At 69.1% G+C, this 225041-nt stretch carries 169 protein-coding genes and 1 riboswitch (1 of these 170 only partly in view); of the genes, 89 read left to right on the plus strand and 80 right to left on the minus strand.

The window, feature by feature from the left end; genetic code table 11:
- On the plus strand, positions 1-1221 hold the 3' portion of the coding sequence (locus tag QHF84_RS02395) for an extracellular solute-binding protein (RefSeq protein WP_281311501.1). Its footprint begins 141 nt before the window's first position; only the last 1221 of its 1362 coding nucleotides appear in the window; its start codon lies off the left edge, out of view; it ends in the stop codon at positions 1219-1221.
- Positions 1222-1247: 26 nt separating this feature from the next.
- On the opposite strand, the gene QHF84_RS02400 is transcribed toward QHF84_RS02395, so the two are convergent.
- The 4 genes from QHF84_RS02400 to QHF84_RS02415 all read right to left on the minus strand — a co-directional run bounded on the left by QHF84_RS02400 (position 1248) and on the right by QHF84_RS02415 (position 7295).
- Positions 1248-3086, minus strand: coding sequence for a hypothetical protein (locus QHF84_RS02400; RefSeq protein WP_281311502.1), 1839 nt, complete (start codon positions 3084-3086; stop codon positions 1248-1250).
- A 102-nt stretch (positions 3087-3188) separates the two neighbouring features.
- On the minus strand, positions 3189-4892 hold the full coding sequence (locus QHF84_RS02405) for a hypothetical protein (protein ID WP_281311503.1): 1704 nt from the start codon (positions 4890-4892) through the stop codon (positions 3189-3191).
- A gap of 119 nt (positions 4893-5011) precedes the next feature.
- A complete protein-coding gene (locus tag QHF84_RS02410) occupies positions 5012-5959 on the minus strand; it encodes a trypsin-like serine protease (protein ID WP_281311504.1) in 948 nt (315 codons plus the stop codon).
- Between the two features lie 277 nt (positions 5960-6236).
- Positions 6237-7295 carry a hypothetical protein gene (locus tag QHF84_RS02415; protein WP_281311505.1) on the minus strand — a complete coding sequence of 353 codons (1059 nt, stop codon included), beginning with the start codon at positions 7293-7295 and terminating at the stop codon, positions 6237-6239.
- 472 nt (positions 7296-7767) lie between these two features.
- Here QHF84_RS02415 and QHF84_RS02420 point away from each other — a divergent pair, with 472 nt between their 5' ends.
- The gene (locus QHF84_RS02420; protein WP_281311506.1) at positions 7768-8592 is read left to right on the plus strand and encodes a class I SAM-dependent methyltransferase; all 825 of its coding nucleotides are present in this window, start codon (positions 7768-7770) and stop codon (positions 8590-8592) included.
- 299 nt (positions 8593-8891) lie between these two features.
- Here the strand turns inward: QHF84_RS02420 and QHF84_RS02425 are convergent, their stop codons facing one another.
- The 3 genes from QHF84_RS02425 to QHF84_RS02435 form a co-directional block, all read right to left on the minus strand.
- Positions 8892-11117, minus strand: coding sequence for a DPP IV N-terminal domain-containing protein (locus tag QHF84_RS02425; RefSeq protein ID WP_281311507.1), 2226 nt, complete (start codon positions 11115-11117; stop codon positions 8892-8894).
- Complete coding sequence (locus QHF84_RS02430; RefSeq protein WP_281311508.1) at positions 11114-12511, minus strand: PLP-dependent aminotransferase family protein; 1398 nt, start codon at positions 12509-12511, stop codon at positions 11114-11116. The genes QHF84_RS02425 and QHF84_RS02430 overlap by 4 nt, the downstream gene beginning before the upstream one ends.
- Before the next feature lie 179 nt (positions 12512-12690).
- Positions 12691-13602, minus strand: a complete 912-nt coding sequence (locus QHF84_RS02435; RefSeq protein WP_281311509.1) for an FHA domain-containing protein — start codon at positions 13600-13602, stop codon at positions 12691-12693.
- Positions 13603-13667: 65 nt separating this feature from the next.
- On the opposite strand from QHF84_RS02435, the gene QHF84_RS02440 reads away from it, so the two are divergent.
- The gene (locus QHF84_RS02440; RefSeq protein WP_281311510.1) at positions 13668-16223 is read left to right on the plus strand and encodes an SUMF1/EgtB/PvdO family nonheme iron enzyme; all 2556 of its coding nucleotides are present in this window, start codon (positions 13668-13670) and stop codon (positions 16221-16223) included.
- A 22-nt stretch (positions 16224-16245) separates the two neighbouring features.
- Here QHF84_RS02440 and QHF84_RS02445 read toward each other — a convergent pair whose 3' ends face one another.
- From QHF84_RS02445 to QHF84_RS02460, 4 genes are all read right to left on the minus strand, one after another.
- Positions 16246-16788, minus strand: coding sequence for a hypothetical protein (locus tag QHF84_RS02445; protein WP_281311511.1), 543 nt, complete (start codon positions 16786-16788; stop codon positions 16246-16248).
- A 208-nt stretch (positions 16789-16996) separates the two neighbouring features.
- Positions 16997-17542, minus strand: a complete 546-nt coding sequence (locus QHF84_RS02450) for a hypothetical protein (protein ID WP_281311512.1) — start codon at positions 17540-17542, stop codon at positions 16997-16999.
- Between the two features lie 307 nt (positions 17543-17849).
- On the minus strand, positions 17850-18917 hold the full coding sequence (locus QHF84_RS02455) for a cupin-like domain-containing protein (protein WP_281311513.1): 1068 nt from the start codon (positions 18915-18917) through the stop codon (positions 17850-17852).
- Between the two features lie 10 nt (positions 18918-18927).
- A complete protein-coding gene (locus QHF84_RS02460) occupies positions 18928-19338 on the minus strand; it encodes a hypothetical protein (RefSeq protein ID WP_281311514.1) in 411 nt (136 codons plus the stop codon).
- A gap of 794 nt (positions 19339-20132) precedes the next feature.
- Here QHF84_RS02460 and QHF84_RS02465 point away from each other — a divergent pair.
- Positions 20133-20384: a hypothetical protein gene (locus QHF84_RS02465; RefSeq protein WP_281311515.1), complete on the plus strand. Its 252-nt coding sequence runs from the start codon at positions 20133-20135 to the stop codon at positions 20382-20384.
- Between the two features lie 65 nt (positions 20385-20449).
- On the opposite strand, the gene QHF84_RS02470 is transcribed toward QHF84_RS02465, so the two are convergent.
- Complete coding sequence (locus QHF84_RS02470; protein ID WP_281311516.1) at positions 20450-20947, minus strand: hypothetical protein; 498 nt, start codon at positions 20945-20947, stop codon at positions 20450-20452.
- An 80-nt stretch (positions 20948-21027) separates the two neighbouring features.
- Here QHF84_RS02470 and QHF84_RS02475 point away from each other — a divergent pair, with 80 nt between their 5' ends.
- The 4 genes from QHF84_RS02475 (at position 21028) to QHF84_RS02490 (ending at position 25673) form a co-directional block, all read left to right on the plus strand.
- Positions 21028-21666, plus strand: a complete 639-nt coding sequence (locus QHF84_RS02475; RefSeq protein ID WP_281311517.1) for a hypothetical protein — start codon at positions 21028-21030, stop codon at positions 21664-21666.
- A gap of 67 nt (positions 21667-21733) precedes the next feature.
- Entirely contained in the window at positions 21734-23587 is a 1854-nt protein-coding gene (locus QHF84_RS02480; RefSeq protein ID WP_281311518.1) for a HAMP domain-containing sensor histidine kinase, read from the plus strand.
- A complete protein-coding gene (locus QHF84_RS02485; protein ID WP_281311519.1) occupies positions 23584-24312 on the plus strand; it encodes a response regulator transcription factor in 729 nt (242 codons plus the stop codon). The genes QHF84_RS02480 and QHF84_RS02485 overlap by 4 nt, the downstream gene beginning before the upstream one ends.
- A gap of 110 nt (positions 24313-24422) precedes the next feature.
- A complete protein-coding gene (locus QHF84_RS02490; protein WP_281311520.1) occupies positions 24423-25673 on the plus strand; it encodes an AgmX/PglI C-terminal domain-containing protein in 1251 nt (416 codons plus the stop codon).
- Between the two features lies 1 nt (position 25674).
- Here the strand turns inward: QHF84_RS02490 and QHF84_RS02495 are convergent, their stop codons facing one another.
- The gene (locus QHF84_RS02495; RefSeq protein WP_281311521.1) at positions 25675-27192 is read right to left on the minus strand and encodes an amidase family protein; all 1518 of its coding nucleotides are present in this window, start codon (positions 27190-27192) and stop codon (positions 25675-25677) included.
- A 210-nt stretch (positions 27193-27402) separates the two neighbouring features.
- Between QHF84_RS02495 and QHF84_RS02500 the strand changes: the two genes are divergently transcribed.
- Positions 27403-27846, plus strand: coding sequence for a hypothetical protein (locus QHF84_RS02500; protein ID WP_281311522.1), 444 nt, complete (start codon positions 27403-27405; stop codon positions 27844-27846).
- Between the two features lie 3 nt (positions 27847-27849).
- Here QHF84_RS02500 and QHF84_RS02505 read toward each other — a convergent pair whose 3' ends face one another.
- Positions 27850-28710 (minus strand): hypothetical protein, encoded by an 861-nt coding sequence (locus tag QHF84_RS02505; protein ID WP_281311523.1) that lies wholly within the window; start codon positions 28708-28710, stop codon positions 27850-27852.
- Positions 28711-28748: 38 nt separating this feature from the next.
- Entirely contained in the window at positions 28749-29744 is a 996-nt protein-coding gene (locus tag QHF84_RS02510) for a hypothetical protein (RefSeq protein ID WP_281311524.1), read from the minus strand.
- A 106-nt stretch (positions 29745-29850) separates the two neighbouring features.
- On the opposite strand from QHF84_RS02510, the gene QHF84_RS02515 reads away from it, so the two are divergent.
- Positions 29851-31680 carry a DNA methyltransferase gene (locus tag QHF84_RS02515; RefSeq protein ID WP_281311525.1) on the plus strand — a complete coding sequence of 610 codons (1830 nt, stop codon included), beginning with the start codon at positions 29851-29853 and terminating at the stop codon, positions 31678-31680.
- On the opposite strand, the gene QHF84_RS02520 is transcribed toward QHF84_RS02515, so the two are convergent.
- Together QHF84_RS02520 and adh are read right to left on the minus strand one after the other, a co-directional pair.
- The gene (locus QHF84_RS02520) at positions 31658-32053 is read right to left on the minus strand and encodes a DUF779 domain-containing protein (protein ID WP_281311526.1); all 396 of its coding nucleotides are present in this window, start codon (positions 32051-32053) and stop codon (positions 31658-31660) included. The two genes, QHF84_RS02515 and QHF84_RS02520, sit on opposite strands and share 23 nt — an antisense overlap.
- Complete coding sequence (gene adh / locus QHF84_RS02525; RefSeq protein WP_281311527.1) at positions 32053-33573, minus strand: aldehyde dehydrogenase; 1521 nt, start codon at positions 33571-33573, stop codon at positions 32053-32055. The genes QHF84_RS02520 and adh overlap by 1 nt, the downstream gene beginning before the upstream one ends.
- 157 nt (positions 33574-33730) lie before the next feature.
- Here adh and QHF84_RS02530 point away from each other — a divergent pair, with 157 nt between their 5' ends.
- Positions 33731-34861 (plus strand): hypothetical protein, encoded by a 1131-nt coding sequence (locus QHF84_RS02530; protein ID WP_281311528.1) that lies wholly within the window; start codon positions 33731-33733, stop codon positions 34859-34861.
- Positions 34862-34992: 131 nt separating this feature from the next.
- Entirely contained in the window at positions 34993-35259 is a 267-nt protein-coding gene (locus tag QHF84_RS02535; protein WP_281311529.1) for a hypothetical protein, read from the plus strand.
- Positions 35260-35617: 358 nt separating this feature from the next.
- Here QHF84_RS02535 and QHF84_RS02540 read toward each other — a convergent pair whose 3' ends face one another.
- Complete coding sequence (locus tag QHF84_RS02540; protein ID WP_281311530.1) at positions 35618-35959, minus strand: DUF3634 family protein; 342 nt, start codon at positions 35957-35959, stop codon at positions 35618-35620.
- Positions 35911-37491, minus strand: a complete 1581-nt coding sequence (locus QHF84_RS02545; RefSeq protein ID WP_281311531.1) for a serine/threonine-protein kinase — start codon at positions 37489-37491, stop codon at positions 35911-35913. Before QHF84_RS02545 ends, QHF84_RS02540 begins: the two co-directional genes overlap by 49 nt.
- A 346-nt stretch (positions 37492-37837) precedes the next feature.
- Between QHF84_RS02545 and QHF84_RS02550 the strand changes: the two genes are divergently transcribed.
- Positions 37838-38338 carry a hypothetical protein gene (locus QHF84_RS02550; RefSeq protein ID WP_281311532.1) on the plus strand — a complete coding sequence of 167 codons (501 nt, stop codon included), beginning with the start codon at positions 37838-37840 and terminating at the stop codon, positions 38336-38338.
- Between the two features lie 9 nt (positions 38339-38347).
- Here QHF84_RS02550 and QHF84_RS02555 read toward each other — a convergent pair whose 3' ends face one another.
- Entirely contained in the window at positions 38348-39607 is a 1260-nt protein-coding gene (locus QHF84_RS02555) for an MFS transporter (protein WP_281311533.1), read from the minus strand.
- 186 nt (positions 39608-39793) lie between these two features.
- Here QHF84_RS02555 and QHF84_RS02560 point away from each other — a divergent pair, with 186 nt between their 5' ends.
- Entirely contained in the window at positions 39794-40189 is a 396-nt protein-coding gene (locus QHF84_RS02560; RefSeq protein ID WP_281311534.1) for a c-type cytochrome, read from the plus strand.
- Positions 40190-40238: 49 nt separating this feature from the next.
- Complete coding sequence (locus QHF84_RS02565) at positions 40239-41252, plus strand: hypothetical protein (protein WP_281311535.1); 1014 nt, start codon at positions 40239-40241, stop codon at positions 41250-41252.
- Here the strand turns inward: QHF84_RS02565 and QHF84_RS02570 are convergent.
- Positions 41194-42180, minus strand: coding sequence for a DUF4846 domain-containing protein (locus QHF84_RS02570; protein WP_281311536.1), 987 nt, complete (start codon positions 42178-42180; stop codon positions 41194-41196). The two genes, QHF84_RS02565 and QHF84_RS02570, sit on opposite strands and share 59 nt — an antisense overlap.
- 328 nt (positions 42181-42508) lie before the next feature.
- Between QHF84_RS02570 and QHF84_RS02575 the strand changes: the two genes are divergently transcribed.
- Entirely contained in the window at positions 42509-43072 is a 564-nt protein-coding gene (locus tag QHF84_RS02575; RefSeq protein ID WP_281311670.1) for a GNAT family N-acetyltransferase, read from the plus strand.
- Positions 43073-43082: 10 nt separating this feature from the next.
- Here QHF84_RS02575 and QHF84_RS02580 read toward each other — a convergent pair whose 3' ends face one another.
- Together QHF84_RS02580 and QHF84_RS02585 are read right to left on the minus strand one after the other, a co-directional pair.
- Positions 43083-46004, minus strand: a complete 2922-nt coding sequence (locus QHF84_RS02580; RefSeq protein ID WP_281311537.1) for a hypothetical protein — start codon at positions 46002-46004, stop codon at positions 43083-43085.
- Positions 46005-46123: 119 nt separating this feature from the next.
- Positions 46124-47416: a hypothetical protein gene (locus QHF84_RS02585; RefSeq protein WP_281311538.1), complete on the minus strand. Its 1293-nt coding sequence runs from the start codon at positions 47414-47416 to the stop codon at positions 46124-46126.
- A 165-nt stretch (positions 47417-47581) separates the two neighbouring features.
- Here QHF84_RS02585 and QHF84_RS02590 point away from each other — a divergent pair, with 165 nt between their 5' ends.
- Positions 47582-50323, plus strand: a complete 2742-nt coding sequence (locus QHF84_RS02590) for a PAS domain S-box protein (protein WP_281311539.1) — start codon at positions 47582-47584, stop codon at positions 50321-50323.
- Positions 50324-50330: 7 nt separating this feature from the next.
- Here the strand turns inward: QHF84_RS02590 and QHF84_RS02595 are convergent, their stop codons facing one another.
- On the minus strand, positions 50331-50525 hold the full coding sequence (locus QHF84_RS02595; protein WP_281311540.1) for a hypothetical protein: 195 nt from the start codon (positions 50523-50525) through the stop codon (positions 50331-50333).
- Positions 50522-50944 (minus strand): hypothetical protein, encoded by a 423-nt coding sequence (locus tag QHF84_RS02600; protein ID WP_281311541.1) that lies wholly within the window; start codon positions 50942-50944, stop codon positions 50522-50524. Before QHF84_RS02600 ends, QHF84_RS02595 begins: the two co-directional genes overlap by 4 nt.
- A gap of 190 nt (positions 50945-51134) precedes the next feature.
- On the opposite strand from QHF84_RS02600, the gene QHF84_RS02605 reads away from it, so the two are divergent.
- Positions 51135-51698 (plus strand): hypothetical protein, encoded by a 564-nt coding sequence (locus QHF84_RS02605; RefSeq protein WP_281311542.1) that lies wholly within the window; start codon positions 51135-51137, stop codon positions 51696-51698.
- A gap of 74 nt (positions 51699-51772) precedes the next feature.
- The gene (locus tag QHF84_RS02610; RefSeq protein WP_281311543.1) at positions 51773-54238 is read left to right on the plus strand and encodes a thioredoxin domain-containing protein; all 2466 of its coding nucleotides are present in this window, start codon (positions 51773-51775) and stop codon (positions 54236-54238) included.
- Positions 54239-54253: 15 nt separating this feature from the next.
- Here the strand turns inward: QHF84_RS02610 and QHF84_RS02615 are convergent, their stop codons facing one another.
- Positions 54254-54970 (minus strand): hypothetical protein, encoded by a 717-nt coding sequence (locus QHF84_RS02615; protein ID WP_281311544.1) that lies wholly within the window; start codon positions 54968-54970, stop codon positions 54254-54256.
- Positions 54971-55041: 71 nt separating this feature from the next.
- On the minus strand, positions 55042-55911 hold the full coding sequence (locus QHF84_RS02620) for a hypothetical protein (RefSeq protein WP_281311545.1): 870 nt from the start codon (positions 55909-55911) through the stop codon (positions 55042-55044).
- 121 nt (positions 55912-56032) lie between these two features.
- Between QHF84_RS02620 and QHF84_RS02625 the strand changes: the two genes are divergently transcribed.
- The gene (locus QHF84_RS02625; protein ID WP_281311546.1) at positions 56033-57262 is read left to right on the plus strand and encodes a zinc-dependent alcohol dehydrogenase; all 1230 of its coding nucleotides are present in this window, start codon (positions 56033-56035) and stop codon (positions 57260-57262) included.
- Here QHF84_RS02625 and QHF84_RS02630 read toward each other — a convergent pair.
- From QHF84_RS02630 to QHF84_RS02640, 3 genes are read right to left on the minus strand one after another with little or no spacing between them, the layout of a single operon-like run.
- Positions 57178-58176 carry an HTTM domain-containing protein gene (locus tag QHF84_RS02630; RefSeq protein WP_281311547.1) on the minus strand — a complete coding sequence of 333 codons (999 nt, stop codon included), beginning with the start codon at positions 58174-58176 and terminating at the stop codon, positions 57178-57180. The genes QHF84_RS02625 and QHF84_RS02630 overlap by 85 nt on opposite strands.
- Positions 58154-58687 carry a hypothetical protein gene (locus QHF84_RS02635; protein WP_281311548.1) on the minus strand — a complete coding sequence of 178 codons (534 nt, stop codon included), beginning with the start codon at positions 58685-58687 and terminating at the stop codon, positions 58154-58156. Before QHF84_RS02635 ends, QHF84_RS02630 begins: the two co-directional genes overlap by 23 nt.
- Before the next feature lie 60 nt (positions 58688-58747).
- Positions 58748-59185 (minus strand): hypothetical protein, encoded by a 438-nt coding sequence (locus QHF84_RS02640; RefSeq protein ID WP_281311549.1) that lies wholly within the window; start codon positions 59183-59185, stop codon positions 58748-58750.
- A 402-nt stretch (positions 59186-59587) separates the two neighbouring features.
- Here QHF84_RS02640 and dhaK point away from each other — a divergent pair, with 402 nt between their 5' ends.
- Genes dhaK through QHF84_RS02670 form a run of 6 tightly spaced genes read left to right on the plus strand, consistent with a single transcriptional unit; the run spans position 59588 to position 67753 of the window.
- Entirely contained in the window at positions 59588-60589 is a 1002-nt protein-coding gene (gene dhaK / locus QHF84_RS02645; RefSeq protein ID WP_281311550.1) for a dihydroxyacetone kinase subunit DhaK, read from the plus strand.
- A 1-nt stretch (position 60590) separates the two neighbouring features.
- A complete protein-coding gene (gene dhaL / locus QHF84_RS02650; RefSeq protein ID WP_281311551.1) occupies positions 60591-61226 on the plus strand; it encodes a dihydroxyacetone kinase subunit DhaL in 636 nt (211 codons plus the stop codon).
- Positions 61223-63583, plus strand: a complete 2361-nt coding sequence (gene ptsP, locus QHF84_RS02655; RefSeq protein WP_281311552.1) for a phosphoenolpyruvate--protein phosphotransferase — start codon at positions 61223-61225, stop codon at positions 63581-63583. Before dhaL ends, ptsP begins: the two co-directional genes overlap by 4 nt.
- Before the next feature lie 45 nt (positions 63584-63628).
- Positions 63629-65239 carry a sulfatase-like hydrolase/transferase gene (locus tag QHF84_RS02660; RefSeq protein ID WP_281311553.1) on the plus strand — a complete coding sequence of 537 codons (1611 nt, stop codon included), beginning with the start codon at positions 63629-63631 and terminating at the stop codon, positions 65237-65239.
- 40 nt (positions 65240-65279) lie between these two features.
- The gene (locus tag QHF84_RS02665) at positions 65280-66608 is read left to right on the plus strand and encodes a hypothetical protein (RefSeq protein ID WP_281311554.1); all 1329 of its coding nucleotides are present in this window, start codon (positions 65280-65282) and stop codon (positions 66606-66608) included.
- 50 nt (positions 66609-66658) lie between these two features.
- Positions 66659-67753 carry a DUF4241 domain-containing protein gene (locus QHF84_RS02670; RefSeq protein WP_281311555.1) on the plus strand — a complete coding sequence of 365 codons (1095 nt, stop codon included), beginning with the start codon at positions 66659-66661 and terminating at the stop codon, positions 67751-67753.
- A gap of 41 nt (positions 67754-67794) precedes the next feature.
- Here the strand turns inward: QHF84_RS02670 and QHF84_RS02675 are convergent, their stop codons facing one another.
- Positions 67795-69225, minus strand: coding sequence for an alpha/beta fold hydrolase (locus QHF84_RS02675; protein WP_281311556.1), 1431 nt, complete (start codon positions 69223-69225; stop codon positions 67795-67797).
- Between the two features lie 218 nt (positions 69226-69443).
- Between QHF84_RS02675 and QHF84_RS02680 the strand changes: the two genes are divergently transcribed.
- The 4 genes from QHF84_RS02680 to QHF84_RS02695 all read left to right on the plus strand — a co-directional run bounded on the left by QHF84_RS02680 (position 69444) and on the right by QHF84_RS02695 (position 74261).
- On the plus strand, positions 69444-70781 hold the full coding sequence (locus tag QHF84_RS02680) for a hypothetical protein (protein WP_281311557.1): 1338 nt from the start codon (positions 69444-69446) through the stop codon (positions 70779-70781).
- Between the two features lie 130 nt (positions 70782-70911).
- The gene (locus QHF84_RS02685) at positions 70912-71715 is read left to right on the plus strand and encodes a hypothetical protein (RefSeq protein ID WP_281311558.1); all 804 of its coding nucleotides are present in this window, start codon (positions 70912-70914) and stop codon (positions 71713-71715) included.
- 59 nt (positions 71716-71774) lie between these two features.
- Positions 71775-72524 (plus strand): hypothetical protein, encoded by a 750-nt coding sequence (locus tag QHF84_RS02690; protein WP_281311559.1) that lies wholly within the window; start codon positions 71775-71777, stop codon positions 72522-72524.
- Between the two features lie 432 nt (positions 72525-72956).
- A complete protein-coding gene (locus tag QHF84_RS02695) occupies positions 72957-74261 on the plus strand; it encodes a M1 family aminopeptidase (RefSeq protein WP_281311560.1) in 1305 nt (434 codons plus the stop codon).
- Between the two features lie 3 nt (positions 74262-74264).
- Here the strand turns inward: QHF84_RS02695 and QHF84_RS02700 are convergent, their stop codons facing one another.
- From QHF84_RS02700 to QHF84_RS02710, 3 genes are all read right to left on the minus strand, one after another.
- Positions 74265-74774, minus strand: a complete 510-nt coding sequence (locus tag QHF84_RS02700) for a hypothetical protein (RefSeq protein ID WP_281311561.1) — start codon at positions 74772-74774, stop codon at positions 74265-74267.
- A gap of 95 nt (positions 74775-74869) precedes the next feature.
- Positions 74870-75376: a hypothetical protein gene (locus QHF84_RS02705; RefSeq protein WP_281311562.1), complete on the minus strand. Its 507-nt coding sequence runs from the start codon at positions 75374-75376 to the stop codon at positions 74870-74872.
- Between the two features lie 26 nt (positions 75377-75402).
- A complete protein-coding gene (locus QHF84_RS02710) occupies positions 75403-76740 on the minus strand; it encodes a DUF4403 family protein (RefSeq protein ID WP_281311563.1) in 1338 nt (445 codons plus the stop codon).
- 122 nt (positions 76741-76862) lie between these two features.
- On the opposite strand from QHF84_RS02710, the gene QHF84_RS02715 reads away from it, so the two are divergent.
- Positions 76863-78251: an adenylate/guanylate cyclase domain-containing protein gene (locus QHF84_RS02715; protein WP_281311564.1), complete on the plus strand. Its 1389-nt coding sequence runs from the start codon at positions 76863-76865 to the stop codon at positions 78249-78251.
- Entirely contained in the window at positions 78248-79837 is a 1590-nt protein-coding gene (locus QHF84_RS02720; protein WP_281311565.1) for an oligopeptide:H+ symporter, read from the plus strand. The genes QHF84_RS02715 and QHF84_RS02720 overlap by 4 nt, the downstream gene beginning before the upstream one ends.
- On the opposite strand, the gene QHF84_RS02725 is transcribed toward QHF84_RS02720, so the two are convergent.
- The 3 genes from QHF84_RS02725 to QHF84_RS02735 are packed head-to-tail and all read right to left on the minus strand — an operon-like array spanning position 79822 to position 83200.
- The gene (locus QHF84_RS02725; protein WP_281311566.1) at positions 79822-80622 is read right to left on the minus strand and encodes a hypothetical protein; all 801 of its coding nucleotides are present in this window, start codon (positions 80620-80622) and stop codon (positions 79822-79824) included. The genes QHF84_RS02720 and QHF84_RS02725 overlap by 16 nt on opposite strands.
- A complete protein-coding gene (locus QHF84_RS02730) occupies positions 80619-81599 on the minus strand; it encodes a serine/threonine protein kinase (protein WP_281311567.1) in 981 nt (326 codons plus the stop codon). The genes QHF84_RS02725 and QHF84_RS02730 overlap by 4 nt, the downstream gene beginning before the upstream one ends.
- Positions 81596-83200, minus strand: coding sequence for a PAS domain S-box protein (locus tag QHF84_RS02735; protein WP_281311568.1), 1605 nt, complete (start codon positions 83198-83200; stop codon positions 81596-81598). The genes QHF84_RS02730 and QHF84_RS02735 overlap by 4 nt, the downstream gene beginning before the upstream one ends.
- An 81-nt stretch (positions 83201-83281) precedes the next feature.
- Between QHF84_RS02735 and QHF84_RS02740 the strand changes: the two genes are divergently transcribed.
- Positions 83282-84061, plus strand: a complete 780-nt coding sequence (locus QHF84_RS02740; RefSeq protein ID WP_281311569.1) for a chlorite dismutase family protein — start codon at positions 83282-83284, stop codon at positions 84059-84061.
- 3 nt (positions 84062-84064) lie between these two features.
- Here QHF84_RS02740 and QHF84_RS02745 read toward each other — a convergent pair whose 3' ends face one another.
- Both QHF84_RS02745 and QHF84_RS02750 read right to left on the minus strand, forming a co-directional pair.
- Positions 84065-85753, minus strand: a complete 1689-nt coding sequence (locus QHF84_RS02745; RefSeq protein ID WP_281311570.1) for a serine/threonine-protein kinase — start codon at positions 85751-85753, stop codon at positions 84065-84067.
- A 56-nt stretch (positions 85754-85809) separates the two neighbouring features.
- Complete coding sequence (locus tag QHF84_RS02750; protein ID WP_281311571.1) at positions 85810-86040, minus strand: hypothetical protein; 231 nt, start codon at positions 86038-86040, stop codon at positions 85810-85812.
- Between the two features lie 92 nt (positions 86041-86132).
- Here QHF84_RS02750 and QHF84_RS02755 point away from each other — a divergent pair, with 92 nt between their 5' ends.
- Entirely contained in the window at positions 86133-87101 is a 969-nt protein-coding gene (locus QHF84_RS02755) for a hypothetical protein (RefSeq protein ID WP_281311572.1), read from the plus strand.
- 344 nt (positions 87102-87445) lie between these two features.
- On the opposite strand, the gene QHF84_RS02760 is transcribed toward QHF84_RS02755, so the two are convergent.
- Genes QHF84_RS02760 through grxD (QHF84_RS02775) form a run of 4 tightly spaced genes read right to left on the minus strand, consistent with a single transcriptional unit; the run spans position 87446 to position 90669 of the window.
- Entirely contained in the window at positions 87446-87721 is a 276-nt protein-coding gene (locus QHF84_RS02760; RefSeq protein WP_281311573.1) for an ATP synthase subunit I, read from the minus strand.
- Positions 87718-89418 (minus strand): amidohydrolase, encoded by a 1701-nt coding sequence (locus tag QHF84_RS02765; RefSeq protein ID WP_281311574.1) that lies wholly within the window; start codon positions 89416-89418, stop codon positions 87718-87720. Before QHF84_RS02765 ends, QHF84_RS02760 begins: the two co-directional genes overlap by 4 nt.
- A 36-nt stretch (positions 89419-89454) precedes the next feature.
- Entirely contained in the window at positions 89455-89715 is a 261-nt protein-coding gene (locus QHF84_RS02770) for a BolA/IbaG family iron-sulfur metabolism protein (protein WP_281311575.1), read from the minus strand.
- A 21-nt stretch (positions 89716-89736) separates the two neighbouring features.
- Entirely contained in the window at positions 89737-90669 is a 933-nt protein-coding gene (gene grxD / locus QHF84_RS02775; RefSeq protein WP_281311576.1) for a Grx4 family monothiol glutaredoxin, read from the minus strand.
- A gap of 188 nt (positions 90670-90857) precedes the next feature.
- On the opposite strand from grxD (QHF84_RS02775), the gene QHF84_RS02780 reads away from it, so the two are divergent.
- From QHF84_RS02780 to QHF84_RS02790, 3 genes are read left to right on the plus strand one after another with little or no spacing between them, the layout of a single operon-like run.
- Positions 90858-92291 carry a VWA domain-containing protein gene (locus tag QHF84_RS02780; RefSeq protein WP_281311577.1) on the plus strand — a complete coding sequence of 478 codons (1434 nt, stop codon included), beginning with the start codon at positions 90858-90860 and terminating at the stop codon, positions 92289-92291.
- A gap of 30 nt (positions 92292-92321) precedes the next feature.
- Positions 92322-93167, plus strand: a complete 846-nt coding sequence (locus QHF84_RS02785; RefSeq protein WP_281311578.1) for a hypothetical protein — start codon at positions 92322-92324, stop codon at positions 93165-93167.
- A 58-nt stretch (positions 93168-93225) separates the two neighbouring features.
- Positions 93226-95916 (plus strand): ion transporter, encoded by a 2691-nt coding sequence (locus QHF84_RS02790; RefSeq protein WP_281311579.1) that lies wholly within the window; start codon positions 93226-93228, stop codon positions 95914-95916.
- 3 nt (positions 95917-95919) lie between these two features.
- Here QHF84_RS02790 and QHF84_RS02795 read toward each other — a convergent pair whose 3' ends face one another.
- From QHF84_RS02795 to QHF84_RS02815, 5 genes are all read right to left on the minus strand, one after another.
- Complete coding sequence (locus QHF84_RS02795) at positions 95920-96723, minus strand: hypothetical protein (protein ID WP_281311580.1); 804 nt, start codon at positions 96721-96723, stop codon at positions 95920-95922.
- Between the two features lie 23 nt (positions 96724-96746).
- Positions 96747-99950: a TonB-dependent receptor gene (locus tag QHF84_RS02800; protein ID WP_281311581.1), complete on the minus strand. Its 3204-nt coding sequence runs from the start codon at positions 99948-99950 to the stop codon at positions 96747-96749.
- 206 nt (positions 99951-100156) lie between these two features.
- Positions 100157-102832: a hypothetical protein gene (locus tag QHF84_RS02805; RefSeq protein ID WP_281311582.1), complete on the minus strand. Its 2676-nt coding sequence runs from the start codon at positions 102830-102832 to the stop codon at positions 100157-100159.
- Positions 102833-103006: 174 nt separating this feature from the next.
- Positions 103007-104413: a sodium:solute symporter family protein gene (locus QHF84_RS02810; protein WP_281311583.1), complete on the minus strand. Its 1407-nt coding sequence runs from the start codon at positions 104411-104413 to the stop codon at positions 103007-103009.
- Between the two features lie 172 nt (positions 104414-104585).
- The gene (locus QHF84_RS02815; RefSeq protein WP_281311584.1) at positions 104586-106136 is read right to left on the minus strand and encodes a serine/threonine-protein kinase; all 1551 of its coding nucleotides are present in this window, start codon (positions 106134-106136) and stop codon (positions 104586-104588) included.
- 106 nt (positions 106137-106242) lie between these two features.
- Between QHF84_RS02815 and cyaY the strand changes: the two genes are divergently transcribed.
- On the plus strand, positions 106243-106578 hold the full coding sequence (cyaY, locus tag QHF84_RS02820; RefSeq protein ID WP_281311585.1) for an iron donor protein CyaY: 336 nt from the start codon (positions 106243-106245) through the stop codon (positions 106576-106578).
- A gap of 16 nt (positions 106579-106594) precedes the next feature.
- On the plus strand, positions 106595-107515 hold the full coding sequence (locus tag QHF84_RS02825) for a matrixin family metalloprotease (RefSeq protein ID WP_281311586.1): 921 nt from the start codon (positions 106595-106597) through the stop codon (positions 107513-107515).
- Here the strand turns inward: QHF84_RS02825 and QHF84_RS02830 are convergent.
- On the minus strand, positions 107484-108824 hold the full coding sequence (locus QHF84_RS02830) for a hypothetical protein (protein WP_281311587.1): 1341 nt from the start codon (positions 108822-108824) through the stop codon (positions 107484-107486). The genes QHF84_RS02825 and QHF84_RS02830 overlap by 32 nt on opposite strands.
- A 359-nt stretch (positions 108825-109183) precedes the next feature.
- On the opposite strand from QHF84_RS02830, the gene QHF84_RS02835 reads away from it, so the two are divergent.
- From QHF84_RS02835 to QHF84_RS02865, 7 genes are all read left to right on the plus strand, one after another.
- The gene (locus QHF84_RS02835) at positions 109184-111475 is read left to right on the plus strand and encodes a pseudouridine synthase (protein ID WP_281311588.1); all 2292 of its coding nucleotides are present in this window, start codon (positions 109184-109186) and stop codon (positions 111473-111475) included.
- A gap of 64 nt (positions 111476-111539) precedes the next feature.
- On the plus strand, positions 111540-113033 hold the full coding sequence (locus QHF84_RS02840; RefSeq protein ID WP_281311589.1) for an HD domain-containing phosphohydrolase: 1494 nt from the start codon (positions 111540-111542) through the stop codon (positions 113031-113033).
- On the plus strand, positions 113033-113830 hold the full coding sequence (lipB, locus tag QHF84_RS02845) for a lipoyl(octanoyl) transferase LipB (protein ID WP_281311590.1): 798 nt from the start codon (positions 113033-113035) through the stop codon (positions 113828-113830). Before QHF84_RS02840 ends, lipB begins: the two co-directional genes overlap by 1 nt.
- A gap of 103 nt (positions 113831-113933) precedes the next feature.
- A complete protein-coding gene (locus tag QHF84_RS02850) occupies positions 113934-114095 on the plus strand; it encodes a hypothetical protein (RefSeq protein WP_281311591.1) in 162 nt (53 codons plus the stop codon).
- A 54-nt stretch (positions 114096-114149) separates the two neighbouring features.
- Complete coding sequence (locus tag QHF84_RS02855; protein WP_281311592.1) at positions 114150-114758, plus strand: hypothetical protein; 609 nt, start codon at positions 114150-114152, stop codon at positions 114756-114758.
- Between the two features lie 58 nt (positions 114759-114816).
- Entirely contained in the window at positions 114817-116964 is a 2148-nt protein-coding gene (locus tag QHF84_RS02860) for a hypothetical protein (RefSeq protein WP_281311593.1), read from the plus strand.
- Between the two features lie 21 nt (positions 116965-116985).
- The gene (locus tag QHF84_RS02865) at positions 116986-117555 is read left to right on the plus strand and encodes a hypothetical protein (protein WP_281311594.1); all 570 of its coding nucleotides are present in this window, start codon (positions 116986-116988) and stop codon (positions 117553-117555) included.
- Here the strand turns inward: QHF84_RS02865 and QHF84_RS02870 are convergent.
- Together QHF84_RS02870 and QHF84_RS02875 are read right to left on the minus strand one after the other, a co-directional pair.
- Positions 117549-119375, minus strand: a complete 1827-nt coding sequence (locus tag QHF84_RS02870) for an ATP-binding protein (RefSeq protein ID WP_281311595.1) — start codon at positions 119373-119375, stop codon at positions 117549-117551. The genes QHF84_RS02865 and QHF84_RS02870 overlap by 7 nt on opposite strands.
- Positions 119376-119476: 101 nt before the next feature.
- Entirely contained in the window at positions 119477-120580 is a 1104-nt protein-coding gene (locus tag QHF84_RS02875) for a hypothetical protein (RefSeq protein WP_281311596.1), read from the minus strand.
- A gap of 459 nt (positions 120581-121039) precedes the next feature.
- Between QHF84_RS02875 and QHF84_RS02880 the strand changes: the two genes are divergently transcribed.
- The 6 genes from QHF84_RS02880 (at position 121040) to QHF84_RS02905 (ending at position 131029) form a co-directional block, all read left to right on the plus strand.
- Entirely contained in the window at positions 121040-122200 is a 1161-nt protein-coding gene (locus QHF84_RS02880; protein WP_281311597.1) for an ATP-binding cassette domain-containing protein, read from the plus strand.
- Positions 122201-122206: 6 nt separating this feature from the next.
- On the plus strand, positions 122207-122944 hold the full coding sequence (locus tag QHF84_RS02885; protein ID WP_281311598.1) for an ABC transporter permease: 738 nt from the start codon (positions 122207-122209) through the stop codon (positions 122942-122944).
- A gap of 10 nt (positions 122945-122954) precedes the next feature.
- Positions 122955-124796: a GldG family protein gene (locus QHF84_RS02890; protein ID WP_281311599.1), complete on the plus strand. Its 1842-nt coding sequence runs from the start codon at positions 122955-122957 to the stop codon at positions 124794-124796.
- A gap of 21 nt (positions 124797-124817) precedes the next feature.
- A complete protein-coding gene (locus tag QHF84_RS02895; RefSeq protein WP_281311600.1) occupies positions 124818-125897 on the plus strand; it encodes a DUF4340 domain-containing protein in 1080 nt (359 codons plus the stop codon).
- Between the two features lie 121 nt (positions 125898-126018).
- Positions 126019-128487 (plus strand): phenylalanine--tRNA ligase subunit beta, encoded by a 2469-nt coding sequence (gene pheT, locus QHF84_RS02900; RefSeq protein ID WP_281311601.1) that lies wholly within the window; start codon positions 126019-126021, stop codon positions 128485-128487.
- Between the two features lie 259 nt (positions 128488-128746).
- Complete coding sequence (locus QHF84_RS02905; protein WP_281311602.1) at positions 128747-131029, plus strand: CapA family protein; 2283 nt, start codon at positions 128747-128749, stop codon at positions 131027-131029.
- Here the strand turns inward: QHF84_RS02905 and QHF84_RS02910 are convergent.
- From QHF84_RS02910 to QHF84_RS02925, 4 genes are all read right to left on the minus strand, one after another.
- Positions 131026-133077: an ATP-dependent DNA helicase gene (locus QHF84_RS02910; RefSeq protein WP_281311603.1), complete on the minus strand. Its 2052-nt coding sequence runs from the start codon at positions 133075-133077 to the stop codon at positions 131026-131028. The two genes, QHF84_RS02905 and QHF84_RS02910, sit on opposite strands and share 4 nt — an antisense overlap.
- Positions 133077-133502 carry a hypothetical protein gene (locus tag QHF84_RS02915; RefSeq protein ID WP_281311604.1) on the minus strand — a complete coding sequence of 142 codons (426 nt, stop codon included), beginning with the start codon at positions 133500-133502 and terminating at the stop codon, positions 133077-133079. The genes QHF84_RS02910 and QHF84_RS02915 overlap by 1 nt, the downstream gene beginning before the upstream one ends.
- A gap of 26 nt (positions 133503-133528) precedes the next feature.
- Positions 133529-133906 (minus strand): PilZ domain-containing protein, encoded by a 378-nt coding sequence (locus tag QHF84_RS02920; RefSeq protein ID WP_281311605.1) that lies wholly within the window; start codon positions 133904-133906, stop codon positions 133529-133531.
- A gap of 76 nt (positions 133907-133982) precedes the next feature.
- Positions 133983-134489 (minus strand): hypothetical protein, encoded by a 507-nt coding sequence (locus tag QHF84_RS02925; protein WP_272423346.1) that lies wholly within the window; start codon positions 134487-134489, stop codon positions 133983-133985.
- 164 nt (positions 134490-134653) lie between these two features.
- Between QHF84_RS02925 and QHF84_RS02930 the strand changes: the two genes are divergently transcribed.
- The 6 genes from QHF84_RS02930 to QHF84_RS02955 all read left to right on the plus strand — a co-directional run bounded on the left by QHF84_RS02930 (position 134654) and on the right by QHF84_RS02955 (position 143373).
- Positions 134654-136438 carry a peptidylprolyl isomerase gene (locus QHF84_RS02930; protein WP_281311606.1) on the plus strand — a complete coding sequence of 595 codons (1785 nt, stop codon included), beginning with the start codon at positions 134654-134656 and terminating at the stop codon, positions 136436-136438.
- Positions 136439-136473: 35 nt separating this feature from the next.
- The gene (locus QHF84_RS02935) at positions 136474-137757 is read left to right on the plus strand and encodes a pitrilysin family protein (RefSeq protein WP_281311607.1); all 1284 of its coding nucleotides are present in this window, start codon (positions 136474-136476) and stop codon (positions 137755-137757) included.
- Positions 137758-137882: 125 nt separating this feature from the next.
- Positions 137883-138932: a methyltransferase gene (locus QHF84_RS02940; RefSeq protein ID WP_281311608.1), complete on the plus strand. Its 1050-nt coding sequence runs from the start codon at positions 137883-137885 to the stop codon at positions 138930-138932.
- Positions 138929-140239 carry an adenosylhomocysteinase gene (gene ahcY / locus QHF84_RS02945; protein ID WP_281311609.1) on the plus strand — a complete coding sequence of 437 codons (1311 nt, stop codon included), beginning with the start codon at positions 138929-138931 and terminating at the stop codon, positions 140237-140239. The genes QHF84_RS02940 and ahcY overlap by 4 nt, the downstream gene beginning before the upstream one ends.
- 95 nt (positions 140240-140334) lie before the next feature.
- The gene (locus tag QHF84_RS02950) at positions 140335-142404 is read left to right on the plus strand and encodes a bifunctional aldolase/short-chain dehydrogenase (protein WP_281311610.1); all 2070 of its coding nucleotides are present in this window, start codon (positions 140335-140337) and stop codon (positions 142402-142404) included.
- Between the two features lie 42 nt (positions 142405-142446).
- A complete protein-coding gene (locus tag QHF84_RS02955) occupies positions 142447-143373 on the plus strand; it encodes a TRAP transporter TatT component family protein (protein WP_281311611.1) in 927 nt (308 codons plus the stop codon).
- 318 nt (positions 143374-143691) lie between these two features.
- On the opposite strand, the gene QHF84_RS02960 is transcribed toward QHF84_RS02955, so the two are convergent.
- Entirely contained in the window at positions 143692-145356 is a 1665-nt protein-coding gene (locus QHF84_RS02960) for a TRAP transporter large permease (RefSeq protein WP_281311612.1), read from the minus strand.
- The gene (locus QHF84_RS02965; RefSeq protein WP_281311613.1) at positions 145353-146615 is read right to left on the minus strand and encodes a TRAP transporter small permease subunit; all 1263 of its coding nucleotides are present in this window, start codon (positions 146613-146615) and stop codon (positions 145353-145355) included. Before QHF84_RS02965 ends, QHF84_RS02960 begins: the two co-directional genes overlap by 4 nt.
- Before the next feature lie 148 nt (positions 146616-146763).
- On the opposite strand from QHF84_RS02965, the gene QHF84_RS02970 reads away from it, so the two are divergent.
- From QHF84_RS02970 to QHF84_RS02980, 3 genes are all read left to right on the plus strand, one after another.
- Complete coding sequence (locus tag QHF84_RS02970) at positions 146764-148311, plus strand: NAD(P)/FAD-dependent oxidoreductase (protein ID WP_281311614.1); 1548 nt, start codon at positions 146764-146766, stop codon at positions 148309-148311.
- A gap of 9 nt (positions 148312-148320) precedes the next feature.
- Positions 148321-148713, plus strand: a complete 393-nt coding sequence (locus QHF84_RS02975) for a DUF3592 domain-containing protein (RefSeq protein ID WP_281311615.1) — start codon at positions 148321-148323, stop codon at positions 148711-148713.
- 74 nt (positions 148714-148787) lie between these two features.
- The gene (locus tag QHF84_RS02980; RefSeq protein ID WP_281311616.1) at positions 148788-150926 is read left to right on the plus strand and encodes a protein kinase; all 2139 of its coding nucleotides are present in this window, start codon (positions 148788-148790) and stop codon (positions 150924-150926) included.
- A 9-nt stretch (positions 150927-150935) separates the two neighbouring features.
- Here QHF84_RS02980 and QHF84_RS02985 read toward each other — a convergent pair whose 3' ends face one another.
- The 9 genes from QHF84_RS02985 to QHF84_RS03025 all read right to left on the minus strand — a co-directional run bounded on the left by QHF84_RS02985 (position 150936) and on the right by QHF84_RS03025 (position 162286).
- Positions 150936-151934, minus strand: a complete 999-nt coding sequence (locus QHF84_RS02985) for a hypothetical protein (protein WP_281311617.1) — start codon at positions 151932-151934, stop codon at positions 150936-150938.
- Positions 151924-153438, minus strand: a complete 1515-nt coding sequence (locus QHF84_RS02990) for a serine/threonine-protein kinase (RefSeq protein ID WP_281311618.1) — start codon at positions 153436-153438, stop codon at positions 151924-151926. The genes QHF84_RS02985 and QHF84_RS02990 overlap by 11 nt, the downstream gene beginning before the upstream one ends.
- A 63-nt stretch (positions 153439-153501) precedes the next feature.
- Positions 153502-153882, minus strand: a complete 381-nt coding sequence (rbfA, locus tag QHF84_RS02995) for a 30S ribosome-binding factor RbfA (protein WP_281311619.1) — start codon at positions 153880-153882, stop codon at positions 153502-153504.
- The gene (locus tag QHF84_RS03000; protein WP_281311620.1) at positions 153879-154256 is read right to left on the minus strand and encodes a DUF503 domain-containing protein; all 378 of its coding nucleotides are present in this window, start codon (positions 154254-154256) and stop codon (positions 153879-153881) included. The genes rbfA and QHF84_RS03000 overlap by 4 nt, the downstream gene beginning before the upstream one ends.
- A gap of 43 nt (positions 154257-154299) precedes the next feature.
- Entirely contained in the window at positions 154300-157563 is a 3264-nt protein-coding gene (gene infB, locus QHF84_RS03005; RefSeq protein ID WP_281311621.1) for a translation initiation factor IF-2, read from the minus strand.
- A gap of 30 nt (positions 157564-157593) precedes the next feature.
- Entirely contained in the window at positions 157594-158496 is a 903-nt protein-coding gene (locus tag QHF84_RS03010; protein ID WP_281311622.1) for a YlxR family protein, read from the minus strand.
- 54 nt (positions 158497-158550) lie between these two features.
- Positions 158551-160203 carry a transcription termination factor NusA gene (gene nusA, locus QHF84_RS03015; protein WP_136932528.1) on the minus strand — a complete coding sequence of 551 codons (1653 nt, stop codon included), beginning with the start codon at positions 160201-160203 and terminating at the stop codon, positions 158551-158553.
- Between the two features lie 24 nt (positions 160204-160227).
- Positions 160228-160815, minus strand: coding sequence for a ribosome maturation factor RimP (rimP, locus tag QHF84_RS03020; protein WP_281311623.1), 588 nt, complete (start codon positions 160813-160815; stop codon positions 160228-160230).
- 262 nt (positions 160816-161077) lie between these two features.
- Positions 161078-162286 (minus strand): NAD(P)-dependent oxidoreductase, encoded by a 1209-nt coding sequence (locus QHF84_RS03025; RefSeq protein WP_281311624.1) that lies wholly within the window; start codon positions 162284-162286, stop codon positions 161078-161080.
- Between the two features lie 112 nt (positions 162287-162398).
- On the opposite strand from QHF84_RS03025, the gene QHF84_RS03030 reads away from it, so the two are divergent.
- Positions 162399-163232 (plus strand): VCBS repeat-containing protein, encoded by an 834-nt coding sequence (locus QHF84_RS03030; RefSeq protein WP_281311625.1) that lies wholly within the window; start codon positions 162399-162401, stop codon positions 163230-163232.
- On the opposite strand, the gene QHF84_RS03035 is transcribed toward QHF84_RS03030, so the two are convergent.
- The 3 genes from QHF84_RS03035 to QHF84_RS03045 are packed head-to-tail and all read right to left on the minus strand — an operon-like array spanning position 163229 to position 167372.
- Complete coding sequence (locus tag QHF84_RS03035; RefSeq protein ID WP_281311626.1) at positions 163229-164968, minus strand: hypothetical protein; 1740 nt, start codon at positions 164966-164968, stop codon at positions 163229-163231. The two genes, QHF84_RS03030 and QHF84_RS03035, sit on opposite strands and share 4 nt — an antisense overlap.
- A 41-nt stretch (positions 164969-165009) precedes the next feature.
- Positions 165010-165648 carry a hypothetical protein gene (locus tag QHF84_RS03040; RefSeq protein WP_281311627.1) on the minus strand — a complete coding sequence of 213 codons (639 nt, stop codon included), beginning with the start codon at positions 165646-165648 and terminating at the stop codon, positions 165010-165012.
- A 35-nt stretch (positions 165649-165683) separates the two neighbouring features.
- Positions 165684-167372, minus strand: a complete 1689-nt coding sequence (locus tag QHF84_RS03045; protein WP_272423323.1) for an FHA domain-containing serine/threonine-protein kinase — start codon at positions 167370-167372, stop codon at positions 165684-165686.
- A 431-nt stretch (positions 167373-167803) separates the two neighbouring features.
- Positions 167804-167961: riboswitch (cobalamin riboswitch) on the plus strand.
- 168 nt (positions 167962-168129) lie between these two features.
- Here QHF84_RS03045 and QHF84_RS03050 point away from each other — a divergent pair.
- The 5 genes from QHF84_RS03050 (at position 168130) to QHF84_RS03070 (ending at position 176081) form a co-directional block, all read left to right on the plus strand.
- Positions 168130-169329, plus strand: a complete 1200-nt coding sequence (locus QHF84_RS03050; RefSeq protein WP_281311628.1) for a hypothetical protein — start codon at positions 168130-168132, stop codon at positions 169327-169329.
- 153 nt (positions 169330-169482) lie between these two features.
- On the plus strand, positions 169483-170103 hold the full coding sequence (locus QHF84_RS03055) for a hypothetical protein (RefSeq protein WP_281311629.1): 621 nt from the start codon (positions 169483-169485) through the stop codon (positions 170101-170103).
- Between the two features lie 127 nt (positions 170104-170230).
- Positions 170231-171940, plus strand: coding sequence for a serine/threonine-protein kinase (locus QHF84_RS03060; RefSeq protein ID WP_281311630.1), 1710 nt, complete (start codon positions 170231-170233; stop codon positions 171938-171940).
- A 79-nt stretch (positions 171941-172019) separates the two neighbouring features.
- Complete coding sequence (locus QHF84_RS03065) at positions 172020-174668, plus strand: TonB-dependent receptor (protein ID WP_281311631.1); 2649 nt, start codon at positions 172020-172022, stop codon at positions 174666-174668.
- Between the two features lie 9 nt (positions 174669-174677).
- On the plus strand, positions 174678-176081 hold the full coding sequence (locus tag QHF84_RS03070; RefSeq protein ID WP_281311632.1) for an MBL fold metallo-hydrolase: 1404 nt from the start codon (positions 174678-174680) through the stop codon (positions 176079-176081).
- 3 nt (positions 176082-176084) lie between these two features.
- Here QHF84_RS03070 and selA read toward each other — a convergent pair whose 3' ends face one another.
- Entirely contained in the window at positions 176085-177488 is a 1404-nt protein-coding gene (selA, locus tag QHF84_RS03075) for an L-seryl-tRNA(Sec) selenium transferase (protein ID WP_281311633.1), read from the minus strand.
- Positions 177489-177595: 107 nt separating this feature from the next.
- On the opposite strand from selA, the gene QHF84_RS03080 reads away from it, so the two are divergent.
- The 3 genes from QHF84_RS03080 to QHF84_RS03090 are packed head-to-tail and all read left to right on the plus strand — an operon-like array spanning position 177596 to position 183141.
- Entirely contained in the window at positions 177596-181219 is a 3624-nt protein-coding gene (locus QHF84_RS03080) for an FG-GAP-like repeat-containing protein (RefSeq protein ID WP_281311634.1), read from the plus strand.
- Positions 181220-181234: 15 nt separating this feature from the next.
- On the plus strand, positions 181235-182437 hold the full coding sequence (locus QHF84_RS03085) for a hypothetical protein (protein WP_281311635.1): 1203 nt from the start codon (positions 181235-181237) through the stop codon (positions 182435-182437).
- Positions 182434-183141: a uracil-DNA glycosylase gene (locus QHF84_RS03090; protein WP_281311636.1), complete on the plus strand. Its 708-nt coding sequence runs from the start codon at positions 182434-182436 to the stop codon at positions 183139-183141. The genes QHF84_RS03085 and QHF84_RS03090 overlap by 4 nt, the downstream gene beginning before the upstream one ends.
- A 120-nt stretch (positions 183142-183261) precedes the next feature.
- On the opposite strand, the gene grxD (QHF84_RS03095) is transcribed toward QHF84_RS03090, so the two are convergent.
- On the minus strand, positions 183262-183576 hold the full coding sequence (gene grxD / locus QHF84_RS03095) for a Grx4 family monothiol glutaredoxin (RefSeq protein ID WP_281311637.1): 315 nt from the start codon (positions 183574-183576) through the stop codon (positions 183262-183264).
- 125 nt (positions 183577-183701) lie between these two features.
- Between grxD (QHF84_RS03095) and QHF84_RS03100 the strand changes: the two genes are divergently transcribed.
- Both QHF84_RS03100 and QHF84_RS03105 read left to right on the plus strand, forming a co-directional pair.
- Positions 183702-183992, plus strand: coding sequence for a hypothetical protein (locus QHF84_RS03100; protein ID WP_281311638.1), 291 nt, complete (start codon positions 183702-183704; stop codon positions 183990-183992).
- A gap of 215 nt (positions 183993-184207) precedes the next feature.
- Positions 184208-185101 carry a hypothetical protein gene (locus tag QHF84_RS03105; RefSeq protein WP_281311639.1) on the plus strand — a complete coding sequence of 298 codons (894 nt, stop codon included), beginning with the start codon at positions 184208-184210 and terminating at the stop codon, positions 185099-185101.
- 9 nt (positions 185102-185110) lie between these two features.
- Here QHF84_RS03105 and QHF84_RS03110 read toward each other — a convergent pair whose 3' ends face one another.
- The 3 genes from QHF84_RS03110 to QHF84_RS03120 form a co-directional block, all read right to left on the minus strand.
- Positions 185111-185641, minus strand: a complete 531-nt coding sequence (locus QHF84_RS03110) for a GNAT family N-acetyltransferase (protein ID WP_281311640.1) — start codon at positions 185639-185641, stop codon at positions 185111-185113.
- Positions 185642-185756: 115 nt separating this feature from the next.
- Positions 185757-186563 carry a hypothetical protein gene (locus tag QHF84_RS03115; RefSeq protein ID WP_281311641.1) on the minus strand — a complete coding sequence of 269 codons (807 nt, stop codon included), beginning with the start codon at positions 186561-186563 and terminating at the stop codon, positions 185757-185759.
- A gap of 10 nt (positions 186564-186573) precedes the next feature.
- On the minus strand, positions 186574-186936 hold the full coding sequence (locus QHF84_RS03120; protein ID WP_281311642.1) for a hypothetical protein: 363 nt from the start codon (positions 186934-186936) through the stop codon (positions 186574-186576).
- A gap of 678 nt (positions 186937-187614) precedes the next feature.
- Between QHF84_RS03120 and QHF84_RS03125 the strand changes: the two genes are divergently transcribed.
- The 12 genes from QHF84_RS03125 to QHF84_RS03180 all read left to right on the plus strand — a co-directional run bounded on the left by QHF84_RS03125 (position 187615) and on the right by QHF84_RS03180 (position 206045).
- Positions 187615-188412 carry a DUF6261 family protein gene (locus QHF84_RS03125; RefSeq protein WP_281311643.1) on the plus strand — a complete coding sequence of 266 codons (798 nt, stop codon included), beginning with the start codon at positions 187615-187617 and terminating at the stop codon, positions 188410-188412.
- Between the two features lie 62 nt (positions 188413-188474).
- Positions 188475-192686 carry an aminotransferase class V-fold PLP-dependent enzyme gene (locus tag QHF84_RS03130; RefSeq protein ID WP_281311644.1) on the plus strand — a complete coding sequence of 1404 codons (4212 nt, stop codon included), beginning with the start codon at positions 188475-188477 and terminating at the stop codon, positions 192684-192686.
- A complete protein-coding gene (locus tag QHF84_RS03135) occupies positions 192683-193384 on the plus strand; it encodes a hypothetical protein (RefSeq protein ID WP_281311645.1) in 702 nt (233 codons plus the stop codon). The genes QHF84_RS03130 and QHF84_RS03135 overlap by 4 nt, the downstream gene beginning before the upstream one ends.
- 14 nt (positions 193385-193398) lie before the next feature.
- Positions 193399-194007, plus strand: coding sequence for a hypothetical protein (locus QHF84_RS03140; RefSeq protein WP_281311646.1), 609 nt, complete (start codon positions 193399-193401; stop codon positions 194005-194007).
- 26 nt (positions 194008-194033) lie between these two features.
- Positions 194034-194816, plus strand: a complete 783-nt coding sequence (locus QHF84_RS03145) for a CPBP family intramembrane glutamic endopeptidase (protein WP_281311647.1) — start codon at positions 194034-194036, stop codon at positions 194814-194816.
- A 228-nt stretch (positions 194817-195044) separates the two neighbouring features.
- Positions 195045-196130 (plus strand): hypothetical protein, encoded by a 1086-nt coding sequence (locus tag QHF84_RS03150; RefSeq protein ID WP_281311648.1) that lies wholly within the window; start codon positions 195045-195047, stop codon positions 196128-196130.
- Positions 196131-196377: 247 nt separating this feature from the next.
- Complete coding sequence (locus tag QHF84_RS03155; RefSeq protein WP_281311649.1) at positions 196378-197028, plus strand: hypothetical protein; 651 nt, start codon at positions 196378-196380, stop codon at positions 197026-197028.
- A 184-nt stretch (positions 197029-197212) separates the two neighbouring features.
- Positions 197213-199555: an HAD-IC family P-type ATPase gene (locus tag QHF84_RS03160; RefSeq protein WP_281311650.1), complete on the plus strand. Its 2343-nt coding sequence runs from the start codon at positions 197213-197215 to the stop codon at positions 199553-199555.
- A 65-nt stretch (positions 199556-199620) separates the two neighbouring features.
- A complete protein-coding gene (locus tag QHF84_RS03165; protein WP_281311651.1) occupies positions 199621-201267 on the plus strand; it encodes a hypothetical protein in 1647 nt (548 codons plus the stop codon).
- A 48-nt stretch (positions 201268-201315) separates the two neighbouring features.
- Positions 201316-204372: a hypothetical protein gene (locus QHF84_RS03170; protein WP_281311652.1), complete on the plus strand. Its 3057-nt coding sequence runs from the start codon at positions 201316-201318 to the stop codon at positions 204370-204372.
- Positions 204373-204438: 66 nt separating this feature from the next.
- Positions 204439-205296, plus strand: a complete 858-nt coding sequence (tsaA, locus tag QHF84_RS03175) for a tRNA (N6-threonylcarbamoyladenosine(37)-N6)-methyltransferase TrmO (protein WP_281311653.1) — start codon at positions 204439-204441, stop codon at positions 205294-205296.
- Between the two features lie 11 nt (positions 205297-205307).
- Entirely contained in the window at positions 205308-206045 is a 738-nt protein-coding gene (locus QHF84_RS03180; protein WP_281311654.1) for a class I SAM-dependent methyltransferase, read from the plus strand.
- 248 nt (positions 206046-206293) lie between these two features.
- On the opposite strand, the gene QHF84_RS03185 is transcribed toward QHF84_RS03180, so the two are convergent.
- Positions 206294-209410: a hypothetical protein gene (locus QHF84_RS03185; RefSeq protein WP_281311655.1), complete on the minus strand. Its 3117-nt coding sequence runs from the start codon at positions 209408-209410 to the stop codon at positions 206294-206296.
- Positions 209411-209488: 78 nt separating this feature from the next.
- Between QHF84_RS03185 and QHF84_RS03190 the strand changes: the two genes are divergently transcribed.
- From QHF84_RS03190 to QHF84_RS03205, 4 genes are all read left to right on the plus strand, one after another.
- Positions 209489-210493 (plus strand): aspartate-semialdehyde dehydrogenase, encoded by a 1005-nt coding sequence (locus tag QHF84_RS03190; protein WP_281311656.1) that lies wholly within the window; start codon positions 209489-209491, stop codon positions 210491-210493.
- A gap of 67 nt (positions 210494-210560) precedes the next feature.
- Positions 210561-211559, plus strand: coding sequence for an AAA family ATPase (locus tag QHF84_RS03195; protein ID WP_281311657.1), 999 nt, complete (start codon positions 210561-210563; stop codon positions 211557-211559).
- The gene (locus QHF84_RS03200; RefSeq protein WP_281311658.1) at positions 211556-212389 is read left to right on the plus strand and encodes a hypothetical protein; all 834 of its coding nucleotides are present in this window, start codon (positions 211556-211558) and stop codon (positions 212387-212389) included. The genes QHF84_RS03195 and QHF84_RS03200 overlap by 4 nt, the downstream gene beginning before the upstream one ends.
- Before the next feature lie 344 nt (positions 212390-212733).
- Positions 212734-216681, plus strand: coding sequence for a hypothetical protein (locus tag QHF84_RS03205; RefSeq protein WP_281311659.1), 3948 nt, complete (start codon positions 212734-212736; stop codon positions 216679-216681).
- A gap of 2 nt (positions 216682-216683) precedes the next feature.
- On the opposite strand, the gene QHF84_RS03210 is transcribed toward QHF84_RS03205, so the two are convergent.
- The 5 genes from QHF84_RS03210 to QHF84_RS03230 all read right to left on the minus strand — a co-directional run bounded on the left by QHF84_RS03210 (position 216684) and on the right by QHF84_RS03230 (position 223191).
- Positions 216684-218120 (minus strand): hypothetical protein, encoded by a 1437-nt coding sequence (locus QHF84_RS03210; protein ID WP_281311660.1) that lies wholly within the window; start codon positions 218118-218120, stop codon positions 216684-216686.
- Positions 218121-218262: 142 nt separating this feature from the next.
- Positions 218263-219786, minus strand: a complete 1524-nt coding sequence (locus QHF84_RS03215) for a hypothetical protein (RefSeq protein WP_281311661.1) — start codon at positions 219784-219786, stop codon at positions 218263-218265.
- An 11-nt stretch (positions 219787-219797) separates the two neighbouring features.
- Entirely contained in the window at positions 219798-220631 is an 834-nt protein-coding gene (locus QHF84_RS03220; protein WP_281311662.1) for a hypothetical protein, read from the minus strand.
- A 2-nt stretch (positions 220632-220633) separates the two neighbouring features.
- Positions 220634-221956 carry a DUF1549 domain-containing protein gene (locus QHF84_RS03225; protein WP_281311663.1) on the minus strand — a complete coding sequence of 441 codons (1323 nt, stop codon included), beginning with the start codon at positions 221954-221956 and terminating at the stop codon, positions 220634-220636.
- A gap of 2 nt (positions 221957-221958) precedes the next feature.
- Positions 221959-223191 carry a cytochrome c gene (locus tag QHF84_RS03230; protein ID WP_281311664.1) on the minus strand — a complete coding sequence of 411 codons (1233 nt, stop codon included), beginning with the start codon at positions 223189-223191 and terminating at the stop codon, positions 221959-221961.
- A 229-nt stretch (positions 223192-223420) separates the two neighbouring features.
- Between QHF84_RS03230 and QHF84_RS03235 the strand changes: the two genes are divergently transcribed.
- Positions 223421-224917, plus strand: a complete 1497-nt coding sequence (locus QHF84_RS03235; RefSeq protein ID WP_281311665.1) for a hypothetical protein — start codon at positions 223421-223423, stop codon at positions 224915-224917.
- Positions 224918-225041 lie beyond the last annotated feature (124 nt).

A 225041-nucleotide genomic window follows, 5' to 3' on the forward strand; every position in this document is an offset into this window, starting at 1 on the left:
GGGAGCTGCTCGGACGAATACACGGGCGTCACGGACCTCTCGCGCGCCGTCGGCGAATGCGGGGTCATCCAGGTCCTGACGAACGCGTTCAACGCCGAGAACGATCAGGGTATCTCGGTACGCACCCAGACGATCGAATGGAGCGCCTATTACGACCGGCTCAGCGCGATGTACGCCGCCGGAAACCCGCCGGACGTGGCCGTGATGCATCGAAGCGTGCTGCCGGATTTCGTGGCGCGGGATCTCGTCCTGCCACTCGCGCGGGACCTCGAGGACGCGGGCGTCGACTTCGGGGATTACGTCGATCCGGCACGCCAGGCCGTCACGATCCGCGGCGAGGTCTACGCCTTGCCGTTCGATTTTCACGCGCTCCTCTGGCACGTGAACCTCGACCTGATGGCGAAGGCGGGGCTCGTCGACGCACGCGGAGCGGCCCGCCTCCCGTCGAGCCCGGAGGAGCTCTTCGCGCACGCCGCGCAGATGAAGCGGCGCACGGGAAAACACTACCTCGCGATTCCCTCGCAGACCGATCCGATGCCCACGTGGACGCTGGAGACGTGGATCTGGCAGCAAGGGGGTGATGTCCTCTCGCCCGACGGGCGATCCGCGCGGCTCTCCACGCCGCAGGCGATCACCGCGCTCTCGCTCTTGAACGCGCTCTATCGCGAGGGGCACGCCGACCGCGGGCTCGATTATGCCCGCGCGGAGCAGGCCTTTCTGAGCGGCGAGGCTGCCGTGTTGATCAACGGGACCTGGGTCGTCGAGCGGTACGACGCGCAGGCGAACAGCGGGGCCGCGGCGCTGCGACATTACGGAGTGTACACGGTCCCGACCTTGTTTTCGCGGCGCGCCGCGTGGGCCGATAGCCACATCTGGGTTTTACCGCGGCACGGGCATCCGGATCCGCGCAAGCATCGAGCGGCCGTCGCCTTTCTCCGCTACCTGCACGATCACGGCCTCAATTGGGCGAAGACGGGCCATTTGCCCGTGCGGAGCTCCGTGCTGGCGAGCGAGGCCTTCCAGGCCTTGCCCCATCGGGCCGATTACGAGGGGACCGCGCGCATCGCCCGCGCGCTCCCGCCCATCCAGAATCAGCGCGCCATCCAGGACGTCATCGTCGAGGAAATCAACGCCACCTGGCACCTCGGACGAACCCCCGCCGAAGGCCTCGAAGAGGCCCAATCACGCGTCGACGAGATCCTGAAGCGCGCCGCGCGCTGATCCCACATGGCTCGAGGGGATGCCGGTTATTTTTTCGCGCAGAACTCGGCCCAGTTTGCCTGGTGAAGCGCGACCGGCCTCGAAACCGCTGTCCTCGTGGCGCGCGCCGGCGGAACGAGCACCTTGCCGGTCGGATCGAGGACGGCCACGTACACCTCGCTCACGCAGTTGGCCGATGGAGCGCATTGGCGCTGATCGTCATCACGGGAATCGGTCCAGGTGGCGAGGATCCGGCTCTTGTCCGCTGTCGCCCAGAGTCCGTGCGTCCCGCCGGCCGCTTGGCTCAGGAGGACCTGCGGCGCCTGCGCTCCAGGTTCCGACGCAAAAAGCAATCTTCGATCCTCGCTCCACACACGCGTGAGCCGGCTGTCGCTCCACGCCGCGGCGCCGAAGCGCGCCGTCTGCTGGTCCCAAGGACTGGCCGGCGTATCGGAGAGCAGGCGGAAGTCGGCTGCCGAAAGCTCGACCGCGTGCAGACCCATGGTATCCCGCGCGATTGCATGATTCAGGCTGCTATCGGCATACACGATGCCCACCCGGTCGCCACGCGTCCCGAGCGCGACGAGCGTCCCCGTGTCCGCGAGCTTGACCGTGCCGGCGCTCCCCAAAGACGCACCATCGGCAGCAAGGCGCTGGAGCCGAAGCTCGGGACCACCTTGGTGCCAGGCCAGCAAATAATCGCCGCCGACGGGCTCGAACAACAGGTTTCCGCCCGCGAGACCGGCGCTCGACGCAATCGATACCGCGCTCCCCGTGGGCTCGCCATTCAGCCCGAGCGGCCGGAACCTCAATACCTCGTCCCCGCCCACACGGCCTTGCCAGACGATACCCGCGCGGGCTCCGGCGCGCGCCAGCGCGAGAAAAAAGGGCCGCCCGGGCTCCTTCGAGATCGTCTTGATCGACCCCGGCCTCGGCGCTCCCTGGCTCGTGTCCACGTACACCAGACGAACGTCGCGGTCCTCCTCGCCACGGGCCGTCGTGAAGGCCACGAGCAGCCCGCCCGGAACGTCCAGCGTCTCGACGAGCCCCAGCCAGTCCTTATCGCTCCGCGCGATCTCGACGGGCGCCCCGACCGGCTCGCCCCGAGGCCCGAGCTGTTGGGCGAACACGGCCCCGATGGAGCTCGTCTCCCCAGGCCGCACGTGCGTCTCGGTCCGTCGATAGACGAGGACGTAGCCGTCCTCGCGCGCGACGAGCCGAGAGGGCGTGTTCTCCGCATACACGTGCTGCCTGGCCCGCTCGGCCTGCGCATTGCGGCAGGCCCAGAGCGCCTCATTGCCGCCCCGAATGGTGAGCTCGACAGGGTTCGAGACGAGCGCGAGCGGCGTGGCCCCGGACAGGCCGTCCGCCCGATAGCGCACGCGTAACGACACCACGCCGGGCCGGGCGTGATCGAGGACGCGGAACGAAGGCGCCCAGGCGTGCGCGTCCTCGATCTCGAGCTTGCTACGCGCGCCGAGGACACGTCGATCCTTCGGCTCGATCGGGGTCGTGAGGCCACACCGCGCATTGGGCGTGAAGCCCAGCGCGTGCGGCAGCGGTTGGCCTTTGGCATCCGCGAAGACGAGCTCATAGGCGGGCTGCCGCATGCCGTCCCAGGAGCCGTCGAGGGGCGGGACGACGACAGCCGCGTCACCCGAGGCATTGCGGAACGCGAGTTTAAAGTGGAGCTCATCGCCGACGGCGAGGTCGGCGTCGTCGACCGTCAGGACGAGCGATACGCCCCGCTGCACCTCTTGCGCGGCAACATTTGCAGGGGAAGCCGAGGTGGGCTCGGCGAGCGCCTGGCCCGTGCCACAAGAGCCGAGCGCGAGCAGAGAGAGGAACGCGACGCGCCGGTGAGCGACGGGGCTTTTGCCTTGCACGAGCGTATGATGCGAGATCCACGTGCGCCTTGGCAACGGCCGCGCACCGTCCGGATGGCGATATCCGATCGAGAAAGGGCCGAATGACCGCAGCATCCGGCGTCATGCAGCGCGCGGCGCGGCACGCCGCCGCCGTCTCGCCGCGGCGAGACCCACGCACAGCAGCACGATCGTCTCGACCTCATCCGCCTCGCTTGCGCGGCCCGGAGCCGCGCACGCGCACGACCGCGGCGGCGGCACCGGCGGCGGGACCATCCCGGTGGGGGCGCTCCGAGCGGGCGGCGATGTGGATGCTTCCGCGCCGCCCACGCGGAAGGCCGGCAGCGTGAAGCGGCGGGAGGCGTGTTGCTTCTCGTCGTCCTCGATGTCCACGCGCAGGTCGAGCGCATAACGGCCCGGGGCGAGCGGAGGCGTGAACGCGAGGAACGCGTGCTCGATCTCGGTGCGGGCGCTCGCCGATCCCGAGAGCATGTCCGGGGTCAGGTCGAGCGTGCCCGCGGCGCGGTCGCCGGCGCGCGCCGTGATGACGACCCGCGAGACGTGATGGCGGCGCTCACGGGTGTTCATCAGGAAGATGTCGACGACGCGGCGGCGGCGCCTCGCCCACACGATGGGCTCGATCACGTCGTGGCTGCCGAGGAGTTTTTCGCGCATGGCGAAATGGTCGGCGCTCCCGAGGAGGCTCCACTGCACGTGCGGGTCGGTCTCGCGGCCCCAGCGGGCCAGGATGGCCGCCTCGACGGGCGGGGGCGGAGCCTGCGCGCTGAAGCGCAGGTCGAGCGCGGCGGCGCGCACCTCGGGCTCCGGATCGTCGTAGAGCGAGGCGATCTGGGGCGCGTGCTTGGTCGACGGTTTGAGCTCGCTCGACAGATGGAACCTGCCGATCTCCAGCAGCGTGAGGGCGGCAAGGCGGCGATGGAGCGGGACGGCGCGCGAAGCGGCGGCAGCCAAGAGGCTCGGGCCGGACACGCTCTGGGGGAGCATGGGGTAGGAAACGCCTCCGACCCGGCGCGCGACGCCGTCGAGGAGCGCGTCGAGATCCCCCGTGCTCGCGAGCGCCTCGATGGCCTTCGTCGCGATGCGATCGTCCCAGGAGGAGACGTGGCCGACGGGCACGGGAGCGTCGTCATCGTCCGCGGGCGGGCCGATGAGGTCCACGAGCTTGCGCCGGCCCTCGTGGGTGGCCCGCTCCGCGATCGCCTCGTGGGCGGCTCGAGCCCGCGCGACGGCGGCGTCGATCGCGCGGCGCAGGCCGTCCTGATCGAGCGGCGCGCCGGCGCGAGGATCACCCATGATGTCGAACGGATCCGCGCGTTGCGGGACGGGCTCGTAGGGGCCGGGGTTCATGCGCTGCTCGAAGCGGTAGGCCTGGCCGTCACGGAAGATGCGCAGGTCCACGAGCAGCCAGGGCGGCGCGCCGGCCTCGTCGCTGCCCGTAGGCCGGAGGAAGAGGACCACCTCGTCCGAGAGGACACCCGCGGTCGCACCAGGAGCGGGGCGTGGCCACCCCCATGTCGGCTCGAGGACGACCCCGTCGTACGGCACCGCCACGAGATCACCCGGGCGAAGCGGGCCCGTGTACGTCTCCAGGACACGGTGCTCGATGACGGTCTCCCCGGTCGAGCGCTGCGGCACCGGCCCTCGGCGCGCGAGGACGATGGCGTCGCTCTCGAATGCGAGCGAGGCGAGGTCGTGGTGGAACATCCTCGCGGCGTCGGCCGGCTTCGCCAGGAACGAGAGCAGCGCCGCGACGAGGAGCGCGAGGGCGCGCCTCCGGGCTTCGGGAGGACGGGTCGAGGGGGGCATGCGGTATCGGGAACGGTTCAGCCGGCTTTCCATTGGGTGCGTGTTCCCAGAAAGCACGAGGGCGAGGCGGTGATCACCATACTTACATCTACCGGGCCCCTCGTCGTGGACGATCTTTCTCAGAGCCCAGCGCCTGGGCTGTCCGGGACCACGAGGACCCTGTCGTTCGTCGGGATGACGGAGTCGATCCAGGTCGCCACCTTTCCAGCCACGACGACGTTCGTACTCATGGTCTGTCCCCCCGACACGTTGCCCGAGCTCGTGATCGAGAGGAGCCTCGCCTGGTTCCGCGCGCCCGTCTTGAAGTAGCAGGCCCCACCCGAGTCGCCGAACGTCATGGTCTGGCCGTTTCCGTTCCTGGGAATGGTCTGGTAATACGTGCCTCGAGGATACGTGGTGGCGAAGTCGAAGGTGCCGTTGCTCGGGCCCATGCCGCCGATCCCGTCGCACACGATCTCCGGGCTCAGAGCCCAGTCGAACGTGTGGAAATAACTCGTCACCGCATACCCGCTGCTGGTCACGCCGAGGGGAATGGGCATCCCCGCGGGGGATCGCCAGCAATCGTCCGGCGCGCTCGCGCAGTTGATGCTGCCCGCGTTGAGGGGCGTCACGAGGCGCAGGAGGGCCACGTCGGGGATGTGCGAAGGGGCCCCGACCGTGGACGCTGCGTACGGCGCGAACGCCGGGTGGGGAACGACCTGCGCGACGTCCCCCGCTAGCTGCGCGAAGGCGCGCGTGTAGAGCGCGCCGTTCGCGTCGTACACGCAATGCGCCGCGGTGAGGAGCCAGTTCGTCGTGAGGGCGACGCCGGTGCACCTGCTGTACGGCGTGCCGGCTCCATGATCGAAATACAGGGTATACGAGGCCTTCTTGGCGAACCCGGCCGCACCATTGACGATCTCCTGCTCGGCGGTCTCGATCTCCTCGTCGAGCCCCTCGACCTCGTCGATCCCATCGACCTCGTCGAGGTTTTCCGCGACGCAACCCGAGGCGGCGAAGGCGCCAACGAGGGCGGCGAGCAGCGAGAGGGTGTTCGTCCAGCGGCTGCGAGCATTCTGCTTGTTCATGGGGTCGTCCTCCGTCGTGGTCGTCATTCGGCGGGAGCGAGGCGCCGCGTGCACCGCTCTCCCGCCCTTCGAGAGGTCGGTTGCGCCTCTGCGGATGTGTGAACGATTTTTTTCGAGCCCACGTCCGCCCGTTCTGGGCAGCGCGGGCGGGGATGTTTCACGGAGCCCTTGGTGGCGCCTTCACCCAACCAAGGACGTCACCGTGCCCTTGCGTACGCTTCGAGCGCGCGGCAACAAACCCTGTCCAGCCATGCATGGACGCGTTTGTGGGCGCTCCTCACATCGGCACGGGCCGAACCTGCATGAAGACCATCCCACCCACGGGATGATGGGTTCCGTAGAACGACCCGAGCCCGGACTCCACGAAGCCCAGTGAGCCACGGACACCGATTCCGGGGGCGAGCGAGCCGAAGGGGCCGAACCCACGGAGATAGCCGAGCGAAAGCATGCCGGTAGAGAAGCTCGTGGTGTCGAACTGCGAAGGCAGCACGAGGTCGTGTCCAGTCTTTCGCACGTACTCCGCGCGGCCGAACAGACTGTGGGCGTCGAAGCTCCATGTGCTCTCGAGCAGAAAAGCGGGCGTCGCGGGCCCCTCGCCAGGAATGTTCTCGCCGAACACAAACGTCGTCGCGAGATTACCTTTGGCTCCTTGCCGCACGTTGTGCGTCGCCGATGCCGTGACCCGCCGAAGCGACACGTCGGGATCCCGCGGCTCGGGGCTCCGCAAAAAACCGTAGGACGCTTGCAGGCTCCATGACGCGTTGGGATTCCACGTGAGCCTGCCCGAATACGAGTCCGGCACGCGAAGGTCCAGATCCCAGCGGTTTTCGTCCGGCTCGCGCCCGTTGAACCACGATGCGTCGAGCTTGAACGTCTTGGTGAAGATCGCGGCCGTCACGACGCCGAAGGCGATATGGGTCGAGTCCTGCCAGTGATGCCCGAGCGGCGCCAACGGATCCGAGATGGCCGAGATGCGGTGAGGAAAGGCCGTAGGCCCCAGAGCGGGCTCACCCGCGAGTGCAACGTACAACTGGAGTGCCACGTCGTCCGAAACCGGCAGGACGTACATCGCGGCGAGTTCCATGACGAGATCGTGCGGGTGTTGCCGGTCATGTAGTGGCTTGCCGAAAGCGGTCTCGCCGCTCTGAAGAATGAGCGGGTATCCTTCCGTTCCGACCGTGACGAGCTCCGCGCTCGACATGGCTCGGAACATCAGCTCGCCGGGACCGAGCGGATGCCACGCGACCCCCATGAGCGAGTTCGTGCTCATGAGGCGGCCGCCGCCGCGACGACTGCTGAACCAGTCGTAACCCGCGAAGACGTTGCCGTGCACCATGAAGCCCCAGCCTCCTGCCCGACCCATGAGTGCGTACATGGGCGATGAATCCGGAAGCCAGGATGTCCCCGAACCCATTCGGGAGCGGGGGATACCGAGCGGACCCGTCATCAGCACATCATGCCGTGCGTGCTCGGGCGGATGCGAGGTGGGTTCGCGCTCGTGGTGCCATTCGGGCAGGCTGCCCGTCTGCGCGCGGGTAGGAGCCGCCTCGAATAGACCCGAGGCTGCGCCCACGGCTATGACGAGACGATGAACGCGCCCGAGATGGCTCCTCCGTTCCACCATGCATTGGTCAGGAATTACAAGATCCGTACCCGCCGCTCGGACACCGACGGGCAGGCGGGGACGAGGCTCGAGCGATCTCGACCCGCGGCGAGCGAACGGGGCAGCCTGGTCAGGTGTAATGGTGCGCCGAGGCCTGCGTCAGCTCGATCGTGCGACGTTGCGCACCCATTTCAGGAGGAAGGTCATGAATCAACTCGCCCCGACAAAAGCCCTCATCGCGAAGACATATTCGGCGGCTGCCCTGCACTTCGACGATCCACCCCTCGCGTTCTGGTCGCGTATCGGAAACGGCACGGTCTCGCGCGTTCCTCTCGCGCCGGGCGACCGCGTGCTGGACGTCTGTTGTGGCAGCGGCGCGTCCGCCATTCCCGCGGCTCAGGCCGTCGGACCGCGAGGGTCCGTGCTCGCCGTGGACCTCGCCGACGCCTTGCTCGCCCGTGGTCGCGCCAAAGCCCGCTCGCTGGGGCTATCGAACATCGAATTCCGGTGCGCCGACTTCGAGGCCTTGGACACACCGGCCGAGCATTTCGACGCCGTCGTGTGTGTCTTCGGGATCTTTTTCGTCGCCGACATGCCTGCCGCGGTACGCCGGCTCTGGACGTGGCTCAAACCGGGCGGCACCCTCGCCATCACGACATGGGGGCCGGACGTCCTCGAACCTGGCAATGCCGCATTCTGGGAGGCTGTCCGCGTCCACTGCCCGAGCCTCTACAAATCGTTCCGGCCGTGGGAGCGCATCAATACCCCAGACGCACTGCGATCGATGCTCGCAGAGGCCGGCATCCCCGCCCGTTCGGTGGATGCCGAGTATTCCCACCAAACGCTCGAATCCCCGGACGACTGGTGGATCATCGCCCTCGGCTCGGGCTACCGTGGCACGATCGACCAGTTCGATCCGAGCACCTTGGAGGCCGTCAAACGCGACACGCTCGGCCCGCTGCGCGCTCGCAGGGCCCTCACCGCGCAGACGAACGTGCTGTACGCTGTTGCTACGAAGCCTTCCGCGTGAGGCCAGGCGTTCGCCTGTGGTTCAAGCCGCGCGCATGCCGTTCCGAGAGAGCAGCGCAAGAACAATCGCGAGCACCGCGCAAATGCCGAGGAAGAGGGGACCGAGGTAAGCCATGAGTTCGCGCGAGTCGGACGAATAACCTGGTTATTTTCCCCCTCCCCGATGATTAGCATGTTCACGAACCTCGGTCAATCAGCGGATCCGGAGGGCGGCGCATGCACTTTCGGGCGTGGATCCCGCAGTACATCCGTGGGCACCACGTTGCGTAGCTCGGGCCCACGTCATGTTGGCGTCGTCGTTCAGCGCGGCCCCCCGAGCTCCTTGACGAAGAATCGCCACACGTCGTCCCTGTAATACACGAACGCCGACCCCTCGGGGCTATGTGGCTGTCCGGGCATGATGAGCATCTCGAAGTGTTTGCCCTCGCGAATCAAGGCCTCGGCCATGCGCATCGTCGTGGACAGCGACGCGTTCACGTCGCTCGTGCCATGCATCATCTTGAGCGCACCACGAAGGTTTCGCGCGAGTGACACGTTGGACCCTGCCGCATAGCCGGCACGATTCTCGTTCGCGAGACCCAGGTTCGGCTCGTTGATGACCGCCTCCTCCTCGAGGGCCCCGGGGGCCCCAGCATAACCTGCCTTGAACAGCTCCGGCGCGGTCAGCATGCCGCGAAGCGCGAAATAGCCGCCCCAGGAGTGGCCGTAGATCCCGACGCGGCCCAGATCCATGTAGGGCCGCGTGGCGGCCGCCTGCCGCAGTGCGGTGACGTGATCGGGGATCTCGGTTTGACCCACGCGCCCATAGTTCACGTCTTGAAACGCCTTGCTTCGCCCCGGTGTGCCGCGCGCATCGAGCACCATGACGACGAAGCCCAACTGCGCCAGCGAATTCGCCCAGCGCGACTCGCCGGTGCCGACGAAGCTCCAGGGCACGACCGAAAGCCAAGGACCGGCGTAGATGACGTCGATGACCGGATAATGCTTCCGTGGATCGAAATCCCACGGCTTGTACAGCACGCCGTACAGCGGGGTCGTGCCATCGGCGGCCTGGACGGTGAGGGGCTCCGGAGGCGAATAATGCAGCTCCGCGAGCGCGCTCGTGTCCGCTTTCGCGTAGCGGAACGGAGCCCCGCCATCGGTGGAGCCCACGTCCCACACCCGCGGTTGCACGCGCGTGGAATGGCCGTCGATGTAGTAACGCCCCGACGGCGCGAGGAGGATCCGATGGATGCCGGGGTCCGGGGACAGCCGCTTCAAGCCCCCCTCGGCGAGGCTCGCGCGATAAAAGAGTCGGTCGTAGGGAGCCGCGCCCTCGGCAGAGGCCAAAAGGAAGATCGCGTCCTTCTTCGGAGCCACGCCCAGCACCTGATGAACGGGAAACGAGCCCTGGGTGACCTGGCGCTCGAGCTTCCCCGCGTAATCATAGAGATAGACGTGGCGAAAGCCGTCGCGCTCGGACATCCACAAGAAATGCTTGTCATCGCCGAGCGGAGTGACCTGCCGCGACCACCCGTCCACCGCGAAATCGAGCGCACCGACGAAGCTCTCCGGGCGGTCCTCGCGCAGCACGAGGCGGGTTTTCCCTGTCGAAGGCTCCACCGCCGAGAGCTCCAGCCGCTTGCCATCGCGGGACAGATGGAGCACGAGCGCTTCGCTGCCATCGGGGCGCCAACCCGAAAGCCAATCGTAGGTCTCCCCGGGCGCGGGCGGAACCTGCGTCACGCGGCCGGTCGCAGGCTCGACCACGTAAAGCTCCGACCGCATCAAGGGGGTCCCGACCTTGGAATAGGGCACCATCTTCACGTGCTCGATGCCCGTCGAGTAATCGACGATCGGAATCTTGTGGACGCCGCGCGCGTCGTTACGCCAGACCACGAGGAACCGGCCGTCGGGAGACCACGCCCGCTCGGGAATCTGCCACTCGTAATGCTCTTCGCCGCTCCGCTCCAGCAGAGCATTGCCATCACTCCCGACCACGGCGAACCCAGCTCCGCGCTGCACCGCGATGGTTCGGCCATCGGGAGACAGGTGATGGCTCGGGGACAACATCAACGCGGCGCGATCGGTCGCGGCGAGGGCCACGACGCGGCGATCGGATAACCCGAGCGCGAACGACTGGCCCTGAAGCTGAAAAACAATCCGGCGCTCCTCGGGCCCGGGGCCGGGAGCGAGAACGAAATGGATGTTCTCGGGCAGCTCGATCTTCTGCCCGACGAGCTGCGAGAGCTCGGCCTGCAATGCTTCGCTCGGCAGGACGGGGACCATCGTCCGTTCCTGCGCGTCGACCAGGACCCACGTCCCGCGATGGGGACCAACCGCAGACCAGTACACGAATTGATCCCGATCGGGGAGCCATCGCGGCGCGACGAGGGTGTCTCGAATGCGGTCGAGGAAATGGTAATACTTCTCGGAGACGTCGAATCGCGCTTGCAATGGGTCGCCCTGGGGAGCAACCGACCTGGGAGGCATGCAGCCGATCCCCGCGGTCAAGCAAGCGGACAGGAACACGACGAGCTGTCTCATGGCATGGCACTCCAGCGGGAGGAGGTAGGCGACTCGTCGAGCAGCTTCGCCAGTACGGCGAGGCCTCGCTCGAGCTCATTGCGAGATCTCGCCGCGCCGAGCGATACCCGAATGGCATTGGGCGCGCTCCCGGCGCGGGCGGCGAACACGTGCGCCGGCCCGATCAACACGTTTTGCGCGGCTGCCTGCTCCAGAAGCTCCATCGCCCGCCGGTGCTCCGGAATCCTCATCCAGAGGAAATACGCGGTGGGATGCGCGAGATACGGATGATTCTTCAAGATCTCCGCTGCGATCGCTTGGCGGGCGGCGGCCTCGCTGCGCCGCGCGTCTCGAATGGCTGCTGCCCTGCCGTCGTTGATCCATTGCGTCGCGATCTCGGCCAGCAAGGGCGAGCCCGACCAGACCGTCGCTCCGGCGGCGATCTCGAGGCTGCGTCGAGCCTCGATCGGTGAACGAATGAAGCCGACGCGGAGGGCGGGGACCGTCGCCTTCGACAGGCTACCGATGTAATACGTCGTCTCGGGGGCGAGCGCGGAAAGCGGCCTCGGCGCGCCGGAGACGAGCGGAGCGAGCGCGCCGTTCTCGATGATCGTGACCCCATACTCGCGGCAGATCGTCACGACCTCCTGCCGGCGCGCGATCGGCATGATCGACGTGGTCGGGTTGTGATTCGTCGGAGTGCAATAAAGCACTTTGGCCCCGCTCGATCGGCATGCCTGCGCGAGCGCATCGGGGATGAGCCCATCCTCGTCGACCGCGACCGGATGCGTCGGCAGCCGGAGCCATTGCGCGGCGCTGAGCGCCCCGGGATAGGTGATCTCCTCGACGAGCACTCCGGTCGTCGTCGCGAGCGTCGACAGCAAGATCGCGGTGGCGTGCTGCGCACCGCTGCACACGGTGATCTCCTCGGGGGACGCGACGACGCCGGTCGACCCGAGCCAGCGCGCGCCGGCGGCCCGTTGCGCCATGGTACCGCCATGCGACTGGTAGCCGCTGAGCGCGCCGAGGTCCGCGCGTGAGCTCAGCTCGGCGAGCGCGGCGGCGAGCGCGCAGTGCCCGAGATCGCCCGACATGATCGGCGCCGCGGTCGGGCCGAGATCGATTCGATCCCGGTCGAGCATGGGCGAGTACGCGTCGCGATCGGTGAGACTGTTTACGAACGTCCCATTCCCGACCTGGCCCCGAACGAGCCCGCGTCGCTCCGCTTCGGCGTACGCGCGGGTGATGGTTCCCAGCGACGCGCCGATCGCGCTCGCGAGCTCGCGGTGCGTGGGAAGCCGGTCGCCAGCGCGCAGCTTGCCGGCGCTGATGTCGGCCGCGAGCGCGTCGACGATCGCCGCGTACAGCGGCGCGCTGGAGCGTCGAAGGCGTGGTTTCCAGGCATGGCTGGGCATGGACATGTCCTAGTGTACTCCGAGAATTGTCATAGTACAATCCTGTGGAGGCGAGAAGACGGGGCGGCGCGGCGGGATGTTCGAGGCTACGTCCTCGCCCTTCCCCGTCGTGACGCCGGCGGTCCGTTCCTTCGACGCCGGGGCTCCTCGATCTGGGTTTCGGGATCGTTATCCCGTCGTCACATCCGGACGACCTCGACGCTCCGCACGCCGATCCGGATCTCCCCCGTGCTCGGCCGCCGCTCCACGAGCCCCGCGGCATTCTGAACGCCCAGGACCGCGAGCTGTTTGCGGGCGCGGTGGATGTCGACGTTCAGTTTGTTCAGGTCCGTCGCCAGCATTCGGCACAACGCCTCACGCCCGAGCCAGCCTCGCTTCGCCGCCGCCGCGTCACGATCCTCGAGCCACGCTCGGGCCAGCGTCACCAGAAGGTAATGGTGGGTACGTGACGGAAGCTCCGCCTCCCGCCCGCCCATCACCACCGTCGCCGTCACCTGCTCTTCATTCTGGCTCACGGCGAGCCGCAAATGAATGTTTTCCAGCATCGGGCTTTTGATGTCGCTCTGCCAGGTCTCGGTATCACGCGGCGGAAGCTCGAGCGTCCAGGACTCGCCCGCAATCGTGATGACCTGTCGATCCTCGACCGGCTGCACGTCGTCGCCGCTCTCGGCCACCCATTTGCCCTCGGCATCCTCGAATACACTCACGAGCGGCAGCTCCTCGTCCGGCAGGAGAAGCATGCCCCCCGAGGCGGCGCGCCGTGCGCCGCTCGGATCATGCCGCGCCGCCGCGCCCGGCGGGGAGCCGTCGGTCAACACAAACGTCAAGCTCGCGCCTCCCAGCGAAAATGCCGTCCCCTCCGCGAGCGGCACCCGCTCTCCAGGCGAAAGGCGGTGGCCCCCGACGAGCGTCCCGTTCCGGCTGCCGAGATCCCGCAGCTCCCATCGCCCGCCCGTCCAGTGCAAGCTGGCATGCTCCGCGGAGACACGCCGTTCGTCCACGCGCACGTCACAGCCGGAATGCCGCCCAATCAGGCAGCGCACTCCCAGCGTAATATAGTCCTGTGTCGACTCGTTCTTGAGTGTCCCCATCCTCACCCTCGACGGATCGGCCGCAGGCTACCATGCCCGTCCAATCCCGTGTATACGCCATCTTCATGGCGCACAGCCACGATCCTTCGCCGACGGTGGACGCCTCCAGCGACTCGCCTGCGTCGATCTTCGCCGCCGAGACCGACTCCGGTGTGCGCGCGGTCGAACCGCTGGGAGCCGACGAGCCGCCGCTGCCGCGTCGTTACGAGGACCTCGGTCGCATCGCCACCGGTGGGGCCGGCGACGTGCGGCGCGTGCGCGATTTGCTCCTCGGGCGTGTGCTCGCCATGAAAGTGCTGCGCTGGGAGCACATGGCGAACCCGCGGATGCGCGCCCGATTCATCAGCGAGATCGAGCTCACGGCGCGGCTGCAACACCCGGGAATCATCCCCGTCCACGAGCGAGGCGAGTTCGACGACGGCCGGCCCTGGTTCACCATGCAAGAGGTCCGCGGACGTACGTTCGACGCCGTGATTGCGGAGCTCTACAGGGCCGCGGAGCCAACGGGCTTCGGGCCAACGCCCTCGGGCTGGACCTTCCGCCGCGCCGTCGACGCGTTCGCGCGCATTACGCAGGCGGTCGCGTACGCGCACGGCGAGGGAATTCTTCATCGTGATCTCAAGCCGATGAATCTCATGGTGGGCGAGCAGGGCGAGGCGTTCGTCATGGACTGGGGCCTCGCGCGCCGCATTGGCGATCCGCAGCCGAGCGAGCCGGACGATGACGAGCCGATCCACGAAGGCGACGAAGGAGGGCTCACGCGCCACGGCGAGGTGCTCGGGACGCCGACATACATGCCGCCCGAACAGGCGGGCGGCGAGCGCGCCATGCATGGCAAGCCGAGTGATGTCTATGCGCTCGGCGCCATCCTTTATCATCTCCTCGCCGGTCGCCCGCCTTATCGAGGCAGTGGCCTCGCCATCTGGCGGCAGGTACTCGTGGGCCCCCCGATCCCGGTCGCCGAGGCGGCCCGGGGTGGCCCTGCATTACCGCGGGAGCTCGTCGCGATATGCGAACGCGCCATGCAGCGCGATCCCGCCGCGCGGTACCCCGACGCCGCTGCGCTCGGCCGTGAAATCGTCGATTGGCTCGATGGGGCACGACGCCGCGAGCAGGCTCGCCTCGCGCTCGCGGAGGCGACGGCGCTCCTGCCGGAGATCGCGGAGCTGCGGGCACGAGCGCACGAAATCACGACACGCGCGCGGCGGCTCATGGAGGCTGTGCGCCCGTACGACCCGGTGGAGGTCAAACGGCCGGCCTGGGCGCTCGAAGACGAAGCGTCGCGGATCACACAGGACGCGGCGCTCCGCGAGGCGGCCCTGCTGCAAGCGGCGCACGGCGCGCTGATCCTGGACCCCGAGCTGCCCGAGGCGCACGCACTGCTCGCCGATCGTCATTGCGCCGAGCTCCTCACCGCCGAACGCGCCCGCCGGCATGAGGACGCGGCTCGCGCCGAGGCCATGCTCCGGACCCACGATCGAGGGCGACACGCGTCCATTTTGCGCGGCGACGGCGCGCTCTCGCTCGTGACCGATCCCGAAGGCGCCGAGGTGCTCCTCTGCCGGTTCGCTCCGCGCGACAGGCGCCTCGTGGCCGAACCGGTGCGGCATCTCGGGCGGGCGCCGATCCGGGAGGCGGTCTTGCCCCGCGGCAGCTATCTCCTCGTGATCTCGGCGCCGGGGCGGGCGGAGGTGCGCCTGCCGGTATGCATCGAGCGGGGCGCCCACTGGGACGGCGCGCCGCCCGGCGAGACGGAGCCTCGCATTCTCTCGTTGCCCTTCCTGAATGCGCTCGGGCCGGACGATTGCTTCGTGCCCGCGGGGTATGCCGACATCGGAGGTGATCCGGAGGCGCCGGATAGCCTGCCCGGCCGGCGGGTATGGGTCGATACGTTCGTCTTGCGCCGCTTCCCCGTGACGAACGGCGAATACCTTGCGTTCTTGAACGCGCTGCTCGGCGAGGGCCGCGAGGACGAGGCGCTCGCGTGCGTGCCGCGCACCGCGCACGGGATGGCGGAGGCCAGGGACGAGCGGCCGCTTTTTGGTCGCGAGGCCTCGGGGCGCTTCGTGCTGGCGGTCGACGAGGCCGGCGCGCGACTTTCGCCGGAATGGCCCGTGGCGTCCATCGATTGGCACGCGGCGCTTTCGTATGCGCGCTGGCTCTCGGCGCGGACGGGGCTGCCCTGGCGATTGCCGAACGAGCTCGAACGCGAGAAGGCCGCGCGCGGGGTGGATGGCCGTGTCTACCCGTGGGGCGATTACCCGGACGCGACGTTCGCGTGCGTACTCGAGAGCCACGCGGGCGTGCCGATGCGCGTCGCGGCGGACAGCCATCCGGCCGACGAGAGCCCTTACGGCGTGCGCGGGCTCAGCGGCAACTCGCGCGATTGGTGCTGCAACGTATGGCGGCGCGAGGGGCCGGCGATCGTGGGGGACCGAGTGCTCGTCGACGAGGCGTCGCCTGACGATCGTGAGCACCGGGCGGTGCGGGGAGGCGGATGGAGCAGCGCGCTTCCCTTCGCGCGGGCGGCGGGGCGCTTCGGGCTCCTGCCTGGTATACGGCGAGCGACGGTGGGGCTACGGGTCGCGCGAAGCCCGACCGCGGACATAGACGGGCGCTGATCGCGCGTCTTTGCTGTCATGGCTACTTCGAATCGGCATACCAGATCGTTCCGGATCCGAGCGCCGAGACCTCGGTATACGACCCGCTCGGATCGAAGGACGGCGACGGGGCCGTGCTACTCTTCTGATACCATCGCAGCGTCGAGATGGTCATGCTCGGCGACGTGCCGGTGAGCACGATACGCACATAATAGTCCTGGGTCGCGTGCTTGTAGAGCTTGCCGGTCGTCAAGTCGGTGCCCACCGCGGTCCAGTCCGCCGCGCAGCTCGCGCTGAACTCTTGCGTATTCGTGGAGCCCGAGGGCCGCGTATCGGTCCAGGCCTTGTCGCCCAGGTTGCTGACGACGAGCGAGTCCGCGGTCGCGAGCATCGTCTTGTCCACGAACCAGTACTCCTGGCCGGCGTTGAACCCCGCGCCGGCGACCCGGGTGGCGATGATGTCGGCGAACTTCCGGCTCCCGTACCAGGCGATCGTATAATACCGCCAATCCAGGAGCCCCGGGTCGAGCTGAGCGTTCAGCGGATGGATGCCACGGGTCTCGTCACACTTCTCATGGTTGGGCATACGCCCCCTCCTACCCGAGCGCGAGCGCCTCGTCAATGACACGCCCATTACGCGGCCGGGCGGTCTCCCAGATCAGAAAGAGAAGAAAGAATCAGGCAGGGGGGCCGCGTCCCCCCGCCGAGAGCCTGCAAGGGCGGAACCAGGGCGGCTCGCAGCGAGCGACCGCCGCCCTGTTCGCGACCGAGCGTGCGACCGCTCGATGACGTTCTTACGGACGGTAGACCGTCACATAGGGGTCCCAGGTGACGGTATTCACCTTGTCCCTGCCCAGGTAGATGTCGACGGAGAAGGAATAAGCGACCTTGGGGCTCACCTGCTCGTCGCGGTTCGAAAGCTGCGTGATGCACGCGATGAAGGGGCGATTGATGCCCTGCGAGGAGACGGGCGCGGCAGGCCCGAACGTGTTTTTCCCGGGGGAGATCGGGCCCGGAGAGCTGTAATAGGGCGTATCGCCGGCGCCGTTGTTGCTGACCCAATCCACGAGGTACGTGCTGGCATCTCCCTGCGGGGGGGATTGCGTCGCGCCCCAGAGCTCGACCTTCGTGATGATCGCGTGATAGAGATCGGCCTCGCCGCTGGCGCCCTCGGCGAGCTGCAGCGGCTCGACGCGCCAGCGCAACGTCTCGGAGGCCGGGACGCGCACCCAGAGCTCGTTCGAGCCCTGCGAGTTGCCCTGGACGATGGAGGGATCGGCGGCATACATCTGCACGGTGCCGGTTTTGGCGTTGATGATGACCAAGATATCCTGAGCCATGATCGATGCTCCTCTCTTTTCGGTGCTATGTTTCGAGGGGCGCGCCCGTGCGATCGGCCATGCCTGGTCGCGCTGCAATCCCCTCTCGTCACGTCGAAGGGGGCCGCGCCGCGCCTTCGACGATCGAGAAGCTCTCATGCTTTTCGTCGAAATGCACTTACTCCGCCCTTACAGCTCGGAGGGGTGCCCGTGCGCAACGTTCTCGACCTGTAACGAGCGTGTAATTGTCACACAGCGCACGACGCACGAGGAGCGGGGGCCTCTCGAAACCCCAGCGGGGCGGCTCCGAGAAGAGACCCTGCCCGTCTCAGCCGAGTGATTCGCGCTGAGACAAGGGGCGCCCGGGCCGGTAATCGTAGCCGCCCGGCCATCGCAAGCCCACGACGGCGAGCGAGAGGCTCGGCGACAGGCTCCAGACCTCGTGCCACCAGCCGACCGGGATGAACAATGCATCTCCCGGCGCGAGCTCCACTTCGTGGACGAGCTCGGGGTGGACGCGACGGACCTCGTCGCTCGAATGCGAGGCGTAAAAGCCCGTGGCCGCGTCCGCGACCATCGTCGCGCTCGGCGGCACCAAGGCGACGCGCTTCTTGCCGAGGATCTGGCAAAAGAAGTTGTTGGTCCCGTCGTGGTGCAGTTTCGTGTGCGTGCCCTCGGGCCCGAGCCAAAAGGAGATGGCCCCGCGGCGCGCCGGCGGGAAGAGATCCGGGGGCAGCTCGATCTCCTCGAGCAATTGCCCGATCACGGTGTCCTCGAAAGCGCGGTTCCGCGCGACGAGGTAGACGTCGTTGCCGACCGCGGTCGTGACGAGGTCGAGGTAGTCCCCGAACGACATCTTGGCCCGCAGCTCCGCGAATTCGAGGTCGGGGCGCGCGAGCTTGGTTCGACCCCGGGCGACCTCGATTTCCACATCGGCGAAGCGTCGCCGGAGGTCCTCGAAGCGAAAACGCGGGGGCCGCGGCCATTGCTCCACGTACCCTCGCACGACGAGCGGGGCATTGCCGAGCCAGTGCTGGCGATGAAACACGTCGGCGGGCGGGCACTGCGAGACCTCGACGATCGCGCAGGCGTCACGCCCGACGAGCTCGGGGAGCCCGCATATCTCGCGAGCGCGGGCGCGCTCGTCGACCGCGCGCACATAGGCCGGCGTGATCTGCGATTGCGCGAGCTCGTCGAGCGCACGCCGCACCGCCGCCACGGGGAGACCAGCGCCGGAGAGCGCCTCGACAATCTCGCGGGGCGCGACGCCGCGCGCGAGGTTCAGCACGATCCAATCGAGCGCGTCGGCGGAGAGCCGGGTCGCGGCGCGTCGAGATTTCGCGGTTGCCTGCGGAGAAGGGACGCCGCGTGTCCTGAACCGAGAGCTGCCGCCCATCGGCGATGGCTTACTTGGCCTCTGGGGGCTGGGGCGAAATGAAGCCTCCGGCTCCGCCCACGCCGCCGGCCGGATTGGGTTGCGGCGGAATGGCGCCGCCTTCTCCGCCGACGCCCCCTCCCCCGCCCGGTCCGGGCTGCGGCGGGATCACGCCGCCTTCACCGCCGACGCCCCCTCCCCCGCCCGGCCCAGGCCCTGGCTGCGGCGGAATCACGCCACCCGCGCCACCGTTGCCCCCTCCGCCGCCCGGCCCCGTGGAGCTCGACGTCGGACCCGATGGCGCCTGGGGCGGAATGTCGCCGCTTCCGCCCGTCGTGTCACCGCTGCAGCCCGGCAAAAGCGCTGCCGTGAGCACCGCGGCTTGCCCGGCGCGAACAAGGAGGGACGTGAGCGGGAGCGAGGTCGGTGTTACGCGCTTCATCGTTGAAGCATGAGATAACCGTGAATCCGCAGACTGGTCAAGCTCCCACGCCGTACACCTTCCACAAATCCGCGAACGGCGAGCGGCTGTATCCTACGCGCGAGCGCCAGTGTCCTCCGTGCGAGCGCCTGTGTCCTCCGTGCGAGCGCCTGTGTCCTCCGTGCGAGCGCCTGTGTCCTCCGTGCGAGCGACTGTATCCTCCGCGCGAACGGATGTTTCCTCCGCATGAACGGATGTTTCCTCCGTGCGAGCGCCTGTGTCCTTCGCGCGAGCGACTGTTTCATCCGTGCGAGCGCCTGTGTCCTCCGCGCGAGCGACTGTGTCCTTCGCGCGAGCGCCCCCGCCCTTGGTGAACGACACCCCGCCCTTGGCGAACGACACCCCGCCCTTGGCGAACGACACCCCGCCCTTGGCGAACGACACCCCGCCCTTGGCGAACGACACCCCGCCCTTGGTGAACGACACCCCGCCCTTGGCAAACGACACCCCGCCCTTGGTGAACGACACCCCGCCCTTGGTGAATAACACCCCGCCCTCGGCGAACGACACCCCGCCCTCGGCGCACAACACCCCGCCCTCGGCGCACAACACCCCGCCCTCGGCGCACAACACCCCGCCCTCGGCGCACAACACCCCGCCGTCCGCGCGAAACGCGGGGGCGCTTCGATGCCTTCGATGGCGGGGAACCTCCCCTGCTTGAAGAGTCCCGAGAACAGACGAGCTTGCTATCAAGAGGCGCACGCCATTTACACGCGGTGTCTGCGGGACTGTGACAAGAAGAAATGAGCGCGACGATGCAGACCCAGAAGTTGCAATGGATACCCCCGGAAGGCGGCGCTCCGCGAACGATCACGGTGACCATCGGCGCCCCCGAGCCGCAGGGAGAGATGTACGCGGCCGTGGTCGACATCGCCGGCTTCGATGAGCCATGCACGAAGCGGATCTACGGCGCAGACGCGGAGCAAGCCGCGGAGCTCGCGAGCAAAACCGTCCCCACCCTGCTCGATCTATGTGCCCGGGGTGGCACGTTGACGCCGATCGATTGACGATCCCGCCGACCGCCCCTCCGCTCGGCCGCGAGCACCGCAGCGAGGTCGTCCTCGTCCCCCGCTCACCTCATCCGCATCGACATCGCCCCGCGGCTCGGCCCTTCGGGCGGCGGCAGCATCACCGTCAGCGCCTCGATCGTGGGCAGTGCCGATCGGATCCTCGCGGCCACCGGGAACGGCGTGAACGGCCCGCTGAACCAGAGCAGCAATACGTAGACGCCGGCGAACGATTGCGCGTAGGCGAACGGCTCTTCGTCGGCCAGGGCGACCGTGAAGTGCGCGCCGGGTTTGTCCTTGCCGGGCGGGCGTGCGCGCAGCACGCGATCGAACATCTCGCTCAGCGCGGACAGCTCACGTTCCAGATCGGCCTCCGTCCCCCGGAGCGCGAGGGCCTCCACCGCGGCGCCGGGGTCGCTCGGCGCTCGCCTCGACAGACCGTAGCAGAGCAGGCTGCCTGAAAGGTCGCAGACGATGGCGTTTGTCGCCCCCACGCCGTCCTGCAGGGACACGAGGCGGCGATGGAGCTTGAGCCATGCGGGAATCTCGTCGGCCGAGGCCATGGTCGCAGAGCCTACAGCCCTGCCGCCCGGGGCACAAGACCCGCGCAGACTCTCGACCTCGTCCGGTGTATCGTGCCCCCATGGACGCCCAATCTCTCCTCGATCGACTCCGCAACGACGACACGGCCGACGAAGAAGAAATCGCGAAATTGGCCCTCGCCGACAATCCCGATCTTCCCGCCGAACTCCTCGCCTGGGCCGCGCGAGCCATGAACGAGGAGGTCACGATCGAGCGCGCAGATGCCTCCACGTTTCGCGCCGTGTCCCGGGCCGTGAAGGACCCGGCCCTGAAGGGACGCCTCCGCTTCGCCCAGGCCGAGCTCATGCATGTGTCGGCCGACTCCGATCAATACGTGCTCGACGCCGCGATCGACGCGGTCGGCTGGGCTCCGGACCTCGCGGGCGCCTACGAATTGATCTTCGACAAACTCCGCGGTTCGTCCGATCTCGACTGGACCGAAGCATTCGAGAAAATCGGGGGACGGAGCCTCCCCGAGGACGCGCTCGCCCTCTTGCGCCACGTGATCGAGCGCGCCGAGGCGGGCGTGAGGACCGGAGACAAACCGTATTTCCTGAAGTTCGACCCCACGGAGGGAGCGACGCCCGCGGACGTCGAGGCGTTCGTCGGAAAAGGCCTCCTCGCCGAGGCCCTCGCGGCCCGCCGCGGCGCCATGGGGGAGGATTTTGCCACGGCACGGCGGGCCATCTTCGGGAGATGATGCAGGGCACGTGACGGGCACGCGCGCCGTGACACGGCGGTGACATTTCCATGCGAACCTCTCCCTCGTGCTGACCGAACGCGCCGCGCGGCTCCGGGATCTCCTCCTCTTCGTCACGCTCGCGCTCCTGCCTTCGATCGCGGTGGGCATCCTCGGCCTGCGCGCGATGGACGGCGAGGAGGCGGCGCAGCGGCGCGAGGCCCAGAGCGCGCTCGATTTCAGCGCCGAGCGCCTCCGCCTCGGCATCGAGAAGGCCCTCGCGGAGGCCGACGCGGCCCTCGCCGCCGCGCGCTTCGGCCCCGAGCTGCGTGACGCCGAGTCGACTCTCGCCGGCCTTGCCCCGCCCTTCGCGGCGCCCTTGCTGCTCGATCGCGACCGCGCCCTCGCCCTCCCCGCCGCGCCCCCCGCGAGCGCCGCCCCGAAGGCCTCGACGGCTCATTGCAACACCCTCGCGGCCACGTTCACCACCACGAAAAACCCCGACACCAAGAACACCGCCCGAAACGAGCTGCTCCGCGATTGTCCGGACGTTCGCGGCGCCGGCGGGCGGTTCCTCTATCCCGTCGTCGCGCTCTCCAACCTCTCGGAGAGCGAGGCGCCGGCCCTCGTCGCCTGGATCGAGGGCCATGTGGCGTCCCTCTCGTCCGGCGAGCGCGAGGCGACACGCGACGAGATCATGACGGCAGCGGCCCTCGGTGAACCCTTGCGCGCCCGCGCGCTCCTCGCATTAAAAAGCTCTCCCTCCACGCGTGGCCGCATCCTCGAAGCCCTGCGCAGCGAGGAGGCCGCGGCGGCCCTGCGCGGCGGCCCCGATCGCGCCGGCATGCTCCGGTTTCGCGCGCCGGGCGCCATCTTCGTCCTCCGCGCCCTCGACGACGGCCGGCTCGCGGGCCTCGTCGTGCACGGCGAATCCCTCGCCGCCTCTCTCGATGCGGGTTTTCCTGCGATGCCTGCCGGCGAGCGCGCGCAGTTCGCGCCGACCGTCGCCTCGTTCGGCGACCTCCGCGGCACGACCCTCCTCGCGCCCGGCCTCGCGATGCACGTCGTCCCCGCCGATCGCACGGCCATCGATCGGCGGGCTGCGCGGAGCCGCCGCGTCCTCGGCGCGATTGGCGGGGGCGCGGTCGTCGTTTCGCTCGGCCTCCTCGCCTTGTTATGGGCGCGCATGCGCGCGGCGCGGCGCACGAGCGAGCTCCGGGTCGATTTCGTCTCCGCCGTCTCGCACGAGCTACGCACGCCGGTCTCGTCCGTGCGCATGCTCGCGGAGCTCCTCGAAAGCGGCCGCGTCGAGCCCGACGAGCAACACGAGGTCTTCGAGGCGCTCGCGCGCGAATCGAAGCGGCTCGGCGACACGGTCGAGCGGATGCTCTCGCTCGGCCGCATGGCCAAGGGCCGGCTCGCCGCGGTGCGCGCCGAGGCCGATCTCGCGGCCGTCGCGGACGAGGCCATCGTCGCCTTCGAGGAGCGATTCCCCGATGTGCCCGCGATCGAGCGCGCCATCGACGCGCCGGCGCCCGCGCACGTCGATCCGGGGCTCGTCCGCCTCGCCCTCGACAACCTTCTCGACAACGCGCGCAAATACGCGCCCGACGGCGCGCCTTATCGGGTGATCTTGCGACACGCGGACGAGAGCATCACGATCCGCGTCGAGGACCGGGGCCCCGGGATTTCGCGGCGTGATCGGAAGCGCATCTTCGAGCCCTTCGAGCGGCTCGACGACAAGTTGAGCCGCGAAACCGAAGGCAGCGGCCTCGGACTCTCGCTGGTCCTGCACGTGATGCGCGCGCACGGCGGGACGGCGCGCGTGGAGAGCGAGCCCGGCCGCGGCGCGGCGTTCGTTTTGGTATTTCCCGGGGGTTCGGGGGTGAAGCCCGGCTCGTCCGGGCGGAGCCCCCGAGCGTTGCATGGGAGGAAAACATGAGCACGAAGAGCCCCGCGGGGCGGCAGGAGACGATTCTCCTCGTCGAGGACGATCTCGGCCTGCGCCTCGCCATGACGAAGACCCTGCGATCCGAGGGGTTCCGCGTCGAGGTCGCGGGCACCGGCAAGGACGGGCTCGAGGCCGCGCTCGCGCAAAAGCCCGATCTCGTCCTGCTCGACGTGATGCTCCCCGGCATGAACGGCTTCGAGGTTTGTCAGCGCCTCCGCGAGGTGGATCCCGAGGTCCCCATTCTCATGGTCACGGCCAAGGGCGAGGAGCCCGACAAGGTCCGGGGCCTGCGCCTCGGCGCCGATGATTACATCGTAAAACCTTTCGGCGTGGCCGAGCTCTGCGCGCGCATCGACGCGGCCCTCCGGCGGCGCAGGCGCGCCGAGGCCGAGACCGAGATCCTCCAGATCGGCGACGTCACCGCCGATTTCCGCGCCCACACGCTGAGCCGCGCAGGCCAGCCGCTCGAGACGACCGCGCTCGAAATGCGCCTGCTCCGGTACTTCCTGCGCCACGAGGGCACGCTCTTGCCGCGCCAGCGTATCCTCGATGCCGTGTGGGGCGCCGACTACTTCGGCACGGATCGCACCGTCGACAACTTCATCAACCGCCTCCGCGCCAAGATCGAGGACGACCCGAAGAACCCCCGCCACCTCGTCACCGTGCGCGGCGCCGGCTACCGCTTCACGCGCACCCCGAGCACCGGAGGCGACTGACCCCGCGCCCGGTGACCGAACGGTGACATGGCAGAGAAATTTCGTACAGGAACGCGCCGCATAGTGGTCTCCAGACGGCGCCGCGATGGCAGCCATACAGGAGATTGATCATGATGAAGCACTTCGGCCTTGGTTTCGTTCTGGTGTCTCTGGCCTCGACGTTCGTGCTCGGTTGCGCGGGCGAAAGCCCCGAGGGCACCGAAGCGCCGGCCATTCAGGCGGCGCCGGCCAGCGAGGCGTCGGTCGCGCTGCGCATCGAGCGGGTCGCGCGCGCGCTCGATCGCGGCGAGGATGCGAAGCAGGCGCTCTCGGAGATCGATCTCGCGCTCGCGCATCCTTCTGCCACCGCGACCGAGCGCGACGAGGCCATCCTCGTGCGCAGCCGCGCCCTCGAAGCGACGGGCGACGCGGAAGGCGCGATCAAGGCCGTCGAAGACCTCCTCGCGGCGCACGCGGGCGATCGGGAATGGGCGCTCTCGGCCGAGGCGGAAAAACGCCTGCGCAAGCTGCTCACGGGCAGCGAGGACACGCCGAAGCGCCGCCTCACCCCGGCCGAGCCTCCGGTCTCGATTTTCGCGACCCAGCTCGCGAAGTTTTTCCCGCCCGACGCGGGCGGCCGATATCGCGTGCGTGTGCTCGCGTTCGGCGGCGATCGCAATTTCTCGAGTGATCGGATCGGCACCTTCAACGTCGGCGGCGCGATCCGCGCCGAAAAAGAGAAGACGTGCCCGACGTGCGAGGTGAACGTCGACAGCAACACGAACCGCGAGACGTCGTGGGTCGGCATCGTCCGCGCGCGCGCCGAGCTCGCCACCTCGCTCGTCGTTTATTATTACGACCTCGAAGGGGGCGAGATCCCCGCGCGTTACGACGCCGAGCTGCCGCTGCCTTCGGCCGAGATCAAGGCGCGGCTCGCGAAGGGCAAGGGGCTCGTGGCCGCGAAATCGCGCGAGGGCGCGCCGCCCGTGATCCTCATCGCGGCCCCGCGCTTCGCCCAGCTCGACAACGTCGAGACCACGCTCGCCGGAATGGACGAGCTACCGCTCGAGGCGACGAGCATCGACGTCCCGGAGTCGCTCGAAGCCGAGGAGATCCAGGCCGTCGTGCGTAGCCACTTCGGCGCGTTCCGGGGTTGTTACGAGGCGGTCCTCCAGACGAATCCGGCGGCGCAGGGGCGCATCTCGCTCGATTTCAAGGTGGACCCGGACGGGCACGTGTCGACCATGAAAGCCACGGCGGATTCGCCCGCGACGCAGCCGATGGAGACGTGCATGCGTGACGCCGCCCAGGCGCTCGTGTTCCCCGCGGCGACGAAGGAGACCTCGGTCGTTTATCCGGTCCTCTTCACGCCCGGGGAGTGATTCACGCGAGGCCGACGGGCGCGGAGGCATGCACGGGCGGCCTCCGCGCTCGGAACGACTGCACTTCCTCGATTTGCGCGCAGAGCCGGAAGAGGCGCGCGTCCTCGCCGAAACGCGCCGTGAGCATGGTCCCGATCGGCAAACCCTCCGCATTCCAGTGGAGCGGCACGCTCGCCGAAGGTTGTCCCGTCACGTTGAAGACCGGCGTGAACGGCGAAAACGCATAAGCGCGATCCACGGCCATGTCGAGCAGGCGCGGCAGCCGCAAGAGCTCCGGGCGATCGAGCCGCGCCACGAGCTCCTGCATGCCCTCCTCCAGGCCCCTCGCGAGCAAGGTCCCGTGCGGCACGGGCGGCCTGCCGATCGTCGGCGTGAGCAGCACGTCGTATTCCTGGAAAAACCCGGCCACGGCGCGCTGCACGTCGAAGAGCTTGCGCCGGTGATACACGAACGTCCCCGCGTCCGTGCTCCTGCCGACGAGGTTCAAGAGCCACGTCGTCCGCTCGACGTCCTCGCGACGCGCTGGGCGGCCGAGGAAGGCCTCCGCCGCGCGCATCTCGGCGGCGACGAGCGCGCTGAAATGCAGGAAAAACCCCTTCGCGAACTCGCGCGCGTCGAAGCGCGGCCGCGACGGCTCCACGTGATGGCCGAGCTTTTCGAGCAGCTTCGCCGTCTCCTCGACGGCGCGCCGGTTGTCCGGGTGGGGCTCCGCGCCGTGCAGGAGCGGCTCGCTCGTGAAGGCAATGCGGAGTTTTTCCGGAGGTGAGTCGAGCGCCGCCAGGAAACCTTGGTACGGCGCGGGTGCGTGGTACATCGCCGTGGTCTCGGGCCCCGCCGTCGCGTCGAGCGCGGCCGCGCTGTCGCGCACGGTACGCGACAGGACGTGCTCGGCGGCGAACCCGTAAAAGCTCTCGCTCACGTCGGGGCCGACGGGGTTTCGTGCGCGCGTCGGCTTGAAACCGAAGAGGCCACAACACGCGGCCGGGATACGAATCGATCCGCCGCCGTCGCCGCCGTGCGCCATGGGCACGATCCCCGCCGCGACGGCCGCCGCCGCGCCGCCGCTCGATCCGCCCGGCGAGTAGCCGAGGCGCCAGGGGTTGTGCGTGGGCCCATAAAGCTCGGGCTCCGTCGTCGGCAGGATGCCGAACTCGGGGGAGTTCGTCTTGCCGAACACCACGAGGCCGGCGCGCAGGAATCGCTCGGTGAGCTCGGAGTGGTGGGAAGGCACGTTGCCACGATAGAGGCGGCTCGCCGCCTGGAGCGGCACGCCGGCATAGGCGGTGGCCATGTCCTTCATGAGGAAAGGCACGCCGCGGAAGGGGCCGTCCGGCAGCTCGCCGCGCGCCCGCTCGCGCGCGATGACGTGCATGCCGATCACGATCGCGTTGAGCCGCCCGTTCACGCGTTCGGCGCGCGAGATCGCCTCCTCCAGAAGTTCGGCGGGGCTCACCTCCCCCTTCTTCACGAGCGCGGCGAGGCCCAGGGCGTCGTGGTCGTCGTATTCCTTGAAGCTCACCCTCGTTTACCTACCAGATCGCGCGCGCCCGACTCAACGACGAAGGGCGCACCGAGGCGCATCTCCTGCGCCGCCGCGCGCGCCTTGCGCGCCGTGCCGGCCCGTGGCGTCCATGAACCGATGAAATCCCGGGCCGGTTGGTGTATGTAGGGCGACGCGCGAGCCCGGCACGCGCCGTGCTTGGGTCTTCGGTGCATCGAACGAGGCACGATGAAACACCAATATCTCTTCGGTCTTCTCGCGGTGGGGGCCCTCGGCGTGGCCGGTTGTGGCACGGACTATTCGGGCACGTACAAGGGCGACGCCACGGAGTCCGGCACGGTGAAGATCGCCGTCCCGCAGACGGCGGACGTCGCCAAGAACGAGTCGCCGCCGCGCAAGGTGGAAGGCGCGACCGTGACGGTCTCGAAGGACGGGAGCGCCTACGTCGTGAAATTCGCGGCCTGCGAGATGAAGGGCGAGGCCTCGACGCCGACGCTCGTCGTCGTGAAAAACACGTGTGACGTCAAGGTGGCGAACTGGGAGGGCAAGCTCCCCCTCTCGGCGACGCTGAACTTCGACGACAAGGGCGCCCTCTCGATGGAGGTCACGGGCACCACGAAAAACGATGCGACCGTCATCTCCTACGACTGGACGTTCAAGGGCAAGAAGTAACGTTCATTCCGGACAACCGATTGGCTGCGTGGCGAGGACGACGTCGTCGATCCAGATCGTGCGCGCCGCGTCGGGCAGATAGGACTCCCACCCCAGGTAGATCTCGGAGAAGAGAGGCGCCGTCCAGGGAGCCGCGGGGGTGTCCGGGTTCGTGCAGCCGTCCCCGGTCTCCTTCACGGAGAGGCCGGGCACGCCATATCCGTCGACGGAGAGCTGCAGCGCGTTTTCATTTCCGTCGAACTTCCATTCGAAGCACGCCCACCGTCCAACGGGCACGGTCACCTCGTGCGAGTGAGCCCAGCACGCCGTGTGAGGGGCGCTCATCGGATCTTCGTAATACTCGGGCGTGTCGTAGAACGCCGTGAGCTGGCTGCCGAGGAACGCCCCCGAGGCTTCGTCGAAGATCGGGTGATGCACGCCATAACGGTAATAGGCCTTGTAGGTCTGTCCGGGTACGCGGCCCTGCGCCGTCACGAGGCCGATGCCCCCGGCTTCCATGGGCACGGATTCGAGGAACAGCATCGCCCGGCCATAAAGCACGTTGCCCTCCGGAGGGAGCACCGAGGTATCGTCGAGCGCGAGCATCACGGTCCGGAAATCGTTGCCCATGCTGGTCGCGGTCGCCGCGACCTTCACCGCGCGCGAGCCGCTCCGGGCGTTCTCCGAGGCGACGACGACGGAACCCCCCACCTCGACGGTGCGCCACTTGCCCCCGGGTTTGTCGCCCGCGGCGAACGATTCGAAGTCGTCGCAGATGAGTGCCGTGTCGCAGACGTTCGCGAACTGTCGTTCCTCGGCCGTGCACCCGGCGGCGCCAAAGGCGGCCATGAGGAGGATCGCGGAGAGTTTTCCGTGGTTTCGCATGCCGCTTTTTATCACGGCGGCCGGTGGGGCGGCAGGGGTCAGCGGCAGCCCTCGGCGCGGGACCAGTCGAAGGTGTCGTCCTTGAACTCGCGGGTCGTCTGCGATTTTCCACCCATGGTCATGTCGACGGTCTGCTCGAACCGCACGTGGCGGGGCCGAAGCGTGCGCGGGTCGGTCTCCGCTTCGGTGCGCGTCACGCGGCGGATATTTTCGATGGGCATGTCTTTGGGGAAATGGGGGCCGGCCATCTCGCGGACGAGGTTGGCGAGGCCCTGGGCCGCTTTTTCCCCCTCGAGGGTCTGGGTGATCGAGACCCGGACGAGCGCGTCGTCGCCCTTGGCTTTGCCGTGATGCTCGAAGCGCAGGCGCACGGGGATCGTCTCCGAACCGGCGGGGACCGTGTCGTCGGCCTCGACGACCTCGCCCGGCGAATTCGAGAGCCCGATCCACGCGCCGACCCAGGCATTCCACGAGTCGCCCGCGGCCGAGGCGATCTGCGCCTGCATCTGCGGCGAGCGGAGCGTCTTCGCCATGAACGCCGTGAGCTCTGCGTTCCTCGCGATCGCCGGCGTGGCGAGCATCTGCTCGATGACCTTGTCGAGCCCGCGGGCTTCGAGGTACTCGCCCTCGGCCGAAATGATCATCGGCACGGGCATGCTGAGGAGCGGGAGCATGGGGGCGAGTTTCTCCTGCGCCTCGGGCGTGGTGGCGTCCTGGCCGTTGAGCACGAGGAACTCGGTGTCCTCGATGCGGACCTCGATCTTGCCGTCTTTCATGCGTCGAGCCGCGACGAAAAAGCGCATCTTCGCGTCCTTGCCCTTCTTCTCCGAGACGCGCTCGACGGGCACACGGCAAGGCACTTTCCACCCGAACGAGAGGATGTTTTCGTTTGCGGGTGTCGCATCGGCGACCTCGTCGCGACTCGTCGAGGACGAACCAGAAGCGGGCGTTGCCGGCTCTTTCGTGGCCTCGGACGAGGCTCCGCAGGCGGCGGTGAACAGGAGGAGCAGGAGGGGAAGTCGCGTGTTCCGCATGAGCGCGCGAAGCATCCTTCCATTCGGCCCTCGCGATCCAGTGATTTTTTCGAGTGTAGCCCCTCCCCTCGCTGCGCCTTGACGCACGGGCGGACGGACGAACATCATGGCGCCCGTGACCGGAGCGCCCGAGCGCGTGGAGGAGACGAAGAGCGCCGCCGAGCGCCGGCAGCTCGGCGTCCATTACACGAACGAGGCGTTCATCCTCCGCACGATCCGGCCGCTTTTCCTCGACGCGCTGGAAACATCGCTCGCCGCGGCCACGACGCCCGCCTCCCTCCGCGCGTTCGTCGAACGGCTCGTCGGGCTGCGCTTCCTCGATCCTTCGTGCGGCGCGGGGAATTTTCTCGTGGTGGCTTACCGGGAAATACGCAGGCTCGAGATCGAGGCCCTGGTTCGCCTGCGCGCGCGGGGCACGGTCCTGCCGCGCCGGGTGCGCCTCGACCAGTTTTGCGGGATCGAGATCGACGAGCGTGCCGCGAATGCCGCGAAGATCGCGCTCGAACGGGAGGCCGAGGCCGGCGAGCTCGAATTCGTGGGGCCGAGCGGCGTCGCGCCCCGCATCACCGTCGGCAATGCGCTGCGGATCGACTGGAACCTGGTTTTGCCGGCCGAACGCGCGTCGTTCGTGTTCGGAAACCCGCCGTTCGTGGGCATGGCCTGGATGAGCCCCGAGCAGCAGGAGGATCGCCGCCTCGCGTTCGAAAAACTCGACACACGCGGGATCCACGCCGGCAGGCTCGATTATGCCGCAGCCTTCATCGCCCGCGCGATGACGTACGGCGCGAGCCATGCCGTCCGGTTCGCGTTCGTCACCACGAACTCGCTCACGCAGGGTGAACAGGCGCGAAGCCTCGGCCCACTGCTCCGCCGGTACGGGTATCGGATCGATTTCGCGCACCGGACGTTCCACTGGGCGAGCGATACAAAAGGGAAAGCGAATGTCCACGTGGTCGTGATCGGGTTTTCCCGCGAAAAACCGGGGCCCCGCCGGATCTTCGATTACCCCGATCCGCGGGGCGAGCCCGTGGAGAGGACGGCGGAGAACATCAACGTGTATCTCGCCGACGGGCCGGACGTCGTGCCGCGGAAACGAAAAACCCCGCTCGGATCCGGCTATCCCGCGGGCACGAAAGGCAGCCAGCCGACCGACGGCGGGCACCTCGTCGTCGAGCCCGCGGATCACGCCGCCGTCATGGCCGATCCCGTGGCCCGCCGGTACGTGCGCCGGTATCTACAGGCGTCCGAGTTTCTCTGGGACGAGCCGCGCCATTGCCTCTGGCTCGAAGGCGCGCGCCCCGAGGAGATTGCGGCATCACCCGTGCTGCAAAAGCGTATCGAGGCCGTGCGTCGCGTGCGCCTCGCGTCGCGCACGCCGTCGGTACGGGAGCTCGCGGACAAACCGTGGCTCTTCACGCAGATCCGTCAGCCAGCCGTCCGCTACCTCGCGCTCCCCGAGGTCTCGTCCGAGAACCGGCGCGTGATCCCCGCGGCGTTCCTCGATCCGGACGTCATCGCCGGCAACAAATTGATCACGTTCCCCGGCGCGGACGAATGGCTCTTCGGGATGCTGCAATCGAGCATGTTCATGGCCTGGGTGCGCGCCGTGGCCGGGCGCATGAAGAGCGACATCAGCATCGCGCCGCACCTGACGTATTGCACGTTCCCCTTCCCCACGCCGGACGCCGAAGGACGCCGCCGCGTGGAGGAGGCGGCCCGCGCCGTGCTCGACACGAGAAAGGCGTTCCCGGGCAAGAGCCTCGGCGAGCTTTACGATCCGCGGGGGATGCCCGAGGCGCTCACGCGGGCGCACGATGAGCTCGACAGGGCCGTGGAGGGGCTTTTCGGAGGGGGAAAACCGTTCCGCGCGGAAGCGGACCGGCTGCGGGCGCTTTTCGAGGGGTATGCCGCGCTCAGCCTTGCGGCCCGCGCTTGACCCCGGCGGCATCGAGCGCGCAGAGCTCGTCCCCGCCGAAGACATTCGAACGCGTGAGGAACCGCATTCCTTCGGGGGACTCGATCGAGAAGCCGGCGCCGCGGCCCGGGACCGCGTCGATCACGAGCTGCGTGTGTTTCCACAACTCGAACTGCGCGCCGCCGATGTACACGGGGCAACCCTCGATCTCGCCGAGCAAGACGTCCCGCTCGCCCACCTTGAACTCGCCGCGCGGGTAACACATCGGGGCGCTGCCGTCGCAGCAGCCCCCCGATTGGTGGAACATGAGCGGGCCGTGGCGCAAAACGAGCCGACGGATGAGGGCAATCGCCGCCTCCGTGGCCGTGACGCGCGGCGGGACCGTGGGTTCCATCAGAAGAACCCCAGCGCCTTCGGGCTGTAGCTGACGAGCAGGTTCTTCGTCTGCTGGTAATGCGAGAGCATCATCTTGTGCGTCTCGCGCCCGATGCCCGACTGCTTGTACCCGCCGAACGCCGCGTGCGCCGGATAGAGGTGGTAGCAGTTCGTCCACACGCGGCCCGCCTGGATCGCGCGGCCCATGCGATACGCCGTGTTGATGTCGCGCGTCCACACGCCGGCGCCGAGGCCATACAGCGTGTCGTTCGCGATCGCGAGCGCCTCGGCCTCGTCCTTGAACGACGAGACGCTCACGACCGGCCCGAAGATCTCCTCCTGGAAGATACGCATCCGGTTCGTGCCCTCGAAGATCGTCGGCGAGACGTAATACCCATTGTCGAGATCACCGCCGAGGCGCACGCGCTCGCCGCCGAGGAGGAGCTTCGCGCCCTCCTTCTTGCCGACGTCGATGTAGGAGAGGATCTTTTCGAGCTGATCACTCGACGCCTGCGCGCCGATCATCGTCGTCGGATCGAGCGGATTGCCCTGCTTGACCTTCTTCGTGCGCTCGACGGCCCGCTCGATGAACTGACGGTAGATCTTCTCGCTCACGAGCGCGCGCGACGGGCAGGTGCAGACCTCGCCCTGGTTCAGGGCGAACATGGTGAACCCTTCGAGGACCTTGTCGGCGAAATCGTCGTTCTGCGCGAAGACGTCCTCGAAGAACACGTTCGGCGACTTGCCGCCGAGCTCCAGCGTGACGGGAATCAGGTTCTCCGAGGCATATTGCATGATGAGCCGGCCCGTCGTGGTCTCGCCGGTGAACGCGATCTTCGCGATGCGCGGGCTCGACGCGAGGGGCTTGCCGGCCTCGAAACCAAAGCCGTTCACGATGTTCACGACGCCCGGCGGCAGGAGGTCGCCGACGAGCTCGGCCCAGAGCAGGATCGTGGCCGGCGTCTGCTCGGCGGGCTTGAGGACGACGCAGTTGCCGGCGGCGAGCGCGGGCGCGAGCTTCCACGCGGCCATGAGCAGCGGGAAGTTCCAGGGGATGATCTGGCCGACGACGCCGAGCGGCTCGGGGAAATGGTACGCGACGGTGGAATCGTCGATCTGGGCGATCGTGCCCTCGGAGCCACGAATACAGCCCGCGAAATAACGGAAATGGTCGATGGCGAGCGGCAGGTCGGCCGCGAGCGTCTCGCGCACGGGCTTGCCGTTGTCCCACGTCTCGGCGACCGCGAGCTTCTCGATGTTCTGCTCCATGCGGTCGGCGATCTTGTTCAGGATGTTCGCGCGCTCGGTCGGCGAGGTGCGACCCCAGGCGGCGCGCGCGGCGTGCGCGGCGTCGAGCGCCTTGTCGATGTCCTCCGCGGAGGAGCGCGGGATCTCGCAGAAGGGACGGCCGGTCACGGGGGAGATGTCCTCGAAATGCTCCCCCTTCACCGGGGCGACCCACTCGCCGCCGATGTAATTCCCATAGCGGGACTTGAACGAGACCTTGGAGCCTTCTTGGTTGGGCGGCACGTAGACCATTGCGACTTCCTCCGCGAATGTCTCGCCCCCCGACGTGCCCCCCGCGGGCCGCCTCGGAGGCGAGCGAGGAGCAAACTCCCCGAGGTGGCCGGTGTCAAGGGGGTTCACGGCGCGTGGAGGCCGCGGCACAGCCCGCATGTGTGGTAGAGTCGCCGCCATGTCGGATCTCATGTCGGACAACCACCTCGGCCCCCTGCTTTCGTCGCTCCTCGTGGACGGGGTGGGCACGCTGGGCTTCCTCGCGCTTTTCGGCGCCGCGCTGCTCGCGCGGGCGCGCAAGCGCGCAGAGGCGCGAGCGGCCGAGGCCTCGTTCGACGGCGAGAAGCAGCTCGTCGAAGGCGAAGCCGTCCTCTTCGGCAAGGTCGAGCGAGCCGAGGGGGCGGAGACGACGGTCCGCGTCGAGGTGGATCAAGACGGCGAGGAATCCGAGAGCTCCGGCGTTTGGTCGCACAAGTGGACCGAAAAGAAGCGTCGCGTCATGGTCGCGCCATTCTATCTGCGCCTCGCGTCCGGCGAGCGCGTGCGGGTGGAGCCGCGGGACGACGTCTTCCTCGTGGACGAGATGGACGGGCTCATCCGCGTCAACCTGAAGACCCGCATCCGATACGCCGAGCTCACGCCCGGCGAGCGTGTGTATGCCTCGGGCGTTCTTTCGCGCGCGCCGGATCCGGAGGCGCAGCCAGGAGCGGGATATCGATCGGGGCGCGAGGGGTTCGTCCTCCGGCCTCCGCGCAGCGGGCGCATGCTGCTCTCGTCGCAGCCGCTCGGCGAGCGTTTCCTCGAGCGCGCCCGGTTCCACGAGCGCTGGGCGATGTGGATCGTGCTCGCCTCGCTCTCGTTCCACATCATATTCCTCGGTTATCACGTGCGGCGCTGGGCAGGCACGGACACGACGGCCACGATCCGCAAGCTCGACCATTACGTCACGGAGAACGACGACACCGTGACGCACCATTATCGCGTATGGCTCTCGCCGCGGGACGGGGTCACGGTCGACGACGAGGTGGACGAGACAGACTTCGCCTGGATGCACGAGGGACAGATCGTGCCGGTGCGGCTCGTCGAGGGGTCATTGGCCTCGAACACGACGATCGGTGGTCACCTGACGACCCACGGGCTCGCCTGGGCCGTGGTGCCGCTGCTCTTCGGCGTGTGGCTCGCCTACCATCTGCGGGAGCACGCGACGCGGCCCTGGTACGAGCGCGAGGTCGTGGACACGGGCAGCGGGAAGCTCGAAGAGACGCTCGAAGCCGAGAAGAAGCGGAGCCAGCCGCACCCGCAGGCCTGAGGCATCTCATCGAAGCACTTCGATAAGCAGGGGAGTTCGCTCTGGATTTCGTCGCGCGAACGGATTAGGGTCGCCAAAAGCCGTGAGGGGGAGGACTCTCCACGCGGCGCACAACCAGAGGGGTATACGACATGGCAAAGCACAGTTTCTCGGTCAATTTCCCCGGCGCCGCAGTCGACATCATCGCGAAGGCGAAAGGCGCGATCGAGAAGGCCGGCGGCAAGTTCGGCGGCGACGAGAAGAAGGGTGACTTCTCGGTCCCGACGCCGGCCGGCAAGGTGACGGGCGTCTACACGATCACGGGCCAGGCGTTCGCCGTGGACATCACGGACAAGCCCATGTTGGTGCCCGGCAAGATGATCGAAGACCAGGTCCGCAAGTTCCTCGAGAAGACCTGAGAGCGTAGCGCCGGGGTTTCACCCCGGACCCGTCTGTTCAACGATGGGGCTCTCCGCCCCTGGACCCGGACCAGCGCAAGCGCTGGACTCGGGGTCGATGAACTGCGCGATGCGCAGTTCATCGAACAGCCGGTGGCAAGACCGGCGACGATCCTGCCAGCCAAGACCGCCGCGTCGACGGTTCAACCGACAACGTGCCGCTGCGTGCGACGACCTTCACGGTCTTGCCACTGGCCTGTGGGAAGAACTGCGCGTTGCGCAGTTCTTCCCCCTGAGGTCCAGGGCTTGCCCTGGTTCGGGTCGAGGGGCGAACAGCCCCCGCGGGGCCCGGGGCAGCGCCCCGGCGAAGCGCCCCAGCCTAGCGAACTCCGCTGCGCTTCACGCGCCGTGCTGTGCGCAGGCGGGCGACGGGGAAACGTCCGACCACGTTGCGGAGCCTTTGCGCTGTGGTCTCGTCGATTCCTTTTTCGGCGCGCACCACCACCCGTCCGCCCTCGAGCCGGAGCACGATCGTCCCTGTCGCGCGGGATCGACCGAGGACGTCTTCGATGTCGGCGGCGAGCTCTGCGGGCGCCCGGCCTGAGAGCCGTGCGACCTTCCCGCCTTCTGCTTCGACGACGAGCAGCCGGCGCGTCCGCTCCACCGAGACGATCACGACCACGACGAATGCGACGAGCCCGAGGGCGACGAGCCAACCCACGCCGCAGCATAGCAAGCTTCGACGTGCGTCGCCGCCCCCGATGCGGAGGGCGCTTTGGCCCGCCGCTGCTTTGCGCGGAGCAGGGCAAACCCCACGGCGGCCCCCACGAGGAGCACCACGAGGACCACGTAGATCCACGTCCGGGAAGGACTTGCGGCCGACGCTTTCTTCCGATCGGCCGGTTTCCCCGGCTCTTCCTTCACGTTGGGGATCGTGGCCTCCTCGGGCTCGGGACCCGTGGCGGCCTTCTCTGCCTTCTTTTTCTGCGCTGCCGCGGCTGCTGCCGACGCATTCAGCTCGGCTGTCGCCTTGGCGATGTCCCCTGCGAGCCCGGATTGATCTCCGAAATCGGCCGAGTCGAAGATCGACGCCAAACGCTGCCCGCGTGATTCGGGCCCGACGAGCCCGCTCACGCTGCGCTTCAGCGTCATGGAAGGCGGCGCGTCGACGATCGTCGGCTCGCTGTCCGGTGAGACGAGCTTCGGGCTCCGTGCCGTCGTCGAAGGGAGGCGTCGCGCGAGCGCGAGCTGCGGTATCCGCGAGAGGACGGCCGTGGGCTCGTCGTCGTGGCCGGTCTGCGTCGTCTCCTCGTCGTCTTGCGACGGCGCGCGGGCCGCCTCGTGGGGCGCCGTCGAGGCGAGGCTGCCGGAGAGCTCGTGGTAGACCGCGCGCACGGCGGCTTGCATCTCGCGCGCGGTTTGAAAGCGATCCTTCCGGTCGAAGGCCAGCGCGCGGGCGAGCAGCTCGACGAGGATACGAGGCGCGCCGGGCGAGATCGTCGCGAGCGAGGGTGCGGGCGTCGTCACGGCGGCGACGAGGGATTCCTGGGGCGTCAGGTTGCCGTGCACGAGCTGACCCGTGAGCAAGGTGAACAGGGTCGCGCCGACGGAGTAGAGATCCGAGCGCTCGTCGACGAGCTCCCACTGCCCGCGGGCCTGCTCGGGCGGCATGAACGCGGGCGTGCCGATCACGATGCCGTTCACCGTGAGCGCCTTGCCGCGGGGCGCCTCGCGTAGCTTCGCCACGCCGAAATCGAGCAGCTTGATCTGCCCGGTGCGGAGCAAGAAGACGTTCTCCGGCTTGAGATCGCGGTGCACGACGCCCTTCTCGTGGGCTGCGGCGAGCACGTCGAGGATCGGGTCGGCCATGGAGAGGACGTCTTCGAAGTCGAGACTGCCGCCGCTGCGGAGCCGGCGTGCTTCGAGCGTCTCGCCGTCGAGCAGCTCCATCACGAGAAAGACACAGCCGTCTTCGTCGACGTCGTCGTCGAGGATGGAGACCATGCCCGGGTGGGTCACGGCGTTGACGGCGTAGGCCTCGCGCAGAAAGCGGCTGCGGGCGTCGGCGATCGCGTTGAGCTCGGGGTGGATGATCTTGATGGCGACGCGTTTGCCGGTGCGGTGGGTCGCGGCGTAGACCGCGCCGAACCCGCCTGTGCCGAGCACGCTGTCGAGGCGCCACTTGTCGCGGAGCAAGCGTCCCACGCGCTGTCGCGCGATCTGGGTCGCGATGCTCGGGGGGGCGCTGTCCATGTGGGCGCGGAGGGTACCAGAAGTCCAGCGTTCGGGGGAACGTCCTCCGCGGCGAACCCGGCCCCCCTCGCAGCAGCACGCGGCCCGAGCGTCCGCGAGAACCCGGCGCCGCTTGCCGACCTCTCACCCCCCTGAGCCACGATGTTCTTCGTGCCAAACATGTGGCACATGCGCCAGGTTTTTCCGCGGAACTTCGAAATCGATCGAACCCGTTCGAAAAAAAATCGCGAAAGTACGCAACTGGGGTAAAGCTCGGGTCGATGGACGGGCACGAGCCTCGATGCCGCCGCGCTCCGCGAGTGTCGGGGTCCGTTCCAGTAAAACCCGATCCTGGTAGACGAGCACCATGAAACCTCCCCGTCCCCCCCGCCGTCCCCCGTCGCAAACCCCCTCCCCCCGGGGTTCGTCCGGACGCCCGGCACCTCCCGAAGACCCCGACGCCGAGGAGATCCGCGCCCTCGTCGCGAACGTGAAGGACAAACTCGTCCAAGCGGACGACTTTGGTCACGTGATGGATGCGTTCTTCGAGCAGCTCGGCACGAATCTCCGCTTCTTGACGAAGGGCGTCCGCATCGACGAGCGACCGCTCCTCGGCGCGCTCGTGCCGCTGGCCGAGCAGATGGCGACGAGGCCGCTCCACGTCACGGAGATGAAGCTGGTCCGGCTGCACGAGCACCACATGATGCACGGAATGCTCTACTTCGTGGGCTGGCTCGGCGTCGTCCTCCTTTTCGAGGACATCGGCATGGGCATCCTCGCGCTGAGCGAGGCGGATCTGCGCGGCCCGACGCTTTATGGACGATTCAGGTTCGCGGCGACGGAACGGCCGGCGAGGCCGCTGAACTGAGCGGCGCCGCTACACCCGCTCCAGGGCGGGTTTTTCCAGGGAGAGCGGGGCCTCCGCACGAAAACGCGAGAGCGCGATCCAGGCGACGAGCCCCGCCCCCGCCGCCATGGCCCCGATCGCCTGGAGCGAGAAGGAGGCCTGGCACAGGAATGCCGCGAGGAGCGCGCCCACCACCATCGTCGTGGTGGTCGCGAGGTCGTCGATGCTCGACAAGCGGCCGATCATCGCGTCGGGCGCGAGGCGCTGGAGGGACGCGCTCGTGAGCACCCAGTTGCTCCCGCCGCCCATCCCCCAGACGAGCGCAGCCACGAGCAGGAGCGTCGGCCAGGGTTGCACCAGGGAGAAGGTCATGATGCCCGCAAACGTGGTCAGCGCTGCCGCGTGCTCGAGCCCTCGAGCCGGATCGTTGCCCCGCGTGAAGATCGAGATGCCGAGCGGACCGAGCCCCGTCCCGGCTCCGCGCACGGATTGCAAGATGCCGAGCGAAATGGCCGCCGCGCCGAACGGCGCCGCCCGATCCGCGACGAGGTTCAGCGTGACCCAGCCCATGCCGCCCGCGAGCGCCGCGGGAACCTTCGAGAAGACGGCGCGGAAGAGCGCCGGCTGCGCGCGCGCATGCCCGAGCGCCGCCCAGAGATCCCGGGGCACGGCCCGCACGAGGCCCCAGATGCCGGCGGCCTGCGGCTCGCCTGCGCCCTCGGGCTTCATGGAAGGCAACCTCGCGGCGAGCGCCGCGGCGAGGCAGAAGGAGAGTGCATCCGCGAGGATCGCGGGCACGGGACCAAGCGCGGCGAGCAGGCCGCCGAGCGCCATGCCCGCGACGAACGTGACGCTCCACGTCCCGGAGACGATGGCGTTGGCCCGGAGGAGCTCCGGCGGCTCGACCGTGTGGCGCAGCGCTGCCATTTCGGCCGGGACCATGAAGGCCGTGAACGCCGAACGCACGAGCACGAGCGCCTGCAGCGTCGCGAGCGCGCCCCGCGCGGCCGCCAGGGTCATGGCGAGCGTGAAGGCAGCCTGGACGAGCGGGATACCGACGAGCAAGCGCCGCCGGTCGAATCGGTCCGCGACGAACCCCGCGATGGGCGACAAGCACGCGTGCGGGAGCGAGTGCGCAGCGAAGACGCCCACGAGCGCGACCGCGCCTCCGCCATGGTCGAGCGCCAGCCGGCTCACGGCGACGAACGCGAGCCAGTCGCCGACGAGCGAGATGGTGCCAGCCACCCAGAGGCTCCGGAACGCGGGGCGGCGGCGAAGGAGGTCGAGCATGCAGCCATGATGGCAGCTTTCCCCGCATCCGCGCGCGAGCGGGCCAGCGGATTGGCAGATGCTCAATCGACCGGCACGCGCTTGCCTTTCGTCCCCACCCCTTCGTGCTAGCTTGCCGGCCGTCCTCGCAGCCCCTAACGAGGGCGAGCCTCGTTGCAGGTGCCCCGGGCGGGCACGGGAGATCTGGTGGTTTTGTCACGACGGTATCGGTCTTTCCTGCTCCTCCTCGCGCTCACGGCGCCCGGGGCGCTCGCCGCGTGCAAGTCGAAGCAGGCCCCCCAACACGAGGTGGCCGGCGGGGACGCCGCGCGGGGACGCGAGGCGATCAAGAAGTACGCGTGCGGCGCCTGCCACGTCATCCCGGGCGTGGAAGGGGCGATCGGCAAGGAGTCGCATCCGCTCTGGGGATTCGCGAACCGGGGCGACATCGCGCACGTCGCGCCCAACACGCCGGACAACCTCATCCGGTGGATTCGCCGCCCGACCGATCTCGCGCCTCGCACGAAGATGCCGACCCTCGGCGTGAGCGAGCAAGAAGCGAAGGACATCGCGGCCTACCTCTACACGTTGAACGGCGAGTGATCGCGGCATCCCAGGGGGACGGGCGGATCGGCTATCCTCGAACGGCCGCATGAGGAAGGCCCGCGCCGTCGCTGTCGCCACGCTCGCGCTCGTCGCCGTCGCCGCGGGTGCGGCCAAGGCAAACCCTCGCCGCCGGGTGGGATATCCCTGCCCCGGGTGCCTCTTCGATCCGCCGCCCGAGGGAGCGACGAAGGCGCCGCTCCTCGTGGTGCTTCATGGCGATGCGCCCGGCGGCAAGACGCCGCTCGTGGAGCGGGATTCCTCGCCGTTCGCCGAGGCCGCGGCGGCGCGGGGCGTGGCGATGTTCGCGCCGATGTGCCCGAAGGCCGAGGGATGCCGGGTCGGGAGCTTCTGGCAATGGTCCGAAGGGGATCCGCCGGGATGGATCGAGGCGCAGATCGACACGATCAGCCGTGATTACGGGATCGACGCGGATCGGGTGTGGATCGCGGGTTGGTCGGGGGGCGCGTCGTTCCTCGGGTGGAACTGGGCGCGGCTCGGGGCGCGGTATGCGGCGGTGGTGTTCGTCGGCGGAGGCATTCCGCCGCGGGACAGCGCCTGCGCGCCGGAGCCGAATCCGACGTGCGCACCGCCGGCCTATTTCCTGGTCGGCGACCGGAACCCGCTGCACCACCTCGCCAAGGGGCTCCACGAGCGCGTCGCCGCCTGCACGCGCGACGTGACGTGGGACCTCTTGCCCGGCAAGGATCACGCAGGCGAGTGGCGGGCGCTCGGGGCGAAAGGAAAAGCCGACGGCCTGCTCGATTGGCTCGCCGCGCGACCGAGGTCCTGCAAAACCGAGCCCGTCGCGCCGGATCCGCCGCCTCCCCCACCTCCCCCGCCGCCTCCGCCTCCGCCGCCCCCTCCGCCCGCACCGCCTCCGCAAACGACGCCGCCGCCAGGTGCGCTTTGCGGATGCCGAATGGCCGAACGCGGCGCGGCCTACGAATGGGTCGCGGTTTCGTCGGCCCTGGCCCTCCTGCTCGATCGACGCAGGCGCCGGTTCACTCGGGCAAACGGCGGATCGAATCGAACGGGAATGGATCCCAGAACGGGGTCGTGAGCGCGCCCGCGGCTTCGTCGATCACGAACCACGCGCTCGCGGGCTCGGGGCGGATCACGTGGACGTTCTGCGCCGGGACGAAGCTCTGGCCGAGCAGGACCGCGCGGCGCCCGGCCGCGTCCTTCGCCATGTCGAGCACCAGGACCGTGTGGCCGAACGGCACGCCGGTCAGCACGAAAAAGTCCCCGGGCCGCAGCGCGCCGAGGGCCACGCGCTCGCCGTCCCGCGCGAGGGCGCCGGTGTTCGTCCAGCCAAACACGTCGTCAAGCCAGGTCCGGAAGAGCGCGTGCGTCGCCTCGGCGCGCTTCGCCGACTGGACGAGCTCGATCCGATTCCCGTCGACGCGCACCCGCTGGCCCGAGGCATAACGCTGGAATTCGAGCTTCGTGCCGCTCGCCGTGCGGTAGCCCTGGTCGCGGTGCCCGTGCGACCAGCGCCACTCCGCGTGCAGCCGGACGATCGCGTCGGCGCATTGCTGCAGGTCCGCCTTGCCGACGTCGATGGCCACGACGGCGGCGACGTTCGGGTGGCCGTCCGCGCGAATCTCGTCGCCGCGGTACGACTTCACCGGCGTGCCCTTCGCCGCGAGCGGCAACGTGCGCAAGAACGCGCCGAAGCCGTCCGGGGCGAGGTGCACGCGCGTGAATCCCGGCGGAGGTGGAAAGCGCTGTTCGAGCGTGTCGACCGGCGCCGGCATGCCCGCGGCTCCGCCTTCGAGCCACGGGTACTGCGCGAAGGCGGCCGCGGCGGGCGGGCTCGCGGAAGATGGGCTCGAAGGGCCGCTGCCCTGCGCGCTCGTCGTGGAAAGCGCGCGGGCGGGCTCGGGGCGCACGGCGGTCTCTTCCGCGTCGCGCCGCGCCTCCGCGCCCGTCGACCCGAGCGCCGTGCATGCCGAAAGCGATCCGAGAAGCGCGAGCGTCCACCGCATGGTCATCTCCTTCCGGGCGATCCTCTGCGTATCGAACGGGCGCTCGGAAGTGTGACCTGCTCTCGCTTCGCCAGGGCTCGCGTGGCTGGTGGCGAGGTGACAAAAAGCAGAGCGCCTACTCTACGGCGGGGGGGGGCGGCCGGAGCAGGCGCTCTGCCCGTACAGATTGCACGCATCGGGCCAACACGTTTCGAGTGTCGATCCGGGCAGTTGGCGAAGGGTTCTTCCGGGCAGACTTTCAATCGTGCAACGCCGCGCGTCGCGATCGTGCAACGCGCCGCGGCGTCGTTGCTGGTGTCACGGAAAGGTGAGAGCCTCCGTGGCCGTCATGGTCTCGTTCACCCCATTCCCGACACTCGAAACGCCCCGCCTCGTCCTGCGCGAGCTCGTCCCGGCCGACGTGGAGGCGATCTTCCGCATCCAATCCAATCCCGAGGTGGTCCGGTATTTCGGCCGACCCGGGCATGCAACGATCGCCGAGACCGAGAAGCTGCTCGGGATCGTGTTCGACGCGCAACGCGACGTCATGGGTATCCGCTGGGGCCTGTCGGTGAAGGACACCGGCGAGCTTGCCGGGACGTGCGGGTTCTGGCGCTGGAACAAGCCGCACCGCTACGCCGAGGTCGGCTACGAGCTCGCGCCCGCGTTCTGGGGCCGTGGCCTGATGGTCGAGGCGCTCCGGCCCATCCTCCGCTACGGCTTCACGCAGATGGAGCTGCACCGGGTCGAGGCGACCATCGACCCGGAGAACCACGCCTCGCAGCGCGTCCTGGAAAAACTCGGCTTCAAGCGCGACGCGCTCATGCGCGAGAACTGGCTCTACGACGGCAAGTTCACGGACTCGGCGATCTACGGCCTGCTGGAGCAGGAGTTCCTGAACGAGGCGCGCTAGGCGCTAGGCGCTACGCCTCGTCCTCGTCGTCCTCGTCCTCGTCGTCCTCGTCCTCGTCCTCCAGCTCGTCGTCCTGTGCGCCCTGGCGCCGCGCGTAGGCGCGCTCGTCCCGCTCATCGAGCGCGGTGAGCAGCGCCTTTGCGATCTTGGCTTGCGGGCCCCGCTGGTTCGCCTCGATCTCGGCGCGGATCTCCGGCCGCTCGAAGAGAGCCTGCGAGATCGCCGCGCGCGCCTCGGGTCGATCGGCGTAGAGCGCGAGCGCCATCCCGACCACACGCGCCGAGGCGAGCCGCGCGAGCTGGCTGCCCACCCACGCCGCGTCCACCACCTTGGGGATCCGCGCCTCGTACTTGCCGAGCATCTCCTCGCCCGCGAGCGACACGAGGAACACGTCGGGCGCAGACGGAGGCGTCTTGCGATCGAGCAGTTTGTCGCGGACCCACGTCGGATCATTGCCGACGTGCGCGAGATCGAGTTCGCACCGCGCGCTCCGTTCGGCCCCGGCGCGGCCGTGGAGCACGAGGTCGAGCATGCGCGGCGTCTCGCCCGTTTGTCCCGGCCGCCACGACGCCGCGAGCCGCTCGCGCAGCGGGCCACGCGTGCCCTCCACGCGACGCAGGACGAAGCCGAGCTCGAAGATCGCGGCCGCGAGCGCTGCCCTGTCCGACGCCCACGCCTCCGGCGAGAGTTTTCCGAGGGCCACGACGAACGCCTCGATCGTCTCGCGCCCACCGACGAGTGCCTCGAGCAAGAGCACGAACTCCGTGCCCACGTGCGCGGGCACGGTCCACGGCCGGAGGACGAAGTTCTCCACGAGCTTCCGCGCCTCGGCCGCGTAGAGCATGCGATCGTTCTTCGCGGCCGCGAGCACGCCACGATCCCCCGTCACCCACTTGCGCTCGGCCAGGCCCGCGACGCGCGCCCACATGCACGCCGTCCGGCGCGGCCAGAACTGGCGCACGACGGGGGACGACGCGTTCGTGAGGTGCAGGATCGCCTGCTCCGCCTGCCCCTTCTTGTTCTGCGCCGCGCCGTGCAGAAGCCACACCCCGTGCGGAAAACCGCGCGCGATCGTGAGGCTCCAGTACGGCGTCACGCCGACGCCCGCGGCCGGCGTCTCCGGCTCGATCGGATCGTCGCCCTCGGCCCAGGCATCACCGCCCGCGTAGCTGCGAAGCTCGGCCGCGCCCGGGATCCAGCACTCGGGCCGCGCGTTCGCCGCGCCCGGCAGGCGCGTGATTTTTCGGCGCGCGCGCAGCGCCTCGACCATCGCCACGAGGTCCATCGATCGCGACGCCGGCTCGCCCGCGGCGACGAACTCGAAGTCGTCGAACGAGAAGAGCCGGATCGCGCCCTGCGGGATCGCGGCGGCGACGCGCAGATCACGATCGGCCGCGAAGATCATGTCGCGATGCCGGCGGCACAGATCCACGACGAGCGCCTCGGCCGGTGTGACGAGCCGGAGATTTTCGCGCGAGGCCTCGGGCAGCGCCGCGAACGAGCGCGGCAGGCGGTAACTCGCGCGCAGCGGATCACCGTTCTGCCGCACGGCCGCGCGCTTGACGTGCACGATCATGTCGTCCGACGGGAGAGGCAGCGGCACGATGCGCGGGCCGTCGGAACCCGACGTGGGCCGGCCCTTCTCGTCGCGCTCGCCGAGCAGGACGATCTGGTTCGTGATGCCGTCGACGTAGTCGTCCGCGTCGATCTCCACGCTTTGCAGTTCATCGCGCGCGGCGTCGACGATGAGCTCGTCGTCGCGCCCCGAACGCTTGCCCGCGCCGGGCCCGTACGCCGCGAGCTCCCAGCACGCGAGCACGCCCGATCCCGGGTGGTGGAGGATCTGCTCGATGACGAGCACGTCGCCCTTCTGCGACGCGTACCCCGTGATCCGCATCGCGGCGGTCGTGTAGCTCGCGTTGTCCCAGATCGGCAGATCGGACTTGCGCGCCGCCTCGTCGAGCTCCGCGATGCTCCAGAGCGGACCCCGCGGCTCGTCGATCGCCTCGGACTCGGCGAGCAGCCGCTCCACTTGCTCGGGCAAACGCGTCCGCGGCAGGTTGAACTGCTCCGCGATCCGCTTGGCTGCCTCTTCGCCGAGCGCCGCCTCGATCGCCTCGCGCACCACGCCGCCGAGCGCCGCGGCGCGATCCCGCAGGAGCTCCGCCGCGCGCGTGTTCCCCTCGTCCGCGAGCGTCGCGAGCGCGCCGTACGCATCCGGGTGACGCGTCATCCAGCGCCGCGCCATGTCGAGCCCATCATCCTTCGTGGCCGCGTCGGCGCGCGCGCGCTCGTCGTCCTCGTCTTCGTCCGCGCCCGGATCGTCGTCGTCCTCGTCGTCCTCGTCGTCCTCGTCCTCGTCGTCGCTCTCGTCGGCGTCGTCGTCGTCGGACGTGGACGTGTCCTCCACGAGATCACTCTCTTCCGCCTCGATCTCGCTCCCCGTGCTCGCGAGCTCCACGATCGATTGGACACGCAGCGCGGCGTCGAGCGCCTCGCGCGTCCCGATCGCGAGCAAGCACGGCACCACGCACCACGGCACGTTCAGGAGCGCGCCGTCGCCTTCGATACGGCTCTCGATCCAGGGCAGGATCCCGTCTCCGTACCGATCGTGGAGCGCGGTGTTGTCGCGGCCGCGCACCTGGAACTCCCAGCGGATGCGCCGGCCGTGCTTCACGAACTCGGCCGCGTCCTCGAGCGACAAGAGCGCCGCCCACACGCGGTCGCTCTCGAATACCATCGTTCCGCCGGCCGAACGGCCCTCACCCTTGCGGAAAACCTCGGTCGACTCGAGGAGGCGGCGCGCCTCGCTGAGCGACATGAGCCCACGACCGTCGCGGCGGGACACACGCGCGTCCCGCATGGCGATGCTCACCGGCGAGGATGGATCGAACCACCGGGGCGCGGTCTTCGTGACGTGTTCCTTCTTCATCAACTTGCTCTGCGCGGGCCGATGCTAGCGAGCGCCCAAGCGTCTGGCTACCCTCGCCAACCGAGCGGAGGCGGGAGCGGATGCGGAGGCGGGAGCGCCGGTGGTCTCGGCGCGACGCCTCACCCCGGCATCGCGTGCGCCAGGAGCCTGGCGCCATCCTTGAAAAGGACTTCGATTTTCCCACCATCCACGCGGCGCACGAGGCCACGTCCGAACTTCGTGTGGTCCACGAGGTCACCCGGGGCAAACTTCGTGGTCGTGCGGTACGGCGTCGCCGCCTCCTCCATACGGCCGGCGAGCGCCTCCTTCCAGGCGCGCTCCTTCTGCTCGGCCTCGCTCTCCACGGGCAACGGCTTCGCGGGGTCGCGCAGCGGATCCCAGCCGTGCGCGTACCGCAACATCGACGCGGCGAGCGCCGGATGCGCCGCCGCCCAGCGATCGTCGAACAGGATCCACTGCTCGTGGCCGAACGCGCTCGACGTGTGCGGGCAGAAGAGCGCCGCGTGCTTGCCGACCTGCACGATCGCCTTCGTGGGATCCCCGCCTCGCTCGAACGCCGTCCCCACCTTGTAGAATTCGGCCTCCGCGTGGTGATGCGCGCCCACGCCGAGCAGGGTGTGGTTCGTCTCGACGACGACCTCACGCAGCGGATATGCCGCACATTTCGCGAGCGCCGGCGCGATGGAGATCTGGCCCGGCTCGATCATCGCTCGCAGGAGCCGGAGCTCCACCGGCCACGTGTCGAGCCACTCCTTCGACCACGACGCCGGAGTCTTCGTCGGCACCACGGTGCGCAGGTGCGACGCGAGATCGGGCAGCCGCACGCCGGGGATGGCCACGGCTTGGCCCGGGATCGATTCGCCGTCGTAGGACGTGAGCAGACAGGCGTACGTCGTCCCCTCGCCTTCGCCGCGCGGCAGGATCAGCTCCGGCTCGAAGGGCGGCGTGAACGGGCCGTCCGCGTCGCCCTCCGGCAGCTTCGGCTCCTCGTGGAGCAGCCACGCCACGCGCTCGGGCTGCTTGCGCGCGACCTCGTCGTCGAAGAAGAAGTACGCGAGCATGACCTCGTCGTCGTCCGTCAACACGCGGAGCGAGTGCTCGTCGATGCGGATGTTCCCCGCGCCGCCCTCCACGTAGAGGTGCTCGCGGAGGATCTTCTCGAGCTCGGCCGTCGACTTCGGCGCCATGAGCCCGTGCTCCGCGACCGCCTCGAACACCGTGCCGAACCCGTAGACGTACCCGCCGAGCTCGGCCTCGTGGACGTTATGCGGATCCTCGGCCTTCTTGGCCTCGCTCATCTTCTGGGAGAACCACGCGAGGATCGAAGGCGCGTCGAGGCGCCGCACCCGACGTGAAAGCGGCCCTTCGTAGTGCGATCGATACACGAACCAGATCCCAGGTGCCTCGCTCACGACCAACCGATCCCTCCTCGGCTCCACAGCGGCCGCGCAGTTTGCCCCGCCGCGGGGCGAACGTGAAGAGGCAAGCCTCGCGACTGCGCGGACGCGCGAGCACCGCCGCAGAGGCTCGCGCCTGCTTGCGATCATGGGCGCGGGGCCCCACGTGTCGATGGATCCATGGCCGAGCCTCGTGCAGGTGCCGCCCTCGCGGAGGAGCGATGTCGACGCATCCTCGACAGCCTGCCCGGGCTCGTCTGGGCATGCCGGGCAGACGGCACTTGCGATTTCGCCAGCGCCGCGTGGGTCGCATACACGGGCCTCCCCGCGTCCGAGCACCACGGCCTCGGCTGGCAGCGCGTGCTGCACCCCGACGACCAGGCGCGCGCCGCTCGCGCGTGGACCTCGGCGCTCGCGTCGGCCGGGCGCTTCGAGATCGAGGCCCGCCTCCGCCGGCACGACGGCGAGTACCGCTGGTTCTCGCTCTCCAGCGCGCCGAGCCGCGACGACGAGGGCGCCGTCGTCGCGTGGTCCGGCATCGCCGTCGACGTCCACGAGAGGCACGAGCACGCGTGCCACGACGCCGCGGATCTCGCGCGGGCCTTCGACGTGCTCGATCGCGGCGAGCCCTGCTTCGTGCTCGATCGCGACTTCCGCTACGTCTTCGTGAATCCGGGCCAGGAGCGCCTGAGCCGGAGGTCGCGGAGCGAGACGCTCGGACGGACGCTCTGGGAGGTCTTTCCCACCGTCGCAGGCCCGCACTCGCGCTACTTCCGCGAGTACCACCGGGCCATGCTCGAACGCGTGCCCGTCGAGTTCGACGAGTACTACGCGCCGCTCGATCTCTGGACACACGTGAACGTGTACCCGACGAAGGAGGGCGGCATCGCCGTCTTCTTCCGCGACATCACGGCGCGCAAGCGGGACGAGGAGGAGCGCGGGCGGCTCCTCGCGGCGCTGCGCGAGGCAGCGGCCCGCGCGAACCACAGCCGCGCGCAGCTCGAAGCCGTCTTCGGAGCGATCCCGGACGGCATCGTCGTCTTCGACATGGAGGGCAACGTGCTGCTCGTGAACGGCGCGGAGGCGGTGCGGTACGACTTCACGAGCGCCGAGCAGATGCGCATCGAGCACTTCGCCACGTCCTTCGAGCTCACGGATCTCGACGGACGCGTGCTCCCCGTCGACGCGTGGCCGGTCTCGCGCGTGCTGCGCGGCGAGTCCTTCGCGGGCTGGCAGCTCCACGCGCGGCGCCTCGACACGGGCCGGGAGTGGTTCTTCAGCTTCAGCGGAGTGCCCGTGCGGGACGAGGAGGGCAAGCAGATCCTCGCCATCGTGGTCACGCGGGACATCACCGAATACAGGCGCGCCGAGGCGGCGCTCCGCGAGAGCGAGGAGCAGTACCGCGCGTTCTTCGAGACGGCGATCGTCGGCATGGGCCAGGCAGATCCTGCGACGGGACGGATCTTGCGCGTGAACGATCGTTACTGCGAGATCACCGGCTACAGCCGCGAGGAGCTGCTCTCGGGCACGGTGCGCGACATGACGCACCCCGACGATCGCCACGAGGACTGGGAGAAGTACACACGCATGGTGCGCGGCGAGGTCGCCGAGTACTGCACCGAGAAGCGTTACATCCGCAAGGACGGGCGGCTCATCTGGGTGCACGTCGCGGCGCGCTTGATACGCGACGCGACGGGCAAGCCGATCCGGAGCGTCGGCATCATGCAGGACATCACGCAGCGCAAGGAGGCCGAGCAAGCGCTGCGCGAGAGCGAGGCCGCGCTGCGCGCGGCGGATCGGCACAAGGACGAGTTTCTGGCGATGCTCTCGCACGAGCTCAGAAACCCGCTCGCGCCGATCCGCAACGGCCTCTACATCCTCGAGCGCGCCGCGCCGGGCGGGCCACAGGCGCGGCGCGCGCACGCCGCGATCGAGCGGCAGGTCACGCACATGACGCGGCTCATCGACGACCTGCTCGACGTGACGCGGATCTCGCGCGGCAAGATCCAGCTCCAGCGCGAGCAGGTCGAGCTCGGCGAGCTCGTGCATCGCCTCGCCGAGGATCACGCGTCGACATTCGAGCAAGCGGGCGTGGAGCTCGCGGTCGAGGTGGAGCACACCTCTCTCTGCGTCGACGGCGATCCGACGCGGCTCGCGCAGGTCGTGGGCAACCTGCTGACGAACGCGGTCAAGTTCACGCCGCGCGGGGGACAGGCGCTTCTGTCGGTGAAACGCGAGGGAAACGAGGTCGTGGTGTGCGTGCGGGACGACGGCGCGGGCATCCCGCCGGAGACGCTGCCGCACGTGTTCGAGCCGTTCGTGCAGGCGGATCGGACGCTCGATCGGAGCCGCGGCGGGCTCGGGCTCGGGCTGTCTTTGGTGAAGGGGCTCTGCGAGATGCACGGCGGAACGGTGACGGCCGAGAGCGCGGGGCTCGGGCGAGGCGCGGTGTTCACGGTGCGGCTGCCGCTCGTGCCGGCGATCGCGCGGAGCCGGGCAGCAGCGCCGGGGGTCGCGCCACGCGAGCCGCCGCGGCGGGTGCTCGTCATCGAGGACAACGTGGACGCGGCGGAGACGCTGCGTGAGGCGCTCGGGATGAGCGATCACGTGGTGGAGGTGGCGTTCGCGGGGCCCGAAGGAATCGAGAAGGCGCGGCGTTTCGAGCCGGACGTGGTGCTCTGCGACATCGGCTTGCCGGGGATGGACGGGTACGGCGTGGCGCGGACGATGCGCGCGGATCCGAAACTGCGCTCGGTCTACCTGGTCGCGCTGAGCGGTTATGCCTTGCAGGAGGACGTGGAGCGGTCGAGGCAAGCGGGCTTCGACCGGCACATCGCGAAGCCGCCGAGCTTGACGGCGCTGGAGAAGATGCTGGCCGAGGTCGGGCGTACGCGGCTCGAGGAGGCGGCGGGGCCGAGATAGGAGCGTGTCAGCGGCCGAGCCCGAGGTCCGCGAGGTGATCGAGCGACGCTTGCAGCACGACGGCGGCGACGTGATGCTTGCGCGCGATGTCGACCGGGCTCTCGTCCGACACGAGCAAATCCGCGAGGAAAGGCGTGATGGCCCCGCGGATGAGCTTCCCGCGCGCCGCGGCGTAGAGCGTAAGCTCCGCGCACCGACTCACGGCGACGGGTCGAGGCCCGCGGGCGTGAGATATGGTGGGAGCGGATACGGCAAGGGCCGGCCGTGGATCGACCAGAGCCCGGGATCCTCGTTCACCCACGCAAACCGATACCGGTCGACGAGCGCGTTCGTGAAATCGATGATCTCGCCTCGATCGTAGGCCTCGAGCGCGCCCAGGTTGAAGCTCGTCTGGTGCAGGGCGCGCACGGGGAATGCTGGAATGCGGGCGAACAGGTCGTCGTAGGCGTCGAAGTAGTCGCGCGGGTCGATGCGATTTCGGCTTCGAGGCTGGAACGACGTGAACAGGTATCGAAAGGCCCCGGCGTGGAACGACAAAAACCGCACGACCGGATCCGTCACGTGATCGCCACGCCCGGAATCGTACGTGAACCCGACCGGGGCGCCCCAGGGGAGATCCATTCCGACCCCCAGCCCGAGGCGCCCTTTCACGTCGGGAAAACGGGCCCTCACAGACCTTTGGCCGCGTTCACCATGCTCGCGAGCTTCCCGGCGCGCTCGCAGGTGACCTTGGCGGCCTGTTCCTTGGGATCGCAGGGCTGGTAACCGACTGCCGTTTTCGCTCGACGTCCGCTATCCTCGGCCCATCGACATGCGCCGCTCTCTCCGTTTGCCCTCGCTTTTTGCACTGCTGCTGTCGAGCTGCGGCGCGCCTCCGCCGCCGCGTGTTCCCGTCGACGTAGTCGTCCCTGCCGTGCGGTCCACGCAGGTGGCCCCAGAGGTCGAGGAACTGCCGCAACGGCAGGCGCCGATCGCCTTGGCGCCCAAGTCGGATGTGCCCGACACACCGGAGAATGCCGCCGTGATCGGCTTTTGCGAGCGCTATCGCAAGGCCGTCGAGGAGAAAAACGTCGATGTCCTCGTCTCCCTGGCCGCTCCTGATTACTTCGAGGACGGCGACAACGACGACCCGATCGACGACATCGACGCCCAGAATCTCGAACGTCACCTGCGAACGCTCTTCGCGGGCGTCGAGCAGATCCAGTACGAGATTCATTACCACCGCATCGTGGGCGAGGAAGGCGTCATCTTCGTCGATTACTCTTATACCGCATCGTATCGCTTCGCCGGAGCCAAGCCGAAGAACGTCTCCGACGACAACCGGATGGTGCTGGTCCGGACCGCGGACGGCTTCCTGATCCGGAGCGGGATGTGAGGGCGCCCGATGCGACGGCCTTCTCCGCCCGACCATCGTCGGGTAATCTCCCGCGCCCCGATGGAGGATTTTCGATGAACCACGCACGAGGACGCCGCCGCGCGGCGCTCGTCTCGACCGTCCTGGTTTTGCTCGCCGCTTGCGCGCCGCCGCCTTCCGTACAGCCCGCGGTCACGGTGAACCAGGACAAACCGGAGCGCGACGCCCTCGCCATGGCCGCCTCCGCGTCGGCCGACGAGGGTGAAGGCGCGGCCGAGGGCGCGGCGGTCTTCCCCGACCCCGGGACCTTCATCCCCGTCGGGCCCAAGGATCCCATCTGGGGAAACGCGCTCGCACCGGTCACCATGGTCATCTGGGGCGACTTCGAATGCCCCTTCACGTCCCGGCTCATGGGCACGCTCGCCCGCCTCGAAGAGCAATACGGGCCGGACAAGCTGCGCGTCGTCTGGCGACACAACCCGCTCCCCTTCCATAAAAATGCCCGCCCCGCGCACCTCGCGGCCGAGACCGTGCTGCGGCTCGGGGGCGCGGGCGCATTCTGGAAGTTTCACGACCTCGCTTTCCAAAACCAGCGCTACCTCGACCCCCAGTCGTTCGTCGCGTGGGCTGCGGAGAGCGGCGTGGATCCTTCGGCCTTCCAGGCCGCTTTCGATCAGCAGCGTTTTGCCGCGAACGTGGACGCCGACATGGCCTTCGGCAAGAAGGTCGGCGTCACCGGGACCCCGGCCACGTTCGTCAATGGCATTTTCGTCTCCGGCGCCCGGGAAATCGCGCATTTCCAGTCGATCATCGACGCCGAGCTCGTGGAGGCGGCCGCGCTCCGGCGCTCGGGCGTCGACGCCGAGCACGTCTACGCCGAGCGCTCCGAGCGAAACCGAAAGAAAGCGCCTCCGCCTCCGCCGCCTTCCCCGCCGGCGGACACGACCACGGTCTGGAAGGTGCCCCTCGACGGCTCCCCGGCGCGCGGCAAATCGTCCGCGCTCGTGACCATCGTGATGTTCGGCGATTTCCAGTGCCCCTTCACCAAGCTGTCCCTCAAGACGATCACCGAGCTCGAAGCCAAATACGGCGACAAACTGCGGCTGGTCTTCAAGCACAACCCTCTGGCCTTCCATCCGCGCGCCGAACCGGCCGCGGAGTTCGCGATCGAGGCCGGCGCGCAAAAGGGAGAGGCCGCCTTCTGGAAGGCCTTCCAGGCGCTCTTCGACACCCAGGATCGCCTCGCGGATGCCGACCTCGAAAACCTCGCGATCACGCTCGGGCTCGACGTCAAGCGCGTGAAGAAGGCGATCGAATCACACGCGCATGCCGCGCGCATCGAGCGTGATCAAGATCTGAGCGACGACCTCAAGGTGCTCGGCACGCCTCAGTTCTACATCAACGGCAGGCATCTCGTCGGCGCGCAGCCCCGCGAGCAATTCGAGGCCATCATCGACGACGAGATCAAAAAGGGCGAAAAACTCGTCGCCGCCGGGACGCCGGCCGCGCAGCTCTACGATGCCCTCCAGAAGGACGCGAAGGGCCCCGCCCCCATGGAGAGGATCCTCGCCCCCGCGCCCACGAAGGACAATCCGGGCAAAGGCGCGCCCGCCGGAGCCGCGGTGACCATTCAGATGTTCGCCGATTTTCAGTGCCCGTTCAGCAAGCGCGTGCAGGCGGACATCGATCAGCTCCTCGCCGCCCATCCGGGCAAGGTCCGCGTCGTGTGGCGGCATTTGCCGCTCTCCTTCCACAAGCAGGCGCAGCTCGCCGCCGAGGCCTCCGTCGAGGCCCTCCGGCAAAAAGGCGAGGCCGGCTTCTGGGCCCTCGCGGCGCGCCTCTGGGAGGATCAATCCGAGCAAGGCTTGAGCCGCGCGTCCATCGAGCGCAAAGCCGCCGAAGTGGGGCTCGACGTGGCGAAGCTCTCGGCGGCGCTCGACGCGCGCACGCATTGGAAGGTGGTCCAGGCCGATCGAGAGCTCGCCGACCGCCTGAGGATCACGGGCACGCCGAGCTTCGTGATCAACGATTACTTCGTGAGCGGCGCGCAGCCCTTCCGCGCCTTCAAGCGCTACGTCGGAAGAGCCCTCAGGCGCGAGCCCATCGCTCCCGACACCTTGAAGGGCGACGCCCGCAATCCCGTGCCCCTCGTCGCGACCACCCCGCCGCCGCTCAGCCCGCCGCCGTCCCCGACGCCGCCTGCGCCCGCGTCCATGGCCCCGGCGGCGCCCCCCGCGGGGCACATGGGAGCGAAGCACCTGATCGTCATGTATGCGGGCTCGAAACGCGCACCCGCGCACGTCACGCGCACGCGTGACGAGGCCCTTGCGCGCGCGGAGGAGGCGCGCAAACGATTGGCCTCGGGGGCGAGCTTCGAGGACATCGTCGCGCAATACAGCGACGAGCCGGGCGCCGCGCAACGCGGCGGCGACCTCGGCACGTTCCCGAAGGGCGCGATGGTCCGCGAATTCGAGGAGGCCGTGGAAAAACTATCGGTGGGACAAACCAGCGGCGTCGTGGAGACGCCGTTCGGATTCCACATCATCCTGCGGACGCGGTAGCAGCGCGTCCGTCCGTCAATCGATGCAGACGACCGCCGTGAACCGGTAGACCTGCTCCCGGTCCGCAACCCTCACGCGCCCGCTGTTCGGCACGAAGTAATCCACCGCCGACGTCGGGTGCAGCCCGCAGCCGCAAACCTCCATGTCGAACAGCCGCACCCGGTATCCTCCGCGGACACGCCGGATGTTCGTCGTCGCGATTCGATCCACGAGGAAATCACGCCCGTCGTTGATGTCGATCGAATACTCCGGGTTCGCCGTCGTCAACGCGACCGCGAAGCCGAGCGCCTCCGCCTGGGAGGTCACGGGGGCGAACCGATCGATGAACCCCGCTACTGTGTCGATGAGCTCGAAGTTCCCGCCGCCCGTCGCCAGGAGGTATCGCCGCTTCTGCGGCAACATGCAGCCGAGATCGACGATCCCCACCGCCGACCCGTCGCGCGCGTCCGCGTTACACTCCGCGATGGCCACGCGCGGCGCGAGGCCGCCGAGCGATTCGTCGATGTGGAGGGTATCTCCGAAACACCCGAATCGCTTTATCGTCGTGGATGCCGAGCAATCCAGCGTGTCGTCGCTGCGGGCGCACCCTGCGTCGAGGAACGGCGCCACGTTGACCGCGGGCACCCTGGGCGGCGGATGCTGAATGATGATCGGATCCCGGGCCGACGCCTCCGCCGCGTAACCCGTCACGAGACCGAGACCAAGCGCGAGAATCGGGAGCAGGTTCTTCATGGTTTTGCCCTCCAGGCGTACCTAAGCCGGTACGCCTGGGTGGCAAGCGCCTGCTCCCGGCGCGGTCTCCGTCAAAATCGCAAAATTCCGTTCTCCAGCACGACGCCCGTGCTCCCGTTTTGCGCCTTGACGAGCTCGATCCGCGTGCGGCCCTCCGACAGGAGCATGAGCCCCCCGACGAACCCCGCCGCGCCAATGCCGAGCGTGACGAGGCCGATCGTGCGGACCGTTCTGATCTGCCTCACCGGATCCGGGACTTCGGGCGTCGGGGTCGTGTCGATGGTGTAACTCATGCCGGTGATCGCGGCGCCGCTGACCGCGAAAAAGCCGCCCAGCACGGTCCCCAGGAAGCCCCCCGTGAACCGGGCCAGGCTGACGCCTTTGACGCGCGCGGTCACGTGGCCATCCAGGCCATCGAGACGGAAGGACTCGGTCGGGACCATGCCGGGGCCGCTGATGTAAAACCGATGGCCATCCCGTCCGTCCACGAGCTTGTCGCACGGCGCGCGGCATATGTACTTCGTGATCGTATTGGGTCCAACGAACTCTGGCTGGTGGTTCCCGCCACCCACGTCGCCGTCGATGCGCGCGAGCTCCAGTTCGGGCCAGTTCGATTCGATGTGGACGAGCGGCATGCCCTCCGTCGGCGCGAGCGGCGCAGGTGCAGGCGCAGGCGCAGGCGCGGCGGAGCCCTGCGGGCCGCCGACGATCTTCGCGATCTCGGCCCACGGGATGACGCTCTGCTCCCCCGCGACGATGACGATGACGCGTTGCCCCGGCTCGACGGTCACGATGGTGCCGCGCATCGTGCCGCCATTCTTGAGCTGAATCTCGGCAGCGTCCGTCTTGACCTCGACCGAAGCCTCATCCGCCCGCGCCACGCCTGCAAACGAGCAGGCCACGAGCGCCATCACGCCCACGCACCGTGCAACGAAGCTCATGTGTACGTCATAGAGCAAACGAGCGCTCGCGTGAAGAGCGCACCGAGCGATCCCTTGCATATTCTTCCCTGGGCAAGGCGGGCCCTCGGCCCTAGGGCCCTCCTGGCAAGGGGGAGGTCGCATGAAAGCCGTCGTGTTTCACGGGGTCGGGGACATCCGGCTCGATGACGTGCGGGAGCCGAAGATGAAGGAGCCGACGGACGCCATCGTGCGCCTGACGGCGAGCGCCATCTGCGGGACGGATCTGCACTTCGTCCGCGGGACGATGTCCGGGATGAAGCCGGGCACGATCCTCGGGCACGAGGGGGTCGGTATCGTCGAGGAGCTCGGCAAGGACGTGCGGAACCTGCGAAAGGGCGACCGCGTCGTCGTCGCCTCGACCATTGCCTGCGGCACCTGCTCGTATTGCCGGGCCGGTTATCAGTCGCAGTGCGACAAGAATCCGAATGGCAAGCAGGCGGGGACGGCGTTCTTCGGCGGGCCCATCCAGAGCGGCCCGTTCGACGGGCTCCAGGCCGAGTTCGCCCGCATTCCCTTCGCGAACGTGGGCCTCGTCAAGCTGCCCGACGGCGTGAGCGACGATCAGGCGATCCTGCTCTCGGACATCTTCCCCACGGGGTATTTCGGGGCCGAGCTCGCCGAGATCACGCCGGGCGACACCGTGGCCGTGTTCGGCTGCGGCCCCGTCGGGCTCTTCGCCATCGTGAGCGCGCAGATGCTCGGCGCGGATCGGATCCTCGCGGTCGACACGATCCCCTCGCGCCTCGAAATGGCGCGCGCGCTCGGCGCCGAGGTGATCGATTACGACGAGGAGGATCCCATCGAGACGATCCTGCGCCTCACGGACGGGATCGGCGTGGACCGCGCGATCGACGCCGTGGGCGTCGACGCGAACCGGCCGCACGCGGGGCCCGCGAAGGTCAGCCGCGAGGAAAAGAAGGACGCCGAGCGAATGCTCGAGCAGGTGGCGCCGAAGACGAACGAGGACGGCGACAACTGGCACCCGGGTGATGCCCCGTCGCAGGCGCTCACGTGGGCCGTGGAGGCGCTCGCGAAGGCCGGGACGTTGTCGATCATCGGCGTCTATCCGCCGCAGATGAAATGGTTCCCGATCGGGATGGCCATGATGCGAAACCTCACGGTGAACATGGGCAATTGCCCGCATCGCCGGTACATCCCGAAGCTGCTCGACCACGTCGCGAGCGGCGTCGTGGATCCCACGAAGATCCTGACGAACCGGGAGCCGCTCGTCTCCGTGATCGACGCCTACAAGGCCTTCGATCGGCGCATGCCCGGCTGGGTCAAGGTCGAGCTCTCGCCGGGCGCCGGCGCGACGAAGAAGGCGGCCTGATCGCCCGGCTCGGGGGAGATCCCGAAGAGCGCGACGTTCAGCACGCACATCAGGATGCCGAAGAAATGGAGGCCGAGGAAAACGGCGATCCCGAGGTGTAGACCGACGACCGCCACGAGCCAGAGCCTCCGCGTACGCCGCGGCCAGATGAACACGCAATAGCCGATCTCGACGGCGAGCGTGGCCCAGCAAGCGAGCTGGGAGATCGCCGGATAGTGGGCGAGCCAGGACATGTCGAACCTGCAATAATCCGGGAGCGAGAGGGCCCGGAAAATGAGCTCGCCGTTCCACCAGTCGATGAGGGTCGCCTTCTGCACGCCGCTCGCGAAATACGAGATGCACAGGTGTATTTGCATGATCCGTAGCCCGAACCGCGCCCCCGCCGTGGGCGCGCGCGAGGCGCGGAAGAGCATCGCGTCGAGCGACGCAGCGCGGCCGGCCGGGACCCAGATCGCGTAAAACAAAAAGATGTGCGCATACAGATCCACCCCGTACATCAGCGGGGTGGCGCTGTTCATCAGCGTCCAGTGGAGAAACCACGCGAGCGCGGCAGCGGCGCGCGTGAACAGGCCGAGGCCGAGCATGACGAGGGCCACGACGTAGGCGGCGCCGATCGCGCGAAGGCCCGCCGCTTCTCCGACGCCGAGCGGGGACAACCAGGCGAGCAAATCACCCGTCCGCGGCCCGAACGTGGGGCCGAAGGTGCGGGCCAGATCGCCCTGGAAGAGGCCGCCCCGCGAGAACCAATCGAGGAACTCGGCGTGGACGACGGCCGCCTGCACGAGGAGCACCGAAGCGAGGCCGATCCGCAAGGCCGCGAGGGGCCTTGCGGTGGCCGGCGCGAACAAGAACACGTCGAGGGCCCGACGCGCGCCGGCCCTCGGGGACGGATCATCCAGAATGGGCGCTTCCATGGCGTGCCTCCAGCCGCGGGCGCGGCTTTCGGAACCTCGCATCGTAGAATGGAGTCACTCGTGGCTCGCGGCCGCGCTGGTGCTCGGCCATCGATACCGCCACGAAATACTCGACGCGCAAGACGACCTCGCGCGCCTCGGGGTGCCTTTCGAACATCTTCGCGGCGATCGACCTGGCCAGCTCGCGCCGGAGCTCGGGCTTTTTGGTTTCGAACTCGTTCGCGATGTGCGCGACGCGGAGCTCGGCCTCGTGGCTCGCGCCCGTGTCGAGGGAGCGCGTGGTCTGCCGGCCCTCGGCGTCGATCACGTCGATGTGGAGCACGAACTGGCCATGATCCCTGGACGTGAAAAAACCATATTCACATCCGGCGCCGGAGGCGAGTCCGTAATGGTCGAGCAGCCGCCCGATGGGCCCGACATCGTGGAGTTCCACGCCGGCCGCCCCGAGCGTCACGAGGAGCAAGTGGGCTGCGGAAAGGACGAGCAGCCATCGGCGCGGTATCGATCGCATGGTCATTCCTCCCGGCGCCGCCCGCAGGTCCTCCCTGCGGGCGGCGCTCCTCGGAATACCTCACCAGCGCCAATGGCCCCGTCCACCACCGCGCCGGCCGCCGCCACGCCAGCCGCCGCGATCCCAGCCGCCGCCACGCCAGCCGCCGCGATCCCAGCCGCCGCCACGCCAGCCGCCGCGATCCCAGCCGCCGCCACGCCAGCCGCCGCGATCCCAGCCACCACGACCGCCGTCCCAGCCGCCGCGATCCCAGCCGCCGCGACCGCCGTCCCAGCCTCCGCGACGCCGCTGCGTCTCCAGCGCGGAGCTCCCCTCGTCCACGTTCTCGTCGACGTCCTCGTCCACGGACCCGTCGACCAGTGCGCCCACGTTTTCCTCGACGAGCTCCGGTGCCGGCGCCGGGATATCGGCCCGCGCCGCGAGCGGCATCGCAATCACGGCGGCGCCTGCACCGGCGACGCCTGCAACGAGCAAAAACCGAATGAGATTCGTACCCATGATTCCCCCTCCTTCACCGCAACGTGCGGTCGCGACGTGGAACGGCAAGTGCCGCCCCAGGCGGATTGCTCGTCATGCTCGCCGACACAAAAGCGCCGCCCGCCGAAAACCCGGCGAACGGCTGTCCCATCCCTTCTGCGACGCTCATTGCGGCGTCAATGGCCTCCACGCCAGCGGTCCCAGCGATCATGGCGACGATCCCAGCGATCGTGGCGAGCGAATGAAACTCCCGAGCATGAACCTCCCCCTGCCCAGAACGTGCGGTCGACCCCAGGAACGGCAAGCGCCGCCCCGGTAGAGCGCCCGCATGGAGGCCTCGTCGTCTGCATTCTCGGCTCCCGCCTCGGCCTCTTGCCTTTTCCTCTCGCGGGCCGCTCCTCTTTTTCGGTATCCTCCGCCCCGATGAAGAAGCTCCTCAACGCGCCTTCCGATCTCGTGAAGGAGGCCCTCGCGGGCATGGCCGTCGCTCACCCCGAACTCCTGCGCGTCCACGTGGACCCGGCTTTCCTCGTGCGCGCCGATGCGCCCGTGCGAGGCAAGGTCGCTGTGCTCTCCGGGGGCGGCAGCGGGCACGAGCCTTTGCATGGCGGGTTCGTCGGGCGCGGGATGCTCGACGCCGCGTGTCCCGGCGCGGTGTTCACGAGCCCCACGCCCGATCAGATCCTCGAAGCCACGCGCGCCGTCGACGGCGGCGCGGGTGTCGTCCACGTCGTCAAGAACTATACCGGCGACGTGATGAATTTCGAGATGGCCGCCGAGCTCGCGCGTGAACTTGGAATCGCCACGGAGACCGTGCTCGTCAATGACGACGTGGCCGTGGAGAACAGCCTTTACACGGCGGGGCGACGCGGCGTCGGGACCACGGTGCTCGTCGAGAAGATCTGCGGCGCCGCGGCCGAGGCGGGGCGCTCCCTCGCGGACGTCGCGGCGCTCGGCCGACGCGTGAACGAGCACGGGCGCAGCATGGGGATCGCGCTCACGCCGTGCACGGTGCCGCACGCGGGAAAACCCTCGTTCGAGCTCGGACCGGACGAAATGGAGGTCGGCATCGGGATTCACGGCGAGCCCGGGCGGCGGCGCGCGAAGCTCGAATCGGCCGATCGCATCACGGAGATGCTGATGGATCCGATCCTCGACGATCTCCCGTTCCGGTCCGGAAAGGACGTGCTCCTCTTCGTCAATGGCCTCGGCGGCACGCCGCTCCTCGAGCTTTACGTCGTGTTCCGCAAGGCGCACGAGATCGCCGCGGCGCGGGGCCTCCGGGTCGTGCGGAGCCTCGTCGGGCCTTACATCACGTCCCTCGAAATGGCGGGCGTGTCCATCACGCTGCTGGAGGTCGACGAGGAGATGGTCCGGTACTGGGACGCGCCCGTGCACACGGCGGCGCTGCGCTGGGGGGTTTGACGTGGGGCGCGAGGTCTTGAATGGGGACGCCGTGGTCCTTTGGCTCGAGCGCGCGGCCGAGGTGATCGGGGAAAACGAGAAATACCTGACCGAGCTCGACGCGGCCATCGGCGACAGTGATCACGGGGCGAACATGGCGCGTGGTTTTACGGCCGTGCGCGGCAAGCTCGCGGGGCAAACACGGGAGGATATCGGCGCGATCCTGAAGACCGTGGGCATGACGCTGCTCTCGACCGTCGGCGGCGCGAGCGGGCCGCTTTATGGAACCTTGTTCCTGGAAGCAGCAAAAGTAGCTGCGGGGAAAGCCGAGATCGATCGGGCGGTGATCCAGCAATCGCTCGCCGCCGGGCTCGCGGGGATCCAGAAGCGCGGCAAGGCCGAGCCGCTCGACAAGACGATGGTCGACGCGCTGGGGCCGGCCATCAAGGCGTTCGAGGGCGCGGAGGGCGTTTCGCTCGCCGAAGCGCTCGCGCGGGCGGCCGAGGCGGCACACAAAGGCGCGGAGGCGACGATTCCCATCGTGGCGCGCAAGGGACGCGCGAGTTATCTCGGGGAGCGGAGCGCGGGCCATCAGGATCCGGGCGCCACGTCGATGTGGCTCCTGCTCCGGAGCCTCGCCGAGGTCGCAGCGGAATGAGCAAATCGACGGTCGGGCTCGTCCTCGTCTCCCATAGCCGCGCGCTCGCCGAGGCGACACGGAAGCTCGCGACGCAGATGACCGGCGACGTGGTCGTCATCGAATGCGCAGCAGGTATCGGGGAGGCCGGTGAGGAGCTCGGCACCGACGCCATGGCCATCGTCGCGGCGCTCGAAACTGCGGCCGGTGAGCAGGGCGCGGTCGTCTTGATGGATCTCGGCAGCGCGCTCCTCAGCGCCGAGACCGCGCTCGATCTCGTGGATGCGTCGATCGCGGCGAAAACGCGGCTCTCGTCGGGGCCGTTCGTCGAGGGCGCGGTGGCCGCGGCGGTGCGCGCGGCGGGCGGCGGGAGCCTCGACGAGGTCGCGGCCGAGGCGGGGCGGGGCCTCGCGGCCAAGCAGGAACAGCTCGGGGAGGCCGCACCCGCTCCCGCAACCGCGCCGATCGAAAAGAGCGCCGAACACGAGATCTGGGAGGACGCCGTAATCGAAGACGCGCACGGCCTGCATGCGCGGCCCGCGGCGCGGATCGTTTCCCGTGCGTCCCAGTTCGACGCGAAGATCACGGTCGAAAATCGAACGAACGGCAAGGAGCCGCGGGCGACGGACAGCGTGATTGCCCTGTCGGGGCTCGGCGCGCGGCGTGGCCACGTCTTGCGAATCGCCGCGACGGGGCGCGAGGCGGAGGCCGCCGTGCGCGCCCTCGCGGCCCTCGTGCGCGAGGCCGGGACGAACGACGTAGCCGTGCCGCAGGCTGCTGCGGAGGCCACGAAAGGCCGCGGGATTCCGATTGCGGCCGGTGCCGCGGTGGGGCCTTGTGTTCGCCTGCAAAGGGCCGCGGTCCGGTTGTCGCAACATACCATTGAGGATCCGCCCACCGAGCTCGACGAGCTCACGGCCGCCCTCGACCGGGTCGAGCGCGAGATCCGCAGCGCCTTCGGCCGCGACGACATGGCGATCGTGCACGTCGCGCTGCTCCGGGATCCCGTCATCCTGCAGACCGCCCGCGACCTCATCACGGAATCCCGGCGCAATGCCGCCGTCGCTTATCATTCCGGGGCCACTCGCGCGGCCGAGGCCCTCGCGAACGCGGACGACCCGTACATGCGCGCCCGCGTCGCCGACCTGCGCGACATCGAGCTCGCCGTATTGCGCGCGCTCGGCGCCGCGCCCGCGGCGGCCCTGCCCGAAGGCCCGCCGGCCATTCTCCTCGCCGACGAGCTCTTGCCGAGCGAAGCCGCGCGCCTCGATCCGGCCCGCGTGCTCGGCGTCGTCGACCTGCGCGGCGGCCCGACCTCACACGCCGCGATCCTCCTGCGGGGCGCCGGCATTCCCGCGGTCTTCGGCGCCGCCCCCCTTTTGAAGGATCTTTCCGAATCCCCTGCCCGCCTCGGCCTCGACGGCTCGACCGGCGAGGTGTGGCTCGATCCGGACCCGACCCTCACGGCCGATCTCGAACGCCGTCGCGCCGAGGAACGGGCCGCGCGGCGCTCCGCGGCCGTGTCTCACGGCAAGGTCACGCTTCGGTCCGGCCCCACGGTCGAGCTCTGGGCCAATGCAGCGAGCGCGCTCGAAGCGCGCGCCGCCAAGGAAGCAGGCGCCTTCGGGATCGGCCTTTTGCGTACGGAAATGTTTTTCCTCGACCGGAGCGAAGCGCCCGGCGAGGACGAACAAGCGGACCTTTACGCCGAGGTCCTAGCCGCCTTCCCCGGCGCGCCCATCGTCATTCGTACCCTCGACGCGGGCGGCGACAAACGGCTGCCCTGGCTGCACGTTCCCCCCGAGGAAAACCCCTACCTCGGCCTGCGCGGGATCCGCCTCTCCCTCGATCGGCCCGATCTATTGGAGACGCAGCTCCGCGCCATTCTCCGCGCTGGGCGAGGCCGGGACGTGCGGATCATGATCCCGATGGTATCGGTGGCATCCGAGATCGAGGCCACGAGAGCCGCCCTCGCGCGCGCTGCGCGTGCGCTCGACGCCGCGGGAAAACCCCATCTCGGGCCGGTCCCGCTCGGCATCATGGTCGAGGTGCCCGCGGCGGCGCTCCTCGCGGATCGGCTCGCGCCGCACGTCGATTTCTTCAGCATCGGCACGAACGATCTCACGCAATACACGCTCGCCGCGGAGCGAGGCCACCCGAGGCTCGCCGCGCTCGCGGACGCGGGGAATCCGGCGGTGTTGGATCTCGTGGGTCGGGTGGCAAAAGCGGGCCAGGCGGCGGGGCGCGCCGTATCCGTGTGCGGCGAAGCAGCGGCGGATCCGAAGCTCGCCGCGACGTTCGTGGACCTCGGAATCACGCGGCTCAGCATGGGCCCGGCGGCGATTGCACGCGTCGCCGCTGCGCTCGTGGCGGGTTGATCTGCGCGCGCGAGGCGTGATAGGCGTGGAACGAGGGAGGTTGCCATGCCCACGCGTCGCCCGAACATTCTCGTCATCATGACCGATGAAGAGCGGTATCCTCCGGTCTACGAGACGGAGGCCATCCGGCAGTTCCGGAAAGCGGAGCTCCCGGGGCAGCAAGCGATTCGCGCCCGGAGCACCGAGTTCCACCGCCATTACGCGGCGTCCACCGCCTGCGTCCCGAGCCGCGCCTCCCTCTTCACCGGCCATTACCCGACGCTGCACGGCGTGCGCGCCACCGACGGCGCCGCCAAAGCGGCCGCCGATCCCGATGTCTTCTGGCTCGACCCGAACACGGTCCCCACGCTCGGCCATTACTTCCGCGCGGCCGGTTACCGCACGTTCTACCGCGGCAAATGGCACGTATCGCACGCAGACCTCACCACGCCCGACACGCGCGCCCCGCTCGCGTCGAGCGACGACGAGGGAAAGATCCTCGAGCCGAACCACGCGCTCTACCGCGCCGCGAACCGCCTCGCGCCCTTTGGATTCGACGGCTGGATCGGCCCGGATCCGCACGGCACGGCCCAATCGAACTGCGGCCTGCTCCGCGACCCCTCGTACGGCGATCAGGTCGAGGCCCTCTTCGCCGAGCTCGAAACGGGCGAGGACGATACGCCCTGGGTGACGGTGGCGTCGTTCGTGAACCCGCACGACATCGTCCTCTTCGGCATCCTCTGGGAATCCTGGGGGTATGCCTTCGACGACGAGACCGTACCCGAGATCCCGGAGCCGCCCACGCAGGACGAGTCCCTGCGAACCAAGCCCGGCTGCCAGGCGGATTACGTCGAAAAATACGGCAAGATCTTCCTCCCCCAGCCGCAAATCCCCGTGTATCGCCGGTTCTATTATTACCTGCACAAGCTCGTCGACAGGCAGGTCCAGCGTGTCTACCAGAGGCTCCTCGCGTCACGATTCCGGGACGACACCATCGTCGTCTACACCTCGGATCACGGCGAGATGCTGGGGGCGCACGGCGGGATGCATCAGAAATGGCACAACGCCTACGACGAGAGCCTCCGGGTCCCGCTCCTCCTCAGCGGCCCCGGCATTGCCGCGGGCGGGCGTGTCGACCAGCCGACGAGCCACGTCGACCTCCTGCCCACGCTGCTCGGGCTCGCGGGGATCGACGCCGAATCCATTCGAAACGCCCTCGCGCCCGGCCATACCGAGGCCCAGCCGCTCGTCGGCCGGGACCTCTCGGGCGCGCTGCACGGCGGCAGCATGCCCGACGAGCCCATTTATTTCATGACCGAGGACGAGGTCTCCGAGGGGCTCCATCAGACCACGGCGACGGGGAGGTCCTACGAGGCAGTCGACGAGCCGGCGAAGGTGGAGGCCGTCGTGGCGCGCCTCGACGTCGGCGACGGGCCGCGGCTCTGGAAGTATGCGCGGTCGTATTCGAAATCGATCATCGGCGACCCGAACGCGTCTTCCCGACGGCTCGATCGATCCGAATACGAGCTCTACGACCTCGAAGCGGATCCTTTGGAGACGAACAACCTCGTGCACCGGCGGCAGGGGACGAGCTCCTCCCGGACCGCCGAGGAGCGCCTCGAAGCGCTCCTGTCCGAAGAGCGGGCGCGCAAAGCGCTCCATCCGAAACATCGGTAATCGCCCGTCCGAAGATCACCCGACCGTCTTGGAGGCTGTCATGCATCGTCATTCCCACGCGATCCCCTCCTCTCTCGGCGCCCTGGCCCTCGCGGGCGCCGTGTGGCTCGTTCCGGGTACTGCTGCGGCGCAGGACTCCGGGCACGCCCTGATGGCGGGCCTCACGTTGTCTTACTCGATCGGCGCGCGATCGGGTTTCGGCATCGGAGGGGACCTGCGGTACACCTACTTCCAGGACGAACCGCAGGGATTCCCGATCAACGGCTCGCTCGGAATCGGCGCTTTTTTTCAGGGCACCTATCTGCTCAACGGCGCGGGTCGCTTCGCCTTCGGCGCGCACGCAAACATGCTCACGAACGTGTTCTTCGACCTCGACACGGAGTTCGGCGCCACGATCCGCACGGAGTCGAAGGAAGGAGATGTGCCGGGAGGCGTCGGGGTCCACCTCGGGCTCGTGCCGCTCTTCAATGCCTTGGTGCTCGAGACGGGCCCCACGTTCCGGGGGAGCATCGGCGTCACGGAGGGGATGGAGAGTGAATTCATCGTCGGGGGCGACATCCGGGGCCCCGGGCCCTGCGTTTACATCGACTGCTTCCAGGTCGTATCGGGTCGCCCGTTACGCACGGGCCCGAACGCGGAGGCGACGTTCGCGCCGCTGCGCATCGGTCCGCCCCATCCCGCGCGGCCGAGGAGAAAGGCCAAAGCATCGGGTCGAGGCACGCGGGAGCGGCTCTTCTCCCACTGGGCACGCGCGGCGAGCGCGGAATGCGCGTCGGTCCCGGCGTTCCTCGCCCTCGCCCGCGACCTCTCGCGCGCCGGCGCTCCGGACACCCTGGTCTCGCGGGCCATCCGCTCCGCGGAGGAGGAGGAAACGCATACGAAGCTTTGCGCCGCGCTCGCGAACGAATGGTCGCCGGTCCACCTCTCGCCCGAGCTTCCGCCGGTCCCCCGTCGTTCCGACGAATGCCCGGATGCGCTCCTCTGCAGGCTCGCGCTGGATTCGTTCTGGGATGGTCTCCTCGGCGAGGGCGCGGCGGCGGCCGAGGCGCGGCGCACGCGGCTCTTCGCGAAGGACGAGCCCACGCGCGAGGTGCTCTCCGTGATTGCTCGCGACGAACAAGGCCATGCCGAGCTTTCGGAGCAGATCGTCGCGTTTTGCCTTTCGGCCGGCGGCAAGTCGGTCCGGAATGCACTGAGGGAGAGCGTGGAGCGATCGTGGGCGGGCGAAGAAACGCGCCTTTCTCATGTCGAAGGAGCGGCGGAGGATAGCGAAGCGCGCATGCTCGGGCTCCCGGACGCCGCGGCGCAGCGGCTCGCCCGGGAGGAAGCCTTCGAGGCGAGCATGCGGCTCGTTTCGCGAACGCTTTGACCACGGCGGGCTTTGCGGGCGCCGCCGCGATCCGGTAGGGTGCCCGCGCCATGACCGAACCCCGCCACGCGCTGCCCCGCTCGTTCCTTCCGATCCGAAACGCCCACGTCGCCGGCAAGAAGGCCGCCGGCGTGAAGGACGTCCTTCGCGCCGGCGAAATCGTGATCACCACGGGGCGCCTCGTCGCCTGCGATCCGATGATGCAGCCCGAGCGCCCTCCGTTCGAGCGCCTGCTCGCGCCGGGGACATACCCCGTTCATCTCTTCGTCGCGAAAGAGGGCTCGGTGATCGGATTCGCCGAAATCCGCGTGCGGAAGACGGCGATCGATCATTTCGAGATGGCCACGATCGCCGGGCAGGATGCGGCGACCCTGGGTGAGGGGCAGTTTTTCGGTTATCCCGTCGGCGCGGGGCTCGGCTGCTTCGCCGACGAGGCGGCCCTGCGTCACCTCCGGGACGCGGACGCCGCCCGCCAGAACGCGGAAGGGCCCTCGTATGGGAGTTATTACGACGTCGTGAGCCCCGAGCTCCGCGCGAATGGGGGCCAGTGGGTGGATCATCGGCCCCAGGGGAGCACGAGCGAAAACGTGCTGCTCTTCCGCTCCGGAGACGGCGACGGCACGTATGCGACCTACTTCGGCATCGACGCCGACGGCGAGGTGGCGTGCGTCGTCACGAGCTTCAACGTGTTTCCGGAGCCCGTATCCCCGGAGCGCAAGCTGCGGGCCGTCGCCGAAATCTTCGCGCCGTTCGTGGCCGCGATCGAGCGGGACATCGGCGCCACGTTGCGGTCGCATGGTTTTTCGGAGCCGAATACCGCTTACAAGGTGAAGTCGAGCGGGGGCGAGCTCGATCTCACCTACACGCGCGACGGGCTCGCCTTCCAGGTGCGAGCCTCGGCGAGGTACCGGTCGGTGTCGGACGCCCATTTCCGCTGGACGCGAGGGCGCACCACTCTCGACGTGGGCAACGAGCACCAAAAGGCAGGTGTTGCGCTGGCTGTGCCGAGCGCCTACGTCGTCGGCGACAAGGTCTATGACTACGCCGCGAAGATCGGAGCCTCGTACGCGGCGCACTGGGACGTGCTCGAGCCGGCGGTGCTGGGATACCTGCCGATCAAGGCCCCCAAACCGAGCAAGCGCTGACCGCCGGGCTCGTCCTCGACGTCGGAAAATGATCAGGCATTCTAGTTGCGCCTCGCCCCCTCGTTCACGTCGCGCGCGGGGGGCGCAAACGGCGGCACCTCGAACCTGGGGAGCGGCAACGTCACTTCGGCGGGGAGCTCCTCCTTCTTGCCCGTTTTGAGGAATTCATAAACCGCCTGCTTCACAGCCGGTTCTCCGCGAAGCTGATAAAACGTGCCGTCGTGGCCGGCGCGATGGACGCGGATCGCATGCCCATTCGGAAAGTAGGGCAGGAGGTCCAGGGTATTCTCGATCGGCGTCGAGGTATCCCAATCGCCGTGCACGAACACGACCGGGATCGGGCACGGGGCCGGCTCTCGCAGCACATCGCCCATGTCGCGGGTCGGCCAGTCGGGCGCGGAAGCGATGTTCGACTCGAAGTTCCACGTGCCCAGCATCTCGACGGCCGGATCGGTCCGCAACTGGCGCTCACGCGCGGCGGTGACGCCCAGGCTACTGTCGATCAAGGGCCCGATCAGCTTCGTCTTGGTCGCTTGGCGCTCCTCGATGACCTCGCGTGCCCAAGCCTCGTAGTGCCCGTGGTAAAGTGACAAGATGAACGCCGGCCATTGCTCGCCCTCCTGCGTATGCGAAAGCAGGGCGAGCTGAAGGTCCTCCGCCCCCAGAACGACCGTGCGCTTTCGTCCGGCCTCGTCGGGGACCTCCACGCGCACCGGATTCGCCGCGAATCGCCGATGCAGGGCGCGCACGGCTTCCATCAGGCCACCCGCGGGCCGATAAGGCGCAAGCCCTGGATCACGATCGGCGTCCTGCGCGATACGTTGCAGCGCCGCGAATACGTGCGAGGGCATGTCATAGCCGTTGTTCAACGGCTCCACGCCGGACAGCACCGCGCGCGCGACGATCTCGGGATGGAGTCGCATCACCGAAAAGCTCCACTGGGAGCCGAAGCTCCCTCCGAACAGGCTGATCTTGTCGTACCCCAGCGCCCGGCGAAGGTCGTCCACGTCCGCGGCGAGCTCACCGATGTCGTAGCCGGAGAGGTCCTTGTCGGGGTTCGCCGCAATGGCCGCCCTGGCGAGCGCACGCATGGCCTCGGCCTCCACGCGGACCGAACCGGGCTGATCCAAGGGCAAAGCTTGGCTGACCGCTTCGAGCATTTCGCCGCGGCGCGTATAACCACGCTGTTCGATCACGACGAGGTCCCCCACGGCGCCGAAGGTCAGCCAGGACCTGAGCCGGCTCTTGGAAGCGGCGTCGTCATCGGTGAATGCGCCAAGCACACTCAGACCGGGACCCCCCGGCAGCCAGAACACGGGCGGCGCGCCGGTGGGACGAGGCGCCTTGATGCGGGCAAAACCGACGCCTATTCGGCGGCTGCCAGCGTTTCGCCTGTTCTCGGGCACGTACAACGTGCCGATCTCGTAATGCACAACGGCGCCGGTCTCGGCCGTGATGGTGCCCTGCTCCACGACAATCTCACGGAGTACGTCGGAGCGAGCCGCGGAGGTCGGCGCCGCGGCCGGCAACGACGATGGCTGGTTCGTTTGGCTCGCGGAATGGCAACCAGCCGTGAGCAGGACGGCGGCGACGAGAGAGCGGACCATGAGGACACGCCCTACCACGCGCCTCGTGCGGCCGGCAACCACCCCAGGGCTCGAGTAACGATATCCTCGGCGCGGGAGGTCGCATGCGCGATCGTATCCTCGCCTCGTGCTCGCCACTGGTCCTTCTCTTCCTGTGTGTGCCGACGCTCGCCCGCGCGGAGGTGGTCCGTGTCTGCGTCAAGCCGCCGGACGTCGCGCCGAACGTGAACGAATGGGCCTATTCGCCGGGGGCAAAGGCCGTATGGACCACGAGCCGCGCACAGTTCACGGCAAAGAGCCAGGGGCTCACGGTCTACGTGTTCGACCCGTATGCGCCGCCCGAGAGCGCGAGACGCTTGCCGATCCCGCACAACAAGCTGACCTGCCCCGCACCACCGCCGCGCCCGAAGCCGGCTCCGCCGAAGGATGCGCCCAAGGCCCCAGCCGAGGAGAACAAGGCCTCGGAGCCGTCGAAGCCTCCGCCCAAGGAAATCAAGGACGAACAAGTGGAGGTCGTGCCGCCGGGCGTGAAGAAGATGCCGGAGCACCCGCCGGAAAAGCCGCGGTCCGCGCCGCCTCCGCCCGAGGGCGTGCTGTCGCGTGAGCCGCTCTTGCCGTCAGCGTCGACTTTGCCGAAGCGCGACGAGGTGCACCCGCCGAAATGCCTGGACGAGCAATGCGCGCTGGTGGATCGGGGCGGCGCGCTGCCCGAGCGTGTGTTTCGACCCGGAGCGCCGGTATCCAGCGTGACTTCGTGCGAGCAGACGAAGGAGGGATGCAAGGGGGACGGCGAGAGGAAAAAGAAGACGCGCGCCGGGGCCATCCTGGAGCAGGTGGTGATCGCGGGGGCGATCTTCAACCTGCAAATGAACGAGGACCTGCATCGGCCCGACGGCAAGGAATACGGGATCGTCGGTGGGATGAATGCCGATGGGCCGAACGACCCGAGGCTCCAGGCCGCGGCCGCGGCCGTGATGTTCTCGCCGGTCGCGATGGCGCTCGGCAACAAGTTCATGAAGGCGACGTCGGAGGCCTTGGCACGCGGCGAGAAGGTTGTCATCAAGGACGTGAGCGAACTGTCGGAGGATGCGGCGAAGTACCTGGCGGAGGAGTTTGGCGAGGAGCTGACGGAGGCTCTCGCCAAGGCGGAGGTGATCGGGCCGTTCCGGGTGATGCGGCACTTCACGTCGAAGCAGGGCGGGGCGTGGCAAGCTCACCACATCTACGAGGCGGCGAAGATGAACGGCATCGGTCTCGACCCCTTGGATGGGCCGGCCGTGATCCTCTCGAAGGAGGTGCACCAGCGGTTCACGACCGAGCTGGCTGCGGCGACCGGGAGGGTCGACGCCTTCATGGTCAGACAGCTCTGGAACAAGTACAAGGATGTCTACGCGAAACATCCGGGATGGCTGAAGGCGATCGCTCACTACTTCACGGAATGAACGGGCGTTCGTAAATAACCCAGGTGCCCTGATGAGAACCAAAGCACGGATTTTTTTCCACGGCACGGACGTCCCTGGACGAGAGCAAGCCGTCCTTTCGTCGGCGGGCTGCGGGCCCGATGTGGCCCGCGTGAGTGACATCGAATGGAATGGGACACTTTCGGTTTTCGTCTATGTCACGCTCGACGTCGAGGACCCTCGCCTTGCCCTCCTGCAAAAGCTCCTCCTTGCGTACAAGGTCAAATGGTCGGAGGATCGCTGGGACGAATACACGGACGAGGAGTACGAGGCCGCGCCCTTGATCGTCGTAGAGGCGCTTGGGGAGAACCACGTCGTCGGAGGTCCCCGCTTCTACACGGAGTACGATCTCTCGAACGCCTGCCCGGCGTGCGGCGCCGGGATGCGGCAGACCGGAGCGTACATGCTCGACGGCGCAGGTCCGAGCATGATCGGACTCGGTCAATTTCGCGCCGTATCCAGCTACAGCGAGCTCATTGTCGACCAGCCGCTCGCCGAGGCGCTCGCGCGAGCCAACCTCTCGGGGCTCTCCCTCCGGAGCGTGTACGCGTACCAGCCGAACGAGGCGCCGATCGAGCTGATCTGGAAGCAGCTATGGGCGTCGCACACCTTGCCCCCGATGTCGCCGCGTTCGACCGGGATCGACTTCGACAGCGCATGCAAGACCTGCAGGCGCGGCAAGATCGACTCGACGAGCCCCGTGCGTTTCGCCTACCGCGCAAAGGACCTCGAAGGGGCCCAGGACGTCAACCGCATGTGGGAGCGCTTCGGCTACGTCCGCTGGAACGGCGACCTGAAGACGGCCGTCTTGTGGCAACCGTACTTCATCGTCACCCCCAAGGTCTGGCGTATCTTCCGCGACGCGGGCGTGACCGGCTTCCAGTGGCTTCCCATCCGCGTCGTCGACGACGAATGACGGGCCGCAGAACGATCCCCCTTGCCCCCGCCCCTCCCACCCCCGTAAGCTCCCACCCCATGCGTCACATCTCTCTTGTCGCCCTATTCGTCGGATTGAACGATCTCCTCACGAATCGCAAAGATGCTCTCCTCTGCTTCGCCTCCGGCGCGGCCAGCATCAAGCTCCTCACCGCCAGGCGTGACGCCCTCGCCAAGCTTCCCTCCATTGCTGCGGGCCGCCCCCTCGTCGACGACCTCGGCGCTGCTGATGCCCGCCATGATGCCCTCGGGTATGCCGTCTGGCACATCCTCGAAGCTTACGACCGCCACCCTGACATCCCCGAGCACATTCGCGCGGCCGCTCGGAAGATCCGCGCCGCTTTCATTCCTACCCTCGAAGACCTCGGGGCCAGTTATCCGGCCGAGGCCAAGGCGGCCATGGACCGAAAGCCGGCGTTCGCGGACCTGCAATCGGAGCTCGCCCTGTTCCCCGTCGCCGGCGGCACCCTGAGCGATTGGGTCGAGAGCTTCCTCGATGCCGGCATCGCCATCGATTCCCTCCTCAGCGCCCGCGCCGACCTCGAATCGAAGACCCGCAAAGACGCGGCCCGCCTCCGCGGGGAGGTCATCGGCCTCTTGAATCGTACCCGTAAAAACCTCGCCCTGGAGCTCCAGGAGGATCCGAGCCTGCCCAAGGACCTCGACGCGCGTATCTTCGGTTATCTCGACCTCCTCGAAAAAAGCGCCGCCGAAGGGCAAAAGGGCAAGGCCTCGTCCGAGATTCCTCCGCCGCCCTCCACCACCGAGCCGACGGCCTCCACCCCGTAACGCCTCGAACCTGCTCCCCTGCCCCGCCCTCCGCTCCCGGCGAGCTTTTCCGACCCGTCCGCGCCGCCTCCCGCCGCCTCCGCCGACCCGATCCGAACACCTCACCCGCGCCGCCCCGCGCCCACGCCGAGCGTCTCCGCGTTGCGGGTGTACCCTTTCCCCGGCCCGGACGAGCTTCCCCGACCTGCGCGCAGGGGGTGGGCTCGCTTGCTCCGGGCAGGTCCGACCTGCTCGAAGGGGGGTCGTCCCGGGGGTTCGAGCAGGTCCGAGGAGGCGCCGAGGGGGACGGCACGGCTCGGGCGGGCAGGTCGGAGGAGCATCGGCCCCCCGCGGCTCGGTCCGCCGCGCAGATTCGAGGAGCCAATGCCCACCGCCGCAATGCCCGGGTCACTGCCATTGACCTCTGCGCCGCCCGGCTCGTACCCTGACCGGATGAAGCACTTCCTCACGCTCGCTTGTACCTCGATTCCCCTCCTCGTCCTCGCCGGCTGCGGAGACGGCAGCGGCAAAGGGCCGGAGCCGGGTCCCGTCCCCGTCGCGCCCACGGAAAACCTCGACCGCGACATCCTTTCGACGGGGCTCGCCCTCGACGTCACGGCGATGACCGGCGAAGCCACGATCGAGCTCGCGCCCGCGGACAAGCCGGGCGCCTCATTCGAGGTGGCCGGGCTCGTCGTTCAGAGCGTCGAAGACACGAGCGGACCACTCGAATATGCAGTGCAGGATGGACGGCTCGACATCGGCGTGAAAGAGAGCGCGGAGAACACGACGCTCCAGATCAAGTACACATACACCACGCAAAAAGCCTTCGACGGATATCTCGCCGAGGGCCTCACGTTCCTGTGGCCGCGCTTCTGCGGGAACCTCTTTCCGTGCAAATCCGTGCCCTCGGAGGGCGTGACCTTCGAGATCGCGCTCTCGGGCGTGCCGATGGGCAAAGAGGCCGTCTTCCCCGCCGCGATCCCGGCCGACGCGCCCACGTACATGCCGGCCTTCGCGCTCGGCGAATACACGCACGTCGCGCTCGGCACGACGACGGCGGGTACGAAGGTGGGCGTCTACCATTTGCCCGGCGAGGAGGCGGCCGCGGCCGAAGGGACGAAGGATCTGGCGGCCGTCTTCGATTGGCTCGAAAAGACGTACGGCGCATATTCGTTCGGCGGCGAGGTCGCGTCGGTGTCGGCGGAATGGGGGCCGGGCGCGTACGGCGGCATGGAGCACCACCCGTACTGGCACATCGCGCGCGAGGCGATGAACGATCCGGTCACGCACGCGCACGAGGCGGCGCACGGCTGGTTCGGCAATGGCGTGCGTATCGCGTGCTGGGAGGATTTCGTGCTCTCCGAGGGCACGGTCTCGTATCTCGCCGCCCGCGCCCTCGAAGCCGTCGGGGGACAGGCCGTCGGCGAGAAGGTCTGGAGCGATTACCAGGCCGAGCTCGACGCGGTGATCCAGGACCAGGACACGGTCCTCATGCTGGACACGTGCAATACGATCGACCTCATCACGCACCCCTTGTGGTCGAACGTCACCTACATGAAAGGCGCGTTCTTCTACCGGGCCGTGGAGGCCCAGGTCGGGCGCGACAAGCTCGACGCGGCGCTCGAGAAGTTTTACGGGACCTACAAGAACCGCGCGGCCCGCATGCAGGACATGATCGACACGATCGAGGCTGAGACGGGCGCGGACATCTCCGTTCACGTCGATGGCTGGCTGAAGGGGCTCGGAAAGCCCTGACGGTCACTTCCTCGGCTTCCACGCCGCGATCGCCCCGCGCCACGCCTCCGCGTCGCGCAGGGGCGACTTGTTCTCGAGCTCCGCCTGGATCTGGACCTGCACGAGTTGCTCGTCCGTCGCGTACGCGAGGTGCACGACGCTCGTCTGCTCGGTGTACTGCCGGCACCAGACACACGTCCCCTGCACCCACACGCGCTCGGACTCGACGAGCACCTGCACCTTGCCTACCGAGCCTTCGAGCTTCTGCGCGCCTTCCGGCAAGGCCATCCGTCGAGGCATGGTCACGATGCCGACGTGGCCATCCTTGCCGCATCCGGCGTAAGGGCCCGCGAAGTCCGTCTTCTGGTCCGGCGGCGGGCAAGGCGTTCCGAGCTGCGCGAACTCCGAAGGCAGAGGCGCAAGGGCGTTCGACGTCTCGGCGGGCGGCTCCGGGCGAATGGAGCCGTCGTCCGCCGACGCACAGGAGAGAGAGAAACCAGCGAGGAAGAGGGCCGCAGCAAGGAAGGAGCGCATGCGCCTACCTACCACGGCCGGTCGGTCCGGCAACGGCGAGGCTCATCTCCGTGCACGTGCATGGATGGCGGAAGGGCCTCGGAGAGCCCTGACGGTCATTTCCTCGGCTGCCACGCCATGACCGCCGCGAGCCACGACTCCGCGTCGCGCAGCGGCGACTTGTCCGCGAGCTCCGCGTCCTCCTGGAGCTGCATGAGCTGGTCGTCCGTCGCGTACGCGAAGAGCACGACGCTCGTCATATCGGTGAAGTGCCGGCAACCGACGCACGTATACTGCACCCACACGCGCTCGCGCTCGATGAGCACGAGCACGCTGCCCTCCGAGCCCACGAGCCTCTGCGCGCCTTCCGGTAAGGTCGTCCGTTCCGGCACGGTCACGACGCCGATGCGGCCATCCTTGCCGCACCAGATGGACGCGCCCTCGGCATGCCGCTGGTAATCCACCGGGCAACGCGCGCCGAGCTGCGCGAACTCCGGGGGCAGCGACGAACGGGCCCTCGGCGTCTCTGCGCGCGGCTCGGGGCGAAGGGAGCCGTCGTCCGCCGACGCGCAGGAGAGCGAAAACCCAGCGAGGAAAAGGGCCGCCGCGAGGAAGGCGCGCATGCACCTACCTATCACGGAAGGTGGGGTCACGGACAGGGCATGTACACCGACGCGCTCGCGTTCGTGGTCACGTAGACGCGCATGTACGTGCCGTGCACGTGCACGCTGCTGACCTCGATCTTGTGCACCTGGGCCTTCATGCAGCCCTGGCCGCTCGCGAACGAGATGTCGTTCGAGAGCTTGTCCCGCACCGACTTGAGCCGCTCGCCGATGTCGAGCCGGAGCGCGTCGCGCGCCTGATCGCGGATCTTGTCGGCATCCATCGAGGCCTTGAGCGCGAAGAGAAAGCTCTTCGTCTCGATCGTCGGCTCGAGGTCGGGGATGCGCAGCTCGTTGTCCACGACCGTCGGGTGGCCGGTCATGAAGAGGTCGCCGTCGAGGTCCAGGCTGACGGGGTTGTCGACGTGCCCCGCGATGTGGAGCTTGAGCACGAGCTGATCCTTCGCGGCGTAGATCTCGGGCTTCTCCATGTAGATCTTCGGGTGCTCCTTCGAGAAGAAGAACTTGCCGTCGGTGAAGACGAGGCCCATCGCCTTCGCGAGCTCGTCGTACTTCGCGACGACGGGCACCGTCACCGTGAACGGGCCCGGCTGGAGCGTGGCCACGTTCGCGAGCGGCGGGAGCTTGGCGTCGGGGTTCGGCGGAGCGCAGGGGATCGTGACCGAAGGCGCGACGACGAGCGCGAGGTCTTTTTCGAAGCCGCCCGCGAGGACCGTCGGCCCCGCCTCGACGGAGACGACCTGGAGCGCGGCGCAGCCGTTCGCGTCGCCGAGCGGCAGCTCGATGGGGCGCCCGAGGCGGCCGTGGGCCTCGGCGAGCGTCGGATAGAGGTCGTACTCGAACGCTTCGAGCTTCTCCTTCACCGCCGACTTGACCTTGCCGAGGATGTCCGCGGCCGCGTCCGCAGCCTTGATCACGCGGTCATCGCTCTTCACGTTGACCTCGAGCGATTGCAGCTTCGCCTTGTACTCGCTCGTGACCACGGGCTCGGCGAGGATCGAGAACTCGAGCGGGACGTCGAGGCTGCCGATGGGCATGTCCGCGTTCGCGTCGACGTGCAGGTCGAGCGCGATGCGGCCCTGGTTGAAGCGGACCGTGATGCCCCCGCGGGTCCAGGTGTACTTGCGCTCGGTGCCGAGCATCGGGAACGTGCCGTCACCCGTGCGCGGGACGGCGGTTTCGAGCTCGCGCTGGAGCGCGGCGCCGGTGATGGTCGCGTGCACGACGACACGCGAGGGGACGGGATCGGAGATGGGTTCGCCGGGCGTGGCCGGCGGGCGAGGCGGATACACCGGCGTGCCCGCGCCGCACCCGGCGGAGACGACGACGGCAGCGAGGAGGACGGCGAGCGAGGTTCGCGACATGGGCTCCCAAAAAAGACGGAGAGGCGGTGCGTGTCAACCCCGCACGACGCGCCGTGGCGGAGACGGACACGTCGAGGAGGCGATGGTTGCGGAGCCGGCCCTCTGCTTGATAGGGTCGAGTCATGGCGGGCGCGGAGAAAGCCCTCATGTGGCTCTTCGGCGCGGGGGAGCGGCAGGGCGGCGGCTATCCGGAGACGTTCGACGCGGAGCTCGCCTTCCAGTCGTGGAAGATCCTGCGCATCTCGGGGCTCATCTGCGCCCTGGCGTGGCTGCCCTACCTGCGCCTCGACGCGGCGCTCCACCCCGAGCTGCCGTCGCTTTTCCTCCTGCGCTTGAGCCTCACCTTCGCGGGCGCGTTGACGATCGCCTTCTCGCTTTTCCCCTCGGCACAGCGACACGCGGCCCGCGCGCTCTTCGCGCTCTGCGTGTGCCTCGAGGGCGCGACCGGGCTCATCACGGGGCTGACGAGCGGCAAGAGCCCCTATCTCGGCGGGTTCATGTTCGTGCTCATGCTCGTGCCGCTCGCGCCCGTGCGGCGGCGGTACGCGTGGGGCTTGCTCGGCGGGGCGCTCCTCGTCTTCTGGGTGACGGGTCTGCTCGCGGGCATGGACTTCGAAGGGCCCGAGCGCAGCTACGCGCTGCAGGACCTCAGCGCCGCGACGCTCGTCTCCGGCGTGTTCGTGCACCTGAGCGATCGGCTCCGGCGGCAAGGCTGGGCCAAGGGGAGCACGATCCAGCGTCAGTCCGAGGAGATCGCGCGGGACAAGGGGAAGATCGACTCGCTGCTCTGCAACATCCTGCCCGCGCCGATCGCCTCCGAGCTCACGCGCGAGGGCTCGGTCAAGCCGGTCTTCCACGAGGAGGCGACCATCATCTTCGCCGATTTCGTGGGCTTCACGGCGAAGGCCGCGATCATGCCGCCCGAGGCGCTCGTGGCCATGCTCGACGCCTATTTCTGCCGCTTCGACGCGATCGCGGATCGCTCGGGCGTGGAGAAGCTCAAGACCATCGGCGACGCGTACATGGCGGCGGCGGGGCTGCCTTCGCCGACGCGGACGCACGCGGTGGATGCATGCCTCTTCGCGCTCCGGATCCGGCGCGACGTGGAGGCGCACGAGGCGCACTTCCAGGGCGTGCGTATCGGCGTGCACTCGGGGCCGCTCATGGCCGGCATGGTCGGCTCGAAGAAATTCGCCTACGACGTGTGGGGCGACACGGTGAACACGGCGAGCCGGATGGAGTCGTCGGGGGAGCTTTGGCGCATCAACGTGTCGCGCACGACGTACGATCGGGTGAAGGGGTTTTTCGAGCTTTCGGCGCGCGGGGCGGTGTCCGTGAAGGGCAAGGGCGAGCTCGACATGTATTTCCTGGACCGCATCCTGCCGGAGCTCAGCCGCGACGAACGGGGCGTCGAGCCGAACGAGGAGTTCTGGGAGCGCTACCGCGCGCTGCAATCGAATGTGCTTGTCTCGGAGGGCGATCCCCGGAAGGATGAGCCCCAGACGCGATGACGACCGAAGCCTCGGAAGGGCCCGCGATCCCCAAGGCCGTAGCCACGCCCCAGGCAGCCGCCAGGTACCCGAAGTCGATCCCATCCATCATCGGAAACGAGGCGTGCGAGCGCTTCAGCTTCTACGGGATGCGGAACATCCTCACGGATTTCCTGATCGGGTATCTCCTGCTCGACCTCGTGGAGAAGGAGCGGGCCGGGGCCGCGAAGGAGGTCTTCCACGTCTTCGTGATGGGCGTCTATTTCTTCCCGCTGCTCGGCGGGTGGATCTCGGATCGTTTCCTCGGCAAGTACCGCACCATTTTCTGGCTGTCGCTCCTCTATTGCGTGGGGCACGGCTGCCTCGCCCTTTTCGAGGCGAACAAGACCGGGTTTTACGCGGGCCTCTTTTTGATCGCGCTCGGCTCGGGCGGCATCAAGCCGTGCGTGTCGTCGTTCGTCGGCGACCAGTTCGACCAGACGAACAAGCACCTGGCGCGCGTGGTGTTCGAGGCGTTCTACTGGGTGATCAATTTCGGCTCGTTTTTCGCCTCGCAGCTCATGCCGCGGGCGCTCAAGCACTGGGGGCCGAGCATCGCGTTCGGGATCCCGGGCATCTTGATGTTCGTCGCGACGCTGATCTTCTGGATGGGGCGGAAGGAGTACGTGGTGGTCCCCCCCTCCCCCGCCGATCCCCATTCCTTCGGCAACATCGCCCTGACGGCGCTCAAAAAAGGCCGCGGGGCGGAGTTTGCGCTCGCGGGCCTCGGCGTGCTCGGGTTCGTCGGGTCTCTCTTTTTGATCCCCAAGCTCGGGTTCGTCGCGTCCTTTTGCCTCGCGATCGTGATTTTCCTCGTGTTCGCGGGCCTGGGCGTGATGCTCTCGCTCGATGCGGCGCGCGGCGTGCACCCGGACGAGGACGTGGAGGGCGTGCGATCGGTGCTGAAGGTGCTCGTGGTGTTCGCCCTCGTGACGCCGTTCTGGTCGCTCTTCGATCAGAAAGCGTCGACGTGGATCATCCAGGGCAAGGCCATGGTGCTGCCCGGGTGGAGCATCCTGGAGACGGCCTCGCAGATGCAGGCGATCAATCCGCTGCTCGTGATGCTGCTCATTCCGTTCAACAATGCCGTGTCGTATCCGCTGCTCCGGAAGATCGGCCTCGACCCGACGCCGCTCCGGCGCATGACGGCGGGCATCGCGATCGCGGGCGTGTCGTGGATCGTGATCGGCGTGATCCAGCGGTGGATCGACGCAGGCGAGCAGGTGTCGATCCTCTGGCAGCTCCTGCCCTACACGCTCCTCACGTTCGGCGAGGTCCTGGTCTCCACGACGGGACTCGAATTCGCCTATAGCCAGGCGCCGGCGAAGATGAAGGGCACGCTGATGAGCTTCTGGTCGCTCTCGGTGACCGTGGGCGGGCTCTGGGTGCTGATCGTGAATGCGGGCATGAAAAACGAGGGGCTCACGAGCGCGATCACGGCGCGGACGGGCCTATCGACGACCGCGTTCCAGATGTTCTTCTTCGCGGGCTTCGCGTTCGTCTTCGCGCTGGCGTTCGGCGCGTATGCGACGCGCTACAAGAGCGTGGAGCATTATCGGAAGGCGTGAGCCGTCGGCTCGCCTTCCGTGCCCGAGACCTCGCCCTGCGCCTCGCCCTCCACGCGCTCGGCATCGGCAAGCAAGAAGATATTTCGATCGATCGCGGGACGTAAAACGGCGAGGCGCTCGTCTGTGTCGACGTGCGCGAGCAGCGCGCGGGCCGCGTCGCGATATTCATCGAGCGTGAGCTCTCCACGACACACGAGGAGGCGCAAAAGAATCGCGGCCTCGGAGGCGACGTCGGCGAGGTTGTAGCGGCGCACGGCTTCGCGGCCCTCGGGGCCCTTCGCCCAGAGGCCCTCGACGTCGGAGCCGTCGACGCCGAGCTTGCCCGGCCAGCCGCAGAGGCATGCAAACGAGGCCATCCGCGCCGCGCGGCCGGCGCCGCGCAAGCTCACGGCGTCTTGCAGATCGACGTGCTTGTTCCCGCGATAACGATCCTCGAAATCACGATCCCAGAGCCACGGAGCCACGATGCCGTGGCGCACCGAACGCGCAAGGACGAGCGGCAGATCAAAGCCGCGGCCATTCCACGAGACGAGCACGGGGCGGCGCTCGCCCACCATGCCCACGAAATCACGCAGGATGGCCGCCTCGTCGCCGCCCGCGGGGCCGCCGAGCAAACGCGGAGGCTGCACGCGGACGTGGCCGCTCTCCACGACGAGCGCGAGGAGCGCGCCCGAGACGATGGCGAGGTGCGGCACGGCCGGGACACGATCCGGATCCGCGCCCTCGGGGAGAGGGTTGTCCCTGTCGAGGATCGCCTCGAAATCGAAGACGACGAATGCGGTCATGCCTGGAAGCCCCCGCGCTCTTCGGTGATCATCCGGACGATCTGCTCGAGATCCCGCGTCTCCTCCTCCCAGTACGCCTCGGTGCCGAAATGGGGGAACGTGCGCGGGAAGATGGGATCGTGGAAGCGGCGGGCGATCCAGGCCGCATAATGGACGCGGCGCAGGCCACGGAGCGGCGTCGCGAGGCGGAGGCTTTTTCGGTCGAAGGCGCGGAGGGTCTCGTACCCTTCGAGAAAACTCTCCAGCGCGATGCGCGCCTCGACGCCCTCGCCGGGCAGGAGCAGCCAGAGATCCTGCACGGCCGGGCCCACGACCATGTCGTCGAAATCGACGACCGAGAGCACGCCGTCCCGCAAGAGCAGGTTCCCGAGGTGCAGGTCCCCATGAATGCGGTGGACGGGCGTGCCTTCGAGTCCCTCGTCCACGAAGTCCGCAATCACGCGCGCGGCGCGCTCGTAACGCGGCAGGAGGCGCGCGGGGATGGTGCCCTTGTCGCGGAGGAACGTGACGTTTTGCCGGACGAACACGTCCGGGTCGAGGCGGACGCGGTGCGCGGCGGGCCGCGCGGCGCCGACGTTGTGGATGCGCGCGGCGAGCATGCCGAGGCGCTCGAGGAGGTCGGCGTCAGGCTCGTCCGGGGCCCTGCCGCCCATGCGCGGGAAGAGGCAATACGAGATGCCGTCGATCGTGCCGAGGGTGCCGCCGCCGCGGAGCGTTCGAGGGAGACAAACCGGGACCTCGGCCTCGGCGAGATCGGCGAGGAAGAGGTGCTCTTCGAGGATCTGCTCCGGGCTCCAGCGGCCCGGGCGGTAGAACTTGGCGACGAGCCGGGTGCGATCTTCGAGCTCGACCTCGTAGACGCGGTTCTCGAACGAGTTCAGCGGGTAGCAGAGGGGATTGACGGGAAACCCCGCGTCCTCGACGGCTTCGAGGACCTTGTGCGGGGTGAGCGAGAGGAAGAGATCGGTCGTGTTCATGCGCGTCTCCGCGGGCGAGCCCGGAGCGCATGGGTGATACCATCCCGGAGGGTAGCGCGCGTGGTCAGGCTGCCGAGATCGGCGCCGAGCTCGACGAGCGTGCGGGCGATCGAGGGCTGGACGCCCGTGATGACGACGTCCGCGCCGAGGAGCCGGATGGCCTGCGCGACCCGGACGAGCGCCTCGACGACCGACGTGTCGGCCTCGGGGACGCCCGTGACGTCCACGATGGCGACACGCGCGCCCTGGGCGACCACACCCGCGGCGATGGTCTCCAGAATGCCCGCGGCGCGGTCGCCCGTGATGCGGCCGATGAGCGGCGCGACGAGGATGCCCTCGCCGATGGGGATGAGGGGCGTGGAGAGCGCGCGGAGGGTCGCCTCCTGGGCCTCGATGAGGCGCGCCTGGGCCTCGTTCTGCCGCTGCACTTCCTCCGCGTGCTTGCGCGCCGTGACGTCGACGACCGCGATCTGCGTGGCCTCCTGGCCCTCGAAGATCACGGGCCGCGCGGCGACGTCCGCGTAGATGATGCTGCCGTCCGCGTGGAGGTACCGCTCCTCGATCGGCGGGAGCGCGATGCGGCCGTCCCGGCTCTGGCGCAGGCGCGCGAGGAGGAGCTCGTGATCCTCGGGGTGTACGATCCGCATGACGTTCATCCCGACGAGCTCCTCGCGCGGCACGCCGAGCAGCCGCGACAAGGCCTCGTTGACCCAGAGGAACACGCCGGCCCTGTGCACGGCGAGCGGGAGCGGGGCGAGCTCGGTGAGCCCGCGCCAGCGCTCCTCGCTCTCACGCAAGGCCCGCGCGACCCGGACCTCGGCCGTGACGTCCTGGAAGACCGCCAGGATCTGCTGGATCTCGCCGCGATCGTCGCGCACGACGACGCTCGACAGGCGGACGTCGACGACCTCGCCGTTCTTCTTGACGAACTGGACGTCGGCGTCGTCGACGTGCCCCTCGCGCCGGAGCCGCGGGAAGTGCTCGGCGAGGGCGAGCTTGCGCGACTCCTCGGTGACGAACTCGATCGAGCGGCGGCCGAGGACCTCGTCGCGGGTGTAGCCGAGGAAGTCGAGCCACGCATCACTCACGGTCGTGAGGCGCCCCTCGTGATCGAGCGAATGCATGCAGGCCGGGGTGCGCTGGTAGAGGTCCTGGAAGCGCTCTTCGAGGGCCTCGAAGGCGCGGCGCTCGGTGTCGCGGCGCTTCTCGTAGACGGCGACAGCGGTGCGCACGAGCTCGTCTGCGACCTTTTCGGCGCGCTCGATGACCTCCCCTGCGAGCTCGGCCGTGGCCATCGTGCGCAGGGCGCCGCGGGACACGGCGCGGCGGCCGATGGAGATACCGTGGAGGACTTCCAGGAGCGACGCGCCTTGCTCCTGCCTGCGCGAGAAGATCTCGATCCCGAAGGTGCGCAGCGCCTCGGGATTCACCTCGTCGAGCGCGTCGAGATAAAGGTCGATGAGGCGGGACGCCATGGCCACCTGCGCGCTTCGTGGAAACTCGCGGTAAAAGGGGGCCACCTCGAGGATCTCGACGATCAAGGTCTCGATGAGGTTCTCCCGCTCGGGGAGAAGCGCTGCCTTGAGCGTGCTCTCATCCATGTCTTCGGCTTCTAGCATGATGCCGCCGCGCCGGCCGATCCGGCCTTGCAGCCGGCTGCCGAGGCGGGTAGCCCTTGCAACATGAGCGAAGCGAACCCGAGCGGCCGAGCGGCCGGACACGGCCACGGACAGGGCAGCGAGGAGCTGCCGGTCATCGATGTGAGCGAGCGCGGAGCCCCGCGCGATGGCAAGCCGCAGACGATGGATCGGCGGCTGTTCATGCAGCTCCTGGTCTACCAGGTGCCGGGCCTCTCGAAGGTGTCCGAGCTGCGCACGCACGCGCAGGCCATCCGCGCGGCCATCACGAGCAAGGGCGTGGGCGCCGTCGTGTACGAGGACGTGAACGATCCGCACAGCTTCGGGCTGCTCACGTGGAGCGAGGATCCCGGGGTGTTCGTGGAGGTGGTGCGGCCCGCGCTCGTGGAATCGGGCCCGAGCGTGGCGCTGCGGCCCGACATGACCATGCTCGGGCGCACGTATTCGACGGGCTACGAGCAAGATCTCGACTACTGGCTGCTCCGGCGGCCCGCGGAGACGGTGGCGAACCCGGCATGGCCGTGGGCGGTGTGGTATCCGCTGCGCCGGAGCGGGGCGTTCGCGAAGCTCGAACCGCGGGAGCAGGGCTCGATCCTGCGCGAGCACGGGACGATCGGAAAAGCCTACGGGGCGAAGGACTTCGCGCACGACATCCGGCTCGCGTGCCACGGGCTCGACGCGCGCGACAACGAATTCGTGATCGGCCTCGTGGGCAAGGAGCTCCACCCGCTGTCGCACATCGTGCAGGCGATGCGCAAGACGCGACAAACGAGCGAGTTCATCAGCCAGATGGGGCCGTTCTTCGTCGGCCGGGTCCTCGGCTGAGCCTCAGTACGAGACGTCCATTTCGAGGATGACCGTCTGGATGCCCTCGATGACGCCGTCGCGGCGGGTCGGGTAGACGGTGACGGACGTGCGCTTGCTCGATACGAGGTCGACGAGCGTCGAGATGTAGCCCGATTGCAGCGGGGAGTACCAGGGAATGGCCCACGCCGGGATGCCCCGCTGCACGAAGGTGATCGTGCCCGGCGAGAACGAGTTCGCCTCCCATTCGCCAAAATCGTAATACCGCTGCGCGATGAGGCGGAAGCGCGCGGGGAAATCGTCGATCGTGCGGCCCTGGACGAACGAGCGATACGCGTGCTCGGCGTCGTACTTGGCCTGCGCGCGGCCCTGGCCCTGCGCGAAGACGTCGAGCTGGACGTTCGCGAGCGCGGCGCACCCGGAGCTCGCCGCGACGAGCGGGAAGAAATCGTAGAAGCTCGACGCGAGGAAGGGCTGCCCGAGGTATTCACGCAGGACCGGATCGCGGAACGAATTCGCGAGCATCTGCATCCCGCCTTCGAGGCGCGTCGAGACATAATGGAGCATGCCCTTGTAGGCGATGCCCTTCACCCGGAACGGGCTCCGGCCCGCCGGGCGCGGCAAGCGCTCGAACCAGCGGCGATCACTCGCCGGCGAGACGCTCGGCGGCGGGAGATCGACCATGCGGCTCGATCGAGGCTCGGGCGGCGGCGACGAGGGGCGCTGGCCCGAGGACTCGGACAGCTCGCGGAACGAGGCGATGCCCGGCATCGTGGCCGCCATGCCGAGCGTCGGATCCGACGAGGGCGGGGACGAGGGCGGGATCGAGGGGAAGATGTCCGCATACGCGCGCGAGCGAATGGAGGGCGGCGGGGGCTCGACGCTCTTCATGTTGGAGACGGCCTCGAGCGCAGCGGCGACCGCAGCGCCATCCGAGGGGCGCGCGCCGGGCTCCTTGGCGAGCATGCGCGCGACGAGCGCATCGAGGGGCTCGGAGACGTCATGGCGCATCGTGCGCAGGCGCGGAGCCTCCTCGGCGAGGAGCTTCGTGATGATGGCCATCGGGTGCGGGCCGTGGAAAGGAGGTTGGCCGGCCAAACATTCGTAGAGGAGGCAGCCGAGCGAGAAGACGTCGGCGCGCGCGTCGACGTACCGTTTGTCGCCGCGTGCCTGCTCGGGGGCCATGTATCCCGGGGTGCCGAGGACGTTGCCGGTGCGGGTGAGGCCACTCGACGCGTCGTCGAGGCGGGCGATGCCAAAATCGAGGAGGCGGACCTTGTCGATTGCGCCGTCGACGAGGAAGACGTTGCTCGGCTTGACGTCGCGGTGGACGATGCCACGCGCGTGGGCGGCGCCGAGGGCGACGGCGATGCGGCGCGCGAGGTCGATGCACTCTTCGAGGCGCAAAGGCTCGCGGGCGAGGCGCCGATCGAGGCTCTCGCCTTCGAGCCACTCCATCACGAGGTACGGCTCGCCGTCAGGCGAGATGCCATGCGTCACGTAGCGGACGACGTGCGGGTGCTCGAGCCCCGCAAGGGCCTTGGCCTCCTTGAGGAAGCGAGCCTGCGAGGTCATGTCGGGCGCATGGAGGACCTTGATCGCGACGAGCTTCGTCGTCTGTCGATCGAGCGCTCGATACACGGACCCCATGCCGCCGACGCCGGCGCGCTCCAGAATGGCGAAGCGTCCGTCAACGACGTCTCCCGTGCGCATGGGACCGGATGATGCCCGAAGGACATCGGCGGCATCAAGGTACTCGTGCGCTTCGTTCAAGCGACCCGGATCACCTCGTCCGGCTTCTGGGTCGGCGCGGGCGGATCCCGGATGACGGGCCGCTCGGGCGGCGGCTCGCCCGGGACGGGACTCGGAGGCGGCGGCTCCTCGATCGGCCCCTTGCGGATGCGAGGGTCCTCAGCCGGCGGCACCTCGGGCCGCTCGTGTGGCGTGGGAGGCGATTTTTCCTCCGTTCGAGTTGTCTCGATGGATCGCGTGGAGGTCATGCCCCGACGAACGCAAGCGTGGTGCCCAGGGCGCGTGTGCGTGCTCCGTCGGGCGCTTTACCGGGCCAATAACGACGAGTATCCTGGCGAGCATGGACCTCGAACGGATGCTGGAGAACTGCCGGCGTGATCAGTGGCGCGTCGGCGACCTCGACTGGAGCCGCAAGCCGCGGAGCATGTCGCGGGAGGACGAGATCGCGATCGTGCAGCTCTTCACCGACATGTCCGGGATCGAGCGGCTCGCAGGCGCGCTCTTCCGCGAGCAGGAGCGGCGCGTGGAAGATCCGACGCTGAAGGCGATCTTCCGGACGTTCGTCGTCGACGAGGTCCGGCACTCGCACGCAGCGCAGATGCTCGCGGATTTTTATGACGTTCACCATTACAAGCTGTATCGGCAGAGCCCGAGCCTGACGGCGTTCGCCCCGCATTTCGTGGACGCAATCCATTACCTGAGCGACGACGTGGCGAACGCCTACATCGTGGCCGGGGAGCTCATCCTGGACATCGCACTCCTGCGGTCGATCAACGATTTCGTGCACGACGAGATGAGCGAGGAGGCGATGACGCTCATCAACCGGGACGAGTCACGCCACATCGCGATCGACTATCACATGGCCGAGTATTACGGGTCCGAGGCATACGAGCAGCGGATGGCCGAGCGGCAGACGAAGCTCTCCCTCGCAGAGCGAGCACGGGGCGCAAAGGCGTTCGTGAAGCTGCTCCATCACGCGCATCCGTTCATCCGAGACGTGTTCCTCGACCCGATGAACTTCGTCGATCCCGAGGGCAAACGGCTCCGAGACGCGTTCAAGAGGATGCAGCTCCTCGGGCGGAAGGAGGAGACGCCGCGGCGGCCGTTCACGCGGTTTTTACGGCTGCTCCAGGACGGGGTCGATCACCCGCTCACGGGCCGGTTCGTCGGCGATCTGTTCGGCCGCGTCGGGGGCGTGGGCAAGGAGTTCATGGCCCGGCAATACGACGACGCCGAACTCAAGCGAGCCCGGCGCATGTCATACGAGGACATGGCCAAGGAAGCACTCGCCTCGAAGGAGACGAGCTAGCGAGCTGCGTCGCCGCCGGGGTTTCACCCCGGACCCCAGCAGGGGGCTGTCCGCCCCCTGCACCCCGGACCAGCGCAAGCGCTGGACTCGGGGTCGATGAACTGCGCGATGCGCAGTTCATCGAACAGCCGATGGCAAGACTGGCCCAGGCCGCCGCGCTGACGCTTCAACGGGCAACCCCGTCCCTGGTCTTGCCACCGGCCTGTGGGAAGAACTGCGCATCGCGCAGTTCTTCCCCAATCGGTCCAGGGCTTGCCCTGGTTCGGGTCGAGGGGCGAACAGCCCCCGCGGGGTCCGGGGCAGCGCCCCGGCGCGACGCTCCTGTCGTACAGGCGACTCGATCGTCAATTCGGTGGCGCACCGATCGTACGACGTCGAACCAATCTTGCCAGGACGAACCCGAGGAGGGAGGCGAGGAGCGGCATCGAGCCTGACTTGCCGATCACGCCGAACGCGACGCAGAGCAGGACGAGGCGGAGGGCGAAGATCACCGTGGGGCGCGCGCGCTCCCCCGTCTCGCGGTGGATGCGCTCGCCCTCGGTGATGGCCTTCGCGTGCGCCCAGCCGAGTGCGAAGCCGAGGGCGAGGAAGAGGAGCACGCGAAGGACGAGGTTCGTCATGGGGCCTCTGGTTTCGGGATCGCGGCGCCGAAGGCGACCTTGCCGCCCACGATGACGTGGTCGATCTTTGCGTCGAGCAGCGATCGATCTGCGGGGAGGACGCCGGAGAAGATGGTCAGATCGGCGACGTTGCCGGGCGCGATGCGGCCGTGGGTGGCCTCGGTGAAGGAGGCGTACGCCGGGCCTGTGGTGAAGGCGGCGAGCGCTTCGTCGAGCGTGACGCGCTGTTCTGGCATGAAGCCGCCTGGCGGGGCGCCCGAGGGATCTTGTCGGCTGATGGCGGCCCAGAGGCCGAGGAGCGGCGAGGGCTCCTCGACGGGGAAATCCGAGCCGAAGACGAGGCGCGCGCCGGCGTCGAGGAGTGAACGCCAGGCGTATGCGCCGCGCAGGCGCTCGGGGCCGAGGCGCGCTGGGGCCCAGGGCATGTCGCTCGTCGCGTGCGTCGGCTGCATGGAGGCGAGGACGCCGAGGGACGCGAACCGCGGGATGTCCTCGGGCGCGAGGACCTGCGCGTGCTCGATACGGAAACGAAGCGCGCGCGCCCGGCCCTCGCCGAGCGCGGCGAAGGCGTCGAGCACGTCGCGGTTCGCGCGGTCGCCGATGGCGTGCACGGCGAGCTGAAAGCCCGCGTCGGCGATGATGCGCGCGGCTTCGGTGAGGGTGTTTCGGTCTGCAATCGAGAGGCCCGTGCTCTTCGGCTCGTCGGCGTAGGGCGCGAGCAACGCGGCGCCGCGGGAGCCGAGCGCGCCGTCGGCGAAGAGTTTTACGCCGCGCAGGACGAACATGGCCGTGCCCTGCGGGTCGACGTCGGGCTTTCGTTGCGACAATGCGGCGAGGTTCGATCCTCCGGCGAGATAGGCGTACACGCGGATCGGGAGCCGGCCCTCGGATGCGAGCTTGCGATAGACGGCGATGGTCGCGTCGTCGATGCCCATCTCGTGCACGCCCGTGAGCCCGAGCGAGAGCGCGCGCTCGGACGCGCGCAGGATGCGGCGCTCGATCACCTCGGGCGGCTCGCCGGGGATCTTGGCCGTGACGAGGTCCATGGCATTGTCGATGAAGACGCCGGTGGGCGCGCCCGTGGCATCACGCAGGATGCGGCCGCCCGGGGGATCGGCGGTCTTCGCGTCGACGCCGGCGAGGCGCAGGGCCGCCGCGTTGGCCCAGAGGGCGTGCCCGTCGATGCGGGTGAGCGCGACGGGGTGGTCGGGCGAGGCCACGTCGAGCGGCGCGTGCGTGGGGAACGTGGCGGGGGTGAAGAGGTTTTGATCCCAGCCGCGGCCGGTGATCCATTCGCCCGGCGCGCGGCTCTTCGCCTCGGCCGCGACGAGGCGGGCGACGTCCTCGGGGCTCTTTTTGCCGCGGACGTCGAGGCTCTCGAGCGCGGCGCCGAGGCCGTGGAGATGGCAATGGCCGTCGACGAGGCCGGGAATCACCGTACGCCCGGAGAGCCGCTCCACGCGCGTCTCCGGGCCGATGAACGCGCCTACCTCGGCGTCCGTACCGACGGCGACGATTCGATCGCCCCGCACGGCGATCGCGCTCGCCTCGGGGCGCGCCGGATCCAGGGTGCGCACGGCGCCGCCCAGAAGGACGAAATCCGCGGGGGTTTGCGATTGCGCGGAAGGCTTGGGGGCTCCGCCACAGCCGAGGGCCAGGGGCGCGAGGGTCGCCGCGAGGAGGGCGCTTCGGAACATCGTGCCCACTCTAGCAGCAGCGAGGGCGTGGGAGCGTCACGTGGGGACTTTGGTATTCAGTTTGTCGACGGCGTGCACGGGGGCGTCATTTCCCGCCATGAGGTGCGCGATCGCGCCGAGGACGATGCGGTGCTTCTCCAGCGTGCTCTTGCCCGCGAAGACCTTGCTCGTGACGGAGATCTCGAAATGCCCTCCCCCGCCCTGCACCTCCACCACGGCGTCGTTGATCTTTTCCTTGATGGCCTGCTCGATCGCCGCGGGGATCGAGCCCTGGAACGTGGTCATGTGGTACGACACGCGCGTTTCCTCCGAGATTCGTCAATACCGCGGAACCGAGGGGTCGACCACGACCGACCAGGCGTCGATGCCTCCCTCGAGATTGTACACCCTGGAAAAACCTCGCCCCACGAACGCCTCGGCCGCCGAGCGGCTGCGGCCGCCGTGGTGGCAATGGAAGACGATCGGCGTGTCCTTGGGCAGCGCTTCGAGCCGCTCGAGCTCGGCCTGGTCGAGGAGCTTCGCCCGCTCGATCCGCGCAATGGCGCGCTCCTTGTCGGTGCGCACGTCGATGAGCTCGAACGTCTCGCCCGCGTCGAGCATCTCCTTCAACTTGCCCACGGAGAGCTGCCGGACGCGCGGAGGCTCGTTCGGGTTCTCGATCTTGAAGCCGGCGCCCTCGGGGCCTTCGACGAAATCGATGGAGACGCCGTCGGCCCGGCGCGCGCTCGCCTTGTCGACGAGGACCGTGATGCCGCCCGCGTCGACCTCGACATCACCCTCGGCGCGCGGCCCGAAATAAAGCCCATACTCGAAGCGCGGGCTCACCTCGAAGCGGAGGAGCTCGCCCGGCGCTTCCTTCGCCGCCTCGTCGAATGCACGCTTGGCGGATGCGCTGATCGTGATCTTCAGCGCCTTCACTTCGCCGCCGGGCCCCGAGGCGCCGAGCTTCTGGGCGAGCTCGCCGCTCTCGCGCATCTCCCGCACGATGTCGGCCCCGCCGACGAACTCACCGTCGATGTAGAGCTGCGGGATCGTGGGCCAGCTCGCGTAGGCCTTGATGCCCTCGCGAATCTCGGGATCTTCGAGGACGTTCACCGTCGTGTAGCTGGGAAGCACCTCGTCCAGGATCTGCACGACGGCGCCCGAGAACCCACATTGGGGAAACCGGCGCGAGCCCTTCATGAAGAGCACGACCCGGTCGGACCGAACGAGCGCCTCGATACGCTGCTTGAGCGGTTCACTGAGATTCATCTGTTTCCCTCGATCGGTCGGGACTCTCGCACGTCTCGAAACGTGACGCTACGTCATTTAGACCGAACGGTTCGCCCGTCCGTAGACGTGCGCCACGGATGTTCGTCGCCCCGGCGCTCCCCTTCGCGAGCGCCGGAGGGGCGATGTTTCCACGCGCCGCGTGTACGGCGCGTCCGGACGAGTGTGTCATGACGAACCGGTGGCTTCGTGTCCCTCGCACCCGCCGCGCGCTCGCGGCGAGCCTGCTCGCGCTTTGTGCCGGTGGGCTCATCCTGCACAGGGCGCCGCTCGGCGCGCGTACGAACGTGGCGTTCGCGAGCCCGAGCGAAGGAGGCACGGGCGCGACGTTCTCGGGGCACGGCGCGCGCGGGTCGATCACGCTGACGCAGTCGCGCGTGTTCGGCGGGAGCGAGGCGCGGATCTCGGCGGTGCTCCGGATCGCGGCGGATCGTTCGGACGCGCGGGAACGGGCGCCGCTCGCGCTCGCGATCGTGCTCGATACGTCGGGCTCGATGATGACCGAGAGCAAGATGAAGCAGGCCAAGGACGCGGTGGCGGAGCTCGTCCGCGAGCTACGCGACGACGATCAGATCACGCTGGTGCGGTACGCGTCGGACAGCGAGGTCTTGCAGCCGCTCGCGCGCGTGGGGGACGTGCGGGAGCGGCTCCTCGCGCGGGTGGAAGAGCTCTTGGCGAGCGGCGGGACGAACATCCCGCCGGCGCTGTCGCTCGGCATGGAGTCGCTCGCGAATGCGTCGCCGGGGCGCGTGAAACGGGTGGTTCTGGTGAGCGACGGGCTCGACAACGGGCGCCTCGCGGCGGAGCGGATCGCGCGGGACGGGGCGGAGGATCGGGTGACGGTGTCGTCGCTCGGGATCGGGCTCGATTTCGATCCAGGGTACATGGGCGGGGTCGCGGAGGCGGGGCGCGGGAATTTCGCGTTCGTGAAGGATGGAACGGCGCTGCGAACGTTCTTGCGTCGCGAGCTCGAAGAGACGGCCGCGACGACGGTCGAGGCGACGGAGGCGCGGCTCGTGCTGCCCGAAGGCGTGCGGTTCGTCCGGGCGATCGGCGCGGAGGCGCGGACGGAAGGCGACGGGCGCGAGGTGACGCTCCGGATCGGGTCGCTGTTCGCGGGGGACGAGCGGCGCGTGGTCTTGGAGCTCGCGGCGAACGCGGAGGCGGGGGAGAAACTCGCGATCGGGGGCGAGGTGGGGTGGTCGCTCGTGGGCGGAGAGCGGACGCGCGTGGCGCTGTCGCCGCTCGCTCTGCAAGGGACGGCGGACGCGCGGGAGGCGGAGCTCAGCGTGGATCGGGCCGCGTTCGCGGAGGCGACGAGCGCGCTCGCGTCGAGCCGGCAGCTCGAAGCGGCCAAGGCGCTGGAGCAAGGCGACATGCAGGCGGCGCAGCGGATCGTCGACGAGAACATCGGCGCGCTGAGGGCCGCGGCGGAAGCGGCGCCGGCGCCGGCTGCGACGGCGATCCAGGCGCAGGTCGACGCGTACGAGCGGGCGAAGAAGGAGATCCACGCGGCGCCGCCGAAGAGCGCGGGCGCGAAGGCGGCAGCGCGGAGCATGGCGGACAAGGAGTTCTCGAACCTCGGCCGGGCCGCGGCGTACTGAACGACGAACCCGTTGGAGATCCAAGGAATCATGCGGAAGTTTGCCCTCCTCGTGGCCGCGGCGGCGGCGTTCGGTTTGTGGCCCTTTGCGGGGCGGATCGGGCTCGTGACGGGATCGATCGCGCTGCTCGGGCTCGGGGTTTTGCTCGCGCTCGCGGCGAGCGCGACGATCGATGGCCTCGCCGCGGCGGGCGGGGCGCTCGGGGCGCTGTCGGCGGCGCTCGTGGGAAATGCGTCACCGGCTGCGGCCGGCGCGGCGCTCGTGGCGCTCGCATACGCGGAGCGGACGACGCGGGTGAAGGCCGGGACGGCGCGGCTCGTGCACGTGGGCGGCGCGCTCGTGGCAGGCGCGCTCGCGGGGACGATCACGGCGGCCTACGGGAGCGGATCACCGGCGATTCGTGTGGTCGCGGCGCTGGTCGCGGCCGTGCTCGCGGCGCTGCCGCTCTTCGTGGAGGCGGATGATCCCGTGGCGTATGCGCTCGACGGGCTCGCGGAGGATTGTGGCGAGGAGGCGGGCGCGGCCTTGCGAGAAGGCGCGGCGCTGCGGCGGCACGTGGACGAACGGCTGCTCGACGCGGCGGCCGCGCGTGAGGTGCGCGCGAGCTGGAAGGCGCTCGTGCGACTCGGCGAGGCGCGGGCGCGGCTCGAACGAGCGCGGGCCGGAGGAAAAGGCGCGATCGCGGACGCGCCCGGAGCGGTGGCGCGGCGCGTGGATCAACGCATCGGCGCGCACGTGGCGGCGCTGCGGCGCGCGTATCTGCTCGCGGACACGGCGCACGCGGCGGAGGCGAGCGAGGACGTGCGGGCGCTCGAGGTCGTGCAAGCGACGGGGGAGAAGCTCGAAGCGACGAGCGAAGCGCTGATCTCGTCGTGACGGGCATGCGCGGAGGCGGCTGGAAACGCGGGCCGCCGGGGGTCTATGCTGCCGCGCGATGGCCCCTCGGGCACCGAGCCTCCCCCGCCGTGTCGCCGCGCTGCTCGACAAACGTCCGGTCAAGATCGGGCTCGCGATCTGCATCCTCGTCTCGCTCCTGCCGATGCCCCGGCTGGAGAGCGCGCTCCGGCCCGTCTTCCTCGCGCTCTTCACGACCGAGCTCGCGCTGCGCTGGATCGCCCTGCGCCGGCCCCGCGAGGAGATCCGGCGCTTCGAATGGTTTTTCCTGGTCGTCGATCTGCTCGCGCTCCTGAGCTTCTTGCCCTTCGAGCAGATCGGCGATCCCAGGTACGTAGCTCCCCTGCTCTCGCTCCGGCTCGCGCGGCTCCTGCTCCTCTTGCGCTTCGCGCGCGAGCTCGCGGCCGACGTGTACTCGATCGTGACGCGGCGCGAGCAGCTCCAGCAGTTCGGGCTCGTGACGGTGGCCGTCTGGTCGCTCGCGTTCGGCTCGGCGGTGGTGCTGGATCACCTGGCGATCAACTACGATTACACGGGCAGCGGGCTCGCGGCCGACGCCGATTTCATCGATCGGGTGTGGTGGGCCTTCCGGCAGCTCGAGAGCGCGGACAACCTGGTCGGGACGATCAAGGTGCCGGCGCCGATCGCGGTGCTCTCGCTGGGGCTCACGATCGTGGGCGTGTTCGTGGTGTCGTTCATCATCGGCATCGGCTCGAACATCGTCGATCAGGTGGTGCGGGCCGAGCGGCGGCGCACGGTCGACTACGACGAGCACTCGCTGGTGATAGGTCCCGTGCACGACGCGGAGATGCTCGTGCGGGAGTTCGCGCGGCTCTACGAGCGGAACCGGATCCTGCGGAGCTTCTTCCGGCCGATGGAGATCCTGCAATGGCTGCGGGGGCGCGGCGCGATGCCGCGAAGGCACGCGCTCCCGCGGATGGCGCTGCTCGGGACGACGGAGGATCCGCCCGGCTACCTCTACGAGCCGATGATGCGGTGGGTGATGTACCGCGAGGGCGACGGCTGGGATCCGGACGCGCTCGCGCGGGTGTCGGCGGCGACGGCGAAGCGCGCGATCCTCCTGTCCCGCGCGGATGCGGGGCCCGACGCGGACGCGGTGACGACGATGACGCTCGCGTCGTTCCGCGCGCAGAACCACGACGCGCAGGTGTTCGTCGAGGTGGTGGAGAGCGAGAACCGCGCGCTCGTGATGGCGATCGGTGGACCTCATACGTTCCCGCTCGACATGCCGCGTTTTCTAGGACTTTTTCTGTGTCAGCACCTGGTCACGCCGGGGGTCGAGGCGCTGTACGCCGACCTCATGACGGCCGACGGGTCCGAGTTCTACACGCACATGTTCGTGGAGCCCGGCGAGGCGGAGGCGATCGAGGCGCTCGGCGGCGAGGACGGGTTCGTGTCGTTCGAAAGGCTCGCGCGCGCGGCGTACGAGGAGCGCGGCGTGCTGCTCACGGGGGTGTTCCTGGGGAAGGCGACGCCGCGGCGGACGCGCGGGCTCGTGCCCGTGGCGAACCTCGAGCAATGGCTGAATCCGCTGCGGGATCCGGAGGAGGGCTCGGGCGCGTGGAAGCTCGGGGCGCGGGCCGGGAAGATTCCGACGAAGCTCCTGCGCGGGATCATCGGCGTGACGGCGACGTACGCGCCGCTCCGGCGGTACGGGCGAGATCTCGTGATGGGGCGCGGGATCACGCCGTTCGGTCAGGAAAAACCAGCGCCGCGCGCGGAGGTGTGCGCGTGGGCCGAGGACACGCACATGGCGCGGGGGCTGCTCTCGCGCGTGCTCGTCGTGGGGTACAGCGCGGCGCTGCCGTCGATGGTGCAGGAGCTCGCGCGGTTCATGCCAGGCGTGGACGCGACGCTCGTGCTCGGCGAGCGCGGCGACGAGCGGATGCCCCTCGCGATGCGCCTCGCGTCGCTCGGAATCGGCATCGAGCGGGACGTGCCGCCGCCGGGGCGCGAGGGCGTGACGATGCCGCTCGAGCACGGGGGGCGGGTGACGGTGTACACGCAACGCGGGCACGATCTCGCCTCGTTCGCGGTGGAGTGCGCGAAGAAGGGCGGGCCGATCGGGGCGGTGATCTTCCTGAGCGAGCCCGACGCGGTGGATCGGGACGCGCGGACGACGATGCGTCTGCTCCGGTTCGTGGGCGCACTCGAACGCGGCGAGCTCGCGCGGGGCGAGCGGCTGCACGTGCTCGCGGAGTTCGCTTCGGTGCAGAAAGGCGAGCACGCACGAAGGCTCGTGGACGCGGAGAGGTGCGGGTTCGCCTCGGGGAGGCTCCGGCTCTCGCTCGTGAGCACCGACCGGATCAAGAACTACTTCATGGTGCACAGCGCGTTCGTGCCGGGCGTGACCGCGCTCTACGACGAGATCCTCGGCGAATATGGGCAGGAGATCGTGCGGCTCGAACCGGGCGAGCTCGCGGCGGGCGCGGAAGGCGCGGTGCGGTTCGACGAGCTCCGGGAGGCGCTCGCGTCGCGGCAGGTGATTCCGATCGCGATCGAGCGGCGGGCGCTCGACGAGCACGCGCGGGAGCGGGTGGAGGTGCTGCTCAATCCGCCGCGGAATCGGGTGTTCGATCTGTCGGAGATTGTCGCGCTTTATGCGCTGGCGGAGAGCCGTGATCTCGAGGAGCCGGCGGCGCGGGCAGCACGGGAGCGAGCGCCCGCGCCGCGGAAGGTCGGGCCGTTCGGGGCCCCCGTGGACGCCTGAGGATCAGGGCGCGGCGCGCGGGGTCTCGTCGAGGACGCAATAGAGCAGCGTGGGATCACATTTCACGCGGTAATCGGGGTTGATGCCGGAGGGCGTGCGGCCCTCGGCGGAATTCCCCTTCGGATCGCAGAGCGCGTCGTCCGGCTCGTTCGTGGGTTTGCCGTCGGCGCCCGCTTTCGCGCAATGGACGGCCGGGAAGAGCGCGACGAACGTGTACGTCGCCGAGCAACCCTCCACGAGGTCCTCGTACTTCATCGAGCCGACCATCTGCGTGCCCGGCGCGGCGGCCGTGACGTAAATGGAAAGGTTTTCCCAGGTTTGTCGGAGCCTCTTCGCGGGGAGCGTGACCGGGTTTCCCATGCTGTCCATGACCTCGGCCTCCGGGAGGTCGAGCTCGGCGGCCGCGAGCGCGGTCGTGCCGGATGCGCCGCCGGCATAACAGAGATCACGCTCGTCGGGGTTCGTCGAGTACGCGCCGAAGGCATAAGGCACGTCGTCCTCCCCTGCCCCGAGCCCCTCGCGCTCTCGAATGAGGCCGCCGAACGTGTCGGACTGGACGGCGATGCTGCGTTTGTCGTAATCCGCGAGGGTCCGATCGTCGTTCGGCGCGAGGAACGAGGCGACGCCAATCTCCTCGCCGACGAGGTCGGCGCAGGAGCCCGTGCCCTCCACGAGCGTGTATTTCGCGATGAACGGGCCGTGCCCGACGACGCACTGGATCGGGGGCTGCGAGCACGACGCGCCGCCGAACGAGGCCAAAGCCAGGCCGAGGCCTGCCGCCGCGAGGAAGGAATGACCTTTCTTCATGGTTTGTCTCCTCGTCCGCACGTTCAGAAGGTCACCCGCGCATTGAAGCGGACCTGCCGCGGGAGCTGGAAGCCGTTGGGGTTGCCGAAATTGGGGTTTTTGTCGACGTCGTCGAAAGGCTGGCCGTCCCAGTAGACGAGCTTGCCTTTCGCGGCCGGGAGGTCGCCCATGGTGCCTCCGGCGATGGGGCGGACGTCGGCGAACGTGTAATTGGAATCGACGCCGGTCACGGCCTGGAAGTTGAAGATGTTGAAGACGTCGACGCCGAAGGTGACGGTCTGGTCCTTGCCGAGCTTCAAGCCGGCCGTGACGTTCGTGTCGATCGAATGCACCCAGGGCGTCCGGCCGCCCTCGCCGCGCGGCAAGATGAAGACCTCGCCCGTGAGGTATTGCGGGTGCGCGCCGAGGACGTTGATGGGCGTGCCCGAGCGGGCGGTGTAGCTGCCGCCGACGCTGATCGAGATGTTGCCGGGCAGAATGAACTCCTTGGCGCCGAAGATCTTGAGCGAATGGGTGCGGTCGCCGGGGAGCGGGCCCTCGCGGTTCGGCAGGAGCGAGATGAGGTCGAAATCCGAGTTGATGTTCGGATCGAGCTGCTGGGTCTCGGGCCGGAAGAGGCCGGCGAGGTTGCCGCGCAGGTAGGACGCGGTGTAACTCGCCTGCGCGAGCCAGCGGTTCGCGAACGCCTTCTCGAAGAAGATCATGAACGAGTCGTAATCGCGGACGGCCTCGGGGAAGTCCTTGGCGATGCCGTGGCCGGGATTGCCGATGAAATAGGTGTTCGCCTCGTCCCGGCTCATGTCCTCGACGGCATAATTGAGCGATTGATGCGTGTACGCGCCGCCGATCTTCGCGCCCTGGAAGAGCTCGTATTCGCCGCCGACGACGAGCTGATCGGAGGATTGTGGCTTGATGTCCGGATCGACGGGGACGCGGTCGGAGCCGGTGGCGCCGAATTTTCGGGTCGGGTCGCTGTTGCCGGTGATCGTGATGAGGTTGTTCGGGTCGTCGCAAGCGCCGCGGACCTGCGCGGGATCCCGCGGATTGCAGACGTCGGAGCCGCGGAGGGAGTAGATCTGGAGCTCGCCGGGGAAGGAGCGGTCGACGAGGTTCAGGGTGATGGCCTGGTAAAACCGCGCGAAGTTGCCGAAGACCTTGGCGCGGCCCTGCTTCGTCGGATCCCAGATGACGCCGACGCGCGGTGACCACTGGTTCGGGAGCGTCATGCCGATGCGGCCGTCATTGCCGGTGACGACCTGCGCGTCATAACGGACGCCGAGGTTCAGGGTGACGCGCTCCATGATGCTCCAGCTATCCTGGACGAACCCGCCAATGGTATAAGAGCGCGAGGTGGTGGAGAACGAGTTCAGGAAGACGGGGCGGTCGGGGCCTTCCAGGAAGCCGAAGCGGCGCGCGTCGAGGAAAAATGCGCCGTCGGAGGTCTCGCGGAGCGCATTGCCGCCGCTCACGCCGCGGGCGCTCGTGTAATCGAGGGCCTCGAAATCGACGCCGGCCTTGACGATGTGCTGGCCGAGCAGGCTGCCGATCGCGGTGAAGATGGCGCGGCCCTGGATGCGGTTCTGCGTGGCCTGCCGCAGGAGGCCGGGGCCGCCCGTGAAGTAGTTGACGACGGGGCAATAAAGCGCCGCGATCTCCTGGCTGCCGCCGGGCGCGCATTGCTCGCGCGCGGCGGCCGGGAGGGTCTCGAATTCGGTGATCGGGTATCGCCCGCCCGTGGACCTGCGCCACGCGACGCTCGGGATCCCCGCGATGGTGCCCGACGAGCCGATCTCGGAGACGCCGCTGCCGTCGGCGGCGGCCTGGGTGAGCGAGCCGTAGACCCAGCCGATCGTGGTGTCGAGCAGATACTTCTTGTCGGCGAAGGACGAGGAGGTCTTCAGGACGACGTTGTTCGAGAAAGACTCGTTGATCCCGCCGAACGCCGCGTAAGGCCCTTGCAGGTTCGGCGCCGAGCCGCCGGTCTGGAGGTTGAACGGATAATCGCCGTTGCCGCCGGAGGTCTGCGGGACGCCGAAGACCGAGAGCGAGACGTTGTGGTCCTGATGGGCCTTCCACGTGAGCTTGCCGATGTACTGGTACGTCCGGTTCGTCGCATAGTAGGTGCGCGCCGTCCCGGGCAGGACCGAGGTCTCTTGGAATCCGGTCTCCGGATCGCGGATCGGAATGGGGTTTCCCATCGAATCCTCGGCCGGCGTGCCGTCGGGATTTTCGACGTAGAGGAGCTTGTTCAGCGTGCGATCGAGGCGCGTCTTCTGGATCGCGAGGCTCGCGCCGGTGAAGAACCAGAGTTTGTCGCGCAGGATGGGGCCACCGAGTTCGAAGCCGATGTCCTGGATGGTGGCGAGGCTCGGGCTCGTCTGGATGGTGCTGCCCTCGCGCGGAATGCGGGTGCGGCGGCCCTCGAGGGCGCCGGGCGTGATCGCGCTGAAGAAGGAGCCGTGGAACTCGTTCGAGCCGCTCTTCGTGACGACATCCATGACGCCGCCGATCGAGCGGCCATATTCGGGCAAATAGCCGGCCGTGATGACATTGACCTCGCGGACGAACTCGCTGGAGAGCGGCGTGCCGAGGATGCCGAAGGCGGCGTCGTTGGCGGAGAGGCCGTCGATGATGAAGCCGTTCTCCGGGGAGGTCGTGCCATTGACGGCGACGCCGTAGGTGTCGGTGAAGGTGCCGGGGGCGATGGTGGCGAGGCCCTCGAAGGAGCGCGTCGCGCCGCCTTTTCCGGTCGGAGGGTTCGTCGGGACGCGCCGGGTGAACTCGGGGCCGACGCTGGTCTTGACGCCGGTCGTGTAATCAATCACGGGCGGGGTGGCCTCCACGAGGATCACGATGCCGTTTTCGAGGGTCTCGGGGAGGATCTGGATCTGGACGAGGGCCGTGCCGCCCGCGCGGAGCGTGAAGGGCTTGGAGGCATAAGGCCGGAAGCCCGCCCCGCCGTCGGCGCGAATGACGTATCCGTCGCCGGGCGGCAGGCTCGGGATGCGATAATTGCCCGCCTTGTCGGTCACGGCGATCTCCTCGCCCTGGAGCGCGGGCGAGGTGGCCGTGACGACGATGTCCGGCACCGGCTTGTTCGTCTCGGCATTGATGACCTTGCCCTGAACGGTGGCACCGCCCTGCGCGAGCGCCTCGCTGCCGAAGCAGACGATCGCCGTGGCGAGGGCCGGCGCGCAGAGGAGATAAACTCGATTCGGCCGTCTCACGTGGACCTCCCTCGAGCCCGCCCAGCGGGCTCGGCGGTCCAAAGAGCAGCGACCGTGCCACGAGGGCGCGGGGGTGATCCTCGCGAGGACTATAAGGAGGCGCGGGGCGGGGCGGGTTTCACGGCGCGCGATTTGTGCAAGAGCCTCTTGCACAAATCGCGCAAGCGAATTCGATCAGGTTGCGCAAGCGGGGAGGGGCGGCGCCGTCATTGCGGGTTCGGCGAGCAGCAGCCGGTGATGCAGCTATGCCCGTCGGGGCACGACGGCTGGCCCGGCTGGCCGCACTTGGGTACGCCAGGCTCGCATTGTTGCTCGATGCACTCGGGCGGGAGCTCGGGCTTGCCGATGCAGACCTCGCAGTTCTCGCAGGGGTTGTTGCAGGCCGGGACCTGGGTGCACGGCTTGCATTTCATCGGATCCTTCAGGTTTTGCAGGTTGCAGCTCCCGGTGCCGGCCGGGTTCTCGGAGCCGAGCCAGACGGCGTGCTGGAGCCCGGGGAGCACGCAGCAGCCGAAGCAATCACAGCCGTTCGGGGTGAGCGGGCCGCAGTAGCTGTCACAGGTCGCCGATTGCGTCTGGTAGGCCGTTCCGCAGGAGCCGGCATACCCGGGGATGCTGGCGTTCGGGTTGTACGCGCACTGGCTGCCCTCGGGCGGGTAGTTCGGCGCGGTCGAGAGCGGGTCGCATTTGTGGCTCCAGTAGCAGGCGTCGTTGCCGGCGCCGGTGTCGGCGTCGAAGTAACAATCGCTCTTGCAAGGCGAGTTGTTCTGCCCGGGGATGCCGCCGTAGAAGCTGTTTTCGGTGTTGTCGCAGGGGCCGAGGCATTGATCGTCGGACGCGTCGGTCTTGCAGTCGCCGTCGTTGTCGAGGCAATCCCCGCAGGCGTAGACCTTGCCCTGGCAGGTGGCGACTTTGCAGAAATTGCCGCAGCCGCCCTGGTCGGGATCGCAGGTCTGGTTGCAGGCGCAGAGCGAGTCGTGCGGGATGGCCTTGCAGGCGTCGATCGTGGTGTCGCAGATGTCCTCGGTGCAGGCGATGCCGTCGTTGCACGTGATCGGCGGGCCATCCATGCAGCCCTGGGACGGGTCGCAGATCTCGGCGCCGTCGCAGAAGACGCCGTTGTCGCAGACGTAGTCCTGCGCGTAATGGGCGCAGACGCCGCCCGGGTCGTGGCAGAGGTCGTAGGTGCAGGCGATGCCGTCGTCGCAATTTTTGGGCGTGCCCTTCGTGCAGCCGCCGAACATGGGCTCGCAGGCCTCGACGCCGTTGCAGGCCATTCCATCGTCGCAGGCGTCGTGGTTCGGTGCATGGACGCACGCGCCGGTCGCCGAGACGCAGGAGTCGACCGTGCACGGCATGCCGTCGTCGCAATCGCTGGGCGTGCCCGCCTTGCAGACGACGTCGCAGTACTCGATGCCGTTGCAAGCGTCGCCGTCGTCGCAATCGGCATTCGCAGCGCAAGGCATGGCCGCGGTGCAGCCACCGACCGCGGCGATGCAGAGCTCGCCGGGAGCGCACGCGGCATTGTCGGCCGTGGACTTGCAGCCGCCGATCGCCTCGTCGCAGGCCTCGACGGTGCAAGCGACATCGTCGGACGGACAGGAGATCGAGGTGCCGAGGACGCAGCCGGTGGGCGCGGGGCCCGAGGGCGAGCAGGTCTCGATGCCATTGCAGACGAGGCCGTCGCTGCACGCGCTGTCCACAGGAGTGAAGATGCAGGTGTCGAACGACTCGGAGCAGGCGTCGCTCGTGCAGGAGAGGCCGTCGTCGCAGATGACGGGGCTCCCGGCGATGCAGCCGGCGAGGCCGCAGGTCTCCGTGCCGTTGCAATAGGCGCCGTCGTCGCAGGGCGCGTCCTCGGGGACGTGGGCGCAGGAATCGGTGGTCTCGTCGCAGAAATCGTTCGTGCAGCCGACGCCGTCGGCGCAGTCGACGGGCGAGCCGGGCAGGCAGCCGAGGTTCGCGTCGCAGGATTCGATGCCGTCGCAGAAGAGGCCGTTTGCGCACTTGCCGTCGTTCGGATTGTGCTGACACGCGTCGTTCTGGAGATCGCAGAAATCGTCGGTGCAGGAGATCCCGTCGTTGCAGTCGAGCGGGGCGGAGGACATGCAGCCGAGGATGGCATTGCAGGTTTCCACGCCGTCGCAGTTGATCTTGTTGTCGCAGAGGGAGTCGACGGGCGTGTGGCTGCAAGCGTCGGTGGACTCGTCGCAGCCATCCAGGGTGCAATCGACGCCGTCGTCGCAGGGTTTGGAGGTGTCGACGCAGCCGGCGGAGGGATCGCAGACCTCGGCGCCGTCGCAATATTTGCCGTCGTCGCACTTCCCGTCGTCCGGCAGATGGTTGCATTGGCCGGAGGCGCATGTGTCGACGGTGCAGCCGATGCCGTCGTCGCAGTCGAGATCGATCATGCAGCCGGCGGCGGCGCTGCCTGAGCCGCCGCCCCCCGTGGGATCAATTCCGCCGGCGCCGCCGCCGCCCCCGGCGCTTCCGCTGCCGCCTCCGCCGCCGCTTCCGCCGCCGCCTCCGCTTCCGCCGCTGCTCACGCCGCCGCTTCCGCCTCCGCCGCTGCTCACGCCGCCGCTTCCGCCGCCGCCTCCGCTTCCGCTTCCGCCGCCGCCCGCGGCTACGCTTCCGGCTTCGCCTCCGCTTCCGCCTTCCCCGCCGGAGCCGCCTGCGCCGCTCCCGGGCGTCACGCCTCCGGCGCCGCCCATTCCAGCGGCGCCGCCGTGCCCGACGCTCGCGGCGCCGACGCTCCCTCCGGTGCTCGTGTTGCCGCCCGAGCCGATCTGCTGCTCGATCGTATCCGAGCTACTACACGCAGCGAGCGCTGCCCATGCCACGAGCACGGCACCCGCCACGAATGCTCGATTCGTGTTCATTCAAGGCCCCCCAGAAAACAAAGTCAGGTGTTCCGGGGATGAGTCTGACCCGCAAAAAATGGAAACTCCACGCAGGATCCGGGCGATTTCTCGGATTTTCCCGCGTTTTGTACGTCCTCGAAAAACGTATTTTCGTCCGGGCAACGCGTCCGTGCGTCGCGGCCGGAGGGAGGGTCAGCCGGGAACGGAAACGGAGGCGCGGGGGCGCCGAACCCAGTGGATCACGAGGGGCAACGTCGCGAGGAGGAGGCCGACGAAAATGTCCTGGAGCCAGGGCGAGCGGAGGCCGAGCGCCTTCGGGCCGAGCTTGCCGGCGAGGGCGCCGAGCACGCCGAGCGTGAGGGAGACGAGGGCGACACGCGGAGGAATCGGCGCGTCGACGAAGAGGCCGACGCAAAGGAGCGGCAGGAGCGAGGCGCCGAGGAGAGCGCCCGCGAGGGTCGAGAGGGAGACGATGTCGCCGAGAGGGCGGAAGGAGAGCGCGAGGACGAGGGTCGCGACGAGAAAAAGGATGAAGCGGGTGCGGCGCTCGCTCGGCTCGCGTCGGGCGAGCGGGGCGACGACGTGCTTTTCGAGGCACGAGGCGACGACGAGCAAGGCGGAGTCGAGCGAGGACATCGACGCGGCGAGGAGCGCGACGAGAAAGACGGGGCCAAAGGCCGCGCCGAGCAGGCCTCGCTCGAAGACGAGGCGCGGGACGACCTCGTCGGCGTCACGGATGAGAGGGACGAGCGAACGCGCGAAGTAGCCAACGGGGAAGAGGCAGCCGAGGACGAGGAGGAGCAGGAGCGGCGCGAGGTGCCGGAAGCGGCGGGCCCGCGCGCCGTCGCCGAAGGCATAAAAGACCATGACCTGCTTGGGGTCGGCGACGAGTTTGACCGCGCCCGACAAACCCACGGCGACGAGCTGCGCGACGGAGAGCGGGCGGATCGGCGGAGGCGCGGGCGCTCCGGGATCGGGCGAGGCGGAGAGGACCCCGACGAAAAGCAGGACCGCGCCGGCGAGAAGGACGACCGATTGCACGACGTCCGTGAGCACGTCCGCCCAGAGGCCGCCGAGCAGGCAATAGACGATCGTGACGAGATACACGACGAGCAGCGCCGCGGAATACGAGAGGCCAAGGCCGGAAGCGACGACGAGGGCCGTGCCCCGCAAAACGGCGAGGACGTAGAGGAGGGTCGTGGCGACGATGATCCACTGGACGAAGACCGCGAGCGGGCGCGAGCCGAAGCGTCGTTCGAAGAAATCGGGCAGGGTGAGGGCGCCGTTCGTCCGGGCAAACTCGGCGAAACGAGGGGCGAAGAGGTGGAAGGAGAGCGCGCAGGCGACGACGAGGAAGCCGCCGACGACACACCAGCCGAGCCCGACCTCGTGGCTCTTGCCGGCATGTCCGACGAACGAGTTCGAGCTGACGAAGTTCGCCATGAAGGAGAGGGCGAGCATCCACGCGGGGATCTTGCCGCCGCCCGTGACGTAGTCGGAGAAGCCCTTCGTTCGCCGGGTGACGTAGGTGCCGGCGAGGATGAGCGCGAGGAGGTAGCCCGCGACGATGAGGAGGGTGACGAGGCGATCGGTGCTCAACGAAGACGATCCTAGAACATCGATCGGTTTGACAACCGCTCGATGTTCTAGCCTTGTTTCGTCCCGAGGGGGACGCCTCGCGTCCCCCTCTCGTCCGGGCAAAGCCCGGCCGATTCACCCCCCGAGGCGAGCTCGCTTCGCGATCTCGCAGAGCGCCGAACTGTTCGGCGCTCTAGTGGCGGCCGGAGAGCGGATCCTTGCGAGGGATGGTGCCCCGAGGAAGCACGCTCGGCGCAGCCGAAGCCGAGGGGGCCGGCGCGACAGAGGCGGCCGGAAGGAGGGCCGATCCAGAAGGCGAAGGCTTCGGGGGGAGGCTCGCGCGAGCCGAGGACGGAAGGCCCGAGGCCGCGGGCGTGGCGCTCGTCGTGGCGAGGGGCGCGTCGGTGCCACTCGATTGGATGAACCCGATGCCGAGCACGAGGCCCGCCGCGAGCGCGGCAGCGACGGCGAGTCCGACGTACAAGGAGCCACGCGAGGCGCGAGGCGCAGGCGGGATGTCGAGCGCGGGCCGGACGACGGCGTCGGCCGAGATCGTGGTCGTGCTCGGCGGAGGCGTGGGCACGTGCGCAGGGAGCGCCGGATCCGAGAGCGTGGCCGGGAGCCGCGGGACGGGCGGAGGCTTGATCACGGGCAGCGCCGAGGAGCTCGCGGAGACCGCGGGGGCGCTCGCAGGCAACGCAGACGCGGGCGGCGGTGCCTTCGATTCGAGGGCGTCGAGCAGGATGTCGATCGAGTCGCGCCCCGACGAGGGCGGCGCGCGCATCGTCTCGCTGTACGCCATGCCGCCGAGCGCGCGTCGCGACGAGATGACGGCATCGATGAGCGCGTCCCCCTCCTCGATCCCGAGCGCCGCCGCGAGCGCAGTGACGGCCTCGCCCGCGGAGCGGAAGCGCTTGCCGAGCTCGCGATGGCAGCAGCGGAGGAACCAGGCGTCGTAGGAAGGACCCAGCGCGGCGCCGAGTTCGCTCGGTGGGCGGATCGGGTCATACGCGATCTTGCCGATGAGCTCGGCGACGGTGTCGGACTCGAAGTGATCACGGCCCGTGAGGAGGCGGTTCGTGACGAGGCCGAGGGCCCACACGTCCGTCGCGGGCCCGACGAGCGAGACGCGGCCCGTGGCCTGCTCGGGCGACATGAAGAGCGGCGTGCCGAAGATGCGGCCGGTCTGGGTGCGCGAGACGATCTGCGCGATCGTGGCCGCGTCGCCCGTGAGCTTGGCGATGCCGAAGTCGACGAGCTTGATGCAAGGGACGCCGTCCTCGCGCTCGATGAGGAAGAGGTTCTCCGGCTTGAGGTCGCGATGGACGATGCCGAGGGCGTGCGCCTTGTCGAGCGCGCGAGCGGCCTGCCGCATGTAGAGCACGACTTCGGGGACGGGCAACACGCCGCGCATGTCGAGCTCGGCGCCGAGGTCGCGGCCGCGGAGGTACTCCATCACGAAGAAGGGCGCGCCGTTGAGCTCGGGCGCGACGTCGGCGTCCGTGATGCGGACGACGTGATCGCTGTCGATCCGCGCGGGCGCGCGCGCCTCCACGCGGAAGCGGGCGATCTTTTCGGGGCTTGCCGCAGCCGGGTCGTGCAGCACTTTGAGGGCAAACTGTTCGTCCGTGTGGACGTGTTGCACCAGGTGCACGGAGCCGACTGCGCCGCGCCCGATCTCCCGGATCACGCGATACCGACCGGCGATGACCAGGCCGGGGGTGATCTTCTTCGTCTCCGGCATGCGCGAGGCGTCCTCGGGTGACTCGCCATCCTAGTCAATCCCGAGGCCAAACGAAAGCGGGGCGCGGCCGCTTGGCGGTCGCCTTCGGCCGAGGTAGGTTCGACCCATGAGCACCGAGGGCATCTCGGAACGGGATTTCGAACGCGTCGCGGACGACACGCTGCGCAAGCTCGAGCGGGCGCTCGGCGACCTGGACGGGCTCGAGGTGGATCTGCAGATGGGGGTCCTCACCATCGAGTTCCAGGACGGAACCCGGTACGTCATCAACAGCCACCGCGCGGCGCGGCAAATCTGGATGGCCGCGGAGCGCAACGCCTGGCACTTCGACCCGCGCGCGGGCGGCGCGAGCTGGAACGCCTCGAAGGACGGCGCGGAGCTCTGGGCCACGGTGCAAGCGGTGCTCTCGCGCAAGCTCGGCAGGACGATCGAGCTCACCCCCTGAGCGCGGAGGAGCCGGGATGCGCGCCTCGCCTCGCCTCGCCCTCGCGCTCGGGCTCGCGCTCGTGACGAGCGCGGCGTCCGAGGCCCACGCCTACTGCCGCGCCTCGACGTGCGCCGAGGGCCAGCTCTGCGGGCCCCCGCCCTGGGAGGATCCGGCCTGCAAGCCGCTCCTCTGGAAGCGGCCCTGCGTGGGCGTGAGCGTGCAGGTGGACGGCTCGGAGGAGGTACCGTACCCGCTGGCCCTGGCGGTGGTCGAGCAATCGTTCCGGGCGTGGGAGGAGCCGGTCTGCGAGACGGAGCTACCCGGACCGCCGAACATCCACGTGCAGAACCTCGGGCCCGTCGCGTGTGATCGCGTGGAGTACAACTCGAAGGCGGGGAACGCGAACGTGGTCGTGTTCCGCGACGCGACGTGGACGCACCCGGATGGGCCACACAACATCGCGCTGACGACGGTGACGTTCGACACGAGGACGGGCGAGATCTACGACGCGGACATGGAGGTCAACACGCACGGCTTCCCCTTCACGACGTCGGACAACCCCGAGGAAGTGCAGACGGATCTGCTGTCGGTGATGACGCACGAAGCCGGGCACTTCCTCGGGCTCGCGCACGCCGAGGACGCGAACGCGACGATGTGGCCGAACTACACGGCCGGGAGCCTCTTGCCGCGCACGCTCGCGGCGGACGACATCGCGGCGATCTGCGAGGCGTATCCGCCCACGGGCGAGCCCGTCGACACGGCGCGCTGCAATCCCCTGCCCCGCCACGGCTTCTCGCCCGAGTGCGCGGCGAAGCAGACGGAGGGCGATTGCAGCGTGCGCGGCGGAACCGGCAGGGGCGAGGCAGGGCACACGGCGCCGGTGCTCGCGCTCGTCGCGCTCGGGTTCGTTGGGGCTCGGAGGATCAGAGCCCGAAGCGCACGCCGAGGCCGGTGAGGATGCCCGAGAGGGTCGGCGCGACGTCGAGATCGATCGCGACGCGCGGCGTGGGCCGGAAGGAGACGCCGACCCGCGGCAGGACGACCCACGGGTAGACGAGCGGCCGCGCGCCCCCGTCGAACCAGCTCGGCTCTTCATAGGCGCCGTAATGGTCGACGTCCTTGTCGAGCTGGTTGCAGTAGCGAAAGCTGCCCGGCGGATCGTTCGGCGCGATGCAAGGCCTGTACGTGTACGGATCCGCGGGCGTGAAGCCGGGTGGATACGCCTGCGTGCGGTAGAGGCCGCCGAGGAAGGTGTAGCCGACGCCGAGGCCACCGCCGATGCGGAAGCGGAAGCGCTGCGCGCGATCGAGCGGGATGTTCCATACGAGTTCGAACGATGCCTGCAAGGAGGAGAGGTCGGCCCAGACGATCTCGTACTCCGTGTCGGGCGTGCCGCGCGGCTTGAAGGGCGTGGGCGGGAGGAGGAAGGCCGCGTATCCGAGCGTGAAGGTGATGTCGAGGTTGCCCGAGGGGCGCACGAGCGAGAGCGCTCCGCCCGGCGCGATCACGGTCCGCCCGCCGTCGCCGAAGATGTTCATGGCGAACCGCGGGATGACGTAGCCGCGGTACGCAGCGCCGAGCCAGAGGCGCGGCTCCTTCGAAGGGACGGCGGGGCCGGGCGCGGCCGTGGATTCGAGCGGCGCGAGATCGAGCGTGACGACGCGGCGCTCGTGTTCTTCGAGGGTGATCGTCTCCTTGCGCTCCTTCTTGCCCTTGGCCTTCATCACGACGGAGAGCTCGTCGCCGGGATCGACCTTCTGCGGCTCGGTCGGCTGCTCGACGGGCTCGCCGTCGATCGTGATGGCGACGCCCTCGTAGCCCTTCGGGATCACGAAGGTGAGCGTGGGGATGCGGGCCTCGACGTCGCCGAGCTTCTTCTTGGCGGTCTGGATGGCCGCGCGGTCGCCGCGGGTGTGGCTCCGATCGGGCGGCTCCTCGGCGACGACGCCGTAGAGGGCGGCCGCCTGGAGGAGCTCGGCCGCCATCTCGTAACAACCCGCGAGCGCGACCGCGGTCTCGGGCCGGTGCCGGATGCCCTCGGCCTCTTCGAGGAGCGGGACGGCGTCGCCGCATTCTCCCTTCCGAGCGAGCGTGATCCCCTTCTGGGCCTGCGCCTCGCCGGGCGCGGCGCGCGCGGGCGTGGCGGAAAACCCAGCGAGGGCGGCGAGACCAACCCCCAGCAGGCGGCGGATCCACGTCGGCCCAGGACGATCCGGGCCTGTTCGTCGGTCGCGACCTGCGGCGCTGGTACGCCTCTTCGGCATGGCTCGGTCGATCGCGCGGGCTGCCATCGCCCTCGCCGGTCCGCATCCTACGCGGCCCCGAGCGGCCGTGACGACAAAGTTACCACCGGCCTCGTCCGGCGACCTCCGAGGTCGACCTCGGGTCCGGCCCCGACCGTCCGGTGGTGAGATTCCCCGCTCGATGAAGAAAACGATGGGCCGCGAGTTTTCCTGCTTCGACGTCCCCGAGCGACGCTTGTAATCTACCGCTGATGGACCCAGGCGCAGGGAAAAACGGGCCGAACGGTCCCGATAACACCCCCGGGGCCGCAGGAACCGGGCGGGGTATTCTTTCGAATCCCACGCGTCGGACCCTGCGAGCCGGCGAGATCCCGTCGACCATGATCGAGTGCGTGCACGCCGAGCAATGCGGCGGATGCCCGCTCATCGGGATGGACTACGCCCAGCAGCTCACGACGAAGCGCGCGCGTGTCGTGAGCGCGATCGTGCACTACCCGGCGCTCGAGCTGCTGTACACGCGCCAGGTCGTGCCCGGCGATCAGATCGTGGGCTATCGCGGCCGCGCGAAGCTCATCGTGTCGCCGACGGGCGGGATCGGTCTCTACGGCCGCTCGGGCAACCACGACGTGATCGACATCCCGAACTGTCGCGTGCTCGCGCCCGCGCTCGCGGAGGTGACGACGGTCCTGCGTGGGCTCATCGCGTCGCCGCCGCCGGAGGCTCGCGGGCTTCTCTTGCCGTACGATCCGCACGGCGGCGGCGTGCTCCGCGCGATCGATCTGCGCGAGGTGCACATGCCGAGCACGACGGCGCTGCCGGAGACGACGACGACCGCACAAGGCAACCGCGTCGGCGTGCTGCTCACGTTCGTGCTGCAGCGTGATCGTGTTCCTTCACGCGACGAGCTCAAGGAGGCGGGGCGCGCGATCCGGGCGCTCTTGCCGCGCGTCGTGGGCATCGCGGCGAACCTGCACGAGGCGGACGCGCCGCAGATCCTCGGGCCGGAGACGATGGTGCTCGACGGCGTGCCGCACGCCGAAGATCGCATCGGGCCGACGTACCACGTGGCCTCGTTCGGTTCGTTCGTGCAGGTGCACCGCGGCCAGGCGTCACGCGTGCACGCGCTCATCACGCGCGAGATCGCCTCGCTCGACATGCAGCTCTTGATCGACGAGACGGGCACGAACCGCAGGCAGCCGCGCGTGCTCGATCTCTACGGCGGCTCGGGCGCGATCTCGATCGCGCTGTCGCACGCGAAGAACATCGTGACGATGGTGGAGTCGTTCGCGCCCGCGGTGAACAACGCGCGCTCGGCGGCCGAAGCGCAGGGGCTCGGCAAGCTCGACGCGCGCGTCGGCGACGCGGCCGACGTGGTGAACTCGCTGCTCGCGAACAACGAGAAGTTCGACGCCGTGGTGATGAACCCGCCGCGTCGCGGCGTCTCCCCCGCGGCGCGCGAGGCCATCGCCCGCCTCGGCGCGCCGCTCTGCATCTACGTCTCGTGCGACCCCGACACGCTCGCGCGCGACCTCGATCACTTCAGCCGGCTCGGCTACACGTCGAGCGAGCTCATCCCGATCGACATGATTCCTTTGACCGAGGAAGTCGAGACCGTCGCGGTGCTCAAGCGCGCGCCGCCCGCGCAGCCGCGCGTGATCTACGAGGACGACGACGTCATCGTGGTCGAGAAGGGCCCGCACGAGCCGGTCGAGAACCAGCCGGAGTACCTCGGCTCGCTCATGCAGCGCTGTCTGCGACTGCCGGGCGTGTCGAACCTCAAGGTGGTGAACAAGCTCGACACGGGCACGAGCGGCCTCTGCATCTTCGCGCGAAACGAGGTGGCGCGGCAGCTCTGGACGACGGCGCTCGCCACGAGCGGCCGGCTCATCTACCTCGTCGCCGCGAAGGGCGTCACGCCGACGAAGGGCGCCATCGCGCGCGACCTTCGCGAAGGCGGCCGCAGCTACATGGCGAGGACGCGGTACCGCCGCCTCGCCGTCGCTTCGGGCCACTCGATCCTGCGCGTGATCCCCGACGGGCACAGGCCGCACCAGATCCGCCGCCACCTCGCGGCGATCGGGCACCCGGTGCTCGGCGACGAGCGCTACGGCCACGTGCCGACGAACCGCTACTTCGAGGAGAAGCACGGCCTCGATCGCTCGTTCGTGCACCTCATCCGCATCGAGATCGTGCATCCGCGCACGGGCGCGAAGCTGCTCATCGAGTCGACGTTGCCGGGTGATCTGCGCGCGTCGCTCGAGCGCGCGACGGGTTCGTCCGTGATCAAGTTCCTCGAGCAGAAGCACGCGCTCGGCGAGAACCGGGCTTCGTCGATGCTGCCCGGCGAGCCGGCGAGCGCGCCCATGCCGCCGCCGCGTCCGCTCGATCGGGGCTCGCAGCCTGCGATCGGTCCGATGCCGACCGATCTCTCCCCGCCGCCGCCCTCGTACCCGCCGGACTCGCTCGCCGAGCCGATGTCGTACGCGTCGCCCGACTCGTTCGCGGCGCCGCCCTCGTACGCGACGCCGGCCTCCTACGCGCAGCCGCCGTCGTACGCGCCGCCGGGCGGCCTCCCCTCGCCGACCATCACGGAGGCGCCGACCGAGCACGTCCCCGAGCTCGACGAGTCTCCCCGCACGATCCGTCACGCCATCGTCTCCGACGACGACTGAGCTGAGCGGACCTGACCAGACTACATACCGCCCGCAAAAGTCCACGATCTGGTAGGCTCGCGCCGTGCCGTCTCCTCAACTCACGGAAGAGCGCCCGCGTATCCTCGTGGTCGACGACGAGAAGGTCATCCGCGACATGCTGGCGGATTTCCTGGGCATGGAGGGCTACATCGTCCGCACCGCCGAGGACGGCACCGCCGCGCTCGGGGAGCTCACGAAGTCGCACTACGACCTCATCATCAGCGACCTCAAGATGCCGAAGATGGGCGGCATCGCGCTGCTCGACGAGATCGGCAAGACCGCGCCCGACGCGCTGACCGTGATCATGACGGGGTTCGGCACGGTCGAGACCGCGATCGACGCGATGAAGCGCGGCGCGTACGACTACGTGCTCAAGCCCTTCAAGCTCGACGAGGTGATCCACGTCGTGCAGCGCGGCCTCGAGAAGCAGCGCATGGCGGCGGAGAACCTGCGCCTGCGCGAGGCGCTCGGGCTGTACAAGGTCAGCGAGGCCATCCAGGCGAGCCTCTCGCTCGATCAGGTGCTCGAGACCGTGGCCGAGAGTTGCCTCTCGGAGGTGCGCAGCGATCTCGTCTCGACGTGGCTCGACGACGGCGAGGGTGGGCTCTTCGAACGGCAGCACATCCGCGGCCCAGCGCTGCCCGAGGACGCCGCGATCGGCGTGCTCGATCACGACAAGATCGCCGAGCACCTGCGTGCGGAGGCGACGCTGCTCGAACAAGGGCCGCGCGGTCTCAAGTTCTTCTCGGCGCCGCCCGAGGTGCCGCTCTACTCGATCGTCGCGGTGCCGCTGCGCATCGGCCAGCGGTTCATGGGCTTCATCGCGCTCGGCTCGTTCTCGAAGGGACGTCGCTTCGAGGAGGGGCAACGCAAGCTCCTCAGCATCATCGCCTCGCGCGCCGCCGCCGCGATCGAGAACGCGCGCCTCTACCAGGATTTGCAGGCGACGTTCCAGCAGACGATCCAGGGCCTCGCGAAGGCCATCGACAAGATGGATCGGTACACCTCGGGCCACTCGGATCGCGTCGCGCTCTACGCCGTCTTCCTCGCCAGGCAGCTCGGCCTCTCCGCCTACGAGGTGGAGATCGTCCGGCAGAGCGCGCTCATGCACGACATCGGCAAGATCGGCTGCGTGCTCAACCTCAACAAGCCCGGCAAGCTCACGCAGGACGAGTACGAGGTCTTCAAGAAGCACCCGGTCTTCGGCCGCGACATCCTCGATCCCATCAAGTTCTTGCACCCGCTGATCCCGGGCGTACACCTGCATCACGAGCGCTGGGACGGGCGCGGATATCCGCTCAAGTTGAAGGGCAACGAGATCCCCATCATCGCGCGCATCATCGCCGTGGCCGACACGTACGACGCCATGACGAGTGATAGATCCTATCGCCGCGCGCTGCCGCACGAGGTCGCCGTGGCCGAGATCGAACGTTGCTCCGGCTCGCAGTTCGATCCCGAGGTCGCCGCGAACTTCACGGAGAACATCGAGGGCTACCGCGACGAGCGGCGCAGCGCCGGAGACAAGGTGCCGGAGTAGTGGGCGAGAGACAGGCGAAGGCGTATTTCCTCGGTCGAAGGCGTTACGAGCCCATCCACGCGCTGCAGCAGCACCTCGTCTCGCTCCGCGCGGACGGGCACATCGAAGACCTGATCTTGCTCGTCGAGCACGAGCCCGTCGTCACGCTCGGACGCGCCGCCGACGCGGGCAACGTTCTGCTCGGAGACGAGCTGCTCGCCGAGCGCGGCGTCGATCTCGTGCAGACCGGCCGCGGCGGCGACGTGACCTACCACGGGCCCGGACAGCTCGTGTGTTATCCGATCCTCGATCTCAAGCCGGATCGATGCGACGTCCGCCGCTACGTCCGATCCCTCGCGGAGGTGATGATCCTGCTCGCGCGCGAGCTCGGCGTGGAGTCGGGCGTCGTCGACGGGCTCATCGGCGTGTGGGTCGATCGCGAAAAACCCGGCGAGTGGGCCGGCGCTCCGTGGGCCGGCGAGATCGCGAAGCTCGGCGCGATCGGCGTGCGCCTCTCGCGATGGGTCACGATGCACGGCTTCGCGTTCAACCTGTCCGTGGATCTCAACGGCTTCGGAATGATCGTGCCTTGCGGGATCCGCGACCACGGCGTCACGTCGATCGAAGAGCTCGTCGGCCGCGCGCCCGCGGTGCGTGACGTCGCGCTCGGTTGCCACGTGATCCTTTCGCGCGGGCTCGAACTCTCCGTCGCGCAGGTGGAAGACATCTCGGACGTATCCGATCTCGAAGCCGCGCTAGCGGGGCAGTCCCGAACATCCTCAAGCTCCGCAGAGCAAGAAAAACCCGGCTTCGGCTGATTCCGCGCGAGGTCGCTTCGTGCGAACCTCGTGACTCGTGGGGTCTGCTTCTTCGCCTCCGCCTCCTCAGGTCTCCGTCGCGCCGACGTCAGCCGATCCTTCCTTGGATCGCTGTCCGCGCTGCGGCGGCCGGGGGGCGCCGCCGCGGCGACGGCAAAACCCCTTCCTCGACGGCCTCGACATCGCGGTCGTCTGCGAGGACTGCGGCCTCTCGTTCCCGGCCAAGCCGCCCCCGCCCCCGCCCTCGGGCCGGCCCCCCTGGTGAAACGCACAGAACAGGCGTGACACAGATGGATCACGCTGTGCTACGGTGCGCGCCATGTCCGTCGTGGCAGCGAGCGTCCTCGGCCTTGGTCTCGGTCTCAAGCATGCGTTCGAGGCAGATCACGTGGCAGCCGTGTGCACCTTCGTGGCGCGCGGCGGGACGGTCGCGCGCGCGGCCTGGTCCGGGGCGCTCTGGGGGCTCGGGCACGGGGCCGTGATGGTCCTGGTCGGCGGCGCGCTCGTGGCCTCGGGCGCGACCGTGCCCCCCTCGATCGCCCTCGCCCTCGACATCGCCGTGGCCGTGATGCTGGTCGGGCTCGGGATCGGCGCGCTCGTGTCGCGCCGGCAAAAGGTCGCAGAGGACGGCGCGCCTCCGAAGACGGTCAAGCGGCCGCTGCTGGTCGGGCTCGTGCACGGCGCCTCGGGGACGGCGGCGCTCACGCTGCTCGTGGCGAGCACGATGCAGGCGCGCACGGCGGCGCTCGTCTTCGTGGGCGTCTTCGGGCTCGCGTCGGTGATCGGCATGGCGCTCATCGCCGCGCTCGTGGCCTGGCCGATGCGCTCGCTCACCCGTGTCGCCCCGTCGCTCGGCCCGCGCCTGCAGGCGCTCGCCGGCCTCGGCTCGATCGCGGCCGGGATCGCCGTGGCGGCGACGGTGATTTGACCCGCACACGGCGCGGACCGTGCAGCGGCGACCCAAAATCAGCTAAGAAGGGCGCCACATGGGCGCGACGCGGCAAAGACGGCTCGGCAAGGCGCAGACGATCGCGCTCGCCGGCGTCGCCGTCCTCGGCACGGGCGCAGCCGCGTTCGTGACCGTGCCGGAGCTCATGCTCGCGCACGGGACGCGCCAGGCGAAGGCATGCCTCGCGTCGATCGAATCGCCGGAGGCTCCCGAGGAGCTGCTCTGCCGCGGGCCCATCGAATGGATGCTCCTGCCGGCGCGCCTGCCGCTGACGGCGAACCGCGCGCGCTACCGGGCCGAGGAGCTCAACGCGCGGGTCGCGCTCGCGAACTACGTCGAAGCGGCCGTCTCGGGGGCGCCGGATCGCCTGGCCAAGAAGGCAGACGCGCTCGATCTCGAAGCCGCGGTCGTGAAAAACGGCTCGCAGCGCCTCGCGTTCGACGAGCTCGGCCCCTCGGTCGGCGCGCCGGATCTCGGGCGGGAAGCGGACGCGGTGGGCGATCGTCGCACGTTGATCGATCGCGGCGAGACGTGGCTCGATTTCCGCGTCCGGATCGCAGCGATGCGCGCGGCGCTGCTCGAAGGCGATCCGAAACGCGCCGAGCTCCTCGCGCGGAGGTACGCCGACTACGATCCGCGCGATCACGACCACCGCACGGCGATCGCCGCGGTGCTCTGCATGGGCCTCGGCGACGATCCGAAGCGCGGCTTCGAGATGCTGCCGTTCGTGCAAGACGATCGGGCTTCGCGCCGGTACGAGGGGATGTCGCGGGATTTCGGCGAGGTGCGCGCGCTCATCATCGCCTGCGCCGCGCGCGTCGGAACGCCGCCGCCGCCGATGCCGGAGAGGCCGCAGGCGGGAGGCGCGGACGCGGTGGAGCAACGCGCGCTCTTGCGGCTGCGCCTCGCGGCCTCCCACGCGAATGGCGAGGCGACGGAGCCGGTGCAAGCGGCCATCGCGGCGGCGCGATCGCTTCTGGAAAATGGTCCGCGAGGTGCGGGCGCGCGGATCGCGCTGCTCGCGGCGGTGCTCGCGGCGGGCGCGGATCTCGACGCGGACGAGGTCGCTCGGCTGTCGCGGGCCCGCGACGACGAGGATCCGCTCGCCGCGCCGATCGCGTGGACCGCGACCGAGTGGCTCGCCGAGCGGCGCCCCGCGCTCGGCGACGCGGAGCCGCCGCCGGTGGTCCCGGGCGCGACGTTCGTGGCGGCGGCGCGCGGCGTGCTCGGCCTCGAAGCGAAGCTCCGCGCGCCCAAGGAAGGCGCACACCGCGCGACGGCCGAGGCGCTCGTCGCGGCGCGCGGCGCGCTCTGGCTCGAAGCGGCGATGTCGCTCGCGCGGGAGGGCGACGCCGTGGGCGGAGCGACCGCCGCCGACGAGGCTGCGACCGCGCTCGGCCTCGGCCTGCGCGGGCGCGCGCTCGTGCGATCGAACGTGTTCCGTCTCGCCGGCGATCGGGAGAAAGCGTTCGCGGAGCTCGCCGTGGACGACGCGCCGGCGAAGGACGAGCTCAAGGGCAAGATCGCCTCGGATCCGCGGATCCCCGCGGCGGTCGCGCTCCAGCGGGCCGAGCTCGCGATGACGCTCGGCAAGCGCGAGGAGGCGCGGGCGTCGGCCGAACGCGCGGAGGCGCGGGCCGAGGCTTGCCGCGACGTCCTGCTCGCGGCGCGGGCGCGCTGGCAGCTCGCGGCGCTCGGCGCGAGGACCGCGCCGCCCCCTTCGTGGGCGGACGTCGAGGCGGGCATGGCGCTCACGTGGATCGGCTTCGGCCATCCGCTCGAACCGTACCGGGCCGGCGACGCGGTCGCGCAATCGGCGCGGGTCGCGCGCGCGCTCGACGGATGGGTCGGCCTCGCGGCCGCGGATCCTGCGCTCCGCCATGCGGGCAGATGGGCGGCGCTCCGGGATCGCGGCGACGCCCCACCCTGGCTCGGCGTGCACCTCGCGCTCGCGGGACGTTTGCTCCCACCTTCCGAGGGGGACGTGGAGACCTGGCTCGACGCGGTCTCCGCCTTCGACACGCGCCGCTTCTCGCTCCGCTCCTATGCCTTCGCCCGCGCCGACGCCGCGCGCATGCGTGGCGACGCCGAGGCCGCGGCGCGCTGGGAGGCGCGTTATCGATTCCTGCGCGGCGTCGCCTCGGATCCGACGCGAATGGAGCTCGCGCGGCACCTCGACCTGTAAAAGGTGCTATCGCTCTGTCCGATGCGACAGACCCGCGCGCCCTTGCTCCTTGCTTCGATCCTGTCGATTCTGGCGTTCGCGCCTGCGGCCGAGGCCTACGAGCGGCAGTGGCACGTCGGCGGCGGGCTCGGGTATTCCCTCGTCCTGCCCGGCGGGAGCATTCCCACCGCGGCGACCGCGCTCCACGGCGCCTCCGTCGCCGTGCACGGCACGTACGGCCTCACGGACGCGTTCAACCTCCTCGTCCAGGTCGACGGCAGCTTCGCGCCCGGCTCTCCGCCCGTCCTCCTTGCCGGCGGCGGCGTCGGCATTGGATATGTCCTCGATGTCCTGCGCTGGGTCCCGTGGGCGGGCGTCATGGCCGGCGGGTATGCCGTCTCGGCCTTCGACCCTTGCGGCGCGGCTGGCGAGACGGGCTGCACGAGCGGCCGGCTCGGCCTCTCCATTCCGTTCGGCATCGACTACCAGGTCAGCCGCAGCTTTACCATTGGCGCCTCGGGCCGCTATGGCGTGCTCCTCCTCGGCCCGAAGGGCGGCTTCGACCAGATGATTGGCGCCTTCCTCCGCGCCGAATACGTCTGGGGTTATTGAGGCGACTCTTTCGACCGTCGTGATCGCGGCGCTTTTCGCGGCGCTTCGGGCACCCGCGCGGTCGGCACCACGGTCCCGTTTGGCGTCGTGCTCGCGCGGGCCACCTTCGGCGGCAGCTTCTGCGTCGCGAGCTGCGACGAGTCGTGTGGCTTCGGCGACGAAACGATGGTCACGCGGGGCGTCGTCCTCGACCCGTGCGACGTCACCGCCGCCGGGACCTTCGGCGTCTGCGCGGCCTGCGTCCCGGACGGCGTCCGCGGCACCCGTTGCGTGGGCGCGCACACATCCGTATCCGCGGCGACCACGAGCGCGTTTTTGACCGGGAGGGGCGCGCGGACGGGCCTTCGCGACGTTTTCTGCTCGATCGCCTTGGGGGCGGAGGTCCACCCGTCGCGGGCCGTGGAGGGGCCTTCCGGGGGCGACGAGGGCATCAAGGGTTTCCGTCGGGAGGGCGGCGGCGGCTGGTTCCGCGCCAAAGACACGCCCGCCGGCGCGGCCGGCAGCACGACCCGGAGGAGCGCGCCGCCGAGATCCGACCGATCGAGCTCGAGCGTTCCCCCGTGCGCCACCGCGACCTGCCGCGCGAGCGTCAGCCCGATCCCGAGCGATTCCCGTTTCGTCGTGAAGAACGGGTCGAAGATCCGGGCCCGCACATCGGGCGGGATGCCTGGCCCCGAGTCCTCGACGCGCATCACGACCTGATCCTTGTCCCGCGTGAGGGTCACGCACACGAGCGGCTTTTGCGGCTCCTCGCCGGCCTTCTTGTTCGCCTCGGCGGCGGCCGCGCAGGCATCCACGCCGTTCGTGAGCAGCGCGAGCAGGAGCTGACCGAGATCACTCCGCTTCCCCACGACGACCGGCGATGACCCGTGCACGGCCGTCACCAGCAAATCCACGCTGCGCGCGCGCGCCGTGGGCTCCACCAGCGCGGCCGCTTCGTGCGCGAGATCCTCGAGGTCCACGGGCTCCGCGTTCGACTCCTCGAGCGCGGAAAGCAGCCGCGTCCCGGCCGTCCGCGCGAACTTGAGCGCCGTCGTCGCTTCGTCTTGAATCCGCGCCAGATCGTCGAGCGCCGAGGCCACGCCGGGGAACCGCACGCGCAGGTGGCCGATGAGCTTTTCTTGCTCCTCGAGCTGCGTCCCCAGCGACGACAGCGGCCATCGCATCTCGTCGGCGAACCCTGCCGCGAGCGAGCCCAGGATGGCCAGCCGCGCGAGCTTCGCGTCCGCGCCGCGCCGCTCGAGCGTGCCCGCGCGGGGCTTCGCCTCCTCGGCGAGGGCCACCGCGCGATCCCGCGCTTTTTCGTGCGCCATCGAGAGCGCGAGCATGTTCGCGGCCGTCTCCAGCACGAACGTCGCCTCGGGCGAGAGCATCTCCGGCGACGGCGCCGCGACCAGAAGCGCGCCGAGCACGTCCCGGCCGATCATGATCGGCGCGGCGAGGATCGTCCCCCAGCCTGCGCTGTTCACGAGCTCCGGATCGATCCGCCCGGCGAGCGCCGCGGCGGCGTCCGTCTCGGTGATGACGCGCCTCTTCTTGGCGGCCGTCTGTGCTGGAAACCAGGGAACCTCGGAGCTCGAAAACGTGCTGATGTAGGCGCGCAGCGTCGAGAGCAGCCCGACGTCTGCCACGAGCTCGAGTCCGTCCCCGGTGGCCTCGTACGCGGCGCCGCGCTGCGCGCCCACGCCTTCGAGGACGAGCGCGAGCGCCTCGGAGAGCAGCCCGCCGGCCTTGCCGCGCGCGAGCAGCCCCGAAAGGCCGAGGAGCGCCTGGAGCGAGGGGCTCGGCCTTGTCGTGGCGATCGTACGGCGGGCGGCCATGATGCCCCGAGGGTACTCGGAATCGGGGCGCGGGCGGAAGAGATCCGCGCCGGCCCTCGGCAGCGGCGCGCGCGCCGAGGGCCGCTCGCGAGCCGGTCGGGCTACTGGCAGGTCAAGCTACCGCAGTCCTCGCTCTTCGGATCGAAATCGGTGCATTTGCCGTCCGGCTGCAGGCCCCAGGTGCAATAGCTGAGGTAGCTGAAGCCGTCGATCGAATTGAACGTCATATTGACGTCCGAGAACACCGGCGCCGCGTAGCAATCGTTTTGCTCATAGCCGCGGTAATAGATCTTGTCGCCGACCTCGACGTTCGAGTCCTGCAGCTTGATCACGCCGAAGTCGCCGACCACGACCTCGCCCATCCCCATCGGCGCCGGGTTCGGCTGGGGCACCGGCTTCGCGTTCGAAACCCGCACCTTCACGCCGCCCCACTTGTTGTGGAAGTCCGCGTCCGTCGCCGAGCCGAGCTTCGCCACCTCCGCCGCGTCCGTGAACGCGTGCGGCGCCGGCAGCGGCGCCGTCCCCGTCCGCTCCACCGCGCACGTGAAGGCGATCTGCGTCTGCGGCACCTTGCTCCCGTTCATCTCGTTCGCGCAGGCCGCGAGCAGGAACGAATCGGCCACGCCCGTGATGTCGAGCACGTCACCCGGCTTCACGTCGTCCGGGATCGCGTCGCCCGGCAGCGGATCGCCCTCGTAGTAGTTCGAGAGCTTCGGGCAATACGCCTTGTTGCCGCCCGGCGGGATCGCCGCGGGCACGCCGTAGCTCAGCGCGATCACGCCCGAGTACTCCTTCGTCTCCGCGAGGCCCGGCGCCGAGACGAACACGCCCCAGAGGCAGTTGCCCGCGTTGCTCTGCGAGACGAGGAACTTGTGGCTCATGGCGACGGCGCCCTTCACCTTCACGGGCGTCCCCTTCCCGACCGCGCCGGATGCCTTGGAGTTCGTGATCTGCTCGATCGTGACCTCCTTGCCGTCGCACGTCGCGCCGCCTGCGCCGCCCGAACCCCCCGCGCCGCCGGCGCCGCCCGTGCCGCCCGTGCCGCCGGAGCCCGGCCCCGAGGCGCCCGTCGCGCCGCTGCCGCCGTCGCCGCCCGAGGGGTTGTTGTTCTCCTCCGCGCGACACGCCGCCGAGAGGACGACACAAAGCCCGAGCGCGCACGCCGCGCTCGTACCCAGAAAAGACCACTGCTTTCGAAGGGACATGAAGGAACCTCCTGCTCGCCGCTCGCTGCGCCGAAGAAAGACGCTCCGACCCTACCACCGCCCCCTTCCCCCCGCCCGTGCGTCCCGCCGTCCCGGCTCCCTCCGCCCTCCTCGCCGGTTCCGCGCCGCCCGCGTCTTCCAGCCCCGCCGCCCCTTCCGCGTCGCTCACCGCTTTCATGTCCGCTGCCCGGATCACGTATGCCGAACTACACATCCCTCGTTCACGGACCGGGAATAAAGCCGTTCGATGGGGGTTTGGGCCGCGCGATCGACGTCACCATGGCGTTGACACGGATCCGCCCACCGCTAGGATGCGCGCCGTTCTCTCGGGCCAGATCGTCAAGATCGCGTGATCCCGAGCCGAGGGGCGCTGCCGTGCGGCTCTGGCGGACCCTCACCTGGTTTTACCGTGCAGCGACAAAGGGCGCGTAGGTGCGCGCTCTACCGAAGGAGGTCGGATTGTCTACCGACGTGATGATCGAGGCCAATGGGCTCACCAAGCGATACGGGGCGTTTCGCGCGCTCGACAAGGTGAGCTTCGAGGTCCACCGCGGGGAGGTGGTGGGCTTTCTCGGCCCGAACGGCGCCGGCAAGTCCACGACGATGCGCATCCTCACCTGCTTCATTTCCGCCACCGGCGGGACGGCGCGGGTGCATGGCTACGACGTATTCGACGATCCCCTCGAGGTCCGGAAGAAGATCGGCTACCTGCCCCAGCGCGCGCCCCTCTACGGGGAAATGAGCGTCTGGGAGTACCTGAGCTTCGTCGCGGACATGCGTGGGCTCGAGACGTCCACGTTCAAGAAGCGCATGAAGAACATCGTCGAGGTCTGCGGCCTCGCGACGAGCCTCGGCAAGGACATCCGCGATCTGTCGCACGGCTATCGGCAGCGCGTCGGCCTCGCCCAGGCGCTCGTGCACGACCCGCCCATTCTCATCCTCGACGAGCCGACGAGCGACCTCGACCCGAACGAGAAGGCCGAGGTCATCAAGTACATCCAGGAGATCGGCAAGGAGCGCACGATCCTCCTGTCGACGCACAACCTCTCCGAGGTCGAGCAGGCCTGTGCCCGCGCGATCATCGTCTCGAAGGGGCGCATCGTCGCCGACGGCCCGCTCGAGGAGATCCGCGCGAAGAGCGGCCGGGTTCGTTACGTGGTCCAGGTGCACGAGAAGCGCGTCTTCGAGGGAGGCCCCGCGAAGAAGGCGCCGAGCGCCGAGGAAGTGCAGGCGGCCCTCGAAAAACTGCCCGGCGTGACGAGCGTGGTGGAGCTGCCGACGGACGATCGCGCGCACAGCTTCCAGCTCGCGGGCGCGCAGGACGGCGACATCCGCGCGGAGATCTTCCAGCTCATCGTCTCGAAGGGCTGGCTGCTCCTCGAGATGCGCCGTGAGGCGCAGAAGCTCGAGGACGTGTTCAAGGCGCTCACGAAGAACGACGAGCGCCGCGATCGCGGCCGTCCCATCGTCGAGGACGACGAGGACGAGGCCGAAGCGGCCGCCGAGGACGAGGACGAGGACGAGGACGAGTCCGACGAAGACGAGTCCGACGAGGACGAGTCCGACGAGGACGAGGACGAAGACGAGTCCGACGAGGACGACAAGAAGAAGAAGGGCTGAACGCCGATGGGCACCACATTCATCATCGCGAAGCGCGAGTTCCGCTCGAACTTCGACTCGACGCTGGCCTACGTCGTGATCTGCCTCGGGCTGATCCTTCTGGGCTTCGTGTTCTTCGAGTTCGGGGGCGGCTTCTGGCAGCAGGACCGGGCCTCGCTCGTGCAGATCTTCGCGCAGGCGCCGCGGGGTTTGTCGTTCCTGATCATCCCCGTCGTGACGATGCGCCTGCTCGCGGAGGAGAAGCGCTCGGGCACGCTCGAGATGCTGATCACCCTGCCCGTGAAGGATCACGAGGTGATCCTGGGCAAGTTCCTCGGGGCGTGGGGGCTCGTGCTCCTGCTCGTCGCCTCGACGCTGCTCTACCCGCTGCTCATGTTCTGGAAGCCCTGGGATCTCGGCCCGCTCGACATGGGCCCGGTCTACTCGGGTTACCTCGGCCTCGTGCTCTACAGCGCGGCGGCCGTCTCGATCGGCCTTCTGATCTCGGCGCTCGCGGAGAGCCAGACGGTCGCGTTTTTCATCACCTTCGTGGTGCTCTTCGCGCTTCACATGGTCGGCAGCGTGGCGGACAAGATGCCGACGCCCTGGCTGCGCGAAGCCATCTCGTTCATCAGCTTCGACACCCGCCTCGTGCCCTTCGCGAAGGGCATGATCAACACCCGTGACATCGTCTATTTCGCCTCGATCGCGGTCGGCTGCCTGATGGCGGCGTTCCGCGCGCTCGAGCGCCGGAAGTGGGCGTAGGAGGAAGGCCATGGAACGCAAGACCAAGGCCAGAGCGGCTACCGGCGTTTATCTCGTCCTCGTCGCGGCGATCCTCGTCGTCGTGAACGTCATCGCCTTCATCCAGAACAAGCGCGTCGACGTGACGAAGAACGAGCGGTTCACCCTGTCGAAGGGCTCGGCGCGCCTCGTCTCCGAGGGCCTCAAGCAAGACCTGCAGGTCGACGTCTACGTGACGCGCGGCGGCCCCAAGCAGGAGGCCTTCATCCAGGATCTCGTCGACCTGATGAACGAGTACGAGCGCGGCTCGAACGGCAAGTTCAAGTACACGCTCATCGAGCCGAAGACCGAGGAGCAGCGCACGGCCGCGAAGGAAGCGGGCCTGCAGGAAGCGGCCTTCGGTGAGGGCAGCGAGACGGGCCAGGATCAGGCCACGATCACGCGCGGCTTCATGGGCATCGCCTTCAAGTACGGCAGCGAAAAAGAGGCGATCCCGATACTGTCCGCGGATCAGTCGCAGGGCCTCGAATTCTGGATCACCAACAAGATCCGGGAGCTCCGCGACCGCGCCGACAACGTCTACCAGAAGTACGGCGTCATCACGGGCAAGGACGAGATCAAGCTGACCGACACGAACCTCGTGGCGGCGCAGCCCGGCCGCGGCGGCGGCCCCTCGATGAAGGGGATCCTCGACCAGGCGCTGCCCTTCTACAAGATCGAGGAGGTCGACCTGCAGAACGGCGACGCCGAGATCAACAAGGAGCTCGCGGGCATCATCATCACGCAGCCCGCGAAGGACTACACGGAGAAGGAGCTCCGCCGCATCGATCAGTTCCTCATGGAGGGGAACAAGTCGGTCGTCGTGATCGCGGGCGCCGTGAACCTCAAGGCCTCCGACGCGGCGATGAAGGCCGAGCTGAACCTCCACGGCCTGGACAAACTGCTCGACGGCTACGGCGTCGAGATGAAGAAGGAAGCGATCATGGACTGGGGTCGCCCCGTCCGCATCGCGGTCCCGACGCAGACCGGCCAGGTCATCGGCATCATCGGCTACGGCATGGCGCACGCGCAGCACGTCGACGGCCTGAGCGAGGCCGAGCAGACGCTCGACTCGTCGTTCGCCGGCTTCTTCCGCATCGAGGAGCTCGCGTTCCCCTTCCCCTCGACGCTCGTCACGCACCCGGAGAAGCAGCCGGGCGCGCAGATGAAGGTGGTCGCTCGCTCCACGCCGCGCAGCACGGTCGACACCTCCGACGCGATCGACCTCAAGTTCTCCGCGCAGGCCAAGCCGAAAGGCGAGTACGGCCAGCGCGCGATGGCCGTCGCGCTCGAGGGCAAGATCAAGAGCGCGTTCGGCGGCGCGGGTGAGGGCATCGAGACGCCGGGCGAGTCGAAGGACAAGAGCCGCCTGCTCGTGATCAGCGCCTCGCAGTTCCTCGCGAACCCCTACGCGCGCTCGGGCAACGCGCCCCCGATGCCGCCGCAGATGATGATGATGGGCGGCTTCGGCGGCGACGAGGATCTGCAGATGCTCTCGATGCCGTACGCCCAGAACTACCTGACGGCGACGATCCTCGCGTTCAAGAACGTCCTCGACTGGATGAGCGGCGACAGCGACCTCATCGCGACGAGCGCGAAGCTCCTCCAGGAGCCGAAGCTCACGTACGCGAACATCGAGGCGCCGAAGATCGACGCGACCGACGACGAGGCGACGGCGACGAAGAAGGCCGAGGAGTATCGCCTCGAGCGCAAGAAGACGCAGACGCGTGTGCAGTGGTCGCTCACGCTCTTCGGACCCTTGCTCTTCGCGGCGTTTGGCCTCTTCCGCTGGTGGCGGCGCGAGAACGCGCGGGGTTCCATCCGACTCGACTGACGACGAAGACGAAGGAGACCCATGAAGACCGAGCACAAGATCTACGTGGCGATCGGCGTCCTCGCGGCCCTCGGCGGCGGCCTCTACGCCACGAGGCAGACGAAGCAGAAGGAGATCTCGGCCCACTCCGCGACCGCGGCGACGGCTGATTTCCCGGCGCTCGCGCCCTCGAAGGACGACGTCGAGGCGATCACCAAGATCGAGATCAAGAACGCCGACAAGTCCAGCGTCACGCTGGAGAAGAAGGGCGACGCATGGGAGCTCGTGGCCCCCGTGTCCGCCAAGGCGAACGCTTCGAACGTGCGGTCGCTCCTCGACAACTTGAAGGAGATCAAGGTCAAGGAGAGCATCGACCGCGGCACGGGCACCTACAAGCAGTACGAGCTCGACGACGAGAAGGGCGTCCACGTCCTCGCCTACAAGGGCGACGGCAAGCTCTTCGACGCCTACTTCGGCAAGAGCGGCTCTCGTGGCCAGCTCGCGCGCGTCGGCGGCAAGGACGGCGTGTGGGTGGTCGGCGGCTACTCGAACTTCCTCTACACGCGTGAGGTCAAGAACTGGCGCGAGACGTCGATCCTCAAGTTCGAGGACGCGAACGTGATCCAGGTGTCCGTGACCAACGCGAACGGCCAGTTCAGCTTCTCGAAGAACGACGAGAAGTGGTCCGGGTCCTTCGCGAAGCGCGACAAGGACAAGAAGCTCGAGAAGCCCGAGAAGAAGTGGGAAAAATTCGACGAGGCCAAGGTCAAGGACATGCTCCGCGCATACAAGTCCCTGACCGCCGAGGACTTCGGTGACGAGAAGTCGGACGCCGGCCTCGACGCGGCCGAGACGAACGGCGGCGTGGTCCAGATCAAGCTCAAGGACAACGCCGGCGACATCACGGTCAAGGTCGGCAAGACGAGCAAGGGATCGAGCCGCTTCGCCCAGAAGGATGGCGGGGACGGCACGGTCTACGTGATCTCGTCGTGGTCCGGCGACTGGGCCACGGCGGATCGCGCCAAGTTCGAGAAGTCCGACGACAAGAAGAAGGACGAAAAGAAGGGCGAAGGCGAGGGCGACGACGGCCACGGCCACGACGCGCCCCCCGAGCTCGAGTGAGCAGGGCCCGGTAGGTCCGGGACAGACGGAGGCTCCTTCGCAAGAGGGAGCCTTCGTCGTTTTGTGGCCTCGGTCGAGAAAGCTTGACCGGACGTTTCATGCGTTTTAGGCCGCAGGGGTCATGAAGGCCTCTTATCGCTGGATTCGCGAGCTCATCCCCGGTCTCGATGCTTCTCCCGAGGAGATCGGGCGGCGTCTGACGCACGCCGGAATCGAGGTCGAGGCGATCACCGAGTTCGGCGAGGGCACGAAGACGCTCGTCGTGGCCGAGGTGCTCTCCTTCGAGCCGCACCCGTCGCGGGCGAAGCTCAAGCTCGTCACCATCAACCGCGGCGGCGCAGAGCAACGCATCGTCTGCGGCGCGCCGAACGTGCCCGAGCCGGGCGGCCTCGTGGCCTTCGCGCCCCTCGGCGCGCATCTGCCGGCCGTGAACATGACGCTCACGCCGCGCGAGATCGGCGGTGTCGTCAGCGAGGGCATGCTCTGCTCCGAGCGCGAGCTCGGGCTGTCGGCGGTCGCGAGCAAGGAAGAGGACGCGGGGATCATCATCCTGCCGAAGGGCCTCGCCAAGCCGGGCACGCCTCTGCGCGAGGCCATGCCCGAGGTGCACGACTACATCCTGCACCTTGGTTTGACCCCCAACCGTCCGGACGCGCTCGGCCACATCGGACTCGCCCGCGAGATCGCGGCGCTGTTCAACCTGCCGTGGAAGCGGCCCACGCCGAAGTCGCCCGCGCGGTTTGCCGAGGGCGAGACGGTGTCGCGCCACGTGTCCGTGCGGATCGACGACACCGAGCGTTGCCCGCGGTACGGCGCGGGCCTCGTGCTCGGCGTGACGATCGGCCCCTCGCCGACGTGGCTGCGCTACCGGCTGGAGAGCCTGGGCGTTCGTTCGATCTCGAACGTCGTCGACGTGACGAACCTCGTGCTGCTCGAGTACGGACAGCCGATGCACGCGTTCGATCTGAACGACGTGCGCGGCGGCCAGATCATCGTGCGCCGCGCCACGCCGGCCGAGCCGCTGAAGACGCTCGATGGAGAGGATCGCAAGCTCGACGTGGACGACCTCGTCATCGCAGACGCCGAAGGGCCGACCGCGCTCGCGGGCATCATGGGCGGCGCGAACAGCGAGATCCACGGCAGCACCTCGCGCGTGCTCCTCGAATGCGCCTACTTCGCTCCGCGCGGCGTGCGGCGCACCGCGCGTCGGCACGGCATGCACACCGAGTCGAGCCACCGCTTTGAACGCGGCGTCGATCACGGCTCGCTCGAAGACGCGCTCGCCTACGCGACGACGCTCCTCACCGAGCTCGCGGGCGGCGCGGCGGCGCGCGAGCCGATCCTCGCGGGCGTGAAGATCCCGGCCCGCGAGCCCGTGCGCCTGCGCGCCGCGCGCATGAACGCGCTGCTCGGCACGGACGTCCCGCTCCCCGAGGCGACGGACATCCTCACGCGCCTCGGCTTCGAGGTCCGCGGCACGCACGGCGAGGGCGAAGAAGCGTACGCCGACGTCATCCCGCCCTCGCATCGGCCCGACATCGCCGGCGAGGCGGATCTCGTCGAGGAGGTCGTTCGCGTGCGTGGCCTCGGCACCGTGCCGACGGTGCTCCCCGCGCTCCGGCCCCAGCCCCCGCGGCATGCCTTCGACCTCTCGCTCCGCGTGCGCAGCGCGGCCGTCGGCGTGGGTTTGTCGGAGGCGATCACGTACGGATTCGTCTCGCCCGAGGAGATCGCGGCGCTCGGCCTGCCGCCCGCGCCGTTCCGCCTCTTGAACCCGCTCACGCAGGATCGCTCCGTGATGCGCACGTCGCTGCTGCCGGGCCTGCTCGAAGCGGTGCGACGTGCCCGCCGACACGGCGTGCCCGACGCCCGGCTCTTCACGGTCGGCGCGCGTTTCCTCGCCGATCCGGCGCGCGCGCCGCTCGCCGACGAGGCCCCCTCGTTCGCCGCGGTGCTCGCCGGCTACCGCCGCTCCCCGCTGCAAAAGCCGGTCGAGGTCGACGTGTACGACGCGAAGGGCGTGGCCCTCGAGATCGTCGAGCGCGTCACCCACGAGAAGGCCGACGTCGCGCACCAGCCCGAGGCGACCCGCGCGCCGTACCTGCACCCGCGCGCTGCGGGGCATGTCCTCGTGAAGGGCCGCGTCGTCGGCGCGTTCGGCGTCCTGCACCCCGACGTCGTCGACAAGCTCGATCTCGGTGGTCCCGCGGTCGTCATCGAGCTCGATCTCCGCGCCCTCGCCGAGGTCGGCGCTGCGCGTCCGCAGTACCGCCCGATCCCGACCCTGCCCGCGGCGACACGCGACATCGCGCTCGTCGTCTCCGACGAGGTCGAGGCCGGCGCGGTCGGCGCGGCCATCCGCGAGGCCGGCGGCGAGCTCTGCGAGTCCGTCGAGGTCTTCGACCTCTTCCGCGGCGGCAGCATCCCCGCGGGCCACCGCTCGCTCGCCTTCCACGTCGTCTACCGCGACCCGCGCGCCGCCACCGACCCCGAGAAGGCCCGCACCCTCACGGACGAGGAGGTCGACCGGCGGCACAAGTCCGTCGTCGAGACCGTCCACGCCCGCTTCGGCGCCACGCTCCGCGCCTGAGCTCCGTCCCTCCCCTTTGCAGAATGTCCAGAAAATTCCCGCCCCGATGTGGGGACGGACGTTCGTTCGCGTGCGGCCGTAGCGTGCGCGCCCCCTCGACGAGGGTTCAGGGCGCGAACGATTGACGGGCTCGGTCCAGCCAGAAAAGACTGAAATTTCCTATCGGGGCCCGCGAGCGCTCGCGTCGAACCCGGCCCTTCCATCCTCGCGAGCGCTCTCTGGTCCCTGTCGACCCCTCTAGGACGGGACGGAGCGGACCATGGCGGAGACCCACATCACCGGAAAACACCTTCGGGCAGGGCTCGTGTGCCTCGGCGCTGCGAGCGCCTTCGCGCCGGCGGCGGCGCACGCGCAGCCTTACCAGTTCGACACGTCCGAAACGACGTTCGACACGAACTACGCGCAGAACCTCATCAGCCTGAGCGGCACGGTCAAGAACCGCGCGGGCCAGGCCATCTCGGGCGCCACGGTGACCGTCCTCGCCTGGGGCGACGGCGTGGCCAACGCGAACAAGACGGCGACCACGAACGCGTCCGGCGGCTTCACGATCACGGGCCTCAAGCGCCGGAACGTTCTGCTCAAGATCACCGCCCCCGGCCATTACAGCGAGATCGTCCCCGTCGACCTGCACCGGCCGACGAGCGAGACGATCACGAGCACCGGCACCATCGCGATGAACCCGACGAAGACGGGCCGCGTACGCCTCATCTTCGGCGGCGACACCATGATGGGCCGCCGCTTCACGGACCTCGACGCCGACGGCATCGAGGGCGAGGCCGGCGACCTCATCCGCCCCGCGACCCGCGCCGCCGATGCGCAGGCGCTCTACACGTACGTACGCGACGCCCTCTCCTCCGCGGACTACACGGTCGTCAACCTCGAGTCCCCCGTCACCTCGAACACCGACACTCCGCATCCGTACAAGGACTACACGTTCTTCTCGTACCCCGAGACGCTCGCGGGCCTCACGTACGCGGGCATCGACGGCGTCAGCCTCGCGAACAACCACATCTTCGACTACCTCACGACCGGCGTGACCGACTCGATGCTCCACGTCTCGAACGCGGGGCTCGACTGGTGCGGCGTGGGCTCGAACGAGACGAACGCCGAGGGCACCACGATCTTCCGCACGTTCAACAACGTGCCCCTCTCGCTCCTCGGCTTCAGCGAGCTCGTCTCCGACGGCTCGACGGAGCTCGACTACCTGCTCGTCGCCCGCGATCCGAGCAAGGCCGGCGCGCTCGAGTCCTCGTCCACGAACCTGAACACGTTCATCGACGCCGAGACGCCCGAGCGCTTCGCGATCCCCATGATCCACGGCGGCGTGGAGTACAGCGAGTACCCGTCGAACTCGATGCGCTCGAAGTTCATCTCGCTCGCGAACCGCGGCGCAGGGATCGTCGTCGCGCACCACACACACACCGCGCACGGCATCGGCCTCGTGAACGTGGGCGGGACGCCGCGCTTCGTGCTGATGTCGCTCGGCAACTTCGTCTTCGATCAGGACGTGCACGAGACCTTCCAGTCCTTCCTCGCGGTGGCGGACGTCGACGTGCTCGCGGGCGGCGGCTTCGACGTCGCGCGGCTGGATCTCATCCCGATCAGCATCGAGGGCTACGTGACGAAGCTCGTCGCGGGCGAGGGGCTCGCGCGGACGGGGCGACATTTCGGGCACCTCTCGACGTACCTGCCGAAGAGCCCGGCCGGCGTGAACGTCGCGGACGGGCTCTCCGGCGCGGTCGTCTTCCCCGCGGGGCACCGCATCGTCGCGCTCCGATCGGCCTCGCAGTACACGACGACGACGACGAACCAGACGTTCAATGCGCCCGTGACGAGCCAGGCGACCGGGCCCATCGTGTTCACGCGCAATGCGCCGTCGGACTCGCTCTCGTACGTGAAGTCGAGCGCGAGCGCGACGGTCGAGTGGGGCCGCGAGCTCCTGATCAACGGGGACTTCGAGGACCTCGACGTCGACGGCGATTTCAGCGAGGGGCGGGCGTGGGACCAGAGCACGGTCCGCTACGTGGAGAACAGCGTCGTGCGCAGCGGCACGGGCGCGCTCGTGATGCTCCGCAACTCGTCGAACTCGTCGGAGATCACGGTCTACAACAACAACCGCGTCTCCTTCCCCGGCGGCTCGAAGCTCACGATCACGGGCTGGATCCAGGGCGACAACGCGGGTCCGTTCACGCTCACGACGCGCATGTACAGCGATAGCGGCGCGACGCTGAGCACGACCGACTCGTTCACGAAGACCGCGGGCACGTACGGCTGGACGCAGTTCGTCGTGAACGTCACGGCCTCCGCGAGCGCGACGAGCGCGCGCTTCTACTTCCGGACCTCGCCGCCCGCGACGGGCGAAGCACGCATCTTCATCGACGACTTCGGCCTCATCCGCTGGGAGAAGAGCTCGATCTACGCCTTGAACGGCTTCGAGATCCCTGCGCCGAACAACTGGAGCCACGTGCGCTTCACGAACGTCGCCTCGGGCGTCTCCTCGCTCGGCGTCACGCTCGGGCACCGCACCTTCAGCGTGCTCTAGTCGGCCTCGGCCGCGTCCTCCGCCAAGAGCCTCGACCAGAAAGCCTTCACCTCGTCGAGGCGCTCGGTGCGCGCGGCCGGCGGCAGCCCGTCGAGCAGGAGCGCGCCGTAGCCGCGCGTCCGTACCCGTCGATCCAGGATCGTCACGATCCCGCGATCCTGCCGCGTGCGGATCAGCCGTCCGAACCCTTGCTTCAGCGTGATCGCCGCCTGCGGCACCGTGTACGTCGCGAACGGCGAGTGCCCCGCCTGCTCGATCGCCTGCGACCGCGCGACGACCACGGGATCCGTGGGGACGGCGAACGGGATCTTGTCGATCACCACGAGCCGGAGCGCGTCGCCCGGCACGTCGACGCCTTCCCAGAAGCTCATCGTGGCCACGAGGACCGCGTGATGCGCGGCGCGGAACTTCGAGAGCAACATCCGCTTCGGCGCTTGCCCCTGCACCATGAGCGGCCCCGGCACCCTTCCTGCGAGCGCGCGGCCGAGCGCGGCCATGGAACGGTTGGAGGTGCAAAGAACGAACGCTCCGCCTCCCACGATGTTCACGAGCTCCACGATCCGATCGGCCGACGCCGCGAGGAACGTGGGCTCCGAGACCTCCGGCAGATCCCGCGGCGTGTAGAGCAACGCGCGCGAGGCGTAGTCGAACGGCGAAGGCACGACGAGCTCGTCGACCGGCACCGTGACGCGCTCGTCGAGGCCGAGGCGCGTGCGCAGAAATCGAAAGTCCCCTGCCTTCGCGGTCATCGTCGCGCTCGTCAGCACCACGCCGCCGATCCGCTCGAACACGCCTTCGCGAAAGAGCCAGCCGACGTCCACGGCCGACGCGCCCACCGACACGGAGCGCGCGCGCACCTCGACCCACGTCACCTGGCCCGACTTGCCGTCGACGATCTTCGCCGCGTCCGCGCGGAGCGTCTCCGCGCGTGTGCCCACGAGCCCGACCGCCTCCGTGATCGCGTGCGCCGACGCGTACCCCGCGAGCGCTTCGAGCGCCTCGTCGAAGCGGTGATACGCCTCGACGAGCTCACCCGCCCACACCTCGCGCCGCAGCTCCACGCGCCCCTCGCGCGCGGCATCGCCCCCGACCTTCGCGATCGCCCCAAAAAACCGATCCGCCGCCTCGCGCACGATCGCCACGATCGCGGTCCCCTCCCCTCGCCCGAGGATCCGATCGGCGAGCCCGCTCGCGATGAAGGCGCGATCGGCGTCGCGCAACATCGAGTCGACGCGTGATCCGGAGATGCGCGTGCCGAAAAACTCGGTCGCGATGTCTTCGAGCTCGTGCGCCTCGTCGAAGATCACCGCGTCGTACGGCGGCAGCGCGCCCGCGCCGGGGACGTTGCCGCGACCGAGCTTGAGCGAGAGATCCGCGAAGAAGAGGTGGTGGTTCACCACGAGTACGCGCGCCTCTTCGGCCTCGCGTTTCATGCGCGTGACGAAGCATTTTTCGAAGAACGGGCACGCCGAGCCGATACGCGTCTCGCTCGACGAGCACACCTCGCGCCGGATCGGATCCGACTCGGCGAGCGTGACGAGCTCCGCGAGATCACCGACCTCGGTCTCCCGCGCCCACGCCTCCACGACGGGCAGCGAGCGCGAGATGCCCGCGTCGTGGTGCGACTCGGGGCTCGTTCGGAGCTCATCGAAGCGCCGCAAGCAGAGGTAGTTGCCGAGCCCCTTCACGAGCGCCGCCGACACGCGAAGCCCGAGGTACTCCGCGACAAGCGGCAGATCCTTGGCGAAGATTTGTTCTTCGAGCGCCTTCGTCGCCGTGGAGATCACGACCTTGCGGCCGCTCAGGATCGCCGGGACCAGGTACGCGAGCGTCTTGCCCGTGCCCGTGCCCGCCTCGCAGAGCAGCACGCGATCTTCGTCGAGCGCGCGCTCGACCGCGTCGGCCATCGCGAGCTGCCCCTCGCGATCCTCGTAGCCCTCGAACGCGCGCGCGAGCGGCCCCTGCGGCCCGAGCAGCCGGCGCGCACGCCCTTCCCTCGCTGGTGTTTCGTGCCCCTCGTCGGCCTCGACGTCGTCGTCGTCGCGCACTACGACCGCGACGCCGCCTTCTCGAGCGAGAGCGCGAAGCCGACCTCGGTCATCGCCTCGTCGAGCCCCGCCACGCGCTTCTCGAAGGAGACCTCGAACCAGCTATCGAGCGTGCGCTCCTCGTCGCTCGGGTCTGGCAGGCGCGTGATCTGCGTCCCGACCTCGTGATACCCGCGCTCCTCTGCAGCGACGGCGAGCCCGCGCGCGCGCTCGAACATCGCGTCGTCCGGGTCGTGCGGGAAATCGCTGCGTTGCGCGCGCAGCACGAGGCCCACCGCGACCTCGCTCGCGTGCACGCGTACGCCCGAGTCCATGATGAGGTTCTCCCGCGCGCGCTCGGCGACGTGTACGACGTCACCGCGCGTGCGGTACACCTCGAACCCTGCGGCAATCAAAGCTTTTTTGACTTCGGCCGGGGTCGGCATCGTCCGATCGTTCCGGGCCCCCCAGATTATTTGGACCGGGCCCAAGGCTCGCAACTTCGTGGAGAAACGTCAAGGGGCCGCTCGGGCTCGCGTGTCGCCTGTGCGTCGAGGAACGCGAGCCCGACGATCGCGCCGCCGAGCTCCTCCTGGATCCAGACGACCCGGCCGGATCGCGACCCCTCGTCACCGAGGCCCACCTCGAAGCACTCGCCGAGCCCCACGGACTCGTCGAGGATCGCGCGCAAACCGCCCAGGCTGATGTTGAGCGCGAAGCCGTGCACCTCCCTCTCCCCGCGACGGAACACCACCCGCTCGGTGAACGGGCGGCGCGCCGAGGCGCGGCGGCCGAACGCGGCCACGGACGGAGGAGCGCACTGGGTCGGCGTCAAAGAGCGGCGTTTCACGAGGCTCGGGAGCGTAGCAGCGAGCCTCGTGTTGTCAGCCTACGTACGGGGTTTTCCTGCTGGGTTCGCCCGGGCCTCAGTGCGTGGCGTTCGGGGCGTGACCGCTCGAACCGTCGTCGGGCTCCTGGTAGACCGGCGCGGGCTCGAGGACGTTGAGCTGATCACGCTTCAGCTTCAGGCCTTTGTCCGAGAAGAACAGGTCGTTCTCGTCGAGGCGCGAGCGAACGCGGCCGATGAACAGGATCGGGTCGCCCTCGCGGGTGTAGCCGAGCTGGACGATCGCGCCTTTCGGCCACGAGCCGCCGTCGAAGGTGAGCTCACGGCGCAGCGTGTAAAACCCTTCGGGCGTGAGCTTCTTCAACGTGCCCGCCCAGTTGAGGCCGCGGAACTCGATGCCCGGGCCGTGGAAATGCCAGCGGTTGTGGATGTTGTGGTCGGGCGTGATGATCTGAGGAAGGCCGCTGTCCGAGTGATTGTGGAAATACACGATCGTGTTGGCAGGGACCTTCTGCTCGTTGCCCGGAAGCGGCTGCGACGTCAGGTAGAGCCCGCAATCCGGCAGCATGTTTTTCGGTGTGGCCATGGGACCCGGAGCTTACTCATCACGCGCCGGGCGGTCGAGCCGTTCGACGTGGCCAAAGGAGCCCTTCCGCCAGCGCCTCTCACTTGAAGTCGTGCTATGCCGGGGCCTCGTTGATCCCGTGCGAGGATTCTGACCTCGCCACGCTGGATGCGGAGCTCGAGCACGTGAACAAGTTGACAAGCATCCTGGGCGGCTTCGCCGTCATCGCCATCGCCCTCGTCTTCATCGTCCAGTTCCGGCCGAACGCATCGCAGCAGATGGTCGAGACCGCGAGGTGCGCCGTGGAGATCCGCGGAGCGTGCATCTCGTCGGGCCATTACTGGGCCTCGTACCGCATGCTCGCTCCGCGCGGCGCCGACCAGGAGTGGTTGCGCCAGCGCAACCTCCGCAAGATCACGGCCGAGGGTCTGGTCGAACGGCAGCTCTTGAACGAGGACGCGAAGCGGCTCGGGATCACCATCTCGGACGACGAGCTCAACGCCGAGCTCACCTCGGGCCGGATGCACGTCTCGATGCCCGTCTCGCCCGTCACGATGCCCGACGGCCGCGTCGTCGATCCCCGCGGCGCCGCGTACATGGGCATGGGCGGCCCGATGCTCCGCTACCTGAACGTCAAGAATCGGCAGACCGGAAAGTTCGACCTCAAAGCATATGAGCGCGAGGTCCGCATGGTCGCCAAGATGAGCCCGCAGGAGTTCCGCGAGTACCAGAAGGAAGAGATCATCGCGGCGCGCATGCGTGATCTCGTCCGCTCGCGCGCGGTCGTGGGCGAGGCCGAGGCGTTCGCGCGGTACAACCAGGACAAGTCGACGGCCACCGTCTCCTACGTCCGGCTCGACAAGCGCTTCTTCGCGGATCTCGTGGCCGACAAGTCGCAGAAGGCGATCGACGCGTGGGTCGCGCTGAACAAGGAGGAGGAGGAGCGCCAGTGGAACTCGCGCAAGTCCTCGTACCTGCCCGAGTGCCGCGTGACGCGTCACATCCTCGCGAAGATCGATCAGGACAACGCCGATCCCGCCGACGCGAAGGCGAAGGCCAAGGAGAAGATCGAGCAGGCGAAGGCGCGGCTCGACAAGGGCGAGAGCTTCGCCGACGTGGCCCGCGCGATGAGCGAGGACGGCAGCGCGGAGCGCGGCGGCCTGCTCGGCTGTGTGACGAAGGGCAAAATGGTAAAACCCTTCGAGGACGCGATGCTCAAGGCCGAGCCCGGCAAGGTGACGGACATCGTCGAGAGCGAGTTCGGTTATCACCTCGTCCTCGTCGACAAGGTCGCGAAGGATCTCGAGGCCGAGGCCGTGGGCCGCGCCGAGGTCGACGAGGATCTCTACCTCAAGTTCGAGACCGAGCGCCTGACGGCCGAGGCCGCGAAGGCGATCCTCGCGGCGGTGAAGGGCGGCAAGACGCTCGACCAGGCCGTCGATACCTACCTCTCCGAGCTCGAAGCGAAGCTCGCCACGAAGGACGAGAAGAAGGACGGCAAGGCCAAGAAGGACGACAAGAAGAAGGACGACACGAAGGACGAGGCGAAGAAGGACGAGGCCGCGGCCGAGTCGCCCGTGCGCAAGCATCCGCAGCGCCCCGTCGTGGAGTCGAGCCTTCCGTTCAACGCTTCGGGCAGCCCGATCCCCGGCATGATGCCGGGCTCGAACGCCGCGACCGCGGCCTTCAAGCTGGAGAAGCCGGGCGACGCCGCGGACGAGATCGTCCAGCTCTTCACCGGCTACGCCGTGATGGTCCTCAAGGAGAAGAAGCCCGCCTCGAAGGAGGACTGGGAGAAGGATCGCCCGGCGTTCATGGCCCAGTTCCGCGAGGAGAAGCAGGAGGACGCGCTCGTCGCTTACATCTCGCGCCTGCGCAACACGCTCGGGACGGAGATCAAGTTCGGCGGCGCCGAGTTCACGACCGAAGCGAAGCCGCCCAAGGATGGCGCCGAGGACTTCGGAGAGTAGCGGAACGGGTCCGAATGCATCATTCGTGAGGGCGGATGCTGATCCACCAAGACCTCGTCCTCCCGAACGGGCTGCCTCTCGTCATCGTCCCGCAGCCGAGCGTGCACCGCGCGGTCGCGGCGCTCTTCCTGCGCACGGGCTCCCGCTTCGAGACATCCAAGACCAACGGGATCTCGCATTTCCTGGAGCACATGGTCTTCCGGGGGACGAAGGACCTCCCTTCGGCCCACGCGCAGGCCCTCGCGTTCGAGCGGCTCGGCGGCACGCTCTACGCCGCGACCTACGTGGATCACGGCGTGATGAGCATCTCCGTGCCACCGCGGAACTTCGAGCAGGTGATCTCGCTGCTCGGAGAGGTGACGACGGATCCGCGCTTCTCGGACCTCGAGATCGAGCGCGGGATCGTGCGCGAGGAGATCCTCGAAGACCTCGACGACGACGGCCGGATCATCGACGCGGACAACCTCGCGCGCGCCCTGATGTACCAGGATCACCCGCTCGGCTACACGATCACGGGCGGGCTCGACACGCTCGCGCTCTTCGACGCGCCGATGCTGCGCGCCCACCACGCGCGGCACTACACCGCGTCGAACGCGGTCCTCTGCCTCGCGGGCAACCTCGATCCGGATCGCGTGATCAAGGCGGCGGAGCGCGCCTTCGCCGCGATGCCGAAGGGCAGCCGCATCCAGGCGTCGCCTCCGCCGAACGGCCAGAAGAAGCCGCGTTTTTCGTTCGTCGAGAACCAGTCGAGCCAGACGGAGCTGCGCGTCGCGTTCCGCGCGGTGAGCGAAAAGGACAAGCTCGAGCCGAGCGTGGAGATGCTCCTGCGCGTGCTCGACGACGGCATGTCGACGCGCCTCTACGAGCGGATCTGCGACCGGCTCGGCCTCTGTTACGACGTCTCGGGCATGTTCGAGGCGTACGAGGACGACGGCGTCGTCGACATCGCTGCGGGCGCGGCGCACGAGCGCGCGACCGTGGTGCTGAAGGAGATTTTCGCCCTCGTGCACGAGCTCGCGTCGCACGGGCCCACGCCCGAGGAGCTCGACAAGGCGAAGAACCGTCACCTCTGGTCCGTCGAGGCGATGCTCGACGACGCCGAGGCCGTGGCGAGCTTCTACGGCCTCGCCGCCTTCGCGAACATCGCGCGGACGCCGATGGCGCGGCACGAGGAGCTCGCGAGCGTCACGGTCGCCGACGTGCGGGATGCCGCCCAGCGGGTATTCCGTCCCGAGCGGATGAGCACGATCGCGGTGGGCCTGCTCAGCCGCGCCGAAGAGGGGCGGATGGAGCGGGCGGTCAAGGGATTCGGGGGATAACGCACCAAAACGGAGGCGCGTGAAGGGCAAAAGCGGGCGTCATTATTGAAGTGATTATCGAAGCGGGAGGTCGGGACGGATCGTTCTTGCATGCATGCGCATGAACGCATATAGCAAGAGACGTGATGCACGACCCGACGGGCCCGAGCGGGCGTCTGCCCTCGGACGCCGCGAGTCGGTGGGAGCTCTACCGGCTCCTCGCCGATCCGGTGCGCCCGCGGCTGCTCGCGCTGGCCGCAGCCGAGGAGCTCGGCGTCGGGGAGCTGTCGGAGCTGCTCCGGGAAGGTCAGCCGAAGATCTCACGGCACGCGGCAGCGCTCCGCGACGCGGGCCTTTTGCTCGCGCGCAAGCAAGGCACGTGGACGCTGCTGCGTCTCTCGCCGGGCGCCGCGACGGATCCGGTCGTGGCCGACGCAGTGCGGGCCGGGACCGCGGCCTGCGAGGCCGACGGGACGATGGAGCGGATCGGCGAAGTGATCGCCGGTCGCGACGCCGCGACCCGGGAGTTTTTCGCGCGCGGTGGGAGGCCCGTGCGGTCCGGGCCGCCGCTCGAGCTGGGTGCGTATCTCGCCGCGATCGCGCCGCTTCTTCCGCATCGAGCCCTCGCGATCGACGTGGGCACGGGTGACGGCGCGCTGCTCGAAGTGCTGTCTCCGCTCTTCGAACGCGTCATCGCGGTGGATCGCGCCGAGGCGCAGCTCACGCTCGCAGAAGAGCGCATCCGCCGGCACGAGCTCGCGAACGTGGAGCTCGTGCAGGGCGAATACGACGCGCCCGAGCTCCGCGCGCGCGTCGAGTCGCGGGCGGGTGACGCCGGCGGCGCGGACGTGGTCTTCGCCGCGCGCGTCCTGCACCACGCGCCCAAGCCCGCACGCGCGATGGCCGCGCTCATGAACCTCGCGCGGCCGAACGGCGGCGCGGTGTGCGTCATCGACTACGAGGCGCACGACGATCAGGCCCTCTGCGAGCAGGAGGCCGATCTCTGGCAAGGCTTCGATCCCGAGACGCTGCGGCGGATGGCCGTGGACGCGGGTCTCGTGGACGTGACGATTCGCCGTCTCCCGCGCGCCTGGCAGGGAGACGGCCCGGACAGGCACCTCGTCTGGCAGCTCCTGGTCGGTCGGCGCAGCGAGGAATCCACAGGGACCGCCGAGAACAGCAAGAGGACACGATGAGCGAAAAACCCCGCTTCAAGGTCGCCGATCTCAGCCTCGCCGACTGGGGCCGCAAGGAGATCCGCATCGCCGAGAAGGAGATGCCCGGCCTCATGGCGCTGCGCGCCGAGTACGGCAAGCAGAAGCCCCTCGCCGGCGCCCGCATCGCAGGCTGCCTGCACATGACCATCCAGACCGCGGTCCTGATCGAGACCTTGCGCGAGCTCGGCGCCGAGGTGACCTGGACGAGCTGCAACATCTACTCGACGCAGGATCACGCGGCCGCCGCGATCGCTGCGACGGGCGTGCCCGTCTTCGCCTGGAAGGGCGAGACGCTCGAGGAGTACGACTGGTGCATCGAGCAGCAGCTCTACGCCTTCGAGGGCGGCAAAGGCCCGAACATGATCCTCGACGACGGCGGGGACCTGACCACGATGGTTCACGAAAAATACCCGCAGCTCTTCGAGGGCCCGGATCCGGTCCGCGGCATCAGCGAGGAGACGACGACGGGCGTGAACCGGCTCTACGACATGCACCGCAAGGGCCTGCTCCGCGTGCCTTCGTTCAACGTGAACAACTCGGTCACGAAGTCGAAGTTCGACAACCTCTACGGCTGCCGCGAGTCGCTCGGCGACGGCATCAAGCGCGCGACGGACGTGATGTTCGCGGGCAAGGTCGCGGTCGTCTGCGGCTACGGCGACGTCGGCAAGGGCTGCGCGCAGTCGCTGCGTGGGCTCGGCGCGCGCGTCATCATTACCGAGATCGACCCGATCTGCGCGCTCCAGGCCGCGATGGAGGGCTACGAGGTGCGCACGCTCGAGTCGGTCGCGCACGTCGCCGACATCTTCGTCACCGCGACAGGCTGCAAGGACGTCGTCCGCGGCGAGCACATGCTGCGGATGAAGGACGAGGCGATCCTCTGCAACATCGGGCACTTCGACTCCGAGATCCAGATCGCGTGGCTCGAGTCGAACCCCGAGATCAAAGAGGAGAACATCAAGCCGCAGGTCGACCACTTCATCTTCCCCGACGGCAAGCGCCTCATCGTGCTCGCCCGCGGCCGGCTGGTGAACCTCGGCTGCGCCACGGGCCACCCGTCGTTCGTGATGTCGACCTCGTTCTCGAACCAGGTCCTCGCCCAGATTGCGCTCTGGACCGAGAAGTACCCCCTCGGCGTGCACCTGCTCCCGAAGAAGCTCGACGAGAAGGTCGCCGCGCTGCACCTCGCCAAGCTCGGCGTGGAGCTCACGCAGCTCACGAAGGATCAAGCCGACTACATCGGCGTGCCCGTCGAGGGCCCCTTCAAGCCCGAGAACTACCGGTACTGACGGACGAGCACCGCGGCGCATCCTCCCCGGGTGCGCCGCGGTTTGTCCCTTCCATCGGGCCCGGATCCGCCCGCCTCCCGTGGTATGAACGCGGCGTGGAATCACGGTACCGCGCCGCAGAAGCCGCCCAGTTCGTCGAGACGTACGGCCCTCGCTGGGGCGAGGATCTGGCCCTGCGCGTCTACACGTCGCGCCTGCTCGGCCAGGACCCCGATCTCGTGCTGCACGGCGGCGGCAACACCTCCGTCAAGACGCGGGTGACCGAGCTCGTCGGCGACACGACCGAGGTGCTCTACGTGAAGGGCAGCGGCTGGGATCTCGGCGCGATCGAGCCCGACGGCTTCCCCGCCTGCCGGCTCGCGCAGCTCCGAAGGCTCTGCGAGCTGCCGAGCATGACCGACGAGCAGATGGTCGCGCTCCTCCGCTCGCACATGCTCGAGCCGAGCGCGCCGACGCCGTCCGTCGAGGCCCTGCTCCACGCCTATCTGCCCTTCAAGTACATCGATCACACGCACGCCGACGCCGTGCTCGCCGTCGTCGACCAGCCGGGCTCGAACCAGCTCGTGCGCGAGGTCTTCGGCGACCGCGTGCTCTTCATCCCCTACGTGATGCCCGGCTTCGCGCTGGCAAAGAAGGTCGCGGATCTGTGGCGCGCGCTCACCCGCGCGGGCCGCGAGCCGAACGTGATGATCCTCGACAAGCACGGGATCTTCACGTGGGGCGAGACCGCGATGGAGAGCTACGAGCGCATGATCGCGAACGTGACGCGCGCCGAGCGCTGGCTCGAAGAGGCGACGGCCCTCTCGCGGCGCACGATCTCGAGCCCCTCGCCCGACGCCTGCGCGCGCCTCGCGCCGATGATCCGCGGCGCCCTCGCCCGCGCCTCCGGCGAGCGCTGGATCTGCTCGTTCCGCATGACGCCGCAGATGGTGTCGTTCTGCGACCGCGACGACCTCGAAGAGATCACGCAGATAGGCCCGGCCACGCCCGATCACGTGCTGCGCACGAAGCCGAAGCCGCTGCTCCTGCCGCCGCTCTCGCCCGACGATCGGCACAAGACGAAAGCCACACTCGACGCCGCGCTCACCGCATACGCCGAGCAATACAAGGCCTACTTCCGCCGCTGCTCGGCCGCGCGCCCCGGCGAGCGGCGCGAGCTCGACCCCTGGCCGCGCGTGCTGCTCATCGAGGGCCTCGGCGCGTTCACCGTAGGCAAGACGCGCAAGGACGCCGAGATCACGGCCGACATCTACGAGCACACGACGGGCGTGATCGAGCAGGCCACGGCGAACGCCGGCTACGAGCCCGCGAGCGAGCTCGACATCTTCGACGTGGAGTACTGGAGCCTGGAGCAAGCGAAGCTGAAGAAGGGCGCGGGCGCGGGCAAACCGCTCGATCGGCACGTCGCATTCGTGACGGGCGCGGCCTCGGGAATCGGCTTCGCCACGGCGCGCGCGCTGCTCACCGCGGGCGCGCACGTGACGCTCACGGATCGGGACGAAGATGCCCTCGAGCGCGCCGCGAAGCCGCTCGTCGACGCACACGACGATCGCGTGTTCCTGCTGCCCTGCGACGTGACCTCGAAGGAGGACGTGCGCGTGGCGATCCGCAAGGCGACGCTGCGCTTCGGCGGGCTCGACGTGGTCGTGTCGAACGCAGGCGCAGCATTCGAGGGGCCGATCCACGGGGAGCAGGGCGACAGCGCGCTGCGCGCCTCGCTGGAGGTGAACTTGCTCGGGCACCAGAACGTCGCGCGCTTCGCCTCCGACATCCTGATCCAGCAAGGCGCAGGCGGCGTCTTGCTCTTCAACGCATCGAAGAGCGCATTCAACCAGGGCCCCGACTTCGGCCCGTACGCAATCCCCAAGGCCGCGCTCGTCGCACTCACGCGCCAGTACGCCGTGGATCTCGCGCCCTACGGGATCCGCTCGAACGCCGTGAACGCCGACCGCATCCGCACGGGCATCTTCGGCGGCGGCATGCTCGAAGCCCGCGCCCGCGCCCGCGGTGTCGGCGTGGATGAATATTTCCGGGCAAACCTCCTCCGCCGCGAAACCACCGCGACCGACGTGGCCCAAGCCTTCGTCTACCTCGCCACGGCCGAGGCAACGACAGGCTGCGTCATCACGGTCGACGGTGGAAATGCAGCGGCGTTCCCGCGGTAGGTCGATTGAATTGCGTCGGGAGGACGACGTACCATCCGCGTCGTGCGTCCCTTCCAAACCCTCTCCGTCCTCGCACTCTCCGCCCTCTCGCTCGCCAGCACGGGGTGCATCAAGAAGATGTTCCTCGAAGGCCAGATCGAGGCCACAGCCACAGCCTCGGCCGCCATCGACACGCTGACCGACTACGAGGTCGCGAAGACCGTCGCGTTCAACGGCATCGGCCAGTTCGAGGGCATGCATTACCTCGCCCCGGACAACGAGGTCGCGCTCTTCGCACTCGCCAAGACCTGGACGAGCGCCACGTTCGCGTTCATCGAGGACGAGCTCGAGCAAGCCGAAGACGAAGAAGGCCTCGAAGGTCCGCGGTATCTGTACCTGAGAAACCGCTCATCCGCGGCCTACGATCGCGGCCTGCGATACGCGCTCATGCTCCTCGAGATGTACCACCCAGGCTTCGAGGGCGCGCGCAAGAACGACGACACGATCCGCGCCTACACCTCGCAGTTCACGGATCCCGAGCGCGACGCCCCCGCCCTCTTCTGGGCCGGCTACGCGTGGATCAGCAAGACGAACATCCTGAAGGACGACCCGGCAGCCGTCGGAGATCTGTTCGTCGGCGTCGCGCTCATGGAGCGATCCGTGGCGCTCGATCCGAAATACATGAACGGGAGCGGCCACACGATCCTCGGCGCATATCACGCCCGCACCGCGATGGCCGAGCTCGACGAAGCAAAGAAGCACTTCGATCAGTCCCTCGCGATCCACGGCGGCAAGATGCTCCTGACGCAGGTGCAGTACGCCGCGAAGTACCATTGCTTCAAAGGCGACAAGGACAGCTACGTGAAAGCGCTGACCGAGGTCGTCGAAGCCGGCGACGTCTTCCCCGAGCAGCGTCTCGCAAACGTGGTCGCAAAGCGCCGCGCCGCGCGTTACCTCGGCAAGGTGCGCATGCGCGAGTGCGGGTTCTGAAGCGTCGCGCCGGGGCGCTGCCCCGGACCCCGCGGGGGCTATCCGCCCCTCGACCCGGACCAGGGCAAGCCCTGGACCTCAGGTGGAAAAACTGCGCGATGCGCAGTTTTTCCAGCAGGCCGGTGGCGAGACCATGAGGGTGCGTTTCACGCGGAACCGTCAGCGCCGCTGTCTTGCTGGGCAGGGGCGTCGACGGTCTTGATTCGGCCCGTTCGATGAACTGCGCATCGCGCAGTTCATCGACCACGAGTCCAGCGCTTGCGCTGGTCCGGGTGCAGGGGCGGACAGCCCCTGCTGGGGCCTGGGGCAAAGCCCCAGCTAGCCCCCGTCTTTGCCGGCTTCGAGCATTTCCTTCAGCAGATCGTCCATCGGATCCGCGGCCTTCGGCGCCTCCGCGTCGGGCGCTCCTGCGTCGGCTCCGCCGCCGAGCATCTCCTTCAGCAGCGCATCCATCTCGTCAGCGCCTGCGCCTGCGTCCGCGCCTGCATCCGGGGTGCTGTCCATGGCCGGGATCACGTCGCCCGTGGGCTTTGGCTTCACGGCTTCCTTCGCCGCGATCCCCAACCCGTCTGCGCCCCACTTCGCGATGTCTTCCTTCGAGCATGGCTTGAGGTTGTTCGTGTCCTCCTGCACGCATTCGAGCAGCCATGCCTCGCGCGGCGCGGTCCCGTCCTGTGCGGCCTGCGCCCGCGCTTTTGCGACGTCACCCGCGATGGTGAAGCTCGAGATGGATGGCGCGACGATCACGAGGCCGAGCCCCACGGCGAGCAGTGCGACGAAGGGCAGGACCACGCGGTAGACGTCGATGATCGGCCGCGAGAAGCGGAAGCTCGCGATGAAGAGGTTCAACCCCATGGGCGGCGTCACGTACGCGATCTCGAGGTTCAACAGGAACATGACCGCGAGGTGGAACGGGTTGATGTGGAACGTCGCCGCGAGCGGGATGAGCAGCGGGATCGCCACGAGCAGCGCGCCGAACGGTTCCATCACCATGGCGAGCACGAAGACGAAGAAGTTCAGGACCAGGATGAACTGCCAGGCGGCGTTCATTCCTCGCTCCATGAAGAACTCGAGGATCGCCTGCGGCATGCCGGCCTGGATGATGTAGTTCGTCATGGCCGTGGCCATCGCGAGGATGAGGATGATCGCCCCGGAGAGCATCATCGCGTCCTTCGCCACCCTCACGACCTTGCGCAGGGTCAGATCCTTGTAGACGAAGACCTCGACGATCAGCGTGTAGATCACGGCCGCGCCGGCGCTCTCGTCGAGCTCCATGAGCCCCGTCGCCAGGCCGAGGGCGACGAGCAGCGGGGTCGCGAGCTCCCACTTCACGTGCCAGATCGCGGAGCCGGCTTCTTTGAGGTCAAACTTTGCTCGCGGGATGCGTGAGCGCTTGCCCTCGTAGAACGCGTAGCCGCAGAGCAGCACCATCAAGAGGAGGCCCGGGGGCAGCGTCGCCTTGTAGGCGCGCGTCACGTCCACGCCCGCGATGAAGGCGTAGATCATGACGAGCGGGCTCGGGAAGAAGAGCAGGCCCATCGCCCCGGCCGTCGTGACGAGGCCGAGCGTGAACTTCTCCGAATAACCCTGACGGCGAAGCGCCGGATAGAGCAGGCCGCCGATCGCGACGATGGTCACGCCGCTACCGCCCGTCAGCGTCGCGAAGAACGCGCTCGCCACGGTGCACACGATCGCGAGGCCCCCGGGCATCCAGCCGAGCACCGCCGAGGCGGCGCGGACGATGCGATCGGGCGTCTTCGATTCGGCCATCAAATAGCCGACGAACGTGAAGAGCGGGATCGTGGCGAGGATGGGCGTGTTCGAGAACCTGTCTTCGAGCACGTTCGCCGCGATGAACCGGACGAAGCGCTGATCGGGCAGATCCGAGCCGAGCCACGACAGGATGGAGATGCCGCCCATCACGGCGAAGAGCGGCATCCCCACGAGCGTGAGGACGATGAGGACGATCACCCAGGCCTTCATTGCGCCCCCTCCCCCGCCGCTGCGGGCGCATTTGGCGCGCCGTCTTCATCCGGCTCTTCGGCCTCTGACTCGACCGAGGCGTGGCCGGACGCGACGAGCAGCGCGCGGAGCAGCACGCGCAGGCCGATGATCCAGAGCCCCACGACCCACATGAGGTTCATGTCGTGTATGAGCACGCCGCGCGCGCTCTCGCCGGGCAGGTTCACGATGGCGATACGCGGCTCTTCTTCGGCGCCCGGCGGAGCCTTCATGCTCGCGAGCTCCTCCGCGGTGAAGCGCTCGGCGAAGCCCGCCTCGTCGAGCCAGGTGTTCCACGTGCGGCCGTTCATGCGTGAAGGATCGTCCCAGCGGACGCCCTTGAAGACGACGCCGGGCATGGCCCGCAGATCGAGCGCGAGCTGCTTGCGCAGGACGAACAGGTGCAGCGACGAGGTGTGCGCGATGCCCGAGACCTTCTCCGCGATCGGCGCCTCCCTTCGCTGCCCGAAGCCCTCGATCGAGATGTAGTCGAGGAAGCCGAAGCCTGCGGTGAAGCAGACGACGGCCGTCGCGAGGGCGCCCGCGATGTGCACGAAGGGGCGGAGCTTCGGCTGCATGAAGCGCAGCACGACGTCCATGTTGATGTGCTTCGATCGCGCCGCCGCGAGCGAGCCGCCGATGAGCGCGACGAGCAACGTGAGGCGCGTGGCGACTCCACGCAGGCCCCCGACGAGCGTGAGCGCCGAGCCCTCCTGGAGCCAGTTCAGGATCGCGTCGAAGTGATCCACGCCCACCTTGCGCCACGCCGGCGCGATGCCTGCGCCGATGGCCATCGCCACGATCGTCACGATTGCGCGCTTCGTCTCGTCGTCGACCTTCGCGCGCGCCGTCCCGAACCGCGCCAGCGCGCCGAGGATCGCCGCGCCGAAGAGCGCGCGAAACACCGTCCCGGCGGCGTTCTCCGCTTGCACCGGCGCGGCCATGCCGCGCAGCGAGATCCACGCGACCAGCGAGAACACGAGCGCGAGCAGCACCACGAAGAGCAGGCGCGATTCGAACCACGTGAGCGCTCGCTCGATCCGCACGAACGGCTGGCCCCACGCGGCGCCTACGCGTGGCGGCTCCGCGTGGGCCTTCGCGTCCTCTTCACGCGCCGATGCGTCCTCTGCTTCGCCCTTCTCCGTGCTCGCTGAAGCGTCGGATTCGCTGGGCCCTTCGCCCTCGGCCGGGTCTTTCTTTTCGTCGTCGCCCTGGCCGTCGTCGTCGCGTTCGCCTGCCATGGCGCGACATTAACGGTTTCATGAAGCCCCGGTAAACGGCGGCGAACGCTTCGACGCTGTGCGTAAGATAGTTTTCCCTGGCTGGATCCAGGCTCCGCGAGCCCGTGATGCGTGGACAAACGGGAGCACGCGGGCTAACGAAACCCGCATGGAACAGCGCGCCGACGTCGTCATCGTGGGGGCCGGGCACAACGGACTCGCGGCGGCCATCCTCCTCGCTCGGAAGAAGTTCCGGGTTCTGGTCCTGGAAGAAAAACCCACCCTCGGCGGCGCCACGAAAACCGAATTCCCGTTTTCCCGCGCCCCGAAGCTCGGCATCTCGACCGGCGCGTACCTGCTCGGCCTGATCCCGCCGGAGCTCATCGCGAAGCTCGGCGTCGATCTGCCCATGAAGCGGCGTGACCCGCACTACTTCCTTCCCACGAGGGGCAATCGCTACCTGCTCTTCGGATCCGACACGGCGTCGATGCGCCGGCAGATCTCGGAGTTTTTCTCGGAGGCGGACTGGAACGCGAACGTCGCGCTGAACGAGGAGATCGCGGCGATCCGTGACGACATCGCGAAGACGTGGCTCGAAGAGCCGCTGTCGCTCGAGGAGACGGCCGAGCGTTACGTGCGGCCCGCGCTGCAGAAGGCGTTCGTCGATCTCTGCCGCGGGCCCGTGAGCGACTACCTCGATCGTTTCGGGTTCCGGAGCGACCTCATCAAGGCGATGTACGCCGTGACCGACGGTTTTTCCGGGCTCTCGGGCGGCTACGACTCACCTGGCACGGGCATGAACTTCCTCGTCCACAACATGTGCCGCCTGCCTGGCGCGGACGGGACGTGGATGGTCGTCGAAGGCGGCATGGGCACGGTGTCGCAGAAGCTCGCAGCGAAGGCGCGCGCCGAGGGCGCGGTGATTCGCGAAGGCGCGAAGGTCGCGTCGATCGAGGTGACGGACGGCGCGGTGAGCGGCGTGCTTCTCGAGGATGGTTCGCGGATCGCCACGAAGGTCGTGGTGTCGAACGCGGATCCGTACCGGACGCGCGGGCTCGTGGGGAAAGAGCATCTGCCAGCGTCGTTGTGGCAGCGCATCGACGAGGTGCAGCGGCCGGGCACGACGATGAAGGTGAACATGGCGCTCGGAAAGCTGCCGACGTTCACGTGTTTGCCCGAGGATCGCGGGCAATACGGCTCGACGATCCACCTCCTGCCCGACGAGGACGACGTGCTCGCGTCGCTGCGAAACGCCCACGCCGACGCGATGGCCGGTCGCCTGCCGGAGTTCCCGTCGATGGAGTGGTACATCCACACGGCCGTCGACGGCTCGCTTCGTGATCCGGAAGGGCGCCACAACGCCGCGCTCTTCGTGCAATGGGTTCCCTACGAGCTCGAAGGAGGTCGCTCCTGGGACGACGCGCTGCCTGGCTACGTGAAGCAGCTCCTCTCGATCTGCGATCGCTTCGCGCCCGGCACGAGTGATCTCGTGGAGGACACGTTCGCGCTGTCGCCGAAGGGAATCGAGCGACATTTCGGCATCACGTACGGCCACATCCACCACGTGGACAACAGCTACGGGTTTGCCGAGCGCATGCCGTATCGCTTCGGCGTCCCCGGCCTCTACCTCGCGAGCGCCGGCGCGCACCCGGCCGGCGCGGTGATCGGCGCCGCGGGGCACAACGCAGCAGAGGCCGTGATCAAGGACCTCGGCTAACCTCTCGTCGTGTTCTCGCCCGTCGGCATCTCCCTCGCCGCAGCGATCTCGGCGCTCGCAGGTCTCATGGAGATCGCCCGGGCCGCTCGGCTCGTGCGCGTGGGCAAGATCGCGACGGCGCGCGTCGTCGTGAACACATCCGCCGAAGCCGACGACGACGATCCGCCGCCGAAGCTCCGTTTCCGAACGGAGGACGGGCTCGACATCGAGGTCGTCGAGCGGACCCGCAAGGCCGGCGACGAGGTGCGCATCGGCGCGGAGGTGCCCGTGCTCTACGATCCGCGGGATCCCGAGCGCGCGCGGCGGAACGCGTCGGCGCAGATCTGGGGCCCGGGGCTCGTGTGGATCGCGTTCGCCGCGCTGCTCGGCGTCGCTGCGGTCGTCCAGGCGCTCGTGACCTAGCCGTCCGTGTCACAAAACAAGCACGGACTCTCCCCACCCGAGCGTACCAGAACGAAGTAGTATCGCCCGAGACCGTGACCTCGGCCCAAAACCCCATCGGCACGTCGGATCCTCCGGCCGCTCCCCAGGGCTACAAACCCACGCTTCTCGACGGAACGCCGTACCGCTTCCTCGCGCCGCTCAGCCGCGGAGGCATGGGCGACGTGGTGGAGGCCGAGCACGTCGCGCTCGGCAAACGTGTGGTCGTGAAGCTCCTGCAGGAGCGGCACGCCAGCCGTCCCGACTACGTCGATCGGATGCGGATCGAGGCGCAAGCGCTGGCGAAGATCACGCACCCGAACCTGGTGCAGGTGACCGACTTCGGACAGACGGCCGAAGGACGGACGTTCCTCGTGATGGAGCGCCTCTACGGGCGGAACCTGCGCGAGGAGCTCGAGCAGCGGACGTTCTTCCCGGTGGCCGAGGCGATCGACGTCGTACGTCAGGCGCTCGCAGGCCTCGCCGCCGCGCACGACGCGGGTGTCGTGCATCGCGACGTGAAGCTCGACAACCTCTTCCTGTGCGACGCGCCGGAGGGCGCGCGTCGCGTGGTGAAGGTGCTCGATTTCGGCGTCGCCAAGGTGATCGGCGTGATGGGGGACAGCACGCCCCTGCCGCTCGCATTCCCCACGGCCGAAGGCGTGGCGATGGGCACGCCGCGCTTCTTCTCGCCCGAGCAAGCGCGCGGTCGGCCCGTCGACGGTCGCGCGGATCTCTACGCCGTGGGCATGGTGCTCTACGCGCTGCTCGCAGGGCGCGGGCCGTTCGATCACATCACGACGCTGCTCGAGCTGACGCGCGCGCACGCGTTCCAGGTGCCGGAGCCGCCGTCGCGATACGCGATGCAGGCGCTGCCGACCGGGCTCGATACGATCGTGCTGCGGGCGCTCGCGAAGGAGCCCGCGGATCGTTTCGCCACGGCGCGGACGTTCGCCGCGGAGCTCGAGCGCGTCGCGGACGGCCTCTCCGCGAGCAACATCCGCCCGCGCTGGGACACGACGGACGTGATGCCGACGGTGCCGGTCGTGAAGAAGGCGCCGGAGCCGGTCGTGGACGACGAGCCCGCGACGATGCGCGTGGACACGCTGCCGAAAGGCGCGCTGCCGAAGGCGATGCCGGACGACGACGACGACGCGCCCGACACGCCGACGCGTCGCCTGGAGCGGCCCATGCCGTTCATGCGCGGGCAACGCAAAAGCGCGTTGCCGCCGCTGCCGTTGCCCGAGGCGGCGCCTGCGCCCGCGCCCGCGCCTGCGCCTGCAGCCGCGTGGGAAGCCAAGCAGCCCGCGACGATCAGCGAGCCGCCGAAGACGCTGGAGAACATCCCGCTGCCGTTCTCCGAGCCGTCGACGCTCCCGCGGAGCGACGCGGCCACCTCGCAGCCCGCGAAGCCCCAACAGGCGTCCTCGCTCCCGCCGGATCCGATGCTCGACGCGACGCTCACCGCAGCGATGCGCGCGCCGCTGCCGCCGAGCGACACGTCCGCGCTGCCGCCGGATCCCATCCTCGACGCGACGTTCCCCTCGGGCCCGCGCGCCGAAGAGCCCGCGCAAGCCCGCAGCCCGTCCGGGCATCCCGCCGCGAACCGCGTGCCCTCGGAGCACCCCGCGGCCCCCGCGCACTCGGGCTCCGAACGGCCTACCTCGTCCGGCGGAACGGGCCGCGCGGATCGGATCTCCGCCCTGCCCGGTCGAAACCCCGATCGGCCTTCGATCGTCCCCGGGCGTGAAGGTCGCGTCTCCGTCCTGCCCGGCCGCACGGATCGCACCTCGGCGCTGCCGACGCGCCCCGATCGCATCTCCGCCCTGCCCGCTCGCCCGGAGCGCACGTCGAACGTCCCGCCGCGCGCGGCCGAGCCCACCGCCGCGGCGCCCGAGCGACGCAGCAACCTCCCCGCCGCCGCGCCGCTGCATCCGCCCGCGCCGCTGCCCGAGGAGCGCATCTCGGTCCCGCCGCCCGGCCCCGGCGGCGTGCGCCCGCTGCGCGCGCCCGTGCCCTGGCGAAGGCGCCCCGCAGCCGCATCGACGAGCGGCGCGGCGCGTGGCGCAGCGGCCACGACGCAGAACAAGCCCGTCGAGGTCGAGCAGGGCAAGCAACAGATGGCGATCCTCGTGATCGTCGCGGCGATCGCCTTCCTCGCGGCCCTCGTGCTGATCGCGCTTCGTTTGCGCTGACGGCGTCGCTCAGAAGCGGCCGACGAGCCCGATCCCGGTCGGCCCGATGTTGAGCCGAACCGAGGTGGTCTCGGGGCTCTTCTTGGGCTCGCCGCCGGAGAGGAAAATGCCCGCGACGCCGACGCCGACGCCGACGACCGCGAGCGCAAACGCGACGTTGGAGACGTTGGCCAGCGTCTTCGCGGAATCGTTCACGGGCGTAGCTTCGTCGAGCGCGGCCTGCGTCGGGCACGTCCCCGCGGGGCAGAGATCCTCCACGGTGCCCGCGCGCGAGAGCGAGAGCGCCCCGGTCACCGCCCCCGCGATGAGCCCCGCGCCGCCCACGCCGAAGCCCACGTAGACGAGCGGCGAGACGCGCCGGCCGGTATCGCCGCCGTCATCCGACGCCGCCGCATCGCCGAGCGCGAGCGTGACCTTTTGCCGCTGCGCCTCCGCGATCTCGATCTCCTTCGACACGGGCGGCAGCCCCGTCGCCGCCGCCGAGACCTCGTGCTTGCCCGGGTTCACCGGCTGCGCCGCGCGCGCGGTCTCGCTCGGCACGAGCACGCCGTCGATCTTCACCTCGACGGGCGCGCTCTCGGGCACGCCCTGCACGACGACCGTGAGCGTCGGGATGCGCGGCTCGATCTCGGCGGCGAGCTTCTTCGCGGCCTCGCGCGCCTCGGTGAACGGCTTCGGCTCGCCGGGCTTCACGGGCAAACGCGTGACCTCGAGCGCGGCCCGATGCGCCTCGACGAGGTGCCCGAGCTTCTCCTCGGTGCGCGCGACCTCGATGCCCGTCGAAGGCACGCCCATGATCGCGTGCGCGGCGCGATAGGCGCGCAGCGCGCCGGCGAAATCCTTCTTCTCGACCTTGGCGTCGCCCTCGTCCATGAGCGCGCGCGCCATGTCGCGCTCGGTCTTCGATTGCGCGTGCGCGACGGCGTCTGCCGCAACGATCGTCGTGACGCCGAGGAGCCACGCGACGAGCGTCCTCCGCGCTCGCCCTCGTGCCCTTTCAGAACCCACGATCACGTTTCGTTTTCCCCGTGGAGATGGAGGTCGAAGTCGAGGTCGGCTTGACGGGCGCCGCGGACGCCTTCGCCGACGCGATCGGCGGCGCCGCGACGGCGGTCTCGCTCGGCGTCGCGGTGGGCGTCGCAGCAGGCGTCGCGACGGGCTCCGGCGTGGGCGCCGGCGCTGCAGTTTGCGCAGGTGGCTTCGTCGTCACGTCGGTCGGCAGCGCGGCCGCCGCGTTTTCACCTTCGGTCCCGTCGCCCTTCGTGAGCACGACGATCACGATCAGGATCAGCACGACGATCCCGAGCGCACCTGACACGACCGTCACCAGCGCACGTCGTCGCGACGAGCTCTTCCACTCGGCGTGCGTGACCGAGGAGCCATGAAACGTTTGCAACGGCGGCGGCGCCGCAGCCGCGCCGCTCGCGGCCCACGTGGGCAGCGCTGTCTCCGGCAAGCCCGGCGGAGGCGTGGCGACCGAAGGCCCGGTGTTCATCATCGGCGGCGGCGTCGCGCCCGAGACCCACGCAGCGCCCGAGCTCGACGCGCCGCTCCCCGGCAGCGGCGTCAAGCTGCCCGGAGGCTGCGCCGTCGGAGCCGATCGCGGCGCCGCAGTCGTCTCCAGCCGGAACGGCGACGCCGGCGCGGCATACCCGCCCGCCGTGAGCGCGCCGAGGAACGCATCCGCGAGCTCCTTGGCCGACTGGAACCGCTGCGCCGGATCCCGCGCGAGCGCCCGCAAGAACCAGGCATCGAGCGTGGGCAAAAGCCCCGGCCGCCGCTGGCTCGGCGGCATGAAGCTACCGCGCTCGATCGCGATGCACACCGCGCCGAGCGTCTCGCCCTGGAACGGCACCTGCCCCGTGAGCGCGCGATACATGACGACGCCCACCGACCACAGATCCGCCCGATGATCCACGCGCCGCGCGCTCAGGATCTGCTCGGGGCTCATGTAGTGCGGCGTGCCCACCATCGCGCCCGTGCCCGTCATGCCGTCGAGGCCTTCGCCCTCGGGCGTCGCGTGCTTGGCGATCCCGAAGTCGAGCACCTTCACGAACAGCTCGCCGTCCTGATCACACAGGAAGACGTTGTCGGGCTTCATGTCGCGATGAACGATGCCGAGCCCGTGCGCCTTCGAGAGAGCGCGCGCCACGTGCACGACGATCGTCGCCGCCTCGTCGAGGCCGATCGTGCCGATCTTCGAGAGCCGCATGCGAAGGTCCTCGCCTTCGAGCAGCTCCATCACGATGTACGGCGTGCCGTCGGGCGTGATGCCGTGATCGAAGACCTGAACGACGTTCGGGCTCTTGATCTGCGCGCTCGCCATGGCCTCGCGCGTGAAGCGAGCCACGTACTCCTGGTCCTGCGCGAGGCGCTCGGACATGAACTTCACGGCGACCTGCGTGCGCAGCGTCTGGTGCTCTGCGAGCCACACGCTGCCCATACCGCCGCGCTTGAGCGGACGAAGCAGACGCACGTTGGTACCGACGATCGCGCCGGCCGAAAGGCTCACGGCGCGGAGAATACCACGGCATCCGCTGCGGTGAGCCTCATTCGACGGCCCCTGAGCGCCTTGCTAGCCCTTGTCCCGCTTCGCGTCGTCCATCCGGATCTCGTGCAAGAGCTCCTCGACGCGATACGCGCTGTCCTGGCCCGTGTCGTAGATGAACTTGAGGTCCGGGGCCCGCCGAAGCTGGACCGCCTTGCCGACGTCGCGCCGGAGCCGTCCCCCGGCCGCCTCGAGCCCCTTCAGCATCGACCGGCGCTCCGGTTCGCCCTGCGCTGCGCCGAGTTCGTGCCGCACGAAGACCCGCGCCGTCTGCAGATCGTCGGTCATCTCCACGCGCGAGATGAGCACCCCGAAGAGGCGCGGATCCGCCATGTCCCGCAAGAGCGCCGCGAGCTCCTCCCGGACCCGCGCCGCCACCCGAGCCGACCGCAATCCCTGTCCACTCACGCGGATTCCCCTTCGTCGTCGTCGTTGTCGTCGTGGAGCTCGCCGAGCATCTGCTCGATCCCGCCCACGACCCCTCGACCGCCTTCGCCGAAGCTCACGATCTCGCTCGCCCGATCGGCGAGCAGCGCGTCGGGGAGCGTGGAGGCCATGCTCACCACGCTGGAGATCATCTGATCACAAACCGTGTGCGAGTTCGACACGACCGCGACCCCGAGGGTGGCGTGCCGCGGATCGTCGAGGACCCCGACCTCCGCGACCGCCACCTTCAGCCGTGCTTGCACCCGCTCCTTGAACGAGCGGACGACGCTCCGTTTGTCCTTGAGCGACCGCGCCCCGGGCACATCCAACCTCAGCCTCAACACACCAACAAACATCGTCGTTCGCCGGCGCTACCCGGGTCCGCGGTCACCCCGAAGCTCAGGTGAGCTTCGTCTTGATCTCTTCGATCTCGAAGGACTCGATGACGTCGTTCTCCTTGATGTCCTGGTAGTTCTCGAGCGAGATGCCGCACTCGAACCCCTCGGTCACCTCTTTCGCGTCGTCCTTGAAGCGGCGCAGGCCCGAGAGCTTGCCCGTCCAGACGACGACGTTGTCGCGGATGAGCCGCGCCTCCGCCGTCCGCTTCACGAGTCCGCTCGTCACCATGCAGCCGGCGACCGTGCCGATCTTCGCCACACGGAAGACCTGACGAACCTCCGCCCGGCCGAGCTGCTTCTCGACCTTGGTGGCAGGCAGGAGGCCTTCCATCGCGGACCGGATGTCGTCGACCGCGTTGTAGATGATGTTGTAGAGCCGGATCTCGACGCCCTCGGTCTCGGCATGGCCGGCAGCCTTGCCCGCGGGACGGACGTTGAACCCGACGATGATCGCCTTCGAGGCGACCGCCAAGTTCACGTCGCCCTCGGTGATGCCACCGACGCCGGCGTGCACGATGGTGACCTTGACCTTCTGCGTCGAGAGCTTCGAGAGCGCATGGCAGATGGCCTCGACCGAGCCCTGCACGTCGCCCTTCACGATGAGCTTCAGCTCGAGCTGATCGCTCTCCGCGAGGCGCGAGGTGAGCGTCTCCAGCGAGACACGCGAGTCCTGCGGGATGAGCGACTTCGACGCCTTCTTGCGACGCGTCTCCGCGATCTCCTCCGCCGTCTTCGCGTCCTTCACCGCGTGCACCGGATCACCCGCGCTCGGCACCTCGTTCAAGCCGAGCACCTCGACCGGCGTCGCAGGGCCCGCCTGCGACACCGTGCGACCGAGCTCGTCCGTCATCGCCCGGACCTTACCCCACACGCTGCCGGCGATGATGATGTCGCCCGTGCGCAGGGTGCCGTCCTGGATCATGACGCGCGCGACCGGGCCGCGGCCTCGATCGAGCAGCGCCTCGATGACCGTCGCGCTCGCGCGGCGCTTCGGGTAGGCCTTGAGCTCCAGGATCTCGGCCTGCAGGATGACCGACTCGAGGAGCTGATCGATGTTCTGCCCGGTCTTCGCCGACACGTGCACGAACATCGTCTGGCCGCCCCACTCCTCCGGCTGGAGCCCGAGGTTCGCGAGGTCGCGCTTGATCTTGTCGGGATCCGCGCCCGGCTTGTCGATCTTGTTCACCGCGACGATGATCGGCACCTTCGCGGCCTGCGCGTGCGAGATCGCCTCGCGCGTCTGCGGCATGACGCCGTCGTCCGCCGCGACCACGAGCACGACGATGTCCGTGAGCGAGGCGCCGCGGGCGCGCATCGCCGTGAACGCCTCGTGACCCGGCGTGTCGAGGAACGCGATCGTCCCACGCGGCGTCTCGACGCGATACGCGCCGATGTGCTGCGTGATGCCGCCCGCCTCGCCCTCGGCCACGCTGGCCTTGCGGATCCGGTCGAGCAGCGACGTCTTGCCGTGGTCGACGTGACCCATGACCGTGACGATCGGCGGACGAAGCTCGAAGTCCATGTCCGCCTCGGACTCGACGCGCGTCGCGTCCTCGAGCGTCTGGGTCTCGCTGACCGCCACGTCCTCGACGTTCCAGCCGAACTCGCTCGCGACGATCTTCGCGGTGTCGGCGTCGAGCGTCGAGTTGATGTTCACGCCCGTCATCCCCATGCTGAGGAGCTTCAGGAGAACATCCGTCGACTTGACGCTCATCTTCGCGGCGAGCGCCTGCAGGCTGACCTGCTCCTCGATTTTGACGACCTTCTTGTGCGAGGCCATCTCCTGCGTGGAGACCTGCGCCGGGCCGCGCCGCTGCTGGATCGGAGGCCCACCCGGACGACCACGGAAGCCGCCCATGCCGGGCCGCTGCGGGCCGCTGCGCGGTCCACCCGGCTGCCCCGGACGACCCGTCTGCGGGCCGAAGCCCGTGCCCGGACGACCCGGCTGCGGGGCCTGGGCGCGCGGATCGTAGGTCGTGCGGCGCGGCGTGCTCGTGCGCTGCGCGGCCGGCATCGGGACGCCGGGGCGGCCCTGCCACACGTCGATGCCCGTCTTCGGCGGGGACGACGGACGCGGCGGGACCGAGGACGGCGTATCCGAAGGCTTGCGCGGCGGCGGCACGGACGACGCAGGCGCCGTGCGAGCCGGCGGCGGCGCGCTCGGCGGCGGCGTGCGCCCCGGGCCCTGCTGCGGCGCAGGCGAGCGCGTCGTGGCCGGAGGCGGCGTCGTGGGCTTGGACGGGCCCTGCTGCGACGCACCGCCGGCACGTTGCGGCTGCTGCGACGGCGGAGCCGCGGCAGGCTTCGGCGCCGCGGGCGCAGGCTTCGCCGGCTCCTCGGCCTTCTTCGGCGGCTCGGCGGCCGCCTTCGGCGCAGGCGCAGGCTCCGCGGCCTTCGGCTCAGGCGTCGTCGCCGGAGCGGCCGGCGGCGCGGGCGGCGCCTTCGGCGTCTCGGCAGGCGCTGCGACCTGCTTGGCCGGCTCCTCGACCTGCTTGGCCGGCTCCGCTGCCGCCTTCGGCGCAGGCGCGGGCTCGGCCGCCTTGGGGGCGGGCGCGGGCTCGGCCGGGGCCGCCGCGGCCTTCGGGGCCTCGACAGCGACCGCAGGCGCAGGCGCGGGCTTCGGAGCCTCGACCGGCGGCGGGGGTGCCGCCTCCACGGGCTTCGGCGCGGGCGCCTCCGGGGCCTTCTCGACGGCGACGGGCTTCGGCGGCTCCGCGGCCGCGACCGGGGCCAGAGCGGGGGGCGGCGCAGGCGGAGCAACCTCGCGTGCCTCCTTCGCTTCACGTTCCACCGGCTGGGCGGGCGCCGTCTGCGTCGCTGCGGGCTTCTCGGGAGCGGGCGCGGGAGCAGGCTTCGCGGCCTCGACGACCGGCGCCGGTGCTTGCGCGGTCCTCGGCGCGGCAGGCGCGGCCGCCGTCGACGTCGGGCTCGTCGGGGCGGGAGCGGCGGATGGAGCGGAGGCGCGCGCGGGCGGGACGGCAGGAGCGGCGGCACGTGCGGGTGTCGTCGTCGGCTCGGGGCCGGAGGTCTCACCTTCGGTGCCCCGTGCGCGGCGCTTCACGACCGTCGGACGGATCCGTTCCTCGACCACCTCGGGCGCCTTTTGCCGCTCCAGATGGCGCTTTACGCGCTCCACCACATCGCTCTCGACCGCGCTCATGTGGTTGCGCACGTCGCCGATACCCATGGACTGGAAGAGCGCGACCAGCGTCTTCTGATCCATGTTGAGCTGTTTAGCGACCTCGTACACCCGAACTTTGCTCATGCACCTCGCTCCAGTAACGACAAACCCGACTCACCCGTCCGCACGACGATCCTGACCGGACCGCGCCCCATCTTCATCGATCCCGCCGCCCGCATCCTTCGGCGTGGATCTTCCCGAGGACTGCTTCCCGGTACCACCGGGGCGCCTCGCATCATGGCGCTTGCGGCCCGCCGCTGCACCTTCGAGCGGCGTTGCGGCGAGCGCGGAGGCCGCTTGCACGGCCTCCCGGAGCGCCGCCGCGATCCGATCATCCTTGATCGCCACGACGGCGAGCCCTTCCGCGCGCTTCGACGACGCAGCGGCAGAGCACAACGTAGCCAAGACTTTCTTCGTCCCCCAGGCGACCGCGCGCCCCTCGGAGATCGCCCGGCGCACGGCCGAGAGCTCCGAGCCCGCCGCCGCGTCCGTCGCGACCACGATGAGATCCGCTTCCCCCCGTTCGTCCGCGCCCGTCACCGCGTCCGCCCCGAGCGCGACCTTCCGCGCCCGGGCCGCCGCGACCACGAGCCCCTGCACCCGCCGATCGAGCGCGCGCACGATCGCCCGCGACAGCGAGCTCGCGTCGAGCGGGACGAGCTTGCCCGACGACGTCGTCTCCGACGCCGCCGTCTCCTCGCCCGTCTGCTCGGGCGCCTCGTCCCAGAGCAGGCTCACCTTGCCCTTCGCAGCGCGCGAGAGGCCCTTCTGCGCGGCCTTCTCGACGCAGGACGGCCTCGGGTGCACGTGCGCGCCGCGACCGAAGCCGCCGCTCGCCGCGTCCACCGCGACCTCGCCGCCCGGGCCGAGCACGAGACGGACGAGCACGGACGGAGCCGCCCCGGAGCGCGGGAGTTCGACCCGCTCTCCACAGCCGACACACGTGCGCACCCGAGACGAACCTTCTCGGTCCGCCTGCGGCGTCGCTCGCTCTGTGTCTGTCCGTGCTTCCACCATCGTCCGTTTCGTTCTCTGGGTGCGGCTCGTCCACGAAGGGACGGCCGCGCCCTCTTACGCCTGCTTTGTCGAAGCCGCCACTGCGGCGCGCCTCGCGTCTGCGCGGCCCGCCTCGAGCACCTTCTGCTCGCTCTCCACGAAGTCCCGCGCCCCCTGCCGGATGGCCCGAGCCTTCTTGATGCCGAGGCCCGTCCGGATCGCCAGCCGGTCCTCGTCCTCGCGGAGAATGTCCTCCACGGTCTTGTAGCCCGCCTCTTCGAGAAGGCCCACGGTCCGGTCGCCGACGCCCCGAATGAACATCAACCGCTCGCGATCCGTGAGCGGCTCCGTCCGCATGCTCGCGGCCCGGATACGCTCCTGGCGCAGCCGCTCCATGGTCGTGTCGGCCTGCGTCTTGATCCGCTCGGCCACCTCGGCGCCGCCGAGCCCGGGGATCGCCGCGAGCTCCTCGACGGCCGCCTCGCTGACCTCCTCGAGCGCCCGGAAGCCGAGCCGATACATCGACTTCGCGATCGACTCGGACACGCCGTCGATCTGCTGGAGCGCGTGGATCGCCTCCTCCTCCATCTGCTTGAACTTGGACTCGCTGATGATGTCGAGCTTCCAGTTCGTGAGCTGGGCGGCGAGCCGGACGTTCTGGCCCTTCCGGCCGATCGCGAGCGAGAGTTTTTCGTCGGGCACGACGAGCTCCATGCGCCCGTCCGCCTCGTCGACGATGACCTTGTGCACCTCGGCCGGCTGGATCGCAGCGATGACGTACCGCGCCGGATCCCGATCGAACGGCACGATGTCGATCTTCTCGCCGCGCAGCTCCTGCACGACCGCCTGCACGCGCGAGCCCTTCATGCCGACACACGCGCCCACCGGATCGACGTCCGCGTCGCGCGAGGTCACGGCGATCTTCGAACGCGCGCCCGGCTCGCGGGCGACCGAGACGATGCGCACGATGCCCTCGTAGATCTCGGGCACCTCGGCCTCGAAGAGTTTTTCCACGAGGCGCGGATCGGACCGAGACAGGATCACCTGCGGCCCACGCGCCTCGCGATCGATGTCCTTCACGTAGGCGACGATGCGGTCGCCCGGCCGGTACGTCTCGCGCGGCGTCTGCTCGCGGAACGGCAAGATCCCTTCGGTCTTGCCGATGTCGACGATGATGTTGTTGCCCTTCTCGAAGCGGCGAACGATGCCGCGGATGAGCTCGCCCTTGCGGTCCTTGTACTCGTTGAAGATGAGGTCGCGCTCGGCGTCGCGGACGCGCTGCAAGAGGACCTGCTTCGCCGTCTGCGCGGCGATGCGGCCGAACGTCGTGCGCCCGGCCTTGAGCTTCAGGATGTCCCCGAACTCCTTGTCCTGCTCGCGGGCCTTCTCCGCGTCCTCGGGCCGCCAGAAGACCTGAAAGCCGAGCTCCTCGCCGAGCGTCGCATCGAGCTTGTGCTTCTCCACGTCGGCGAGCGAAATCTCGCGCTCCGGCTCGGCCACGTCCTCGACGACGGTCATGTACTGGAAGAGGTCGACCTGGCCGCTGTCCTCGTTGAACCGCGCCTCGAGCTCACGCGTCGGTCCGAAGACGCTCTGGGCTGCCTTCAAGATCGCCGCCTCGATCGTCTCGACGAGGATCTTCCGGTCAATGCCCTTCTCCTTCGCGACCTGCTCGAGGATCGCCCCGAGGCTCGTATCCACGGTGGGCGTCGCTCCCATCGTTGCCATGGCTGCTCGCTCTCCTGATCTCAACTACCGGTTACCGCTTTGCTTCGACTTGCCCGCGCGCGCGCTCTGCTTCTGCTTCTTCGGCTGCGTCACGAGCTCGAACACGAGACGCGCCTCCACGACATCCGCGAAAGGCGCTTCGATCCGCTTGCCGTCGACGATGACGGCGATCTTGTCGTCCGGCGCCTCCGCGAGCTCGCCGCGCAGGAGGCTCTGACCGTCGGGCGCCGGCCGGGAGAGCTTCACACGCGCCAATTTGCTGCGGAATCGCCGGAAATCCGAAAGGCTCTTCAAGCGCCGCTCGAGCCCGGGTGAGGACACCTCGAGGCTGTAATGATGCGGGATCACGTCGTCCTCTGCGTCGAGCGCCGTCGAGGCGTCCCGCGAGACGTCGGCGCAGTCGTCGAGCGACACGCCGCCCGCCGGATCCGACGAGTCCTGCAAGCCCTCGCGCTCGATCGTCAGGCGCAAGGTCCACGTCCCCTGATCGGTGAACCACTCGACGTCCACGAGCACGACGCCGTGGCTCGCAAGCACGGGGCCGACGGCCGCACGAATGCGGTCGAAATCGATGGTCTTCTTGCTGGTTTGCTCGTTCGACGCTTGCTGCATGCCTGAGAGGACGGGCGCGAGGCCCCGCGCGGCGGAGGCCGTCTTCGCCCCGGGCGCCCGCCTTGCGAGGGCCCACGCGAAAAAAAAAGAGCCGATTCCCAAACTTGGGAATCCGGCTCCGCGGATCCGCCTAGTTTTGTCGGGGTGACTCTAAACGAACATGGGCGGATACGCAAGGGGGCATGCACGCCCACCGCGCACGAGCGAAAAGCCCAGGAAATCCGCCGTGAAGCGGGCTTCCGGGCGGGCAGGCGTGGCCTCGCTAGGCGAGGTTCGGCAACGATACCACGTCCACGTGCAGGACCTCGTCGAACGCGGCGATTTCTTTCATGCAGGCATCACTCGGCCGTCCAGAGACCCGCATCTTCGTACACGTCGCGAGCGCGCCGTCGAAGACGGTGTTCGAAATCTCCTCGATGTTGATGCCGTGACGCTTGAGCACGCTCAGCGTGTTCGCCAAGACGCCCACCTTGTCGAGCATGCGAATCACGACGACGTAACGAGCGGGCGAGGTGGCGCAGATGTTCACCACGTTCGGCACGGTCTCCTCGGTCATGAAGGCGCGGATGATGCGCGCGGTCTCCATGGCGATCGCCCGCTGCGCCTGCTCGGTCGACGCGCCGATGTGCGGCGTCCCGTAGACGAGGCCCCGGCCGAAGATGCGCGGCTCGATCGTCCCCGTGCCGCGATCCGGCTCGTTCGGAAACACGTCGAGGCCGACGCGCAGGCCCTTCTTCGCGATGACGTCCTCGAGGGCCTCGTAGTCCATCACTTCGCTGCGCGCCGTGTTCACCACGATGGCCCCGTCCGGCAACGCTTCGAGCACGTTGCGACCGACGATGCCGCGCGTCCGGCTGTCGAGCGGCAGGTGAATCGTGAGCACGTGCGAGCGCGCCGCGAGCTCTTCGAGGCTGCGTGCGAAGCCGACGTCGAGCCGCTGCGCCTTGTTCTGCGAAAGCGAGCGCGACCAAGCGTGCGGCTCGAGGCCGAAGCCACGCGCGCGATTGAGGACCTCACGTCCGACTGCGCCGAGCCCCGCGACGCCGATGCGCCGACCGAAGAGCCCCTCCGCCTGCGCGTATCGGGTCTTTTCCCATTTGCCCGCGCGCAGATCCGTCGTCGCGTCGACGATGCGGCGATCGAGCGCGACCACGAGGCCCATCGTCAACTCGGCGACGGCGATCGCGTTCTTGCCGGGGCAGTTCGCGACGTAGACGCCACGCGCGCTCGCCGCGGCGACGTCGATCGTGTTCACACCGGCGCCCGCGCGCACGATGAGGTTGAGCTGGCGACCCGCCTCGATGGCGCGTGCCGTCACCTCCGTCGAACGAACGACGAGAATACCGATGCCCTCGAGGGCCGCGGGTAACGTCTCCTTGGTAAGCTCCGGGCGGGAAATGATCTCGACACCCAGGATGCGGAGCTCCTCGAGCGCCTGGGTGTCCATCTTGTCGGCGATCAAGAGGCGCATGCGAGGGCGAACGGTAGCAGAAAAGGCAGCGCGGTTGTTCGTCCTCGTGGCGTCGATCGGTTTCTCGGGGTGCACCTCGAACCACCGGGTCTCACCCTGGGGAGGCGGAGAAATGCCCCCCATCGCGGCGTTCGCCGCGGCGCCCGACATCGAGGTGCAGCTCTCCGCGATCGACGAGGAGACGAAAGCCCTCGGCCTGCAGAAGACGTCCGAGATCCGCGCCAAGCTGCCGCGCGGGGGCGGCAACGTGGTCGTCCGGGGCTACGAAGCAGTGGACATCCTCGGAAGAAAGATCTTCGCCGTGCGCGCTGCCACGGTGCACGGCGTGGTGCTCGCCGTGGGCCCGCGCGACGCGGCCGATCACGCGACGGAGCTCTTGCCCTCCCTCGTCCCCGGCGCGAGCGGCGGCTACGAGGACGGCGCGTTTCGCGCGCTCACGGATCTCAACGGAGATGGAGCACTCGACGTGGTGCTGCGTGGCAGCGGCGGCGCGCTCGAGGTGCACCGGATCTTCCCGACGGGATCGGCGCAATACGACGTCGAGATGACGCTCGCGCCGACGGAGGTCGCCGACGTCGACGAGGATGGGCACCTCGATCTCGTAGGTCGCGTGGCCGTGCCGGAGGACGATCCGATCCGGCCCGCGTTCGTCGAGGTCGCGACGTTCGAGGCCGGGCGATACCGCGCGCGCTCGGAGGCCGCGATCGCCTTTCACGCGCGCCGCGCCGACGCGCCGCTGCGGACGCCGAAGGAGAAGGAGGCGCCGGTGGATGACGCGACGCGCGTCCGTCGCGCGCTCGAGCAGGCATGGCACGCGCTCCACGCTGGTCGCGCGCGCGCGGCCACGCTGGAGGCGCTCGAGAAGGAGCCGGTCCCTGTATCCCTCCGGGCGTCGTTCGACGCGCACGTCGCGCGCATCCGATCGGCTTTTCCCGCGCAGCGCTAGAAGTCGAAGTCGGTCGTGCGCAGCGGGATCTGCGGCATCTGGAACGCCTGCTGGAACGTGACGACGAACTGACCCGGCCACGGGCCCTCGGGGGCGAACTCGCGCGTCAGGGGAAACCCCCAGTCGACACGCATGACGGAGCGATCGAGCTGCGGGAAGACGGCGCGCACGCCCACGCCGACCGAGTGCTTCATGCGCATCTCCTCGAAGCCGTCGAACGCGTCGCCGGCGTCGAAGAACGCGACGGGCCCGAGCTGGAACGAGAAGAGCTGAAAGGGACGCACGCGGAACTCGAGGTTGTACGTGAGCACGTCCGAGCCGATGTACGCGAGCGTCGTGTAGCCGCGCAGCCGCGTGTCGCCGCCGAGCACGGTGCGCCGGTTCATGTAGTTGCGGAAGCGACGAAGGATGCGGGCGTCGAGGACGAGCCGGCCGATGCCCGTGCGCGGGGTCTGGATGCGCGCGCCGGCTTCGAGCGACGCGTCGGCGATACGCTCGGGCTCCGCCTCGATGATGCCCTCCGCGAAGACACGCGCGATGCCGTCCCCCATCGGCGCCGTGTAGCTCGCCGACGCCGTGGCGCCGAAGAAGTCGCGGCTCGATCCGATCCCGGCGAAGACGGGATAGACGCGCAGGAGGAGGTCGTGGCCGAGCCGGATGTCCTCCTGCAAGCCGAGCGTGTTGAAATCGAGCACACGCATGAAGCGCGTGGAGTAGGCGCGGATCTGGGCGAAGGGGCCGATGCGCGTGTCGCTGCGCGGCACGGCGAAGTCGACGAACTCGCGCGCAGCGTCGGGCGCGTAACGAGAGAGATCGCCCTGCCGGTAGACGCGGCGGGTCGCCTCGACGCCCACGCTGATGTCGTGTTTCGTGCGACGGCCGAAGGATCGCGTGAGCATGTACGTGCCCGCGAGCACGTCGGCGCGGTAGCGGAAAGGGATCGCGTCGTCCTGCTCGGTGGACTTCGCGTCGAAGGTAGCGAGCTGGCCGCCGACGTAACGACGATCGATCTCGTAGCGCCACTTGATCTGCGCGAGGTACGACCACTCGGCGCGGGTCGAGTAGAGAGGCTGGCCGTACTGAAACGTGCCGAAGGAGCCCTCGGGTTTGCCGCTCTCGCGGTTCCACACGACGTTGCCCTCGGCCTTGAAGAGGATGCGGCTGCCGCCGACGCGCGGGATCGAGTAACGCGCGCCGAGGGCGTAAGTCTCGGGCTGGATGTACGCCTGGACGAGCGCGGAGTGGTGCGTGCCGAAGAGGTTCTCCTCGCTCGGCTGGACGAGCAGGTACTCGAAGCCGCCCCGGGCGATACGAAAGCCCATGCCGACGCGCAGGCTCCAGACGTCCTTCGTGACGACGACGAGGCGCACGCGGTCGGGCTTGCTGCCGCGCGCCGCGAACACGAGCACGAGCGAGAACTGCGGGATGTTGCGGAGGTTTCGACCCGTCTCGTCGGCGAGATCCTGCCTGTACGCCTGCCCCGGTTCGAGGAGGACCTCGCGGCGTACGACGTACTTGCGCGTCGTGGCGTGGAAGATGTTGATGAAGTTCGGGACCGGATCACGCGGCTCGATGACGTCGAGCGTGACGACGTCGACGGCCTCGATGGTCTTGCCTTCGGGCGACTCGTCGAGCGTCTTGCCCTGCTTGGTGAGGATCTCCTTGATCGTCTCGCGCTCGTACGGCGAGTACGAGGGCGGCGGCAGCGCTTCGTCTCTTTCCTCGGCCGCCCCCACGAGGGACGAGGAGAGCGACGAAACGAGGAGCGCCGCGAGCGCTAGAGCGAGAGCTTGTCGGCGGGCGGGTACGTCGCGACGACGTTCACCTTGTAGCGGACGTACTGGTGCGGGATCGTGGGCCAGTCGGGCTTCGGCATGGCGCGCTTGACGCAGCGAAGCAGCTCCTTCGCTTTGTCGCGCTTGATGCTCGACGACTTGCCGACGAAGAGGTTCGTCTTCTTCGTGCGGAAGTCCATCTCCATCACGAAGCTCACGGTGGTCTGCGACTTTCCGGTGGGCGCGCACGCTGTGTTCTCGCGGATGGCGCGGGCGAGGCCGTCCTCGAAGAAGGTAACGTGATCGCACCGCTCCGGTGGAGTCTTGCCGGGCCCCGGGTTCTCACAACGAATCGTGGTGAACGGGGAAAGGGTGACCGGCGGCGGGCCCGCGTCGACCACGAACACCGGTGCGCTCGCGTCCATCGGCGTGCCTGCGTCCGCGACGGCGGCATCGGCCGAAGGGATCGAGTCGGGCCGCGGCCCGCGCCAGAGGTAAAGAGGAACGGCGACGAGGATCATCCCCGCGACGAGCGCGAAAATGATCTGCATGCGCACGGGCCGCTCGCCCCCGCCGCGACCAAGGTAGCGGTACGGGGACGGCTGCGACGGCGGGCTCGACGACAGCGGGGGCCTGATCATCGTCGGCCGAAGCTCTTCACCGGGAGAACACGGGGTTAGTCGAGGAGGGTCCGGGCCGGTCGACCCGGCTCGCCCTTGACGATGGTGGCGGTGAGCTCGAGCGAGTCCGGCAGCGTGCCCTGCACTTGCGAGAGGACTTGCTCGACGACGTGGCGGGCCTCTTCGAGCGAATGACCGACCATCGAGACCACGAACTTGAGCGGCCCGGTGCGACCGGCGACGACGGGCGTGAGGCTCAGCATGAGCATCTCCGTCAGGTCGACGACGCGCTGGGCAGCCTTGCGCAGCGCGAGCATCTCGAGGATCGTCGGCCGCTCGCTCACCTGCCGGTTCGGGCCGCGCAGCTCGTAGCGCGCGACCTGCACGTTCACCTCGGCCCACTCGGCGAAGAGCCCGTCCTCGTCGATGGCCTTCATGAGGTGCTCGCGCACGAGCAGGCCCGTGAGGCCGTCGCGCTTCGCGAGGTACTGGCGCGCGCGCTTGTGCGAGGGCGACTCGGGGCCGAAGCTCACGAGCTTCAGGCGGCACTCGCCGACCTGGACCTCGCCGTTGTGCATGAAGGTGATCTGGCTCTTGCGCTCGAAGCCGAACTCCGCGTAGCTGCCGTTCGTGCTGCCGAGGTCCTCGATCGTCCACGAGCCCGACTGGCAACGGAGCAGCGCGTGCTGGCCGCTCACCGTGGCCTCGGGGATCACGAGGTCCTGATCGGCGCGGCGGCCGAGGGTCATGATCGGTTTGTCGAGGGGCAGGATCTGCCCGACGATCTCCGGCGCGTTCGTCGCGTACGTGATGAGCAGCGACTGCGCGCCGGGCGTGAACGCGGCGGTCTGGGCGCGGCCCGGCGGCGGCCCCGGCTCGAGCCGCTCGCGCGGGAGCTGGATCGGGCTCGTCGTGAGCTGCGTCGGGTTGAAGAACCGGAGGTGACGCGCCTGCGGGCGCATCGTCGGGTCTTCGTTCATGCCGCGGAAGATCTGCTTGACCTCGTCGGTCGCGAGGCCCGCGGGCACGTCGAACATGATCTGCTGGCGCATGGGCCGCGCGCGCGGCTTGTAGCCCGGCTCGGGGACGCGACAGGTCCACATCTCCCAGAGCGTGAGCACCATGGCGTAGACGTCGTCGTCGACGCTGGCGCCGCCGTTGCGCAGGCGCTCGGGCGACATGTAGTTCGGCGTGCCGCCGTCCGGAGGCGCCCCGGGCCTGCGCGCGGAGGCGCGGGCGCGCTCCTGCGCGAAGCCGAAGTCGAGGATGACGGTGCGGCCTTCGCTCACCATCACGTTGCCCGGCTTGAGATCGCCGTGCACGAGGCCCTGCGCGTGGATCGCCGCGAGGCCGCTGCACACCTCCGACGCGATCTTCCGGAACTCGTCGGCGGTGTAGCCGCCTTGCGCTTTCTTCTTCCGGATGTGCGTGTGGAGGGTTTGTCCGGCGATCTTCTCCATCACGAGGATGGGCCCCCAGAGGCTCGGGGCGAGATCGAAGACCTTGCAAACGTTGGGATGGGCGACCGATCGCGCGAGCAAGAGCTCTTGCCGCAGCGCCTCGTCGTCGCCGGGCATGCGCGATTCCTCGCGCACGACCTTCAGCGCGACCTCTTGCTGCGTCGATCGGTCGAATGCGAGGAAGACCTCGCCCATGCCACCCTTGCCGAGGCTTTGTCGGATTTCGTATCGGTCGTTGATGACCGTTCCGGGAGTGATCGGGGGGGGAGGAGTTCTGTTGGTCACGACGAGAAGAGGGTCAGCCGCCTCGTTGCCCAGTGGGTCGGGACGGTGCTGGTTTCCCACAAGCGTCGTCCATCTCGGGCAAGAGCGCAACGAGTCCTTTTCAAGAACGAGTACCTTCCCGCACGGACAAGCGTTTTCCGGGGTTTCGGGGTCGGTCCGGGCCCACCACGCGGCCCCGGTGGCCCGTGGCCCCTCTCGCACGTCCCCCCTTCCCCGCCTGTTTGTAGCCCCCCCGTGGTCGCCTCCCCACGCCCGAGTGGCCGGCGAGTGAGCGAGCGCTCCGGTCGATGAACCTCTTCTTGACTGCACGCTCGTTCATCGCCTACGCCGCCCCCTGCAGGCCCCGGGATGGAAATCCTGGGGCTCGCCGATCTCGAGCAGTGGGCGCGCGTGTGCGGTGAGTCGAGGCTCGCCGGGCGCGCGCGCCGGACAACAGGGAAGCCGGTCCAACGCCGGCGCGGCCCCCGCCACTGTAGCCGGGGACGAAGGCGGAAGATCCACTGCGCGAAGAGCTCTTCTCCGGTGCGAGCCGGGAGGAGCGAACGCGCGGGAAGGTCCGCCCGAGGACGATCCGGGAGCCAGGAAACCTGCTGCGTCGAGGCCCGACCGCGGCCTCCGGGGTGGAGCATGCGGCGAGGGGGCCCTCGCATCCGCGGCTCTCCGTCCATGCCCACGCCGGCGCCGCTCTTCGGCGGGATCCTTCGATTCCGCCCACGAGACCCGAGGGCGCGGGTGTGTCGCCCATCCGGAGACGAACATGAACGACGAATCGAAACGCTGGAAGAGCGCGCGGCTCGCGCTCGCCCTCGCGATCGGCGCGAGCTCGATGATGGTCGCGTGCGGCGACGACTCGAACGGGAGCGGCGGCAACGGCGGCAGCGGTGGGAGCGGCGGCAGCGGTGGGAGCGGCGGCGCTGGTGGCGGCAGCAGCGCGTGCCTCGACCCTGCGACGTACGCGGATCTTTTCACCGTGAAGGATGCGGGGTTCTGCGTCGTGGGGCTGTACGACTCCGACGTGGTCCTCGGCTCGCCCTCGACGTGGGGGAGCCACGGCGGCCCGGTCGCGGTGAGCCCCGGACCCGCGCCGGGCTTCGTGGCGATCGAGCGCCTCACGCCGCCCGACGGCGCGATGGGCAAGCTCGACATCGACCTCGGCGACGTCGACGCGAAGATCCCGGAGATGACGTTCCTTGGAGCTCAAGCGATCGATCTGCCCTTCTTCGACTGGACGGTCGTCTCGTACACGGCCTCCGATCTCACGGGCGAGATCATCCTGCTCGATGGCTCGCTCGTCATGGCGCGTTACCCGGTGAACGGGTTCTACGCAGGCGTCGGCGTGGGCGACGGGACGCTCGGGCGGCTGCTCTACACGGGTCTTTCGCCCGTGAACGACGCCGCGACGAAGACGAACGCGCTCTACGCGGCCGATTCCTGCGGCACGAAGGCGACCATGCCGCGACTCGTGCCCGACGGCGACATGTCGTGCGCCGCGCCGCTCGCGGTCGACACGTTCGGCGTCGCGTCCGGCCCGATCGCCGCGGATCGCGCGGGCAACGTCTTCGTGATCATGTCGGAGGCGGGCGGTGATCAAGATGCACGCGGCTACGCGGCGGAGAAGGTCGCGCGGGGCGCGGAGCCTGCGGCCGGCGCGTCGCTCTTCAAGGTGCCGGGGTACGCGGGCAGCCTCGCCGCGATCTCGCCCGGCGCCGACGACGCCGGCGTGCTCGCGTTCCAGCCCGTCGATGGAACGACGTTCGATTCGCTCGACGTCGTCGCGCAGCGCTACCGCGTGGAAAACGGGGCCGTCGTCCCCGAGGGCACGCCCGGTGTGCTCCTCTCGGCAGCCACGCCGGGCACGTCGCTCCCCTTCTTCACGGATGACCAGGATCGGCTCTGGGTGGTCGGTCAACGCGGAATGAACACGACGGTCCTCGCGGTCGTGGCCCGCGTCCCCTGATCCCCTGCGGTTCTCGCCCCAAGTGGTAGCCCGGGAGACCATGCCGCCGAACGCCGGCCGGCGTGGTCTCTCGGCATCTGCACGTCGGGGGATGTATCTCCGCGACAGGGCGTGATAATCGAGGCATGACGGGGTTCCCCCATGGGAGGCGTCATGAACTTCCTCGAGCCCGACACCGATCGCGTCGTCCGCGTGAGCATCGACGCCTTCCTCGAGGGAAGGCTGCGCCCGGACGTGGCCGGCGATCGGGTCTTCGAGACGAAGAACAGCCGATATCGCATGCTCGCCGGCAAGCTCGTGGCCGCGACGTCGTCGCAGCTCGTGGGCTCGGAGCTCGTCGGGTGGCTCGTCGACGAGGAGTCCGACAAGGCGCGTGTCCTTCCGCGCTGGTCACCCGGCGCGCGCGCGGTCTTGCTCGTCAAGCGCCTCGGCCGGCACATCGTGGTCACCTCCGCGACGCTGATGATGGAGGTCGACGGCGTGCTCGTGGAGGGATCCGACACGCGCCCGATGCCGTCGGGGAAGGTGAGCACGCCCGCGATGCTCGCCGTGACTCCACCCTCTGCGCAGGTGCCGGTGATTCCCAAGGCCGCGGCCGTGCCGCGTGGCGTCGGGATGGAGATCCCGCTGCCGGACATCGCTGCGGCGGATGCGCCGCCTTCCGCGCCGCGTGCGCCCATCAACCCTTCGACGCCGCCGCCGGGCCCGGGCCCTGCGTCGGGGAAGGTCGTTCCGTCGACCCCGACGCCCCCTGGACGAACCTCGCTCGGCTGACCACCCGGCCACCTCACGCCGGGGCAAGGAGTCAGCACAATTGACACAAGAGCGCGCCACCGGCAGACTTTTCCGCGCAACCGGAGCGTGCCTTAGGGGGCCGCCGCTCGCCGAGGATCCAAACCCGATGGCCCAGGTTCCACATATGGGCGCGTCCCGACAAGACCAGCAGGCGGAGGGCGTCGATGACCCGAAGGGGGCCGCGCCGGATCCCCTCATCGGGATGACCATCGGCGGTCGCTTCAAGATCGTCGGCGTCATCGCCCGCGGCGGCATGGGCAAGGTGTACCGGGCCGAGCAAGCGCCGCTCGGACGCATCTGCGCCCTCAAGGTCCTCTCGCCGAAGTACGAGGGCGACCGCGATCCGGAGTTCCACAAGCGCTTCTTCCTCGAAGCGTCGATCGCCGCGAAGCTCACGCACCCGAACACGGTCACCGTGTTCGATTACGGGCAGAGCGACGACATCTATTACATCGCGATGGAGTTCGTCGACGGCAAGACGCTCCACCGCGTGCTGCGCGAGGAAGGCCCGTTCCCCGAGGGACGCACCTGCCACATCGCCCGGCAGATCTGCCGCTCGCTGCGCGAGGCGCACCAGATCGGCGTCGTGCACCGCGACCTCAAGCCGGGCAACGTGCTCCTGACGCAACACGGCGACGAACGGGACAACGTCAAGGTCCTCGACTTCGGCCTCGTCAAGGACGTGACCGGCGAGGCCGAGGATCTCACGCAACAAGGCCTGTTCATGGGCTCGCCGAAGTACATGGCGCCCGAGCAGATCGTGGGCGCGGAGGTCTCGGCGCGCACGGACATCTACTCGCTCGGCGTGATGCTCTACGAGATGCTCTGCGGCAAGGTGCCCTTCGACAAGGGCCCCGGCGTCGGCACGCTCATGGCGCACGTGAACGACCCGCCGCCGCCGATGATCCACTACAACCCGAACCTCGTGATCTCCGAGGAGATGGAGGCGATCGTCCTCCGCTGTCTCGAGAAGGATCCGCAGCGTCGCTTCGGGACCATGGACGAGCTGCTCAGCGCGCTGAAGCGTTGCGGCGGCGGCGCCGAGGAGATGATGACGGGGCCGTACCAGGCCTACGCGCACTCCGGCGCGTTCGGCCGCGCGCGACACCTCGACAGCCTCCCGCCCGGCGACACGACCGGCCTCTCGGGCCCGCTGCGCAGGCCCTCGGGTCCGCCCGGCGACAGCGGCCCTTCGACGTCGCTCTCGCTCTCCGGCGCGCGTCCCGCGGCGCTCGGCTTCAGCAGCCCGAGCACGCTCACCGATCCGCTCGCGGCCTCGCAGCCGATGGCCGTGCCCGACCCCGACGCGCTCTCCGGCCAGAGCGGCAAACGTCGGTTCATGTTGATCACGGGCGTCCTCGTGCTCGGCTTCGTGGGCATCATCATCACGCTCACGCAGACACGCGGCTCCGGCGACACGACGGCGAACAGCGCTACGCCCGCGACGACGCCGCCGCCCACGCCCACGCAGGCCACGCCGCAGACGCCTGCGCGTACGGGCGATCGCGTGGTGCACATCGAGAGTGATCCTTCCGGCGCGAGCGTCATGGAGGGCAGCGAGACGCTCTGCGGAGGCACGCCCTGCGACGTGACGTTCCGCGGCGCCGGCGCTGCGGCCGACGTCGTGCACAGCCTCACGCTGTCGAAGAAGGGCTACCAGTCGAAGACCATCAAGGTCACGGTCGTCGAGGAGAAGGTGAAGGTCACGCTCGACGCCGCCGCGGGCACCGTGCGCACCGCGCCCGCCACGACGAAGACCGGCGGGAACAAGGATCCGAACTACAAGCCGGACCCTTACAAAGGCAATCCTTACTGACGCGCGCGCGCGCCGCCGAAATGGCGGTGAGGCGTGATGCGGGCTCGTGTAGAGTGCGGTTTGCCCCCGAGGAACCGCCATGTCGTCCGAGCCCTCATCCGCCCACCGTGACGCGCCCTCTTCCTCCACGGAGCCACGACGCTCGCGCCCGACGCGCGTGCTCGTCGCGCTCGCCCTCGCCTTCGCCACGGCCCTCGCCGCGGGCCCCGCGATGGCCGACGCGCGCACCGAGGCGAGGCGGCACTTCCGCGCCGGCATGGAGCTCATCAGCAAGGGCAATTATCCCGAGGGCATCAAGGAGCTCGAGCGCGCGCAGGAAATCCTCCCGCACCCGAACGTCCTCTTCAACATCGCCCGCGCGCACGCCGAGGCCGGCAACCTCGAGCAGGCCATCACCGCGTACAAGCAGTACGTCGCGTCCGATCCGCCCGACCGCGCCGAGGCCGCGCAGGTCCTGAAGCAGCTCGAAGAGAAGCTCGCGCTGCAGCGCGCCGAGCAAGCGAAGAACACCGAGCCGCCGAAGACGAACGAGGGCGACACCAAACCCGGCGACACGAAGCCTGGCGACACCACGCCCGGCGATACGAAGCCCGGCGACACCAAGCCGAGCGACACGAAGCCCGGCGATACGAAGCCCGGCGACACCACGCCGAGCGACACGAAGCCCGGTGATACGAAGCCCGGCGACGCGAAGGCGCAGGCCGACGTCAACAAGATCGTCGGCAAGGCGCGCGACGAGGACGTCTACCGCGAGACGGTCATCACGGCTTCACGCGGCGCCCAGAGCCCGCTCGACTCGCCGAACTCGACCACGATCATCACGCGGCAGGACATCCGCCTCTCGGGCATCACGCGGATCCCCGAGCTGCTCCGTCGTGTGCCCGGCATGGACGTCATGCAAATCACGGGCGGCGACACGAACGTCTCGATGCGCGGCTTCAACAGCCGCCTCGCGAACAAGCTGCTCGTGCTCATCAACGGGCAGCGGCCCGCGTACCTCGACATCCTCGGCTCGACGTTCTGGGAGACGCTCTCGATCGACGTCGATCAGATCGAGCGCATCGAGGTCGTGCGTGGCCCGGGCTCCGCGCTCTACGGCGCGAACGCGTTCGCCGGCGTCGTCAACATCATCACGATCGCGCCGGGCGAGGGACGCACGGGCTTCCGCGTGGGCTACGGCGACACCGGCCAGGGCTACGGTTCGGCGTGGGCCACCGGGCGCGACGGTGACTTCGGGTATCGCGCGTCGGTCGGTTACACGCGGTATTCGCGGTGGACGCGCGAGGTGCAGGACGGACGCCAGGACGTCGTGGTGTTCGATCCGAACCAGAACCTCGGCGCGGAGAACCTGCGCGTCGACATCCGCCTCTCGCAGCGGTTCAAGAACAACCGCGAGCTTCAGATCGGCGGCGGCTTCGCGCGCAGCGACATCGACGTCTACGGCATCGGCCCGTTCAACGACTACCGCGCCCGCTTCGACAACTCCGACATCACCGCGCTCTTCAAGACCGAAAACTTTTCCGCGCGCGTCTTTTACGCTCGGGTCGCCGCGCAGACCTCGTCGAACCACGACTACTACGGCCACACGCTCTTCCCGAGCCAGGCGAACCAGAACGTCGTCGACGCCGAGCTCAACTTCTTCAAGGACGTCACGTGGCCGAAGTCGGTCGATCACAGCCTCCGCGCCGGCGCCGCGTACCGCTTGAAGTCGATCACCTGGACGTACCTGCAGGACGACACGCCGATCGAGAACTGGGGCTCGCTCTTCCTCCAGGACACGCTGCGCTTCGGCAAGAAAGTGCAGCTCGTCGTCTCGGGCCGCGCCGACTACGTGCCCTACCTCGAGACCGTGAAGGTCTCGCCGCGCGGCTCGCTCATCATCAAGCCGACCGATCTCCAGTCGATCCGCGTGAGCGGCTCGACGGCGTTCCGCAACACGACCTTCCTCGAGTCGTACCTCGACCTTCCGATCCAGCTCCAGCTCCCGGGCGTCGAGCTGATCTCGGCGTCGAAGCGTTACGAGGACACGTCGTTCCGGCTCCGGCCCGAGAGCATCATCACGGCCGAGGCGAGCTACCTGAACCAGATGAGCGATCGTTTCGAGTTCGAAGCGACCGCCTATTACAACCGCATCTCGGACCTGATCGCGCTCGCCGGTGAGCGGCCGCTCACGCTGGCGAACCGCGCCGACGGGCTCGGCGGGCTCAATCCGGAGACGGGCCGCTATACGGTCGGCTTCGGCGGATGGCTCAACCGCTGCGACATCCAGAACGTGTTCGGCGGTGAGGTCGGCACGCGCGTCTACCCGATCGAGGGCCTCGACCTCTTCGCGAACTACGCGCTGAACCTGTCCTCGCAGGAGCTGCCGGACGGCTGCTCGGCGCCGACGGATCAGCGCACGAGCCGGCACAAGATCAACGTGGGCGTCCAGCTCCGCACGAAGCCCGGCATCGACGGCGAGATCACCTTCCACTACCAGTCGGCGCAGACCTGGGCCGAGCAGGTCGCCACGCTCTCCGGCATCCAGGTGCAGACCTTCGACGTCCCCGGCTACGCTCTCCTGAACGGGCGCATCGGGTGGCGCTTCCCGATCGCCAGCACGACGGGCGAGGTCTCGCTCGTCGTGTACAACGCGCTCGCGGGCGTCGCCGAGGACCCGCCGCAGATGCACCCCTTCGGCAACCGCGTCGGTCGCCGCATCATGGGCTTCTTCCAGCACACGCTGTAGAGGTTTCGCTTGGACATCCAGTTCGTCGGTGCGGCGCAGACCGTCACCGGTTCGATGCACGTCGTCCGCACCGAACACGCCACCGTGCTGCTCGACTGCGGCCTGTTCCAGGGCCGGCGGCGCGAGTCGTTCGAGTACAACCGCCGCCTGCGCGTGCCCGCGCGCGAGATCTCGGCCGTGGTGCTCTCGCACGCGCACATCGATCACTCGGGCGCGCTCCCGATGCTCGCGAAAAACGGCTTCGACGGGCTCGTGTATGCGACGCCGGCGACGCGTGATCTCGCGGCGCTCATGCTCCGCGACGCGGCGGCGATTCAGCAGGCCGATGCGCGGTACCTGAACAAGCAATCCGTGCGGGAGGGTCGCGAGGACGAGCTCGTCGAGCCGATCTACGGCGAGGAAGACGTGCTCGACGCGATCTCGCGGTTCGTCTCGGTCCCCTACCACCGCTCGATCCCGATCGCGGACGGCGTGCGCCTGACCTTCCTCGACGCAGGGCACGTGCTCGGCAGCGCGATCACGGTGCTCGACGTCGAAGAGCGCGGGAAGAAGCGGCGCATCGTCTTCACCGGGGATCTCGGCCGCGCCGCCAGGCCCATCCTGCGTGATCCCGAGGTCCCCGAGGGCGCAGACGTCCTCATCACCGAGAGCACGTACGGCGATCGCCTGCACGACGGCGTCGACAAGATGGAGGACGACCTCGCGCGTGTCGTCACCCGGACGATAGGCCGGGGGGGAAAAGTCTTCATCCCCTCATTCGCGCTCGAGCGCGCGCAGGAGGTGATCTTCGCGCTGAAGAAGCTGCGCAAGGCGGGGCAGATCCCGCGCGTGCCGGTCTACGTCGACTCGCCGCTGACGGTCCGCATCACGGACGTCTTCAAGCTCCACCCCGAGTGTTACGACGCCGAGGCGCGCGAACTGCTCCGCGGCACGGACACGCCCTTCGACTTCGAGGACCTCGAGTACATCGAGGACAAGGAGCGCAGCAAGGAGATCGGCGGCGAAGGCAGCGCGATCGTCATCTCGGCGAGCGGCATGTGCGAGGCCGGCCGCATCCTCCATCACCTGAAGAACGGCGTGGAGGATCCGCGGAACACGGTGCTGATCGTGGGCTACCAGGCGCAACACACGCTCGGCCGGAGGCTCGTGGAGAAACGCGCGCGGGTGCGGATCTTCGGCGTCGAGCGTGAGCGGCGCGCGGACGTCGTGGTCCTGAACGGCTTCAGCGCGCACGCCGATCAGCGGGATCTCGTGGCCTACGCGGACGCTTGCCGCGCCCGCGGCCCGGCGTCCACGATCGCGCTCGTGCACGGCGACCCCCAGCCGCAACGTATCCTCGCCGAGAAGATGCGCGACCGTGGGCACGGCTCGATCGTGATCCCCGCGCCGAACGACAAACTCGAGATCGTTTGACGTTCAACCTTTCACGGCGTGAACGATCGCCGCGACGAGCGGCTCGTCCTCGCCGTCGAGCAAGGTGCGCACGTCGAAGAGGATCCGGCCTTCCTGCACGCGCGGCAGGACCGGCGGATCTCCCGCGCGGAGGCGCTCCGCGATCGCCGCGAGCGCGCCGCCCGCCCCTTCGATCGCCACGCCGAACGAGGGCAGCGGCTCCTCGGCGCACGCGCCTCCCCCCACGGCGCCCCCGATCTCCACGACGGATGACGTCACACCCTTTCGCGCGAGCTCGGCCTGGATCCGCTCGGCCCGCGCGCGCACGGCGGAGAGCGGCGCGCGCAGCGCGGCCAGGGTCGGGATCGCGTCGAGGTCGCCTTCGAGGTACGCGGCGAGCGTTGCTTCCAGCGCGACCAGCGGGAGCCGACCGAGCCGCAATGCGCGCGCCAGCGGATCTTTCCGGCACGCCGCGACGAGATCGGCGCGCCCCACGATCGCTCCGCCCTGCGGACCGCCGAGCACTTTGTCGGTGCTGAAACAAACCACGTCGGATCCCGCCTCGACCGAGCTCCGCACGCTCGGCTCGCCCGACAACCCGAGCGGCTCGAGATCCACGATCGCGCCGCCGCCGAGGTCCTCCAGCAAGAGCACCTTCCGCTCGCGCGCGAGCGCCGCGAGCGCTCCATGATCCGGCCGCTCGACGAACCCCACCTGACGGAAATTTCCTTGATGCACGCGCAGGATCGCCGCTGCGTCGGGCGCCGCATCGAGCGCGCGCGCGTAGTCCGCGATCCGCGTCTTGTTCGTCGTGCCCACCTCGACGAGCCGCGCGCCCGATCGCGCCATCACGTCGGGCACCCGGAACCCTCCGCCGATCTCCACGAGCTCGCCGCGCGACACCACGACGGGCCGGCCCGCCGCGAGCGCGCCCAGCATCAAGAGCACGGCCGCGGCGTTGTTGTTCACGACGAGCGCCGCCTCCGCGCCCGAGAGCTCGCAGAGCGCGTCCTCCGCGAACGCGCCGCGACGCCCGCGCCTCCCCGTCGCGAGATCGATCTCGATCGACGTGTACCCCGAAGCCGAGCTCGCGAGTGCGTCGGCCACACGCGCGCCGAGCGGAGCACGTCCGAGGTTCGTGTGCAGCACGACGCCCGTCGCGTTGATCACCCGACGCGCGCGCGTCCGGAGCGTTCGTTCGGCGTGCGCCGCGATGCGAAGCGCCACGTCCTCCGCGGAAGGACACGGCGCGCCGCCGCGCACGGCGTCACGTGCTTCGTCGAGAAATCGCCGCACGAGACGCGTCAGCGCAGCGACGCCGAGCTTGCGCTTGGCCTCTGCGAGGGACGGACTCGCGAGGACACGGTCCACCCGTGGGATGCCCCGCAGATCCACGCTCCCTGTCCCTCGCGTTTCCTCCTCGCCCATCGGCTGCTACATCTAGCTGCTCTCCGCTGCTTCTCCCGTACTTTTTGCGCACACACACTTACGCGGCCTCGCCAGAACCCGCGCCGCGCGGGGCCGATGAGGAGACGATGCGAACGTACCGCCCCTCGTGGCGCGGCGGCTTGCTCGCCGCCCTGGCCCTCGCGAGCGCCCTCGCGCCCCACCCCGCGTCCGCCAGTTGGCCTCCGTCGCCCGACGCGGACATGTCCGATCCCGCGAACTGGCCGAACGATCCGGGCTACGCCTACGCCGAGGATCGCGACGGCCAGTGGAACTACTACTCGTTCCTGCCGCCCGCCGCGCCGGGCGTGGTGAGGCGCGCCGACGAGGTCGCCTCGGGCATGAGCATCGACCGCGCGTGGCGCGTCTCGATCGGCGATCCGCGCGTCGTCATCGCCGTGACCGACAGCGGCATCTTCTGGGAGAAGCCCGATCTCCTCGACAAGGCGTACCTGAACCGCCGCGAGCTCCTCACGCACAAGCCCTTCCAGACGGGCGGCAGCCCCTGCGGCGGCGACGGAGATCTCGCCGGCTTCGACTGCAACGGCGACGGCGTCTTCTCGGTCTCGGACTACGCGACCTCGATGCCGCTGCCCGCGTCCGATCGCAACGCGAACGGCGTGCTCGACGCCGGTGATCTGATCCTCGCCTTCTCCGATGGCATCGATGACGACGGCAACGGGTACATCGACGACATCTCGGGCTGGGACTTCATGAAGAACGACAACGACCCGTACGACGACACGCGGTACGGGCACGGCACGGGCGAGGCCTCCGACTCGTCGTCCCAGGCCAACAACGGAGTCGACCTCGCGGGCGCCTGCCCGCGCTGCATGTTCCTCCCGCTCCGCGTCGGCGACAGCTTCATCGGCGACGTGCAGGCCTTCGGCGAGGCCGTCGTCTACGCGACGGACAATGGCGTGAAGGTCGTGCAGTGCGCGCTCGGCACGCTGAACATGACGCGCTTCGCGCAGGCCGCGCTCGACTACGCGTACGAGAACAAGGTCCTCGTCGTCACCTCGATGGCCGACGAGAACTCGCGCCACCACAACATGCCGGCCGCGAGCAACCACACGCTGCCGGTGCACGCGATCCAGTACGACGGCGCGAGTGCTCGCACCTCGCGCAGCTTCGTCGACTTCCACCCCTGCTCGAACTACGGCGGCCAGAACCTGCTCTCGGCTTCGGGCAACTCGTGCTCCAGCGAGGCCACGGGCCAGCTCAGCGGCATCGCGGGCCTGCTTTATTCGGCGGCGCTCCAGTACAACACCGTGCCGCAGCTCTCGCCGGGCGAGGCGCAGTCGATCTTCTTCTTCACGGCCGACGACATCGACGTGCCCGAGTCCCGCGATCCCGGCTCGATCTACCGCTTCTCGCAGCCCGGCTTCGATCAACGCTTCGGCTACGGCCGCGTCAACGCGAGCCGCGCGCTCGAGGCGATCCGCGACGGCCGCATCCCGCCCTCGGTCGACATCGTCTCGCCGCGCTGGTTCGAGGTCCTCTACCAGGATCGTGTGGACGGCCCGATCCAGATCCGCGGCACCATCTCCGCGCCGCGGGCAAACGCCTACGACTACGTCGTCGAGTGGGCGAGCGGCGTGCAGCCCCTCGAAGAAGACTTCCAGAAGCACGTCCTCGATCATCGCGAGAACCTTGATCCCACCTTCATCGCCGGCAGCGCCGAGCCCCTCGCGCTCCTCGACGTCCGCAACGTCACCGTGAGCCACGCGCGCGACGTCGACAGTCCCTTCGGGGAAAACGATCACACGATCACCGTGCGTGTCCGCGCGACCGCGCACTACGGCGGCGCCGTCGGTGACGTGCGAGGCGAGATGCGCCGCACCTACTACGTGCACAGCGATCCCGACCTCGCGCGGGGTTTTCCCGTCTGGCTCGGCGACAGCCTCGAAGCGAACCCCAAGATGGCCGACCTCGACGGCGACGGTGTGCGCGAGCTCGTGGTCCCGACGGGCGGCGGCGCGATCCACGTCCTCACGCTCACGAAGGCCGGCCCCGTCCCCTTCCCCGGCTTCCCCTTCCAGACGACCTCCATCGACGGCCTCACGGCGCCGCCCGAAAGCGACACCCCGAGCCACATCACCGCGCCCGGCTACGCGTCGGGCAAGGTCGATCCGAACCTCGCGCGCGAGGGCTTCATGAACGCGCCCGCCATCGCCGACCTCGACAGCGACGGCAGGGTCGAGATCGTCGCGTCCACGTTCGCCGGGACGATCTACGTCCTCGGAGCGGACGGCTCGGTTCGCCAAGGTTTTCCGCGGCGCTTGCCGCGCATCCCCTCGTGCCCGCGTGGCGTCGACGTACCTCCGCCCGGCGGCCCTTGCATGGACGAGGACCAGCGCATCACGCGTGGCGCCTTCGCCTCGCCCGTGCTCGTCGATCTCGATCGAGACGGCCGCCTCGACATCGTGCAGGCCGCGTTCGACGGCAAGGTCTACGTCTTCGACGCGGACGGCGCATCGCTGCCTGGTTTCCCCGTCGAGATCCGCATCGACCCCGAGCACAACCCCAAGAAGCGCAGCCGCATCCTCACGACGCCCGCGGTCGCGGACTTCAACGGCGACGGCGTGATGGACCTCGTCCTCGGCTCGAACGAGCGGCTCGGCAAGAGTGGTCAGTTCGGCGGCATCACGGTCGTCGATGGTCGCGGCACGAAGGCCCCCGAGGGCCCGATCGTCGCCGGCTGGCCCGTCTCGCTCAGCTCCTTCGAGCTCTTCCCGCTCGTCGCCGAGGGCATCCCGAACGCCCCGGCGATCGCGCGCTTCGAGGGCACGCTCGCCGCCGTCGCGCACGGCAACGTGAGCCTTCCGTTCGTCGTGCCCGCCGATCCCGGCGGACAAACCTCGCTCGGCGCACCGCCCGCGAACGCCCTCCCCGCTCGTCCCGACCCGACCGATCCCGACAAGACGATCCGCGGCCTCGACCCCTCCAGCATCTTCGGCCCGCTCACGCGCGCCTCGCAGCCGAACACGATGCTCCCGCTCTTTTCGAGCCCCTCCGTCGGCGACCTCGATCAGGACGGCGTGCCCGACGTCATCGCTTCCGGCGGCTCGCTCTCGCTCGCGCAGGCGCTCCAGGGCGGCGGCGCGGGCGCGGGCGAGCACCTGCTCGCGGTCTGGAGCGGCAAGACCGGCGCGATGCTCCCCGGCTCGCCCTTCCTCCTCGAGGACTTCACGTTCTTCAACAACCACGCGATCGCCGATCTCGACGGCGACGACTACCCCGAGGTCATCACCGGCTCGGGCGGTTACTTCCTCCACGCCTACGACGCTTGCGGCCGCGAGCCCGCGGGTTTTCCCAAGTTCACGGGCCAGTGGATCGCCTCCACGGCCGCCGTCGGCGACCTCGACGGCGACGGCACGCTCGAGGTCGCGGTCGGCACGCGCAGCGGCTTTTTGCACGTCTGGCACACGCGCGGCCGCACCGACGGCGTCATCGCGTGGGAGAGCTACCACCACGACAACCGCAACACGGGCAGCCTCGAAACCCAGCTCGATCAGGGCACGCCCCTCAAGGCCAAGGCCCCGCTCACGGCCCTCGCCTGCGAAGAAGCACGGCTCCCGCGGGCCCTCGAAGCGGCCGGCGGATGCGATTGCCGGGCTGCCGGCCAGGGCCGCGAAGGCGGGCGCGCGGCGGGACTCTTGGCCGTGGGCCTCGCGCTCGTGCTGGCGAGGCGGCGACCTGCGCGCAGCTAGGCTACCCTCTCGTTCGTGTCGCCTCCCGTTCGTATCTACCTCTCGCCCGGCATGTTCGGCTTCGCGCGGCTCGCGTCGTTCGAGTACTTCGAGCACCTCGTCGTCGCGCTCGAAGAGCGCTTCCGCCAGCGCGGCCGCGTCGCCAAGGTCCTCGTCTGCGACGTCCACCCGACGGCCAGCGTCTGCCGCCGCGCGGCCAAGCTCGCGCACATGATCGCCGCCACGGCCGGCGACGACGACGGACCCATCCACGTGATCGGCCACTCGACGGGTGGCCTCGACGCGCGCCTCGTCGCCTCTCCGACCGCGCGCTTGCCCGGCGTCGCCCGCAAGGACCTCGCGTGGCTCCCGCGGCTCTCGTCGATCACGACCATGAACACGCCGCACTACGGCACGCCGCTCGCGGCCTTCTTCGCGACGGTCAGCGGCCAGCGCATGCTCTACGCGATCTCCGCGCTCACCGTGACCGCGCTCAAGCTCGGCGCGCCCCCGCTCGCCGCGACGTCCGCGCTCGTCGCCGCGTTCGGCCGCCTCTCGATCGGCAACTTCGAGCTCGAGATCATCAACCGCGCCGTCGACGCCGTGGCCAAGGTCCTCGACGAAGCGTCGAGCCGCGAGCTCCGCACCTGGCTCGATCTGCTCCGCGGCGATCAGGGCGCCATCGTGCAGCTCATGCCCGAGGCGATGGACCTCTTCCAGGCCGGCGTCGAGGATCGCCCCGGCGTGCGCTACCAGTGCGTCGCGACGTATGCGCCCTCGAACGCGGTGCGCGACTGGATCGCGGCCCTCCGCTCGCCGTGGAGCGCGATGAGCGCGACGATCTTCACCGCGCTCTACAACCTGACGAGCCGCCTCGACGAGCGGTACCCGTGCGCGGCGGCGGACGGGTCGGCGCAAGCGAAGCTCAAGGCGATGCTCGGCGAGGCCTTGCCTCCGACGGCGAACGACGGCGTCGTTCCTTTGACCTCCCAGATCTGGGGCGACCTCGTCTGGGTGGGCAAAGCGGACCACCTCGACATCGTCGGCCACTTCCCGGGCGCGGGAGGCCACACCGACTGGCTCGCGAGTGGCGCGCGGTTCCAGCGCGTGCGATTCGACGTGGTGATGGATCGGATCGTCTCCGGCATGATCGTCGGCGAAGAGCTTCGCGACGCGCGCACGCCCCTGTCCGAGCGCGCGCCGAAGAGCGCTCCGGCGAGCGTGCGTGGGGTGTCGTGACGAGCAAGCGGCGCTCGCTCGAGCTCTTGCACGAAGCGCTCGTCGAGTGCCGCCGCTGTGATCGCCTGGTCGCGTGGCGTGAAGAGGTCGCGCGCGTGAAGCGCCGCGCCTACCGGGACGAGACCTACTGGGGCCGCCCGATTCCTGGCTTCGGCGACCCCGACGCCGCGCTGATCATCATGGGCCTCGCGCCGGCCGCGCACGGCGGCAACCGCACGGGCCGGATGTTCACGGGGGATCGCTCGGGCGATTTTCTTTATGCCGCGCTCCACCGGGCCGGCGTCGCCTCGCAGCCGACGAGCGTGCGCCGCGGCGACGGCCTCGCGCTCACGGGTGCGTTCATCGTGGCCCCGTGTCGCTGCGCGCCGCCCGAGAACAAGCCCACGCCGGCGGAGCTCGCGAACTGCCGCCCCTGGCTCGAAGCCGAGCTCGCGCTGCTCGACCGGGCGCACACCTACCTCGCGCTCGGGAAAACCGGCTACGACGCGGTCCTCACGCTCGCCAAGAAGCACGGCGATGTCTCGGCTGCGCCTGCGTTCGCCCACGGAGCGCGCGCAGAAATCCCGGATCCGCGGGGCACCGGCGGACGGGCGTGGTTGTTCGGGAGTTACCACGTGAGCCAGCAGAACACGCAGACGGGCCGGCTCACGGCGGCGATGTTCGACGAGGTCTTGGCGGCGGCGCTCGAACGAGCGCGCCGTTAGCCCTTCCCCCGCCTAGCCCCCTCTCCCGCCTAGCCCCCTCTTCCGCGCCTAGCCCCCTCTTCCGCGCCTAGCCCCCTCTCCCGCCAGGGAGAGGGGGTTGGGGGTGAGGGAGTCGTCCAGCTAGTTTTTCGGCGCAAGAAGCTGCGCAAGCTCGCCCGATGCCTGCATCTCGAGGAGGATGTCGCTGCCGCCCACGAATTTCCCGTCGATGTAGACCTGCGGGATCGTCGGCCAGTTCGAGAACTCCTTGATCCCCTGGCGGATATCGGGGTCCTTCAGGACGTTCACGTCCACGAACTCGGCCCCGGCCGACTTGAGGATCTGCACGGCGCGCTGGGAAAACCCGCACTGCGGAAAGCTCTTCGTCCCCTTCATGAAGAGGACCACGCGGTTCTGATCGATGATCTCCTGGATCCGTTGACGCACGTCGCTCATGGCGGCGACAACGTAGCGTAAGGGGAGGGGCACGGCGAGGGTCGGGCGCTCGGCGCCTCCGCAGACAAGCGGCCGAGATGCCGCCCACACGCGAACATGCGAGGGTGCTCTCGGAGGCGAGGTCGATGCGCCGGTTCCTGCTCTACCCTGGCCTGCTCTTCTGTGTCCTCGGGGCGTACGTCATTCTCATGAATGCCGCCTCCGTCGTCGTCAATACGCGCAATCGCCGCCGCGGGATCGACCGATCCGTTTCCATGGTGCCCCTCGTGGGACCCCTCCTCGCTTGTGCCGGGTTGTGGCTCGCCTCGGCGCCGCTCTGGAGCTTTGCGATTCCCTGGTTGCTCGACATTGCGACATGGGGCTTGCTCGTCGCATTGCCGACGTTCGTCCGTGAGATGCGCCGGAATCGGAAGTAAGCCCCGCAATGACCGCACGCGCCTGCGCCTCCACTTCCCGCCTGGGGCCATGTCCGCGGGCGTCTTTTTAAAATCCCTCTGGATTGTCTTTAACACACAGCGCCATCGGCGTAGCTGGACCGTCGTAGGAGTCGCAATATCTGCCTGCCGTGAGGCAACGAGGCGCAAGGGATGGCCGATTGACGGCGCGCGGTCGCCGTGGCTCCATCACGTCGATGGCCGACCCTACCACGAGCGCCCTCCCCCTCGCGTCGACCCTGGGTCTATGCGATTCGCGCGGCAGCCGGACGGTCGATGTCGGCGCCGGAGCCGGAGAGGGGTTGCTCGTCGTCGCCGATGGAATGGGTGGGCACTGCACGGGGTGGCTCGGCGCGCGCCTGGCCGTGCGTGCGCTCGTCCAGGTGTTCGCGAGCGCCGACGAGGGCGTCCGGTTCGTGGGCGCCGCCGACGGCTTCCCCGACGACTGGGGCTGGGCCGGCGCGATGCAATCGCGTCGAGCGGCCGAACGTGTCTACGAGGCGTGCGCGGCGGACTTCGGGGATGTGTCGACCCTGCCGCGTGATCTCGCCGCCGTATTCTCGGAGATCGACCGGGTCGTGGCCAACGTCCCGACACATGACCGCATCCACGGCCTCCTGGTCGGGTGCATTGCCGTCACCATCGAAGGCGCTCGTGTACGTGGAACCCACGTGGGAATCGGCCGCGCGCTCCTCCTCCGCGCGGGCGCCCGCCACTTCGAGAGCCTCGTCGTCGAGCACTACATGCACCTCGTCGCGGATCGCATGCCGCAAACCCGCGACATCGACCCATCGCAGATCCCCCTCAACATCATCGTCAACGGCCTCGGGGGGCTTTTGCATACCGGGGTGGGCATCGACCGATTCGACGTCGAGCTCGGCGCGGGCGACCTTCTCCTCCTCTGCTCCCGACAAATGGACATCCCCGAGGACGAGATAGCCCGCATCGCGAGGGCCGCCGTGGACGACGGCGTTCCGCTCGATGAGCTCGCCCGTACCCTCGAACGCCGCTCGGCCAGCATGTTCGACCCCTCGGAAGCGCATCGGGCCCAGGACGTGGCCTTCGCGATTGCGCTTTCGCCAAAGCCCTGATCGAGCGCGTTACGAGGTCGAGGGACGCTCGAGCAGATACGACGGATGCATGAGACCCGTCGGCGGATAAAGCTCGTCGTGGGTATACCGGAAGCCCAATTTCGCGAGCATGCTGCGCGACGCCGTGTTCGCGGGGTTGTGCCCCGCGAACAGCGCGCGCGCGTCGAGGCGCTCGAAAGCGTACGCGATGGCGGCCTGCGCCGCCTCGACGGCGAGGCCGCGCCGCCAGAATGCCGGACGCAGATGGACGCCGATCTCGTGGATGCGCTCTGCGGGTCGGTAGGGCCGCAGGCCGCAGCAGCCCACGTGCTCGCCTGTCTCGCGCAGGAAGATCGGCCAGTACTGAATGCCGTGCTCGACCTGCGTCGTGATCTCGCGCGCGAGCCGCGCCGCGATGTCCTCGCGCGACGGCGGACCGCCCGCGTGGATCATCCGCGCCACGTCGGGGTCGCCCCACAGGCCGACGGCGAGCTCGATATCGTCGCTGCGCCACGTGCGAAACACGAGGCGTGGTGTGGTGAGAAACCCATCGATCTCCATGGCGCGCACGAGGATACACCACGATCCGGCGAAACGCGCGGCGGCCGCGCTCGGACGCTGAAGGCGGCTTCTGGAGGCGCGAGCGATAGCTGCAGCGGAATGCTCCCGGGCGAAGTTACTTGGTCCGGCGGCGCAACCCGATACGATAGACCTCGCGGCCCTTTTGGTCCTTCACGAGCTCCCCGAACGTCTCGTACGCGTCGTCGGGCTCCTCGTTCACGAAGGTCACCCTGGGCTTCAAATCGTCCGGGGGCGGGACCTCGACAGAGACGAGAACGTGGAGAGCGACGGGCCCCGGCTCGGTGATCGACTTGTAGAGCTCCAGCCACGGATTCATGTACCGGCCTCCCGGGCCATGACGGACATATGGCTCGTGAATCGAACCACCCACCTCCGTGAGGAACCACTCGCCTCCGGTCGCCTTGCGCATGACCTCGCCGGCATACGCGACGAGCCCCGGGAAGAGGTTCGGGATTTCGAGGATGCGCCTCTTGGGACGGATCTTCTTCAGGGCTTTTTCCACGAGGTAGAGGCTATCGAAGGAGCTGTCGAGAGATTCACGGGGGATCTCGAGGGTGCGCGCGAGCTCGTCGATGAGCGAAGGCACGGCTTCGATGAAATGCGCGCCCTGGGGGAGGTGGCCTTCGAGGACGTGTGACGGCGGGGGGGTCTTCCTGAACTCTTCCCGGTCCTTCATGTAGGCCTGGCGGGACGAGAACAGCAGGCTCTTCGTGTATTTATAGTATAACAAGAGCTCACCCGTTTCGTTCGTATATGCCTCATGGAACGGGTTCGTGTTTTCTGGATCCGCCAACCAAGGTTCCTCGGCCAAGAGCGCCTTCGCGTCCGAATCCTTGATGTGCCAGCACTTCATCCCATTGGACCATATCTTGGGACGACGATTCCGAGGATCATTCTTCATGAGGTTCCTCTCAATGGGGGCGCGTGTTGCCAGGCGTTCCAGGGTGTCCGACGAGGCCGTCATCGAGGATCGGCTTGTCCAGGCCCCGGTCACCCGAAGCGCGTAGCTTCTGAACATAGAACGAAGGGCCGTCGAGGGTGGGGGCCGGGAGCTGCTTGCCTTTGAGGACGGCATGGCAGTTCATGCACCAAGGGCGAGAGACCTGGAGTTCGCCACCCCCCTGATCACGAACCGAGGACACCCAGACGAGGATGTTGCGGGAAGCAGCAACGTCCCCGATGTCCATGCCGATCGTCGTGTCACCACACACGACGAAGTACAGCGAGGGATAGGCCCGATCGGGTCCTGTGGAGAAGGCCGCCGGCGACCTCATCTGAAAACCCCTCCTGCGATGAGCTGTGGCCTATCTATCAGGAGGGCGACCGGGTCGGGCCATACAAACCACAAGACGCGGCCGTGTCTACCCGGGGTCGAACCCCGCGCCGCATGCCCTTGCCCCTCCCCCCTCCCAGGTCGAACCCCCTCCGCCTACCCCGCGCCCCTCCCCGCCCGTCCCCCTCAGCCCGCCCGGGACCTCCTCGACCTCGTCCCTTCCTTCTCGCTCGCGAACCAAAACGCCTTCGCCCCTCGAAACCTCCGACGCGAGCCCCACGAGCGCCGCCCACCGGCCTCCCGACGCGCGACGTGAACCTCGACCTTGGCGGTCGCCCCCCTCTTCCGCTCACACCTCGACGCCGATGCACGCGGGCGAAGGGCGCTTTCCTCGCGACCCACACACCAAGAATGGCGCTCTCCGGCCTCCTCGATGGGCACTCGCATCGCGCACATCGAGCCCCCGGACCTCCTCGCGCGCGGGTCGAGCAAGACGTGAAGACCCCCGCGCCCACTTCGGCCCGCGCGCGTGTTCCAAGCGGCGAGCCCCTCCCCCTCCTGCGTTCGCGCCGTGGTCCCGCCTGCGAACCCCCCTTGCCTTCCTCGCCGCGTCTCGTGCAGCATGCGACCCGCCTCACCCCCCCTTCACCGAGGTTCGCCCCTCGAAAGGACCGCCTGCATGGAGCCCCTCCTCGCGTCCCTGCTCAGCTTCTATACCTTCTCGACCGGCCGCCGCCTCTTCGCCCTCTCCCAGGTGCGAAAGGCTGCCGTCGCCGCGTCGCTCGTGGACCTCGCCGCCCACGCGGAAACGGCGATCACGCACGATAAGGAGACGCGCGACCTGGAGGCGAAATGGGCGGCCCGCAAGCCCACCACCTATTCGCCGGAGGCAAAGCAGCTCGATATCTACGTGGACGCCGCGATCACCGCGTTCCGCGACGGAGCCGAAGCGCAAATCCGGGCCTCCGCGACGGGCGATCCGCTCGCCGAGGCAGCGCAAAAGATGCTCACGGTCCTGCTCCCGAAGGGCGCTGGCGCCGTCACGTCCCTCCCGTTCGTCGAGGAGCTGGCCGAGGTCCAGCGCATCCTGTCACGCGTCGACGAACCCGATTACAAGGCGCTCGTGACGGAGCTCGGCCTCACCCGGCAGGTGGCGCGCCTGAAGGCCCTCGAAGGCCAATACCGCGCCGCCATCGAGGGGCCCGGCGGGCAGTTGACCTTCGCCCAGGTGAAGGACGCGCGCGCGAAGGGGCAATCGCTCATGCTGCAAGCCGTGGCCATGATCCTCGGCAAGCACCCCTCCGACAGCGAGGCCGATCGCAAGGCCCGCGGCGCGCTGCTCGGGCCGATCCTCGTGCAGAACGAGGCAATCCGCCGTTACCTGCGCGAGCGTAAGCCCATCGAGGACGTGAACCCCGAAACCGGTGAAATCGAGCAGACACCACCCTCGCCCGGCGAGGCGCCCGCCACGGCCTGATCCCGCAAGCTTCCCGCGCCGATTCGTCTTGCCGACCCCACGCGCTCGCCTACCATCGCGGCGTGTTCGAATCGGGCCGCTCCACACCCCCGCCTGTCTCCTCTGCCCCGAGGACCCTCACCGAGTTCGACGGGTATCGCCTCGTCGAGCGGCTCGGCGAAGGCGCGATGGGCGAGGTTTGGCGCGCCCTCGATCTCACGCTCGATCGCTTCGTCGCGATCAAAATGATCCGCGGCGCTTCGCCGGCGGAGCGTGATCGCGAGCGCTTCCGCCTCGAAGCCCTCGCGCTCGGCCGGATCGAGCATCCGAACGTGGTCGCGGTCTACCGCAGCGGCGAGGCGCTCGGGCAGCCTTACATCGTGTACGAGCTCGTCGCCGGGCAGAGCCTCGATACACTCGTCGGCACGCTCGACTGGCAGGAGATCCTCGTGCTCGGCGTCGACGTCGCGCGTGGGCTCGCGGCGGCGCATCGCGCCTCCGTCCTGCATCGCGACCTCAAACCGGCCAATGTCATGCGCACCCGTAACGGCGCTGGCAAGCTCATCGATTTCGGCGTCGCGAAGGTCCCGGCGCGGCCCACGTTCGAGGACGCGAGCCCCGAGAGCATCGCGCGCTTCGTGGCGAATGCCGGCGCGCCCTCGGCCGACGTGACCCGAAAGGGGGATATCCTCGGCACGCCGCGCTACCTCGCGCCCGAGCTGTGGAAGGGCGTACCCGCGACCGCGGCGAGCGACATCTATGCGCTCGGCCTCGTCCTCTGGGAGCTACTCGCAGGCGTCCCGCCGTATGGCCCCAAGCGACCTTTGATGCAGCTCGTCGAGGCGATCCTCAAAGAGCCCCTGCCGAGCATCGCCTCGCTCCGGCCCGACATCCCTTTCGAGCTCGCCGCGACCGTGGATCGCGCCGTGCAAAAGGATCCCGCGAAACGGTTTGCCTCGGCCGACGCCCTCGTGGCCGCGCTCGAAGGCGTGGTCGCGACGATGCGCGCGCTCGGCTTGCTCCCCGAGGTCGCCGCGTCGCCGCCCGAGCGGCAGGCCGAGCTCGTGCGTATGATGTTCAAGCGCGCGCTCTCGCGAACCGGCTTCCCCCAGCGATTCTACGAGCGCATGTTCGCGCGCCACCCCGAGATGCGCCATTTGTTCCCGGACGATCTCTCCGGGCAGGGGCGCAAGCTCGTCACCGCGCTGACCGCGAGCGTCGCTTGCCTGCGGGATCCGCATGGGCTCCACGCGATGCTCGAAGAGCTCGGCGCGCGGCACGTGCTTTATGGCGTCCGCGAGGTGCACGTCGATTCCTTCGGCGAGGCGCTCCGCGCAGAGCTCGATCTCTCCGAGGGCGGTCAAATGGCCGACGAGCTCGCCGAGGCGTGGAACCAGGCATGGGAGCAGCTCTCGGGGGCCGTGCGCCGCGGGATCCAGCGCGCCGCGCCGCCGGAGGTGGAGGCGAACGTGGACTCCGGCGTCACCACGCGGACGACGAACGGCCCCGACGCCATCGCGGCGTGGCTCGGAGGCATTCCCCTCTTTTCCGACCTCGACAGCGACGAGCGGCACGAAATCGCCTCGCTGATGCGGCCCTTCCGCGCCGAGATCGGCGACGTCCTCTGCACGCAGGGCTCGCCGGCCGACAAACTTTATCTCGTCGAGGACGGGCTCCTCGCGGTCTCGACACGGACGCCTGGAGACGACCGCATCTTCTTCGGCGAAAGTGGCCCGGGCGGCGTGCTCGGCGAGCTCGCCTTGAACCAGCCCATGTTGCGCGCGGCCACGGTCACCGCGATCCGGCGCGCGTCGGGCGTCGCGCTGGAGATCGCCGATTTCGAGCGCTTGCGGCGCGCGCGCCACCCCGCCGCGCTCAAGGTCCTGCGCCGCCTCTCGCTGCTCCTTTGCAACGAGCTGCGTGGAATCACCCATGAAATGAGGGGGCCTCTGCCGGCCGCCTCCCTCGCGTCCATCGAGGATCTGGGCGAGGGCCACCCGATCTCGCCGCAAATCGAGCAATCCCTCCGCGCCCTTCCCTTCTTCGAATCCTTCAGCATCGAACAGATCGCGCAGGTCGCGGGTCTCCTCGTCGAGCGCGTGGTGCCGCGCGGGCGCACGATCTTCGCCGAAGGCGAGAGCAGCGGCTCGGCCTTTTTCCTCGCGCGCGGCACCGTCGAAATCACCGTCCGCTCGGGCCATCGGCAAACGCACCTCGCCGTCCTCGGTCCCGGAAAAACCATCGGCATGGAAGCGCTGCTCGACCGCGGCCCGCAGCGGGTCACCTGTACCGCGCGGGAAAACGTGGTGCTCCTCGAGCTCGCGGCCGAGCCGCTCGCGCGCCTCTTCGCGTTCAGCCCCGCCATGGCCTTCACGCTCGTCGAGGCCATCAATCGTGACCTCATCGAAGCGCTCCAGCAGACCGACGCCCGCATCGTCCGGCGCGCGGCGCAGGCGCTCCTCGTCGATACGCAGGGCGAGCGCGCGATGGGCACGAAAACCCTGATGCGAATGACCATGGCCAGCACGATGCGGGCTGCCAAGGGTGATACGGAGACACTCGTCGAGCAGAGCTTGAGCGGGTTCGTCGACGGCCTCGTGACCCTGCTCGACATCCCGCACGCGTCGCGCGACGCGGCGGACGCGACCCGCCGCGAGGGGTCGCCGCCCGATGCGCGTTCCGACAAGGAGGCGCTCTTCGCGAAGGTGCGCGCCTCGATCCTCGGCGACGACGTGGTCCTCCCGAGGCCCTTCGGACCACGGCGCCTGGTCCATGCAGATGACACGGCCTCCGGCCACTCGCTGAGCTTCCTCGAGGAGTTTCTCCGGAGCGAGGTGATGCCACTTCATGCGAGTACACACGCCGAATCCTCGCTCCTCCGCGACGACGCGCGTGAAATCATCCACGACAGCGTGGGTGGTGGCAGCGACGACATCGTCCTCTTTTGCGGATCGGGCGCGACGGCCGCGATGGACGAGATGATGAGGGCGCTCGGGCTCCTTTTGCCGCCCGAGCTCGACGAACGATATCGCTTGCGAGACCGGATCCCGGAGAACGAGCGGCCCGTCGTGTTCCTCGGCGCCTCGGACGACCCTTCGAAGGAGCGCCGCTGGCGTGAATCCATCGCCGATGTCGTGACGATCGACGTGGACGCCGAGGGCCGCATCGATCTCCACGCGCTCGAAGCGGCGCTCGTCCGACATACGAACCGCCCGCTCAAAATCGGGAGTTTTTCCGCGGCGTCCCACGTGACGGGCATCCTCGTGGACGACATCGCGATCACGACCCTCCTGCACCGGCACGGGGCACTTTCGTTCTGGGATTACACCGCCGCCGGGCGTTCCCTCGACATTCGTATGAACCCGAAGGGCCCCGGCGCGGACGTTCACCTCGCGTACAAGGACGCCGTTTTCCTCTCGCCGCACGAATTCATCGGCGGCACCGGCGCGCCCGGCGTCCTCGTCGCCAAGCGCTCGCTCGTCGCGCGTTACAAGGAGGCGGGCGCGCCGGCCGTCCTCGGGGCCGTCCGCGCCGGCCTCGTGGTTCAGCTCAAAGCGGCGATCGGCCCCGACGCGATTCGCGCCCGCGAGAACGACTTCGTCAAACGTGCCATGGCTTCGTTCCGCACGAACGAAAACATCCGGGTGCTCGGCCCTGCGGACCTCGAACGATTGCCCATCGTGTCGCTCCTGATCCGCCACGGCCGCGACGAATTCCTCCACTTTCGCTTCGTCGTCGCCCTGCTGAACGACCTCTTCGGCATCCAGGCGCGTGGGGAATGCGCTGCGGGCCCGTACAGCCACCACATCCTCGACATCGACCGCGAGCCTGCCGCGGCCTATGCGGCCGCCGGGGAGGCCGGATGCGGCGTGCTCCGACCGGGCTGGGTCCGGATCCATTTTGATCCCTTCATCACGGAGGCCGTCTTCCTTTACATCGTCGCCGCGATCCACATGGTCGCCAACGACGGCTGGAAGCTACTCCCGATGTACCGTTGCGACGCCGAAACGGGTCTGTGGACGCACCTTGCCGGCCGTCCTCGGCCCGCGCTCCGCCTGAACGATTTGACGTACCGCGGGGGCGAGCTCGAATATCGATCCATGCGCACGAGCGAGCCGGAGACCGCGCTCGCCGGCTTCCTCGACGAAGCGCGGGCGATCTTCGCGAGCGCCCCCGTCGAGATTCCGCCGGATCTGCTCGACGAGCTCGACATCCCGGAGGCATTCCGCCATTTGCGCTGGTTCCCGACGCCGCTCGGGGCCCTCCGCGCGCGCCGTGCCGCCCGGGTTTCATGACGCCCGTCCATCATTCCGAAGACGTCTGGTACCTCCTGCGCCAGAGCCCTTATTTGCAGCTCGCCCGCGCTCGATCGGCCGTTCCCTACCTGCGCCGCCATCTCCACGCCGCGAGCGTCTTCGCGCCCGTCCTCGGGCGTTACCCTTCCATCCGCTGCGAGCGCCTCGAATTCTTTTACCTTTGCCTCCAGAGCCTCGGCGCCCTCGACCGGACCCTCTTCGTCGAGCTCACCTCCCATTACACTTGGCGTGGCGTCGTCTGGGCGGCCTGGCTTGCCGCCATCGCGCCCGCCCCTCATTACCTCGATCCCTTGCGCCGCGCCCGACCCAACGCCCCGCAGAACACGTGGATCGTGGACGTCGCCCTTCACGCCATCGAGGGCGGCGGCCCTGCGCCCGAGCCCCTAGCCGAGGGGGCAGCCTGCGCGCAGGCCTTCCGCGACCTCCTCGCGCCTTTGCCTCGCCCCTTCGTTCCCCTGCGCCGGAGCCCCTCCGAAAAGGACCTCGATCGACTCCGCGCCGAACAGGAGGAAATGCGGGACATCTATCGCAGCGAAGGAGCCGACGCCGCCCGTCGATTCCTCGCGGGCACGCTGCACGCCGAGTACGTCATGCCGTACCCGAAATGGGCGCGCGCGGTCCTCTTGCAAAACCGACCTCCACCGGCCCATCGCTGGGGCCTCTCGTACGATTTCTGAAAACGAACACCCAAATGACAACGAAAAAGCCAACGACGAAGACGAAAGAGGCCGCGGAGAAGAACGAGACCCGCATCGTTCTCCCGGATCCCGGCCTGCACATCGCCGTGCTCGGCGCGTTGATGGAGGCCGAGGTCGTGGATCGGGAGCGGATCGAGGCCAAGCTCGAAGGCATCGAGGGCGACGACGAGACGGAGCGGCTCCGGGCGGCCATGGCCCGGCTGCATTCGATCAAGCTCGATCGCAAGAAGGTCGCGCGGCTCGATCGGCTCGACTTCGACGGCGGAAACGAGATCTACATGATGATGGAGAGCGGCGCCGACGCCTACACCGGCGGCGAGGACGACACCTATTCGCTCCGTTCGCTCGCGGGAATCAGCGCGCTCGAGGGCCTCGAGACGCTCGACCTCGACGGCCACGGCTTTTACGACGAGCTCCGTGATCTCCGTCCCCTCGAAGGATTGGCCAAGCTCACGCATCTCACCCTGACCGGCGATTGGACGCACGCGGCGAGCCTGGAAACGCTCCCCAAGCTCGCGCATCTCGACGTTGGACTCGGCTCGGTCGACGACGCCGCCGTCCTCGATCGCCTCGCGGCGCGTGGGGTCGAGGTCTTGCGCTGAACGCCCGGTCGCCCCAGAAAGGCGACATGACGACGCGGCAGCGCACGTGGCAGCGGTTCGGCGCGCTCTTCGGCATGGGAGCCCTGGGCGTCCTCAGCTTGCTGCCCATCACCATCTCGCAGCTCCAGAAGCTCACGACGCTGAACGGCGCGCCCCTCCCGCCGCTGCCCGTGCTCGTGGCCGCGTCGCTGATTCAACCCCTCCTCCTCCTGGCATTGGCCGTCGCGACGGGCGTTCGCCTCGCGCCGCGATTGAACCTGCGATCCCACGTCGCCGCGTGGGCCGGGGGCGAGCCCCCAAGCGAGCCGCGATTCCGAGCCCAGGTGCGGATCGCCGTCGGCCTGGGCATCCTCACCGCGCTCGTGATCCTGGCCCTCGACCATTTCATGCTCCCCACCCTGGGCGAAGCCGGCCAGAACCTCCGCATTCTCCAGAAACGCACTGCGTGGGAAGCGATCATGAGCGTCCTTTATGGCGGGATCACCGAAGAGCTCCTGATGCGCTGGGGCCTCGCGACGTTCTTCGCCTGGGCCATCGCAAAAATCGGCAAAACCACGGGAAGCCCCACCGCCGGCACGATGTGGGCCGCCGTCGTGCTCGCCGCTCTCCTTTTCGGCGCGGGTCACCTGCCCGCCGTGATGGGGATGGGATTGCCGCTGACGGCCCCCGTCATCGCCCGCACCGTCGTTTTGAATGCAATCGCCGGCATTGTCTTCGGCTGGCTCTATTTCCGCCGCAGCCTGGAAGCCGGAATGCTCGCACACGCGACGGTCCACCTCACGTGGACCGGCCTCTCGCTCCTCGTTTGAATCCCGCGCGCTGCCGTCGGGGCGAATCCAGACTGACGACAACAACTGGTAACTCGTGCAACCACCCACGCACGGCCGTCCGCGTCGAAATGCGGCTTTTCGGCGGGCATCCATGCCTTGCCTGCCTGGCGCGTCTCGTGCATTCTGCCTGCACGACGTTCGTCGGTGGACACGGCCCGGGGTACCCGAGCCCCCCCGGAGCCCTCGCTTCAGCCAAGGAGACTTTACATGCCGTCCTTCTCGAAAAGCGCAATGGTCCTGCTCTTCGCGAGCCCCCTCGTCGCAGCCCTCATTGCCGTGGGCTGTAGCGACGATACCCAGGGTGGAAATACCACCGGCAGCGGCGCGAGCGGCTCGGGCGCGAGCGGTGGAATGGGCGGCACGGGCGGCATCGGCGGCAGCACCGGCGGCGCGGGCGGCATCGGCGGCAGCACCGGCGGCGCGGGCGGCACGGGAAACATCCCGGACGCCGGACCGGACGGCTGGGTGGGCCCCGACGGCGGGTTCGTCATGGCCTCGTGCGTCAACCAGGTCTACCAGTGCGGCGACACGATCGACAACGACGGCGACGGCCTCATCGACTGGCAGGACCCGGAGTGCCTCGGCCCCTGCGACAACAGCGAGACCGGCCTCGGCGTCAGCATTCCCGGCGGCGCCGGCGCGGCATGCATTACAGATTGTTTCTGGGACTCGAACTCCGGAACGGGCAACGACGAATGCTACTGGAATCACCAGTGCGACCCGCTTTCCGTCGCGCCCGACTACAACCCGGAGTGGTGGAACGGCACCAAGTGCAAGTACAACGCAGCCGCGAACACGCCCGGCACGAACCTGAGCTGTGACGAGCTCCTCAACAACCAGCCGGAGACCTGCAAGCAAATCTGCCCGTCGCTCACGCCGAACGGCTGCGATTGCTTCGGCTGCTGCGTCATCTACAAGGAGGGCGTGAAGCACGGCCCGGTTTGGCTCGGTACCGAGGATGGACAAGGCAACTTCGGCTGCGACCTCGCGAACATCGACGACCCGAAGAAGTGCGCCCCCTGCACGCAGGTGAAGGGCGCCTGCTACAACGATTGCGGCACCTGCGAGCTCTGCATCGGCAAGGACACGCTGCCGCCCGAGTGCTTCCCGCCGCCCCCGGACGGAGGCAGCGGCAGCGGCGGCAGCGGCGGCATGGGCGGCACGGACGCCGGCAACCCGCCGCCCCCCGAGCAGTGCCCCGACGGCATCCAGCCCTGTGGCCTGCCCGGCCAAGAGCCCTGCGACTTCGGCTTCTACTGCCTCACGGGCTGCTGCATCGAGCAGCCCAAGTGAGCTCGTTTTACGCGCGGGGGCCACGCTCCGACGAGCCGAGCCACGCCCCCAGCACGTTTCTGCGACGAACCCTGCATCCAAACCCCTCCCCCCGCAGCACGAATTCGGTGTAAGTAGCGGACGCCTGGGCCCGTCTTAAAGCCCAAGCATCGGTGAGCCGCAGCGTCGGCCCCGAGCGTCTTCCGAGGTGCGGCGACGCAGCCGCGCTCCCGAACCACGGCAGCATAGATTTCCAAGGAGCCAACCCATGCGCCTCTCGATGATCGTCCCCGTGGCCCTGCTGGGCCTGTTCGCCGTCGGCTGCGGCGGCAGCGACACCCCGGACCCGAACGACCCCTCGCAGCAGAACCAGTACGCGGCCGGCCAGCAGCCGGGCTCGTACAACCCGAACCAGTACCAGCAGCCCACCCCCGCCGCGACGACGCCCACCCCCGCCGCGACGACGCCCGCCCCCGCCGGGACGGTGGGCACGGGCGCCTCGGCCGGCGCCCCGGCCACGCCGATCGCCCCCGCGGCCGCGCAGGTCGCCACGCTCGCGCTCCAGGGCCTCGCCGCCTCGGAGGCCCCCGGCATGCAGCCCGACGGCCAGCCCTTCGCCGCCCAGTTCCAGGAGGGCCAGGTCCTCGAGCAGGCGATCAACATCGAGGCCGGCAAGTGCTACTCGGTCATCGCCTCCGGCGTCGGCATCCAGCAGCTCGACGTGCAGCTCGTCCTGCACGCCGCCCCCCTGCCCCCCCAGGTCCTCGCCCAGAGCAACGGCCAGGGCGCCACGGCCATCCTCGGCGGCAAGGCGAACGGCTGCTTCAAGAACCCGCTGCCCATCGGCGGCCCCGGCAAGGTCATCGTGAAGGCGACCCGCGGCGCCGGCCTCGCCGCCGCCCAGATCTACAAGAAGTAACGATCCGCCAAGGTCGGATCCCCCGCCTCGCAGCCCTTTGTCCGGGCGGCCCTCCACGTTCTCCCCTCGCGCCACGATTTTCCGCGATTACGCGAAGTTACCGCATCCGGCCCGTGCACGACTTGCCCGGGCCGGTCGGCCCGAAGTTCGCTAGCGCACCGGCCGACACCGGTTCGCGGCGACGATGCACAAATCCTTTCCCACTGCGCAGGTCGATGGTGAGACCCGTCCCGGGCGCGAGGGCTGCCGTGGGCGGCCCGCGTTCGAGCACGAGGCGACCTTCCACGTCGAAGGCCTCTCCTGCCGGAGCTGCGCCCGCCACGCCGAGCAAGCCTTGCGCGCCCTGCCCGGCGTCCGCGCGGCGTCCGTCGGCTTCTTCGGCGAGATCGCCCAGGCCATCTACGACGTGCGGGTCACGAGCGAGCGCGAGATCGTCGGCGCCATGGCCCAGCGCGGCTTCACGCTCACGACGGCCGCGGGCGCACCGCCGAGCGAACGGGCGCGGCTCGACGCCGGACGGTTCGGCCTCGTCGTCGCGCTGCTCGCGAACCTCATCGCCCTCGCCTCGTGGCGGCCCACGCGCGCCCCCGAGCGGGAGATCGCCTGGGTCGAGCTCGGCTTCACGCTGCTCCTGTTCGCCGTGGCCGGACCGCCCCTCTTCCACCGCGCCCGCGCCCTCGCGCGCCGCGGCGTCCTCGGGACCGAGGTCGTCACGCTGGCCTGCGCCACGCTCGCGCTCGCCCTGGGCGTGATCGCGATGTTGTTCGATCCGAGCCGCGCGGCCTCCATCGTGGAGAAGCTCGCGCGGTTCGGGCTCGAGCTCGGCGGCCTCTCGCTCGCGGCGTTCGAAGCGTCCGGCGCGATCCTGGGTTTTTCGATCCTCGGGCTCTACGCGCACACGGCGCTGCTCGCGCGCGCGTTCCGCGGCCTCACGCGCGCCGCGTCGGCCCGCGAGGCCCGCGTGCGCCGCGTGGGCGTGGGTGGCGTGGACGAGCGCGTCGCCTGCGCCTTGCTCGCCCCCGGCGACCGCGTGCGCCTCGGCGAAGGCGACATCGCGCCCGTGGAGATCGTGCTCGAAAACGCGGCGCGCGTGGCCCTGCCGGATGGGCGCGCCGAGGATCGTGCTGCCGGGCAGATCGTCGAGACCGGCGCGCGGCTGCTCTCGGGCGAGGTCACGGGGCGCGTGGCCAGAGCGCCGAGCTCCGAGGTCGCCGCCGCGGCCGACGCCGAGGTGCATCGCGCCGCCTTGCGCATCGAGCGGGACGCGCGGCAGCGCACGGGGAAATCGTTCGCGCACGTCGCCTCGCTCGCGCTGTCGGTCGCGTCCGTCTCGTTCGCCGGTTTCGCGTTCGTCGTGCACGCGCTGCTCGGCCGCGGCCCGTTCCACCCCGACGGTTATCTCATGGCCATCGCGGTGCTCATCGGCGCCTCGCCTGCGGCCTTCGTGATCGCGCTCCCGGCTGCGAGGACCATCGCCGTCGTGCGCGCGCGCGCGGCCGGCGTGGTCGTCAAGGATCCGGCGGCGCTCGAAGGGCTCGCGACCGCCACGGTCGCCTGCTTCGACAAGACGGGCACCGTGACGCTGGGCACGCCGCGGGTCACGCGCCTCGCCTGGCGCGAGTTCCCGGACATCTCGATCCTCGAAGACGTGGCCGCGCTGGAGGCGGGCGCGACGCACCGGGCGGGCCGCGCCATCGCGCATCACCTCGCCGTGGCCGGCGTGCGTCCGGGTACGCTCGACGAGGCCGCGGACGTGCGCCCCGACGGCGTGGTGGGCCGGGCGCGCGGCGCGCTCGTGGAGGTCTCGGCCGCACGCACCGGTGATCCGCTGCCCCCGGACGCGCGCGAGGGCGCGAGCCTCGTGTGCGTCCGGCGAAACGGCGTCGTCGAGGCCTGGTTGGAGCTCTGGGATCCGCCGCGGGCGGGGGCAGAAAAGGCCTTCCGCGCGCTCTTTCAGCGTGGCCTCGGCTGCCGGCTCGTGAGCGGCGACGGCCCCGACGCGACGCTCGCGCTCGCGCATCGCCTCGGCGTGCCTGCGCTCGGCGGCCTCGGCCCTGCGGAAAAAGCCCTACACGTACGTGACCTCCAGCAGGCCGGCGCGCGTGTCCTCCACATCAGCGACGGCCACGAAGATCGCGCGAAAAAATGCCCGGCGGACGTCTCGCTCGCCGTCGCCCCGGGCGCCTTGCCCGTGGCTGTGCCTGCGCCCCTCGTGCTCTCGGACGATCGTCTGGAGACGATCGCGTGGCTCGTCGACCTCGGCCGTGCTTTGCGGGCGACGCTCCGGCAAAGCCTCCTCGTCTCGGTCGTCTACAATGCAGCCGTCATCCCGCTCTGCGCGGCGGGCTTTTTGAGCCCGCTCGCCGCGGCGGGCCTCGCGTTCGGCGAGGCCTTGATCCTCTGCGGGAACGCGGCGCGGCTCCTGGTTTCGCCCGGGCTACCCGGCAAGACCACGACGCCTCCGGGTTTGCCCGCCGCGGGCGCTCTCGCGCACGTCCGGACAGACCGCGTCCCCCTCCCGCCCTGAAAAACCTGGCGATCGTGCGCGAGAGAGGTCGCCGCCGGCCTCGTTCCGGGGTAAACTCCCCCCCGATGCGCTTTCCTTCTCGACTTACATGGTTTGTCCTCTTCGCCACGGCGGGGCCGGCCCTTTTCGGCTGCTCCGCGGACGAGGAGAAGAGCGCGGAGACGCCCTGGTCGCCGCCCGTGGAGACGGCGCCGAAGACGCAGCTCATCTTCACGAACGAGGGTCCCCTCACGCTCGGCATGCGTGAAACGGCCACGGTCACGGTGCGCACGGAGCCGCCGTCGTCGGACGAGGTGTGGTTCGTCCTGCTCGGCGATTCGCTCGACGCGACGCTCGATCGTGTGGCGGCGCCGATGGACGCAGAGGGCACAGCGACCGTGAAGATGCGCGCGCCGAACAAGGCGACGGCGTACCGGCTTCGCGCGTGGATCAAGGACGGACCCGCGGCCGAGCTCCCGGTCACGGTGAACGGCGACGGCTTCGCGACGCTCGAGGTCGTGCCGCAGTACAAGGGCAAACGCGTGGTCACGGAGTGGACGGTCAGCGTGCTGCCGCGCTCGACGTGCGAGGCGGTCGCGCCGCTCCTGCCGGAGGACGCCCCGGCCGACTTCGTGGGCAGCGCGCCTGTCGACGCGCCGCTGCTCGTGGAGAAGGCCCCCGTCGGCCCGACGATCGCGGTCTCGGTGCGCGCCGGCCATTACGCCTGGGGCTGCGCGACGGCGAGTGGCCTCATCGCCGGCACGACGCAGACGATCAAGGTCAACGTCATCGACAAACCCATCGTCGTCGGCAAGACCGATCTCGACGTGACGTTCACCTTCGCGCCCGCGCAGACGCCGTTCCTCTCGATGATGACGGCCGCGGGCAAGAGCCTCCTCGACAGGTTCGCGCCCACGGACGTCGAGATGGCCAGCGTGCTGCTCGACGAGATGGCCGCGCGCGTATCCGCGGCGGATGGCGTGCTCTTCGCCGAGGCCCGCGCGGCGAGCGGCTGGGACGTGATCACGATGGATCACCTCGCCGCGCAGCCGATGTCGTTGCGCGCGGCGATCGAAGGCTTCCTGCAGAAGGGCACCGCCGCGCCGCCAAGCGAGCTCGCCGGGCGCCTCACCGCGCTCACGGCCGTCCCCGGCTACGGTAGTTTTTCGCCGAGCCGCTTCGGCGTCGTTCCGGCCGACGAAGCCGGCATGCCGGTCACGCACCTCGTGAAGATCGCATCCGAGCCGGGCGACAACGTCACCACGAGCGGCGAGCTCTTCTGGCTGCCCACGCGTTACGTGGGCGGCGCGTGCAAGAGCGTGGCGCTCGAAGGCGCGCCCGAAGGCGCCACGATGGGCGACGCGCTCGCGACCATCGCGGCCTGCGATGCGCTCGGCCAGGCCCTCGGCGGCTTCGGAACCTGCGACGCCACGTGCCTCGCGGGCCTCTGTCAGGAGGCGCTCACCGCGCGCTGGGACGCGGCCCAGGATGGTTCTGCCATCGAGGGAAAAATCGGCCTCATTCAGATCTTCGCGGCGGCCGGCGCGACGGTTGACGACATCGCGGTGCCCGTCTCGCTCCAGGGCTCGTGGGTCGGCAACGTGACCGACGGCGTGAGCGTCGTGCCGGTCGACAAGGCTCCGGTCACGGGCGTGCTCCCCGGTCTCGGCGAAGAGATGCCCCCCGAGCCGCCGCCCGAGCCGCCGCCCGAGCCCGGAGCGCCCTCGCCCTGATTCACGGCCGTCGCGAGCAGCGCGCGGCTTCGGTATCCTCCCGTCCCCATGACGACCGCTCGCCTAGGGGGCTTTTCTTCCACGCGCACACGCGCGGCTTTCGTCCTCGCGCTGCTCGGCGCGATCGGCGCTGTCGCCGCGCCGAGCTGCACCACCGAAACCACGCCGGGGACGAACTCCGGCGGCACGGACCCGACGCTCCGGCCGGGTGATTTCTGCTCGGCCCCGTCGCCCGACGTGGTCAAGCTCCACTTCGAGCCGAGCCGGGTGTTCCTCGCCAAATGCGCGGACGGCGCGACATGCGCGTCGCGGCAGGTCCGCCTCGTCGCCGAACCCGACTTCTGCACGAAGACCGCCATCCGCTTCGAGACCTCCAGCGCGGACATCACGCCCGCGCCGAAGGGCGACACGCTCGACCTGTACAAGGCCGGCGTCGACGTCGCGGTCGCCGCGGGCAAGGCGGGCGGCAGCGCCACGGTGAAGGCCTTCATCCCCCGCGGCGACGGCACCGAGGCCGAGGCGACGCTGGAGGTCGAGGTCCTCGACACCTCTGGCACCGCGGATCTCACCTGCGCGGCCGGCGACGGCGCGACGGGCCCCGTCGAGGGCGGAAAGACGATCACCGCGAAGGGCAGCCTCGCCGCGGCGAGCATCGGCCTGCCCGAGCGCGCGAGCGACCCGAACAGCGGCAGCTTCCTCTGGAGCGTCCCCAAGTTCGACGCGACGATCGCTTGCGGCGAAGCGAAGCCGCCCGCGGGCTACACGGCCCTCGGCCCCGCGGTCACGTTTGGCCCCGTCACCTCGAAGTTCCAGCGTGACGTGCCGATGACCATCCCGGTGAACCCCGCGCGTTTGCCCGACAAAGCGCGCCTCCGGCACCTCGCCGTCTCGTACTCCGGCCCGGCCTTCAAGGAGCCGCGCGTCGTCCCCGTCACGGATGCTCGCATCGAGAAGATGGGCGACGGCTGGGCGCTCTCGTTCAAGGCGCCGCGGCTCGGCACCTACCAGGCCGTCGTGGCGGAGGACGCGGGCACGAACGCCTTCCCGCGCCGGCTCACGCACCGCGCGATCCTCGGCGTCTCCATGGGCGGCGGCGGTACGGCCATGTTCGGCATGCGCCACCACAACCTCTTCGACGCCCTCGCCCCGCTCGGCGGCCCGGTCGATTGGACGTGGATGCTCGACGCGGTCAAACGCCACTACGTCGGCGGCTTCCGGCCGATCCAGAAGGGCACGGTCCTCGGCGACATCAACCTCGAGCCCACGCTCTGCCAGACGAACGCCGAGTGCGCGCAGGACGAGACGTGTATCGGCGTGATCGACGGATCGCCCGGCAAATGCGCGTGGATGCAGCCGCCGCGCGATCCGTACGAGCACACGCAGGTCTTCAACCAGTGGTGGTTCGAGTACCCGCGGAACGGCACGGGCGGCAGCTTCAGCCGCGAGGCCTACGTGCAGATCTTCCGCGACCTCGCCGCCATGTTCGGCAACCCGAACGGCGAGAACCTCACGCCTGGCGCGGAGAACCTGCCCGCGGGCGTTCGTCCGAACGATCCGAGCCAGACCGGTGGACGGCCCACGGACGAGTGCACGCTCTGGGTCGATCCGCTCGACGGGCCGGACAAGGACAAGCAGGAAGAGCTCGCGCAGAACTGCCCGAAGGAGCGCTGCGCGAACACGCTCACGCTCACGAACTACTTCGACGACGAGTTCAACCCCGACGGCACCTTCCCGGTGATCACGGTCTGCGACGGCTCGCCGCAGAAGGAGGAGCGCACGCCGTACGCGAACTGGTGGACCGCCGAGGGCAACACCTACCCGCTCGAGCTCGCGCTCGCGGTCGACTACAACGGCAACGGCACGCGCGACGAGCTCGAGCCGATCATCCGCGCCGGCCACGAGCCCTGGGACGACATCGGCACGGACGGGATCCCGAGCACGATGGAGCCTGGCTACATGCCCGGCGTGAACGAGGATCCTGCCGGCGACGACTACGACGCGCAGTACAACCCCGGCGGCACCGAGCGCAACATGCGCTTCGACGACGGCGAGCCCTTCCAGGACGTCGGCCTCGACGGCGTGCCCGGCACGAAGCAGCAGCCGCCCGGCGGCTGGCAAAAAGAGGGCGACGGCTACGACGTCGGCGAGGGCGACGGCAAGTTCACGGTCGCGAGCGGGCTCGATCGGTTCTGGGAGCGCGACGCGCACTCGATCGTGCATCGCATGACGCGCGAGACGCCGCCCGGCGGCGAGCTCGACGACGCGGCCTTGCGTCGCATCGACGTGTGGACCGACGGCGGCACGCGTGACCTCTTCAACTTCGCCGTGAGCGCGCAGCACCTCACGGGCGCGTTCGGCGCGCGCAGGCGCAACGTGACGTACTTCTCGGACTTCACGCAGCACCCCGAGCTCACGCCGGGCAACCTGAACGATTACGCGCCCTCGCGCGTGCCCTACGAGGATCTGCCGGGCATCGTGCTCCAGCGCTACGGCAAGCTCGATCCGACGGCCGCGGACATCGAGAGCGGCAGCGGCCAGCACGTGGGCACGGCGAACGAGCTCGTCGCGCGCCTGCAGAGCGCGCTCTACTTCATCGGCGCGCGCTGGCCCGATCCGGAGCTGCGCACGCTCGTCCTCGAGAGCAACGACGACGCGGATCCGGAGGCCCAGCCGTGCGAGGTCCAGGGCGCCTGTTCGTTCGAGTTCAAATCATCGCTCGGCCGCGTCGGCCCGGTCAGCGTGGCGCTGCCGCCCGGCTACGCGCACAAGGACCAGAAGGAGCGGCGCTACCCGGTCGTCTACGCGCTGCACGGCTACGGCCAGGAGCCGAAGGATCTCGTCGCGGCGGCGACCTTGATCAAGACGTTCATGAACGCGCCGACGGACAGCATGGAGAGCCGCTTGCCGAAGATGATCCTCGTCTTCGTCGACGGCCGCTGCCGCGTCGGGCCGGACGGCAAGGCCGAGTGCATCCGCGGCACGTTCTTCGGCGAGAGCCCGCTCCAGAGCGGCGCGAAGCTCGAGACGTGGTGGCTCGAGCTCATGAACCACATCGACGCGAACTACCGCACGATGGGCGAGGGCGAGTCGATGTGGACCGAGTGAATTGATGGTCTACGCTTGGGGGCTACGCTCGGACAAGCCGAGCTACGCCCCCAAACCCCAAGGCCCGTGTTGTCACCTGACGATCCCCGCCTCCAGCCGCTCACGCTCACGCCGATCGGGATCCTGCGCACGCCCTTCCCCGATCGCGTGAGCACGCCGCGCCAGCCGCACGCCTCGGAGGGCGCAGAGGGCCGCATCGAGCTCGCCTCCGGCCTCGGGCTGGAGCACGCGGTGAGCGACCTCGAAGGCTGGGAGTACCTCTGGGTCATCTTCTGCTTCCACCTCAACAAAGGTTGGAGGCCCAAGGTTCTGCCTCCGCGCAGCGCGGGTAAACGTCGCGGCGTGCTCGCCACGCGATCGCCGCATCGGCCGAACCCCATCGGCCTCTCGCTCGTGCGGCTCGTCTCGGTCGAGGGCCTCGTGATCCACGTGCGCGACGTGGACATGATCGACGAGAGCCCCGTCCTCGACATCAAGCCCTACATCCCCTACGCGGAGGCGCGCCCCGGCGCGCGCACGGGCTGGCTCGAACCACTCGCCGCCGAGAACGAAAGCGCAGGCGAAGTCCCCGCAGATCCCGAGCCGGGTTTTTCCGTCACGTGGAGCCCCTACGCCGCGGAGCAGGCCGCGTACCTCGCGAACGAACACGGCATCGATCTCGTCGCGCCCGTCACGCGCACGCTGCGCCTCGGCCCGCAGCCGCACCCGTACCGCCGCATCCGCGCCTTGCCCGACGGCACCCTGCGCCTCGCGCACAAGGACTTCCGCATCCAGTTCCGGGTCGAGCGCCGCGACGTCACGGTCCTCTCGATCGGAACCGGCTACCGCGAGCGGGACCTCGCGCTCTCCGACGATCCCGCGGTCGCCATCCACCGCGCCTTCAACACACGCTTCCCTCCGGGCGGGGAACCAGCGGCGTGCTAACGCATCGTCCGATGCGACCCTCCCTTTGTCTCCTCCTGCTCCCCGTCTTCGCCTGCGCGAGCGAACCTCCCCCGAAGCCCGTGTACAGCACGGCGGAGGCGATGCCGCACGACGAGCTCGTGGCGAGGCATACCCCGCACGGCGGCGGCCATCACGGGCACGGCGGGCCACTCGTGCATCGCTTCGAGAAGGCCGAGGACTGGGCCAAGGAGTTCGACGATCCGGCGCGTGACGCATGGCAGAAGCCGGCCGAGGTCGTCGCGGCGATGCGCATCTCGCCAGGCATGACGGTCGCCGACATCGGCGCGGGCACGGGCTACTTCGAGCCGCACCTCGCGCGTGCCGTCGGTCCGAGCGGCAAGGTGCTCGCCCTCGACGTCGAGGCCGACATGGTGCGTTACCTGCGCGAGCGCGCCGCCAAGGAGAAGCTCGACAACGTCGAGGCGCGTCAGGTCGGGCTCGCAGATCCAGGCCTCGGACAAGGCACCGTCGATCGCGTGCTCATCGTCGACACATGGCATCACATCGACGGGCGGAAGGACTACGCCGCGAAGATCAAGGACGGCCTCAAGCCTGGCGGTTTGCTCGTCATCGTCGACTTCACGATGGAGGCCACGAAGGGCCCGCCGAAGGAGCACCGCATCACGTCGGCGGCGATGATCGCCGAGCTCGAAGCCGCAGGCCTGAAGGGCGAGGTCATCCAGGAGACCCTGCCCGACCAGTACATCGTGATCGCGAAAAAGCCCTGAGAGGGTGTTCCCCAGGCTGCTGCGCGGCTCGATGCGTCGGTCAGCCTCGCTCGACGTACGGTGTACGCCTCGCTCGGCCTCCCTAGCCTCGAGCCGCTCGCGACGCCTGTGGAACACCCTCTGAATCGCCTTTGCATCGACCGCATCGCGGCCTTTGCACCTGAGGTCCAGGGCTGTGCCCTGGTCCGGGTCGAGGGGTGGACAACCCCTCGTCGGGTCCGGGGTGAAACCCCGGCGCTACGCTCCCCTCAGCGCCGACCGCAGGCGAAGTTCCACCGCCGCCCTGTCGATCGCTCCGTCGCTGCGAGCGGCACTGCCCCGACCGGCGGCGGTTTGTCTGCGGGCGGCGGCTTTGTCTCCTTGTCTGGCAGGAACGTCCCGTCGAGGCGTGCCGCGATCCCTTCTACGCACACCGATCCTGGATCGACGCGCAGCCGCATCTCGAGCGAGTCGAGCGCGGCCCGACCGCCCGGGATCTCCACGGCGGGCGATGCGTCGAGCGACGTGTCCATGACCCAGCCGTCCTGACCTTCCGCGCAGCGCGGGGGAAGCATGCCGCCGAGATCACGCTTGCCGAGTGCGATCGGCTCGCCCACTGCGCCCGTCTCTGGATCGACTGGGTGCACGTACATCCCGCCGAAACGATCGCCCGGCTCCGGGATGCTCGTCACGAGCAGCCCGAGGCCTGTCCCGAGCGCGCGACGCACGAGCCTGGGTGGCTCTGGCAAGGCGTATCGCGAAGGGCTCGGCCGGTAGAACGACGTCACGAGGCGTATGACGCCGAGATCCACGCGATGGAGCGTCACTGTGTCGTACGACGTCCCCTGCACGAGGATGAACCAGCTCTCGCCGAGGCGCACCGCGCCTTGCGGTAGCGGCCGCGCGAAGCCCGTCGTGCGCCCTGCTGCGTCCCGTAGCAGCAGCACCGGTTGCCCCTCGCTCGCCGCGAGCAGCGAGCAGCTCGTGCCGCGACACACGTGCGCGAGCGCGTGACGACCGCTCGGGTCGAGGAACGATCCCCACGACGCGAGCGGATACGAACCGACGCCCATGCCCTCGGCTGCCTGGATCTCGTCGGGCCACGGCGGCGCGCTCGTCGCCGTCGATCGAACGCCGCCTGCGGGATCGAAGCGATCGTCGAACCGCACCAGGAAATGCCCTGTGCGTGACCAGTCCGAACCCTTCTTGCCCCAGGCGTACGCGCGCAGGCTCACGAGGTCGTAGGGCGCGCCGTTGTCGATCCCGAGCTCGTCCTTGTCCAGCGTCGGCGCGGGCAGGTTGCGGAACGTGCTCCAGGGCGTCTTTTGCGGCTGCTGCGGCATGCGCCCGAAGCCGCCGAAGCCGCCCATGCCGAACGCCCCCGGCGGCGGGACCGCGGCGACCGCTTCCTTCTTCGCGGGTTTGTCCGGGAGCGGCTCCGTGACGGGTTTGCCCACGGGCGCGCACGAGATGCGCACCGTCGGCGTCGTCTTCATCGGCACGTAGAGCGAAGGCGGCGCCTCGGCCGCGCCGAGATCCCCGGAGATCGCGGGTTTGCCCCAGCCCACGCGGACCCAGCCCGCGAGCACGCACCCCACGGGCCCGCAGGCCCGCGTCGGCGCGTCGCCCGGCTCCACGTCGTGCTCGGGCAGGTCGAACACCTTCCACGTCATGCCCCCGTCGATCGACTCCGCCGCGCGCCCGCCCTCGCCCGGCGACAGCGCGAACCGACCCGAGATCACGACGCCGTTCTCGTTGTCGCGCGCCTCGCCCGCGGTCACCGTGCCGTCGAGTTTCACCCGCACGCCGATGACGGGCCCACCCGCTTCGACCCAGCCGCCGAGCACGCCGGGCTCGCGCTCCTCGAACCCTTCGAGCCACATCCCGCGCCGAAGCTCGCGCGCCACGCTCTTTGGCTTCTGCGGCAGCACGAGCGGCACGTTCGTCATCTCCGCGCCCTTCAAGATCGTGAGCTGCCCCGTGCTGCCCGCGCGCGGCGGCACCAGGATCGCGACCCGCTCGTCCGAGAGCGCCACGACCCGCTCGACCCCGAGATCCCCCTTCACCCGCACCTCGCGCGTCGCCCCGCTCGCCGCGCGCACGCAGTACACGCGCGTGCCCGCGTCGCTCGCCGCGCTCGCCGCGCTCGTCGCCTTCGCGCCTGGCCCGCGCGCCTCGCTTTCGCTGTCCCCGCACGTCCCGCGCACCACGAGCGCGCCCGCGCCGTTCGCCGAGACGAACCGCGGGCCCTTGAACGAGAGCACCTTCTGCATCGCGAGCGGCGGCACGAACGCGTACACGTTCGTCGGCCCCTCGCGCTCGCCGCAGACGAACCCGTACGAGCCGCCGAGGCGCACCGCGTGGCAATTCGCCTCGCGCTCGGGGAACGCCGCGAGGTTCAGATCGACGACCGCGGCCGTGTCGAGCGACACGCGCGCGAGCGCCCCGGCCCGCGCGACGACGGCCGTGCGCGGCGTGTCCGGAAAACCATCCTCCACGGCCGCGCGCAGCACCTTCTTCCCGAACGGCCCCTTCGGCGCGCCCGGCGTGGTCGCGTCTCCTTCGTCGTCGGTCGCGACCTGATTCGCGCGGTACGTCAGGTTGCCGCGCGCATCGAGCACGTACCTCCCGCCCGCCACGAACATCGTCGGCTCGCCGCCCACGACCGAGATCGCCGCGGGGCGCTCGGGGAGCTGGAGCGGTCTCCACGTCGCGCCCGCATCGAACGTGGCGAGCACGCCGCGCAGATCCGCGTCGACGACCCCGGTGAACCCGTCCGCGAACGCGAGCCCGCCGTACGCCGCGGCCGGCGGAAGCGGCGCGAGCGAGCGAACCTCGCCCGACTCGGGATCCACCGCGACGAGCTTTCCATTCGAGGTGAGCCGCAGATAGAGCCTGTCGAACCCCGGCACGACGTCGCTCGTGGTCGAAGAGAACTGCACGAGCGGCCGGAGCTTTCCGAGCCACGACGAAGCACGCCAGAGCTGCGTGCCGCCGCCGGACGTCGCGTGGAAGACGAACCCGCCGCCGAGCCGGCTCGGGAGCGCGACCGCGTTCACATGGCCGAGCGGCAAGAGCTCGTTCGCCCGCTCGGTCGTTCCGTCCTCGTACACGATGAGCCGCATGCGATCGACGAGCACGCGCCGCGCGCCCGCCTCGTACGCGACGAACCCGCGATCGCCGCGCACGTCGGGCAAAAGCCGCGACGGCGAGACCATCGGAACGAGTTTTCCGGGGACGGCCGCGGCGCCCGCCACAGGCGCCGTGGACACCTGGGCCGCCTGACCCGAGGCGCCCGATTTGCAGCCTGTCACGGTGAGCGACGTGATCGGCGCGAGCGCGAGGAGCGCGAGGAGGCACGTCGAAGCGCGGGGAGAGCCTCGCATCACGAGGCATGCTAGCGCGCGGCCCGCCGGGGCGCAGCGTTCTTGCGCAGACCTCGCGCCGGGCGCTATAGCGGGCCCATGTCGTGCGTCGTTGCTGTCGTGGGCGCCACGGGCGTGGTGGGGCGGGAGATGTTGCGGACCCTGGAGCTTCGGCGCTTTCCAGCGACCGAAGTGCGCGCCCTCGCCTCGGCGCGCTCCGCAGGCAGCCGCGTCCCGTTCCGCGGCGGCGAGCTCGAAGTGAAGCTCGCGTGCGCGGAAGCCTTCGACGGCGTGGACATCGCGCTCTTCAGCGCCGGCGCCGCCGCCGCGCGCGAGCTCGCCCCACTCGCAGCCGCACGCGGCGCCGTGGTCATCGACAACTCGAGCGCATGGCGCGCCGATCCAGACTGCCCCCTCGTCGTGCCCGAGGTGAACATGGACGCCGCGAAGAACCGCCCCAAAGGCATTATCGCGAACCCGAACTGCAGCACGATCCAGATGGTCGTCGCACTCGGGCCGCTCCACGCCGCCGCGAGGCTGAAGCACGTCATCGTCTCCACGTACCAAGCCGCGAGCGGCAAAGGCCACGCAGCGATGGACGAGCTCATCGCGCAGACGCGCGAGCTCGCCGCCGGCGCCGAGCCCACCGCAAACGTCTTCCCCGGCGCACTCGCCGGCAACCTCCTCATGGACTGGAAGCCCGGAAGCCTTCCCGACTGGTCGGAGGAGGAGCTCAAGATGGTGAACGAGACGCGCAAGATCCTCGGCGATCCCGAGATCGGCGTGACACCGACGACGGTGCGCGTCCCGGTCATCACAGGCCACAGCGAGGCCGTGCACGCGCAATTCCACCGCCCGATGACGGCAGCCGAAGCCCGCGAGCTGCTCCGCCACGCCCCAGGCGTTCGCCTCTTCGATGAGCCCTACGCGCCCGGCAACCACCCGCAGCCACGCGCAGCCGCCGGCACGGACGACGTCTTCGTCGGCCGCGTGCGCGACGACCTCGCCGTGCCAGGGGCGCTGAACCTGTGGATCGTCGCGGACAACCTGCGGAAGGGCGCAGCGTTGAACGCGGTGCAGATCGCGGAGCGGCTCGTCGGCTGAGGCTGGCCGGCGCGGCTGGCTCCCGTGGTAGGGTCTCGCGCCGGAACGCCGATCCGGAGGGCAAGACATGCCGGTCCCGCAAGTTCACCGCATCCGCATCGAGAAGTTCCGCCGGATCCAGGAGCCCCTGGAGCTCGACCTCACCTCCCCCAAGGGAGCACCCTCGCGGAACATCGTCCTCGCTGGACCGAACGGCTGCGGGAAGACGAGCGTCCTCGAGGCGGTGCTCCTCGGCCTCGGACAGGAGCACCTGATCGTCCGGGACCTGGAGAAGGCCCGGCGTGAGCAGCACTGGCGCACGGAGCTCCCCGAAGGCGCCCGGATCGAGCTCGATGTCGCCGTGGACGATGGCCCCGTGCTGACGTGGGTCCGGACCTGCGAGAAGCACGTCACGCGGGACGCGGAAGGGCAGGAGACTTCGGTGAAACCCGCCTCGCTTCTGCATCTCGGGGTCGAGTACTTCTCCTCCTGGCGCACCCCAAAGCTCGTAGGCCCGATCAAACCGCTCGTAGGCCGTGACAGGCGCGCCGCGGACACGGAGACCAACCGCCTGTGGCGCCTCAAGCAGAGGATCAACGACGAGCGCGCGCGGGGCGGGTTCGCGGGCGCGTCGGCTGGCACGAGCAAGGCCGATGTGTGGCTCGGGCGCATCAACGAAGCCTGGGCGCGGTTCCACGGCAATGACGGGACCCGCATCGACGCGCAAATCGTGGATCCCGACGCGGAAGAGCTGTTCGCCGATCTCTACGTGCTCCGCGACGGTCAGCGCATCTGCTCCATCGACGAGGTCAGCTCGGGCGAGATCGAGCTCCTCTCCTTCGCGGGCTGGATCATCCTGAACGACTTCCGCGGCGGCCTGCTCGTGATCGACGAGCCGGAGCTCCACCTCCACCCGCAGTGGCAGGCGACGATCCTCCCCGCGCTGCGTGATCTCGCGCCCGAAGCCCAGTTCATCGTCGCCTCGCACTCCGACGCGGTTTGGGAGCAAGCCTATAGCTTCGAGCGCTTTCTCCTCGTCCCGGAGGGAGATCCACGCGCGGGGGCGGCGACCGAGGGCGACGCATGACGATCGTCCCCTCGCACCTCTCGGCGCTCTACAAGAACAAGCTCGTCTACCTCTGGGTCGAGGACGAAGAGACGCGGACCTACCTGGAGACCACCTGGGGCGATCCGGACATCGGCATCTACATTGCCGGCGGCTGCGAGAACATCGGGGCCGTCGTTCAGGCGGCGCGGAAGGACAAGCTCCACCACGTCTTCGGGTATCGAGACCGTGACTTCGGCGCATCGAACCGGCCGCGCTGGAACGATCCGAGTGTCGACATGTTCGTGGGCGACGCGTTCGAGGTGGAGAACCTCCTCCTCGACGCCCCCGCGATGGCCGCCTGCGAGGTCAACACGTCTCCGAAGGACGCCACCACGATCGAGAAAGAGATGCAGGCGCTCGCGGCGCAGCTCGACTGGTGGATGGCCTGCCGGGCGACGATCGTGGAGCTACGCGACGTCGTCGCGAAGGACTTCATCGAGCACCCCGGCCGCTCGAAGGTGCGCTCGAAGCAGGAAGCGCTCGACACGATCACGACGAGCGCGTGGTGGACGCGCGTGCCGAAGGCCCTCCCGGCCGCAACGACGAGCCCCCACCTGGAGGCGCGCCTGCTGAGCCATCAGAAGGCGTACGCCGCGATGCTCGCCAGCGGCGCGTGGAAAAGCCACGTCTCCGGGAAAGAAATTCTCGCCGAGATGCTCACCCGCATCTGGACGAAAAAAAGGCCTGCAGATCCGCAAGGACGGCAGGACTTCGTGAAAGCCATCGCACAGGCCCAGCGGAAAGCTCGAAGCACGCCCGAGGAAATCGTCGCCCTCCGCCTGGCCCTCCGCGCTCGCCTCGGCCGGTAAGACCACCACAGAAAAAACCGCGCAACCAACCGACGTGCCCTTCGCTCTCACGCGATGGGAAAAGCTTCCGGTGCGCCCGAGCAAAGAAAGCAACATCACACGCCTTTCTTCCTACGGAAGTGCGTTTCGCTCCTACGGAAGTGCGTTTCGCTCCTACGGGAGTGAAATTCGCTCCCACGGACGAGAATTTCGCTCCTGGGGCGCCTGCGGTCGGCTTCTACGGGCCTGAGCGTCCTTCAAACACCGGTATCGTTTGGCCCCGCACGACCCGAGGCGCTTCCTGCACGCTCTCCGGGCCCGCCTGGACCTCCGATCACCCCGAAGGCACGCCGCCACGCACCTCCATGCCCCACGACAGGAAGACACGACACGGGTCGCTCACCCCCGAAGACGTCATCACCGGCCGGGTGCGCCCCGAAGCACGAGACCTCGTCGCCCTGATCCGCGACGTCAACCCCACCGGCCTCGGCCTCGATCGGCGCGAGACGGCCCGCCGCTACGCCCTGAAGAGCCGCCTCCAGAGCGTGCTCGTCACGCAGTTTCGCGACGCCGTCGAGATCCGCCCCGAGCCCGACGAGCCCGGCGTCGTCCTCCTCCACCATCGCCCCTCCGGCCTCGACGCCTGCCACGCCGTCATCGCCGAGCTCGACGACGACGCGCGCTCCTTCGTCCAGCACGCGCTCGATACAGCATCCCCCGTGGCCCCGACCCCGGAGGCTCCACGCAAGGCCACGCCACGGCCCGACGAAGGCCGCGCGAAAAGGGACGCACGCGAGCCACAGGGCGTCCCTGACGTCCCGAAGCTCCTCCGCGCCGCCGAAGGTGCACTCGCGGAGTACGACTACGAGCTCGCGCGGACGTACCTCGAAGAGGCACGCGCCAAGAACGGCGGCGACGTGGAACCCGCACGCGCGCTCCTCTCCCTCCTCGTGGCCACACTCGGCGCCGACGCGGAGGCACTCGACCTCGGCGAGACACTCCCCGCAGAGACGCTCGCGGATGTCGACGTGCGTCTCCATCTCGCGCTCGCCGCCGCGCGGCTCGAAGATCGCGCCCGCGCCCTTCGCCTGCTCCCCGCCGCGAACGCAAAGGCCCCCGCCGCACGTGTCGCCGAGGTCTTCGTGGCACTCGCAAGAGGCGCGCTCGCGACAGGACACCTCGCCGTGGCCGCGGACGATCTCGCGCGAGCACGAGCCACGGACGCCACACACCCGGAGCTCGCGGGCCTCACGGCCGCCCTCGCGAAGGCGCGGGCCACACGTCGAGGCCCCGCGGAAACGGAAGCATCACGGCTCTTCGCAGAGGGGGATCTCCCCGGCGCGGAAGAACGAGCCCGCGAGATCCTCGCGGACCACCCGGAGAGCGACGTCGCCCGGAGGATCCTCCGTGGGGTCGAGGAGCAAAAGAAGCGGGACGAGGCGCGGCGAAAGCTCGACGACGCGCACGAGGCGCTCGATCGCGGCGAGACGGTGCAAGCCGTCGCGCTGCTCGAAGCGGCGAAAGGCCTCGGGCTGCCGGAGCACGAGGCGGCGCCCGCCGAACGAAGGATCGCCGCGAAGCTCGCCGAGGCCCGCGCGCGGGAAGACGACGCGCGCGCCGCGGCGATCGCCGAGATGATCACCGCGGGCGCGCTCGCCGAGGGGCTCGCCGCATACGCCGCGCTGAACGCCGCGGGGCGCAGCAAGGTGAAGGAGCACGCGGCGTCGAAGGTCCTCGGGTGGATGGACGTGGTGGCGCCGCCCGGCGAGGGCGTGAAAATCAAGCCGGCGGTGGCCGCGATCGTCGCGCTCCACCGCGCCGCAGACATCGCCGAGCGCGCGCCGGAGATGGTGATGGAGCTCGTCGACGCGCACGGAAAAGTGCTGCACGGGTTCGCGCCTGCCGAGGAGGCGCGAAGGCGCGCGGAGGCGACGCTCGCCGACGAACGAAGGCGCGTCGCGAGGGGGCGAGTCGAGTCCGCGCGGCGGGTGCTCGACGAGGGTGACGTCGCGCAAGCCAGCAGGCTCCTCGGCGAAGTGCACCGGAGGGATCTGCCGGAGGACGAGCTCGCCGCCCTCGAACGCCTGTGCGCCGCGGTGCAGCGAAGGCTCGAACGGCAAACGCTCGCCGCCTCGCTCGAGCATCTCCGGCGCGAAGGCGACCTCCTGCGCGCGCTCGCCGTGTGCGAGCAGCTCGTGGCGCGCGCCGAGGCCGAGGACGCGGCAGAGCTCGCAGCCCTACGCGTGGAGCTGCGCGCGGACGTGCGGCGCATGTTCTCGGTGCAGGTCGAGACGTTCGAGGGCGACGGCATCACGGAAGGGCCCGCTGCGAGCTTTTACGACGCGCGCGTGTTCCCTCGGTGGAAGTGGGAGATGCTGCTCCCGCGGGTACGCGGGGGGCACGAGGAGACGGTCCTCATCGTCCCGCAATCGAGAGACGCGTGGCTCTTCCTCCGCGTGCTCGACGCCAAGACGAGCGCGCTGCGGACGCGCGTCGTCCTCCGTACGCCGAGACCACTCAAGCTCTTGAACGCCGTGCTGCGAGGCCACCGCCTGCTCCTCGTCGGGCGAAGCGGGGCAGTGCTCGAGGTCGACACGGACGACTGGACGGTGCTCGCGTGGATCCCGAACATCCTCGGCGAAGACGGCCGCTCGTCGCCCGCGGTCGAGGAGCCCGATGCGCTCATCGACGAAGCGATCATCAGCCCGGACGGGCGTCACCTCTGGTTGAACATCTTCGAAAAACGCGAACGCGGGGGCGTGATCGTGCGCGTGTTCGACCTCGAGGATCTGCGGCTCGCGCGCGAGATCCGTGATCATCGTGCCCCGACCGTCCACATGCAGAGCATCCACGGCCTCCCGTCGCCACGCGTGGTCGTCACGGAGGCGGACAACAAAAGGGATGTCGGGCGCACGGTCTTCTACACGCCCCGCGGGACGCCGTCCGGAAAGCCCATCCCGACGGCGCTCTTGGTCCTGACGATCCTCGCCTACCCGGACGGAGAGAGCCTGTTCAGCGTCGTCGGGGACCCGGCAGGACCCAACGAGCATCACACCGCGCAGTGGGGGTTCGTCAAGATCGACACGCGAGGAGACATGGGGCGCTTCCATGTCTTCGAGGGCGTGACGGGCCTCTTTCAGGCCACAGCGGTCGCGAACGTGGAGGCGCGCATGGGTTTCGTGCTGCTCGACACGGAGCGGTGCGGGACCTCGCTCGTCGGCGTGCGCCTCGAACAGGAAGGGCCCGTCGTCGCCTACCGCGTCCGCGTGTCGCGGTCGTCGCTCCTCGTAACGACGCCCGACGGACGCCGCTCGGTGCTCCTCACGGTGCGTGAAGGCCGCCCGAGGATCGTGCCGCTCGGCCCCGAGCCCCCCGAAGCACACGCGAGCGATGCAAAAGGAGCCTTCAGTTTCCCGAGCCTGCCCCAGAGGTCCCTGTTCGCGAGGCGCTTCCGGTGCCACGAGCCCGCAGGGAAACACCTCGAAGATGCGATCGCGGAGGAGCGCGCGCTGCGGGAAAACTTCGACATGCCCCGTCGCCTCGCGTGGGCTCGGCAAAAGGCCGATGCCGACGAGCTCCTGGCGCTCGAAGCCGCGCTCTACCGACTCGGCGAGACGTCGGCGGGGAGGCAAATCAAGAAGATCGCACGCGCGCGGTTCCCCGATCACCCGCGCGTCCGCCTCTCGTACGCCCGCGCGCTCGCCGCCGTGGGGAGCTTCGGCGACGCCTGGGATCAGCTCGCGGGCATCGACCCGTCCGGGTTCGCAGAGGAGATGGACGTGAAGCACTTCCACCACATGCGCGGGATCACGCTCATGATGCTGGGCCAGCCCGAGGAGGCGCTCGCGGCGCTCACACTGTCGGCGTCGTACAAGGAGGGCCGGTGCGAGCCCGACGAGCTCATCGCGCTCTGCGCGCCGCTCACGGACGAGCAGAGGTCATGGTCGCCCGTCCAGACCGCGACGCGGGACTACCTGCGGATCGTCGCCGCAGCAGACGAAGCACTCGCGCGCGGGGACGCGACCGAGGCACGGCAAATCGTGGATTGCCCGCTCGTGTGGGAGGCCAACGAGCTCCAGAGCATGGCGCGCCTCTCGGAGGCGTACCTACACGAGGCGGAGGGGAGCGCCCCCGTGGACCGTTTCCGCATGAGCCTCGCGCTCCTGTCGTTTTGCGAGCTGTTCGATGCGCGCAGCAGCGTGACCCGGCGCGAAATGCCGCTGCCGCGCGCGACGTGGGATGCCGATCGCCTGTCCGCGCTCGCGCTCAGAGCGCGCGTGTGGGTGGAGGACGCGCTGAGGCCCCGGGCCTGACATCACCAGGGGAACCACTCCGCCGGGATCTTCTGCCAAGCCGTCGGCCTCCGCGGATCGCCCTCCGGCACCACGAGCGAGCCGACGAACTCGGCGTGCTCGTACACGCTCCCGATCGACTGGGCGATTCCGTCGAGATCCGACTCGTCCACGACGCCGTTGCTCGTCGCCTTGTAGAACTGCACCGTGACCCGGATCGGGAACTTGGGATCCCGCACGAGCCGGAGGTTTCGCCCCTCGTTGTAGGGCCCGAGGTTCGGGCCGTGGCCGAGCACCGCTTGCTCCACGTCGCTCTCCTCGGCGGCCGCGAGATCGGCCGTCTTCGACGGCTTGGTCGTGGCCATGGGCTTTGGCGCCCCGCCGGCTGCCGACTCCATGGCCGGCATGGTCGGCACCGCACCGCCGAGCACCCCGCGCTGCGCGTGCACCAGCGGCACTTGCACCAGGAAGAGCACATCCGCTCCCTTCGCGAGGGCGCTCTGCTCCGCCTCCGTCTTCGGCCCGCCTTGCGCCTCGATGCGCGCTTTCACGTCGCTCCGCCGCTCGGCCGTGAACGAGGCGCGCTGACCCATGTTGTTGAAATAAAGCTCCTGCCCCGCCCCGCGCACGCCCATGTCCTCGCGGCGATTCTCGATCACGCTGACGCTCGTGCCCTCGCGCGTCACCAGGAGCGTCAGCACGGCCGGTGATTTCGGGGCCGACTGGTAATTGAAGATGACCGGGTTGAACTCGGCCTTGCCGGACTTCGGAATCGGCAGGAACACGGCTTGCGCGCTCACCAGGAAATGGCTGTCCCGCGGCGCGAGCAGGTTGCCGCTGCCGAGGATCGAGCTCGGCACGCTGGCGAACGCGCGGATGTCCTTCAGCACGTCCTTGAGCGGCACCGATTCGATCGACCCGCCGCCCGGCTTCTGATTGCCGACGCGCACGAAAAACCGGTCGGCCGGGATGTCGCCCGTGCGGTCCGTGAAATTCGGAAATCGGATCACCGGCATCAGCGCCGTCTTGAAATGGCTGCCGCTCGCGTCGTTGAACCGCACCTGCAGCGTCAGATCCGAGATGTTCGGCCCGAGCGAAGACCCCTCGGCCCGGCCCGTGTCCTCCCACATCACGTTCATGACCGACAAACCGCGCCGCTGCGCCTCCACCATGACGCGGCGGTCGCTGATCATCGACTCGACCTTCGCCACGACGCTCGGGTAATCCACGGTCGGCGCGGGCGCCGGTCCGACGATCCCCCATTCGGTTGGTCCTCCGGCCACCTCGGGCCCCGTGCCGGTCGTGATGGGTTTTGCCGTGGGCTCGGCCTTGGCTTGCGAGGGGAGCGGCTCGGCGGCCTGATCACTGCTTTGCACGACCACGGGCCCACCCGCGCACCCCATCGCGAGCCCGACCCCCGCGGCGAAAAACGCCACAAAACCCACCATGCTCCGCTTCATTCGCTCCTCCTCGCCTCTCCACAACGTTCGGGCCGAGCCGGCCTTACACTTCTTCGGCCGTGGGCTCTTCGACGTTCGTGCCCCACAAAAGACCTCGGCCGCGGATCGCTCCGCGGCCGACGTCATCGAACAGGTGGCTCGATCACACCTTGTTCACGAGCGCGGTGATGGCGTTGCCCTTGTAGAACTCCGTCACCTTCTTCATGTCGCCGTTCGCGATTGCGTAGAGGATCGCGGCGCTCGCGGCGTGCACGGACTTCGTCCCGTTGTAATCGGTGCTCAGGCCCGTCGTCGGGTCGATGCCCAATGCCGTGTTGTTGGTCTTCGGATGACCGTGCCAGCCGGCCGGGATGTAGCCATTGCCCATCACGTAGATCCAGTTCGCGCCGCCCGGCGTCGAATCGGGCCACGCCGGCCGCGTGAGCGGATCGTGCGGGTGATCGCCGTGGACCGTGGTGATGACGGTCTTGTCCAGGTTCTTCGCGGTGCAGGCCGGATCCGGCGAATTCGCGAGGTCCTGGTAGAACCGGTCGAGGAACATGCCGTAGTACTTCACCACGTTCCGCGCGCCGGCGAGCTGCGCGAAGGTCTCGTGCGGATCGGTGAAGATGCCGCCGCCCGTCTCCGGCACGACGCCGATGATCACCTGGTTCGTCAACCCGAGCGTGAAGGCCTTCTTCGTGATGATGAGGGCCTTCGCCAGGTTGAGGAGCCTGTCCTTGCCATTCTGGCCACCGAAGAACATGCTCGCCGCCATTCCCTCGACCTCGGTGGCCCCGTAAAACGCGAGGTCCTCGGTCTTCGGCATGAGCTGCGAGGCGAGGTTGCGGCCAATGAGGTTCGAGGCCTTCTTGGCGATGTCGAGCTCGCGCGCCCAGGTCGGGCGCCCCGCAGCCTCGCGCAGGCCGAGGATCGCCTTGTAATAGGTCTCGAACATCGACTTGTCCTCCTGCGCGAGCAGGATCGCCTTCGACGCGGCGCTGTTGAACAGGTCGACCATCGAGTCCGCGCTCGGCACGACCGAGAGCGTCGGCGCGCCCGGCGCGGAGCCGATCGAGGCCGGCGCGACGCCGATCGAGGGCAGGATCGAGGTCGTCGTGCGTTGCAATGCGCCGATCGCGGCGAAAAGCGTGACGCTGTTACCGACGATGCCGTCGCCGCTGTTGTTCGTATTGCCCGGGAGCGCGCCGTCGATCGTGATCTGGCGGAGCGGCTTTCGGTGGTGCACGGCCGTGTCCGCGACGAGGAACGCGCTCATCGGGCGGTACACCGACTGCGTCGCCTGGTCGACGAACGGCGAATCCGGACCGTAGAAGAACGGCCGATCGGCAGGGCCCGACTTGAAATACGACGACTCGTCGACGTAGTTCGTCATGAAGCCCTGGCCGATGGCGTCGTACGCGAAGGCCGCGTTCTGGGCGGCCGCGACGTCGGGCAGCGGCCACATGAGCTGCCAGAGGCAGAAATTGCCGCCGCCGGAGACGATACCGACGTGGCGGTTCGTCTCGCCGCACGCCTCGGCGGCGAGCGCGGTGCCGCCCTCGTCGGCGATGAAATTGAGAAGCCGCGAGCGCTCGAGCGCGAAGCCCGCGCCCGCCGCGGCCATCAGCCGGAGGAAGTTCCGGCGCTGGGGGCCGCGCAAATCCTTGAGTTTGTAGTTTGCCATGGCCCGTTCTCCTACTCGCAGGTATGCGCCGCGCTCAGAAACGCAGCGACGGTGAGCGCGCGCTTGTTCGCGAGATCCTTGGGATCCGCCTTGTTCGCCTGCTCGATCATCAGGTTGCAGAGGTCCATGTCGTCTTCGGTCGCGGGCCGGCCCATGAGGCAGCTCAGCGAGTTGTAGACGCACTTGCCCGTGGCGGCGTCGAACATGGGGTTGCCCACGCCGCTGATCTTGCACTCCTCGGCGTTCTCGATGTTCTGGATGATCTCGGGCGCGGCCTGGATGAAGATGTCGAGCACCTTCGCGGCCGCCGAGATCGTATAGAAATACGACTCGCCCATGCGCGCGTCGAAATTCGCCACGCCGAGCGAATCCTTCGTCGCCGCCGATTTGTAGAGCTGGCCCGCCGTCGGGGGCTGGCCCGCCGCGGCCACCTTGTTGAGATCCACGCCGCGCGTCGTGAGCAGATCGCCGAGCGCCGCATACGTGAGCTTGCTGCAGGAATGCAGCCGCGTGCGGATCTCCGGCGGTCCTTCGGCCGCGCGCTTCTTCAGGATGTCGAACGGATCATCCTGGCCCGCCTGCGTCGGGTCCATCGGGTGATGGAAGTTGTTGCTGCCATTCTCGCTCGTCTCGGGATCGCCGTTCGATTGCGCGCCCGCGCCGGCCGAGCCGCCGCCCGCGCCGCCCGCGCCGCCCGTGCCGCCCGTGCCGCCCGCGCCGGGGCCCGACGTCGTCGGCACGCAGTCCTCGCCCATCGGATCCTGCGTGCCGAGGCACGCCGCGAATCCGAAGCCGATCGTGAAGAACAGGCCGGGCAGCGCCCAGCCGAGGAAGCTCCGTGCCATGATCAATACCTCACGAAGTCGTCGTGGACGAACGCCGCGCGGATGATCTCGCGCAGGTTGTAGTTGGTCTTGAATTGCGTGACGAGCGGGGCGATGACCGAATCGGGCACGTCCGCCAGATCGTAGACCGCGTCGCCCTTCGACATGGCGTAGTTCCAGGCGCGGACGACCGCGCACCGCGCGACCTCGTCGTCCGCCGCCATGCGCTGGCCGAACTCGAGGAGGTTCGCCGCGGGCTGGCCGAACTTGAACGCCGTCGTCTCGCCGGGGGGCAGGTAATCGCTCAGCTTGACCTTCGGATTGCCCTCGATGGGCACCGTGGCCGAGAACTCGAGGACGCCGTCCATTCCGGCGGCGGGCTCGACGTATTTGCCAGCGTCGTCGTAGGCCGCGAAGAGCGGGGCGCGATGGTTCATCGAGCCGTGGCAGTTCGCGCAGATCGTCGACGAATAATCGAGGAAGTCGACACGACCGCCGTTCGCCGCGCCGCCGATCGATTCGAACGGCCAGGGCGACGTATAGAAGCCGCCGCCCTTCGGCTCCGGCGTGGATCGGTATTCGGCCGGCATCTTGCGACAGGAGAACGTCTCCTGGATGAACCGGACGCGCCGGAACGCGAGCGCGCTCGCGTACTGGGCCATGAGGCCCGCGTCCGTGAGCACGCCGGCCGCCGGCGCGGCGGCGGGGCCGTTCGCGCAATCGACGGGCGTGAACGTGCCGGTCGCCGGGTCGAACGTGGGGCAGGTGCCGCTCGTGGCCGTGAAGATCTGGCGATAATCGCCGCCCTCGACCGTGACCTTCGCCGCGAAGAGCGGCGCGTTGTTGCGGTTCGGCGCCTCGTTCGCCGCCATCGCACCCGAGCGGAACGTGTTCTTCCAGTAATCGATCATCACCGCGGCGAACCGAGGCGACGCCATGTACTGGTCGACGAGCGTCTCGTAGACCTGCTTCGGATTCGCCGCGCTCCGGACGCCCTCGACCTCATCGTTCTTCGGCAGCTTGCCGACGAGCTTGAGGCTCGCGGTGCGCAGCGCCTCGCTGTAGGAGACCACGCGCTCGTCGAGCACGGTCTTCACTTCATTGCCGCCGGAGCCGGTCGTCGTGCCGCCGCTCGTCGTCGGATCGCCGCCCGATCCGCCATTGCCGACGGTGGTCGACGCCGTGGATCCGCCCTCGCCGCCGCCCGCGGAGGGCGGACAGGGCTTGCCCCCATTGGCGGGCGGCCCGCCGAGGAGCTTGTTGGGATCGTCCGGGTTGCACGCAGAAAGGACCAAAGAAAGTCCGATCAGCGCGGTCCCGGTCCACGCTCTCTTGCCCCATTTCATTGTCATTGCTGCTCCGCCATGATCCAAGGCTCCACCTTGGTCTTGAAAGCGTTGTATGCGTTCAGATCACCGTCGAACTTGTACATGTGCACGATCGGCTGCACCGGATCCGTCACCTGCAGGATCTGGCTCGTCGCCGGATCACCCGGCTTGATGCGTGCACGCACCTCCTGGCATGCTGCGGTCGGCATCATCGCGTTGAGCTCCGACAGATCCATCGTGCCCTTCGCCTGCGGGTTTGCCCCGCCGTGACATTTCATCATGCACGTCTGCATGACCGGCACGACCTCCTGCTGGAACAGCGTGAGATTGGCGCAGCCCGTCCCCGGGCCCGCGTTGCCGCCGTAGACCTCGATGAGCTCGAACGCAATGCCGAGGTATGCCCCCTTCTGCCAGTTCGTCAGGACGACCTCGCCGGTGCCGAGCGTGTTGTCCCCGCCGAGCGTGAACGTCTGGTCGAGATTCGAGAAGCTGTCGACCGGATCCGGATCGCCCGGTTGTCCGGGCACGTACACCGTGAAGACCGGGTGCATGATGTGCAGCGGCTTGTCCACCACGGGGTGCACCGTGATGTTCGTCAGCCGGAGCATCGTGGGCTCATCACTCGTGCCGCCGAGCGCCTCCGCGAAGAACGCGATCGACATGTACTGGAACTCCTCGCCGAGCGCGTCGAGGTAGACCGTGTTCAGCGCGCCGCCAGGCAAAGGCCGGAACGGACGCACGCTCGGCCCGATGTCCCCGTTGCCCTCCGGCAGCCCCGCGGCCTCCGCCGTGAGCCACTCGAGCACGCCGGGCTTGACGCCCTCCGGGATCCTCGGCGCCTCGCCGCCGCCGTGGTTCGCCGACTCCGGATGCGTGAGCAAAATGCTCTGCTCGGGCGCCTTGACCACGATGCCCGGCCAGAACGTTATCGTCTGGTACCGCTCCTCCGGCGTCATCCCCGCGAGGAACGGCGCCGGCGCCGAGCCGCCCTTCTTGTGGCAAATGTTGCAATTCGCCACGAGGTCGGGCTCGATTTTCAGGAAAAGCTCGTACGCCGACGGCCCCGAAGGCCCGCCCCCACCGCCACCGCCCGCGCCCCCGCCACCGCCGGTCGCGCCAGTCCCCTCCGACGAGCCCTCCGAGTTACTGCTCGAACACCCGCTCATCCCCGCGATCGTGACCACTACGCCGAGCGACAGGAGCAGCGCCAAAATGGAGCGGCCCGGGGATCCGATTTCACGAGAAGTTTTCACTGCCATAAAGGATCGAGGGTGATCCAGGTGGATCGATGCATGTCCACCCGGGGAGGCCCGGGACACCGAGGGCGCGCGCCTTTTGCGGCATCGATCAGCGCGGCCCTCGCCTCGATTCGCCCGTCTCGAGGATCGAGGACGAGCCGAGATCGGATCGGATTATGCGCCCCTATTCCCGCGATGGGAAGGAGTTCTTGATGCTCGACGACATCCTTGGTACCGAAAAAGGATGTCTCAACGCCGCGCGTCGCTCGCCCTCGCGAGCGCGCTCCTCGCCGCGCTCACCGCGTCGTCGGTCACGAGCTGCGTGCTCATCGCCGAGATCGATTACGATCTCATCCCCGACGATACAGCCGCCCCGGACGCAGGCGCAGGCGGCGGCGCACCCGACAGCGGCAGCGACGCAAGCTGCACCTCGGACACGAGCTGCGACGACGGAAACCCCTGCACCGCCGACACATGCATGGCCGGCGCGTGCGCCTCGACGCCCCTCGCGATAGGCGCGTCCTGCGGCGCCCCAGAGAACTGCGTCGAGAGCTTCGCCTGCGACGCGATGGGCGCATGCGTGCCGAAGCCGATCGCCACAGACGACGGCGATCCCTGCACGACCGATTCCTGCGATCCGCAGACGGGCGCAGTCTCGCACGCCCCGGTCGGCGGCGCCTGTCTCTCGTGGGTCCCGTTGCCCTCGGAAAACGCGCCTTCGCCGCGCTTCAACCACACCGCAGTGTGGACCGGCAAGCACATGATCATCTGGGGCGGCGAGCGCACCGGCCCCGATCCGCTGCTCGGCGACGGCGCGCTCTACGATCCGATGACGAAGACGTGGAAAGCCATGAGCACCGTCAACGCCCCCTCCCCGCGCTTCGGGCACACAGCCGTCTGGACAGGCCAGGTCATGATGGTGTGGGGCGGCTATTCAACGAACGGGCTCGTCGGCGCAGGCGCGAGCTACAACCCGAACACCGATACCTGGACGACGCTCCCAACGACCAACGAGCCCGCCCCGCGCACCCGGCACTCAGCCGTCACAACCGGCCAGTACATGATCGTCTGGGGAGGCACCTCGGAGAACCAGGCGCTGCTCTCCGGCGGCCGCTACCACATCCCGACGAAGACCTGGTCCCCCACGAGCACGATGGGCGCCCCGAGCCCGCGCACACAGCACTCCGCGACCTGGATAGGCGATCGCATGGTCGTGTGGGGCGGGATGGACTACTTCGATTGGCTCGGCGACGGCGCGACGTACTCGCCGTTCGACGACAAGTGGCTGGCGAAGACCTCCACGACGAACGCAGCGTCGTTCCGCGAATCCCACACAGCCCTGTGGACGGGCTCGGAGATCTACATCTGGGGCGGCTGGAACGGCGGGCCCTACCTCGACACCGGCGCAATCTTCGACCCCAACAACGGCGCGCAAGGCACCTGGACGCCCATGACCACGACAGGCGCGCCGAGCCCGCGGCAATCGCACGTCGCAGTCTGGACCGGTTCATCCATGGTCGTCTGGGGAGGCTGCGGAGATCTCGTCTGCACCGGGAGTCTCGGCGACGGCGGGCGGTACACCCCCGGCATGAACGGCGGGACCTGGGAGCCAATCCCCGAGGTGCCCACGCTGAGCTCGCGCCGCCACGCGACGGCCGTATGGACCGGCGCACGGATCCTCGTGTGGGGCGGCCGCGACGCCGCAGGCGCGCTCGGCACCGGCGCCGAAGCACAGCCCTGACGAACCTGCCACACACACACGCAGCGTTGCGCCGGGGTTTCACCCCGGACCCCGACCAGGGGTTGTTCACCCCTGGACCCGAACCAGCGCAAGCGCTGGACCCGGGGTCGATGAACTGCGCGAT

It is taken from the genome of Polyangium sp. y55x31, from assembly GCF_029946505.1.
Classification (GTDB): Bacteria; Myxococcota_A; Polyangia; order Polyangiales; family Polyangiaceae; genus Polyangium.

What these genes read in the sequence shown, in the direction of transcription:
- QHF84_RS02835 (WP_281311588.1), top strand. Translation starts at nt 109,184, where the DNA reads ATGATCGAGTGCGTGCACGCCGAGCAATGCGGCGGATGCCCGCTCATC.
- QHF84_RS03200 (WP_281311658.1), top strand. Translation starts at nt 211,556, where the DNA reads ATGACGATCGTCCCCTCGCACCTCTCGGCGCTCTACAAGAACAAGCTC.
- QHF84_RS02635 (WP_281311548.1), bottom strand. Translation starts at nt 58,687, where the DNA reads ATGCGATCGATACCGCGCCGATGGCTGCTCGTCCTTTCCGCAGCCCAC.
- QHF84_RS03210 (WP_281311660.1), bottom strand. Translation starts at nt 218,120, where the DNA reads ATGAAGCGGAGCATGGTGGGTTTTGTGGCGTTTTTCGCCGCGGGGGTC.
- QHF84_RS03125 (WP_281311643.1), top strand. Translation starts at nt 187,615, where the DNA reads ATGGAGCCCCTCCTCGCGTCCCTGCTCAGCTTCTATACCTTCTCGACC.
- grxD (WP_281311637.1), bottom strand. Translation starts at nt 183,576, where the DNA reads ATGAGCGACGTGCGTCAACGGATCCAGGAGATCATCGATCAGAACCGC.
- QHF84_RS02735 (WP_281311568.1), bottom strand. Translation starts at nt 83,200, where the DNA reads ATGGATGAGAGCACGCTCAAGGCAGCGCTTCTCCCCGAGCGGGAGAAC.
- QHF84_RS03050 (WP_281311628.1), top strand. Translation starts at nt 168,130, where the DNA reads ATGAACGACGAATCGAAACGCTGGAAGAGCGCGCGGCTCGCGCTCGCC.
- QHF84_RS02730 (WP_281311567.1), bottom strand. Translation starts at nt 81,599, where the DNA reads ATGAACACGACCGATCTCTTCCTCTCGCTCACCCCGCACAAGGTCCTC.
- QHF84_RS02405 (WP_281311503.1), bottom strand. Translation starts at nt 4,892, where the DNA reads ATGCCCCCCTCGACCCGTCCTCCCGAAGCCCGGAGGCGCGCCCTCGCG.
- nusA (WP_136932528.1), bottom strand. Translation starts at nt 160,203, where the DNA reads ATGGCAACGATGGGAGCGACGCCCACCGTGGATACGAGCCTCGGGGCG.
- QHF84_RS02865 (WP_281311594.1), top strand. Translation starts at nt 116,986, where the DNA reads ATGCGACAGACCCGCGCGCCCTTGCTCCTTGCTTCGATCCTGTCGATT.
- QHF84_RS02720 (WP_281311565.1), top strand. Translation starts at nt 78,248, where the DNA reads ATGACGACCGAAGCCTCGGAAGGGCCCGCGATCCCCAAGGCCGTAGCC.
- QHF84_RS03235 (WP_281311665.1), top strand. Translation starts at nt 223,421, where the DNA reads ATGTCTCAACGCCGCGCGTCGCTCGCCCTCGCGAGCGCGCTCCTCGCC.
- QHF84_RS02890 (WP_281311599.1), top strand. Translation starts at nt 122,955, where the DNA reads ATGGAACGCAAGACCAAGGCCAGAGCGGCTACCGGCGTTTATCTCGTC.
- QHF84_RS02435 (WP_281311509.1), bottom strand. Translation starts at nt 13,602, where the DNA reads ATGGGGACACTCAAGAACGAGTCGACACAGGACTATATTACGCTGGGA.
- pheT (WP_281311601.1), top strand. Translation starts at nt 126,019, where the DNA reads ATGAAGGCCTCTTATCGCTGGATTCGCGAGCTCATCCCCGGTCTCGAT.
- QHF84_RS02470 (WP_281311516.1), bottom strand. Translation starts at nt 20,947, where the DNA reads ATGGCCTCGGCCGACGAGATTCCCGCATGGCTCAAGCTCCATCGCCGC.
- QHF84_RS03040 (WP_281311627.1), bottom strand. Translation starts at nt 165,648, where the DNA reads ATGATCAGGCCCCCGCTGTCGTCGAGCCCGCCGTCGCAGCCGTCCCCG.
- QHF84_RS02600 (WP_281311541.1), bottom strand. Translation starts at nt 50,944, where the DNA reads ATGGATCTCCCCTGGGGCGCCCCGGTCGGGTTCACGTACGATTCCGGG.
- QHF84_RS02755 (WP_281311572.1), top strand. Translation starts at nt 86,133, where the DNA reads ATGGACCTCGAACGGATGCTGGAGAACTGCCGGCGTGATCAGTGGCGC.
- QHF84_RS02625 (WP_281311546.1), top strand. Translation starts at nt 56,033, where the DNA reads ATGAAAGCCGTCGTGTTTCACGGGGTCGGGGACATCCGGCTCGATGAC.
- dhaK (WP_281311550.1), top strand. Translation starts at nt 59,588, where the DNA reads ATGAAGAAGCTCCTCAACGCGCCTTCCGATCTCGTGAAGGAGGCCCTC.
- QHF84_RS02510 (WP_281311524.1), bottom strand. Translation starts at nt 29,744, where the DNA reads ATGCGGAACACGCGACTTCCCCTCCTGCTCCTCCTGTTCACCGCCGCC.
- QHF84_RS02615 (WP_281311544.1), bottom strand. Translation starts at nt 54,970, where the DNA reads ATGAAGAACCTGCTCCCGATTCTCGCGCTTGGTCTCGGTCTCGTGACG.
- QHF84_RS02885 (WP_281311598.1), top strand. Translation starts at nt 122,207, where the DNA reads ATGGGCACCACATTCATCATCGCGAAGCGCGAGTTCCGCTCGAACTTC.
- QHF84_RS02620 (WP_281311545.1), bottom strand. Translation starts at nt 55,911, where the DNA reads ATGAGCTTCGTTGCACGGTGCGTGGGCGTGATGGCGCTCGTGGCCTGC.
- QHF84_RS03165 (WP_281311651.1), top strand. Translation starts at nt 199,621, where the DNA reads ATGCGCTTTCCTTCTCGACTTACATGGTTTGTCCTCTTCGCCACGGCG.
- QHF84_RS02580 (WP_281311537.1), bottom strand. Translation starts at nt 46,004, where the DNA reads ATGAAGAAGGAACACGTCACGAAGACCGCGCCCCGGTGGTTCGATCCA.
- QHF84_RS03115 (WP_281311641.1), bottom strand. Translation starts at nt 186,563, where the DNA reads ATGAAGAATGATCCTCGGAATCGTCGTCCCAAGATATGGTCCAATGGG.
- QHF84_RS02450 (WP_281311512.1), bottom strand. Translation starts at nt 17,542, where the DNA reads ATGGCTCAGGATATCTTGGTCATCATCAACGCCAAAACCGGCACCGTG.
- QHF84_RS03185 (WP_281311655.1), bottom strand. Translation starts at nt 209,410, where the DNA reads ATGCGAGGCTCTCCCCGCGCTTCGACGTGCCTCCTCGCGCTCCTCGCG.
- QHF84_RS03215 (WP_281311661.1), bottom strand. Translation starts at nt 219,786, where the DNA reads ATGGCAAACTACAAACTCAAGGATTTGCGCGGCCCCCAGCGCCGGAAC.
- QHF84_RS02855 (WP_281311592.1), top strand. Translation starts at nt 114,150, where the DNA reads ATGTCCGTCGTGGCAGCGAGCGTCCTCGGCCTTGGTCTCGGTCTCAAG.
- QHF84_RS03150 (WP_281311648.1), top strand. Translation starts at nt 195,045, where the DNA reads ATGCCGTCCTTCTCGAAAAGCGCAATGGTCCTGCTCTTCGCGAGCCCC.
- QHF84_RS03205 (WP_281311659.1), top strand. Translation starts at nt 212,734, where the DNA reads ATGCCCCACGACAGGAAGACACGACACGGGTCGCTCACCCCCGAAGAC.
- rimP (WP_281311623.1), bottom strand. Translation starts at nt 160,815, where the DNA reads ATGCAGCAAGCGTCGAACGAGCAAACCAGCAAGAAGACCATCGATTTC.
- QHF84_RS02630 (WP_281311547.1), bottom strand. Translation starts at nt 58,176, where the DNA reads ATGGAAGCGCCCATTCTGGATGATCCGTCCCCGAGGGCCGGCGCGCGT.
- QHF84_RS02505 (WP_281311523.1), bottom strand. Translation starts at nt 28,710, where the DNA reads ATGCGAAACCACGGAAAACTCTCCGCGATCCTCCTCATGGCCGCCTTT.
- QHF84_RS03190 (WP_281311656.1), top strand. Translation starts at nt 209,489, where the DNA reads ATGTCGTGCGTCGTTGCTGTCGTGGGCGCCACGGGCGTGGTGGGGCGG.
- QHF84_RS02485 (WP_281311519.1), top strand. Translation starts at nt 23,584, where the DNA reads ATGAGCACGAAGAGCCCCGCGGGGCGGCAGGAGACGATTCTCCTCGTC.
- QHF84_RS02895 (WP_281311600.1), top strand. Translation starts at nt 124,818, where the DNA reads ATGAAGACCGAGCACAAGATCTACGTGGCGATCGGCGTCCTCGCGGCC.
- QHF84_RS02670 (WP_281311555.1), top strand. Translation starts at nt 66,659, where the DNA reads ATGACCGAACCCCGCCACGCGCTGCCCCGCTCGTTCCTTCCGATCCGA.
- QHF84_RS03135 (WP_281311645.1), top strand. Translation starts at nt 192,683, where the DNA reads ATGACGCCCGTCCATCATTCCGAAGACGTCTGGTACCTCCTGCGCCAG.
- QHF84_RS02700 (WP_281311561.1), bottom strand. Translation starts at nt 74,774, where the DNA reads ATGCGCTCCTTCCTTGCTGCGGCCCTCTTCCTCGCTGGTTTCTCTCTC.
- QHF84_RS02530 (WP_281311528.1), top strand. Translation starts at nt 33,731, where the DNA reads ATGTCGGATCTCATGTCGGACAACCACCTCGGCCCCCTGCTTTCGTCG.
- QHF84_RS02860 (WP_281311593.1), top strand. Translation starts at nt 114,817, where the DNA reads ATGGGCGCGACGCGGCAAAGACGGCTCGGCAAGGCGCAGACGATCGCG.
- QHF84_RS02415 (WP_281311505.1), bottom strand. Translation starts at nt 7,295, where the DNA reads ATGGTGCACGGCAACGTCTTCGCGGGTTACGACTGGTTCAGCAGTCGT.
- QHF84_RS02440 (WP_281311510.1), top strand. Translation starts at nt 13,668, where the DNA reads ATGGCGCACAGCCACGATCCTTCGCCGACGGTGGACGCCTCCAGCGAC.
- QHF84_RS02535 (WP_281311529.1), top strand. Translation starts at nt 34,993, where the DNA reads ATGGCAAAGCACAGTTTCTCGGTCAATTTCCCCGGCGCCGCAGTCGAC.
- QHF84_RS02760 (WP_281311573.1), bottom strand. Translation starts at nt 87,721, where the DNA reads ATGACGAACCTCGTCCTTCGCGTGCTCCTCTTCCTCGCCCTCGGCTTC.
- QHF84_RS02490 (WP_281311520.1), top strand. Translation starts at nt 24,423, where the DNA reads ATGATGAAGCACTTCGGCCTTGGTTTCGTTCTGGTGTCTCTGGCCTCG.
- QHF84_RS02765 (WP_281311574.1), bottom strand. Translation starts at nt 89,418, where the DNA reads ATGTTCCGAAGCGCCCTCCTCGCGGCGACCCTCGCGCCCCTGGCCCTC.
- QHF84_RS03065 (WP_281311631.1), top strand. Translation starts at nt 172,020, where the DNA reads ATGTCGTCCGAGCCCTCATCCGCCCACCGTGACGCGCCCTCTTCCTCC.
- QHF84_RS02715 (WP_281311564.1), top strand. Translation starts at nt 76,863, where the DNA reads ATGGCGGGCGCGGAGAAAGCCCTCATGTGGCTCTTCGGCGCGGGGGAG.
- QHF84_RS02905 (WP_281311602.1), top strand. Translation starts at nt 128,747, where the DNA reads ATGGCGGAGACCCACATCACCGGAAAACACCTTCGGGCAGGGCTCGTG.
- QHF84_RS03180 (WP_281311654.1), top strand. Translation starts at nt 205,308, where the DNA reads ATGCGACCCTCCCTTTGTCTCCTCCTGCTCCCCGTCTTCGCCTGCGCG.
- QHF84_RS02745 (WP_281311570.1), bottom strand. Translation starts at nt 85,753, where the DNA reads ATGCGCACGGGAGACGTCGTTGACGGACGCTTCGCCATTCTGGAGCGC.
- QHF84_RS03145 (WP_281311647.1), top strand. Translation starts at nt 194,034, where the DNA reads ATGACGACGCGGCAGCGCACGTGGCAGCGGTTCGGCGCGCTCTTCGGC.
- QHF84_RS03055 (WP_281311629.1), top strand. Translation starts at nt 169,483, where the DNA reads ATGAACTTCCTCGAGCCCGACACCGATCGCGTCGTCCGCGTGAGCATC.
- QHF84_RS02695 (WP_281311560.1), top strand. Translation starts at nt 72,957, where the DNA reads ATGAAGCACTTCCTCACGCTCGCTTGTACCTCGATTCCCCTCCTCGTC.
- ptsP (WP_281311552.1), top strand. Translation starts at nt 61,223, where the DNA reads ATGAGCAAATCGACGGTCGGGCTCGTCCTCGTCTCCCATAGCCGCGCG.
- QHF84_RS02550 (WP_281311532.1), top strand. Translation starts at nt 37,838, where the DNA reads ATGAAACCTCCCCGTCCCCCCCGCCGTCCCCCGTCGCAAACCCCCTCC.
- QHF84_RS02420 (WP_281311506.1), top strand. Translation starts at nt 7,768, where the DNA reads ATGAATCAACTCGCCCCGACAAAAGCCCTCATCGCGAAGACATATTCG.
- QHF84_RS02590 (WP_281311539.1), top strand. Translation starts at nt 47,582, where the DNA reads ATGGCCGAGCCTCGTGCAGGTGCCGCCCTCGCGGAGGAGCGATGTCGA.
- QHF84_RS02575 (WP_281311670.1), top strand. Translation starts at nt 42,509, where the DNA reads ATGGTCTCGTTCACCCCATTCCCGACACTCGAAACGCCCCGCCTCGTC.
- QHF84_RS02515 (WP_281311525.1), top strand. Translation starts at nt 29,851, where the DNA reads ATGGCGCCCGTGACCGGAGCGCCCGAGCGCGTGGAGGAGACGAAGAGC.
- QHF84_RS02795 (WP_281311580.1), bottom strand. Translation starts at nt 96,723, where the DNA reads ATGAAGAAAGGTCATTCCTTCCTCGCGGCGGCAGGCCTCGGCCTGGCT.
- QHF84_RS02690 (WP_281311559.1), top strand. Translation starts at nt 71,775, where the DNA reads ATGCGTCACATCTCTCTTGTCGCCCTATTCGTCGGATTGAACGATCTC.
- QHF84_RS02725 (WP_281311566.1), bottom strand. Translation starts at nt 80,622, where the DNA reads ATGACCGCATTCGTCGTCTTCGATTTCGAGGCGATCCTCGACAGGGAC.
- QHF84_RS02665 (WP_281311554.1), top strand. Translation starts at nt 65,280, where the DNA reads ATGCATCGTCATTCCCACGCGATCCCCTCCTCTCTCGGCGCCCTGGCC.
- QHF84_RS02455 (WP_281311513.1), bottom strand. Translation starts at nt 18,917, where the DNA reads ATGGGCGGCAGCTCTCGGTTCAGGACACGCGGCGTCCCTTCTCCGCAG.
- QHF84_RS03220 (WP_281311662.1), bottom strand. Translation starts at nt 220,631, where the DNA reads ATGGCACGGAGCTTCCTCGGCTGGGCGCTGCCCGGCCTGTTCTTCACG.
- QHF84_RS02925 (WP_272423346.1), bottom strand. Translation starts at nt 134,489, where the DNA reads ATGGCCACACCGAAAAACATGCTGCCGGATTGCGGGCTCTACCTGACG.
- QHF84_RS02520 (WP_281311526.1), bottom strand. Translation starts at nt 32,053, where the DNA reads ATGGAACCCACGGTCCCGCCGCGCGTCACGGCCACGGAGGCGGCGATT.
- QHF84_RS02710 (WP_281311563.1), bottom strand. Translation starts at nt 76,740, where the DNA reads ATGTCGCGAACCTCGCTCGCCGTCCTCCTCGCTGCCGTCGTCGTCTCC.
- adh (WP_281311527.1), bottom strand. Translation starts at nt 33,573, where the DNA reads ATGGTCTACGTGCCGCCCAACCAAGAAGGCTCCAAGGTCTCGTTCAAG.
- QHF84_RS02915 (WP_281311604.1), bottom strand. Translation starts at nt 133,502, where the DNA reads ATGCCGACCCCGGCCGAAGTCAAAAAAGCTTTGATTGCCGCAGGGTTC.
- QHF84_RS02500 (WP_281311522.1), top strand. Translation starts at nt 27,403, where the DNA reads ATGAAACACCAATATCTCTTCGGTCTTCTCGCGGTGGGGGCCCTCGGC.
- QHF84_RS02935 (WP_281311607.1), top strand. Translation starts at nt 136,474, where the DNA reads ATGCTGATCCACCAAGACCTCGTCCTCCCGAACGGGCTGCCTCTCGTC.
- QHF84_RS03025 (WP_281311624.1), bottom strand. Translation starts at nt 162,286, where the DNA reads ATGCGCCTCTTGATCGCCGACAAGATGGACACCCAGGCGCTCGAGGAG.
- QHF84_RS02430 (WP_281311508.1), bottom strand. Translation starts at nt 12,511, where the DNA reads ATGCCCAGCCATGCCTGGAAACCACGCCTTCGACGCTCCAGCGCGCCG.
- QHF84_RS02870 (WP_281311595.1), bottom strand. Translation starts at nt 119,375, where the DNA reads ATGGCCGCCCGCCGTACGATCGCCACGACAAGGCCGAGCCCCTCGCTC.
- QHF84_RS02790 (WP_281311579.1), top strand. Translation starts at nt 93,226, where the DNA reads ATGGCCCCTCGGGCACCGAGCCTCCCCCGCCGTGTCGCCGCGCTGCTC.
- QHF84_RS02610 (WP_281311543.1), top strand. Translation starts at nt 51,773, where the DNA reads ATGAACCACGCACGAGGACGCCGCCGCGCGGCGCTCGTCTCGACCGTC.
- QHF84_RS02545 (WP_281311531.1), bottom strand. Translation starts at nt 37,491, where the DNA reads ATGGACAGCGCCCCCCCGAGCATCGCGACCCAGATCGCGCGACAGCGC.
- QHF84_RS02640 (WP_281311549.1), bottom strand. Translation starts at nt 59,185, where the DNA reads ATGGGTACGAATCTCATTCGGTTTTTGCTCGTTGCAGGCGTCGCCGGT.
- QHF84_RS02570 (WP_281311536.1), bottom strand. Translation starts at nt 42,180, where the DNA reads ATGCGGTGGACGCTCGCGCTTCTCGGATCGCTTTCGGCATGCACGGCG.
- QHF84_RS02785 (WP_281311578.1), top strand. Translation starts at nt 92,322, where the DNA reads ATGCGGAAGTTTGCCCTCCTCGTGGCCGCGGCGGCGGCGTTCGGTTTG.
- QHF84_RS03110 (WP_281311640.1), bottom strand. Translation starts at nt 185,641, where the DNA reads ATGGAGATCGATGGGTTTCTCACCACACCACGCCTCGTGTTTCGCACG.
- QHF84_RS02660 (WP_281311553.1), top strand. Translation starts at nt 63,629, where the DNA reads ATGCCCACGCGTCGCCCGAACATTCTCGTCATCATGACCGATGAAGAG.
- QHF84_RS03010 (WP_281311622.1), bottom strand. Translation starts at nt 158,496, where the DNA reads ATGGTGGAAGCACGGACAGACACAGAGCGAGCGACGCCGCAGGCGGAC.
- QHF84_RS02780 (WP_281311577.1), top strand. Translation starts at nt 90,858, where the DNA reads ATGACGAACCGGTGGCTTCGTGTCCCTCGCACCCGCCGCGCGCTCGCG.
- QHF84_RS02815 (WP_281311584.1), bottom strand. Translation starts at nt 106,136, where the DNA reads ATGCCGGAGACGAAGAAGATCACCCCCGGCCTGGTCATCGCCGGTCGG.
- QHF84_RS02555 (WP_281311533.1), bottom strand. Translation starts at nt 39,607, where the DNA reads ATGCTCGACCTCCTTCGCCGCCGCCCCGCGTTCCGGAGCCTCTGGGTG.
- QHF84_RS02830 (WP_281311587.1), bottom strand. Translation starts at nt 108,824, where the DNA reads ATGCCGAAGAGGCGTACCAGCGCCGCAGGTCGCGACCGACGAACAGGC.
- QHF84_RS03080 (WP_281311634.1), top strand. Translation starts at nt 177,596, where the DNA reads ATGCGAACGTACCGCCCCTCGTGGCGCGGCGGCTTGCTCGCCGCCCTG.
- QHF84_RS02940 (WP_281311608.1), top strand. Translation starts at nt 137,883, where the DNA reads ATGCACGACCCGACGGGCCCGAGCGGGCGTCTGCCCTCGGACGCCGCG.
- QHF84_RS03140 (WP_281311646.1), top strand. Translation starts at nt 193,399, where the DNA reads ATGACAACGAAAAAGCCAACGACGAAGACGAAAGAGGCCGCGGAGAAG.
- QHF84_RS02970 (WP_281311614.1), top strand. Translation starts at nt 146,764, where the DNA reads ATGGAACAGCGCGCCGACGTCGTCATCGTGGGGGCCGGGCACAACGGA.
- QHF84_RS03120 (WP_281311642.1), bottom strand. Translation starts at nt 186,936, where the DNA reads ATGAGGTCGCCGGCGGCCTTCTCCACAGGACCCGATCGGGCCTATCCC.
- QHF84_RS02410 (WP_281311504.1), bottom strand. Translation starts at nt 5,959, where the DNA reads ATGAACAAGCAGAATGCTCGCAGCCGCTGGACGAACACCCTCTCGCTG.
- QHF84_RS02805 (WP_281311582.1), bottom strand. Translation starts at nt 102,832, where the DNA reads ATGAACACGAATCGAGCATTCGTGGCGGGTGCCGTGCTCGTGGCATGG.
- cyaY (WP_281311585.1), top strand. Translation starts at nt 106,243, where the DNA reads ATGAGCACCGAGGGCATCTCGGAACGGGATTTCGAACGCGTCGCGGAC.
- QHF84_RS03155 (WP_281311649.1), top strand. Translation starts at nt 196,378, where the DNA reads ATGCGCCTCTCGATGATCGTCCCCGTGGCCCTGCTGGGCCTGTTCGCC.
- QHF84_RS03000 (WP_281311620.1), bottom strand. Translation starts at nt 154,256, where the DNA reads ATGTTTGTTGGTGTGTTGAGGCTGAGGTTGGATGTGCCCGGGGCGCGG.
- QHF84_RS02960 (WP_281311612.1), bottom strand. Translation starts at nt 145,356, where the DNA reads ATGAAGGCCTGGGTGATCGTCCTCATCGTCCTCACGCTCGTGGGGATG.
- QHF84_RS02740 (WP_281311569.1), top strand. Translation starts at nt 83,282, where the DNA reads ATGAGCGAAGCGAACCCGAGCGGCCGAGCGGCCGGACACGGCCACGGA.
- QHF84_RS02565 (WP_281311535.1), top strand. Translation starts at nt 40,239, where the DNA reads ATGAGGAAGGCCCGCGCCGTCGCTGTCGCCACGCTCGCGCTCGTCGCC.
- selA (WP_281311633.1), bottom strand. Translation starts at nt 177,488, where the DNA reads ATGGGCGAGGAGGAAACGCGAGGGACAGGGAGCGTGGATCTGCGGGGC.
- QHF84_RS03100 (WP_281311638.1), top strand. Translation starts at nt 183,702, where the DNA reads ATGCGCCGGTTCCTGCTCTACCCTGGCCTGCTCTTCTGTGTCCTCGGG.
- QHF84_RS03195 (WP_281311657.1), top strand. Translation starts at nt 210,561, where the DNA reads ATGCCGGTCCCGCAAGTTCACCGCATCCGCATCGAGAAGTTCCGCCGG.
- QHF84_RS02965 (WP_281311613.1), bottom strand. Translation starts at nt 146,615, where the DNA reads ATGGCAGGCGAACGCGACGACGACGGCCAGGGCGACGACGAAAAGAAA.
- QHF84_RS03105 (WP_281311639.1), top strand. Translation starts at nt 184,208, where the DNA reads ATGGCCGACCCTACCACGAGCGCCCTCCCCCTCGCGTCGACCCTGGGT.
- infB (WP_281311621.1), bottom strand. Translation starts at nt 157,563, where the DNA reads ATGAGCAAAGTTCGGGTGTACGAGGTCGCTAAACAGCTCAACATGGAT.
- QHF84_RS02825 (WP_281311586.1), top strand. Translation starts at nt 106,595, where the DNA reads ATGCGCGCCTCGCCTCGCCTCGCCCTCGCGCTCGGGCTCGCGCTCGTG.
- QHF84_RS03225 (WP_281311663.1), bottom strand. Translation starts at nt 221,956, where the DNA reads ATGAAATGGGGCAAGAGAGCGTGGACCGGGACCGCGCTGATCGGACTT.
- QHF84_RS03170 (WP_281311652.1), top strand. Translation starts at nt 201,316, where the DNA reads ATGACGACCGCTCGCCTAGGGGGCTTTTCTTCCACGCGCACACGCGCG.
- QHF84_RS02445 (WP_281311511.1), bottom strand. Translation starts at nt 16,788, where the DNA reads ATGCCCAACCATGAGAAGTGTGACGAGACCCGTGGCATCCATCCGCTG.
- QHF84_RS02475 (WP_281311517.1), top strand. Translation starts at nt 21,028, where the DNA reads ATGGACGCCCAATCTCTCCTCGATCGACTCCGCAACGACGACACGGCC.
- QHF84_RS02705 (WP_281311562.1), bottom strand. Translation starts at nt 75,376, where the DNA reads ATGCGCGCCTTCCTCGCGGCGGCCCTTTTCCTCGCTGGGTTTTCGCTC.
- QHF84_RS03030 (WP_281311625.1), top strand. Translation starts at nt 162,399, where the DNA reads ATGCCCCCCATCGCGGCGTTCGCCGCGGCGCCCGACATCGAGGTGCAG.
- QHF84_RS03060 (WP_281311630.1), top strand. Translation starts at nt 170,231, where the DNA reads ATGGCCCAGGTTCCACATATGGGCGCGTCCCGACAAGACCAGCAGGCG.
- QHF84_RS03160 (WP_281311650.1), top strand. Translation starts at nt 197,213, where the DNA reads ATGCACAAATCCTTTCCCACTGCGCAGGTCGATGGTGAGACCCGTCCC.
- QHF84_RS02750 (WP_281311571.1), bottom strand. Translation starts at nt 86,040, where the DNA reads ATGACCTCCACGCGATCCATCGAGACAACTCGAACGGAGGAAAAATCG.
- QHF84_RS02425 (WP_281311507.1), bottom strand. Translation starts at nt 11,117, where the DNA reads ATGAGACAGCTCGTCGTGTTCCTGTCCGCTTGCTTGACCGCGGGGATC.
- ahcY (WP_281311609.1), top strand. Translation starts at nt 138,929, where the DNA reads ATGAGCGAAAAACCCCGCTTCAAGGTCGCCGATCTCAGCCTCGCCGAC.
- QHF84_RS02465 (WP_281311515.1), top strand. Translation starts at nt 20,133, where the DNA reads ATGCAGACCCAGAAGTTGCAATGGATACCCCCGGAAGGCGGCGCTCCG.
- QHF84_RS02680 (WP_281311557.1), top strand. Translation starts at nt 69,444, where the DNA reads ATGCGCGATCGTATCCTCGCCTCGTGCTCGCCACTGGTCCTTCTCTTC.
- QHF84_RS02875 (WP_281311596.1), bottom strand. Translation starts at nt 120,580, where the DNA reads ATGTCCCTTCGAAAGCAGTGGTCTTTTCTGGGTACGAGCGCGGCGTGC.
- grxD (WP_281311576.1), bottom strand. Translation starts at nt 90,669, where the DNA reads ATGAATCTCAGTGAACCGCTCAAGCAGCGTATCGAGGCGCTCGTTCGG.
- QHF84_RS02605 (WP_281311542.1), top strand. Translation starts at nt 51,135, where the DNA reads ATGCGCCGCTCTCTCCGTTTGCCCTCGCTTTTTGCACTGCTGCTGTCG.
- QHF84_RS02460 (WP_281311514.1), bottom strand. Translation starts at nt 19,338, where the DNA reads ATGAAGCGCGTAACACCGACCTCGCTCCCGCTCACGTCCCTCCTTGTT.